The sequence below is a fragment of the Ruegeria arenilitoris genome (assembly GCF_013032855.1).
GTDB lineage: Bacteria > Pseudomonadota > Alphaproteobacteria > Rhodobacterales > Rhodobacteraceae > Ruegeria > Ruegeria arenilitoris.
In genome coordinates this window covers 115,344-346,029 of the sequence record NZ_WQDA01000003.1, presented here as the reverse complement: position 1 = coordinate 346,029, position 230,686 = coordinate 115,344, and the positions used below count along the sequence as shown (strand labels likewise).

Genomic DNA, 230,686 nt, shown 5'->3' with positions numbered 1-230,686 from the left:
CATTCCGGTATTTCCGTGTGTTAGTTGGGTTTTGCTACGGTGATCTGTGTCACATCGCAATTGCCCGTGTCAAAGGCTGCGCCGCAGGCGGTCAAATAATAATTCCACATGCGGCGGAAACGCTCATCAAAGCCCATCGCAGCAACCTGATCCCACTTGTCGTTGAACGTGTCGTACCAGCGCCGCAGGGTCAGGTCATAGCTTGGGCCAAACTCCTTCGACTTGACCACATCCAGACCGGCCTGCTGGATTTCCTGCCTCAGCACAGTCGGAGCCGGTAACATGCCGCCCGGAAAGATGTATTTCTGAATAAAATCAACGCCGTTTTTGTAAACGTCCCAGCGGCGGTCGGCCACTGTGATGATCTGAAGCGTGGCCCGTGCGCCAGGCTTCAACCGGTCGCGGACCGTTTGAAAATAGACCGGCCAGTACTTTTGCCCAACGGCCTCGAACATCTCGATCGACGCAATGCCGTCATACTGCCCACGCTCGTCGCGATAGTCCTGCAGCTTGAAGGTGACCTTGTCGGAAAGCCCAGCTTTTTCTATACGTTGCGTCGCATACTTCAACTGTTCCTCGCTGATGGTCAGGCCTGTGACCCTAAGGTCTCTTTCCTTGGCGGCGTATTCAGCAAAGCCACCCCAACCGCAGCCAATTTCAAGGATGTGGTCGCCCGGCTTTGCTCCCATCTCGTCGACCAGGCTGGCATATTTGGCCGTCTGAGCCTTTTCCAAACTTTCCTGACCGGTTTCGAACAGCGCACTGGAGTAGGTCATCGTCTCGTCCAGCCACAGGCTGTAGAAATCATTGCCCAGATCGTAATGGTACGAAATGTTCTTTTTGGCCTGTTTTCGGTTGTTCCGGTGCAACCAGAAACGCAGGCGCTCATAGGCCTGAACCAAAAACTTGCCAGTGAAATCATCATAGACCGTCTCGGTGCCCAGATGGACAAGATCCATGAAGGCGCGCAGGTCAGGTGTGCTCCACCCACCCTCAAGGTAGGCGTCGGAAAATCCGAGCTCGCCTTCACGGATCAGCCGGGCGAACACATCCGGGTCGTGAATATCGACGCGGGCGACAGGTCCGGGTTTGGCGCCTTCGTTGCGAAAAATGCGCCCGTCCGGCAGCGCGATGTCCAGCCGTCCGGACTCCATTCGCTGCAGCATCTTGAAGACCTGCGAAAAATATCTGGGCAGGCTTTTCTGCCCCTCTGTCGTCGTCAGGATCATCCGCTCTCCCCTGTGCGGTGGTCGGAGCAGGCTAGGACGGGATTCCGTTTCTGGCAAGTTTTCAATTCCTTACTGGTGTTTTCGGCCTTCGTAGGCGGCAAGCGCCCGCTGTCGCCCAACCTTCAGATCAACGACCGGATCAGGATAGGCATCCGTCGGAGACAGTCCCCATGACACCGGCACCGCATCGAAATAGGCAAGCGCCGTCTCGGGTGGGTTCTTTTGTCCTTCGGCCAGCCACCGGCGGACATAGGCGCCCGTGGGGTCAAACTTCTCGGCTTGGGTCTGCGGGTTGAAGATACGAAAGAACGGCGAGGCATCCGGCCCCGACCCCGCAACCCACTGCCACCCCATGGCATTCGCTGCCGGATCCCAATCGACCAGACAGTCCGCAAACCAATCCAGGCCGATCTTCCAGTGCGTCATCAGGTGCTTGGTCAGGTAGCTGGCGACGATCATTCGGACGCGGTTGTGCATCCGCCCGGTGACATACATCTGCCGTAGGCCCGCATCTATCACCGGTATCCCCGTTCGCGCCATTGTCCAGGCTCGAACCTCGGGGGTCTCGGAGTCGGTGTTCCACGGAAACGCATCCCATTCCGGCTTCCAGTTCGCGCTCAGTAGATGCGGTGTGTGGTACATCAGGTGATATGCGAACTCGCGCCAGACGAGTTGGCGCAAGAAGCCCTCGGCCCCGGATGAACCGGAAAACCCTGCGCTCTGGACCCGGTGCCAGATGGTTGCCGGGCTGATCTCGCCCAACGAAAGGTACTCGGACAGTCCCGATGTGCCGTCATCGCCCAGATCGTCGCGTTTTGCTGGATACGCGTCGAGCCGTTCGGTGAATTCGTCCAGCTGCGCAAATGCGGCGGCCTCGCCCGGTTCGACATGAGCCCGAACGACCACCGTGCCACGACGCATATCCGCGCCAAGGTTCCAGGCCTCAAGCACGTCCGACTGCGGCCATGATCGGGGTGCCGCGATCCGCGACGGTGCAGGCTTGGGAGCGTCGACCTCTCTCCCTCGCACAGCCCGCCACATGGGCGTAAAAACACGAAAGGGCTGACCCGCCTTTGTGGCGACCGTCCATGGCTCGAACAAAAGATGCCCGGCAAAAGACTTGGCGGATACGTCCTGCGCGGACAACGCAGCCTTTATCTGAGTGTCACGCCCGATGGATTCGGGATCATAGGCCCGCGACCAATAAACATCAGTTGCCCCCGTTTCCCGTATCAGGTCTTCAAGCGCGGCCAGAGCCGGGCCGCTTCGCAGGATCAGCTTGCTGCCCTTGGGCTCGAGGTTGTCAGACAATGCGGCAAGGCCGAGGCCCAGCCGCCATTTCGGAGCCGCGCCCAAGTCATCGACCAGCTGATCTCGCAGAAAAACAGGTATCACAGGTCGCCCTGTCTGCGCGGCCGCAGCCAAAGCCGGATGGTCAGTCAGGCGTAGATCACGCCGGAACCACAAAATGATTGGTGACTGCTCTTTGTCCATTTCCGCCCCGTTTTCATATGTCTACGGGGCGGAACTGTTACCGGATCACAAAACCCGGTCAAATGCTTCGAGCAATTGGTCGATCTCGTTTCGCGAGGTGTAGTGGGTGAAACTTACCCGTAGAACACCTTGCTCCAGGTCGACACCCATGGCGGTCAGCGGGCGAACCGCATAAAAATCGCCACCGCCGGCCATGATACCGTGTTTGGACAGATCAGCCGCCACGCTTTCGGCGTTGCGGTTGACGGCCAAGGCCACGGTCGGAGCCCGGCGTTCGGCATCGGATGGGCCGATCAGGCGCACCGCATTGCGATCCTTGAGCGCGTCCAGAACCGGCTGCAGAAGCTCAACTTCGTGCGCACGCATCAGGTCGTGGACAAAAGCACCACGCGCAGAAGCCCCCGAAGATGGGCCGCCGTGGTGGTCGCAGAGTTGTTCGACATAGTCGGCCATGCCGGCGCTGGCGGCAATCTGAGCGTGGTCCGGGCCGGCCGGTGTGAACCGCTTGTACAGCACGTCTCCGTTGAAGAAATGCCCCTGATTGGGCAGCAGCTCGCCCAGCGTGCGCCGGATCACCATGCAGCCCTGATGCGGTCCGTAGGTCTTGTAGGACGAGAACAGGTAGATATCCGGCCCAAGGTCCCCCACGTTCGGGAAGCCGTGCGGTGCGTAGGACACACCATCCACGCAGACAAATGCCCCGGCCGCATGCGCGATCGCCGTGATTTCGGTGACCGGGTTGATCTCGGCGATCACGTTGGAACAGTGGGGAAAGCAAACCAGCCGCACCTTGTCGTCCAGCAGATTTTCCAGATCGGACGGATTCAACGAACCGGTTTCCGGGTCGATTTCCCATTCGCGAACCTCGATGCCGTCCTCGGCAAGGCGCCGCCAGGGCCCCGAGTTGGCTTCATGGTCCTGGTTGGTTACCACGATCGCTTCACCCGGTTTCATCCACTGCCGAAAGGCCTGCGCCAGTACGTAGGTGTTCTGCGTGGTCGAAGGGCCAAAGCTGAGTTCGTCGGTGTCCACGCCCAGCAGAGCCGCCATCCGGACACGTGCCTCATCCATCTCTTCGCCCGCCAGACGGCTGGCTTCGTAGGGCGCATATGGCTGTACCTTGCGCTGGGTATAGAAGCGGGTCAGCCGATCCAGAACGGGTTTGCAGGTGTAGGAGCCGCCCGCGTTCTCAAAAAATGCCTGCCCTTTCAGGCTGGGTTCGGAAAAAGCCGGAAACTGCGCCCGAACGAAGTCAATATCCAGAGTGCCCATCGCACAATCCTTCTGTTGTCATGCCCAATGTTCCGAAGTTCCGCCCGCGCATGACACCGGACAACTCCGATACATGGCAGGTCTTCCAGCCAGCCACGGGTATCGCCGCGGCAGTTCGGCCGCCCGCACGAGGATGACGGGACCAAACGCCGTCAGTTAGCCCGGCCAACCCCGCGCGGTCAAGCCGGGCGTCTGATGCCAGCTTCTGTCATCAGCACATGCCAAACTCACGGCACTCAAGACAAGAGAGGTTTCAGATGAGTTATCTTCCAAAGGATTTTCTGGTGTGGGGCGAACTGCCTGTTTCCGACTTGGACAAGGCGGTAGAATTCTATGCCCACGCCACAGGGGCAGAACTTGCGGTCGACACATCCGGCCCGAACCCCATGGCCATGTTCCGCCCCGCTGACCCGGCAACGGGCGTTGCCTTGCATCTGTATCCGGGAAAGCCAGCAAAAGATGGTACCGGCCCGACCCTTCATCTGGCTGCAAAGGGCACGGCTGAAGAGATCATGGCCAGGGTCAAGGTTGCCGGAGGTCAGGTTGTCTCGGATCCGATCCAAATCCCGGCCGGTCGGTTCTTCTATGCGGTCGATCCCGATGGCAATTCGGTCGGCTTCTTCGAAGGCAGTCCGAAATAAATGAAAGGCCCCGGTGATGTAACCGGGGCCCACTGTCAGTGGCGGTACGCTCAGTTGCGTCGGCGTTCGTTCACCAGACCGATGAAGATGGACACGCACATCAAGACCAGCACGATCGCAAAGGGAAAGCCGGTGGCAATGGCCGCGGCCTGCAATGCGCCGAGCCCACCGCCCAGCAGCAGTACGACCGCGATGGCCCCTTCCAGCACGCACCAAAATACGCGCTGAGCCGTCGGAGCATCGGTCTTGCCGCCTGCCGTGATGGTGTCGATCACCAGCGAACCCGAATCCGAGCTTGTGACGAAGAACACAACCACCAGAACGATACCGACGAACGACAGCAGTCCAGCCATCGGGAAAGCCTCGAACATCTTGAACATCTTCAGTTCCAGCGCCGCATCGGACAGAGCCTGCCCATTGCCGGACATGACCTGATCCAGAGCAGCTCCGCCGAAAACGCTCATCCATAGGGCGCCGACAAGCGTCGGGATAAGGATGACACAGGTCACGAACTCGCGGATCGTTCGGCCGCGCGAGATACGTGCGATGAACATGCCGACGAACGGTGACCAGGAGATCCACCAAGCCCAGTAGAAGGTGGTCCAGCCCTGCATGAAGTTCGTGTCTTCGCGACCGATCCAATTGGACAGGCCCGGCAGCGCAACGACATATTCGATCATGCTGTCGAAGAACCCGGTCAGGATCACCATGGTCGGCCCCACGATCAGGACCAGCAACAAAAGCAGCGCCGCCAGCACCATGTTGGCCTCGGACAGGCGTTTGACCCCCTTGTCCAGTCCGGCGATCACCGAAATCAGGGCGAAGACCGTGATCAAGCCGATCAGCAGCACTTTCATCCCGTCCGTCACCGGAACATCAAACAGATAATTCAAACCCGCCAGCGCCTGTGTCGCCCCCAGGCCGAGCGAGGTCGCCAGACCGAAGATGGTCGCAAAGACCGCAAGCACATCGATGACATGCCCCAGCGGACCCCAAGTGGCCTCGCCGAACAGCGGGTAAAAGACCGAGCGCATCGTCAGGGGCAGCCCGCGATTGAAGCTGAAAAATGCCAAAGCCAGCGCAACGACCGCATAGATCGCCCAGGGGTGCATGCCCCAATGAAAGATCGTGGCTGCCATCGCCAGCTTCCGCGATGCGTCGGGATCCTCCAGCCCGGCACCCAACGGTGCCCAGTCGGTGCGCAGGCCGTCCTCTCCCACGGCGACACCGCCAAGTGATGCGCCATAGTGCGAGATCGGCTCGGCCACGCCCCAGAAAACAAGCCCGATCCCCATGCCAGCGGCGAACAGCATCGAGAACCAACCCGCATAGCTGTAGTCCGGTTTCGCATCGTCGCCGCCCAACCTGATCTTGCCCAGCGGCGTCACTATCAATAGCAACGAAAACACAACGAAGATGTTGGCCGAAAGCATGAAAACCCAGTCGAACTGGTTGGTCAGCGCGGGGCGCAACCAGCCGAAGAAATCGGCAGCCTGCTCGCGGAAAACCAACGAAAAGAAGACGAAGGCGATGATGGTCAGGCCAGACACGGCAAATACCGGATTGTGGACATCCAGCCCCATGATCTGGATATTGTCCTGGCCGACCTCGTAGTCGGCATCTGAATTGTCGGACATTCTCTCTCCTCTCATTTTAATACGCTTTTGATCGGGGAAAGATCGTTTTTTCGGTCAGCCGCCAGAGACTTTCCGGCGGGCAAAAGCGACACGCATACCGGTCACACCGAGCATTTTCAGCAGACCGGACGGCGTTGGGTTACCTAACGTCCGAACCGAGTCGGGCGCCAGGCAAACTAATGTGGGCTGTTGGGTCGGGTCTTTGGCTAGCCTTGAACCTTGGTATAGGTTCCCTCGCCTGCCAGGATTCCGCGGAACCCGCCGGGCTCGTCCAGTCCGAATACGATCAGCGGCAGATTGTTGTCGCGCGCCAGAGCGATAGCCGAAGCATCCATGACCTTCAAACGCTTGGCGAGAACGTCGTCATAGGTCACCGAGTCATAGCGGACAGCGTCCGAATGTGCCTTGGGGTCCTTGTCGTAGACGCCGTCGACCCCGTTCTTGCCCATGAAGATGGCCTCGCAGGTCATTTCGTTGGCACGCAACGTCGCTGCGGTATCTGTGGTGAAGTACGGGTTGCCGGTTCCAGCCGCAAAGATGCAAACCCGTTTCTTTTCCAAGTGGCGCACAGCGCGGCGGCGAATATAGGGCTCGCACACCTCGTCCATGCGGATGGCCGAGATCACCCGGGTGAAGACGCCCAGACCCTCAAGCGCGGATTGCATGGCCAGCGCGTTCATCACGGTTGCCAACATGCCCATGTAGTCGGCCGTGGTCCGTTCCATCCCCTGGGCCGAACCGGACAGGCCGCGAAAGATATTCCCTCCGCCGATGACCATGCAGATCTCGACCCCGAGATCATGCACCGACTTCACCTCCTGCGCGATGCGCTGGACAGTCGGCGGATGCAGCCCGAATCCCTGATCCCCCATCAGCGCCTCGCCCGAGATTTTCAACATGACGCGTTTGTATGCCGTTTTTGGGGTTTCGGCGGTTGTGTTGGTGGAAGAAAGGCTCATGTTGCGCTCCGGGCTGGCACGGGTTTGTTTTCCGGCGCAAAATGAAGCAAAACCACCGCGGGTTCAATGCGGATGGTCAAGGAACAGGGCAAACACTCATGGCTGAAAACACAGCGCGCAATTTGCTGAACAGTCTGCCGCCCATTCCCGACGATCTGCCGGTCCTTATCATGGGGCCGACCGCATCGGGCAAATCAGCCCTTGCACTGGAGATTGCCGAACACGCGGGCGGGATCGTCGTCAATGCCGATGCCAGCCAGGTTTATGACTGCTGGCGCATCATTTCTGCCCGACCCTCGATCGACGAAGAAGCTCGGGCTCCACACGCTCTCTATGGCCATGTCGCTTTTGATCAAGACTATTCGGCCGGCCACTGGCTGCGCGAGGTGCGGGCTATTTTGTCAGGGCCGCCGCGTCCGATCATCGTGGGCGGAACAGGTCTCTACTTTTCGACGCTGACGGAAGGTATGGCAGACATCCCGGCAACGCCGCCCGAGTTTCGCAAGACTGCGGACGCGATCCCCCTGCCCGAGCTTCTGGCCGGGATTGATACAAGGACACGGGACCGGATCGACACGCGCAACCGCGCCCGTGTGCAACGGGCCTGGGAGGTCGAGCAAGCCACGGGTCGGACCCTGGCGGATTGGCAGGACGACACGCCGCCACCGCTGCTGCCCCTGGATCAAGCGTTTCCGATCGTCCTGACGCCCGAGCGAGACTGGCTGATCACGCGCATCAATTCGCGCTTTGACCAGATGTTGCAGGCGGGTGCCCTGGACGAAGTTGCGGCGATGCGCGACAGATACGACCCGAACCTGCCCTCGTGCAAGGCCATCGGAGTACTTGAATTGATGGCCCATATCGAGGGGCGAATGACCTTGGCGGACGCCCGCGAAAGAGCAACGATTGCGACACGCCAGTACGCCAAACGCCAGCGCACGTGGTGCCGTGCCCGGATGAAGCAATGGCAAAACGTCGATCCGAGCCAAGGCTGAGTGAATCACTGACATCGCACCAAAACTTCGTCCGAAGTCATTTATTTTCAGTCACATAAGGGGTTTCAAGCCAAAACCCGTCGGAAAAGGGAATCACAAGTTCCAGAATCAGACTTGCCGATAGCAGCCCCGGCGACCGCGGCTCAGGTTTCTCTGCAAATGTCGTTTTTGTGCACTTGATGACGATTTCGAACATTGACCTAAATTGGAATCTGGTGCCGAATGAACCCATGGGGATGCACAGAATTCAAAAAACTACATCCAAAATGACCTTGCTCGGCGCTGTCTGGCTTCGACGGGGACCAACAAATACCCATAATAATCTCACAGGGAGACATCCATGAAAACCAAGACATTGACCGGAGCCCCGATGCACTGGGCCGCCGAAATGCACGCCCAGGAATATCGGGACGGCAAGCTGAGCCGCCGCGAGTTTCTGACGCGCACGACCAGCCTTGGTGTCACTGCCGCGGCCGCATACGGCATGGTCGGCCTGACCGCACCCGCCAAGGCCGCGGGCGAAGACGCCAAGAAAGAAGGTGGCACCCTGCGCGTTCAGCAGGAAGTTCGCGCGCTGAAGGATCCGCGCACCTATGACTGGTCGCAGATCGCCAACGTCACCCGTGGCACGCTGGAATACTTGGTCGAGTACAACTCGGACGGCACATTCCGCGGCATGCTGCTGGAGGGCTGGGAAGTCAACGACGATGCGACCGTCTACACGCTGAAGGTCCGTCAGGGCGTCAAGTGGAACAACGGCGACGATTTCACTGCCGAAGACGTGGCACGCAACATCGCGCGCTGGTGCGACAAGAGCTCGGAAACGAACTCGATGGCGGGCCGTTTTGCCACGCTGGTCGACGCAGATACCGGCCAGGCAATCGAAGGCGCGATCGAGGTTGTGGACTCGCACACCGTCAAGCTGAACCTGCCGAACTCGGACATCTCGTTGATCCCGGGCATGGCAGACTATCCGGCCGCGATCATCCACAGCTCGTTCAGCGAAACGGACCTGACAAACAACGTGGGCACCGGCCCCTACCTGATCGAAGAGCTGGAAGTGGGTGTGAAAGCAGCGCTTGTGCGCAACGAAAACCACACCTGGTGGGGCGAAGCCGTATTCGGTCGTCCGGCCCTGGATCGCATTGAGTACATCGACTACGGCACCGATCCGTCGGCATGGCTGGCGGCTCTGGAATCGGACGAAGTCGACATGCTGTATGAATCGGTTGGTGAATTCATCGACGTGATGGACAGCCTGGGGTACGTGAAGTCCGAGGTTGTCACGATGAACACCATCGTGGTCCGCCCGAACCAGCTTGCGGAAGTGGACGGCAAGAAGGTCTATGCCGACAAACGTGTGCGTCAGGCGCTGCAGATGGCCGTGGACAACTCGGTCTGCCTCGAGCTTGGCTACGGTGGTCGCGGCTCTCCTGCGGAAAACCACCACGTTGGTCCGATCCACCCGGATTACTACGAACTGCCGCCGCAGAAAGTTGACCCGGAAGGCGCGCGCAAGCTGATGGAAGAGGCCGGTATGGCCGATTTCGAGCACGAGCTGATCTCGATCGACGATGACTGGCGCCGCAACACCACCGATGCCGTGGCAGCCCAGCTGCGCGACGCGGGCATCAAGGTCAAGCGGACGGTTCTGCCGGGCAACACGTTCTGGAACGACTGGGCGAAATACCCCTACAGCTCGACCAACTGGAACCACCGTCCGCTGGGCGTTCAGATCTGGGCACTGGCATACCGCACCGGCGAGGCCTGGAACGAGTTCGGCTGGTCCAATGCCGAGTTTGACGCCCTGCTGACCGAAGCTCTGGCCATTGCCGATGCCGACAAGCGCCGCGAAATTGTGGCCAAGGGCGAAGCAATGATCCAGGAGGAAGGCGTCACCATCCAGCCCTATTGGCGGTCGCTGTACCGTCACATGAAGGACGGTCTGGTCGGAACCGACATGCATGTGTCGTTCGAACACCATCACTACAAATGGGGTTGGGCGGCCTGATCCCGACCTGAACCTTTCAAGGGGCGCCCGAATGCGGGCGCCCCTTTCCAGCCGCAGACACACCGACGCGGGGTCGGACGTCCGAGGCCAGAAAATGGTCCACTGATCTGCGGAGAACCCGAACAACAGGGGCCAACATGGGACTCTTCATCCTTCGACGATTGGGCGTGATGCTGCTGACGGCGCTGTGCCTGACCTTCGTGGTCTTCTTCCTGACCAACCTCTATCCAAACCTGGAAAAACTGGCCAAGACGCAGGGCAACCAGCGTATGTCCGATGAACAGGTCGTCACCTGGCTTGAGAACCGCGGATACATGCAGCCCACGCTGGTCAAATACGGCCAATGGCTGGGGGTGGTGCCCGGTTTCACCAACACGCTACCGGATGGTCAGTTCGTGGGAAGTTGCACTCGTCCCGGCTCTACTCCGGAAACGACACCGCGCTATTGCGGCATTCTTCAGGGCGACTGGGGCTATTCCACCGTCTTCAAGGACGAGGTCGGAACGATCGTCAGCAAACGGCTGGGCAACACCGGCTACCTGATGTTCTGGGTGCTGGTTCTGATGATCCCGACCGCCCTATTGGTTGGTGTGCTGGCCGGCATGCGCGAGGGGTCTGCTTTGGACCGGTCCCTGTCCACGTTTTCGATCATCACGACGGCCACGCCGGAATACGTTTCGGGCGTGATCTTCATCGCCATCTTCACCTCGTCAACCGTGGGTCTGAAATGGTTCAAGGGCACGGCCACACAGGCCATGGAGAACCCGACTTTCGAGAATTTCTTCCTGCCGGTCCTGACCATTGCCCTTTACGGCATGGGCTACATTGCACGGATGACCCGAGCCTCGATGACCGAGGTGATGACCGCGCAATACATTCGGACCGCGCGCCTGAAAGGTGTGTCCTTCGGGAATATCGTTCTGAAGCACGCCCTGCGCAACGCGCTGATCGCGCCCTTCACGGTCATCATGCTGCAGTTCCCTTGGTTGCTGAACGGCGTCGTGATCGTCGAGACCCTGTTCAACTACAAAGGTTTTGGCTGGGCGCTGGTGCAGGCCGCGGGGAACAACGACATCCAGCTTCTGCTGGCGATCTCGGTCGTGTCGGTCTTCGTGGTGCTCGTGACGCAGCTGATCTCGGATATCGGCTATGTCTACCTCAACCCGCGCATCCGCATTTCATAAGGGAGGATAGACCATGGAACCTCTGAGCTGGACTGGCTCTATCGCCTTTCTGAACCCGATCATGATGATCGCCCTGGCTGCGCTGGTCGTATCCGTCGTTGTCTGGATCCTGGCAAGCATTCTGCTGCCCGAGACGCAAGTCAGCGTGAATGCGGATGGCACCGTCAGTTCGGGCGGCGGCCTCAGGAACCTGACGCAATCCGCGCTGTGGTATTCTTTCCTGGCCAGCATCGCGACGGTGGTCGCCTACCTGCTGCTGGGAATATTCCTGGGCACTGGGGCCGGGATTATCGGCGCGATCTCGCAGCAATTTCTGCCGGTCTGGCTGTCGCTGATCATTCTTTTCGCGATGTCGGTTGCCTTCAAACGGCGCCTTGGCCTGTACGGCAAGCTTTTCGACAGCCCGATCGGCATGATCGGTTTTGGACTGGTCATGTTCTGGGTTTTCACCGGCATCTTCGGGGCTTTGGACCTGATCGTGACACATGATCCGTTGGTCCAGGTTTCCGGCATGAAGAACAAGGTGCCCGGCACCCCCCTGCCCAATGCCGAGGACGGTGAGTTCGCCTGGTACCTGCTGGGCGGCGACAACCTTGCCCGCGACGTATTCAGCCGCATGGTCAAGGGGGCGTGGATCGTCGTACAGATTGCTCCGCTGGCCACGATGTTTGCCTTCATGGTCGGGATCACGCTGGGCTTGCCCGCCGGGTATTATGGCGGGCGGCTGGACACGTTTCTGTCGTTCCTCGCCAATCTGATCCTGGCGTTCCCGGTCATCCTGCTGTTCTACCTGCTGGTCACACCGGAAATCGTCGCGACCGGCGTGCCGAACTATATGGCCGCAGTCCTGTTCGTGTTCCCGATCCTCTTCATCGGTGTCCTTCTGAATTCGCGCTACTACACCCGGCCGAAATTCCGTACGCCGCTGCTGATCGGCGTCTTGGGTATCGCGATCTGGCTGTACCTGTCGCTGATCTCGACCGGGGGATACGTCATCCGCACGGACGATTACAGCATCTGGGGTCTGCCGACCTATCTGGATCTGTTCGACATTCCGGGCGGCATCCTGGTCGTGTTCGTTTCGGTTGTCTTCGTCAACTCGCCCACAGTGTTCCGCATCGTGCGCGGCTTGGCCATGGACATCAAGACACGCGATTACGTGGCCGCGGCGCAGACGCGCGGCGAAGGCCCCTGGTACATCATGCTTTGGGAAATCCTGCCCAACGCCCGCGGGCCGCTGATCGTCGATTTCTGCCTGCGCATCGGCTACACGACCATCCTCTTGGGGACCTTGGGGTTCTTTGGACTGGGCCTGCCGCCGGAAAGCCCGGATTGGGGGTCCACGATCAACGAAGGACGCAAGCTGCTGTCGATCTACCTGCACCCTGCACTGCCGCCGGCACTGGCGCTGTTGTCACTGGTTCTGGGATTGAACCTGCTGGCGGATGGCCTGCGAGAAGAAAGCCTGAAGGACTGATGTGAAAGCGGCCGGGGGACTGCCCCCGGCCCCCACCAGGATATTTTTAGCCAGATGAAGGGGATCCCCCGAGTGCTGGCGAGGAGCAAGCAAGATGAACAAACTGGCGGATTATGACGGGCCGATCCTCGAAATCGACAAGCTCTCGATTTCGTTCTTTACCCGCTTGCGGGAAATACCGGCCGTTATGGATTTTTCGGTCAGTGTGCAGCCCGGCGAGGCTGTCGGGTTGGTCGGTGAATCCGGCTGCGGCAAGTCGACGGTCGCCCTGGGTGTCATGCAGGACCTTGGCAAGAATGGTCGGATCGTTGGCGGCTCGATCAAATTCAAGGGCCGTGACCTTAGCGAAATGAGCAAGGAAGAACTTCGGGATATTCGCGGCAATGAGATCGCGATGATCTATCAAGAGCCGATGGCTTCTTTGAACCCGGCGATGAAGATCGGCAAACAGCTGATGGAAGTGCCGATGATCCATGAAGGGGTCAGCAAAGAAGAGGCCTATGCTCGCGCTCTGGAAGTGGTGACGGATGTGCGCCTGCCGGACCCCGAGCGGATGCTGAACAGCTTTCCGCATCAGCTGTCCGGTGGCCAGCAGCAGCGCATCGTGATCGCGATGGCCCTGATGTCCAAGCCGTCCCTTCTGATCCTGGACGAACCGACAACCGCGCTGGACGTGACGGTCGAGGCCGCCGTGGTGGAACTGGTCAAGGATCTGGGCAAGAAATACGGCACCTCGATGCTGTTCATTTCGCACAATCTGGGCCTGGTGCTAGAAACATGTGACCGCTTGTGCGTGATGTATTCCGGCGAGGCGGTCGAACGGGGCTCGATCCACGATGTCTTTGACGAGATGCAGCACCCCTACACCCAGGCGCTGTTTCGCTCGATCCCCCTGCCCGGCGCGGACAAGAATTCACGTCCGCTGGTTGCAATCCCCGGCAACTTCCCGTTGCCGCACGAACGCCCACCCGGCTGCAATTTCGGCCCGCGATGCGACTATTTCGAGGAAGGGCGTTGTGACGCGCAGGACATTCAGATGTTCCCGGTCCCCGGCAATGACCGCCACCATACGCGCTGCTTGAAGTTCCAGGAAATCGACTGGAACGCACCCATCACGGTTGCCGAGCAAAAAGAAAAAGCGCCGATCGGCAAGACCGTTCTGAAGATGGACAACCTCAAGAAATACTATGAGGTGGCCGCAAACGCTCTGTTCGGTGGGGGCGAAAAGAAAGTGGTCAAGGCCAACGAAACCCTCAGCTTCGACGCACATGAATCGGAAACGCTGGCGATCGTTGGCGAGTCCGGCTGCGGCAAATCCACGTTTGCCAAGGTCCTCATGGGATTGGAGACGGCGACCGACGGGCAGATCCTACTGGACAACCGCAATATCGAGCATCTGCCGATAGAAGAACGGGATGCCAAGACCGTCGGCGAAGTTCAGATGGTCTTTCAAAATCCGTTCGATACGCTGAACCCGTCGATGACGGTCGGACGTCAGATCATCCGCGCGCTGGAAATCTTCGGCGTCGGAAACTCGGAAGCCGAACGCAAGCAACGGATGCTCGAGTTGCTGGACTTGGTGAAGCTTCCGCGCGCGTTTGCCGACCGTATGCCGCGCCAACTGTCAGGCGGCCAGAAACAGCGCGTCGGGATAGCCCGTGCCTTTGCCGGGGACGCCCGGATCGTCGTCGCGGACGAGCCGGTCTCGGCATTGGATGTGTCGGTGCAGGCAGCTGTGACCGATCTGTTGATGGAGATCCAGCGCGAACACAAGACGACACTGCTGTTCATCAGCCACGACCTGTCGATCGTGCGCTACCTCAGCGACCGCGTCATGGTGATGTATCTGGGCCACGTGGTCGAACTGGGCACGACCGATCAAGTATTCTCGCCGCCCTATCACCCCTATACCGAGGCGCTGCTGAGCGCGGTTCCAATCGCCGATACTTCGGTCGAAAAGAAACACATCGTCCTTGAGGGCGACATTCCTTCGGCGATGAACCCGCCGCCCGGATGTCCGTTCCAAACCCGGTGCCGGTGGAAGTCCGAGGTTGCGGGCGGATTGTGCGAAAAAGAGGTTCCGCCGGTCCAGACGCTGGCTAACGGACACCAGGTCAAGTGTCATCTGTCCACCGAAACACTGGCGAAGATGGAGCCGGTTATCAAAATAGCGGCTGAGTGATCGCCCAAAGAAAAACCGGCCTTGGGCCGGTTTTTTTGAGCAGCTATTGTATCAGCCGCCCCAGATGACTTTGACGTAATTCTGCGTCTCGGCATAGGGCGGCACGCCCCCATGCTTTTCCACCGCTTGCGGGCCGGCGTTGTAAGCTGCCAGCGCGAGGCGCCAGGACTTGAATTTGCGGTATTGCCACGAAAGATACCGCGCACCGCCTTCAAGGTTTTGCTTCGGGTCATGCGGGTTCACGTTCAGCAGCCTGGCGGTTTGGGGCATCAGCTGCGCGAGGCCCAAAGCGCCCTTGTGCGACTTGGCGTGAGGGTTCCAACCGCTTTCCTGTTGAACCAGACGCAGGAACAGTTCTTCCGGGACGTTGTGCTTGCGCGCTGCCTGGCGCGCCATGGCAAGGTATTCACCACGGTACTTGCCGGAATAGCGCTTTTTGAAACTGCCGTCCGGCGTCTTCGGTTTCAGCCGTTCAGAGTCGCGATACTGGCTGGCGGCCCGCGTGTCCAATATCTTGGCCTGCTTCAAAAAGATATCTTTGCGATTCTTGGTCGACAGCACATCTGCGCTCAGCGGCGTCGACGCCAGAACGAGGCATGCAATTGAAAAACCACTTAACAGACAACGCATTCAAGCAATCCCGCTCGTTCAGCAATCATTCGGATTATAGGTATTTCAGGCAGAAATGAAAGCTTGGTTAAGGAAACACTGATTTTCCGGGTGGCATTCCGGGCATCAACCGTGTTCCAACCCGGGCGCAGGACGTATAGGGTTTCAGGTGAACTCAGCGTCAGATTCGGGCGCCATCAAACTAGTCAAAAAACGGGGAAATCCATGGCAGGTTCAGTCAACAAAGTCATTCTGGTCGGCAATCTCGGGCGCGATCCCGAAGTGCGGTCGTTTCAGAACGGTGGCAAGGTCTGCAACCTACGGATCGCGACCTCGGAGAACTGGAAAGACCGCAATACCGGTGAACGCCGCGAACGGACCGAGTGGCACACAGTCGCTATTTTTTCCGAACCGCTCGTCCGCATCGCCGAGCAGTATTTGCGCAAAGGGTCAAAGGTCTACATCGAAGGCCAACTGGAAACGCGCAAGTGGCAGGATCAGTCCGGACAGGATCGCTATTCCACCGAAGTCGTTCTGCGCCCTTACCGCGGTGAACTGACCCTGTTGGACAGTCGCAATGAGGGCGGCGGATACGGTGGCGGCCAAAGCAGCGGTTACGGAGGAGGCCAGGACAGCGGCGGATACTCCGAGCCCTACGCCGCACAGTCCAGCGCACCGGCACCGGCATCAGGCGGCATCGACGACGACGAAATCCCGTTCTAATCTCCAGCGAGGCACGTCATGACATGGTCCTTCGCCGTCGGCCGATTGCTCGGATCGGAACTGAGGGTCCATGTCACCTTCTTCCTGCTGCTGGCCTGGGTCGGCTTTGCCGCCTACTCTGACGGTGGGTGGCCAGCAGCCATCGACAACATCGTTTTTGTTCTGGCGTTGTTTGCCTGCGTGGTTGCCCATGAGTTCGGTCATGCGCTGATGGCCCGCAGGTATGGCATTCGCACTCCTGACATCACTCTGCTGCCCATCGGCGGCTTGGCCCGCCTCGAGAGGATGCCGGAAAAGCCGATGCAAGAAGTTGCCGTTGCGTTGGCTGGTCCCGCGGTCAACGTCGTCATATGGGGCATCCTGGTCCTTCTGGGCGCGGGAATGCAGGTAGAAACGCTGGCGCAAATCGACTCGACCCGCGTCGACCTGCTGAGCCGGCTGGCCTACGTCAATCTGTTCCTCGCGGTGTTCAACCTGATCCCAGCGTTTCCGATGGACGGCGGCCGCGTGTTCCGCGCCCTGCTCTGCCTGAAGATGGACAGGGTCAGGGCCACACGGGCCGCCGCCTTTGCTGGCCAGGCCGTGGCCGTCGGGTTCGGGTTTCTGGGGCTCAGCACCGGTAATCCGATCCTGGTTCTGATCGCGGTTTTCGTCTTCATCGCAGCAAATGCAGAAAGTCAGGATGTAGCAATGCGCTCGGTGGCGCGCCGCGTGCTGGCTCGCGAAGCGATGATTACCGAATTCCACGCGCTGACCCCCCAAGACACGTTGGCAACGGCGGCCCAGGCCGTGATCCAGACAACTCAGCACGAGTTCCCGGTTTTGGGCGCAGACGGGCAGCTGTTGGGCTTTGTGACCCGCAATCGGCTGTTTGCCGCGCTAGCCGGCGATCACGCCCGGTCGGAACCCGCGACCTCGGTCATGGAAGAGCAAATCCCCCGGGTGGCCCTGACCAGTGGGCTCGAAGCCGTTCTGGATGGTCTCCATGGTGGCGCACCGGCCGTGGCGGTCTGCACCAAGACCGGTCAGATGGTCGGATACATCACCCGCGAAAACATTGGCGAATTGATGGTGATACGGGGCCGCTGACTCCGCTTATCAGCACGTTGCCAATGCATCCTGCAGAACGGACAGAACGGCATCGCGTGGCACGTCCGACGTGACGAAGGCCTGCCCGATCCCACGCGCCAGGATGAAACGCAGCTGGCCGTCAACGACCTTCTTGTCCTGAGCCATAAGGTCGACCAGATCTTCGGCGCTCGGCAGATCACCCGGAATATCAGACAGATCGGTCTTCATGCCCATCGCCTTCAGGTGAGCGCGGACGCGGCTCGGGTCTTCCTGGGAACACAGCCCCATGCGGGCCGACAGCTCGAACGCCAGGGCACAGCCAATGGCAACACCCTCGCCATGCAGCAGCCGGTCGGAATAGCCCGTCGCCGCCTCAAGCGCGTGGCAGAACGTATGCCCGAGGTTCAACAGCGCCCGGTCGCCTTGTTCAGTCTCGTCGCGGGCCACGATGTCGGCCTTCATCTGAACCGAACGGGTGACCGCCTGAACCCGGGTCGCCATGTCCCCGGCCGACAGCGCGGGGCCGTTGCGCTCCAACCATTCGAAGAAATCAGCATCCCCCAGAAGGCCATATTTTACGACTTCACCGTATCCCGCCAGAAAATCACGCGCCGTCAGCGTGCCAAGCACTGAGGTGTCAGCCAGAACCAACGAAGGTTGATGAAACGCACCGATCAGGTTTTTGCCTTGCGGAGCATTGATACCAGTTTTGCCCCCAACGGAACTGTCGACCTGCGCCAGAAGCGAGGTTGGGATCTGCACAAAGCGCACACCGCGACGCAGCACCGCCGCAGCAAAGCCCCCCAGATCGCCGATCACTCCACCGCCGAAGGCTACGACGATATCGCGCCGTTCGATCTTTTCGGCCAACAGCCATTCGACGGTGCGCTCGAAATGCGGCCAGCTTTTGGTCGCCTCACCTGCGGGCAGAGCCAATGCGGTCATTTCCACCCCGGCGGACGCCAGGCCGCTGCGCAAAGCATCCAGATGCAAACCGGCCACGGTTTCATCGGTCAGAACCGCGACACGCGGACGGTGCAGCATGGGCTTGATCCGCGCACCGGCCTGAGCCAACAGGTCCGGCCCGATTTCGACGTCATAGGACCGCTCGGCCAGATCAACGTTAACTGTCTGATGCATCTATTTGACTTCCAATACATCCGGGCGCGTCATCAGCTTTTCCAGAACCCGGTCAACCATATCTTCGATGGCGGTGTCGCCGTCCGAATTCACAACCAGATCAGCCTGTGCGTACAACGGTACGCGGGCCTCGTACAGGTCACGCAGCGTTGCATACGGATCCGGCGTGCGCAGCAAGGGTCGCGTGTCTTTGTGGCGCACCCGGTTCCACAACACTTCCAAATCGGCGCACAGCCATACGGAAACCCCACGGTCCGATACCATCGTCCGGTTTTCTTCGCTCAGAAAAGCGCCACCGCCGGTCGACAGGATACCCTTTTTCTCGTCCAGCAGGCGGCCGATGACCTGGCTTTCTTTGGCGCGAAAGAACGGCTCGCCGTCCCGTTCAAAGATCTCGGGGATGGTCATGTTGGCAGCTGATTCGATCTCGCTGTCACTGTCGAGGAATGGAACACCAAGGCGCGCGGCCAGAGCGCGCCCCACGGCCGTCTTGCCAGCGCCCATCATGCCGACCAAAACCACCGTTTTGTGCAGGTCAAAGACCTGCCGTTGTCCGGCCGGCGCCACGTTATGCTTAATTTCGCTCATTTCCCTGTGAATGACGTGATCTTGGGAAAAATGCCAGTTATAACTTGGCCAAAATCGAAAATTGAGGCAGCGTTGAGCCATGGGCCGTCTGATCAAATTCCTGTTGTACCTAATTTGCCTGCTTTTCATCGGCTTGGTGGCCTATGCGTATCTTGGCCCATTCTTCGGCGCCGACTTCTCGGCCCCGCAAAGCGAAATCAGCGAACCGGTAATTCTGGATGTCAACTAGGGCCGTCGTGCTGGCGCTTGCACTGACCGGCCAAGCCGCCGCACAAACCGAACAGCCGCTATCCGCGATCGACTGGCTGGAGACGGCCCCTGACCTGTTGCCGGGGACCGTATTGCTCGAGCCGCCGGTTACCGATACCGGCCTGCAGCCCGACATCCAGGTGTCTCCGCTCGAGGCCCTTTCGCCGCCGTTGGGATTGGTGGATGGGTCCGCGACCGGGCTGCCGGTTGATCTGTGGCTGCCCAGCGATCCGGCCCGGCTGGCCGAACTCATCGCGCGCGTGCCGGTCAAATCGAACCCTGCCATGCAGCGGCTGTTGTTCACACTTTTGCTGACCGAGGCCCGCGCGCAGGCGAATTCCAATGAGCCAGACCAACTGCTTCTGGCGCGACTGGATCGCCTGATTCAGCTGGGTGCTGCCGATCCGACGCAATCCTTGGTGCAGCTTGCAGGCCCCACCGATACGCCTGAGCGGTTCAAACGATGGTTTGACGCAACTCTATTGACCGGCGACGAAGACCGCAGCTGCACTGCGCTGATCGCGCAACCGCATTTGTCGAGGGATTATTCCGCGCAGGTCTTCTGCAAGGCCCGCAGAGGTGACTGGGCTTCGGCCGCGCTGACACTCGAAGCGGCGCATGCGCTCGAATTACTGCCGCCCGCGCAACTCGATCTGCTGGATCGCTTCCTAAGCCCAGAGATGTTCGAAGGCGCCGCCTATCTGCCGCAGCCCGAAGACCCTGACCCGCTGACGTTTCGCCTGTTCGAAGCGATCGGCGAGCGACTACCGACCGCCTCGTTGCCGCGAGCCTTTGCCAATGCCGACCTGCGCGATGTTGCCGGTTGGAAGGCCCAGATCGAAGCGGCCGAGCGTCTGACCCGCATCGGCGCGCTTACGCCGAACCATCTGCTGGGCCTTTATACCGAGCGCGCGCCTGCGGCTTCGGGCGCGGTCTGGGATCGCGTCTCGGCAGTTCAGCGTTTCGAAACGGCGCTGGAGACCGGAAGCCCCGAGGCAATATCCAAGACCCTGCCGAAAGTCTGGGCAGAAATGGGTTCGGTCGGGCTCGAAGTGCCCTTTGCCGAACTGTTCGCCGAGCGCCTGATGCCGATCAAGCTGTCCGACCCGACCACCGAGAACCTGCGCTGGCGCATCCTGCTGTTGTCCGAGTTGTACGAGGATGCCGCACGATCTGTACCCGACGGACCCGAGGCCAATGCCTTTCTGGCTGCTTTGGCATCGGGCCAACCCGAGCGTTCGAACTCGCTCTCACCGATGGCTGACGCCATTGCCGAAGGGTTTGCATGGTCGGCGCCGATCCCGTCCGATATCCGCGCGATGTTGGAAGCAAACCGACTGGGTGAGGCCATTCTTGAGGCCATGCAGATGTTCGCGCATGGCGCGCGCGGCAATCTGGTTGACTTGACTGCGGCCATCGCGGTTTTCCGGCATGTCGGTCTGGAAGACACGGCGCGCCGCGCGGCCTTGCAGTTGCTTGTTCTGAAGGGGGCCTGACAGTGTCCGCTCCGGCGACACAAGACTTGTGGATTTCCGCGTTTCTTGAGGCGCAGGCCGCAGAACTTGGGGCGGCAACCAACACTTTGCTGGCCTATGGGCGGGACCTGAAGGACTTTGGCGCGTGGCTCGACCGGCGAAATGCCGGGTTCGAGGCCGCCGACCAGGGTATGATCGAGGCCTACCTGATTGACTGTGACGCACAAGGCCTTTCGCGCGCGACCCGTGCCCGCCGCCTCTCTGCCATCAAGCAATTGTATCGTTTCGCGTTTGAAGAGGGCTGGCGCTCGACCAATCCGGCCATCCAGATCAAAGGCCCGGGACGCCAGAAAAGACTGCCCAAGACGCTGGACGTGGCAGAAGTCGACCGCCTGCTTGAGGCGGCCAGGCAAACAGGGCGCAGTACCGCAGACAAGCTGCGCAACACCTGCCTGATGGAAATTCTGTATGCGACCGGGATGCGTGTGACCGAACTTGTTTCCCTGCCGGTATCATCCGCCCGGGGCGACCCACGCATGCTGCTGGTTCTCGGCAAAGGTGGAAAGGAGCGCATGGTGCCCTTGTCACCGCCTGCGCGCGATGCTTTGGCGGCATGGCTGACCATCCGGGACGAAGCCGAAGATGCAGCCGTCGCCAACGGAGGCCACCGGTCCCGGTTCCTGTTTCCTTCGCGCGGAAAATCAGGGCACCTGACCCGTCACCGGTTCTTTGCACTGATAAAGGAACTGGCCGTGCAAGGCGGTGTTTCTCCCGACAAAGTCACACCACACACGCTGCGCCATGCCTTTGCCACGCATCTTTTGGCCAATGGGGCCGATTTGCGTTCGATCCAGACCCTGCTTGGGCACGCCGACGTCGCGACGACCGAAATCTATACGCATGTCCTGGACGAGCGCCTGTCGGAGCTGGTGTTGCAGCATCACCCGCTTGCCAAGGATGACGGACGAGACTAGGGCCAAACCCTTGATCGCGCGCATTTGCGCCCCCATAACCATTGCATCAACAATACCTGAAACGGACCGATGGACTCTGACCCTTCTCTTCTCGATGGCGCCTTCTGGCTGACTACGGCCTCAATTCTGCTTCTGCTGGTACTCTCCGGCTTCTTCTCGGGGTCTGAAACAGCGCTGACGGCGTCTTCGCGGGGTAAACTGCGGGCGCAAGCCGACAAAGGATCGCGCGGCGCGCAAAAGGCGCTGGAGATCACTGATGACAACGAACGTCTGATCGGCTCGGTCCTGCTGGGCAACAACCTCGTCAACATTCTTGCAGCCTCGCTGGCCACGGCTTTGTTCACGCGACTTTTCGGAGAAAGCGGCGTGGCACTGGCCACCTTGGTCATGACCCTGCTTGTTCTGGTCTTTGCTGAAGTACTGCCCAAGACCTACGCAATCACCAATGCCGAAAAGGCCGCCGCAGCCGTCGCCCCGGTGATCGGTGTCGTCGTTACAGTGTTTTCCCCGGTGGTGGCTGCCGTTCGCCTGCTGGTGCGCGGTGTACTGCGCCTGTTCGGGGTTCAGATCGACCCCGACAGCAACATCCTTGCCGTACGCGAGGAGATCGCCGGTGCTCTGCAACTGGGCCATTCCGAGGGGGTCGTCGAAAAAGAGGACCGCGACCGCATCCTGGGCGCGCTTGACCTCGGCGACCGCACGGTAGAGGAAATCATGCTGCACCGCTCGAATATCGAGATGATCGACGCGGACGCAGACCCTGAATCGATCCTGAAACAATGCCTCGAAAGCCGTCACACGCGCCTGCCGGTGTTCCGTGGCCAGCCCGAAAACATCGTGGGCGTCGTGCACGCCAAGGATCTGTTCCGTGCCATGTACGCAAAGGCAGGCGGTAGCGATGGCGGGGCGGAAAGACTGAAGTCATTTGACATCCTTAAGGTAGCAAATGACCCCTATTTCGTACCGGAGACCACCACGCTGGACGATCAGATGCGGGAATTCCTGCGCATGCACAGCCATTTTGCGCTGGTGGTAGATGAATACGGGTCGCTGCGCGGTTTGATCACGCTCGAGGACATCCTCGAAGAAATCGTCGGCGAGATTGCCGACGAATTCGACGTGGACGAAGATGTGACGGTTACGCGAACCGAAGACGGTCAGTATCTGGTCGAAGGCTCGATGACCATCCGCGACCTGAATCGTGCGATGGACTGGTCCCTGCCCGATGACGAGGCCAACACCATTGCCGGGCTGGTCATCCACGAAGCGCAGATGATTCCGACCGTCGGTCAGGTGTTCTCGTTCCACGGATTCCGGTTCGAGGTCGTCGAACGCGAGGGCAACCGGATCACCTGGTTGAAGGTGCGGCCGCTCTGACGGACGGCTGGCGGAAACGACAAACTCGGTCGTTTTCGTGACAGATACCGGCGCCGCTCCCCTGCACCTTCGGGCCAGACGCAAGGAGGTGCGGATGAAAACCACGTGTCAGGTTGCCGTGATCGGCGGTGGAGTTGTCGGGTGTTCGGTGCTGTATCACCTGACCAAGCTGGGCTGGTCGGATGTGATGCTGCTGGAACGGTCGGAACTGACCAGCGGATCGACGTGGCACGCGGCGGGCGGGTTCCACACGCTGAACGGCGACACCAACATGGCCGCGCTTCAGGGCTATACCATCAGGCTGTACAAGGAACTGGAAGAGATCACCGGCATGTCCTGCGGGCTGCACCATGTGGGCGGCATCACGCTGGCCGACAATCAGGACCGGTTCGACATGCTGCTGGCCGAGCGCGCCAAGCATCGCTTCATGGGGCTGGAAACCGAAATCGTCGGCCCCGACGAGATCAAGAAGATCGCCCCCATCACCAACACCGACGGCATCATCGGCGCGCTCTATGATCCGCTGGACGGGCACCTCGACCCTTCGGGCACGACCCACGCCTATGCCAAGGCCGCGCGGATGGGCGGCGCCACGATCGAGACCCACTGCATGGTGCGTGAAACCAACCAGCGCCCCGACGGCACGTGGGACGTTGTGACGGACAAGGGCACCATCCACGCCGAGCATATCGTCAACGCTGGCGGCCTCTGGGCACGCGAAGTTGGCGCGATGGCGGGCATCTACTTCCCGCTGCACCCGATGGAGCACCAATACCTCGTCACCGACACCATCCCCGAAATCGAGGCGATCATCGACGCGGGCAGCGAGCATCCGCACGTCATGGACCCGGCCGGCGAAAGTTATCTGAGGCAGGAAGGCCGCGGTCTCTGCATCGGCTTCTACGAACAACCCTGCAAACCCTGGGCCGTGGACGGCACGCCGTGGGAGTTCGGGCACGAGCTGCTGCCCGACGATTTCGACAAGATCACCGACTCGATCGAATTCGCCTATCGCCGCTTCCCGGTTCTGGCCGAGGCCGGTGTGAAATCAGTGATCCACGGCCCTTTCACCTTTGCGCCCGACGGCAACCCGCTGGTCGGGCCGGTGCCGGGCGTGCGCAACTACTGGTCGGCCTGCGGCGTGATGGCCGGGTTCAGCCAGGGCGGCGGCGTCGGTCTGACGCTGGCGCTATGGATGATCGAGGGCGAGCCCGAGCGCGACGTCTTCGCCATGGACGTGGCCCGGTTCGGCGATTGGATCACCCCCGGCTATACCCGCCCCAAGGTGATCGAGAACTATCAGAAGCGTTTCTCAGTCGCCTACCCCAACGAGGAACTGCCCGCCGCGCGGCCCAACCGCACCACGCCGATGTATGACATCTTCAGCGATCTGGGCGCGGTCTGGGGCCAGCAATACGGGCTCGAGGTCGCCAACTATTTCGCGCAAGGGGGCGAGCCGACCTATGAAACCCCGTCCTTCCGCCGCTCGGACGCCTTCGCCGCAACGGGCCGCGAGGTGCGCGCCGTGCGCGAGGGCGTCGGCATCAACGAGGTGCACAATTTCGGCAAATACCTTGCCACCGGTCCGCGCGCCCGCGACTGGCTGGACCGGATCATGGCCGGGCGCATCCCCAAGCCGGGCCGCCTGTCGCTGACCCCGATGCTGTCGCCCAAGGGCAAGCTGATCGGGGATTTCACCGTGTCCTGCCTGGGCGAGGAGGAGTTCCAGCTCACCGCCTCCTACGGCGCACAGAACGTCCACATGCGCTGGTTCCGGCAAAATCAACAAGACGGCGTAACCGTCGAGAATATCAGCGACAAACGCAACGGGTTCCAGATCGCCGGCCCCAAAGCCCGCGAGGTTCTGGCCGCTTGCACCCGCGCCGAATTCAGTGACATGCGCTTCATGGACGTGCGCCGGATGGTCGTCGGCATGACCGACTGCATCGTGCAGCGGGTCAGCTATACCGGCGATCTGGGGTTCGAGATCTACTGCGATCCGATGGCGCAACGCCAGCTGTGGTGGACGCTGTGGCAGGCCGGGCAACCGCACGGCATCACCCCCTTCGGCATGCGCGCGATGATGAGCCTGCGGCTCGACAAGTTCTTCGGCTCGTGGATGCGCGAGTTCTCACCCGACTACACAGCCGCTGAAACCGGGCTGGACCGCTTCATCTCGTTCTCCAAGAACGTCGATTTCATCGGGCGCGCTGTCGCCGAGGCCGAGCGGGCTGAAGGAACAGCCCGCAAGCTTGTGGCTTTTGAGGTCGAAGCCGAGGACGCAGATGTGAACGCCTACGAACCCATCTGGCATGACGGCGCAGTGGTTGGGTTTTGTACATCCGGCGGGTACTCGCATTTCGCACAGAAATCAGTTGCCATGGGCTTCCTGCCAACGGGACTGGCGGCCGACGGCCTGGCGGTCGAAATTGAAATCCTGGGCCAGATGCGCAAGGCGCGCGTACTGACCAGTCCACTATTTGATCCTGACGGTACGCGTATGCGGGGGTGACAGCCGTTCCGGTTGGCGGCAAGGTGGCCGGCATGGAGGATATCCCCATCATCTTGCTGGCCGCCGGTAGCTCTCGCCGTATGGGCGGAGTGGACAAACTGATGCAAATTGTCGACGGTCAACCACTGATCCGACGCTCGGCTGAAACCGCGCGAGCTGTCGGGCCGGTCATCGTCGCCCTGCCGCCGGCACCTCACCCGCGATACACCGCCCTGAGTGGGATGAACTTGGAGATCGTTTCTGTTCCCGATGCGGATGAAGGCATGAATGCCACTTTGCGCAGGGCCGTCGCGCAGCTGCCGGTATCCGCCCGGGCAGCGATGATCCTGCTGGCCGATCTTCCAGAGCTGACATCAGACGATCTACGCGCGGTCCTCCGGTCGGTCACCGAACATCCTGACAAGCTGATCTGGCGCGGAGCATCCTCGGACGGAGTTCCAGGCCATCCTGTGATCTTCGACCGAAGTCTCTTTGGTGATCTGGCGCATTTGACCGGAGATGGCGGCGCACAAGCCATCGTACGCGCGCATCTGGACCAGGTGCACCTACAGCCTTTGCCGGGTCAGAACGCTATTCTGGATCTGGATACGCCCCAAGCGTGGGCCGAATGGCGCAAAAAGCAAAGATCCCAAAAGTAACGCGGCCCGGTCGAGAACGACCGGGCCGGTTGCCCAAAACAGGACTACCACTTTCACCAATCCCGAAAACGCGGCCCGGATGTCGTCAAGACATCGGACCAATGTGCTGCCGAACCGAAACAAGACCCCCTCGTTAACATGCCGCTCAGCGCTTCCGGTGACTGAGATCTGCCTTCAAGCACCCCCTTGATGCTGTCAGGCCCCCCTTTCACTTGGGCATGTTCATCGTCACCGATAAGTTCAGTGCAAACAACGTAAAATTGGTTGAATCGGTTAATTTTACCGGATTCGTAATGGTATTTCCGCAACAACGCGCGTCACGGAAATCTACCCAAGGTTGTTCGTTCGCTTTGCCATTGATGACCCACGACAAGAAATTTTTAGCGCTAAACGATCAAAATGACATTTTTGCAAAGACCTATTAGACAAATACCACCTTCTGAAAGGGCGGTGGCGCAACCTGTGAGTGTCCGTGAAAATTCGGTCAAAAACCGCCGCTGGACTGTTAACAAATTTGATTCAATTCAATGCTTTTACGAGTTTGACCCTCATTTCGGCAACAATCCACCGATTCGACCGGCAACTCCCACGGCCGATTCCCGGGATTGCGAGCGCTACCAGACGCCTGCAATGTGGCAAAATTAAGATTTATTAATTGATCAGTCAGAAAACGCAAAGACTGACGGCTCATGTTCCCTGCAAAGCGCACATCAACAAGCGCCGAACCAAGGAGACCTAGTCAACATGAGCATCCGCAAATCCCCCCTTATTCTTCCTCGCACCTCAGGGCTGTTTGGCGCCACTGCGCTGAGCGCGGCATTGCTGGCCGCGACCGCCATTCCGTCGCAGGCCGACGAAGCCCTGGCGGATCTGGTCGAGACCGTTTCACCGTCAGTGGTAACCGTCATTGCTTCGATCGACGCGGCCCCGTCGCCAGCTAGCGGCCAGGAGTTTGACTTCGAAGGCCAGCCTTTTGGTGAGTTCTTCAAACGTTTCGGGATTCCCGAAGGCTTTGACGCCCCGCGCCGTGGCCCCAGTCAGGGCTTGGGGTCCGGGTTCGTACTGGATGAGGACGGCTATATCATCACCAACCACCACGTCGTCGACAAAGCCAGCAAGATCACCGTGCGCTTGAGCGATGATCGCTCGTACGAGGCTGAAGTCGTGGGGACCGATCCCCTGACCGATATCGCGCTGCTCAAGATCGAGGCGGATGAGGCGCTTCAGCCGGTCCCGCTGGGGGATAGCGACGACATCCGCGTGGGCGAAGACGTGGTCGCCATCGGCAACCCCTTCGGCCTGAGCTCGACCGTCACGACCGGCATCGTTTCCGCCAAGGGACGCAATATCTCGGAAGGCCCCTACGCTGAATTCATTCAGACCGATGCGGCCATCAACAAAGGCAACTCGGGCGGTCCCCTGTTCAACATGGACGGCGAAGTCGTTGGGGTGAACTCGGCAATCTATTCGCCCAGTGGCGGTTCGGTCGGACTGGGCTTTGCCGTGACTTCGAACATCGTCGAGCACATCGCTGCGGACCTGCGTGACGATGGCCAGGTCAGCCGTGGCTGGCTGGGTGTCTCGATCCAGAACATCAGCCCCGAGCTGGCAGCAGCGATGGGTGTCGATGGCACTGTCGGCGCACTGGTGTCCGAGGTTCTGCCGGACAGCCCCGCTCAGGGCGTGCTGCAACAGGGCGACGTGATCATCGCCTTCAATGGCGAACAGGTCGACTCGAGCAGTGAACTGCCGGTGCTCGTTGGCACCACAGCCGTCGGAACCGACAGCAAGGTTACCGTCCTGCGCAATGGCAAGGAAGAGACCCTGAACGTCACGATCGGGCAGCATTCGGCCCAGATGGCGGCAAACGCGGAACCGACCGATGACGCGGTGGCGGGCAAGACGCTGGGTGTCACCGTAGCACCGCTGTCCGAAGCGACTCGTGCGCAGATCGGAGTTCCCGAGAACGTGCACGGCGTGGTCGTCACTTCGCTCAAGCCGGACAGCCCGGCGGCCAAGGCCGGTCTGCGGCAGGGCGACGTGATCGTGAAGCTGGGCAACCAGGATGTGGAAACACCCGAGGCGCTCAAATCCGCGCTCGAAGATCAGAAGACCGATCCGGCGCTGATGCTGATCAACCGCGGCGGCAATCAGATCTTCGTCGCCGTCGAGATCGCCTGACCTGCGTCCCGCGCGCACCGCATGATGGGGATATCCGGTGCGCGCATCTCCTGGCGGACACGATTTGTCCACGTGCTGTCGGGATTGCCGGGTGCGGATTTCGCACCCGGCAGTTTTTTTACCTGTCCATACGTGATTATATCCTGAGTGAAAGGAAATCCGACCATGAGCAGACGTCTGTTGATCGTTGAGGATGATGAAGACACGCGGGACTTCATCGCCAAGGGATTTGGCGAGGAAGGTTATGTCGTCGAATGCGCCGAGGACGGCCGCGAAGGTTTGTACCACGCGACCGACGGTGGATTTGACGCGGTCGTTCTGGACAGGATGCTGCCCGGGCTGGATGGTCTGGCCCTGATCAAGTCGATGCGCGCCGCCGGGGTCAAGACGCCGGTTCTGATGCTGACAGCCATGAGCGCCGTGGACGAGCGGGTGAAAGGGCTGCATGCGGGTGCCGACGACTATCTGGTCAAGCCCTTCTCATTTCAGGAACTTCATGCCCGGATCGAAGCCCTGTTGCGCCGACCTCAGGAATCCGAGGAAACCCCGACCCTCAAATGCCGCGACCTTGAAATGGATCTGCTGACCCGAAAGGTCACACGCAACGGTCGCGAGATCACCCTGACGCCCAGAGAGTTCCAGATTCTGGAATTCTTCCTTCGGCGGAAAAACCGGGTGGTGTCGAGGACGATGCTTCTCGAAGGTGTCTGGGACTACCATTTCGACCCGAACACAAACGTCGTCGACGTTCACATCTCCAAACTGCGTCGGCAATTGGATGAAGGTGGTGAACCACCACTGATCGAAACCGTGCGCGGGGCCGGTTACATGGTTTCTGATGGTTAAGTCACCCTTGTCGTTCAAGGACTCTAGGACACGGTTGGTGCTGGCCAGCATGGTGCTCAGCACATTGCTGACCGCGGCCGTATTGTTGCTGGTCTATATCACCGCCAACCGCACGATCGAAGGCGAAACCCGATCTGTCGTGTCCGCCGAACTGACCGGGCTGGCGGACGAGTACGAACGCCTGGGGCTAGTCGGCCTGATGGTGGCCATCGAACGCCGGCTTCCGACCGCGTCCGAGCGTGATGCGCTTTATCTGTTGGCTGACCGCTCGGGAAAAACCTTGGCCGGCAACCTCAAGCGATGGCCCGAAGGCATCGCCGCTGGCAGTGGGTGGGTGGATCTGGAACTGCGCAGAACCGAGACGGATCAGCTGGTCCCGATCTCCGCCGCATCGATCCTGCTGCCCGGCGGCGAAAGGCTGTTGGTTGGCCGCGACGCCCTCGCCCGTCAGCAGTTCGACCGGGTGCTGTTTCATTCGGTGGCGCTGGCCCTGGGCGCGGCCCTTGCGCTGAGCATTCTGACCGGTTGGCTTTTGACCCGTCTGGTGTTTTCGCGGCTGAAGGATATCGCCGACACCGCAGAAACCATCGTGTCCGGCGACCTGTCCCAACGAATGCCACAGCGTGGCACCGGCGACGAGTTCGACCAGATGGCAGGCACATTGAACAACATGCTGGACCGGATCGAAGAGTTGGTTAGCAACTTGCGCACCACGTCAAATTCGATCGCGCATGATCTGCGGTCACCTCTGTCCCGGTTGAAGCAGCGGGTGGTCGCCTTGGCCGAGCCAGGCAAAAGCGACCTGGATCGTGAGGTCGACATCGCCCGGGCAACGGCCGAAATCGATCACGTGTTGCGGGTTCTCGGACAGCTGACCGAGATCTCACGCGCCGAGGCGGGGTTGGGGCGGGAGCAGTTTGAACCTGTGGACCTTGAGCGCTTGGTCAACGATGCCGTGGAGTTGTACGAACCGGTCGCGGCCGACAAGGATGTGCGCCTCGAGGTCACGGGTCGGGCGGCTCCGATCATGGGGCACCGCCCTTTGCTGTCGCAGGCCCTGTCGAACCTTCTGGAAAACGCCATGCGCTATGCCCCTCAAGGAACTGCAATTTCCATCGAACTGCGCGAAGACGGCCCGTTTGCCCTGCTGAGTGTCCGCGACCGCGGCCCGGGCGTGCCGGCCGAGATGCTGTCGCAGCTTCAACTGCCCTTCGTCACGCTCGATCCCGCGCGATCGGACCGAAACTCAGGCCTCGGACTGGCTTTGGTGGCGGCCATCACCCGCATGCATGGCGGGGGCTTCAGTGCCCAGAATGCGGATCCCGGGCTGAAGGCAGTTCTGAAGCTGGCGCAAAAACCCTAGGTTAACGCCCCACCCCTTTTGTCGATCAAAGGGACGCGGGCAAGGAAGCATATCCGCGGAACCGCATACGCCCACCTCTGACACGTTCATCGGACAGTTGGAAATCTGGGAACCGTGTCACGAACCGCGACAGGGCGACCCGCCCTTCAAGGCGCGCAAGTGTAAGACCTGCGCAAACGTGCGGCCCACCGGCAAAGGCAAGGTGACGGTTCGGTTTGCGCGAAATGTCGAACAAACCCGGGTCTGGGAACACGGCCGGATCCCTGTTTGCAGCGCCGATACACAGATGAAGGTTGGTGCCCTTGGCTATCGGACACCCGTCAATCACGATGTCAGCCGTCGTTTCCCGGTTGCCGAACTGGTTGGGTGAACGGAACCGCAAAACCTCTTCGACCGCCGTATTGATCAGGCTTGGATCATCCATAAGCCGCTGACGCTGCTCCGGGTGGTCATGCAGCAAGGCCAACCCGTTTCCGATCAGGTTCGTCGTGGTCTCATGACCCGCATTCAGAATGAAGATGCAATTCTGAAGCAACTCGATTTCACTCAACTTTTCGTCGGCCCCTTCACCGCGGATCAACCGGGTCAGGACGTCGGTTTCGGGGTCGCCGGGCGTGGCCCTGCGCCGGGCCACCAGATCGGCCAGATACTCCTTGAAGTCCCGAACGGCCGCATGGCCGTCCTCGAGTTGCTTGGCGCTCAGTGCCGGTTCGAGCGCCCCAAGAATGGCCAGGGACCAGTCGCGCAGCGGTTCGCGCTCGTCCACCGGTACGTCCAGAAGGTTTCCGATGATCTGGATCGGGATGGTGGCGGCATAGTCTTCGATCAGATCCACTTGCCGCTTGTCTTCCAGGCGATCCAGCAAACGATCGACGGTCTGGATCAAACCGGGCTCCATCCGGGCGATGGCGCGCGGGGTCAGGGCCGAAGTCATGATTTTGCGAACCCGCGTGTGCAATGGCGGATCCGAGAACACCAGCGAGGTGGTGTGATGCTCGAACAATGGTGATCCCGGACCAAACTTTGGTCCGAACACGGCCTTTTTGTCGGACGAGTACAGGGTCGTGTCCCGATAGATCCGGTCCAGATCAGCGTGCCGCGACAATAGAACCGAGCCATCGGGCTGCGCCAGAACCGGCGCCGAAGACAGCAGCGCATCATAAAACGGGAAGGGATTGTCGATGAAGCCCTCGGGCGGGTTCATCAGGTCCAGATTGCTGATGTCGCTTGTCAATTCCTTCCCCCTCCTGCACGGACCCGTCGCTCAATGCCTAGCGCAACGGAATTCTTCGCACAACGTTCCGGCGGGCAGTGACAGCACGCCCTGGCAAAGCTAAGAAAGAAACATGCCCGAACCTGTGTCTTCCATCCGCAATCTTGGACCTGCTTTCGAGCAGGCCTGTGCCCGTGCGGGCATCCACTCGGCCGAAGAGCTACGCGAACTTGGTGCCGATGCGGCTTATGCCCGGCTGATACAGGCCGGAACCCGGCCTCATTTCATCGGCTATTACGTGTTGGTCATGGGCTTGCAGGGCCGCCCCTGGAACGATTGCAAGGGCGAAGAAAAGAAAGCCCTGCGCGCAAGGTTCGATGCTTTGAAATCGTCAACGAACCAGGCTCCGGCGTCCCGGATCGTCGCGGATCTGGATGCCATCGGTGTACGTGTCGGCCCTGACGATCTGAAATCCGTCTGACCAACAAAAAACCGCGCCCGAAATCGGACGCGGCAATCTCGACAGGTATCGTGGTGCGGCTTAGCCGACCAGTTCGATGCCCGAGAAGAAATATGCGATCTCAACCGCTGCGGTTTCCGGCGCGTCCGAGCCGTGAACCGAGTTCTCACCGACGGACTCGGCGAATTCGGCGCGGATGGTGCCCGGTGCCGCATCGGCGGGGTTGGTTGCACCCATGACTTCACGGTTCTTGGCAATGGCATTTTCGCCTTCCAGAACCTGAACGACAACCGGTGCCGACGACATGAACTCGCACAGTTCGTCATAGAACGGACGCTCGGCATGAACTTCGTAGAACTTGCCGGCTTGTTCCTTGGTCATGTGGATGCGCTTCTGCGCGACGATGCGCAGGCCGGCTTCCTCGAACTTGGCGTTGATCTTGCCGGTCAGGTTGCGGCGGGTTGCATCGGGCTTGATGATCGAAAAAGTGCGTTCCAGTGCCATATCGGGCCTCTCCTTGGTCTGACGGCGCGGGCTGGGCCGCGCGAAATTCATCGCGCGCCGCCTAACACGGTATTTCGCCCGTGAAAAGTGGAATGATGGCGCGATCGCGCCTTTGGGCGTCAGATTGCGTCGGGAAGCGGGTCCCGTGCATCCACCCAACGGACATACAGAACGGCCAAAAGGCCCAGAAAGCTGCTGCCTGCCATCATCGACAGCACCAGATACGGGCCGTTTTCGGGGCTGACCGCAGCTCCGGTGATCGAAGTGATGACCGCACCGAGCGCGACGATCAGAGCGCCCGACAGGCCCGCTGCGCTGCCGGCCAGTTGGGGTCGAACCGACATGACGCCCGCAGACGCGTTGGCGTTCGTCAAACCGTTTCCAAAACCAACAAAGATCGCTGATCCAAAAAACACCCAGACCGACCCCATCCCCCCTAAAAACAGCAACAGCCCGCAGAACGGCCCGACCGAGGCGATGATGCGCCCGGCCAGAATCATCGTCGTCAGCCGAGTACGCGCGGCGATCCGACCCGTTACGAAATTGCCGACCATGAAACCGCCGGTGATGATGCCGATCCCCAGGCCCAGTGTCGCGGGGCTCAGATCGAACCAGGCGGCGGCCACCAGGGGCGCTCCGGTGATGAAACTGTAGAACCCCCCGATCGAGAATGCCGCGCACAACGCGTAGCCCCAGAACCGCCGGGCACGGAACAGGTGCGGGTATTCGCGCATCTGCGCGGCAAAAGTGGCGGACCGGTTGTGGTTGGTCTCGCCCATATCCGCCCAGAGCAGCGTCAGCAGCGCCGCCCCTGCAACCGTGTAAAAGACGAACCCGGCCCGCCACCCGAACAGCATGTCCAAAGTGCCACCCAGCATCGGGCCCAGCATCGGCGCCAAAGCCATTGCCATGGCGACATATCCCAGCTTGCTTGCGGCCTCGTTGGGCGGAAACTGGTCGCGGATCGACGCGGCAGACAGCACCGAGCCCCCGACCACGGCGGCCTGCATCAGACGGAACCCCAGAAAGGTCCAGATCGACTCCGCCAGAACACAGCCAAGTGACGCCGCCACAAAGACCGCCATGCAGGTCAAAAGAACCGGCCTGCGCCCGAACCGGTCGGACATTGGCCCAAGGATCAGTTGCAGTACGGCGGACACGGCCAGATAGGCTGCGATCGACAGGTTCACCAGCGCATAATCCGCCCGAAAATCGACCGCCATGTTCGCAAGGGACGGAAGGAACATGTTCAACGACAGCACGGACAGACCGGTCGCAAGGACAAGGGTCACCAAAGAGGGTGGAGTTTGTGCGGCCCGCATCTCAACATCCGAATTTCGTTAATCTGCAAAAGCGCTAGCACAGCGCATGTGGTTTGCACATGGCTTGCGTCTGGCGGCGCCAGTATCGCTCTGCTAAGAGCGGCCCATGCTACGGATCGAGAACATCACCTATTCGGTCGAAGGCCGCCCTCTGTTCGAGGGCGCCAGCGCCACCATTCCCGAAGGCCACAAGGTGGGTCTGGTCGGCCGCAACGGTACCGGCAAGACCACTCTGTTCCGCCTGATCCGGGGCGAGTTGGCGTTGGAATCGGGCAGCATCACCCTGCCCCGCCGCGCGCGGATCGGCGGTGTGTCACAAGAGGTGCCCTCGTCCAACGTGTCGCTGATCGACACGGTCCTGGCCGCCGACACCGAGCGCAGCGCCCTGATGGCCGAAGCGCAGGAGGCCGCCGACCCCGACCGGATTGCCGAGATTCAGACCCGGCTGGCCGATATCGATGCCTGGTCGGCCGAGGCCCGCGCGGCCACGATCCTCAAGGGGTTGGGCTTTGACGATGCAGATCAGCAGCGGCCCTGCTCCGATTTCTCGGGCGGCTGGCGGATGCGGGTCGCTCTGGCGGCGGTTCTTTTCTCACAGCCCGACCTGCTGCTGCTGGACGAACCGACCAACTATCTGGACCTTGAAGGCGCGCTGTGGCTGGAAAGCTATCTGGCGAAATATCCGCATACGGTCATCGTCATCAGCCACGACCGGGGACTGCTCAACCGGGCGGTCGGCTCGATCCTGCATCTGGAAGACCGCCAGCTGACCTATTACGCGGTACCGTATGACAAGTTCGCCGAACGCCGCGCCGAACATCTGGCCCAGGCCGAGGCCGAAAACGCCAAGGCCAAGGCCCGCATCGCCCATTTGCAGAGCTTCGTTGACCGGTTCCGCTACAAGGCGTCCAAGGCCGTTCAGGCACAATCGCGGCTGAAGATGATCGAACGGATCCAGTTGATCTCGACCCCGCAGGAGGCTGCCTTGCGCGCCTTCTCGTTCCCCGAGCCCGAGGAACTGTCGCCCCCGATCATCCAGATCGAAGGCGGCGTCACCGGCTATGGCGACACCGAGGTGCTGAGCCGTCTGAACCTGCGCATCGATCAGGACGACCGCATCGCGCTGTTGGGGAAGAACGGTCAGGGAAAATCGACACTGTCCAAGCTGCTGTCGGACCGGTTGCCCCTGCTGGCCGGCAAGATGACCCGCAGCAGCAAGCTGCGCATCGGGTATTTCGCCCAGCATCAGGTGGATGAGTTGCATGTGGACGAAACCCCGCTGGATCACCTGCGGCGCCTGCGCCCGACCGAGACCCCGGCCCAACTGCGCGCGCGTCTGGCCGGGTTCGGGCTGGGCGCGGATCAGGCCGAAACCGAGGTGGGCCGGCTGTCGGGCGGCCAGAAAGCGCGCCTGTCGCTGCTGATCGCGACGATCGACGCGCCGCACATGCTGATCCTCGACGAGCCGACCAACCATCTGGACATCGAAAGCCGCGAGGCCCTGGTCGAGGCGCTGACTGCCTATTCCGGTGCTGTGGTTCTGGTCAGCCACGACATGCACCTGCTGGGGCTGGTGGCCGATCGGCTGTGGTTGGTCTCGGACGGCACGGTCAAACCCTTTGACGGCGACCTGGAAGCCTATCGCCAGATGCTGCTGGCGCGCGACAAACCACCGGTCCGGGAAAAACCGGCCGCCAAACCCAAACGCGCCTCTCGCGATACCATTCTCGCGCTACGGGCCGACCTGCGGAAATGCGAGGAACGGCTGGAGAAATTGACGGACATGCACGAAAAGCTCTCGGCCAAATTATCCGACCCGGCCTTGTACGAAGATGACCGGATCGCTGATCTGGAAACCTGGAACCGAAAATTCGCCGAGGTGGTCGAGGCCATGTCCCGCGCCGAGGCGCTGTGGGTCGCCGCCGCCGAGCGGCTGGAAAGCGCAGAGGCCGCCGCATGATCGAAATGGCATTCTTCATAACCGCGTTCACAACCCTGTTCGTTGTGATCGATCCCTTTGGCACCGCACCGATCTTCGTCGCGCTGACACAAGGAATGGACCCGGCCACCCGTCGCCGCGTCGCCTACCGCACGTGCCTGACCGCTTCGGGCATCCTTATCGCCTTCGCCGCTTTCGGAGAGGCGGTTCTCGGCTTTGTCGGCATCTCGATGGAGGCTTTCAAGGTCGCTGGCGGCGCATTGCTGTTTCTGACCGCGCTCGACATGCTGTTCGAGCGGCGCAACAAGCGGCGCGAGGACCGTGCGGAAGAGGAAGAGCACCCTGACCCCTCGGTCTTTCCGCTGGCCATTCCTCTGGTGGCCGGTCCCGGATCGATCGCAACGATCATCCTTCTGGCCGGTGAGCACCCCGGCATTCAGGGCATCGCTGCCGCTGTCGGCGTGATGCTTGCCGTGATGGCGGTTGTATTGCTGTTCTTCCTGTCCAGCGGCCTGATCGCGCGCATTCTGGGCAAGACCGGCCTGACCGTGCTGACCCGCCTTCTGGGCATGTTGCTGGCCGCGCTGTCGGTTCAGTTCATTCTCGATGGGCTCAAGGCCTTTGGGTTCGCGTCCTGAAGCCCCATATTGACTTTATGAAAGAAGGTTTCGGGTGCCCGCATGGATGGTAACGATTTTGGACGTTTGGCCTATCTGGTTCTGCTGGGAGCCGCACTGCTGATGTGGTTCTTCACTCACAATCGGCAGTCGTTGGGCAAGACCTTGCAGATGGCCATGGCCTGGGTCTTCATCTTCATCGGGATCATTGCCGTTGTCGGCCTTTGGGGTGATATCCGCTCGACCGTTGGCGTATCTCCGCAGATGTCCGTGACCGGAGATGTGATCGAAGTACCCCGCTCGTTCGACGGGCACTACTACTTGCCGATGCTGGTGAATGGCAAACCGGTGACATTCCTGGTGGATACCGGGGCCAGCCAGATCGTGCTGAGCCCGCAGGACGCGGAGCGCGTCGGATTCGATACCGGTCAGCTGACCTTTCACGGGCGTGCCTCGACCGCAAATGGGGTGGTCCAGACTGCGCCTGTGCGCCTCGACAGCCTGGCGTTGGGGCCCATCACGGACCGAAATGTTGCGGCATGGATCAACGGAGGAGATCTGGACCAGTCCCTGCTGGGCATGGATTACCTGCACCGTTTTTCCAACATCCAGTTTTCTGACGGCCGGATGATCCTGTCGCGCTGAATGGCGGCTTTCGGGATTGAGAACAAAATGCGAACATGCTAGCATTCGGCCATGTCCACGCATCTTCTTGGCCGCAAACCGGCGCGCGCGGCGCCGGGGCTGACCCTGCATGATGAGATTTCGCTGCAACTGGCCCGCGTGCACGAGGCCTGCGGCCCCGCGCGGCGCAGCTTTGCCATGTGGCTGGCCGGTCAGGCGCAGGGGCCGGTTCTGTGGATCTCGCCCGCGTGGGAGGCCGATCAGCTGAACCCCGACGGCATGATGCCTTTTGCCGATCCCGCCCGGTTCCTGTTCGTCCGCCCCACCCGGGCCGAGGACCTGCTGTGGTGCATCGAAGAGGCGCTGCGCAGCGGGGCGGTGCCGCTGGTGGTCGGCGATCTGCCGGGGGCACCGGGCCTGACGCCGGTGCGCCGGATGCATCTGGCCGCCGAACAGGGAGGCACGATGGGTCAGGCCCCGCTGGGGCTGCTGCTGACCCCCGGCGACGGCGGCGCGCAGGGCATCGAGACACGCTGGCACATGGCCCCGGCGCACACGGGCCAGACTCGCCGCTGGACCCTGACCCGCCGCCGCGCCCGCGCCCTGCCCCCGGTCAGCTGGCACGCCACCCAGACCGCGCCGCGCGCCGGGCTGCACCTGCAACGGATCGGCGCCGAGGAAACCTGCGCCTGACCGACCGGGCATGGATCACGCAAGTTGTGACTGGTCAAACCGCATCCCGCCCCCTAGCGTGCCGGAATGACCCACCCGATCCACGACAGCCGCTATTCCTGGCTTCGCCTTCTGGTCACGCTGGCCATCGCGGCGGTGGCCAATGTGGGCATGTGGGCGGTGATCGTGGTGATGCCCGCGATCGAGACCCAGTTCGGCGCCAGCCGGGCCGAAGCCTCGATGCCCTACACGCTGGCCATGATCGGCTTTGCGCTTGGCAACATGTGGCTGGGTCAGGTGGTGGACCGGCTGGGCGTAACCAAGGCGCTGATCGGTGCCGCAGGCCTCAGCGCGCTCAGCTATCTGCTGGCGACATGGGCGCCGACGATCACGATGCTGTCGGTGGCGCATCTGCTGCTGGGCCTGGGCACCGCCGTCGGGTTCGGCCCGCTGATCGCCGACATCTCGCACTGGTTCCTGCGCCGACGCGGGATCGCCGTGGCGCTGGTGGCCAGCGGAAACTATCTGTCCGGCGCGATCTGGCCCACGCTCCTGTCTGGTATCCTTGCCCGCGACGGGTGGCAGCAGGTCTATCTGACATTGGCGGTCATCACCCTGATCGTGGTTATCCCGCTGTCGCTGCTGCTGCGCCGGCAGGTCCCAGCCGAGGCGCATGGCACCGCCGCAGCCGCCGCGCAGATCAACGCGCGCAGCGTCGGCCTGTCGCCGCGGACCCTGCAATATGTGCTGGGCCTCGCCGGAATCGGCTGCTGCGTCGCCATGTCGATGCCGCAGGTCCACATCGTCTCCTACTGCGTAGGGTTGGGCTATGGCCCGGCGGTCGGGGCCGAGATGCTGTCGCTCATGCTGATGGGCGGTGTCGTCAGCCGGATCATCTCGGGGCTGGTCGCAGACAAGCTGGGCGGCGTTCACACGTTGCTGATCGGGTCGATCCTGCAATGCATCGCCCTGTTCCTGTTCCTGCCTTATGACGGAATGGTGTCGCTCTATGTCATCAGCCTGTTGTTCGGACTGGCGCAGGGCGGCATCGTGCCCAGCTATGCGCTGGTCGTCCGAGAATACATGCCCCCGCAAGAAGCCGGCGCGCGCGTCGGTTTCGTCATGATGATGACGATCATGGGCATGGCGCTGGGTGGTTGGATGTCCGGCTGGATCTATGACGTGACCGGGCAGTATGAACTGGCCTTCGTGAACGGCATCCTGTGGAACGGGCTGAACATCGCCATTATTGCAACACTGTTGATGCGCTCGCGGCCGCGCCAGGGGCGGGTTCCGGCATGAGCCGCCTGACCCGCCGAACTCTGGTACTGGCGGGGCTGGCATCGCTGCCCTTGGTGCGGCACGCCGTGGCCGCCCCGGTTCCGTATATACTTGAAACACAAGGTACATTGATCGAATTCACATTCGGTCTGGCTGGCTCGGCCCAGACCGGCACCATGCCGATCCAGACCGCTGACGTTCTGGTGGACACGAAAAACCTGCGCAACAGCATGGTCGACGTCGTCCTGAATGTCGCCGAGGCACGCACGAAACTGCCGTTTGCACGCGGCCCGATGCTAAGCCGATCCGTGTTGGACGCCGCGCAGTTTCCATCAATCCACTTCGTCTCGACGGCCGTCAGCCTTGGCCCTGGCGGACGCATTTCCGACGGGGCAACCGTCACCGGCGATTTGACGGTGCGCGACGTGACCCGCCCGATCACTCTTGATGCCGCGCTCTATCGCCCGCCGGGTTCCGCAAAGGACGATCTGAACCGGCTGTTCATCCATTTGACCGGCGCGTTGAACCGGAACGATTTCGGCGCCACCGGCTATGCGGACCTGGTCGACGAAACTGTGGGATTGAACATACGAACCGAAATTCGCAGAAAACCCTGAAACTGGCGGAAAACGACACCACAAAGTCGAATAGCCGCGCGCATCGTCATACGCCATTCGGACATCTACTGGACCCATGCGTACCATCATCTCATTCGCCGCCCTTTTTCTTTCGGTCATTCTATTGCAGCTTTCCACGGGCGGCGTGGGTCCGCTGGACGCTATATCCGGCCTGACGCTGGGGTTTTCAACTGAACAGATCGGCCTTTTGGGCTCGGCTCACTTCTTGGGTTTTTTTGCGGGATGCTGGTGGGCGCCAAGGCTGATGGGATCCATCGGGCACTCGCGCGCCTTTGCGGTCTGCACGGCTCTGGGCGCGATGGGTCTGATTGGCCACACGCTGACCGAAAACCCCTATGCCTGGGCCGCGCTGCGCATTGCCTCGGGCACCTGCGTGGCGGGTTGTTATACCGTCATCGAGGCCTGGCTGAACGCCAAAGTCACCAACGAAACCCGCGGCCGCGCCATGGGCACATATCGGTTGGCCGATATGGGAGCCTCTCTCAGCGCGCAGTTGATCATCGCCGTTCTGCCGCCTGCCTCATATGTCTCTTACAACCTGCTGGCCATCCTGTGCTGTGCCTCGTTGCTGCCGCTGACCCTGACGCGCGCCAGCCAGCCCGAAACTCCGGACGCACCGCGTTTGCGGCCCAAGCTGGCCTGGCATTGCTCGCCCTTGGCGGTGGCTGGAGTGATCGTCTCGGCCATCAGCTCTGCTTCGTTCCGGATGGTTGGTCCCGTCTACGGACAAGAGGTTGGGCTGGGCGTCGATCAGATCGCATTCTTTCTGGCCGCCTTTGTACTGGGCGGCGCGCTGGCGCAGTATCCGGTCGGGTGGCTGGCCGACAAGTACGACCGGCGCTGGGTGCTGATCTGGATGTCGATTGCCGCCGTTGTCAGTTGCAGTATCACCATGGCCGCCAGCGGCACGGGCACCGTCGGCGTCATGCTGGCTGCCGGGTTGTTCGGAATAACGACCTTTCCGATCTTCTCGATCTCATCCGCGCATGCCAACGACTTCGCTACCACCGAGCAGCGGGTGGAACTTTCGGCGGCGCTGATGTTCTGGTATGCGCTGGGGGCTATCGCCTCGCCCTATGTTTCCTCGACGCTGATCGAGCAATTCGGCCCCGGCGCGCTGTTTGCCTTCGTGGCATTGGGCCACGCGGTTCTGATCGTGTTTGGACTGGCGCGGATGCGCTCGCGCCCGACGCCCGAGGAACGTACGAACTACGTCTACGCGCCGCGCACGTCCTTCACCATCGGCCGCCTGCTGAAACGCTCGCGCGAAGGGCGATAGCATTCTGGGGCTGGGATTTCCCGATCCGGTTTGATAGAGCGCGCGCAGACAGTTAGGCGGAAACCAAACATGGCTCGGATTCTCATTACCTCGGCAATTCCCTACATCAACGGGATCAAGCACCTTGGCAACCTGATCGGCTCGCAGCTGCCGGCAGATCTTTTCGCGCGCTACCAGCGCGGCCGCGGCAACGAGGTCATGTTCCTGTGCGCCACCGACGAACACGGTACCCCAGCCGAGCTGGCCGCGGCCAAGGCCGGCAAACCGGTGGCCGAATACTGCGCCGAGATGCACGAGGTGCAGGCCGACATCGCCAAGCGCTTTGGCCTCAGCTTCGATCACTTCGGCCGGTCGTCCAGCCCGCAGAACCACAAGCTGACCCAGCATTTCGCCGGCAAGCTGGCCGAGGCCGGGCTGATCCGCGAAGTGACCGAAAAGCAGGTCTATTCCAACGCCGACGGCCGTTTCCTACCCGACCGCTACATCGAAGGCACCTGCCCCAACTGCGGCTACGAAAAGGCGCGCGGCGACCAGTGCGAAAACTGCACCAAGCAGCTGGATCCGACCGACCTGATCGACCCGCGCAGCGCGATTTCCGGCTCGACCGACCTTGAGGTGCGCGAGACCAAGCACCTGTATCTGCGCCAGTCGGCGATGAAGGATCAGCTGGACGCCTGGATCGACAGCAAGACTGACTGGCCGGTGCTGACCACCTCGATCGCCAAGAAATGGCTGCATGACGGCGACGGCCTGCAGGACCGCGGCATCACCCGTGACCTGGACTGGGGCATCCCGGTCAAGAAGGGCGACGAGGACTGGCCCGGCATGGAGGGCAAGGTCTTCTACGTCTGGTTCGACGCGCCGGTCGAATACATCGCCTGCGCCAAGGAATGGGCCGACGCCCACGGCAAGCCGGATGCGGAATGGGAACGCTGGTGGCGCACCGACAAGGGCGCCGACGACGTGCGTTATGTGCAGTTCATGGGCAAGGACAACGTGCCGTTCCACACCCTGTCCTTCCCGGCCACCATCCTCGGCTCGGGTGAGCCGTGGAAGCTGGTCGATCACCTGAAGTCGTTCAACTATCTGAACTATGACGGCGGACAGTTCTCGACCAGCCAGGGCCGCGGCGTCTTCATGGACCAGGCGCTGGACATCCTGCCCGCCGACTACTGGCGCTGGTGGCTGCTGAGCCATGCGCCCGAAAGCAGCGACAGCGAATTCACCTGGGAGAACTTCCAGCAATCGGTCAACAAGGACCTGGCGGACGTGTTGGGCAATTTCGTCAGCCGGATCACCAAGTTCTGCCGCTCGAAATTCGGTGAAGAGGTTCCGTCCGGTGGCGAATACGGTGAACGCGAACAGGCGCTGATCGAGGAACTGACCAAGCGCATTCGCGCCTACGAGGCGCACATGGAGGCGATGGAGGTCCGCAAATCGGCGCAGGAACTGCGTGCGATCTGGGTTGCGGGCAACGAATACCTGCAGGCCGCTGCGCCTTGGTCCACCTTCAAAGAAGACCCGGAACAGGCCGCCGCGCAGGTGCGGCTGGGCCTGAACCTGATCCGGCTTTATGCAGTACTCAGCGCGCCGTTCATCCCTGAAACTTCGGCCAGAATGCTGAGCGCGATGAACACGCTCGATACCAGCTGGCCCGAGGACGTGGAGGCCGCGCTGAGCGCCCTGCCCGCCGGACACGCGTTCACGGTGCCGGACGTTCTGTTCGCCAAGATCACCGACGAACAGCGCGAAGATTGGCAAACACGCTTTGCCGGAGTGCGGAGCTGAGTACAGCAAGGGGGCCGGCGGCCCCCTTTTTTTCAGCCAACTGACCCGACCGATCCGATGAAATCGTCGGACGAAATTGGTTCGACGGCCGAGACATCCCCGGACAGGGTTCGAGCGTTTAAAATTCAAATACTTGAGAATTTTCAACAATGCCTCCATCCTGACTTGGAGTTTAGTCGACTCGGGCTTCAGGAACGGTCCGGCTCGACCCAAATCCCGGTTTGAATGAGGCACTCGCAATGACCGTTGAAAAGACGCTTACCCACACGACCAGCAATCGAACGCTCTCGCGTCTCGGCCTTTGCGCGACACTGCTGGCATGCCTTGCGTTTACACCGGTCGCATTTGCCCAGGATCAGTCGGATGCACCGCCGCCCAAGGTTTCGATTGCGGCCGCATACACACAGGAAATCACCGAGGAGGCTGTTTTTATCGGGCGGGCCGAAGCCACGGACAACGTGGACATCATCGCACGAGTCAGCGGCTTCCTGGAAAGCCGGAATGTCGAAGAAGGCTCGTTGGTCAACGAGGGTGATCTGCTGTTTACCATTGAGCCCGACCTGTACCAGGCCACGCTGGACGCCCGAAAAGCGGATCTTGATCGGGCCGAAGCCAATCTGGAACTGGCCAAGGTCGACCTGGCCCGCAAGGAAGAACTGTACAGGCGCGACGCAACGCCGGAATCCGAGCGCGACATTGCCCGCGCGAACGAGTTGGTCGCCGAAGCCGAAGTCAAAGCGGCCAACGCAGCCATTCAACAGGCGCAGCTTGATCTGGACTACACGCAGATCCACGCACCGTTTTCCGGCCGGATCGGTCGGATCAGCACCAGCGTCGGCGACGTGGTCGGCCCCAACACGGAACCGCTGGTCAACCTGATCAGCGAAGCGCCGATCTACGTGAATTTCTCGTTGAATGAAAAGCAGTTCACCTCCGTTCTTCAGACCGTTGGTGAGACCGCCTCCACCCTTGCTGAAAGCAACAAGAGCCCGGTTGTCCGGCTTACGCTGCCCAATGGTACTGAGCTGGAGGAAACCGGCAAGATCGTGTTCGTGGACAACCGGATCGACCCGTTGACCGGCGCGATCACCCTGCGCGCCGAGTTTGCAAACGACAAACGTCTGATCGTGGATGGCGCCTTTCTGAACGTTCACATCGAAGCGCTTGAACCCACGCTTGAAGTGCTGATCCCTCAAGCTGCCCTGCAGCGAGATCAACGCGGAGAGTTTGTGCTGGTCGTCAACGACAAGCAGATGGTCGAACAGCGCTACATCACGACCGGCGACACGGTCGGTTCTGCCGTGATCGTCAAGGAAGGTCTGCGCGAGGGCGAAAGCGTCATCGTGGAAGGGCTGCAAAGGGTGCGCCCGGGTGTTGCCGTTGACGCTGTTGTCGCCTCTGAACAGCCGGGAGAATAACTGATGTTTTCCGCCCTGTTCATCAGCCGGCCCAAGCTGGCACTTGTGATCTCGCTTGTGCTGACAATCATGGGGGCGATCGGCTACATGGTCCTGCCGGTTGCCCAATTCCCGGACATTACCCCACCGGTGGTCAGCGTCACGACGACGTACACTGGCGCTAACGCCGAAACCGTTGAAAACACGGTTGCCGCGCCGATCGAAGCGCAGGTCAACGGCGTGGATGACATGATCTACATGACGTCCACATCCTCGGACAACGGCTCGTATTCGCTGAACATCACGTTCGAGGTGGGCACCGACCCCGACATCGCATCGGTCAATGTGCAGAACCGTGTGGCGCAGGCCATGTCCTCGCTGCCGACCGAAGTCACCTCGTCGGGGGTGGTGACGCAGAAAGCGTCGACCAACATGCTGTTGCTGGTCACCCTGACCTCGCCCAACGGCACCTATGACAGCGTGTTCCTGTCGAACTACGCGTCGATCAACCTCAAGGATGCGCTGGCACGGGTGCAGGGCGTGGGCAAGGCCGACGTTCTGACCAACCTGGAATACGCGATGCGGATCTGGATGGATCCCGACAAGATGGCCGCCCTTTCCATCACGCCGGGTGACGTGATCTCGGCCATTCGCGAACAGAACATCGAGGTTTCCGCTGGCTCGATCGGCGCCCCGCCGGTGCCTGAAGGCCAGACCTTTCAGTACACGATCAAGACCAAAGGCCGCCTGACATCGGCCAAGGAGTTTGGCGATATCGTCATTCGGACCGGCGACGCCGGCTCGATCGTGCGGGTCCGTGACATTGCGCGCGTCGAACTGGGGGCGGAATATTATGCCGCATCAGGCTATTTTCAGGCCGTTCCGGCGACGGTAATCGGCATCTACCAGGCGCCGGGCGCCAACGCGCTGGCCGTGTCCGACCGCGTCGAAGCCGAACTGGAGCGTCTTTCACGGTCGTTCCCGACCGATGTGGAATATGCGGTTCCCTTCAACACTACGGACTTCGTCGAACAGTCGCTGAACGACGTGGTGTCGACGCTGATCCTGACCTTCATTCTGGTGATCTCGGTCGTGTTCATCTTCTTGGGCAGTTGGCGGGCGACCATCATTCCGGCCGTGGCGATTCCGGTCTCATTGATCGGGACATTTGCGTTCCTCCTGCTGTTCGGGATGTCGCTGAACACAATCTCGCTTTTTGCACTCGTGCTGGCCATCGGGATCGTGGTCGACGACGCGATTGTGGTCGTCGAGAACGTGGAACGGATCATCGCCGAGGAAGGCCTGCCGCCGGCCGAAGCGACCCGCAAGGCCATGGGGCAGATTACTGGCCCCGTCATTGCGACAACTCTGGTTCTGCTGGCCGTCTTCGTCCCCGTGACCTTCATGCCCGGTATCTCGGGGCGGCTGTATTCACAGTTCGCGGTTACGATCTCGACCGCCGTCGTCATCTCGTCCATCAATGCGCTGACCTTGTCGCCAGCGCTGTGCGGTTTGGTCCTTCAGGCGCGTTCAGGCCCGCCCAAGGGTCTGCTGGCGGTGTTCGAGAAATTCATCGGGACGATGCGCGCAGGTTATGTGTCCATCGTGCGCAAGCTGCTGATCGTCCCCGTGGTCTCGCTCGGGATCATCGCGGGCTTTGCCTTTGGCGGCGTGACTATCATGTCGAACACCTCCAGCGGGTTCCTGCCGCTTGAAGACAACGGCTATCTTTTTGTGGACATCCAATTGCCCGACGCGGCCACACTGGAGAGAACCGAGGCGGTATCCAAACGTGTCGACGACCAGATCCGCGAGATTCCGGGCGTGGCGAATACCGTTCTGATCAACGGATTCTCACTGCTGAACGGAACCATCACCAACGGCGCGGCTGTGTTCGTCAACCTCGACAACTGGGACGAACGGCAAGACGAGGATCTGACGGCGGACGCCATCCTGCAGAAGGTACTGGCCATCGCCAACGGCGAATCCGCCGCCTCGATCGTCGCATTCAACCCGCCGCCGATCCAAGGTCTTGGCATGTCGGCGGGCGTCGAAATGGAGGTTCAGCAAACCGGAGGCGGCTCGCCGCAGGATCTGGCCTCGGCCGTGGGATCCTTTGTCTACGCGGCCAACCAGCGGCCTGAAATCGGCCAAGCCTACACGACTTTCCGGGCCAACGTCCCGCAGCTGTTCGTGGATCTGGATCGGGAAAAGGCAAAAACTCTGAACGTATCGGTCGCCGAAATCTTCCAGACCATGCAGGCTCAGCTTGGCTCGTACTATGTGAACGACTTCAATCTGTTCGGCCGCGTCTATCGCGTGATGATCCAAGCCGAAGGGTCGTATCGTGACAATGTCGAGGACATCTCAAACCTGTACGTCCGCTCGAACACCGGTGAGATGGTCCCGCTGGGAACGCTCATCGACGTCGAAAACGTGCTTGGCCCGGTTCTGTTGAAACGCCACAACCTGTTCCGTTCCGCGACGGTGACGGCGGTTCCGGCAGAAGGTCTGTCGACCGGTGACGCAATCACCGTGATGACAGAAGAGTCGGCGACCGCCCTGCCCCCGGGATATGCCTTTGAATGGACCGGAACCGCCCAGCAACAGCTGGCATCCAGCGGGCTGGTCGTGGTGATCCTGGGGCTGGCTATTTTGTTCGGGTATTTGTTCCTGGTCGGGCAATACGAAAGTTGGACGATGCCAGTCTCGATCCTGCTATCGGTGATCGTGGCCCTGTTCGGCGCGGTTGCGGCGGTGGCGATCGTGGGCAGTGACATCAACCTGTACACGCAGATCGGGATGATCATGCTGGTGGGGCTTGCGTCAAAGAACGGCATCCTGATCGTGGAATTCGCGATGGAGCAGAGGGCCAAGGGTCTGTCTGTCAAGGACGCCGCCGCCGAGGCTGCGCATCAGCGTTTCCGGGCCGTCATGATGACCGCGCTGTCCTTCCTGCTGGGCGTTGTGCCTCTGCTGGCAGCCAGCGGTGCTGGTGCAGCCAGCCAGAAGGCGATTGGTGTGGCCGTATTTGGCGGGATGCTCGCCGCGACCCTGTTCGGGGTGATCCTGGTGCCGGTCCTCTATGCGGTGATGCAGAGCATGCGAGAGTGGATCAAGGGCACGAACAAGGATCCCGACCCGTCCGAAAAGGCGGCCTGACCTAGAAAAAAGAAACGCCCCGCGAAATCCGCGGGGCGTTTTTGTTTGGTGGGTCTTTAAGTGGTTTTCAGTTGTTGCTGACGACGCTTCTGCATCCAGGCCTCGATCTGCTCAACCTGCTCGGGTTTCAGGCGCAGTCCCAGTTTGTTTCGACGCCAGATCACATCCTGCGCTGTACGGGCATATTCCCTGTCCACCAGCCATTCGAGCTCACGCTCGGTCAGGGTCGCGCCAAAATCGACGCCCAGATCATCGGCTTGGACCGCGTTCCCGAGGATGATGCGTGCTTCGGTGCCGTACGCATGTACCAGACGGTGCGCCCATTTGTCGGTGAGGAATCCGTAGTCGGCCTTCAACCCGGCAACCAGTGACTCCACCCCGTCGACCGGGAAATCCCCGCCCGGCAGAGCAACTCCCGCAGTCCAAGGGCCAGAGAGGTCTGGGAAGTGCTCGGCCACCTTCTCCATCGCGCTTTCGGCAAGGCGGCGATAGGTTGTGATCTTGCCACCAAACACGTTGAGGACCGGCGCGCCGCCATCGGCGTCCACTTTCAATGTGTAGTCCCGCGTCGCTGCCGTGGCGCTTTGGGCGCCATCATCATACAGCGGGCGCACGCCGGAGTAGGTCCAGACAATGTCGTCACGCGACACCGGCTTCTTGAAGTATTTGGACGCGAAGGCGCACAGATAATCCTGCTCGGCCTCGGTGCAGACGGGCGGCTCGGACGGATCGGGGTGGTCCTGATCAGTGGTCCCGATCAGTGTAAAGTCCTGCTCATAGGGAATGGCGAAGATGATGCGCCCGTCCTCACCTTGGAAGAAGTAACATTTGTCATGGTCGTAGAGACGCGGCGTCACGATATGGCTGCCGCGCACCAGCCGCACGCCCTCGCGTGAGTTCGAACGGATCTTGGTCCGAATGATGTCTCCAACCCACGGCCCGCCCGCATTGATCAGCATCCGCGCGCGCAGTTCACGGGTTTCACCGCTTTCGCAATCCTGCACGGTGATCTGCCAAACATCTTCGCTGCGTTCGGCCGACAGAACCTTGGTGCCCACCAAGATCCGCGCGCCGCGTGCCTCTGCATCGCGTGCGTTCAAGATCACCAGCCTTGAATCCTCGACCCAGCAATCGGAATACTCATACGCGGTTTCGAACTTGTCCTGCAGCGGCGCACCCTCGGGCGCCGTGCGCAGGTTCAATGAACTTGTTCCCGGCAGGATCTTCCGGCCGCCTAGGTTGTCATACATGAACAGCCCCAAACGGATCAGCCAGGCAGGCCGCCGCCCCTTCATCCACGGCATGACCGTCCCCAACAAGCGCGACGTGGGCGTTTCAGAGTCAAACCGCATGTCCGGGTGATACGGCAGAATGAACCGCATCGGCCAACTGATATGCGGCATGGCACGCAAAAGCGTTTCACGTTCGATCAGGGCCTCGCGGACCAGACGGAACTCGAAATACTCCAGATAGCGCAGCCCTCCGTGAAACAGCTTGGTCGAGGCTGACGAGGTGGCCGAGGCCAGATCGTTCATCTCGGCAAGCGTGACGCTCAACCCGCGCCCGGCCGCGTCGCGCGCGATGCCGCAGCCATTGATGCCGCCACCGATGATGAAAAGATCGGTGATCTGGGTGTCCGACTGTTCCATGTTTGATGATTCCATTTGCAAAAGGGTCGCGCGCATTAACGCGACCGACACTCGTTTAGTCAATTTCTATTTTCGTTTTTGTTCGCTTTGTCGCATCTCGTGCAACTTGATCGTCGTTCACTTCTTTCTCCTTCGGCACCCAGTCAAGAAAACATCAGGCTTGCGCTCGATGCCCAAAAAGAACAAAAACGAACAGAGCCACACCCGCGGAGCCGAATATGTCCCTGTCCTTTCGCCAATCCGACATCCTGAGCCTTGCCAAGCAAAACGGACGTGTCGCGGTCGAGGATCTGGCCGAGCGGTTCAATGTCACTGTCCAGACCATTCGTCGGGACCTGTCGGAACTTTCCGATGCCGGGATGCTGGACCGCGTTCACGGGGGCGCGGTTCTGAGGTCGGGCGTTTCGAATATCGGTTACGAAGACCGCCGCGGACTGAACGACGAAGCCAAGACACGCATTGCCAAACGGTGTGCCGCCGACATACCGGACGGAGCATCGGTGTTCATGAATATCGGCACCTCGACCGAGGCCGTGGCACGGCAACTTGTGACCCACAAGAACCTGATGGTCGTGACCAACAATATGAACGTGGCCAACATTCTGGTCGAAAACCCTGAATGCGAGATCGTGGTCGCTGGTGGTGTTCTGCGCCGATCAGATGGGGGCCTGATCGGTAATCTGACAGTCTCGACCATTCGTCAGTTCAAGTTTGACTACGCGGTCATAGGGTGTTCTGCGTTGGATAGCGAAGGCGATCTGCTGGATTTCGATTTTCAGGAAGTGAACGTCAGCCAGACAATCATCGCGCAGGCGCGGCATACCAGCCTTGTTGCCGATCACTCGAAATTCCAGCGGTCGGCCCCGGCCCGCATCACGTCATTGTCCGAAATCGACACGTTCTATACAGACGCACCCGTCACATCCGAACTGGCTGCGTGCTGCCGCGAATGGCAGACCCAATTGGTGGTGTGCCGCTAGGGTTCGCTCGCACTTAAGGCGAACGGACGATCCCAAAACTTGCCAGATGGCAGCGGGCCTGACAGTATCACCACCATTGCAATCGTTGCACGGGAGGGGAGGACCGAGCCATGATCGCGCTTTTATTTGCGTTACTTACAGCCGTTATGGCGCTGAATTACTTTGGACGGACAAAGGCCGGGAACGTGGTTTTCTTTCTCACGCTGGCGTTGAGCGTCTATTGGCTCAAGTTTCATGCCACCAGCCAACTGACAATTCAGTTGTAGAAAGGGACGATCATGACACCTGAACTGTCCCGTACTCTGAATGCCCTAGGAATGCTGGCCGTCAGCCTTGTTCTGTTGCTTGCCTATGTCTACCAGCTCAAGCTGTACGAACTGCCCTGCCCGCTCTGCCTGTTGCAGCGAGTTGGCTTCGTTGCGGTTGGTGTTGGTCTGGGCCTGAACCTGCTTTATGGCCCGCGGCCCCAACACTATGCGATCATGCTGATTGCGGCCCTCTACGGCGGCAGCGTGTCGGTGCGGCAGATCCTTCTGCACATCGTGCCGGGAACCGGGCACTATGGCTCTCCGGTGTTGGGCCTGCACTACTATACCTGGGCGGCCATCTGCTTTTTCCTGATCCTGTTGGGCACCGCCGTCATGCTGATGTTCGAGAAGCAGTATGTTTCGGACACGCGCGTGGAACCACGCTTTGGCGGCAGAACATTGGCAAAGGTCGCGTTCTTCATCATGCTGGGTCTTGCGGTGCTGAACGCCGGTTCGACGCTGTTGGAATGCGGTCCGGGCATCTGCGCCGACCCGCCGACCAGCTACAAATTGATTGACGAACTGGACACCAACAACTGAGGATGGGGCAACCGTCCAGACAGGAGGCGCGACGATGGGACTACTGGGGCAGCCGCTGGGCTATTATGACTACCTGACATTCGTCGCGCTGATCCTGCTGCTGGCGGCGGTCATGGCCTTGTTTCTGTTCATCATGGGCCTGCCGGGCCGCATCGCAATCAAACGGAACCACCCCCATGCCGAAGCCGTCAAACTGATGGGATGGATGGGGTTTCTGGCGATCATCCCCTGGGTGCACGCCTTTATCTGGGCTTATCATGATGGCATGACCGTGGACATCCGCCGCTTGCCCGAGGGCGAGCGCGAAGCGATCCGCAAGGAGATCGAGCGCCTTGGCGGGCAGGTCAAGGACGAGTACCGGGCCCCTGCTGCAGACGACCCACAGAAAACCTGACGCCGAAGGAAATCCACCACTATGTTCGTCGCCCTCGGCATCACGCTTTTCTACATCATTTTTGTCTGGTTCATTTTCTTCAAAGCACAATGGCTCAAGTTCAACATTGTCTGGGGGATCGTGTCGTTCTGGGTCGGCGCCCATCTGCTGCTGATCTTCCTGGTCGCGCTGCGGTTCTTCCAACCCTTCTCGATCGACAGCCACGTGGTGCGGTCCACCATCCAGATCGTCCCGAAACTGACCCAACCGACCATCCTGACCGAGGTCTTGGTCGAACCCAACACGCCCATCACCAAGGGTGATCCGCTGTACCGGTTTGATGACACGGTGTTCAAGCTGGCCGTCGAGAACGCGCAGGCCCAACTGGTGGCTGCGGAGCAGAACGCCAAAATCCTTGAACAGGACGTGATCGCCTCGACCGAGGCGGTGGAGCGCGCCAATGCCCAGCTGGCTTATGCGATGACGCAGAAGGCGCGCTATGAAAACCTGGTGCCTGCCGGGGGTGCGCGTCAGGACGAGCTGGATCGCTGGAACGAACAAGTGACCGAAGATCAGGCTGCGGTCAAACAGGCTGAGGCCAATCTAAGAAAGGCGCAACTTGCGCAGGAATCACAGATCGACGGAGTGAACACCGGTATCCTTCAGGCCAAGGCGCAGCTGGCCGAAGCACAGTATTTCCTCGACAATACAACGATCTACGCTCCTGAGAACGGTATGATCGTCTCGCAACAGGCCCGTCCCGGCCTTGTGGTCGGTGATATCCGACTTGGGGCCATCGCCAGCTTCGTGACTGAGGATTCGCCCTATATCCTGGCCACATACCGCCAGCAGAACCTGAAATTCGTCGAACCCGGTCAGCCCGTCGAAGTCGCGCTGGATCTTTATCCGGGTGAAATTCTGACCGGCAAGGTCGAGGCCATCTGGTGGGCCACACGGCAAGGGCAATACCTGCCCTCCGGCCGCCTGCCGGGGTTCGAGATTCCCAAAATTCCCGGGCGCATCGCGGTGCAGATTTCGGTCGACGTCCCCGAAGGGCATACTTTCCCCGCTGGCGGGCACGCGGCCGTGGCCATCTATACCGGGCAAGGGAAAAGCTTTGAGTTTCTGCGGCGCATCAACATTCGCCTCTATTCCTTCGCCAACTTCATCCGACCGCTGGATATCTGAGCATGACACACATGAACCCGGACCATCCGCGCAGGCCACGAAACCGCCGCTGCATGTTGATCGGCACCGCGCTGAGCGCCGCGCTGCTGTTTGCCTGCACCCCGGTCGGGCCGGATTTCGTGCGCCCCAACTCGCCGGTCGTGAAACAGTGGATGGAGGCCAACAGCCCCAGCGCCAGCCAGGCCAGCGGTCTGACATCACGCAGCGCCCCCGTGGTCAAATGGTGGCAGAGCTTCAATGATCCGACCCTGAACAAGCTGGTGGCCGAGGCCTATGCCCAGAACCTGACGCTTCAGGTCGCAGGCGCGCGCGTGTTGCAGGCCCGCGCGCAACTGGGCATCGCATTCGGCGAGCTCTATCCGCAATCGCAGGCCGTGGGCGGCGCGTTGGAGCGGCGCCGGATCAGCGACAATCTCGGTCCCATTGCCGATATCAACCGGATCATTCCGCTGGATACGGAGTTTTCGACGTCGCAGGTGGGATTTGACGCCCAGTGGGAACTGGACGTCTGGGGCGCGCAGCGACGCGGCGTGCAGGCGGCGCGGTCGAACCTGGCACTGCAGGTCGCCAACTATGACGACGCGCTGGTAACGCTGACGGGCGATGTGGCCGCGCTGTACATCAACATCCGCGCCCTGCAGGAATCGCTGGCCGTCGCGCGCGAGAACATCAAGCTGCAGCAAGAAGCCAACGATCTAACCCAGTTGCGGTTCAACAATGGTGTGACGACGGAATTGGACGTGCAGGAATCCACCGCCCTGCTGAACAACACCAAGGCGCTGGTGCCGACACTGGAAAGCGATCTGCAGCAGGCCAAGAACGCGCTGGCGGTACTGTTGGGCACGACACCGTCACGCATGACCGGCCTTCTGGGAACGTCCGGGCGGATTCCGTCAGCAAGATCGAACGTCGCCGTCGGCGTTCCGGCCGAACTGCTGCGCCGCCGCCCCGACGTTCGCGCGGCCGAACTGGCCGCAGCCACGCAATCGGCGCAAGTGGGCATTGCCATGGCGGACCTGTATCCGCAGTTCATCCTGTCGGGCTCGATCGGCCTGCAGGCGTCGGGCGGACGCGACCTGTTCAGCTCGAACAGCACCACGGGTCTGGCCAGCGCCGGCGTGGTCTGGAACGTGCTGAACTATGGGCGGATCAAGAACAACGTGCGCGCACAGGACGCCGCCTATCAGGCGCTGATCGCCAACTATCAGAACACCGTGCTGACCGCCTATTCCGAGGTCGAAAGCGCCATGGTCGCCTATGCCCAGGCGCGCAAGCAGGTGACGTTCTACCAACGCAGCGTCGACGCAGCGCGCAAGGCCGCCGACATCGCAGTCAGCCAGTATCGCGACGGCATCGCCGACTATTCCCGCGTCCTGAACACGCAGACCGCGCTTCTGCGCTCGCAAGCCAACCTGATCGAGGCGCGCCAGCAGGTTTCGTCGAATCTGGTCGCGGTCTACAAAGGTCTGGGCGGGGGCTGGCAGATCCGTCAGAACCAGGAGTTCCTGCCGGAAACCGTACTGGCCGAGATGTCCTATCGCACCGATTGGGGGGACCTGCTGCAGCAGGACCCAACACGAGCAAGCCTGAACTAAGCGCTATTTCGTCAGGCCCTTCAGGCCGCCAGAGATCAGGATGTTCACCTCGTACAGGATGCGCGGCGCGGCCAGACCGCCTGGGCTGGCCAGATAGTTGGGGCTCCACTCCGGGTCGAACTTCTGCTTGAAGGCGCGCAGCCCCTCGAAGTGATAGAATTGCTCGCCGTGCTCGTAGACGAAACCGCCGATCCGGTTCCAGAGCGAGGCGAGTTGCCGGTTCTCGATCCCGGAAAACGGCGCGGCCCCCAATGAGAACCAATGAAACCCTTGGCCGGCGCCCCAGTTCATCATCTCGGCGAACAGAGCGTCCATGACAAAGCTGGGGCAGTCGGGCTCGTACCGCATCAGATCCAGCGACAATTCCGACTTGTTGCCGCCCTGAAACAGGTTGGCAAAAGCCACGATCTTGCCAGTTTCGCCGTTCTTCAGAACCGCATGATCGAAATAGGACAAATACTGCTCGTCGAACCCGCCCAGGGCAAAACCCTTTTCCGCGCCCGCCTTGCCTTCCAGCCAGTGATCTGAGATCTGGCGCAGCTCGGGCAGGACTGGTGCTAGCTGTTCTTTGGGAATGATCTCGAAGACATATCCTTCACGCTCGGCCCGGTTCCGGGCCTGACGGAACCGCTTGCGGGATTTGCCGTCCAGCGTGAAGTCCTTCAGCGGAACGCGGGCGACTTCACCGATCTTGAGGATCGACAGCCCGAGGTCAAGAAACGTAGGCAGATACTTGGTGGACACGCTGTAAAATGCGCAGAGCTTGCCTTCGGCATCGGCCATTTCGCGCAACTGCCAGATCAGTTGCTGGCCGGCGGCCTCATCGCCGACAGGCTCGCCCTTGCTGATCAACGCGTTGCCGGAATCGGCATAGGCCAGAAAGGCGCTTTCATCCGGCGCGACCAGGAACTGCTTGTCGCCGGTCAGGCTGATCTGCGCCTCGGTGTCTTCGCTGGCCAGCGCCAGACGTTCGACCGCCGCAGGGATCTCGGTGCGCTGACGTGCGGGGATCGTGCGTCCGAACAACGAGTTCACGGCCACCACCCCGACGATGACCGCCACCACCATGCTGGAGCGTAGGAACCGCGAGGCATCGCCATTCCATGCAAACTCCCACCACAACGCATTTTCGTATTCGACATGGGAATAGGCAAACAACCCGATCCAGAAGATCACCGCCAGCAACGCGATCAGGCTGACCAGCCAGGGAATGTTCAGTCGGAAGATGGATGCGCCGCTGACCCGGTAGAAAGCCCCCCGAAACAGGGCCAACAAACCGATGGCTGCAAGCATTCCGATGGCCTCATGCGTATCCAGCCCCTTGGCCAGCGACGCGAAGAACCCGGCCAGCATCAGGATCATGGCAACGATCCATGCCCGGTAGAGCTTGCGGTACAGCCCCCGCGCCACAAGCAGCAGCAGAACGCCAATGGCGCTTCCGGCCAGATGCGATGCCTCGACGAAGGACAAGGGCAGAAACTCGCGCAGGATCCCCAGCTTCGTCGAGCTGGCAGGCAAGGTGCCGGACACCAGAAGAACCACACCGGCCATTGCCGCGATACCGGCAGCCACCATCGGCACGATTGGCCGGACGGCCCGATAGAACCAAGTAGCCGCACCGCTGATGTGATGCCGGTGTGCCAGCGCCGAAGCGACGGCGATCGACAGGCTTGCGATGGCAAATGGCAAAAACGTGTAGACAACCCGGTAAAGCAGCAACGCAGCAATCACGTCCGACCGGCCCGAGGCCCCCAGCCCGGCGATCAAAGTGGCCTCGAACACACCGATTCCGCCCGGCGCGTGGCTGAGAATTCCAACTGCGATTGCGCAAATATAGATGGTGAAGAAATAGGGATAGCCGACGCCCAGATCGTCGGGCATCAGAACATAAAGAGCCATCGACGCGCCGAACAGATCCCCGATCGCTGCCAGCGTCAAAAGGCTGGCCAACTTGCCTCCGGGCAGATCAAATCCCACTCCGCCAAAGGCCAGCCGACGCCCGCCCTTGGCCAGCCACACAAACAGCACCAGCAGACCGACCAGCAGGGCAACCCCGATGACCGTTTCAAGCGTTCCGCTGATCGGCAGCGCCTGGGCGATCCCGTCTGGATGAAGCGTCATCATTCCGCCGAGGATCAGGATGAGGCCCATCCAGAAGGCCACCCATGATGTGGCGATCACGCCCGCGACTCGTCCCAGATCCAACCCCAGCGACGCATAGATCCGATAGCGGATCGCCGTGCCCGTGATGTACGAAAACCCTAGGCAATTCGACACCGCATAGCCGCTGGCCCCGGCCATGGCCGCGATGCGAAGGGGGACCGTTCCCCCCGCCACGCTCTGCACGGCGAAGACGTCATAGAAGGACAGAGACAGAAAACTGAAGGCCGTCCAGAATACGGCAAGGAACATCACCCGCCAGGATGTTCCGGCAATGTCAGATTGAACGTCCGACCATTTCACATGGCTCGACAGGTCGTGCAGCACCGTCAACGCGATCAGCGTAATCACCACAGGTATTGCCAGCCTGACGATCGGCTGCTCCAACAGACCGGTCACCCGGGCAATCAGGATTTCCGCCCGCGAGTTTTCGCCTGGGTCTGCTGTGCTCATATTGAATTCCCTGCCCATGGGCTTGATCAAGCCTGCGGGAAAACTCTTGCACAAATCGTTTGGTATTCAAAGCTATGCCGCGCCGGTGAATGGCGGGCGGTTTAAAAGCGGCCTTTTCGAGTGGACAGAAGCAGATTGGTCTCGGACCGGGTGACGCCTTCGATGCGGCGGATCTGGAACAGAACCTCGTCCAGTTCGGCCAGCGTTTCGGTCCCGATCTCGGCGATCAGGTCCCATCCGCCGTTGGTGGAATGCACCGCCCGCACCTGCCGCATGGCTGCGATCCGGGCCATGATGCGCTCGGTCCCGCGCCCTTCGATTTCCAGCATCATCAACCCGCGCACCGGGCTTTGCGCGACGTCCCGACGGGTCAGGACAGTAAAGCCCACAATCTCACCCGATTGCTTGAGCCGCTGCAGCCGGCTGCGCACGGTCGTCCGCGTTACACCCAGCACTTCTGCAAGCTCTGACAGAGACGCGCGAGCGTCTCTGTGAAGGGCGCTGAGCAAGCGGCTGTCCAGATCGTCCATTTCGTGTTTCCAATTTGGATTTTCAGATTTCATTTTGAGCATTTTGCCTCCTTCACGCAACCCGCATTGCACCGCTAAATGAACGTATGGATACCAAATCAGTCATTCTCGTTGGTGCCGGCATGGACGTCGGCAAGCGGCGCCAGGGTTGCCGGATGGGACCCGACGCGTACCGGGTGGCCGGAATTGCCGAGGCTCTATCCGACCTCGGGCACACGGTCACAGACTTTGGCGACACCCGCCCGGACACTGTCGACATGCCGCAACATGATCACCTCTTTGCCCTACCCGAATGCGTAGGGTGGACGCGGGCTTTGAAACGGGTCGCGCAACAGGCGGCCCAACAAGGTCTGCCGATCTTTATGGGGGGCGATCATGCCCTGTCGATGGGCACGGTCTCTGGCATGGCCGCCCATGCGCAGCAGATCGGGCGCCCGCTGTTCGTGCTTTGGCTGGACGCGCACAGCGATTTCCACACACCCAACAGCACCGGCAGCGGCAACCTGCATGGCACGCCGGTCGCCTATTTCACCGGCCAGCCCGGGTTCGACGCCTTCCCCGCGCTGGCGGCCCCCGTTCCGACCGACCGCGTCGGCATGATCGGCCTACGCTCGGTCGATCCGGCCGAGCGCGCCGCGCTGGAGAAAGACCGCGCCATGCTGGCCGACATGCGCAGCATCGACGAACACGGCATCAAAGCTCCGCTGATGGCCTTTCTGGACCGCGTCCGCGCCGCGAACGGCATTCTGCATGTCTCGCTGGACGTGGATTTCCTGGACCCCGCCATCGCCCCGGCCGTCGGCACCACCGTTCCCGGCGGCGCCACCGAACGCGAGGCGCATCTGGCCATGGAACTGCTGCACGAAAGCGGATTGGTCTGCTCGCTGGACCTGGTCGAGTTGAACCCCTTTCTGGATGAACGCGGCCGCACCGCGAAACTGATGGTCGACCTGGCCGCCTCGTTGCTTGGGCGCCGCATCTTCGACCGTATTACCCGGAGCTTCTGATGCATTCCCTTCAAGCCCCATCGGCGGTGGTCATGATCCGGCCACATGCCTTTGCCTCGAACCCCGAAACCCGCGACGACAACGCGTTCCAGACGCTGGCCAACCGCTCGGCCGAGGCGACCTCGGCCGCCGCCCGCGACGAGCATGACCACGCGGTCGAGCAGTTGCGCCACACCGGCGTGACCGTACATGTGTTCGACGATTTCGGTGACAACGACACGCCCGACAGCGTGTTTCCGAACAACTGGTTCTCGACCCATCCGGGCGGGCACGTTGCGATCTATCCGATGTTCGTCCCCTCGCGCCGGCGCGAACGGCGGATGGATGTGATCGAGATGCTGAAACGCGACTATCGCGTACAGGACGTTATCGACTATTCCGGGCTCGAGCAGGACAACCTCGCGCTGGAGGGCACCGGTGCGATGGTGCTCGATCACGTCGGGCGCATTGCCTATACCGTCAAATCCAACCGCGCCGACCCGGTGCTGCTGGAACGGTTCTGCACCCATTTCAACTACGAGCCCATCGCCTTCGAGGCCCGCGACGCGCAAGGCCGCGATGTCTATCACACCAATGTTCTGATGGGGATCGGCACGCATTACGCCCTGATCTGTCTGGATATGATCACCGACCCCGAGCGGCGCGCGACCGTTCGGGCGCGGCTCGAGGAATCCGGCCGCACGGTGATCGACCTGACCCACGACCAGATCGCCGAATTTGCCGGTAACGCCATCGAACTGACAGGCCGCGACGGGCTGGTTCTGGCGCTGTCCAGCCGGGCATTGGCCGCGCTGCGCCCGGATCAGATCGACATCATCCAGGACAGCGCGACGCCCCTGCCGCTTTCCGTTCCCACCATCGAAACCGCCGGCGGGTCGGTGCGCTGCATGATCGCAGGCATCCACCTGTCACGCCGCTAGGAGAGACCCCATGCAACCTTCCGACAAGGCGCTTGTTCCCTTCGTATCCGTCGACAACATGATGCGGCTGATCCACCACATCGGTGTCGAAAGAATGATCACCGAGATCGCCGCTCAGATCGAGGACGATTTCAAACGGTGGGAGAGCTTTGACAAGACCCCGCGCATCCCGGCCCATTCGCCGCATGGCGTGATCGAACTGATGCCGACCTCGGACGGCGAGGCCTATGGGTTCAAATATGTGAACGGCCACCCCAAGAACACGTCCGAAGGCTTGCAGACCGTCACCGCGTTTGGCCTGCTTGCGGACGTGTACACCGGGTATCCCACCCTGTTGACCGAGATGACGATGCTGACGGCGCTGCGCACCGCGGCCACGTCGGCGCTTGTCGGCAAGTACCTGGCCCCCAAAAACGCCTCGACGATGGCGATGATCGGCAATGGCGCACAGTCCGAGTTCCAGTGCCTGGCCTTCAAGGCGATGTGCGGGATTGAAACCGTTCGCCTTTATGACATCGATCCCGCCGCCACCGCGAAATGCGCGGCCAATCTGCAAGGGACCGGGTTGAAGGTGGTTTCGTGTCGCTCGGCCGAAGAGGCGATCGAGGGCGCGCAGATCATCACCACCTGCACCGCCGACAAGAAATATGCCACCATCCTGACCGACAACATGGTCGGCCCGGGCGTGCACATCAATGCGATCGGAGGCGACTGCCCCGGAAAGACCGAATTGCATGGCGACATTCTTCTGCGGTCCGACATCTTCGTGGAATACCCCGAGCAGACCCGGATCGAAGGTGAAATTCAAGCGCTGGACCCTGACCACCCGGTCACCGAGATGTGGCAGGTCATCACCGGCCAGGCGGAAGGTCGCCGTGACGACCGGCAGATCACTCTGTTCGACAGCGTTGGTTTCGCGATCGAGGACTTCTCGGCCCTGCGCTACGTCAAGCGCGCGATCGAGGGAACCGAGTTTTTCGAGCCCCTGGACATGCTGGCGGATCCGGACGATCCGCGCGACCTGTTTGGCATGCTCATGCGGGCCAGGTGAGCCGTTTCGCCCGATTTAGACGTTAGGCCGGATGGGGGCGCTGCCCCCGTTCAGTCTTTGCGACACTGAGGTATTGGGTCTACTGCGGCACCGAGACTTCGTGCCGCCCGAATTTTCTATGCGCGCGGCAGAGCCATGCATCACAGTCCGTGCCTGGATTGCCCGAAACCTCAGCCGGCAAGCGATGGCAGATACAGAACGATCGCCGGAAACGCGACCAGCAGCGCAATCGTCACCGCATCAGCGACGAAGAACGGAGCCACGCCCTTGAACACATCCTGAACGCTCAGGTCCGGGCGTACGCCTGCCACCACGAAGCAGTTCAGGCCGATTGGCGGCGTGATCAGACAGAACTCGGCCATCTTGACCACCAGAATACCAAACCAGATCGCACACATGGGTCCGGACATGCCAAATGTGCTCTCGGCCGCGCTTACCGCCTCGCCCCCGTTCAGGGCCATGACGGCAGGATAGACCACCGGCAGAGTCAGCAGTAGCATCCCGATTGCATCCATGAACATGCCAAGCACGGCATAAGCCAACAGGATACAGATCAGGATCAGCATGGGTGACATATGGAGGGAAGTGATCCAATCCGAAAACGCCCCAGGCAGGTCGGCAAATCCCAGAAAGCGCACGTAGATCAAGACACCCCAGATGATCGAGAAGATCATCGCCGTCAGCTTGGCGGTTTCCAACAACGCCGACTTCAGCTCGGTCCAGCGCATGCCGTGAAACAGAGCAAAGCAGAACACGATGAATGCACCGATTGCGCCGCCCTCGGTCGGCGTTCCCCACGCCTTGTCACCAAATGGGTTGTAGACAAAACAGATGATGATCAGGATTACCGCGAAGATCGGCAGCGCACCGGGCAACGCGGCAAAGCGCTGTTTCCAGGTAAAGCCCCGCACCGGCGGACCCACGTTTTTGAAGAAAACCGCGATACCGATGATCAGCAGTCCGTAGATCACCGCCGAAAACGCACCGGGGATGAACCCGGCGAGCAGCAGTTTGCCCACGTCCTGCTCGACGATGATCGCATAGATCACGAGGATTGCGGAAGGTGGGATCAGCGACGCCAAAGTACCGCCTGCGGCCACGACGCCTGCGGCAAACCTTTTGTTGTAGCCGACGTCCAACATCTCGGGGATTGCAATGCGGGCAAAGACGGCCGACGTAGCCACCGACGCGCCTGACACGGCTGCAAAGCCGGCGGTCGCGAAAACCGTGGACACCGCCAAACCACCCGGCACCCAGGCGACCCAGCGCTTGGCCGCTTCGAACAAAGCCCGGGTCAAACCCGCGTAATAGGCCAGGTATCCGATCAGGATGAAAGTTGGGATCAGGCTGAGCGTGTGCGAGGCCACTTTGGAATGCGGCACCTGCCCCGCCGTCTTGACGGCAACGGTCAAAGCCTTGCCAAACCGATCCGGGTCGTATCCGAATTTGGCCCAGAATATCCAGACCAGCCCCACCAGCCCTGCAAGGCCTGCGGCAAACGCAACGCGCATGCCCGCGACGACAAGAACCAGCAGGCCGCCCGTGACCCACAGGCCGATTTCAATCGTGTCCATTTGTCAGTCCTGCCTCTCAAACTGCTCGGCTTCGGCCGCGGCCTGCGCGGCGGCGTCCTGGATCAGTGGCACCGCAACCGGAGTTTCCAGCCCCAACAGGAACGCCCGACCATACCCCCAGATCTGGAGACACAACCGCAGACACAAGACGGAGAAGGCAACTGGCGCCAACAGCTTGGCGGGCCAGATCGGAATACCGATGTCGATCGAGCTGTCGCGGCTCCACATCGGTGCGCCGAAATCAAACGATCGATCGAAATGGGACCAGCTGCCCCAGACCAAAGCCAACATCAGGACCAGGATCAGCACGACCGAAATCAGCTCGAACAACCACATTGCGCGCCCGTGCAGCCGTGCGATCACGATGTCCATGCGGATGTGCCCGCCGTCTCGCTGCACATAGGAAATGCCCAGAAACGCGATTAGAGGCATGGCCTGCTCGATCCAGTCGACATAGCCCGGCAATGGCGCGTTGATCGCGTTGCGTCCGCTGACGGACACAACAGCCAACACCATCAATCCGAAAACGGCGATGCCACTGAGAAGGGCCAGAAATCGTTCAAGTCGCAGCAATTGCCGATCGAGACGGCTCAGGAGGCTGCCGTCCTCCAATACCGTGGCGTGTCCTGCCATCCGGTTGTCCCCTGTTCCAGATGATCCCGGGGGCGTTTCAGCCCCCGGCTGTTTTTTATCAGTTGCCGCCGCGCTGCTGCTTCAGCGTTGCCTGCACCAGGTCGTAAAGATCCTGCGCCGGCAGGCCTTGGGCGGACATGTCAGCAATCCACTGGTCGCGGATCGGGTCGGCCGCCTTGGCACGGAACTCGTCCAGAACGAAGTCATCGATCATCACTTTCTGAACGCCCTTTTCTTCGAGCACGCCATCCCACTTTTTCAGTAGCTCACCGTAGTTGGTCAGGTAGTGGTCAATCGCCTCGTCGATCGAGCTGTCCAGCGCCTCACGGTGCTCGGGCGGCAGTGCTTCATAGGCGTCGATGTTCACGACCACCGGGCAGTTCACCGTGCCGGGGTTCAGGTTCGCGGTCCACCAGTCGGCCTCATTGATGGTGCCGAACGACAGGTGTGCGTGCTGAGCAAATGCGACGGTGTCCACAACACCGGACTGCATCGCATTGTAGGCTTCGGTCGCCGGAACCGATGTCGGAACGGCACCAACGGCCTCGAACGCCTGACCAAGGCCCCCGGTCGCACGAACGCGCATACCTTCGAACTCGGCCAGTTTGTCACGCGGCTCGCCTGTCCCGACCAGATTGTACTGCGGCATCGGCGAGGTCATGAGGATACGAGCGTTCCATTGAGCCATCTCTTCCTTGACCGCAGGGTGATCGTAGACCGCGTGGCTGACGGCCACTTCCTCATCCAGTGTGTTCACACCCAGGAACGGCAGTTCCAGGACGGTGATCGCGCGGTTCTTGTCGCGATGGTAGCCAGCGCAGAACTGGGCCATCTCGAAGGCGCCGATTTCGATGCCGTCCAGGTTTTCCTTGGGCTTGGAAAGGCCGCCATAGCTGACGTTGATGGTGAACGCGCCATCGGTTTTCTCGCTGACCAGTTCGGCCAGTTTCTCAACATGTTCGGTGAAGGCGCGGCGCTTGCCCCAGACCGAGGCATTCCACTCGGTCGCAGCCGCCTCGGTGACAAAAGCAACGCCAAGGGCGGCGATGGCCGCTCCGCTCAACATCTTCTTCATAATGATCTCTCCCATTGGTGCACCCCCTCCCGGAGCGCTTGCGAGTCAAGCTAGCGCCAACATCGACACGTGCCAAGCCCCGCCGCCCGGATGGTGCACCCGTGAAAGCGCTGATTTCTGCACGGCTCAGAAAGCTCCGCCGACACGGTCGACCCACAGGAGAAAAGGTGTCGCTCTGGACCGTTAACAACTCCAAAATCTGTAAATAATTGTTTTTCATCATGTTATCGCAAACTCAACTCGGTCGAATTTACAAAATACCCCGAGAAACGGAAAGTTGTTTACAAACAAATCCAAGGATTACGGCAATTTATTTCTTTCTTTTCTCGAAGGCGTATTATCCCGACCGGGGAGGAAACGGATCGACAATGCCAATCAATTGGGCAAACTCGGTCCACCCGAAGTCCAGTCAGAGGGAGGAGCCTCAGAATGACCACCGCTGCCCAGGCAGAAGCCAAGGTATTTCCGCCATCCGCAGAAACCGTTGCTCGCGCTCATGTCGATGCCGAAAAATACACCCAGATGTACAAGGCATCTGTCAACGACCCCGTGAAATTCTGGGGTGAGCATGGCAAGCGGATCGACTGGATCAAGCCCTACACCCAGGTCAAGGACGTCAACTACGATTTCGGCTCGGTCAAGATCAACTGGTATGCCGACGGCACGCTGAACGTCTCGGCCAACTGCCTGGACCGTCACCTGAAGACCCGCGGCGATCAGACCGCGATCATCTGGGAACCGGATGATCCGAACGACGAAGCCCAGCACATCACCTATGCCGAGCTGCACCGCCGCACCTGCCGCATGGCGAACATTCTGGAATCGATGGGCGTGCGCAAAGGCGACCGGGTCGTCATCTATCTGCCGATGATCCCCGAGGCAGCCTATGCCATGCTCGCCTGCGCCCGCATTGGCGCGATCCACTCGATCGTGTTTGCCGGCTTCTCGCCCGACGCGTTGGCCGCTCGGGTCAACGGTTGCGACGCCAAGGTCATCATCACCGCCGACGAAGCCCCGCGCGGTGGCCGCAAGACTCCGCTGAAATCGAACGCCGACGCCGCCCTGCTGCATTGCAAGGACTCGGTAAAGTGTCTGGTGGTCAAGCGTACTGGTGGCCAGACGACCTGGATCGACGGGCGCGACTACGACTACAACGAAATGGCGCTGGAGGCCGACGATTATTGTGCGCCGGCCGAGATGAACGCCGAAGATCCGCTGTTCATCCTTTACACCTCGGGCTCGACCGGACAGCCGAAAGGCGTGGTGCACACCACCGGCGGCTACCTGGTTTATGCCGCGATGACCCACGAAATCACCTTCGACTATCATGACGGCGACATCTACTGGTGTACAGCGGACGTGGGCTGGGTCACCGGCCACAGCTATATCGTCTATGGCCCGCTGGCCAATGGCGCGACCACACTGATGTTCGAAGGCGTGCCGACCTATCCCGACGCCTCGCGGTTCTGGCAGGTTTGCGAGAAGCACAAGGTCAACCAGTTCTACACCGCCCCCACCGCGATCCGCGCGCTCATGGGTCAGGGCAACGAGTTCGTAGAAAAATGCGACCTGAGTTCCCTGAAAACGCTCGGCACGGTGGGCGAACCCATCAACCCCGAGGCCTGGAACTGGTACAATGAGGTGGTCGGCAAGGGGAAATGCCCGATCGTCGACACCTGGTGGCAGACCGAGACCGGCGGCCACATGATGACCCCCCTGCCCGGCGCGCATGCGACCAAGCCCGGTTCGGCGATGAAACCCTTCTTTGGCGTTCAACCCGTCGTGCTGGATCCGCAGTCGGGCGTCGAGATCACCGGCAACGGGGTCGAAGGCGTGCTGTGCATCAAGGACAGCTGGCCGGGCCAGATGCGCACCGTATGGGGCGACCATGAGCGGTTCGAGAAGACCTATTTCTCAGACTACAAGGGGTATTACTTCACCGGTGACGGCTGCCGCCGCGACGAAGATGGCGATTACTGGATCACCGGCCGCGTCGATGACGTCATCAACGTGTCTGGCCACCGCATGGGTACCGCCGAAGTCGAAAGCGCACTGGTGGCTCACGCCGCCGTCGCCGAAGCGGCCGTCGTTGGTTATCCCCATGAAATCAAGGGCCAAGGCATCTATTGCTACGTCACCCTGATGAATGACCGAGAGCCCTCGGATGAATTGCTGAAAGAGCTGCGCACATGGGTCCGGACAGAAATCGGACCGATCGCCAGCCCTGACGTGATCCAATGGGCTCCGGGCCTGCCCAAGACCCGTTCGGGCAAGATCATGCGCCGCATTCTGCGCAAGATCGCCGAGAACGACTTCGGCTCGCTGGGCGATACCTCGACCCTGGCCGACCCGTCCGTCGTCGAAGATCTGATCGCCAACCGGGCCAACAAGTGAGGGCGTGATGCAGGCTGAAACAATCACAAAGCCCGCTGTCCTGATCCTTCTCGGCCCTCCGGGCGCCGGGAAGGGCACACAGGCGCGAATGCTGGAACAGAAATTCGGCCTTGTGCAACTCAGCACGGGCGACCTGCTGCGCGCCGCGGTTGCTGCCGGAACCGAGGCCGGAAAGGCCGCGAAAGCAGTGATGGAAGCCGGCGACCTGGTCAGCGACGACATCGTCATCGCAATCCTGCGCGATCGCATTGCCGAGCCCGATTGCGCGTGCGGTGTCATCCTGGACGGGTTTCCCCGTACCACGGTTCAGGCCGAAGCGTTGGACAAGCTGCTGGCCGAAAACGGGCAGAAGGTGAATGCGGCCATCAGCCTCGAGGTCGAGGACGCCGAGATGGTCACCCGGATCGCCGGACGCTACACCTGCGCAATGTGCGGTGAAGGCTACCACGATCAGTACAAGCAGCCGAAGGTGGACGGTGTTTGTGACAAGTGCGGCAGCACCGAATTCAGCCGCCGCGCCGATGACAATGCCGAAACCGTGGCGTCCCGGCTGGAGGCCTATCACGAACAAACCGCGCCTTTGATCGACTACTACAAGGATCGCGGCGTACTCAGAAAACTGGATGCCATGGGGCAGATCGATCAGATCGCCCGTGGCCTGGAAAGCATCGTGGGCGACGCGATGCGGTAAGGGGAAGAGGACTCCCCAAAGCGGGCACTGACCCCGACATGAGTTTCTTCAACGGAACCGCTCTGGCGGACCGGAGAAGCTTTGCCTGGCGCCATCGCGGCGCTCGGCGCAATCGAATGGCGGCCCTACGCCGGAGGACAAATGCACCGGGCCGCCCTGGAGGAACCAAGGAGGAAACCGCAATGGCGGATAATTCAACAAACTCCGCGCAGACTGCCGAGTCCGACAAGGGCTATTGGCAGGCAAACCTGCGTCTCATCTACATCAGCCTCATCATCTGGGCGCTGGTGTCTTTCGGGTTCGGCATTCTGCTGCGCCCGTTGCTGTCGGGCATCGCCGTCGGCGGCACCGACCTGGGCTTCTGGTTCGCGCAACAGGGATCGATCCTGGTCTTTCTGGCGCTGATCTTCTTCTACGCCTGGCGCATGAACAAACTGGATGCCGAATACGGCGTCGAAGAAGAATAAGGGAGCCAGGGGACAATGGATCAGTTTACCATCAACCTGCTGTTTGTGGGCGCGTCCTTTGCGCTCTACATCGGCATCGCGATCTGGGCCCGCGCGGGATCCACATCGGAATTCTATGCCGCCGGACGCGGCATTCACCCGGTCACCAACGGCATGGCCACGGCAGCAGACTGGATGTCGGCGGCCTCGTTCATCTCGATGGCGGGCCTGATTGCCTTTACCGGCTATGACAACAGCTCGTTCCTGATGGGCTGGACCGGCGGCTACGTGCTGCTGGCGCTTCTGCTTGCGCCCTATCTGCGCAAGTTCGGCAAGTTCACCGTGTCCGAATTCATCGGCGATCGTTTCTACAGCCAGACCGCGCGCGTCGTGGCGGTGATCTGTCTGATCGTGGCCTCGGTCACCTACGTGATCGGCCAGATGACCGGCGTGGGCGTGGCCTTTGGCCGCTTTCTGGAAGTGTCGAACACCACCGGTCTGCTGATCGGCGCGGGCGTCGTGTTTGCCTATGCGGTGTTCGGCGGCATGAAGGGCGTGACCTATACCCAGGTCGCTCAGTACTGCGTGCTGATCACCGCCTACACCATTCCGGCGATCTTCATCTCGCTGCAGCTGACCGGCAACCCGATCCCGGCCCTGGGCCTGTTCGGCGACACCGCCGGTGGCGAGCCGCTGCTGACCAAGCTGGACGCCATCGTGGCCGAGCTGGGCTTTGCGGAATACACCGCTCATCATTCGAACACGCTGAACATGGTTCTGTTCACCCTGTCGCTGATGATCGGCACCGCCGGCCTGCCGCACGTCATCATGCGCTTCTTCACCGTTCCCAAAGTGTCGGACGCGCGCTGGTCGGCCGGTTGGGCGCTGGTGTTCATCGCTCTGCTGTACCTGACCGCCCCCGCGGTTGGTGCCATGGCCCGTCTGAACATCACCGACATGATGTGGCCGAACGGCGGCATCGAAGGTGGCGCTGTTTCGCTGGAGCAGATCGACAACGATGCCCGGTATGACTGGATGGCCACCTGGCAGAAAACCGGCCTGCTGGACTGGGAAGACAAGAACGGCGACGGCAAGATCCAGTACTACAACGACAAGAATGCCGACATGCAGGCGCTTGCCGAAGAAAAGGGCTGGGTCGGCAACGAGTTGACCAAGTTCAACCGCGACATCCTGGTTCTGGCCAACCCCGAAATCGCCAACCTGCCGGGTTGGGTGATCGGTCTGGTCGCGGCCGGTGGTCTTGCGGCCGCGCTTTCGACCGCTGCGGGCCTGTTGCTGGCAATTTCGTCGGCGGTGTCGCACGACCTGATCAAGGGCTCGATCAACCCGAGCATCTCGGAAAAGGGCGAGCTTCTGGCGGCGCGGATCGCAATGGCCGTGGCCATCGTGGTTGCCACCTATCTGGGCCTCAACCCTCCGGGATTTGCGGCGCAAACCGTGGCGTTGGCCTTCGGTCTGGCGGCGGCCTCGATCTTCCCGGCGCTGATGATGGGGATCTTCTCGACCCGCATCAACAACACCGGCGCGGTCGCGGGCATGCTGGCTGGTCTGACCGTCACCCTGGTCTACATCTTCCTGCACAAGGGCTGGCTGTTCATTCCGGGCACCAACTCGTTCACCGATGCAGACCCGCTGCTGGGTCCGATCAAATCGACCTCGTTCGGTGCGATCGGCGCCATGGTCAACTTCGGCGTCGCCTATGTGGTTGCCGGCATGACCAAGGAAACCCCGCAGGAGATCAAGGATCTGGTCGAAAGCGTGCGCATTCCCCGTGGTGCGGGCGCGGCTCAGGACCACTGAGCCGGATGCGGTCCGCGATGATGCATCACGGGCCGTTTCCCTCGACCAACTTCTCCCGCCCGGCTAAACCCCGGGCGGGGCTTTTCATTCAAGCGGACAGGCGACCCCATGGCGCTTTCACCTGATCAGATCACCCGGTTTCTGAAATCCGTGCACCCCTATGACGCGCTGCCGGTCGAGGAACTGGCCGACATCGCAGCCCGGATCGAAGCGCGCGAAATCGCAAAGGGCGCCGTCCTCTATCGCCGTGGCGCGCAGTTGCCCGGCCTGTTCATCATCTACGAAGGCCAGGTCGAGATCACCGACGAAAACGGCGCGGTCGTATCCCATCTGGGCCTGCGCAACTCGTTTGGCGAGCGTGGTCTGATGCGCGACGGGCGCGCGGTGACCACAGCAACAGCTGACGCGCCCTCGGTTCTGCTGATTATCCCCACCGACCTGTTTTCCGACCTGCTCAAGCGTCACGTCGTCGTCGCCAAATTCTTCAACCGGGCCCGCCCTGCACGGCCCGAACAGCAATCACTGGCCACCACCCGGGTCGAGACCCTGATGGCGCGCAAGCCGGCCACATGCACCCCGGACACGACCGTTCAGGAAGCCGCGCGCCTGATGCGCGACCGGGGCATTTCGTCTGTCTGCATCACAGAGCGCGGCGCGTTGCGCGGCATTGCCACGGTTCGGGACCTGTCGGGCCAGGTCGTGGCGGGCGCCCTGCCCCCGACGACCCCGGTGTCACAGATCATGACCCCGGACCCGCTGACCCTGTCGCCCGGCGACATCGGCTCGGACGTGCTGCACGCGATGCTGGAACGCGGTATCGGCCATATCCCCATCACCGAGGGTGGGCGTCTGGTCGGAATGGTCACCCAGACCGACCTGACCCGGTTCCAGGCCGTCAGCTCGGCCGAGCTGGTCGGCCGCATCGCGCAGGCCGGGTCGGCGACCGAGATGGCCGCGGTCACGGCCGAGATCCCGAACCTGCTGGTGCAACTGGTGGCGGCGGGCAACCGGCACGAAATCGTCACCCGCCTGATCACCGACATCGCTGACGCCGCGACGCGCCGGCTGCTGGCGCTGGCCGAGCAGAAACTCGGCCCGGCGCCCGTCCACTATCTTTGGCTGGCCTGCGGCTCGCAGGGGCGGCAGGAGCAGACGGGCGTGTCCGATCAGGACAATTGCCTGATGCTGGATGACAGCGTCACCGATGCCGACCTGCCCTATTTCGAGGCGCTGGCCAAATTCGTGTCCGGCGGGCTGGATACCTGCGGGTATTTCTATTGCCCCGGCGACATGATGGCGACCAATCCGCGCTGGCGGCAGCCGGTCCGGGTCTGGCGCGACTATTTCAACGGCTGGATCGCCAAGCCCAACCCCGAGGCGCAGATGCTGGCCTCGGTCATGTTCGACTTGCGCCCCATCGGCGGCCGGTTCGAGCTGTTTTCCGACCTGCAGGCCGAAACCCTGCGCGCGGCGCGGGCCAACTCGATCTTCGTGGCGCACATGATTTCGAATTCTCTGAAGCACACGCCGCCGCTGGGCCTGCTGCGCGGGATCGCCACGATCCGCTCGGGCGAGCATCGCAACACGCTGGATCTCAAACACAACGGCGTGGTCCCGGTGGTCGATCTGGGCCGCGTCTACAGCCTGCAGGGTGAATTGACCGAGGTGAACACCCGCGCGCGCCTCAAGGCCGCCGAGGCAGCCGGGGTGCTCAGCCCGTCTGGCGCGCGGGACCTGATGGATGCCTATGACCTGATCGCGGAAACCCGGTTGAACCATCAGGTCAAACAGATCAGGAATGGCGACAAGCCAGACAACTATCTTGCGCCGTCGGAACTGTCGGACTTTGAGCGAAGTCATCTTCGGGACGCGTTTGTCGTGGTAAAGACGATGCAATCCGCGGTCGGGCACGGCAAGGGGATGCTGGGATAAAGACCCCGGCAGGAAGAACGGAGGAGGAAGATGTTTCTTGAGCTGATCGGCACGATCTTTGCGGGTTTTGCCATCGCGGGCCTCGTGATGGGTTTGAACCGGCTGACCGGTGGCCGCCTGCCGAAATGGTCGGCTCCGGTTGCGGCCGGTTTGGGCATGATCGCAGTCACGATCATCAGCGAGTATTCGTGGTACGACCGCACCCGTGACGCCCTGCCCGAGGGCCTGACCGTCGTGCAGGAGGTCGAAAGCCGCGCGCTCTATCGCCCCTGGACCTATGCGGTGCCGTATGTCGACCGGTTCGCGGCCGTCGATACGGCCTCGTTGCGGACCAATGCGCAGGTGCCGGATCAGCGCCTGATCGACCTGTACTTCTTTGGCCGCTGGGCGCCGGTATCCAAGATGCCGATCGCGGTGAACTGCGCCGAATACAGCCGGGCAAGTCTGGCCGATGGGGCCGAGTTCTCGGATGACGGGCGTCTGGTCGGTGCCGATTGGGTGCCGGTTGGCCAGGATGATCCGGTGGTCTCCGCTACTTGTGAGGCCTAACCATGCTGACCCGCCTGAGCCTGCGCCTGAGAATTTTTCTGTTCTTCTGCTTGCTTGCCGCGGGTGGCATCGCCATCACTCTGATCGCGCTTTGGCTTGGCCTGCGCCGGGCCGATCCCGCGGACATGACCAGCGCCTTCGTGTTCAGCGGCCTGCTGATCTCGTTTGGCTTGCTTGGGCTGGTCGCTGGTGTCTGGCTGCTGTTCGACGACAACGTGGCCAAACCGATCGAACGCCTGTCGGCGCAGCTGCGTGCGCGTGCACATGCGGGGGTGGATACCGATCTTGACCTGCAGGCGGCACGCTATCTGGGTGATCTGGCCCCCGCCGCCGCCAGCCTTGCCGAACGACTGGCCACCACCGCCCTGTCCACCGCCGAAGCCGTTGCCGCCGAAACCGCGCATCTGGCGTCAGAGAAAGAACGTCTGACCGCGCTTCTGTCCGAGATCCCGGTCGCGATGCTGCTGGCGGGGCCAAACCACCAGATCGTTCTGTACGACGCGCAGGCCGCCGAGGTTCTGGCGCAGATCGCCCATCCCCGCTTGAACGCCTCGCTGTTCGACTATCTCGAACGCAAACCTCTGCTGGACGCTTATGAGAAGCTGGGGAAAACCGGCATGGATGTCTATTGCACCCTCGCCAGCGTGGACGGGCGCCAAACCTACACGGCACGCATGAAACCGCTGGGCGATGCGCCGGGCTATATGCTGATCTTCGAAGACAGCGTCGCCCGCATTCCGCCAGAGGCCGCGCGCCCTCTGGTCTATGATTTCGATCTTCTGGACACCCCAGGCGACGAGGCGTTCGAAAACCGCCCGCTATCGCAACTGTGCTTTGTGGTCTTCGACACCGAAACCACCGGTTTGCTGCCGCACAAGGACGAGATCGTGCAGATCGGTGCCGTCCGTGTCGTCAAGGGGCGCATCGTCGAGGGCGAGCGGCTGGACACGCTGGTCAATCCGGGCATTCCGATCCCACCCGCTTCGACCAAGGTTCACAAGGTCAGTAACCGTATGGTGCAGGACGCGCCCGATATCGCGCAAGCCGGGCGCATGTTCCACCACTTCGCCCGTGATGCCGTGATCGTGGCGCATAACGCACCATTCGACATGGCGTTTCTGCGCCGTCATACCAAGCGCATGGAAGTGACGTGGGATCACCCCATCCTGGACACGGTTCTGCTGTCCGCGGTTCTATTCGGCGCCAGTGAAACCCATACGCTCGACGCTTTGTGCGAAAGACTGGGCGTGGAAATCCCCGAGACGCTCCGCCATACGGCCTTGGGGGATGCGGTTGCGACGGCTGAAGCGTTGGTGCGCATGCTGCCGATGCTGGCTGCGCGCGGTATGCAGACATTCGGCGACGTGATCGCAGAAACCCGCAAGCACGGTCGGCTGCTGGAAGACCTGAACTGAATCAGCCTATTGATCGCGATACAGCTTTTCGTGGACAATTCTGCTGCGGCATGGCACCCCGTGTCCGGCCACCAAACGAGCGCGCGATGACCGAAAGAACATTCACACCCGGACCCGATCAAAGCATGGCCTTCCGCGAGGCTCTCGGGTGCTTTGGCACTGGTGTGACGGTCGTCACGACCAGCACCCCGGACGGTCCCTCGGCCATCACCGTCAACTCGTTTGCATCAGTGTCGCTGGATCCACCATTGGTCCTGTGGTGTCTGGCAAAAGAGTCGAACCGTTACGGGGCCTTTCAAGCAGCGCAACATTACTCGATCCATGTCGTGGCCGAGGATCAGCAGGATCTGGCCCTTCGTTTTGCCCGCAATGGCCTCGATTTCTCGCATGCAGACTGGTCCCCTGATCACAAAGGTCGGCCGCAGCTGAGCCAGTGTCTGGCCCGATTTGACTGCACATTGTCTGCCCGCCACGAGGCCGGGGATCATCTGATTCTCGTGGGAGAGGTCGAACAGGTCATGTACCGCACCGGCAAAGGCTTGATCTTCAAGCGCGGACAGTTCGGCGGTTTTGCCGACCTTTTGTAATTACTCGTCCAATGACCCGTGCACGGCAAAGGCCTCCAACTCGGCCTCTTGCGGCGTGATCACGCGAAACGCCTCGTGAACGCCGGACTCGGTCAGGCTGCGGGCAACGGTCAGCAGGGTGTTGGGGGCATGATCGTCACACATCTCGGACATATGGGCCAGCTCGGCCCGGGCCACGTCCAGCGCCGCCTCGACCGTGGGCGCGCCGTAAAGGCGCACGAAATGCTCGGCCAGGTTGGTGGCCAGCCGCTCCATCTCGGCCGGTTCGATCTGCGTCACCGCCACGAAGGTCACGCGCCCGAAGGTTTCAAGCCCCAGCCACCCGTTGGCAAAGGCTTGACGCGCCTTGCCGGCCAGGTCTGCCTCGCCCCAGTTCGAAAACTCGAACCCGCCCGAGATGCACCACTCGCCCGTTCGGGCGGGTGAGTGAAAGACGTTCAGGTCGCTTTCGTCGAAATGAATGGCGCGGGCCAGGTTCAATGGGCGTCCTCCAACAGACGGGTCAAGGGAACAAGCTGCGTATCCGCACCGTTCCGCAACAGCATGCCGAACCGCTCATCGGCCCCGAGAAACACGCCGCGATCACCATAGGGCTCTCCGACGCCCTGCAGCAAGCCCATCCATTCCCCGTGCAACGGCGCGTTGCCATCCTCGGACCAGCGGTTCAGCCAGGTCAGCATGTGACGCGACCAGCTTTCGACCAGCTGCACCGGGGACACTTCCGCGCAGCCTTCATCATACAGGGCCGTCACATCGGGCGACTTGCCGGGCTCGTCCCCGGTTTGCAGCAAGGCCAGTTCCCAGCCGACGACCAGCCAGTCGGGCACGGCTTCCGGATCCGAGGTCGACGCGGCCACACGAAATCGGCCACACCGGGCCCCGTTGACGAAAATCGGCCCGTCCCAGCCCAGATGAACCGCCACCTCGGGCGGAGCCAGCGCGCCCAGCGCGTTCTGGAACCCGACGGCGCACAGTGGCAGCATGGCCATGGCGTCCTGCAAGGGCACCTCGGGCGCAAATACGATGGCCGCGCGCAGGCGATCCGCCTGGATGTTGTAGACGACGCTGCCCGCATCGCAGCCCAGCGCCGCCATGGCCTGCGCATGGTCGAACGGGTCTTCCCCACCCTGCACCGGGTGCCCGGACAGCAATGGGGGAAAGACCGGCTGTGTCATGCCTTGCCCGCGGCGATCAGGTCGCGGGCGATCTTGCGGAAGGCCTCGGCCTGCGGGCTGTCGGGTTTGCTGACCACGATCGGCGCCCCGCCATCGGCGGCCACGCGGATATCCAGATGCAGCGGGATTTCTCCCAGCAACGGCACGCCCAATTCGGCGGCTTCGGCGGCGACGCCCCCATGGCCGAACACGTGTTCCTCGTGCCCGCAGTTCGAGCAGATATGCGTGGACATGTTCTCGATCATGCCGACGATCGGCGTCTTCAGCTGGCGGAACATGTCGATGCCCTTGCGCGCGTCGATCAGGGCCACGTCCTGCGGGGTCGAGACGACGATGGCCCCGTCCACCTTGAATTTCTGGCTCAGCGTCAGCTGCACGTCACCGGTGCCGGGCGGCAGGTCGACGATCAGCACGTCCAGTGCGCCCCACTGCACCTGGCTCATCATCTGCTGCAGCGCGCCCATCAGCATCGGGCCACGCCAGACCACCGCCTGACCTTCGTTGGTCATCAACCCCATCGACATCATGGTGACTCCGTGGTTGCGCAGCGGCAGGATGGTTTTGCCATCGGGGCTCGCCGGCCGTCCGGACACGCCCAGCATGCGCGGCTGCGAAGGTCCGTACACATCGGCATCCAGCAGACCGACACGCCGCCCTTCGGCCGCCAGCGCACAGGCCAGGTTGGCCGAAACGGTCGACTTTCCGACCCCGCCCTTGCCCGAGGCCACGGCGATGATCCGGTCAACCCCCGGCACCGCCTGCGGCCCGGTCTGCGAGGGCTTGGGCTTGGGTTTCAAATCAGGCGGCGCCTTGTCGGAATGCGCGGTCAGCAGGGCCGAGACCTTGGCCACCCCGTCGACCATCTGCGCCGCCTTTTCGGCGGTGGCGCGCACCGGCTCCATCTTTTCGGCGTACTTGGGGTCGATCTCGAGAACGAAGCGCACGGTGTCGCCCTCGACATTCAGCGCGCGGACCACGCCCGCGCTGACGATGTCCTGCCCCGAAACCGGGTCGGTGATCTTTTTCAGGTTCGCCAGAACCGCGTCGCGGATGCTCATGCGTCGCCGTCCTTGATCTGGCCAGTCACCACGTGTTCGACATCCAGACCGTCGATCGTCAGGACCATCTTGGCCTCAAAGCTTTTGCCCGCCGGATCGCCCGCCTTGCGCAGCGCGCCTTCGATGGCCTGCTGGCTGGTCACGCCAACCTGTTTGAGGAATTTGCGCATCGACATGTTGTAATCGCCGCTCATCGCCGTTGTCTCCGTCTTGTTCGTTCATTTGACGCACGCGCTCTGTCGCCGTTAGGCTGGGCCATGCGCTTTGTTCTTTTGTGCCTGAGCCTGACGCTCTTCGCCAGCCCCTCTTGGTCGCAGGAGGAGATTGGTCTGGCCGCGCCGGAAGATGTCGCACGATCGGGTCTTTTGAAACATATTCTTCCGCGCTTCTCGCTCAAGACCGGAATCCGGGTTGTCGCGGAGGAAGGTGGCGCGATGGTTCTGGCGGTCGGGCCACCGGGACAGCCGGTGTTTCAGCGCGGCGGCGACATCTATCACCTGCGCGTTCAGGACGACCCGCGGCAGGCCCGCTTTCAGGATTGGCTGTTGTCCGACGTGGGCAAACGCACCGTCGAAAGTTTTGCACCGACCGAGGGCGGCCCGTTCTCGGCCAGTTTCGAAACGGTCGCTGCGCCCGAGTCGGATACCATCGAAGGCGACGCCTTGCTGGGTGAAAAGCTGTCGCTGACCCATTGCGGGCGCTGTCATGTGATCGGCCCTCAGAACCGGATGAACGGGTTGGGCTCCACGCCGTCCTTCGCGGTGCTGCGCGCGATGCCGGACTGGTCGAACCGGTTCCAAGCGTTCTTTGCCCTGAATCCGCACCCGTCCTTTACCCAGATCGAAGGGATCACTGCTCCCTTCAACCCCGAACGCCCCCCGCCCATTCACCCACTGAGGCTGACGCAAGACGAGCTTGAGGCCATTCTGGCCTATGTCTCGGCCATCCGCGCGGCCGACCTGGGGGCGCCGCTCAAGCTTCAGTGATCCTTGCGCTTGCTGAAGTAGTCATCTGTGGTAACGACCTTGGGCTTGGGCTTTGAGGTAAATGGGTTATTCTCGCTGTGGAACTGCGCCTGGACACGGCAATCGTCACACATCTGGATCATCCTCGCCTGCTCGGACGAGGCAAACATCGGGTGGCTGCCGGCCAGCTTCTCCATGATCCGCTCGACCGTCGATTTCACACCGAACAGTCCACCGCATTCGATGCAGGCAAAGGGCTCTTCCTCGTTCAGAACACGCGGCGACAGCGCACGGTCGCTCAGGTCCAGTTCGGGCACCAGGATGATCGCGCTTTCGGGACAGATGGTCTTGCACAGCCCGCATTGCAGGCAGGCATCCTGCTGAAAGTTCAGCTGTGGCATGTCGGGGTTGTCGATCAATGCGCCTGACGGGCACAGCGACACGCAACTCAGGCAAAGGGTGCAGGCTTCGGTGTCCACCGCCACCGCGCCATAGGGCGCGCGTTCCGGCAGGGGCAGCGGCTGAGACGCATCGGGGCGCAGCGCCTGCGCCGCCAACCGCGTGATCTGGCGCCGGTTGCCCAGCGGCAGCACCGGTTGGGCCAGAGGCTGCGGCACGTCCTGCGCATAGAGCAGATCGGCCAGCGCATCGGGATCGGATTCGTCGATCACTCCGACGACGTCCGCTCCGGCGATGGCCAGCGCCAGCGGCAGTTCGCGGTCCAACGCATCCCGCTCGGTCGTCGGGGCCAGCAGGATGTCGACCCGGGCAAAGCCATGAGCCAAGGCAGCCAGCATCTCGGCATGTCCAAAGCCGGACACCACACCCAGCTCCAGCGGAATCACATCGGCGGGCAGCCCGCGCCCGAACCGCGCGGCCAGCCGGATCATCTCGGCCCCGTGGGCATCATGTACCAACAGGCGCGGGGCGCTCCCTCCGGCCCGACGGTAGGTCGCCGCCAAGGTCTGCATCCGCGCCAACAGGGCCGCCACCGGCGGATCCTCATAGCTGATCGCGGTCGAGGGGCACAGGGCCGCGCATTCACCGCAGCCCGCGCAGACCATCGGGTCGATGGCCACGTGGTCTCCTGCCGGAGTGATGGCCCCGGTGGGGCAGATGTCCAGACAGTTGGAACAGCCCACCTGCCCGGCCCGCGAATGGGCGCACAGGGTTTCTTCGAGCCGGACATACAGCGGCTTTTCGAAGGTCCCGACCAGCTGCGCCGCGTCAAAGGCCAACCGGGCAACCGCCACCGCATCGCGCGGATCGGCGCGCAGGTAGCCTTCGCGCTTGTCGGGGGCCGTCACGAAGGGCGTACCCCCCGCCAGATCGATCAGCACATCGCAGGCCGACACCGCACCGTCGCGCGGCGGGGTCCAGGCAAAGGGACCGCGTCCGGCCGGATCAATCTGCTGCAACGCATCCAACCGCAGGGTGAACCCGCCCAGCGCCCCCGAGACCGACCGGACCCACGCGCGCACCACGTCATAGGCCCGGCTGTCAGGCTGCGCCTCATCGGTGACGACCACCGTCACCGCCATCGTGTCCGACAGTCGCTGTGCAAGGTCAAACGCAACCTCACCCGGCCCGATGATGCAGGCGGTGCCTTCGCTGATGACATCCACGCTGGGCGTGATCGGCTGTTGCAACAGAGCCTCGGCCGCCAGCGCCGCCATCTTGGGCATCGCCGACCGCCCTTGCTCGGACCAGCCGGCCCGGTCGCGCAGATCGACAAAGCCGGGGTGATCCACGCCCAGTTCCTCGGCCAGTTCTTGAAACACTTGGGCTTCTTGACCGCAGGCGATGACGATCTGGTCATCCGACTGCATCAGCTTGGCCGCAGCGGTCAGTTCGGAGGTGCACAGCGCCGTGTGGACCCTGCTGCATTCAGCACCGCAGGCGTCCGATATCCCCTGCCCGTCCTGAGCCTGACTTCCGGCGCAATCGCACAAGACCAATTTGGTGACCATGTTCCCCCCGCATCTCTTCCTTGCCCCTAACCTTAGACCCAAACGCCGCCCATGCAACGTGTGGCGGCCGGTTCTGGTCAGAAACTCTGCCTCGCCCGCCAAAGTCGGCTGATCGTCGCCGCGACCCATTTGCGACGATTTTTTTCCAGATCACGACCATTTCAGGCCGCTGCGGACTTGGCACGTGGCCCATTTGTGTACCATAGTGAACCTAAGGGAAGGCAGGGGAGAGCTTTTCCGGGGAGGATCAAAGTGGCCGAGGCCGCAAAACAGATCGAAATGCCGGTTGGCGTCGTTGTGCGCAAGACACCGGGGGTCACCCGCTGGGCCCGGTGGAATTGGCGCGCGGTCGCGGTGCTGCCTGGCGCCCCGCCGGCTGACTGGGTTGAACTGCGCCGCGAGGGCGATGCGGTCGAATACCACGCTGCCACCCTGCCCTTGAAACTCTGGTCCGACGAAACCGAGGCCTATATGGCCAATCTCTCGGACAGCCAGCCATCGCTGTATCTTGTCCTGCGTGACGATGCCGAAGGTGATCGCCCGCTGAACGCGTTTCTGATCACAGCGTCACCTTATGAAGGGCAGGACTATGCCGATACCGGCGAAGAGATCGTGGAAAAGATCCCTATGACCGAAGGCTTGATCGCCTGGGTGCGCGATTTCACTGTGGCCCATCACCGCGATGAGGTGTTCGTCAAACGCCGCCGCGACAAGAAACGGGTGGATCTTGTAGAAGATGGCAAGGGCGATGCGCGCATCCGCCAGACCTCGGATGTCTACCGCGCCCCGCGGAGGGCCGTACAATGAGCACCCGACAGGATTTCTGGTCTCGCCGCAAGGCCGCCGTGCAGGCCGAAGCGCATGCCGAACAAGAGGCCCTGACCGCGCAGGAGATCGCCGCGCAGCAAGCCGAACTGGAAGAAAAGACCGACGCCGAGGTTTTGGCCGAGCTTGACCTGCCCGACCCGGACCTGCTGCAGGCGGGCGACGATGTTTCGGGCTTCATGGACAAGGCCGTGCCGGACCGTCTGCGCCGCCGCGCCTTGCGGCGCTTGTGGCGGTTGAACCCGGTACTGGCGAATGTGGACGGGCTGGTCGATTACGGTGAGGACTACACCGACGCCGCCTGCGTGGTCGAAAACCTGCAGACGGCTTACCAGGTGGGCAAAGGCATGTTGCGCCATATCGAGGCGTTGGCCGAGCAGAAGGAAGCCGAGGAACACCCGGTCGAGGCCGAAGCCGAGCCGACTACCGAAACGCCCGAGCCTGAAGCCGAGCCCGCGCCCCCTGTCGAAGTGGCAGACGCCATCCAACCGGATGAGGACGAACGCCCCCCGGCCCCGCGGCGCATGAAATTCGAATTCGAAGGATGACCCGATGAACATTCGCGACCCGCAGACGTTCGAGATTTCCCCCGAGGACCGTCTGCGCGCGGATTTCTACAACTTTCTGGGCCTGCTTCTGGCAACACCGCCCGACCAGACCCTGCTGAGCCAGATCGCGGCGTTGTCGGGGGACGAGACCGATCTGGGCGAGGCCATTCAGGCCATGGCCCGCGTGGCCAAAGTGACCAAGCCCGAAGCGGCCGAGCGCGAGTTCAACGCATTGTTCATCGGGCTGGGGCGCGGAGAACTGCTGCCCTATGCCAGCTTCTACCTGACCGGGTTCCTGAACGAGAAACCGCTGGCGCAGCTGCGCAACGACATGGCGGCGCGGGGCATCACCCGGGCGGCAAACGTGTTCGAACCCGAAGACAACATCGCCTCGTTGATGGAGATGATGGGCGGCATGATCGTCGGCCGTTTCGGCGGCCCGGCCGCGTTGGAAGATCAAAAGACGTTCTGGAACAAGCATATCGGCCCCTGGGCCGAGCACTTTTTCTCGGACCTGGAAGCAGCCGAGCATTCGGTTCTCTATGCCTCGGTCGGCACCGCTGGCCGGGTTTTCATGGAGATCGAACGCGAGGCCTTCCGCATGACGACGCATTAGGCGGCCGTCATTCGCTGGCGCCCCGGCGGGCGCTGAACCGCAAATGGGAAAGGAGGATCCCATGAGCAAGACCAAGGAGACCGGCGCCAGCCGCCGCGACTTCCTGAAACTGGCGGGCACCGCGGCCCCGGCAGCCGTTGCAGCGGCCAGCCTGGGAACCGAGGCGGAAGCGGCCGAGCAACCCTCGGACGAGACCCGCATTCAGGACACGGCGCATACCCGCGCCTATTTCGACAGCGCGCGCTTCTAGGCCGCCCCGGCGACGCCCGGCGCAAGTCCGGACGTGGTCACACTCGGCTGACGGTTGCGATTGGCCCTGACGTCGATTTCGAAACACCAAGCCAGCCATGATCAACATGGCCAGCAAGGGAGGAAGGAAATGCTTAGGAAAAAGACCAACGGGGTTGCGAGACGCCCCCAGCGGACAAGTATCCTGTCCCAAATCGGCGAAAAAAGCGTCGATCGCCGCGCGTTCCTGCGTGGCTCGGGCCTTACGATCGGCGGCTTGGCCGCGATCAGCGCCACGGGTGGAACCGTGTCGCCCGCCAGCGCCCAGACCGCAGCCAACACGGCTGTCGAGAACATCAAATCCGTCTGCACGCATTGCTCGGTCGGCTGTACCGTGGTTGCCGAAGTGCAGAACGGTGTCTGGATCGGGCAGGAACCCGGTTGGGACAGCCCGTTCAACCTGGGCGCTCACTGTGCAAAGGGGGCCGCTGTCCGTGAACACGCCCATGGCGAGCGCCGCCTGAAATACCCGATGAAGAAAGAGGGTGGCGAGTGGAAGCGCATCAGCTGGGAAGAGGCGATCAACGAGATCGGCGACGGCATGATGAGCATCCGCGAGGAAAGCGGGCCTGACAGCGTCTATTGGCTGGGTTCGGCCAAGCATAACAACGAACAGGCCTACTTGTTCCGCAAGTTCGCGGCCTACTGGGGCACCAACAACGTGGATCACCAGGCGCGGATCTGCCACTCGACCACCGTTGCGGGTGTTGCGAATACATGGGGCTACGGCGCCATGACCAACAGCTACAACGACATCCACAATTCCAAGGCGATCTTCATCATCGGCGGCAACCCGGCCGAGGCGCACCCCGTCTCGCTGCTGCATGTTCTGCGCGCGAAAGAGCAGAACAACGCCCCGCTGATCGTCTGCGATCCGCGCTTTACGCGCACCGCGGCCCATGCCGACGAATATGTCCGATTCCGCCCTGGCACCGACGTGGCGCTGATCTGGGGCATCCTGTGGCACATCTTCGACAACAGCTGGGAAGACAAAGAGTTCATCCGCACCCGTGTCTGGGGCATGGACCAGATCCGCGAGGAGGTCGCTAACTGGACCCCTGAAGAGACCGAGCGCGTCACCGGCGTGCCGGGATCGCAGCTCAAGCGCGTGGCGCGGACGCTGGCCAACAACCGTCCCGGCACCGTGATCTGGTGCATGGGCGGCACCCAGCACACCAACGGCAACAACAACACGCGCGCCTATTGCGTGCTGCAGCTGGCGTTGGGCAACATGGGCACTTCTGGTGGCGGCACCAACATCTTCCGCGGCCATGACAACGTGCAGGGCGCAACCGATCTGGGCGTTCTGTCCCACACCCTGCCCGGCTATTACGGCCTGTCCGCAGGCGCATGGGGTCACTGGGCCCGCGTCTGGGGCGAGGAACCGGAGTGGCTGGCTGGCCAGTTCGCAATGGTCAAGGACAAGGACGGCAAGGACAAGTCGCTGCAGAACGAACGGGGCATCCCGGTTTCGCGCTGGATCGACGGTGTTCTGGAAGATCCCGAGAACATGGATCAGCCCAACAACGTCCGCGCCATGGTTCTGTGGGGCCACGCGCCCAACTCGCAGACCCGGATGGTCGAAATGAAGACGGCGATGGAAAAGCTGGACATGCTGGTCGTGATCGACCCGTATCCCACCGTTTCCGCGGTCTTGCATGACCGGACCGATGGCGTCTATCTGCTGCCGGCCTGCACGCAGTTCGAAACCCGTGGCTCGGTCACGGCCTCGAACCGCTCGCTGCAGTGGCGCGACAAGGTGGTCGATCCGCTGTTCGAAAGCCTGCCGGACGAGGTCATCATGGCCAAGTTCGCCAACAAATTCGGCTGGGCGGATCGGTTCTTCCGCAATATCGAGATGGAGGACCCCGAAACCCCGAATGTCGAAAGCATCACGCGCGAGTTCAACGCGGGGCTTTGGACGATCGGCTATACCGGTCAGTCGCCAGAGCGGATCAAAAGCCATATGGCCAACCAGCACACGTTCGACAGAACGACGCTGCAGGCGGTGGGCGGTCCGAATGACGGCGAATACTACGGTCTGCCGTGGCCCTGCTGGGGCACCGCCGAGATGGGGCATCCGGGGACGCCAAACCTCTATGACATGTCCAAACCGGTGGCCGAGGGCGGCCTGACCTTCCGCGCGCGTTTCGGCGTCGAGCGTGACGGTCAGAACCTGCTGGCCGAAGGGGTCTACAGCGTCGGCTCGGAAATCCAGGACGGATACCCCGAGTTCACGATGCAGATGCTGATGGATCTGGGCTGGGATGGCGACCTGACGGCCGAGGAACGCGCGGCCATCGACGCCGTGGCCGGGCCCAAGACCAACTGGAAGACCGACCTGTCGGGCGGCATCCAGCGGGTGGCCATCAAGCATGGCTGTGCGCCCTTCGGCAACGCCAAGGCCCGCACCGTGGTCTGGACCTTCCCGGATCCGATCCCGCTGCACCGCGAGCCGCTGTACACGCCGCGGCGTGACCTGGTGGCCGACTATCCCACCTACGAGGACCGCCAGGCCTATCGCCTTCCGACCTTGTATGCTTCGATCCAGAAGAACGACTTTTCAAAGGATTACCCGATAATTCTGACGTCAGGTCGTCTGGTCGAATATGAAGGTGGCGGCGACGAGACACGGTCGAACCCGTGGCTGGCCGAGCTGCAGCAGGACATGTTCGTCGAGATCAATCCGCGTGACGCCAACAACCTTGGCATTCGCGACGGATCGCAGGTCTGGGTCGAAGGTCCCGAGGGTGGCAAGGTCAAGGTGATGGCGATGCTGACCGAAAGGGTCGGTGCCGGCGTGGCCTTCATGCCCTTCCACTTTGGCGGCCATTTCCAGGGCGCGGACCTGAGGGAGAAATACCCGAAAGGCGCCGACCCGTACGTGCTGGGTGAAAGCACCAACACCGCCCAGACCTATGGCTATGATTCAGTGACCCAGATGCAGGAGACCAAAGCGACTCTCTGCAAGATCTGGGCAGCGTAAGGAGGACGACAATGGCTAGAGCAAAGTTTCTCTGCGACGCTGAACGCTGCATCGAGTGCAACGCCTGCGTGACCGCGTGCAAGAACGAACACGAGGTCCCGTGGGGCATCAACCGCCGCCGGGTGGTGACGATCAATGACGGCAAACCGGGTGAACGTTCGATCTCGGTTGCCTGCATGCATTGTTCGGATGCGCCTTGCATGGCGGTGTGCCCGGTCGACTGCTTCTATCAGAACGAAGAAGGCGTCGTCCTGCACTCCAAGGACCTGTGCATCGGCTGCGGCTATTGCTTCTATGCGTGCCCGTTCGGCGCGCCGCAATACCCGCAGGCCGGCAACTTCGGATCGCGCGGCAAGATGGACAAATGTACCTTCTGCGCCGGCGGCCCCGAGGAAACGCACTCGACCGCAGAGTTCGCCAAATACGGCCGCAACCGGATCGCCGAGGGCAAACTGCCCATCTGCGCCGAGATGTGTTCGACCAAGGCCCTGCTTGCCGGTGACGGCGACGTGGTCTCGGCCATCTACCGCGAACGCGTCGTGGCGCGCGGGTTCGGCTCGGGCGCCTGGGGTTGGGGCACGGCCTACGACCAGAAGGACGGCTGAGACCTCAGCCTGACAACACGGGTGACCCGCGCAGGTGGGTCACCCGATTTTGGATTGATACCGAGGTTCCGATGCTGCGCATTTTTCTGGCTTTGACGTTGACACTTGGGATCGCGCACGGCGCGCTTGCACAGGACACGACCGGCACAGACGAACCAACCGATGCCCCGCGCGCGCAGACCGGTGGCGCCACGACGCTCGAGGATATTCTGGCCCGGCAACGCGGCGAGAAGGTCGACAACAGCTATCGCGCACAGAATACCGGGCAAGGCAATGCCGAAGGGTTGCTGGGTCAGTTGGGTACACGCGGTGTGGCTTCGGACAGTGATGTGTATCGCGCCATCCGCTATGGCTCAGCCGATGTCACCGTTTCGACCAAGGGGCCTGCTGCCGGCGTGTTGATCCAGGATGGCGGCATGTGGTGGTGGACTTTCCGCACCGGTCCGCTGCGTGAATACGGAACCTACATTCTGGGCGGGATGCTGGTCGTTCTGCTTCTGTTTTTCCTGATCCGCGGCCGCATCCGCATCGACGGCGAGAAAACAGGCCGCACGGTCACCCGGTTTTCAGGATTTGAAAGGTTCGGGCACTGGCTGTTTGCCGGCTCGTTCCTGATACTTGGATTGACCGGTCTGCTGACGCTCTATGGCCGGGATTTCCTGATCCCACTGTTCGGCAAGGAAGGGTTCGCCACCATCGCGCAAGGCTGCAAGTGGTTGCACAACAATCTGGCCTGGGCCTTCATGCTGGGATTGGTCATCATCACCGTGAACTGGATCGCCCACAACATCCCCAACCGGACCGACCTGAAATGGTTGGCGGCGGGCGGCGGATTGTTCACCAAAGGCAGCCACCCCCCGGCCAAGAAATTCAACGCTGGTCAAAAGATCATTTTCTGGCTGTGCATTCTGCTTGGCGTCTCGATCAGCCTGTCGGGTCTGTCGCTGCTGTTCCCGTTCGAGCTTCCGATGTTCGCCAAGACGTTTTCGATCGCCAACGCGACCGGGTTGCCCCAACTGATGGGCTTGGACCTGCCCACGCAGATGTCTCCGCAGGAAGAGATGCAATATGCCCAGATCTGGCACGTCATGGTCGCCTATGCCTTCATCGCCATCATTCTGGCCCATATCTACCTCGGCTCGGTCGGCATGGAGGGCGCGTTTGACGCCATGGGCACCGGCGAGGTCGAAGAGCAATGGGCGCGCGAGCACCATTCGCTGTGGCTGGAAGAGGTAAAGGCACAGGAGGCCAGCGACGGCGCGGCCTCGCCTGCCGAATAGATGCGCGGGCTGGCTTTGGCGCTGGCCCTGCTGCCGCTGCCGCTGGCGGCGGATTTCTACACGCTCAAGGGCCATGGTGGGCCGATCATGGACATCGCCGCAGCCCCGGACGGGCGCATTGCCACCGCCAGTTTCGACAATTCCGTGGGCCTGTGGTCCGGGCAGCAGCCGGACTGGCTGGAAGGTCACGAAGCTGCCGTGAACGCGGTGGTGTTCAACGGCACCGCGATCTATTCGGCCGGCGACGACTTCACCCTGCGCCGTTGGCCCGGTGGACAGGTCGTAGGTCAGCACAAGGGCAAGGTCGTCGGGCTTGCAGCCTCAAAGACCCTTGTGGCGACTGCCAGTTGGGACGGGACCATCGGCCTGTGGCCAACCGAGGGCGGTGCGGCCAAGCTGCTGGGCCCTACAGGCAGCGGCGTCAATGCGGTGGCCTTCGCGCCGGACGGGCGGTCGCTGTACTCCGCCGGGGTAGACGGCAGCTTGCGGGTCTGGGACGTGACGACCGGGGCCGAATCCGCGCGACTGGTCGAGCATGGTTTCGGCATCAACGAACTGGTCCTGAACGCGCAAGACGGTTGGATCGCATATGGCGCGGTCGATGGCGTAACCCGCATTCTGGACCTGACCACCGGGGCCGAGCGTGATTTCACGTTGGACCGCCGCCCGATCCTTGCGCTCGCCCTCAGCCCGGATCGGTCACTGCTGGCGGTGGGCGATGGTGAGGGCTACATCATGGTCATCGACACGCAGAACTGGCGGATTGCGCAGGATTTCCGGGCAACGCTACGCGGCCCGGTCTGGGCACTGGCCTTTTCCCCCGATGGAGAAAACCTGCACGCAGGCGGGCTGGATCAGGCCATGTACAGCTGGCCGGTGGCCGCGCTGGGGTCACAGGAACGGATGGCCAGCCAAGAGCCGAGTTTCCTGAAGGACCCCGAAGAAATGCAAAACGGAGAACGGCAGTTCGCCCGGAAATGCTCGATCTGCCACAGCCTGACGCCGGACGATCAGCGCCGGGCCGGACCGACCCTGCATGGCGTATTCGGGCGTCAGGCCGGGACACTGCCTGGCTACATCTACTCGGAAACGCTGCAAGGGTCTGATATCATTTGGAACGAACAGACGATAAACGCTCTTTTCGATCAGGGACCGGACCACTACATTCCGGGGTCGAAGATGCCGATGCAGCGGATCGCGCAGGCGCAGGACCGCACCGACCTGATTGAATTTCTGCGCAGCGCGACAGCGCCTGCAGACTAAGCCGGAGGATAAGATGAAAGCCTTTCTTGCAGCTGCCGCCGCAATGGTCGTCATTACCGCCGCCGCACCGATGGTTTTGAAGCAACTCGGACACTCAGCGGCCGAGACACAGACCGGCTCCTCGGTGCGACTAGACTGAATGTCCGAATTCCTGACCACACGAGAGTTGGCGGACCTGCTGCGCATTGGCGAACGCAAGGCCTATGATCTGGCGTCTTCAGGCGAAGTGCCCTGCGTGAAAGCGATGGGCAAACTTCTCTTTCCCCGGGCCGAGGTACTGGCCTGGCTCAATGCGTCGCGTACCGGGCCGGACACGGTCAAACCGCCGCTGCCCGACATCGTGGCTGGCAGCCATGACCCCCTTTTGGATTGGGCGCTCCGCGAAAGCGGCTCGGGGTTGGCTACCTATTACGACGGCTCATTCGACGGGCTGAACCGCCTTGCGCGACGTGACGCACAAGCCGCGGTACTGCACATCCATGAACCGGGCGGGTTCAACGTCAATTCCGTCCGCGGTGCGCTGGGAGAGGCGCCCGTGGTACTGTACGAGGTCGCAAGCCGCCAGCGCGGCCTATTGCTGGCCCCCGAGGTTCAGGGAATTTCCGATTTTGGTGATCTGAAAGGCCGCCGTGTCGTTCTGCGCCAGGACAGTGCCGCCAGTCAGCACTTGTTCGATGCCCAGTTGGAGAGCTGCGGCCTGAGCCGCGCCGATCTTGACGCCCTGCCGACTTGCGCCCGCACCGAAGAGGAACTGGCAATCGCTCTGCATGACCGGAAGGCCGAGGCAGGATTCGGCATCGGAGCCCTGGCGCGACTCTACGGGTTGGGCTTCGTTCCGACCCATTCCGAACGTCTCGACCTCGCCATCTGGCGGCGGTCTTGTTTCGATCCGCCGATGCAGAAACTGCTGACTTTTATGGGAACGGACAATTTCAAGCGTCGCGCAGATGAATTGGGCGGATACGATCTGTCCGGCTTGGGACAGATCCATCACAACGGCGCAAGTGACTGACCGGCCCTATTGCTGCGCGTTCGGAAAGAAGAGCTGCTCTCCGTTCAATTTGTATGCCGCGATCGCTTCCTGACCGTCGTGGCCAGTGAGCCAGTCGATGAACCTTCTTCCCGCGGCCGCCCGGACCCGCGGATGCTTTTCGGGGTTCACGAGGATCACTCCGTATTGATTGAACAGCCGAGGATCGCCTTCGACCAGAACCTCAAGGTTTCCCTTGTTGCCGAACGACAGCCATGTGGCCCTATCGGTCAGGGCATAGGCATCCATGCCCGCAGCCAGGTTGAGCGTTGCACCCATGCCCGACCCGGTCTCGCGGTACCACTCGCCCGAAGACAAGGTCGGGTCCGTTCCGGACAGGCTCCAAAGAGCCTTCTCCGCCTTGTGGGTCCCGCTGTCATCCGCGCGCGACGCGAACGGAGCTTTGGCCTGCGCGATCGCTGCCAACGCGGCCACTGCGTCGTCGCCGCCTTTGATCTTGGCCGGGTCCGATTTCGGCCCCACCAAGACAAAATCGTTGTACATCACGTCCCGCCGCTCGACACCCCAGCCGTCGGCCACGAATTGCTCTTCCGCTGGCTTGGCATGCACCAGCAGAACGTCACCGTCGCCGTTGATCGCGTTTCGGATCGCCTGCCCTGTCCCCACGGCCACAACACGGACATCGATCCCGCTTTCCGCCTCGAACCCCGGGAGGATAAAGTCCAGAAGGCCGGAATTCTGCGTCGATGTCGTGGACTGCACGACAATGAATGGTTCTTCGGCCGCTGCCGGACCGGCCAACAGCCCGCACAGGATCATTGCGCTTTTGATTGCTGCGCGAAACATGGATTGCCTCCGGTTGTTGTTATGTGACCAGCCAGCCCGCCAGATACTGGCGCGATGCCTGACATTGTGGCGCTTCCAGCACCTGTTTGGCGGTGCCATGCTCGACCACGCGCCCGCCCTGCATCATCACGATATCCGCCGCCAGCCGACGGGCTTGCCCGACGTCGTGGGTGACCATCACGATCCGCACCCCCCGGGCCGAGGCGCGCAGGATCATCGCCTCGATCATTTGGGTCGCCGCGGGATCGAGGGCGCTGGTGGGTTCGTCCAGGAACAGGGTCTCGGGGCCAAGCGCAAGCGCGCGAAGGATGGCCAGACGCTGTGCCTCGCCACCCGACAGCGAGCGCGCCGACTGCCGGGCCTTTGTCTCAAGCCCTCCTTCGGCCAGAAGTTCCTGGATCCGGATCTTCCGAGCAGTCCTGCCGAGCCCCAACCGTTTCAAAACAAAGTCCAGATTGGCAGACACCGAGCGGCGCAGCAGAACCGGTTGCTGAAACACCATGGCCTGCCGGGCCATGTGGGCTGCATTCAGAACTCCGCCATCCTGCATAACCTGCCCCGCATCGGCCTTGATCAAACCATGCAGGCAACGCAGCAGCAGGCTTTTGCCAGCACCGTTCGGCCCAAGGATCAAAGTCGGCCCTGGACCATCCATCATCAGCTGCGGAACATCCAGCAACAGCTTGCCATTGCGTTCCACTCGCAGACCATCGGCCTGCAGACAATTGGGCATGTCCGGCATCAGATCACGCATGGCGCAACCCTTCCTGCTCGGTCCGAAGCGTCAATGCGCTGACTGCCGCATTCACGGCCACGGCAATTCCGATCAGGATCGTCCCCAAGGCCAGCGCCAAGGCCAAGTTGCCTTTCGAGGTCTCCAACGCAATCGTCGTCGTCATGACCCGTGTCACGTGGTTGATGTTGCCGCCGACGATAATCACCGCGCCGACTTCGGCGATGGCTCGTCCGAACCCGGCCAGCAATGCAGTCACCAACGCCAGACGCGCATCCCACAACAGCACGGGAACAGACGCCAGCCGAGACACTCCCAACGAGCGCAACTGTTCCGAATATTCCTCGGCCAGCATCTCGATCACCTGCCGTGTCAGCGCCGCGACGATCGGGGTTACCAGCACTGTTTGAGCTATGATCATGGCGGTTGGCGTGTACAAAAGCTCCAGCACGCCCAGCGGGCCCGAACGGGACAGCATCAGGTAGACCAGCAGGCCGACGACAACCGGAGGAAAGCCCATCAGTGCGTTCATCAGAATGATCAACGCGCGCCGTCCGGGAAAGCGGGCCACCGCCAAGGCCGCGCCAACCGGCATCCCGATCACGGCTGAAATCAACACAGCCAGCACCGAAACTTGCAGCGACAGCATCACGATCGCCCAAAGGTCCGGATCCCCGGTCAGGATCAGGTGGCCTGCTTGGCTGAATTGTGATGCAAAATCCTGCATTTCATTCCCGCATTCACCGAATTTCGTAGAGATCGCAAAATCTTACAGGAATAATAGAGGAAACTGCTTCTGAAGACAGTTAAATTCCGACATCCGCAAAAACAAACGCGGCCCACAGGGGGCCGCGCTGAATTGTTGTCATGGTACTGCCAATCAGTTCAGGGCTGCATCCGTGATCTGGCTGGTCCACGCGCCTTCCGGCTTTTTGGTGATCACCGGGTCCGAGCCACCGGCCAGCAGCGTGTTCACCGTGCGCTCGAAATCCGCCGGATCCAACGCGCCGTTCGAACCTGCGGTCAGCTTGGCGATCTCGCCCATCATGCGCTTCTGGTGTTCCTCGGTCTGGGCACCGGTCGCATCGTTCTCCAACACGATTTCAGCGGCTTCGTCCGGGTTCTCCTCGGCGTATTTCCAGCCTTTCATCGAAGCGCGCACAAAGCGTTCCATCTTGTCGACGAAGGCCGGGTCGCTGAGGTTTTCTTCAAGCACGTATAGGCCATCTTCCAGCGTGGCTACGCCCTGGTCTTCATACTTGAAGGTCACCAGCTCGTCGGGGCTGACGCCGGCGTCGATCACCTGCCAGTATTCATTGTAGGTCATGGTGCTGATGCAATCGGCCTGGCGCTGCAGCAGCGGGTCGACGTTGAAGCCCTGCTTCAGAACCTCGACGCCGTTTTCGCTCTTGCCGCCGGTGTCGATGCCCAGCTGGCTCATCCAGCTCATGAACGGGAACTCATTGCCGAAGAACCAGACGCCCAGCGTGCGGTTCTTGAGGTCCTCGGGCGAGGAAATGCCCGCATCCTTCCAGCAGGTCAGCATCATGCCCGAGCTTTTGAACGGCTGTGCAATGTTGACCAGCGGCAGGCCCTTTTCGCGCGCGGCCAGCGCGGCGGGCATCCATTCCACGGTGACGTCAGCGCCACCGCCCGCGATCACCTGCGTGGGCGCGATGTCGGGGCCGCCAGGCAGGATGGTGACGTCCAGCCCTTCTTCTTCGTAAAACCCCTTGTCCTTGGCGACGTAATAGCCCGCGAACTGGGCCTGGGTGACCCACTTCAACTGCAGAGTCACCTCGTCTGCGGCAAAGGCCGATCCGGCCGTCAGGGCCAGGCCCGTGATTGCCCCGCTGATAAACTTCTTCATCTTCATTTCTCCTAGTTGTTGTTGCGCCCCGTTTTCGGGGTCTTTTGAATGATTTATCCCCGCTGCGAGGGGTGCCAGAAGGTCACCAGTTTCTCGATCATGGCGACCAGACCGTAGAACGCTGTCCCGGCCAGCGCCGCGACCACGATTTCCGCCCAGACCATGTCCAGCGACAATTGCCCGACACTGGTCGAGATCCGGAACCCCATGCCCAAAGTGGGCGAGCCGAAGAACTCTGCCACGATAGCGCCGATCAGGGCCAGCGTGGTGGAAATTTTCAACCCGTTGAAAATAAACGGCATGGCCGCGGGCAACCGCAGCTTCAGAAAGCTTTGCCAATAGGTTGCGGCATAGGTCTCCATCAGGTCGCGCTGCATTGCGGTGGCCTCGCGCAGGCCGGCCACCGTGTTCACCAGCATCGGGAAAAAGACCATCACCACGACCACAGCAGCCTTCGAATGCCAGTCGAACCCGAACCACATTACAAGGATCGGCGCGGTACCCACGATCGGCAGCGCGGCCACGAAATTGCCCACCGGCAGCAGGCCCAGGCGCAGGAAATCCCACCGGTCCACGGCGATTGCCATCAGGAAGGCGGCGCCGCATCCGATGATATAGCCGCTGAGCGCGCCCTTGATGATGGTCTGCACGAAATCGGCCCACAGGATCGGCAAGCTGTCCCAGAACCGGTCCCAGATCACCGAAGGCGCCGGCAGGATCACCAGAGGCACATCGAGCCCGCGCACCAGCATTTCCCAAACCCCGATGACGGTCAGGCCGAAGATCAGCGGAGCAAGAATGCGCACCGTCCGCGTGTCGGCATAAGGTCCGCTGGCCAGGCGGGTGTTCAGCCACCAACCGGCCAACCACAAAAGGATTGCAAGACCGACCATCATCATTGCGCCATCCCCATGCGTTTCAACACCGCGCGCTCGATCAGGCCCAACAGGCCCACAAGACAGGCCGCCAGAATGGCCGCGGCAAACAGCGCCGACCAGATCTGCACCGTTTGGCCATAGTAGCTGCCGGCCAGCAGACGCGCGCCCAGCCCCGCCACGGCGCCGGTCGGCAGTTCGCCGACGATGGCCCCCACCAGCGACGCGGCGATCCCGATCTTGAGAGAGGCGAACAGATAGGGCATCGAGGCCGGCAGGCGCAGTTTCCAGAACGCCTGCCCGTTGCTTGCATTATAGGTGCGCAGCAGGTCCAACTGCATCGCGTCAGGGCTGCGCAGGCCCTTGACCATGCCCACGACCACCGGGAAGAAGCTCAGATAGGCCGAGATCACCGCCTTGGGGATGATCCCCTGAATGCCGATCGAATACAGCACCACGATGATCATCGGCGCCAACGCGATGATGGGAATGGTCTGGCTGACGATGGCCCAGGGCATGACCGACAGGTCCATCACCCGGCTGTGCACGATCCCCACCGCCAGCAGGATGCCCAGCCCCGTGCCGATGGCAAAGCCAAGAATCGTCGCGCTGAGCGTCACCCAGCCGTGATAGACCAGCGACCGTTTCGAGGTGATCTTCTTCTGAACCGTGGTCTCCCACAGCTCGATGCCCACCTGATGCGGCGCGGGCAGACGCGGCCGGTCCTGCGCCCAGGTCGCCGGAATGGCAAAGCTGTTGCGCAGCGCCAGGCCGATTTCCCCCATGTCGCGGCGGTCTTTGGCCGAGGGCGGAACCACTTCGGCCCCGGCCCGTTCCTGTTCGGTCAGGACGCCCTTGATGTTCATCGGAATGCAGGCCGCGTACCAGATGACGATGATGGCCAGCAAAACGGTCAGAACGGCAACAAGCTGCTTCATGCGTGCCACTCCATCCGCACCACGGGGACGGTCTCGGGCGGCGTTGCGGCCTCGCTCCCGGTTTCGACAAAACCCTCGCGGCGATAGAACCGTTGCGCGGCGGCATTCGGTTGATGGGCCGTCAGCCACAGAAAGCTACGCCCCTGTTTTGCCCGGTCCAGCAGGCGCTTGCCGATGCCCTGCCCGGTCCGCAGGCAATAGAGCGCGCCGACCTTCTGTGCCGCGGGATCGACCGACATGTAGCAATCGACGGGTTCACCCACGACCCACATCTCGCGGTCCGGGAAGGCCTGCGCGATCAGCGCCTCCAATTCCTGCTGGGGCAGTTCATCCGTCATCCACTCGGTCTGGCGGACCCAGGCCGAGACCACCGCCGCGCAGGCTGGCACATCCGCCTCGGTCGCGCGTCTGATGTCATCCCTGCCCATCACACATCGTCCCCATGCCCGGCGCGCAGCCCTTCGCGCACGCGATGCGCGACCTCGATGAATTCGGGCGTGTCGCGAATGTCCAGCGGCCGTTCCTTGGGCAGAGGGCTGTCGATCACATCGGTAATCCGCCCGGGGCGCGGGCTCATCACCACGATCTTGGTGCTCAGATACACCGCCTCGGGGATCGAGTGGGTGACGAAACCGATCGTCTTGCCGGTGCGCGCCCACAGCGCCAGAAGCTGTTCGTTCAGGTGATCGCGCACGATCTCGTCCAGCGCGCCGAAAGGCTCGTCCATCAACAGGATATCGGCGTCGAAAGCCAGCGCCCGCGCGATGCTGGCCCGTTGCTGCATCCCACCCGATAGCTGCCAGGGGAATTTTGCACCAAACCCTGCTAGATCAACAAGTTCCAGAACGTTCTTTACACGTTCTTCCTGTTCCTGAGCCGAATATCCCATGATCTCGAGCGGCAGTTTGATGTTCTTGGCGATGGTCCGCCACGGGTACAGGCCCGCCGCCTGGAACACATAGCCATAGGCCCGGTTCCGGCGGGCCTCGTCCGGGGTCATGCCGTTGACGGTCAGCGTGCCGCCCGTAGGCGTTTCCAGCGCAGCGACACAGCGCAGGAAGGTCGTTTTTCCGCAGCCCGAAGGGCCGATGAAACTGACGAATTCGCCCTTGTCGACCGCCAGGTTCACGTCCTTGAGGGCGTGCACGGGTCCGTCATTGGTCTGGAAGGTCAGGTCGAGGTTCTTTGCCTCGATCACGGGCTGGGTATTGCTTTCCGATGTCATCCTACTGCCTTGAAGTTTTGGCTTTTTTGCCCGTTCGGTAACCTTCGTGCATCATACCCCCGTCGCCGGGATGCCCGACCGCTCTACCGGGCGCGGGGCGGTCAGCTCTTTCCAGGTGCTCAGCGCCTTGTTCACGGTGGTGTTGGCCTCGCGCGCGACGAATTTGCCATGGCCTTCCTGCGTGCGAATCTCGCCATCATGCACCGCGACCTGTCCACGGGTCAGGGTAAAGCGCGGCAGGCCCTTGACCGCGTGCCCCTCGAACACGTTGTAGTCGATCGCCGACTGCTGCGTCGCCGCGCTGATGGTCTTGGTCTTGTCCGGGTCCCACACCACCAGATCGGCATCTGCGCCCACCAGAACTGCGCCCTTTTTCGGATAGCAATTCAATATCTTGGCGATGTTTGTTGAAGTCACGGCCACGAATTCGTTCGGCGTCAGCCGCCCGGTCGCCACGCCGTGGGTCCACAGCATCGGCATCCGATCCTCCAGGCCGCCCGTCCCGTTCGGAATCTTGGTGAAATCGCCCACGCCGAACCGCTTCTGCTCGGTCGTGAAGGCACAGTGATCGGTGGCCACCACGCTCAGCGAGCCCGACTGAAGCCCCGCCCACAGGCTGTCCTGGTGCTGTTTGTTGCGGAACGGCGGGCTCATCACCCGGCGCGCGGCGTGGTCCCAATCAGGATGCGCATATTCGCTATCGTCCAGCGTCAGGTGCTGGATCAGCGGCTCGCCCCAGACGCGTTTGCCCTGCATCCGAGCCCGGCGGATGGCCTCATGCGCCTCTTCGCACGAGGTGTGCACCACGTAGAGCGGCACCCCGGCCATGTCGGCGATCATGATGGCGCGGTTGGTGGCCTCGCCCTCGACCTGCGGCGGGCGCGAATAGGCATGGGCCTCGGGGCCGGTATTTCCTTCGGCCAATAGCTTGGCCTGCAACTCGGCCACCACGTCGCCATTCTCGGCATGGACCATCGCGATCCCGCCCAGCTCGGCCAGCCGCTTGAACGATGCAAACAGCTCGTCGTCATTGACCATCAGTGCGCCCTTGTAGGCCATGAAATGCTTGAACGTGTTGATGCCGCGCTGCTCGATCACGGTTTTCAGATCGTCGAACACCTGTTCGCCCCACCACGTCACGGCCATGTGGAAAGAATAGTCGCAATTGGCGCGGGTCGATTTGTTGTCCCAGCGTTTGAGCGCATCCAAAAGGCTTTCGCCCGGGTTCGGCAGGGCGAAATCCACCACCATGGTCGTGCCGCCAGCCAACGCCGCGCGGGTGCCGCTTTCGAAGTCATCGCTGGAATAGGTGCCCATGAACGGCATTTCCAGATGCGTGTGCGGGTCGATCCCGCCGGGCATGACATAACAGCCGGTCGCGTCCAGTTGCTCGTCCCCCTTCAGATCCGGCCCGATCTCGGTGATCACGCCGCCTTCGATCTTGACGTCGGCCTTGTAGGTCAGATCCGCAGTGACAACGGTTCCGTTCTTGATGACTGTGCTCATGTTCAACTCCCTGCGGGCGCGTCTGTTGCGCCTCTGTTGGTTTTCGGCGGATTCGGGGGCGCGCGGCCAAGGCTACTCCACGACCTCGGCTGTTTCGACGACCGCGTGGAACAGCACATCCGCCCCGGCGGTTGCCCATTCCTTGCTGATTTCCTCGGCCTCGTTGTGGCTCAGGCCATCCACGCAGGGGCACATCACCATGGCGGTCGGCGCCACGCGGTTGATCCAGCAGGCATCGTGCCCCGCGCCCGAGATGATGTTGGTATGCGAATAGCCCAGCCGCTCGGCCGCGTTGCGCACGGCGGCGACGCAGGTCTCATCGAATTTCACCGGGTCGAACCCGCCGACCTTCTCGAACTCGACCTGCAGGCCCAATTCATCCACGATGTCCTCGGCCGCGACGCGCAGGCGGTTCTCCATGTCCTTGATGACGTCCAACTCGGGCGAGCGGAAATCGACCGTGAACACCACCTTGCCCGGGATCACGTTGCGCGAGTTCGGATAGACGTCGATATGCCCGGCAGCCCCCACGGCATGGGGCGCGTGCGACCAGGCAATCTCGTCCACCTTTTCGAGAATGCGCGCCATCGCCAGCCCGGCATTCTTGCGCATCGGCATCGGGGTCGAGCCGGTATGCGCGTCCTTGCCGGTCACGGTCACCTGGGTCCAGCTGAGGCCCTGCCCATGGGTGACGACGCCGATATCCTTGCCCTCTGCCTCGAGGATCGGGCCCTGTTCGATATGCAGCTCAAAGAAAGCATGCATCTTGCGGGCCCCGACCTCTTCATCGCCGCGCCAGCCGATGCGCTGCAATTCGTCGCCAAATTTCTTGCCCTCGGCATCCTCGCGGTCATAGGCCCAGTCCTGCGTGTGCATCCCCGCGAACACGCCCGAGGCCAGCATGGCGGGGGCGAAGCGCGTGCCCTCTTCGTTGGTCCAATTGGTGGCCACGATCGGGTGTTTGGTCTTGATGCCCAGATCGTTCAGGGTGCGGATGATCTCGAGCGCGCCCAGAACCCCCAGCACCCCGTCGTACTTGCCGCCCGTCGGCTGCGTATCCAGGTGCGAGCCTACATAGACCGGCAGCGCATCGGGGTCCGTGCCGGGGCGCATGGCGAACATGTTGCCCATCTGGTCGAGGCCCATGGTACACCCGGCTTCTTCGCACCATTTCTGGAACAGCGCGCGGCCTTCGGCATCTTCGTCGGTCAGGGTCTGGCGGTTGTTGCCGCCGGCAACGCCCGGACCGATCTCGGCCATCTCCATCAGGGTGTCCCACAACCTGTCGCCATTGATCCTGAGATTCTGCGCCGGAGCTGCCATGTTCGTCTTCCCTGTTGCTTGCGATTAGGCTCGCTTTTGGTGTCTTGATTTGACCATCTGGTCAAACTCACGCTATCACGGGTTCGATATCAGTCAAGAAATTGCATCGCGCCGATGCAAAAATCGGCATATTCAACACCTGCTTGTTCGAAAAAGAGACGCCCTGCATACATGCCCAAAGACCGCGCCCCGACCCGAATTCAGAAAAAGAACCGCGCCGCGATTCTCGAGGCCGCGCTGAACGTGTTTTCGGCCCACGGCTTTCGCGGGGCGACCGTCGATCAGATCGCGGCCGAGGCCGGGCTGAGCAAGCCGAATCTTCTGTATTATTTCCCGTCCAAGGAGGCGATCCACACCGCGCTTCTGTCCGGCCTGCTGGACACCTGGCTGGCGCCGCTGCACGACCTTGATGAAAACGGCGAGCCGATGGAGGAGATCCTCTCGTACATCAAGCGCAAGCTGCAGATGAGCCGCGAGTTGCCGCGCGAAAGCCGCCTTTTCGCGAACGAGTTGGTGCAGGGCGCGCCCCGCATCCATGACGCCCTGTCGAACGATCTGAAGGCGCTGGTCGATCAGAAGGCAGCCGTTCTGACGCACTGGATGGACCAGGGCAAAATCGCCCGCCTCCACCCACATCACCTGATCTTTTCGATCTGGGCGCTGACCCAGCACTATGCGGATTTTGATGTTCAGGTGCGCGCGATCCTGGGCGACGAAGACCCGTTCGAAGGGGCTGCGCCCTTCATCGATACCCTGTATCGAAAACTGCTGACCCCATGAAAAAAGGGCCGCAGCGCGGCCCCTTTTGGTGATCTGACGCCGGTCACTCGGCGGCCTTGGCCATCGGGTTGTTCGGGTGGGTCGTCCAGTTGGCATAGTCCGGCTGAACCACCTTGCCGGTGCGCGGATCGACCTCGCCCGCCGCCATCGGCACCATCGAGATGCAGCCCTCGACCGGGCAGACATCCACGCACAGGTTGCAGGCCACGCATTCCTCGTCGATCACCTCGAACACGCGGTCGGGCGACATGGAAATGGCCTGGTGGCTGGTGTCCTCGCAGGCCGCGTAGCAGCGGCCGCACTTGATGCACTGATCCTGATCGATCTTGGCCTTGGCGACGTAGTTCAGGTTCAGATACTGCCAGTCGGTCACGTTCGGGACGGCCCGCCCGACGATCTCGGAGACGTTGGAATAGCCCTTCTCGTCCATCCACTGCGACAGGCCCGCCGTCAGTTCGTCGATGATCTTGAACCCATAGGTCATCGCCGCGGTGCATACCTGCACCGTGCCGCAGCCCAGCGCCATGAACTCGGCCGCGTCGCGCCACGTGGTCACCCCGCCGATACCCGAGATCGGCAGGCCTTGGGTCGCCTCGGCGCGGGCGATCTCGGAGACCATCGACAGGGCGATGGGCTTGACCGCCGGGCCGCAATAGCCGCCGTGGCTGCCCTTGCCGTCGATCGAGGGCTCGGGGCTGAACGTGTCCAGATTGACGCTGGTGATCGAGTTGATGGTGTTGATCAGCGACACCGCATCGGCCCCGCCATTCCGCGCCGCAGCCGCCGGCTTGCGAATGTCGGTGATGTTGGGCGTCAGCTTCACGATCACCGGGCGGTCATAGTATTTCTTGCACCAGCGGGTGACCATTTCGATATATTCGGGCACCTGCCCCACGGCCGAGCCCATACCGCGCTCGCTCATCCCATGCGGGCAGCCGAAGTTCAGCTCGATCCCGTCGGCGCCGGTTTCGGCAACACGCGGCAGGATGGCTTTCCACGCCTCCTCCTCGCACGGCACCATGATCGAGGCGATCAGCGCGCGATCCGGGTAATCCGCCTTGACGCGGGCCATCTCCTCGAGGTTCACCTCGAGCGGCCGGTCGGTGATCAGTTCGATGTTGTTGAGGCCCAGCAGACGCCGGTCGGCCCCGTAGATCGCCCCGTACCGGGGGCCATTCACGTTGACCACCGGCGGCCCTTCGGACCCCAGCGTTTTCCACACGACGCCACCCCATCCGGCCTCGAAGGCACGCCGGACATTGTATTCCTTGTCGGTTGGCGGCGCCGAGGCCAGCCAATAGGGGTTGGGGCTTTCGATGCCCAGAAAGTTCGTTTTCAAATCAGCCATTTATCCGGCCTCCCTGATGCGAAGATGCATCTTCGTCTTGTCACACATATTCACGCGCCGACGCCCTGCTCAGGCACTCAGGCTGGCGTGAATGTCCATCGCGGCATCGCGGCCCTCGGCCACAGCGGTCACGGTCAGATCCTCGCCGCCCGCGGCACAGTCTCCGCCGGCCCAGACCCCGGGAACCGAGGTGCGCCCGGTTGCGTCAACGGCGATCTTGTTGCCGTCGAGTTCCAACCCTTCCGGAGCACCATCCAAGGTCTGACCGATCGCCTTCAGAACCTGATCCGCAGGCAGTCGAATGGTTTCGCCCGTGCCGGTCAACGTGCCATCTACGGTGGCAGTATACTCCAATTCGATCTCGGCCGCCGCTCCGTTTCCGTGAATTGCCACCGGCTGAACGTTGCACAGAATTCGGACACCGTGGGATGCCGCCAGATCCTGTTCGTAGCGGCTGGCGCCCATTGCGTCTCGACCGCGGCGATAGGCGATGGTCACATGTTCGGCCCCCAGCAGCTTGGATTTCACCGCGGCATCCACGGCCGTCATTCCACCGCCGATAATCACCACGTTTCGGCCTACCGGCAGTTTTGCCAAATCGGATGCTTGCCGAACATCTGCGATGAAGTCGACAGCGTTCCTGACGCCGTCCTTGTCCGACCCTTGCGCGCGCAAGGCGTTGACGCCTGCAAGGCCGATTGACAGGAAGACTGCGTCGTAGGCCTCCAACAATCCGTCCAACGAGATGGTGTCGCCCAGAACCGAGCCGGTTTCAATCGCGATGCCGCCGATCTTCAGCAGCCAGTCCACCTCGGCCTGGGCAAAGTCATTGGTCGCCTTGTATGCGGCGATCCCGTACTCGTTCAGCCCGCCGGGTTTGGGTTTCGCCTCATGGATCACCACGTCATGGCCCAGCATCGCCAGCCGATGCGCACAGGCCAGCCCCGCCGGCCCTGCCCCGATTACGGCAACGGTCTTGCCAGTGGGGGCCGCGCGTGTGAACGGGTGCACACCGGCCTGCATCAGCGTGTCGGTCGCATACCGCTGCAAGCGCCCGATCTCGACCGGCTTGCCCTCGGCCGTTTCGCGCACGCAGGCTTCCTCGCACAGCGTTTCGGTCGGACACACACGGGCACACATGCCGCCCAGGATGTTCTGATCGAGGATCGTCTTCGCCGCCGACTCCGGTTGTCCTGCTTGAATCTGCCGGATGAACAGCGGAATATCGATATCGGTCGGACAGGCCGTCACGCACGGCGCGTCATAGCAGAAATAACACCGATCGGCGGCCACGGCCGCCTCGTGCGGCGCCAGAGGCGGATGCAGATCGGTGAAATTCGAGGTCAGCTCATCGCTGGAAAGCCGCCCGGCGACGATGCCGGGTGCCATCTGGCCCTGTGCCATCACTCTACTCCCTGTAGATATGTTTGTTATTGAGACCAGCTTGCCACAAACAAAAATTTTATCAATTGGTAAAATTTGCCAAATGGTCAAAAAAGCGAAAACCGGGCCGAATGACCCGGTTTTTTTGGCGGCATTTGCCCGTTTTTCAGGCGAAACCGGCCTCAGACCATGCCGGACAGGTGGCCTGACTTCATCCAGACGCGGGCGCCATCCGGTCCTGCCCGCAATTCGGTGCGCGTTCCGGGCGGCAGACGCAGCCAGTCCCATTGCGCGAATTCCTCGCCTTGTTCGGTGAAACTGCCGTCGATCACGAAAATTTCGGCCCCGCCGAGTGCGTCAATCGGCACGACCTGACCGGACGGCCAACTGCGCATTTCGACCGTTTCATGGTCGTCCTTGAACAGCGGCACATGGTCCGCACCGTTGATCGAGCGGCGCACGGTGGTTCGGTCGTTCGGGTCGAACTGGTGCAGTTTGACCAAGATCGTCGCGCCTTGGCTGGCCGAGGGCGTATGCGACGAGGTCGGCGGGTTGCGGACATAGCTGCCCACCGGGAAATCTCCGGTCTCGTCCTGGAACACGCCGTCCAGAACCAGATATTCCTCGCCCCCGTCATGGGTGTGTGCGGCAAACGCGCTGCCGGGGGCAAAGCGCACGATGGTGGTGGCGCGCGCCACCTCGTCGCCGATCCGGTCCAGCATCTTGCGCTCGACCCCGGCGGCAGGCGAGGCCACCCACTCGGTCTGGTCGAAGTGAACCGCCACCCGCTGGGTGAAATCCGCATTGATCCGCATGTCGCGCTCCTGTCTGGTCTCCTCCATCAACATGGGCGTGCCAGGCCCGATTTCAAACACGCGGTGTCAACGGTTTTGACGCAGGTTCAGCGATGCTGTAGGTCGAAACCAACGGCAAGGGGCGTGCAAAGGCCCCGAACGGAAGGCGCAGATGCAGGCAGACCGGCAGAAATTCAACATCCTGATCATCGGGCAGAACAACCGCCTGCAATACGAAGCCGTCCTGTTCGCCGCCTCGCTGCGCCATTCCGCGCCCGGGTTTTCGGGCCGCCTGTTCGTTGGCGTTCCGCAACCCGGCCCGCGCTGGAGCCAGGACCCGAGCATCCGCAACGACGATGTTCTGAAGGCGCTGAAACAGCTCGATGCCGAGATCCTGCCCTTTTCGTCCGAGGTGTTCGGCGAAAGCTATCCCTACGGCAACAAGATCGAGGCGCTGGCCGCCCTGCCCGAGGGTGAGCCGTTCGTGTTCTTCGACACCGACACGCTGATCACCGGCGACTTGGCCGCGGTGCCGTTCGATTTCGACCGGCCCGGCGCATCGCAGAAGGTCGAGGGCACCTGGCCCAAGCCAACCCTGTACGGGCCCGGGTTCGACGGCATCTGGCGGGCGCTCTATGACCGGTTCGGGCTGGATTTCCAAAGCTCGATCGACCCGACCCAACCGGCGGAATACTGGCGGCGGTATCTGTATTTCAATGCGGGCTATTTCTTCTACAAATGCCCCCGCCAATTCGGCGCGCGGTTTCTGGACTATGCGCGCACGATCCGGGATGAAGAGATCCCCGCCCTGACCGGCCAGAACCTGGACCCGTGGCTGGATCAGGCGGCGCTTCCGCTGGTCGTCCACGCGCTTGGCGGCGGGCGCGATGTTCTGCCCGTGGGCCTGCTGGATGGCTCGGTCAGCTGCCACTATCGCCTGTTCCCGCTGCTCTATGCGCGCGAAAGCGACCGGGTGGTCGAGGTGCTGGAAACCGTCGCCGCGCCCAACAAGGTCAAGAAGGTGCTCAAGAACTATGATCCGCTGAAACGGCTGGTCTATCAGGGCAAGGGCGCCAAGATCCGCGCCATGTTCGACCGGGACAACCTGCCCCAGCGCGAACAGGCCATCCGCAAGGTCATCAAGAACAAGGGGCTGTGGCTGCGCTGACGCGGACATTGTGCCGGGCCCGGCAATCGCCTAGAGATTCTGCGACGCATATTCCCAACAGGAGAGTGACGGATGTCCGACGGCCCCACCTATGGTTTTGACACGCTGCAAATTCACGCGGGCGCCCGCCCTGATCCGGCGACCGGCGCGCGCCAGACCCCGATCTATCAGACCACGGCCTATGTGTTCCGCGATGCCGATCACGCGGCCGCTTTGTTCAACCTGCAAGAGGTCGGCTATATCTATTCGCGCCTAACCAACCCCACGGTGGCAGTTCTGCAGGAACGGGTGGCGACGCTGGAAGGTGGCGTTGGCGCGGTGTGCTGCTCTTCGGGGCACGCGGCGCAGATCATGGCGCTGTTCCCGCTGATGGGGCCGGGCTGCAACGTGGTCGCCTCGACCCGGCTGTATGGCGGGACGGTCACGCAGTTCAGCCAGACCATCAAGCGCTTTGGCTGGACAGCCAAGTTCGTCGATACCGATGATCTGGATGCGGTGAAGGCCGCCATCGACGACGATACCCGCGCGGTGTTCTGCGAATCCATCGCCAATCCGGGCGGCTATGTCACCGATATCCGCGCACTGGCCGATGTGGCCGATGCCGCCGGTATTCCGCTGATCGTCGACAACACCTCGGCCACGCCCTATCTGTGCCGCCCGATCGAGCATGGCGCCACGCTGGTCGTGCATTCGACCACCAAGTACCTGACCGGCAATGGCACGGTGACCGGCGGCTGCATCGTGGATTCGGGCAAGTTCGACTGGTCCGCCAACGACAAGTTTCCCTCGCTCAGCGCGCCGGAGCCTGCCTATCACGGCCTCAAGTTCCACGAAACCTTCGGCCCGCTGGCCTTCACCTTCCACGGTATCGCCGTGGGCCTGCGCGATCTGGGCATGACGATGAACCCGCAGGCGGCGCATTACACGCTGATGGGGATCGAGACTCTGAGCCTGCGCATGCAGCGCCATGTCGAAAACGCCGAGAAGATCGCCGCCTGGCTCGAGAAAGACGACCGCGTGGACTATGTGACCTATGCAGGCCTGCCCTCGTCGCCCTATCACGACCGGGTCAAGAAGCATTACCGCAAAGGCGCAGGGGCCCTGTTCACCTTTGCGGTCAAGGGCGGCTATGACGCCTGCGTCAAGCTGGTGAACGCGCTGGAAATCTTCAGCCACGTCGCCAACCTGGGCGATGCGCGGTCGCTGATCATCCATTCGGCCTCGACCACGCACCGGCAACTGACCCCCGAACAGCAAGAGGCCGCCGGCGCCGGGCCGAACGTAGTACGGGTCTCGATCGGGATCGAGGATGCCGACGATCTGATCGCCGATCTCGATCAGGCGCTGTCCAAGGCCTGCGCCTAGTCCAAAATGCCGGGGCACAGGATCAACGCATTGGGCCAGCCGGTGGGCCTGCCGATTGCGGGGGAGTTCCCGCGCCCGGCCCCACCGCGCGCGCCCATGAAGGGGCGGTTTTGCCGCGTGGTGCCCTTGGATGTGAATGCGGATGCGCCCGGCCTGTTCCGGGCGTTTGCCGCCGATACCGACGGGCGCAACTGGACCTACCTGCCCTACGGCCCGTTCGACTCGCAAGCCGAGTTCGCCGCCTGGTTGGCCCAAACCTGCACGGGGGACGATCCGCTGTTCCACACGGTTCTGGACCAAGACGGACAGCCCGTCGGGATGGCGTCCTACCTGCGTATCGACCGCAATGCGGGCGCGATTGAGGTGGGACACATCCATTTCTCGCCGTTGATGCAGCGCACGCCGGTCGCGACCGAAACGATGTTTCTGATGATGCGCCGCGTGTTCGATGAGTTGGGCTATCGCCGCTACGAATGGAAATGCGATGCGCTGAATGCCCCGTCGCGCCGGGCCGCCGAACGGCTGGGTTTTGTCTTCGAAGGCGAATTTCGGCAAGCCACCCATTACAAGGGGCGCAACCGCGACACGGCGTGGTTTTCGATCGTCGACACGTACTGGCCACGCATCCGGCAGGCGTTCGAAACCTGGCTGTCACCTGAGAATTTCGATGCCACGGGCCAACAGCGGAAACCGCTGACGGCCCGCAGCGAAAGCTGAGGTCACTCGGAAATGTCGAACTCCATCGACACGGTGACCGAAACCGAAACCTCGCCACCGGCGACCGGTACCCCGCCCGAATCGGCCATGGCCATCTCGCGCATCTGGGGCATTGGGCGAATGCCCCCTCCCTGCTCGTTGATCGACACGACTGAACCCAAGGTGACACCGGCGGCCTGAGCCAATTGTTCGGCCTTGGCTGTCGCATCGGCGACGGCTTGGGCGCGCGCCTTCGCTTCAAGCGGCTTGGGATCCTGAACCGTGAAGGTCAAACCACCAAAATCATTCGCACCATCCCGAATGACCGCATCCATGATCTGCCCCAGATCATCCAGATTTCTGACCCGCACGAACACACGGTTCGACGCAACGAAGCCCGTGATCCTCGGTGCTTCGCCATCCGCATTGCCCCGTCCGGACCAGACCGGGGACAGGGACAGATCGCGGGTCTGCAGGTCGCGCGATTCGATCCCCATCTCACTCAGGCGGCTCAGGACGGTGGCAACCGCGTCCGAGGTCGCCTGCATTGCTGCGGAAGCCTGCGCGTCTTGATTTGTCACACCCACCGTGATGGTTGCCATATCCGGCGCGGCCTCGGCTGTTCCGGTTCCGTAAACCTGGATGCGACGTTCTTCCGCATGGGCGGCCACGGCAACTGTCGCCGCCAATACCGCCGCCAAAAAAGCAAATGTCTTCAATGTGATCTCTCCTGTTTTCTGAGATAAAAGATGGGTTGGCAAGCCTTCGCCGGACAAGGGGAGATTTTGCCTTTTCCTTTCCCTCGGCGGGTTCCTGCTTTAATCTCGGTGCGCGGACGCAAGGGCGTTTGCTTTGGTTCAGACAATTACGGCACCCTTGAATAATGAAACCCGCTTTTGCGCTGTCTCTTTCGGATAACGGGATCACTCTGCTGCACTATTCGGATGACGAATGGTTTGGCATCGGCACCGTATCACTGGACGCGCCGGATTTTTCCGAACAGCTGAACGAGCTTCGCGGTCGAGGTTTCGCGCTGGCCAATGACCTGAGCTGTACGGTCGTGATTCCTTCGGACCACGTGCGCCACCTCACGGTCGCCAGCCCAGAAGACTCCGACGTGACACAGGTGGTCGAGGCGGAATTGGCTCAGGCCACGGGCTGTGAGATTGCCGAGTTGATGTATGACCTCCGTGCGGATGGGTCGGATCTTCTGGTCGCTGCCGTGGCGAAAGAGACAGTAGAAGAGGCCCGAGCCTTTGCCAGTCGCTACGGGTTCGTGCCTGTTCGGTTTGCTGCAACATTGGCCCCCGATGCGCCTTGGACAGGTACCGGAGAGTTCGAGTTTTCCGAGCGCGCGACATCCGCCACACTGCCAACTGTGCCACCGGCCGAGGAGATAGCTGTTGTCCCACCGGCCCCGGACGCAGAACCCGTGCCTCAGGCTTCGCAGGCATCGGAACCCGATCCGGCCCCCTCGCCTCAGGCGCATCCGATTGCTGAACCCGCTCAGCCGGACGTATTCGTATCGCCGATAGAAGCGACTGAAACCGCCTCACAGAATTCTGGGGCATCAGATTCCGGCATACCGGTTCGCTACATTGGCGCCGGTGCGGCGGGCGCCGTCGTGCTGGCCGTTGTCGCATTGATCTGGTCGGGGTCAGACGAAACTGGCAGCCCGGTGGCGACTGCGCCGGTTGTCGAAACGGCACCTGCGCCAGTTTCTATCACCGCCCCACCGATGACCGAGACCGAAGGGCTGGCAGGAGTCGCTCCTGAGCCCAAGGACACGCCCGACCCCGAGGCATTGGCCGACGAAGACCTGACGTTTGAAGCCAGCACGCCCCTGGTCGAGCCGGAGACACCCACGCCCCCCGAATTGACGCCGACGGATCAGGCAATCCTGGAAGCATTGAATGTTGCGCCCTCGCCCGTCGAGCAGGTCGAACGCGATCCGGAAAGTGTCGAGGATTTCGAAGAAGCCTCTGGCCTGACGATCACCGCGCCCGATCCGCTGCCGGTGCCAGACCCCGAGGTGCCCGAGGACGTATACCTGTCGTCCGTCGATCACGCGGAGCTGTCGCAGGATGCCGTGGCGCTTCCGGCCGAAGAGAGCTTTGATACCGACGAGCCCGTGGCTACGGTCGGTCTGCCCAATGCCGCGGGCAGTCGTTTTGACCTTGATGACCGTGGCCTTGTCACTCCGACACCCGAGGGGACGTTGAACCCGGACGGCATCCTCGTGTTCCTCGGCCGCCCTTCGTCGGTTCCGCCCCAGGTGCCGGTCAGGTTCGAAACCGACCCGACTGCCACAGACGACGACACAAGGCTGGCTGGTCTGCGTCCGCGCCTGCGCCCGGAAACGCTGGTTGAGAACTTTGAGCGTGGGCAGCTGGGCGGCCGGACGGTGGACGAGCTGGCGGTTATCCGCCCGGAATCCAGGCCGGCGTCGATCCAAGAGCGCGAGGCTGTGGACCGCACGCCCACCGCATTGGCCGTGGTGCGCGTCCCTCGCCCCCGCGTTCGTCCGTCGACCGTGGCCGCTCTGGCGGCCCGAAAAGCAACAACCGGCTCAGCCACTCTGGGGTCGACCGCAGCGGTAGCAAAGGCGGATGACGATGAAGCGGGATCGTTCAAACCCACAACCGTCGCACCCAAGATACCCAGCCGGGCCTCGGTGGCGCGCCAAGCCACGATTGACAATGCTTTGAATCTGCGGCGTCTGAACCTGATCGGCGTTTACGGTACGCCGGCCAATCGGCGTGCCTTGGTCCGGCTACCAAGCGGTCGGTACAAGAAGCTGAAAGTCGGAGATCGGATTGACGGCGGCAAAGTCGTCGCGATTGGCGACAGCGAGCTTCGTTATCAGAAAGGCGGCCGCAACGTCACGTTGAAGATGCCGCGCGGGTAAAGCGCGCCGCGTTTCAGAAAATTGGAACCCGGTAGGCCGGGTTCCAAATTCTGGGTCTTCTTCAGGCGGCAGAAATCTCTCCGGATTCAATCTGTTCGCGCTCGATCGATTCGAACAGAGCCTTGAAATTGCCTTCGCCAAAGCCGTCATCGCCCTTGCGCTGGATGAACTCGAAGAAGATCGGACCAATCACGGTTTTCGAGAAGATCTGCAGCAGGATCTTGGTCTCGCCGCCGTCCACCACGCCTTCACCATCGATCAGGATGCCGTGCTTCTTCATGCGATCCACCGGCTCGTCATGGCCCTTCACGCGGTCGAAGGACATATCATAATAGGCATCGTTGGGACCGGGCATGAACTTCAGCCCTCGTTCGGCGATTGCATCGGTCGAGTCATAGATGTTCTCGCTGCCGACGGCGATGTGCTGGATGCCCTCACCCTTGTACTTCTTCAGGTAGGATACGATCTGACCGGTCTCGCCGCGGTCTTCGTTGATCGGAATCCGGATACGGCCGCAGGGCGAGGTCAATGCACGGCTGAGCAAGCCGGTATATTTGCCCTGGATGTCGAAGAAGCGGATTTCGCGGAAGTTGAACAGATCGCCGTAGAACTTGAACCACTTGTCCATGTTGCCCTTGAAGACATTGTGCGTCAGGTGATCGAGGTAATAGAAACCGACGCCGCGCGGTTTGGACTGCTTCAGCCACTCGAATTCCTGATTGTAGGGCGAGGTTTCGTAATACTGGTCGATGAAATAGATCAGCGACCCGCCGATACCCTTGATCGCGGGCACATCCATGGTCTTGTCGGCCCCATCATAGGGTTCGGCCCCCTTCGACACCGCATGGTCATAGGCCTTTTGCGCATCCACGACACGCCAGCCCATCGACGGGGCACAGGGGCCATGCTCTTCCACGAATTTCGCAGCAAAGCTGTCGGGGTTCGCGTTCAGGATGTAGGTCACATCGCCCTGCTGCCACAGCTCGATCAGCGGTTTGGTCTTGTGGTGCGCAACCTTTTCAAAACCCATCTTGGCGAACAGGTCGCGCAGCTCCTGCGGTTCGGGATGCGCGAATTCAACAAATTCAAACCCATCTGTGCCGGCGGGGTTCTCGGCGCTGATCACGGATTTCGGGGCGTTGTGCGGGAAAGGGCCCATGGCTTGTCCTCTTGAAACAGGAAATTCTTTGCTGATTCAAGAATACGCCTTTTTCAGCGCTGTTTTTGCGCATTCTTTTCATGTAAACTACAGAAGCCTGCGAAAACTCCGCACCAGACCCCGAAAAATGTGAGAATCTCCGCACATGCTGGACGCAACCGATACTCGCCTTCTGGCCGCGCTGCAAAAAGACGCGCACCTGACCGCACATCAGTTGGGCGAAATGCTGAACCTGTCCCCCAGTCAGGCCGGGCGCCGCCGTCAGCGGCTGGAGGCCGAGGGCTATATCACCGGCTACGCAGCTCGGCTTGACCCGCGCAAACTTGGCCTGCAGGTCCAGGGCTTCGTTCAAGTTCACCTCGGCACCCACGGCCCCGAACAATCATCCAGTTTTGCGCGCATGGTGGAAACCCGCCCGGAAATCACCAGCGCCTGGACGATGACTGGCGAGGCAGACTATCTGCTCCATGTCTATTGCGAGGATCTTTCCGCGCTCAACACCTTGCTTCACGAGGTGATACTGCCCCATCCTGCGGTAGCACGGGTGCAAAGCCAGATCGTGATGGACCAGCTGAAACGCGACGCTCCGCTGCCGACCTGACGGCAAGGAAAGGAAGAAAATGAACGAGTTCCTGTACCAGGCTTCGATCTATCTTGCAGCCGCCGTGATCGCCGTCCCCCTGTCGGCGCGACTTGGGCTGGGGTCTGTCCTCGGATATCTTGCCGCCGGCATCGCCATCGGTCCGATCCTTGGGCTCGTGGGCGCGGAAACCAAAGACTTGCAGCATGTCGCGGAATTTGGCGTCGTCATGATGCTGTTCCTGATCGGGCTCGAGCTGGAACCCCGCGCACTTTGGGATATGCGGCACCGGTTGTTGGGGCTTGGTGGACTGCAGATCTCGCTCTCTACGGTCGTGATTGCAGCAGTTACCTTCTACACGGGTCAACCATGGTCAGTTGCCTTGGCCGTGGGGCTGACACTGTCCCTGTCATCAACCGCCATCGTGCTGCAGACGCTGTCGGAAAAGGGCTTGATGCGCACAAACGGCGGGCGATCCACGTTCTCGGTCCTTCTGACTCAGGATATCGCCGTGATTCCGATCCTGGCGTTTCTGCCACTGCTGGCCATGCCGGCCAGCATCTTCATCGAGGATGACGGATCAATCACCCGCGGCGGCGACGGGCACGGCGACGCGCACCATACGTTGTCATTGGTCGATGGCCTGCCCGGATGGGCGGTGACGCTGGTGACATTGGGTGCGATCGCATTCGTGATCGTGGTAGGCGTCTACCTGACCCGTCCCTTGTTCCGGTTCATCCACACCACCCGCCTGCGCGAGATGTACACGGCGTTGGCCCTGATGATCGTAGTAGGGATCTCGTTCCTGATGACGCTGGTGGGCCTGTCCCCGGCGTTGGGCGCCTTCCTCGCTGGCGTCGTCCTGGCCAGTTCCGAGTTCCGGCACGAGATGGAAAGCGACCTTGAGCCGTTCAAGGGATTGCTGCTGGGCCTGTTCTTCATCACGGTCGGGGCCGGGATCGACGTCGGGTACTTTTTCAACGACCCGTTCGACCTGATCGGACTGGCCCTGCTGGTGATCCTGGTCAAGGGCCTGATCCTGTATGCCGTTGGTCGTGCATTCAAGTTGCGCGGCCGCGACCATTGGCTGTTCACGCTGGGTTTGGCTCAGGCGGGTGAGTTCGGCTTCGTGCTGCTGGCCTTTTCGACCAAGCAGAATGTCATTCCCCCGGCCCTGTCGCAGAAGCTGTTGATGATCATTGCCCTGACCATGCTGATCACACCGCTTCTGTTCATCATCTATGACTACCTTTCGCGCCACATCCGCGACAACTCACCCGAGATTGAACCCGAGGAAATAGACGAAAAAGGTCCCGTCATCATTGCGGGAATTGGGCGGTTCGGACAGATCGTCAACCGGCTGGTGCGCGCCAGCGGGTTCAAGACGGTGGTGCTGGACCACAATATCGAAACGATCCAGCTGATGCGTCGGTTCGGCGTCAAAGGATTCTTGGGTGATCCGACGCGTCCCGAATTGCTGCGGGCTGCGGGCCTTGAAAAGGCTTCCGTTTTGGTGGCCGCGATGGACAACCGCAAGGAAGTGACCCGATTGGTCGGCTACGCCCGCCGGCAGCGGCCCGACCTTCACATCGTCGCCCGCGCGCATGACCGGACCCATGTGTACGAGCTGTATCAGGCCGGCGCTGATGACATCGTGCGTGAGCTGTTCGACAGCTCTCTGCGGGCCGGGCGTTATGTGCTGGAGAACATTGGTCTGAGCGAGTACGAGGCCGCGCAAGCACAGCAGACCTTCTATCACCACGATCGGCAGGCAATTCGCGAATTGGCTGAACTCTGGGTTCCCGGCATGCCGACGGCCGAGAACAAAAAGTACATCGAACGCGCGCGCGAGTTGGAGAAGGACCTCGAGACCGCCCTGCTGGAACTGGCCGAAAAGAACGAAAAGAAGTCAGCCTGACCCGGGGATCTCCCGGGTCAGCCGAGCTCAACCGTCCGACACACCGGCTTCGGCAAAAGTGGCCATACCCGAATGGCAAGCGACGGCGCTTTTCAGGATGTTGATGGCCAGCGCAGCCCCCGACCCTTCGCCCAGCCGCAGCCCGAGGCTCAGCAAGGGTGCTTTGTCCAGCTTGGTCAGCATGGCCGCGTGCGCACCTTCCGCACTCTGATGGCCGGCAACGGCATGGTCCAGCGCTCCCGGCGCCAGACGATCGAGACAAGCAGCAGCCGCGGTGCAGATGAACCCATCCAGAATGACCGGGATGCGCAGAATTCGAGCGGCTGCAATGGCCCCTGCCATGGCCGCGATCTCGCGCCCTCCCAAACACAGCAGGATCTCAAGCCCGTCGTCCGATGCTCCGTGCAGCGCAACACCTTCGGCAACGACGCGCGTCTTGTTGGCAAGGCCCGCATCGTCCACACCGGTTCCACGCCCAGTCCAATCAGCGGCATCTCCGCCGAACAACGCGCAGGCGATGGCCGCGGCAGGGGTGGTGTTGCCAATGCCCATTTCGCCCACGACCAGAAGGTCTGCGGTGGGGTCAACGGCGTTCCAGCCGGTCTGCAAAGCGGTCAGAAGCTCGTCCTCGGACATTGCCGGGGCCATTGTGAAGTCGGCCGTCGGCCGATCCAGGTCCAGCGCGTGTACCGTCATCTTGGCCCCGGCCGCTTTGGCCAATTGGTTGATGGCCGCGCCTCCGTGCTCGAAGTTCATGACCATCTGAACCGTAACCTCGGGCGGAAAGGCCGAGACCCCCTGCGCCGTCACGCCGTGATTGCCGGCAAATACAATCACCTGAGGTGCCTCGATCTGTGGCCGGGCATCCCCACGCCAACCGGCATACCAGATCGCCAGATCCTCGAGCCGGCCCAACGCACCCGGCGGCTTGGTCAGCTGTCCGTTGCGGTCGGCAGCCCCTTGCCTTGCGGCCTCATCCGGCCCCGGAGCATTGCGCAGGGCGTCGCGGAAGGTATTCAGATCATTGAGTTCAGGCAGCATTCAAAGCCTCGTTGCATCGGAGTGGTCCTGCGTGTTTAACCGAAGCAGGCAAAGCAACAACCCCTCGAAAGGCGCGCAAGTGCACAAAAACGACACTCGAACCTTTTCGCCATGGGACGTGCCGCTGGTTCTGGTTCTTTTGACGCGGCTGCCATTGCCCGTGCTGCCCAAATCGCTCTTCGAGCGACAGTCCAAAGCCGCTTGGGCCTTTCCTGCGGCCGGGCTGGTTGTTGGCGGCTTGGGCTGTGCCGTAGGCTGGTCTGCGATGGCCGTGGGCCTTTCCGGGACAGTCAGCGCAGTCCTTGCTGTCGCCGTTCTGATCGCAGCGACCGGAGCCATGCACGAGGACGGGCTGGCCGACACCGCAGACGGGCTGTGGGGCGGATATACACCCGAACGCAGACTCGAGATCATGAAGGACAGCCATATCGGCACCTACGGAGTGTTGGCCTTGTTGGTCATTCAACTGCTCAGGATCTCGGCGGTCGCAACACTACTGGCGGCAGGAAGTCCGGCCGGAATTCTAGCGGCGGCTGTGTTTTCCCGTGCGCTGATGCCACCATTGATGGCGGGCCTACCGAACGCCCGCGGCAGCGGGCTGAGCCATAGCGTCGGCGCTCCTCCGCCTTTGTCGGTTGCAGCCGGTTTTGGGCTGGCTTTCGTTTTCTCTCTGGCTCTTCTGGGCTGGACCGCCCTTCTGCCCGTCGCCTGTGCGGTAACTGCAACCGTGGGTCTGGCAATCATAGCCAAAGCCAAGATTGGCGGTCAGACCGGTGATATCCTGGGGGCTTCTCAACAGCTGTCCGAGGTTGCTTTCCTGCTGGCCGTTGCAGCCCTGCTCTAGCCGACACCGCCGGTTTTGATCCGCAGTGTCTCACCGCAATGTTTGCAGTGTACTGCATCCGGGTCGTGCCGAAACAGGCCGCAGTTGGGACATTTGTGGCGTACTTTCTGTGGCATGAAAATGGCCTGAGCCAGCCGCACGAACAGCGCCACACCAACCACCATTATGAAGACGGAAAACAGCTTGCCGCCCGGAGAGTTCAGTGTGATGTCGCCGAAACCCGTCGTGGTCAGTGTCGCCATCGTGAAATACAGCGCATCGATATACGGGTTCTGGCTATCCTGAGGGATATAGAAAACCAGTACGGCGGTGGATGTCGCGAAAATGAACACCAACAGGTTCACGGCCGCGATGACCGCATCCTCGTGGGTTCGGAAAAACTCACTGTCGCGACGCAGATCATGCAACAGGTGATAGGAATGGATCAGCCGCAGCGCGCGCAAAATCCGCAGGAACGCAAGGCTGCCGGTCAGGAAAGGGTCAAGGATCAGCGAGGCGATCACGACCAGATCCGCAAGCGTGTAGATTTTGAACAGCAGCTTCTTGCGGTCTTTCGCAATCCACATCCGAGCCGAGAAATCCAGGAGTATGATCAGCCCCACCGCCCAGCTGACTGCAATCAATCCGGGGCCGTGCGGAATGTTCGCCGTCGCCACGAAAAACACGATCGAGGCAAGGTCGAACAGGATCAGACAGTACCGGAACCAGACCGAAACCGCCCCTCTGCCGATATAGAGTGCCTTGACCGTCTGCTTCATGACTGACCCGTACACGGTTCCAATGACTGAGAAATTAGCGGGAAAGGCGGCGCGAACCAAGCGATCGGGCATGAAAAAGGCCGCTCTGAAACCAGAGCGGCCCTTTGGTGTTGCTTCAAAGCCCGATCAGGCCGCGCGCGAGGTCAGGACTTCGTCCACTTGCTTGGCCGCTGCGATTTCGTCCGAACCGGACACGGCCGCAACTTCGCGCGTCAGACGCTCAAGCGCGGCTTCATAGAGCTGACGTTCGGAATAGCTCTGCTCGCGCTGGTCGTCCGTGCGGTGCAGGTCACGCACCACCTCGGCGATCGAGATCAGGTCACCCGAGTTGATCTTCTGTTCGTATTCCTGCGCCCGGCGCGACCACATGGCACGCTTTACCTTGGCTTTGCCCTTCAGCGTCTTCATCGCCTGGCTGATCACATCGGGCGAGCTCAGCGAACGCAGGCCGGATTCAGTGATCTTGTTGGTCGGCACCCGCAGGGTCATCTTGTCTTTCTCGAATGAGATGACGAACAGCTCGAGCGAGTATCCAGCGACTTCCTGTTCTTCAATCGATATGATTTGCCCGACCCCATGTGCAGGGTAGACAACATAGTCGTTCGGACGGAACTCAAGCTTCTTCGACTTTGTCATGCACGTGTTTCCTTGGTTGCAGAGCGGGAAAAAAGCGACAAAAAACCTAACCGGGGTCACCCGCGACCCCTGTCAGGCTGATTACATGTCAAAAACTCAGAACTCCAAAGTGAGCATACTTACGGAGTCGTCCCCATCTCGATCATCATTTGCCTTAAGAGTATATCACAAAATTACGACACCTGAAAGCGGACGGGGCCTTCGGATCGGAATCTGTGACGGTTTTCAGCGCATTAGGGCCAAAACTTACGGCGGTCTTTCGGGTTTTGCGACCCGAATCGCTCAGCCGCCTTCGCCCGGGGTTTCGGAGAAGTATTTCTCCATCTTGCCCTCTTCACCGTCGCGCTCCTCGGCGCCCGGAAGCGGGTCTTTCTTGGTTACGATAACCGGCCATTGTTCGGCATATTTGCGGTTGAATTCGACCCACTGCTCCATCCCCGGTTCGGTATCCGGGCGAATGGCGTCCGCCGGGCATTCCGGCTCGCACACGCCGCAATCGATGCATTCATCCGGATGGATGACCAGGGTATTTTCACCTTCATAGAAGCAATCCACCGGGCATACCTCGACGCAGTCGGTGTATTTGCAGGCGATACAGTTCTCGGTGACAACGTAGGTCATGGTCCAATTCCCGTCAGAGGTTTGGGCGACTAGCTAATTCAGTCTGCCCCCATCTTCAAGAGAAGATCAGCCCTTGGGGGTGCGAGAAAGATCAAGCGCGCGCCGATCCTTCTTGGTCGGACGACCTTTTCCTTCGAAACCCGGATTTTGTGGCGGATTATCCTTCTCTTCAGTCAAATCCGTGTACAGCGTCCGCGCCTCGGTCGCCGGGCCGCGTCGCGCGCCCAGGATTTCGACCTGAACCACGCGAATAACCCGCCCCTGAGCGAAAGTCAGAACATCACCGGGCCCGACGGTTTGCGCCGGCTTCTGGGCCCGGTCGCCGTTGATGCGCACATGCCCGCCGCTGACCTGTTTGGCGGCCAGGCTGCGGGTCTTGAAAAACCGCGCATGCCACAGCCACTTGTCGATCCGCAGCTTGGCCGGTGCGTCGGCCATCAGCGATCAGTTGCCGTCCTTCAGACCCATCAGCGCAGCGGCAAACGGGTTGTCGGGATCAATCGCCTTTTCCTTTTTGGGCGGCCGGGACGAGAAGGTCTTGGCCCCTTGCGGCTTGCCACCCTTTTTGCCCTGCGGCTTGCCGCGACCATCCCGAGGCTTCCCGCCCGGTTTGCCCCGACCCTGCCGTTGGTCACCACGTGGCCCCCGGTTGGCCTGACGACCCCAGGTAAAGGTGTAGAACACCTCGACTTCGGGTTCGTCCGATGCCGGGTCTGCGGCCGTGGCCTCGGCTTCAACCTCAGTGCTGTCGGTAGCCTCGGCTGGCGCCTCGGCGGCGACGGCCACATCCGACTGCGCCTCTGCTTCGGCGGTCTCGGTCGGAGCTTCGGCAGTTGCCGCCGGTGGTTGCTCGGTCGGCTGAGCCGGCTTGATCTTGGTCCGTTCACCGCGCTCGGCCTTGTAGCCCAGCCCCTGCATCAGGTCGGCGAACTGTTCCAGCGTCATGCCGGTGATCGACAACATGTCCGCCTTGGCTTCGAAACCGCCCCGGCTGTCTTCGGCGCGCAGCATGTCGGCCAGACGCTCCAACATGTCGATACGGATCGAACGCTCGCCCGCATTGCGGTAGCCGCACATGGTGTCATAGCCCTCGGGCGCGCCCTTGGCGACGGGCACCGTCACCAAGCCCGGCGGCGGCGCTTCGGGAAACTCCTGAAGTCCATTTGCCAGGGCCCACAACACCAGACGCAGGCGCGTCGGGGCAGGTTTCAGCAAGAGTGGCATGAAGATGGTGAACTGGCCGAACCGGATGCCGTGCTTGCGCAGCGCGCCACGGGCGTCCTGGTCCAGGTCCTTGACCTCTTGTGCGACTCCGGCGCGTGGCAGGATGCCCAACGCCTCGACCATGCGGAAGGCAAATCCCTTGGCCAGCCCGGTCAATTCTTCGTCGCGCGACAGATTCAGCAGGGGCTCGAACAGCGCCGCGATCTTGCGGTCGATGAAATGTTGCAGGCGGCGCTGCACCTTCTGCTCGACCTCCGGCCCTGCGGCCTCGTCCACGAACACTTCGACCATCGGTTTGAGCGGTTCGGCCCCGGCAACCAGTTTGCCGACGGCATATTCGCCCCACATCAGGCCACCCTGATCGGTAAAATCAATTTCGGTATCGGGCGCATTGTAGAAGCGATCGGCACGCAGATGGAATTGCGGCGCGAGTGCTTGCAGTGAGGCCGATTTGAGCGCTTTCGCCTCGGTTCCCTGCGCGCTTTTGTCCGGGATGAACCGGAACCCTTCCAAACGACCGACGAATTCGCCTTCGACGGTCACTTCACCCTTGTCATTCACTTCGGCCAAAAGGGCCTCCTTCTGTTTGAGCCGGCGCAGCAGAACAGATGTACGCCGGTCCACAAATCTTTGCGTCAGACGTTCATGCAAAGCGTCTGACACCCTGTCTTCTACAGCGCGGGTTTCCGCGCGCCAATGGGATTCGTCGCGCACCCAGCCGTTTCGTTGCGCAACATATGTCCACGTGCGAATATATGCCAACCTTTTGGACAGTGCATCAATATCGCCGTCGGTTCTGTCGATCCGGCGGATCTGGCGCGCCAGAAAATCCTCGGGGATCGTGCCGCGTTCGTGCAGATGTCCGAAGATCGATTCGAGCAGGCTGGCATGTTCCGCATGGCTGATGCCTCGAAAATCGGGGATTCGGCAAACATCCCACAACAGGCGGATCGACGGACCATCGCTGGCACGGGCCGCAACCTCGGGCACCTGGGCCAGCGACTTGAGCGCGTTCAGGTCGTCGGCGGGCCGGGCCTTGACTAGGTGTTCGTTGTCCGGGCTGGCCTCGAGCGAGTCGATCAGCGCATCGACCGAGCCGAACCGTAAGGCAGCATTCCGCCAGTTCAGCTTTTTCATCGGCGTGAATCGGCTGTCCATGATGGCCTGCGCCACGCCTTCGTCCAGTGGCGATGCCTCGCCCGTCACGCCAAAGGTGCCATCCGACATGCCGCGCCCGGCGCGCCCGGCGATCTGGGCCAGTTCGTTCGGAGCCAGCGGCCGCATACGCCTGCCATCGAATTTGGACAGGGACGAAAACGCCACATGGTTCACATCGAGGTTCAGACCCATACCGATGGCATCGGTGGCGACCAGATAGTCGACCTCGCCATTCTGGTACAGCGCGACCTGCGCGTTCCGCGTGCGCGGACTGAGCGCGCCCATGACCACGGCCGCCCCACCCTTTTGCCGCCGCAGAAGCTCGGCAATGGCATAGACGTTCTCGACCGAGAACCCGACGATGGCACTGCGCGGGGGCATGCGGCTGATCTTCTTGGACCCGGTGTAGACCAGTTGCGACATCCGCTCGCGCCGGGCGAACTGCGCCTGCGGCACCAGCGCCGCGATCGGGCCGCGCATCGTGTCGGCACCCAGAAAAAGTGTCTCGTGCGTCCCACGCATCCGCAGCAGCCGGTCGGTAAAGACATGACCGCGCTCGGGGTCGGCGCACAGCTGGATTTCGTCGATGGCCACGAAATCGGTGCCCATCCCCTCGGGCATCGCCTCAACCGTGCAGACCCAGTATTGCGTGCGCGGCGGAACGATGCGTTCCTCGCCCGTTACTAAGGCCACCACCGAGGGGCCGCGGATGGCGACGATCTTGTCATAGACCTCGCGCGCAAGCAGCCGCAGCGGCAGGCCGATGACACCGGTCCGATGCCCCAACATGCGTTCGATGGCATAGTGGGTTTTTCCTGTGTTGGTCGGGCCAAGTACGGCCACGATTCGGGATGCCCCGTTCACCTTTGCCCCCTGCCCGGACCTTAAAGCGCCTTGCCCGCAATCTGCGGTTTCAGCCGATTCACGGCATTGGTTACTTCTTCGTGATGGGGATGTATAGCCAGCGCGCGGGAATAGGCGTCATAGGCCTGTTCCGGCTGACCCAACACTTCAAAGATCAGGCCAAGCCCGTAGATGGCTTCGTAATTGTTCGGGTTCAACGCAAGCGCGTGCTCAAGATCGGCGGCCGCCATGCCGAACCGCTCCAGCCCAAAAAACACGGAGGCGCGCACATGCCAACCTTCTGCGAAATCGGGCGCATGGTCTGTCAGTGCCGTCAGATGGTCCAACGCAGCTTCGACATTGCCATCGTCCAGTGCTTCGCGTCCGCGCTCAAGCAGCAGATCAGCCGAGGCAGACCCTGATTGCGACCACAGCGACTGCAGTTGCCGATCCAGACCGGCTGCCTGCTCGGGCGACGCTTCGGAAAGCTGCCGCAGCAGCTCGGCTTCGTCCCGCAAATCGGCCTGCTGCGCAATCCCAGTGGTGGAATACATGACTAGGAGGGCAAATGCCGCAACGGTACCTTTGAGATTGTTGATTGCAATGCTCATAACAATGATCAGTGTAGCGTTGCGACCGCGGATGTCCATTCACGGCGCACTAACAAATGAGGAAGACCATGAGCGACACTCTTGAAAAAGCGGCAGCCGCGCTGAACGAAAAACTGTCGGGTGGCGATTTCGATTCGTCGGCGAAATTCGCCATCGCCGACCTCGGCTCGATCGTGTTGGATGAAAACGGTGCGCGGGTCAGCGACGAGGACGCCGAAGTCACCCTGAGCGCCGACGCGGAAACGTTCGAGCAGATCCTCAGCGGTGAGCTGAACCCCACGGGTGCGTTCATGGCCGGCAAGCTGAGCGTCGACGGCGACATGGGTGTTGCCATGAAGCTTGCCTCGGTGCTGGCCTGATGGATTTGTCGCCGGCCCCGTTCTTTGAAGATGTGGCCGGCGGTCCCGCCGGCGGCGCCGCGCACTGGTTGACCACAAGCGACGGCACACGCATTCGCGTGGGCCACTGGCGCCCCGAAGGTGAGGCGACCGGGACGGTGATGATCTTTCCTGGCCGCACGGAATATATTGAAAAATATGGCAATGCAGCGGGTGAGTTCGTACAACGCGGCTTTGCCGTAGTTGCCGTGGATTGGCGCGGACAGGGTCTGGCTGACAGGTTGCTGGAAGATCCGCGCGTTGGCCATGTGGACAAGTTTACCGACTATCAGCAGGACGTGCGCGAAACGCTGAAACTGGCCGAGCAGCTTGGCCTGCCGAAACCTTGGCACGTGATCGGCCATTCGATGGGCGGCGCGATCGGGATGCGCGCGGTTCTGGAAACCGGCCTGTTTGCCTCTTGTGCCTTCACCGGTCCGATGTGGGGCATTTTCTTCACCCCACTCATGAAACCGCTCAGCCGTCTGACCGCCTATTGGGGGCCGCGGATCGGGCTGGGCGAAAAGACGCCTCCGACCACGTCACTGGAAAGCTATGTTCTGATCCAGCCTTTCGCGGGCAACGCACTGACCCGCGATCCCGGGATGTACCGGATGATGCAGGATCAGTTGAAAGCGCATCCCGAACTGGCCCTGGGTGCGCCGTCGACCATCTGGCTACGCGAGGCACTGGACGAATGCGCCTGGCTGATGGCGCAGACCGCCCCCGACATTCCCTGTCTGACCTATCTTGGCAGCCACGAGCAGATCGTGGACCGCAAGGCGATCCGGGCGCGCATGGCGAACTGGCCCAGCGGACGACTGGTCGAGATCCCCGACGGCGAACACGAGGTGATGATGGAACCGCCCGAGGTCCGCGGCCCGGTGTTCGAGGAGATGGCCGCGCATTTCTCGGCCGCCGCCAACGGGCAGACGCCCGAGCTTGCGATGACGCGCTGACACCTCGGCTGCTTGTGATCCGCGCGCCCTGCGCCTAGATGTGATCCAACGCAGACAATCGAGGTGTTCCATGCACGAGCTTCCCTTCCCCGTCCGAGACGCAAATGCCGGTGGCGGCGCCGACAACCTTGGCAACCTGCCGGAATGGAACCTGGACGATCTGTACAAGGGACAGGACGCGCCGGAACTGACACGCGATCTTGAGTGGCTGGAGCAGGAATGCGCGGCCTTCGCCGCCGACTACGAAGGCAAGCTGGCCGATCTGGATGCGCAGGGCCTGCTGACCTGTGTCCAGCGCAACGAAAAGATCAACGCCGTCGCCGGGCGCATCATGTCCTTTGCCGGGCTGCGTTATTACCAACTGACCACCGATGCCGAGCGCGCCAAGTTCCTGTCGGACATGCAGGAGAAGGTCACGCTGTTCACCACGCCGCTGGTGTTCTTCACGCTCGAGATCAACCGCATCGACGACGACGTGCTGGCCGCTCATTTCAAGGCCAACGCGGACTTGGCCCGGTACGAGCCCGTCTTCCGCCGCATCCGCGCGATGAAGCCCTATCAACTGTCGGACGAGCTGGAGAAATTCCTGCATGATCTGGGGGTGGTCGGCGACGCGTGGGAACGGCTGTTCGACGAAACCATCGCCGGGCTGACCTTTACCGTGAACGGTGAAGAGCTGAACATCGAAGGCACCCTGAACCTGCTGACCGAACAGGACCGGTCCAAACGCGAGGCCGCGGCCCGCGAACTGGCCCGCGTGTTCCAAGACAACGTCAAAACCTTTGCCCGCGTCCACAATACGCAGGCCAAGGAAAAGGAAATCATCGATCGCTGGCGCAAGATGCCGACCCCGCAGACCGCGCGGCACCTGGCGAACGATGTCGAACCCGAAGTGGTCGAAGCCCTGCGCGAGGCGGTGGTGGCCGCCTATCCCAAGCTCAGCCACCGGTATTACGAGCTCAAGCGCAAATGGTTGGGTCTGGATGTGATGCAGGTCTGGGACCGCAACGCGCCGCTGCCGATGGAAGACACCCGCACCGTGTCGTGGGAGGACGCCGAGAAGACCGTGATGGAGGCTTATGCCGCTTTCGATCCCCGCATGGCCGAGATTGCAGCACCGTTCTTTTCGAAAGGCTGGATCGACGCGGCGGTGAAACCGGGCAAGGCTCCGGGCGCCTTCGCGCACCCTACCGTGACCGAGGTGCATCCTTACGTGATGCTCAACTACCTGGGCAAACCGCGCGACGTGATGACGCTTGCGCACGAGTTGGGCCACGGCGTGCATCAGGTGTTGGCCGCCGGTCAGGGCGAGATGCTGTCCTCGACCCCCCTGACGCTGGCCGAAACTGCCAGCGTCTTCGGCGAGATGCTGACCTTCCGCAAGATGCTGGATCAGGCCGAAACGCCCGAGCAGCGCAAGGTTCTGCTGGCCGGCAAGGTCGAGGACATGATCAACACGGTGATCCGCCAGATCGCCTTCTACGACTTTGAATGCAAGCTGCACGCCGCCCGCCGCGAGGGCGAACTGACGCCGGACGACATCAATGCCTTGTGGATGAGCGTTCAGGCCGAAAGCCTTGGCCCGGCGTTTGAATTCATGGACGGGTACGAGACCTTCTGGGCCTATATCCCGCACTTTGTTCATTCGCCCTTCTATGTCTACGCCTATGCTTTCGGCGACGGGTTGGTGAACGCGCTCTACTCGGTCTATGAAAGCGGCGCGGACGGGTTCGAGGAAAAGTATTTCGAGATGCTCCGCGCGGGCGGCTCCAAACACCACAAAGAGCTGCTGGCCCCGTTCGGGCTGGATGCCAGCGACCCGAAATTCTGGGACAAGGGCCTGTCGATGATCTCGGGCATGATCGACGAGTTGGAGGCCCTGGAGGGGTGACAGACCCAACCGACAAGGGGCGTTGGCGGGCCATCAAGGACCGCCTGCGCCCTGTTCTCGCCCGGATCCGCCGCAATGTCCCGCGGGGGCTGCGGTTTGTCGTGGGACTTTTGTTGATCGTCGCAGGCGTCTTCGGCTTCCTTCCTGTTCTGGGGTTTTGGATGATCCCCTTGGGCATCATGGTTGCCGCCATGGACGTCAACCTGCTGCGGCGCTGGTGGCGCCGCCGATAACCCCGTTCCGGCTGTCGCCTAGTTTTTTCTGGTCGTGAGGAACACCGCGAATACGATCAATCCCGCCCCAATCGCAGCCATTGGGGTGATCGGTGCCCCCAGAAAAATTGCCGAATTGACGAAGGTGAACACCACCGAGGCGGCGAACAAAAGGGTCGCGGTCAACGTCGATACACGCGCGGCGGCCTCGTACCAAAGGTAGTAGGCCAACGCAGTCGGGAAAACGCCCAGCAAAACCAAAAACACCAAATCGCTGCCGGATGGCATCCGCAGTGCAAAAACGGACAGCGGAAGCAGAATCACGGCCGAGCACAGGAACACACCAAACAGGAAATTCAGACGCTCGGCCGTCGATTTCGACGCGCGCATGGCCCGACTGCTGGCGATCAGGAACACCGCCCAGCTGACCCCGGCCCCAATTTCCATCATATCCCCCAGAACCGGGTCCCCGCCGCCTTCGAAATCGCGGAAAACCGTAAGAAAGACCCCCAAGATGGCCAGAAGGGTCGCCAGAACATCGGTTTTTCCAACAGGGGTGTCGGCGAAGAAATACAAGAAAACCAGAACAAAGAACGGCGCGGTATTTTCCAACACCATCGCGCTGCCTGCACCGGTGTGTTCAAGCCCGATATGAAACAGAATATAGTTGATGACGGTCGCCAAAACCGCAAGACGGAAGTTCCAATCCCGGAGCTGAACGGAAACCGGCGCATTCATCGCACGCAACATGCCGTAGATGGCCAAAGCAGCTATGAACAGCCTGGTTGTGGCAATTTGCATGCCACCCAGATCTCCGGTCAGGTAGCGCACGATGACGCTGTGCGTGCCCCAAAGAAATGCGGCCATGAACCCAAGAAACAAGCCATTCTGAAAAAGGGAACCGCCGTCTTTGCCGGGCCCCTTCACTTGAGCTGGCTGTCCTTGGAGCCGCGCCGATTGATACCGCCGCGGGCCTTGAAAGCACCATCACGCTCTTGCTGGCAATCCAGGCACAGCTTGACCCCGGGGATCGCCAGTCGGCGCTTTTCGGGGATCGGTTCTTCGCACTCTGCACAATGGGTCAGGCTTTCACCGACCGGACGCTTTTTTGCCTGCATCCGTGCCAGCTCGTCTGAAATCGAAGCCTCGATCTGTTCACTTACAGCGCCGTCGCGCGCCCAGCCTCCGGCCATGGCCCCCTCCTGTTCAGGTGCTCACCAGTTTAGGCGTGGGGCGGCTGATCACGCAAGTCAGAGCGGCGTTGCGCCGTCTAACACTCGGTCGATCATCGCCTGCGTCCCGCGCGAGAATTCGAGCTGACACGGGTATTCGTCGCCCGCGCGAACGGACCGGCAAAACGCCTCGACCTGCAGCTTGTAGTGATCGTCGGCCGGGAAGCGCCGCACCAGAACCTCAAGCCCCGGGCGATGCAGCTCGACCCGGGCCTCGCCAAACACTCGCGCGTTGAACGGCGCGGTCAGGCGGATCAGGCCGCGCTCGCCGTGAAAGACCATTTCTTGATGCGGATGCATTCGGATCGAGACATAGGCCGAATAGGTAAAGCCGGGAAACTGCGCGCGGATTTCGGTGAACGCGTCGATGCCATCCTCCCAGCGGATGGCCGATTGCACGGTGTCCGGTTCCTGCCCCGTCGCAAAACGGGCCGACCCGATGACGTAGACACCGATGTCGCGCAGCCCGCCGCCGCCGGTTTCGGCGCGGTTGCGGATATTGCCTGTGTCCGCGCGGTTGTCGAAGCTGAATGCGCCCGTGACATGCACCAGATCTCCGATGGCGCCTTCGGCGATCAGGTCGCGCACATGCTGCCACTGCGGGTGGTGCACGATCATATAGGCCTCGGCCGCCAGCAGCCCGGTCTGGTCGCGCTTGTGGATCAGAGCGTCGAACTCCTCGGCGCGCATGGTCATCGGCTTTTCACACAGAACGTGCTTGCCAGCGTCCAGCGCTTTCAGACTCCATTCCACATGCAGGTGGTTCGGCAGAGGGATATAGACCGCCTCGATTTCGGGCGAAGCCAGCAGCGCGTCATAGTCGTCAAAGACCGTAAGGTCCGGGCAGAAGTCCTGGAATGGACCGGCTTTCGCCGGATCCGAAGTCGCCAAAGCAGACAAACGCGCGCCCGAGGCCGCATGGATCGCCGGACCCATGAACTGGCGTGCGAATTTCGCCGCCCCCAGAATGCCCCATTGAACCGGATTGTGCATGGTTTCCTCCGTATTTGACCATGTTCCGCGCTGAAATGTTTGCGCCAACATCTGTTGCGCCTTCTGTATCAGCCAAGCGACGCCAAGTCAGGCTTTTCTGTGCGCGGGACACCCGTAATCTGCACATGACAAACGGGAGGGACTAACGTGAGAAGATTTCTGAAATGGCTGGTAGGCCTCACGGCGGCTGTGGTCGTCATCGGGGCCGTGATATTTTTCGTGGTAGTGCCGCCATATGTCGAAAACGCGCGCAACAACGTGATCGACCACGACCCATATCCGGTGTCCGACACTGCCGCGGCTCTGCACGAAACCCTGATCGTGGGCGACCTGCACGCCGATCCGCTGTTGTGGAGCCGCGACCTGACCGAACGCGGAACCCGCGGCCAGGTGGACATTCCCCGGCTGATCGAAGGCAACGTGGCCCTGCAGGTGTTCACCGCCGTGACCAAATCGCCGGCAGGCCAGAATTACGAGGCAAACTCGGCCGAGGCGTTCGACAACATCACCCTGCTGGCCATCGGTCAGCTTTGGCCGCTGCGCACCTGGGACAGCTTGAATGAACGCGCGATTTATCAGGCCGAGAAACTGCATCGGTTCGAGGCCGCCTCAAGCGGACATCTCAAGGTCATCAAGACCCGCGCGGATCTGGATGCGGTGCTCGACGCCCGCGCGCGCGGCGAACAGGTCGTGGGTGGCATTCTGGGGATCGAAGGCGCCCATCCGCTGGAGGGCGATCTGGCCAATCTCGACCCGATATTCGAGGCGGGCCACAGGGTGTTCGGGCTTCAGCATTTCTTTGACAACGAACTGGGCGGCTCGCTTCACGGCACCGGGAACACGGGCCTGACCGAATTCGGGCGGCAGGTGGTGGCCGAATTGGCCAAGCGCCCGGTGGTGATCGACCTGGCCCATTCCAGCCCGCAAGTGGCGCGCGACGTGCTGGCCATGACCGACGAACCGCTGATCGTCAGCCATGGCGGTCTTCACGGGTTCTGCCCGGTCAAGCGCAACTATCCCGATGACCTGATGAAGGAAATCGCGGCGACCGGCGGTGTCATCGGGATGGGATACTGGGCCGACGTCACTTGCGGCGACATCGCCCCGGCGGGGATTGCCAAAATGATCAAGGCAGCCATCGAGACGGTCGGGGAAGATCATGTGGCACTGGGGTCCGACTATGACGGCTCGGTCGAGACCGCATTCGACACGTCGGAACTGGCGGCGCTGACCTCGGCCTTGTTGGACGAAGGCCTGACCGAAGCGCAGATCCGCAAGGTCATGGGCGAAAACATGGTACGGGTATTCCGCCAACAGCTGCAGTAGGACGTGGCGAATAAAAACGGCCCGGGTTTCCCCGGGCCGCTTGTTCATCGGATTGCCGTGATCAGGCGCTGGCCAGCATGCCCTTTTCACGCGCCAACTCACGCATCTTTTTCTGCAGCTTTTCAAAGGCGCGCACCTCGATCTGACGGATGCGTTCGCGGCTGACATTGTACTGCGTACTCAGTTCCTCGAGCGTCACGGGCTGATCCATCAACCGGCGCTGGGTCAGGATGTCCTTTTCGCGGTCGTTCAGGACGTCCAGCGCCTCGGTCAGCAACTCGCGGCGCACCTCAAGCTCTTCGCGGGCCTCATAGTCGCCGGCCTGGTCGGCATCTTCGTCTTCCAGCCAGTCCTGCCACTGCATGGTGCCTTCGCCCTCGGACCCGACCGTGGCGTTCAGCGACGCATCCCCACCCGACATGCGGCGGTTCATGCTGATGACCTCTTCTTCGGTCACGCCCAAGTCATTGGCGATCCGCTTGACATTGTCCGGGTGCAGGTCGCCCTCCTCCAACGCGCCAATCCGTGCTTTCGCCTTGCGCAGGTTGAAGAACAGCTTTTTCTGCGCCGAGGTGGTGCCCAGTTTCACCAGCGACCAGGATCTCAGAATGTATTCCTGGATCGAGGCGCGGATCCACCACATCGCATAGGTCGCCAGACGGAAGCCTTTTTCCGGATCGAACCGCTTGACGGCTTGCATCAGGCCCACATTGGCCTCGGAGATCACCTCGGCCTGCGGCAAACCATAGCCGCGATAGCCCATGGCGATCTTGGCGGCCAGTCGCAGATGCGATGTCACCATCTTGTGCGCCGCTTCGGTGTCCTGCTCTTCGACCCAACGTTTGGCCAGCATGTACTCCTCTTCCGGCTCCAGCAGCGGGAATTTGCGGATTTCCTGCAGATACCGGTTCAGCCCACCTTCTGGCGTAGGCACGGGGAGATTTTTGTAATTTGCCATGTATCACGTCCCTTGGACAAATGTTTACGCCCTTAACATGGATATGGGGCCACGTTCAGGACCATTCAAGAGCAGGTGTTAACAGTCTGGGATTAAGGAACGATAAAGGAAAGCTAAGAAAGTCTTAGTCACGAGACTTTGCAGGTTGTTTCAGAACCGAGATGAGTGCCTCGATATCTTGCGGCAATGCTGCCTCAAAACGCATTTCCTCGCCGGAGACGGGATGTACAAAGCCCAGGACAGCCGCGTGCAGGGCTTGGCGCGGGAACGCACGCACCGCCTCCGCAGCGTCTGCATCAAACGACCGGGCTGACAGTTTGCGCTTGCCGCCATAGACCGGGTCGCCCACCAAGCCGTGGCCCGTATGTGCCATGTGCACCCGGATCTGGTGGGTGCGCCCGGTTTCCAGCCAGCACTCGATCAATGATACCGCGCCGAGTTGTCCGAACACGTCAACGACGCGCGCACGCGTCACGGCATGGCGCCCGCCATGAAAAAGCACCGCCTGTTTCTGCCGGTCGTGCTTGTGCCGGGCCAGTTGCGTTGTGATGCGCATCACGTTGCCGGGCTCAAAACTCACGCCTTTGACACCGCGCAGCCGCGGATCATTGGCATCCGGAACGCCATAGCAGACCGCGCGATAGTAGCGCTCGACGCTGTGCGCCTCGAACTGGGCCGCCAGCCCCTGGTGGGCGGCGTCCGATTTGGCAACCACCAGCAACCCGCTGGTATCCTTGTCGATCCGGTGCACGATGCCCGGCCGCTTGACCCCGCCTACCCCCGACAATTCCTCGCCACAGTGGTGCAGCAGGGCGTTCACCAAAGTGCCGTTGGGCGATCCCGGTGCCGGGTGGACGACCATGCCCGCAGGCTTGTTGATCACGATCAGGTCAGCGTCTTCGTGCACGATGTCCAGCGGAATGTCCTCGGCCCCGATATGGCTCTCGTCCGCTTCGGAGACGGTTATGGACACAACGGCGCCTTCTGGCACTTTGGCTTTGGCGTCGAGCACGACCTTGCCGTCGACCAGAACCGCGCCCTCTTCGATCAGCCGGGCGAGCCGGGTACGCGACAGGCTTTCACCTGCTGGCACATCCCGCGAAAGCGCCTTATCAAGGCGGGGCGGCGGAGCGTCCGCGATAACGAAGTCTATTTGCCGGGTGCCCATGACTGTCCCTTCAGATCCCCAAGAACCGCAGGAAACGCCTCAGTTGCGCCTTCTGCGCCGCATGGTCATGCTGCTGACCGCGGTGATGATTGGCGGGGTTCTAGTGACATTCGCCTTGATTGTCATCCGTCTATCCGACCGGACCCCCACCCTGCCCGATCAGATCGAACTGCCCGACGGTGCAAAGGCCCAAGCCGTGACCATCGGAAACAACTGGTTCGCCGTGGTGACCGATGACAACCGCATCCTGATCTTCGACAAGACCACTGGGAAGCAACGACAGCAGATCTCGCTTGACTAGGCCTGTGGTGCCGCCAGCCTATTCACCCAAGGCCATTCTGAACACGATTTCTGCAGCCTGCTTGAACGCAACGATCTCGTCCGGCGCATCACGACGAAACCTGACTTCGTCCGGGCTCAGCCAGACCGGTTTGAACAGAGTGTCCCGGTCGGGAAAGAATTCAGCCCGAAATCCTTCGTCGGCTTCGGTCAAGTAGGTATCAAGCCATGCCCGTTCCTCGGGTTCCAGAACGTCGTGGCGCCGGAACATGATGGGTTCTTTGGGCACCTGACGACGCAGTTGGCGGCTACGCTTGCGCCCGATGGCTCGCGTGACGACGCCAAAGGCTTCACTTGCTGCACGGGACAGTGTTGGATTGGCAGGCTCACTGGCAACCTCCCCTCCGGGTCGCGACACGCCCAGTTTGTTCAGGAAGTCATCGACGATATTGCCATTCAACATTTCCTCGCGGTCATAGAGTGCCGGCACAACCGTTACACCCGGGAACGCTTTGCGGATTCGCGAAACCGCGCCGGATAAAGAAACCGAGTGAGGTTCGGCCTTGATCTTCGCCAGCCGGTCCCGAATCAAGGCTGAACCGTCGGCTGGCAAACGGCCATTTTTGGCCCGCTGCTTGTAATCCGCCTCAAAGAAATCGGAGTAGCGGCGGCAATAGAATACCACACGCATTTCGCGTGCGGGTATTTCGGTGAAGAGCTGCGCAAGCCGTTCCAGATCGGCCGAATAGAACATTTCCGACGACATCAGGCAGGCCTTGCTGCCATGTGCCTCGTACTCGCGCGCAACGGCCTCACGGTACTTGTCCATTGGTTCTGCGGACTGGTTCATGTGGAACGCCAACAGATTATGGCTGACCTTGGGGCGATCGTCCCCTTCCGGTCTGCGACGTCCGGCCTCCATGTATCTGAGCCCGGAATCCGACAAGGCCGACGCATTGTTGCGCAGATAGGACTGCAATGCCGTCGTCCCTGTCTTCGGCATCCCCAAATGCAACCACAGCATCAGGTTGCGCCTCGTGTAACGGTGTCGGCCTGCGCGGTCATCTGATGCATCAACTCCTGCATCTCGGACGTGCCCAGCAGTTCCGATATCTGTTTGCGGTGCAATTCGCAGGACTGGCGGTGCAGCCGGGCCGTTTCGGGGTCCGACATCAGGTCGTCGAAACAGTCCCGCTTGCGCGCGGCAATCGCATCGACCGATGTCTCGACCACCGCATTCTGGTTCATGATGTTCCAGTATTCCAGGCCTAGGCTGTCGCCCGTGTGATGAGCCCGTCCCCGCACTTTCTTGACCAAGTAGCTCTCGCAGGACTTCAGAGCGTAGTGGTTGAGCTGCACAAGGTCATACCCGACCGAGTCCCGCGCCGACCGCCAACTGCTTGTAAAATAACGCTCGGGCATTCGCTGGCCCGAACCATTGTACCAATGGCAGTCTTCCATGCGGTCGACCGTCGGACGTTTGGGGCGGTGAACACCGATCACATCCCACAAGTGCCGCTGGAACATCGTCTTCAATCCCCATGCCTGCGCCGGTCTGGGTTTGCGCTCGGGGGCAGCACGGCGGAATTGGTCGGACAGGAACCTGTCTTCGTATTGAACCACTCCGGCATTGCCGAACAAGCGCCATGTCATTGAAATCATCTTGGCATCCGGCACGGCATCAACCAATGATTTCAGCGTTTTGTCACCCGTCTTTACATTGATCTGCTCGTCGGCGTCGATCACGATCACCCAGTCTTCAGGCCCCGCGATGTCCATCTGCAAAAAGCGTTTGTACGCACGTTTCTGAGGGCTTGTTGCGCGGCGGGAATTGTTGTCCACATGGATCAGAACCCCGCGCTGGTCCAGCCGCTCGAGCAGCGCATCCGTCCCGTCCGTGCAGTCATTCGTCATCACGACCATCTGGTCGATGCCAATAGCCTGATTGTGTGCGACCCATTCCAGAACGAACGGGCCTTCGTTCTTCATCGGGGTAACGCTGACAAAGCGGAGGGGCTGATCGACCATTTTTGCCTCAATTTTTAGTGCCATGCAGGCCGGACGCGGGCACGCAAGACCAATGTTTGCCCGTCAAGGTAATTCCATTGCAGGCGGTGACCAAGCCGAAACCTTGGGCGTGTTTGTACACAGATGACCCTGAATGGTGCTGGATATCGTGAAAGGCCCGCATGTTACCCCTCTGCCCTTTTGAACTGGTTGGAAAACCGTTTGTAGGTTGGGCACAACGCCTTGGCCCGTTGCAGAAACACCTGCGCCCGCTGTTTTTCACCACGCTTCAGGCAAATCTGACCCGCGGCCCCTTGAATGGCGGCGGTGATGTCGTCCAGCTCGGCCGCGTGCAGGATCTGCGCCTCGGCCTGCTCTTCGGCGCCGATGCGCGCCAAGAGTTGCCCCATCGCGAAAACCAGAAACGCGTTGTCAGGGTCACAAGCCAGCGCCTCGGCCATTGTCAACCGCGCCTGTCGTCGGTCACCCGCATCCGCATAAAGCTCGGCAAGACGTTTGTGGTACAGGGGGTTGTCAGGGCACCGCAGAACCACGTCCCGGGCGGCATCAATTGCCGTCTCGACGGCAACCTCGCCCATGCGCCATTGCAGCAACGATGACAGGCTTTCCACAGCGGGGTCCTGTTCTGGCACGTCGTCGATCGCAGTCAGCCCGGCTCGCAAAGCTTGCAGGCGCGGACCGCTGTCCTGCAGCCGCCTGGCGCGCTGGTCCAGGGAAAGATCGGACCAATCAAGCAGGATCATGTCGAAATTGCAGGGCGCCCTCACGATCACCTTGTGCTGGACAAGGTACAGGTTGTTGAACGGCGGAAACCGACGTTGGCGCAACCTTCGCTGCAAGGCCCAATCCACAGGCGGAAACAGTCGAACGGGCAGTTGATCCCGGTACAGCATGCGCGAACCCAAAACCACGACATCGGGTCGCAACGGCTTGGCCCAAAACGCTTTTGCAAAATGACGCCCGGCAGCCCAGCGTTTCTTTCTGGCGCCAAGAATGGCCCCCCGCAACGCGGTCAGAACCGCGTGATCTTCGGGCCAAAGATGCGGGTTTTCCAACCCGTCCCGGGCCAGCTGCTCGCTTTCCTTCCACTTGCCCAGGTAGAACGCGTTCAACGCCTGCAACAGGGGCAGAAAAGCGTTGTCCGCCCCGGCATCGAGGATCGGCTGGCCCAGATCATAAGCCTCTTGGCACCGATCCTGGGCGCACAGATATTGCGCTGCCTTGGCATAGACATGGGCGGCCTCGGACGGGTTCAGAAACGTCTCGGGGCCTTGCGCCACGCGCCGGATTACGTTTTCGTTCGCCTCGTCCAGTTCGGCCTCGGTCAGGACATCGCGGAATACCAGTCTTTGCTGACCCGATATCCGTGCGGCCGCCATGGAAAAGGCCGAGATGAACGGAGCGATCACCTGCTCGGCCCGGGACATCGCGTAAAGCTCGAGAAAGTCGCGCTGCGCTCGGGTCATTCCCGACAGGTCCGCAATGTCGGACATCTGCATCAGGTTCGGGTAACGCTTTTGAAACCGCGCAATCAGCTCGGGCTGGTCCGAGAACATGATCGCGGGCCGGTCCTGCCTCTTGGAAAGATGCATATCGTAGAGTTCTTCCGGCTCGATCTTTGCGGGCCAGGTGGTGTGCTTCCAGGGCAGCGCGTTCAGGATGTCACCGCGCCGGATATGGTAGGCAGAAACGCCCTGCCCCGAAAGCCTTGCATCGGCAAGCTCCATGATGTGCCGGATTTGCGGAGTGAACCCGATACGGTGAATGAACTCGCGGTAGCGCGGGCGGACCGCCTCAATATCCTCCCAAGGAAAGGCAAGAACCTCGAATCCCTCTTCGACCAAGACCGAGCGGCCAGCGGCCAGATGCGCCATCAGCCGATCGGGCGTCGCGTCGCCCAAAAAGCTCCAGACCGGCAGCGCATTTTTCGACAGCCGATCGTGGGTTTTTTGATCCAGAAAGTGAGACTTGATCCATTCGGGATCGAACAGCTCTTCCGGGTTGTCCAGTTCGGGGGCATCGGCCCCCGGTGGAAACCAGTTGACCCGATAATCCGCGTCAAAATCCTCGGCCAGGCGTATGCAGGTCAGCATCATCAGCAGTCGGGCGCCCATGCGGTCCTTGCGCTGGCCGATGAACACGCCCCGTTTGGGCGTCATGACGCGTCCCCTGCCGCCATAGCCCGGCGCATGGCCCGGAACCGCAGGCGGGCGGCCATTACCAGCTTTGGGTGACGTTCTTCGCCCACGGCTTCAATACCGCGCATGTAGATCGGCAGTCTCCGTCGGGCACGCATCATCTTGTAGTACTCGGACGGCTCCAGGGTCCCACGCATCGCCTGCTGCATCACCGGCTTCAAAAGATTGAGTTTCCGCAGCATGGGTGCGGCGAAGTGGTTGGCGAACCAGGTTTTGAGAAGAACGACATTGCCGCCCTGCAGCCGTGTGACCTGTTGCCTGTCCAAGTCAAAGAACGGGTCGTAAAACACATAGGCCCGGGCGGCGGCCTGAACGGTTTCGACAGCGTCACTCAGCGGCAGATCCCAGTCCTGGACACGACCGAATCGATAGCGAGTTTCCCAAGGGACCCGCCGCTCGTCCAATGTGGTCTGAGGATTGAAAGCAATGACGATCGCACCCGGCACCAGTGCTGAGAAGGTCAACGCGGCGAACCCTCCCATGGACGCCCCGGCAAACACGACCTGATCGAACTTGTCAAAAAACCCCTCGCGCGCCTTGTCCTCGAAATAACCGATGATTTCGGGGTCGCGATACCATGCCTTTGTGCGTGCGATCACGCCCAGATGGGACCACCCCTCGTCCCGGAAAAACTTCCAGCCCCACGGCTCGCGGGCAAAGGACAGGTCATTGGCATTTGCAATATTGTCAAAACTGATGACCAGCCGCGCCGGGTCACGCTGGTGGAATAGAACCGAATGGCGGTCGAGCTTTTGCAGAAACCCCGTCCCGTCCCCGCCGGGATAAATCTCGACAAACCAAGGCGGAGGCGGATCGGTCAGAATGCGTTCATAGCCGGTCTTCCGATCCGGGTGATCAGGTTGCAGCTGCGCTTTGGTCAGATCGTCCGCCATGGCCGTCACACCAGATTGTCGGCCAGCCAAGACCGGAACTCCACCCAATCGGGGCGCAACTTGATCTCGGCTATCTTGGCGCGGTGCCAGTCGCAGGCCTGTTCGTGCAATTCACGCAGTTCGGGGTCCGATTTGAGTTCGTCAAGCAACGGTGCTGCACGCTGGGCGATCGGCTGGATCGAGGTGTCCTGAACCTTGTTTGCATTCATGTCCGACCAGTAGGATTGCCCCTGATCCACCTTTACGTGGTTGGTCCGCCCCCGGTCCCGCTTGATAAGAAAGCCATCCAGAGATCGAACGGAATAATGATGGAGCCGTCCGAAGGAATGGTCGAAATTCCGCCAAGCGCGCCAACCGACATTCTCGGCCGGAAACAGATTTCCGCCCGCGTCCGACCATGCGACCTCGGCCTCTTTGCCCTCTTCAATGCCCTTGGGTCTGTGCGGTCCGAACCGAGTGAACTTGCCATTGTTCCGAAACAGCGTTTTCAGACCATATGCGCGACCCGAATGATAGGGAAACTCCTGATCGGCCATGCAAAATGACCGTGTCACGGGCGTGTCGTCAAAACTGATATTGCCCGACGTCCCAAACAACCGCCATGCGAACGAAATGGCGTCCACCGATTGTCCTGCCTTCTGTTCGACGGCATCAATCAAGGCCGCGAAGCTGTTGTCGCCGCATCGAATGTTCCAAAACTCATCGACATCAAGGCACATCAGCCAATCGGCTTCTTTGACCCTAGGATGTCGCCGTGCCCGCCGGAGCATCTGGTGCTGGGGGTTTCCACCCTCAGGCACAGCATTCGGGACGTGGGATGCCAAACCCATCTGCTCAAGCCGTTGTGCAATTCTATCGGTACCGTCCTCACAGTCATTGGTGAAGATCACAAAATGATCGACGCCCAAAGTCCGATGAAACGCGACCCACTCCAGCATGTAGGGGCCTTCGTTTTTCATCGTCGTGAATACGGTAATGGTCTGAGACATTTACGCCTGTTCCCGAACTGCCTTTGACCTTCTTCTTACACAAAGCGCACCAATGCTGCGAGGGTCGAATTCCGTACGGGGGAATGTCTGGGCCCACTGGTGCACCGCTACACGTGTAACCGACCTTCGGACGCAAGCGCCCTAAGCACCACGGAAGCAGACGACAGGTCCCATCTGGAGTCGATTGCCCTCTCAAATAATCCCAGAATTTTGGGTTACGGCGTAAAAGGGACCAGTAAAAACCAAACTAATTCCGCCAGTTGCACCGCAAATCTCTTGCGACCGGCCTCGTTAATCCCAACCCTACTAACGGAAAAACAGCGCACGTCAAAAGCGGCGGACGAGCAGTCTTGTCGAGGGGAGATGGTACCGCCTCCCTGGCTTGAACAGGGGACCTCTGGATCCACAATCCAGCGCTCTAACCAACTGAGCTAAGGCGGCACTCGTGAGGGGCGATTTAACGAACGCGTTCGGGGATTGCAAGAGCCTTAAAGTCGAATTGACCAGCTTTGTTCGATGAGATCGACGCCGAAGGAATGAACCGGTTTGCTGTCGGTCAGGCGCCATCCATACGCTTGGTACAGCTTGCAGGCAGCCCTGTGGCTTTCGTGGGTCCACAACACCATCGACGCATAGCCCGCGGATCGTGCAAAATCCATGCATGTCATCAAAAGCCGCGCCCCAAGTCCCCTGCCCCGCGCGTCGGGTTCCAGCAAAAAAAGCCGCAGTTTGGCGGTAGTTTCATCCTGCGCGACACAGAAAATACTACCAAGGCGCTTTCCGTCACTTTCAACGATCCATCCCCTCTCGCGTTGGGGATCATGCCCGGCGACAAATTCGTCCAGAATACGGGCCACCAGCGGAGCGAAGCTCTCGTCAAATCCTTCATCCCGCGCGTAAAGTGTTCCGTGGCGCTCGACCAGCCAATCGCGGTCATCTTCGCGAAACGGCCGGATCTCAGCATTGTCCCCTTGCAGCATCGGCCACACACTCCGCTTGATTCCCATTGCGTTGCAGGCTAGCAGAAACGCTCAGTCCCCGGAGGCGAGAATGGGCATCAATACCGAACGTGACATCGAAGCGAACCTTCAGATCGGTCCGACCGACCATGGAATGGTACGCCTGTTCATCGAGGCGGGCGAGCTGGAAATCCCCATGGATTTCGACCCGGAAGAAGCCGAGGAAATCGCCGACGAGATCCGCGCCGCAGCACAAGCGGCACGCGCCGTCAAAGGCTGAAATCAAAGCCGCGGATCACGCAGGCCGTGCAACCGTCGCGCGGCGTCCATGGCAAATTTCTGGATCATCTTTTTGCGTCTTGCCCCGGCCAACTTGGTCTCGGGGGACATGCGGATAATCTCGGCGTCATAAGCATCCGCAATGATAAGTCCGGTTTCAGCGGGCAGCAGCTCGGTGGGAAAGTCCGTGTCCACCGCCCAGAAGAAGCGGTCGCACCAATCCAGATAACCCTGCCACTTCGAATCGGACATATAGTCGGCCCGGCTTGACTTGCACTCGATCACCCAAAGCTCGCCCTTTGGCCCCAACCCCATGACGTCAACGCGCAACCCGCGGGTCGGGACGAATTCCTCAATCGAAACAAAGCCGTGCGTCACAAGGTGCCGAGAGACACCCCTGGCCAGTCTTTGTCCGGGCTGAAGTTCAACTGTCATGCGCAGAGTGTGAACAATTAGTGAACAAATTGTCAAGTTGGCAGGTTTTGATCATCATCCCGGATCTGACCCGGCCCGCATGCCCAAGATTTGCCCCTACAATCAACTTCCGCACGACCCAGACCAAAAACTGTTGAGCATGCCCCTTGTGCAACTGAGTGTTGCGCCCTACTTAGGCGCTTGGCGGGTTCTGCCCTTCTCGTGACTGGTAGCATTCCGGTGGCCTTAAGCAATTCCGAGGGAGCTGGCTCTGTTCGGGTCCTGGCCCGTTTACCTGGCGCCCACCTGTACATACAGGTCCTCGGGAATCAAAACCGCACGGTTGCCTGGTGGTCCCGCCGCCTTCTGATCAGGGGATTTCTTGCGGATCGACCCGTGCGAAGGTTTCGTCATCCAGAGCAAAATCATAAAGCCTGCGCCCGTTCCATTGCGGCATATAGCAGTCAAACATCCTGTTTTTTTGATCCGGCAGGCTTGGCACAGTCAAATCTGCCGCTGGCAGGTTGAATCCAAACGTCAACATCTGGGCGTCCGTGTACCGTGCAGATGCCTGCCTGACCGCATGATGCAACAGTACGTGTTCGACATGCCCGTATTCGCCAACTCGGTTGTGAGTGATGACGGTTGTCGGCGCGAACTGCTTCATCAACGCATAGGCGGATCCGGATAACAGTCCAAACAACGGATGGCGGCGCAGTGGCCGGACGATTTCAGGTTCTGGCATGCCATCGCCGGTTGGCATGCGAATAAAACGGCGCAGCCTTGGATAATCACTTTCGACCGCAAAGGGCAGTTGCACCCGGGTGGCACCAATCAGGTCGCACACCTGTTGCATCGCGGCCTCGCGCGTATTGGTGTCTCGACGGTTGGATGCAGGCCGGAAAAAGCTTGCAACGACAACTTCGGCACGCTCCTTGAGATGCGCCAGAAGTGAGCCGGCAAACAGCGTTTCATCATCCTGATGGCACACGCACACGAGAATGCGCTGATGGGCAAGCCCGTCCAGGCTGAGTGCGTTGCGCGCCACGCCCGGACCAGTCTCCAAAAGGCCGAAATTCGCGCTGTGCAGGGTTTCCGGTCCAATCAGGTTGACCGGCCGCGCGCGCCCTTGCTGGACCAAACGGGCCGAGCTTGTCTGCACATGGCCATTTCGGTTGTCTCCCTGAATCAAGTAGCATCTGTCAGCCAGGCCAGACCAGACCGCATCCAGCTCGGCGACCCTGCTGTTCTTCTGCGCATCCAAGTGCAACAGGTCGATCGGGCCGAACGGCCCATCCTGAACCGCATGCTCAAGCCCTTCGATCGCTGGCCTGAGGTAGAACTTCACGCGATCCGGGAAACGGTTTTCGAACCATCGGAATGCGATCGGCACGTAGATGTCGACCGGCGGCCACGAGGCGCGCAAACGCTGCCCAAGGTCGATGCCGATATACTTCAAACCGGGGTTCGAGTGCAGCGCCAACAGACCCGCGTGGCCGCCCGCCACTCCGACCTCGGCAAAGCAATTGCTTTCCTGTGCCAGCCGGTGAAGGGTACGCCGTTTCGGCTCCATCGATGGCGCGAGGTCGGATTTGTGAAAGTTTTCTTGCATGTGTGCATAGCACACGTTTCCATTGATCGCGACTGGCTCGCCTGCTTGTTTCAGCCCGTCCGTAATCGCCTGATTCAAACTTGACAGATCATCCAGAAACGCCGGCGAATTGATGACGTCTTCATAACTTGGCTTGGTCAAGGAAACGGTCTTTCATGGACAATACGATACGCTTGCGCATCAAATGTCAGGGGCAGACCAATTGCAAGCGCCAGGAACCACCTGTCACGACCGGCGCGCTTCAACGCGCACGGGTTCCAACTTGACCGCGACCGGCGTGCCTCCACGCGGGCCTTTGGGCTTTTCGGCCATGCTCATGATCGCATAGGCGAATTGGACGCCTGCAAAGACGATCCCGTTCATGAACCAGATCATGATCAGCGCGATAAAGCCGATGTCGGACCCGGTGATGAGGTGACGCAGGTTGGCCACGTTCAAAAGCAGCAGCACCGCGACAAACACAGCCGAGATCACAAAGCCGAGCGCGACCTGGGTGATGTAAAGACGGATCAGTTTCGGCATGACGCACCTCCTTCACACGACAGGAGTCTAGCGCAATTTTATGCCGGGTAAAATCGCCCGTGGCGCGTCAGAACGCCTCGGGCTTGGCCTCGCGGGCCATGTGATCCAGTACCGCGTTGACGAATTTCGGCTCTTTTCCTTTGGGGAAGAAGGCACGCGCCACGTCGACGAATTCGGTGATGACCACCTTGGGCGGCGTGTCGCTCTGGCTCAGCTCGGCGCCGGCCGCGCGGAACAGTGCCCGCAGGGTCGGGTCGATGCGCGAGATCGGCCACTTGGCCACCAGCGCACGGTCGGTCATCTGGTCGATCGGCGCCTGATAGTTCACAGCATCATCCACCAGCTTGCGAAACAGCGTGCTGTCGCCTTCCAACATCTCGTCGCCCTCGTAGACCGCGCCGAACCGGTGATCCAGAAACTCGTTGACCACCTGCTCGGTCGTCTGGCCCGACTGCTCCATCTGGAACAGCGCCTGCACGGCATACAGCCGCGCGGCGGATTTCATCAGGCGTTTCCGGTTTGCCGGTTTCGGCGTGTCTGTCTGGGTCATGCTGTCGTTGATCCGTTGCTGTCGCCCGCCACAAGGATGGACTCGGACGGCGGCTTGAATCCGACGCCCTTTTTAGAAGCGCCCCACTTACGTCTGAGCGCGATCAGATGCAAGGCCGCAGCCGCCGCGCCGCCGCCTTTGTTCATCTTTTCCGGATTCGCGCGTACTTCGGCCTGCGCGTCATTTTCAACCGTCAGGATGCCGTTGCCGATGCAAAGCCCCTGCAGGCCCAGCAACTGGATCGCGCGGCTCGAGTCGTTGCAGACGGTTTCATAATGCGTGGTCTCGCCCCGGATCACGCAGCCCAGCGCCACATAGCCGTCGAAGTTGCACTGGCGGTCGGCCATGGCAATCGCGGTCGGAATCTCGAGCGCACCGGGCACCTCGACCACCTCGCAGTTGCCGCCGGCGGCCTCGATCTCGGCCTTGGCGCCGCGAACCAGCTCGTCGGCGATGGCGCGATAGAACGGTGCCACGACGATCAGCAGCTTGACCGGGTCGTCGAATTTCGGGGTCGGCAGAACGCCGTGTTTGTCTTGCTCAGCCATGCTCAGTCATCCTTGAGAATCGAGCGGGTCCCGACGATGGACAGGCCAAAGGCGTCCAGACCCAGGTATTTCGTCTGCGGCGAGTCGGTCAGCAACACCAGTTCCTTGATGCCCATCTTGGACAGGATCTGCGCGCCCAGACCGGTTTGCTTGATGGTGCGCGGGCCTTCGTCCTCGGCCGCGTACAGCGAGTTGCGCGGGTTGCGGAACAGGCAGACCACGCCGCGCCCTTCGTCTGCGATCTTTTCCATCGCGCGCGGCAGTTCTTGCGGCGATTTCGGACCAAGACCCAGAATGTCCGAGGCCTCGTGCAGCGCGTGGGTGCGGGTCAGAACGGGCTCGGGCGTGCTGATGTCGCCCTTGATCATCACCACATGTTCGATCCCGTGGGTCTGATCGGTGAAGATCCGCATCTCCCACTCGCCGCCATATTCCGATGTGACCGTTCTGCGCGCGGTCTCGACCACAAGATTGTCATGGCGCGCACGGTACGAGATCAGGTCGCTAATGGTGCCAATCTTTAGCCCATGCTCCTTTGCAAATTCGACCAGATCGGGCAGTCGTGCCATGGTGCCGTCGGGCTTCATGATCTCGCAGATTACGCCCGAGGGGTTCAGCCCGGCCAGGCGCGAAATGTCCACGGCGGCCTCGGTGTGGCCGGCACGCACAAGCACCCCGCCCCGCTTGGCGCGCAGCGGAAAGACATGGCCGGGCGTGGCCAGATGCGCCATGGTGTTCTGCTCGTTGATCGCGGTGGCGATGGTCAGCGCCCGGTCGGCGGCCGAGATCCCGGTGCTGACGCCTTCGCGCGCCTCGATCGAAACGGTAAAGGCGGTTTCGTGCCGCGACGAGTTGTTCACGGCCATCATCGGCAGGCCCAGACGGTCGATCCGCTCGGCCGTCATCGGCAGGCAGATCAGCCCGCGGCCATGGGTGGCCATGAAATTGATCGCTCCGGCATCGGCGAATTCCGCCGGGATCACCAGGTCACCTTCGTTCTCGCGATCCTCGTGATCAACCAGGATATACATCCGGCCTTGGCGCGCCTCTTCGATGATCTCTTCGATCGGGCTGATCGCGTCGCGCAGCTGGGCCTCGACCGGTCCGGGTGTTTCAAAGCTCATGGGGCAGCCTTTCACAGAGCAGGTGTTGCATCGCGGGATAGACCAGCGCGCGCGCAAAGGCCAGTCCGCAAACGAAGTGGGCCGTACCTAACGCGACGCAATTTCTTTGCTGGCGATCACGAAACTTCGGCCAATCGGGCCACATACCGGGCCAGCGTGTCGATTTCCAGATTGACCCGATCTCCGACCTTGGCCGCGCCCCAGGTCGTCACCTCTTTGGTATGAGGAATGAAGTTGATCCCGAAATCGCACCCGTCGACATCGTTGACCGTAAGCGAAGTGCCGTTCAGAGCAACCGAGCCCTTTGGCGCGATGAAGCGCGCCAAATCGTTGGGCGCGCGCAGGGTCACGCGGGTGCTGTCACCTTCTTCGGCCATCGCGACGATCTCTGCGACGCCATCCACGTGTCCCGATACGATATGGCCACCCAATTCGTCACCCACCTTCAAGGCCCGTTCAAGGTTGACCCTTGAGCCCAACTTCCAGCCGTCCAGATTGGTTTTGGAAACGGTCTCGGCGCTGATCTGAACATCGTACCAGTCATCACCCAGCGCGATGACTGTCAGGCAAACCCCGTCGCTGGCGATCGACGCACCAATATCTATGCCGGATGTATCATAGCCTGTCCGGATGCGTGCACGCAGATCGCCCTGCTGCTCCAACTCGATAATTGTGCCGATATCGGTGACGATCCCAGTAAACATTCCGTTAACCCTCTGCGCCTAAGCTGTGCCATGCAATCCACGCCGAGGTAAGGCCAAGTGGCGGGCGGAGCAAGCCCTGCCTTGCCCGGCTGGCCGCAAAAAGGCATAGTTTGTTCAATAAAACACGGGCAACCAGAATTCGAGCATCTGGCATGAGGCAACCGAAGGACAACTCCGACAGTCGCGTATTCCTGTTTCTGCAGGGGCCGCATGGGCCGTTCTTCAGCGGCCTGGGTCGCATGTTGCGCGCGGCTGGCGCGCAGGTGTGGCGTGTCGGGTTCAACGCCGGGGACCAGGCCTTTTGGTTCGATCGCGCCAGCTATATCCCCTATCGCGGCGGGCTAGAAAACTGGCCGGAAAGCCTGACGAACATCATCCTGTCGCGCGGTGTTACCGACATCGTGCTTTATGGCGATGTTCGCCCGGTGCACGCCGACGCGATCCGTACGGCGCGACACCACGGCATCCGTGTTCATGTGTTCGAGGAAGGGTACCTTCGACCTTGGTGGGTCACCTATGAGCGCAATGGGTCAAACGGACATTCTCGCCTGATGGATCTGGAAATCGCCCAGATGCAACAAGCGTTGCAAAGCTCGGGCGCCAAAACGCCCCCACCCCCGTCACATTGGGGGGATATGCGGCAACACATTTTCTACGGCGCTCTGTACCATTGGTTCGTTCTGTGTGCGAACCGCGGGTACCGGAATTTCCGCCCGCACCGAGAAGTGCCTGTCTCAATGGAATTCAAACTGTATTTCAAACGTTTGGCGCTCATGCCAATCCATCGACTGCAGCGCGTTCTCGCCACTTGGCGTGTAAGGCGCGGCGGGTTCCCGTATCATCTGGTGCTGCTGCAACTGGGGCACGACAGTTCGGTCCAGGCGCATTCGGATTTTTCATGCATGGCCGATTTCATCACCCCGGTGATGGAAGGGTTCGCCAAGGGCGCACCGTCCCACCACCGCCTGGTCATCAAGGAACATCCCCTTGAGAACCAGCGCGAGCCGCTGAGAAGACGCGTCCAAGCACTTGCGCGCGAACTGGGCATCTCGGATCGCGTGCATTACGTGCCCGGGGGAAAGCTGGCGCGACTTCTGGATCACGCGAGCTCGGCCCTGACTATCAATTCCACCGCCGGACAGCAGGCTCTGTGGCGTGGCATCCCTCTGCGTGTCTTTGGAAAGTCGGTCTACCACAAGCCTGAACTGGTCTCGCATCAACCGATTGACGAATTTTTCAGGCACCCGCAAAAACCTGACACGGAGGCCTATCGGGCATACCGCCAATTCCTGTTGGAAACCAGCCAGGTGCCGGGCGGCTATTACTCGCGCGGCGGACGGCGCCAGTTGCTGCGGCGAGTCGCTGACATGATGCTGCAGGCTCGCGACCCTTATCAGGCCGCGCTGACCGGAATCGCGACCATCACGCCACAGTTGAAAATCGTTGAATGACACGGTGCTTCGCTGGCTGGAACTTGAAGTTTGAAACCGCTAGTTTGACCGCAAACCAAAAGACTACATACGAAACTCGAGGTATTTCGGCAGTGCAGCGTTTCCCTACTCGATGGATACGAGGGTTGTCCCTTGTTGCAGCCATTGGCCTACTGACAGCGTGCCAACTGCCCAAGGCAGGGCCGAACAAAACCGAAATTCTGGCGGGCTCGACAGTCAATGGCGGCAACGCCCACGTGGTCGAAGTTGATGACCGGGTGGCCCACGTCACCTCTGCGGTTCCACAGTTTGGCTTTCCCCCTGCCTTCCGGTCAGCACAAAGCGTAACATCCGACACCATTCGTCCCGGCGACGTGCTTGGCCTGACCATCTGGGAAAACGTCGACGACGGTCTGCTGGCTGGTGAAACCGGCCCATCGACCAATCTCGATGAGGTTCAGGTCGACAGCGAAGGTTTTATTTTCGTGCCTTATGCCGGCCGCTTGCGCGCCTCGGGCAACACGCCCGAGCAGCTACGTTCGCTGATTGCGGAAAAGCTGCGCGAGCAGACGCCTGATCCGCAGGTTCAGATCCGCCGCGTGGCGGGTGACGGTGCGACGGTCTCGGTAACCGGTACGATCGGCGCCTCTGGCATCTATCCGATCGAACGCCCGACCCGAACGCTTTCGACGATGCTTGCCAGGGCCGGTGGCGTGGCGGTCGCCCCGGATATTGCGCTGGTCACGTTGATCCGCGGCAATCAGCGTGGCACCGTGTGGTATGACGATCTGTTCCGCAATCCTGAAACCGACATCGCACTGCGCGGCGGTGATCGCATCCTGGTCGAACAGGACACCCGGTCGTATATAGCGCTGGGGGCCACGGGTGGGCAATCCCGGGTCGCCTTCGACAGTCAGGATCTGTCCGCGCTGGAAGCGCTGGCGCAGGTCGGCGGCTTGCAGTCGCTGTCCTCAGATCCCACAGGGATCTTCGTTCTGAGGGACGAACGTGAAGATATCGCACGCAAAGTGCTGGGCCAGCCGAACCTTCAGGGCGAACAACGCGTGATCTACCTGCTGAACCTCACGGCGCCAAACGGTCTGTTTGTAGCACGTGATTTCGTGATCCGCGACGACGACACGATTTACGTGACCGAAGCCCCGTATGCACAGTGGACCAAATCGATTTCGCTGATTGCCGGTGGTCTGACACCCGTTGCAAACGTCGCCACGCTGACCGGAAACTGAGGCATGAAACCCGGCGCCGACACTGCGGACGCCGAGGATCGAACGCGCCTGTATGTCTACAATGGTGGGTTTCTGGCCCAACGCAGGGTCCGACGCATCCTGTCGCTCGCGGGGTTCGACATTCGCGTTGGGCTTCCGCGTTCGGGCGACATGGTGGGCATCTGGGGCGAAAGCCCGACCGCGCACCGCGGAACCCGAGTTGCGAAAGACCGGGATATCCCGCTGTTGCGGGTCGAGGATGCATTCCTACGATCCCTGCTGCCGGGGCGCGATCGCGAGCCGCCGCTGGGCCTGCTTCTGGAACGACGTGCGATGCATTTCGATCCGTCACAGCCTTCGGACCTCGAAACTCTGCTGGCCACGCACCCGCTGGATGACACCGCCCTGCTGGATCGGGCGCGCGGCGCGATCGCACGGCTGAAGGAATCGCATCTGAGCAAGTATTCGGCCTGCGACCCGGATATCGCGCCCCCGGATCCGGGCTATGTACTGGTTGTCGATCAGATACAGGGCGACGCGGCGGTTACGGCAAGTCAGGGCGGACCTGCGCGGTTTCTCGAAATGCTGATCATGGCCCAAGAGGAAAACCCCGGCGCGCGCGTGATCATCAAGACCCACCCAGAAACGCTGCAGGGCCATCGGCGCGGTTTTTTCTCGGAGGATGACGAAACTGACCGTGTCTCCCTGTTGGCGGATCAGATCAGCCCCTGGTCGTTGCTGGAAGGCGCGATTGGGGTCTATACCCTGTCCTCGCAACTGGGGTTTGAGGCCATTCTGGCCGGTCACAAACCTAGGGTTTTTGGGCAACCCTTCTATGCCGGGTGGGGTCTGACGCAGGACGAGATGCCTCTGCCGCGCCGGCAGCGCAATCTGACCCGCGCTCAACTATTCGCTGCCGCCATGATACTGTACCCGACGTGGTACGATCCCTATCGCGACCAGCTGTGTGAGCTGGAAACGGTGCTGGATACGCTTGAGGCCCAAAGCCGCGCCTGGCGACAGGACAGGCACGGCTGGACAGCATCTGGAATGCGCTTGTGGAAACGCAGGCATATTCAGCAAACCTTCGGGAAGTGGAAAAAAGTCCGTTTCGTACCGGAACGGCCCTCGGCATCCGACAGGCCTCATATGGTCTGGGCCAATCGTAATCTGGAAGCCGAAGATGTGGTCCGCGTCGAAGACGGTTTTTTGCGCTCGCGCGGGTTGGGGGCCAACCTTGTGCCCCCGCTTTCACTGGTGACCGACGACCTTGGAATTTACTACGACCCCACCCGACCCAGCCGTCTGGAAGAACTGATCACCGCTCGCGAAGAGTTGCGACCCGATCAGGAGATACGGATACGCCGCCTGGTGACGCAACTCACCGCCGCGGGGCTAAGCAAATACAATACGGGCGGCAGTTGCCCCCCTTTGCCGGACGGGCACCGGATTCTTGTACCTGGCCAGGTAGAGGACGACGCCTCGATCCGGTTGGGCACCAGCACAGTCCGCACAAATCTCGAGTTGCTGAGCACCGTTCGCGCGGCCAATCCCGACGCAGTTCTGATCTACAAGCCGCATCCGGATGTTGAGGCCGGGCTTCGGGACGGTCGAATAGACGCCGAGGGTCTTGCAGATTTGGTCCTCCACGAGGTCGACCCGGCACTGGTTCTGCCAGAGGTCCATGAGGTCTGGACAATGACCTCACTGCTTGGGTTCGAAGCTTTGCTGCGCGGGATAAAGGTCACTACGCTTGGGGCTCCGTTCTACGCCGGCTGGGGTCTGACGACGGACCTTGGATCGGTCCCGGCACGCCGAGGCGCGCGACCGACGGTGCTGGGCCTGGCCTACGCCACGCTCATCGACTATCCACGGTATTTCGATTCAGTTACTCGCGATGCCTGCCCGGCGGAGGTTGTCGCAGAACGTTTGGTGCATGGCCCGATTTCACCTGCTGGGCCGGCAATCCGGCTGCTGGCCAAGCTTCAGGGGGCTTTTGCAACACATGCGAACCTGTGGCGCTAGGGCTCGCCGCTAGCGTACTGGCCGGCGCCAGACATGCAGAACATCGCCACCCAAGTCCCGGGTTTCGACCAGCGCAAAGCGAGGCGCGTCGCCCAGTTCCTCAAGCCCCATGGCGCCAATGGCAGGCAAGCCTTCGGCTCCGATGGCCAAGCCCGCGCTGAAACCGACCAACTCGTCGACCAGATCATTTGCCAGCAGGGACGCAGCCAGAGCCGAGCCCCCCTCGCAGAACACCCGGGTCAGACCGGCCTGCCCCAATTGATGGAGCATATCTGCAGCATCGATCCGGTGATCCTGCAACGCGCAGGATATCAGCCGCGCGCCCAGTCCCTGCCACGCCGCGGCACGCTCGGGGTCGGGCGACGGGCCATGGCAAAGCCAAACGGGGATATCAGACGCGGTTCGGGCCAACTGGCTGAGCAAAGGCAATTCGAGGTGACGTGAAACCACGACACGCACGGGTTGCCGGTCGATACCCAGATCACGAACCGTCAGCGAAGGATCGTCGGCCCGCGCGGTGCCCGCGCCGACCATCACCGCATCGTGCCGCGCACGCATGGCATGCACCGCCCGACGGGCCTCGGGGCCGGTGATCCACTTGCTCTGCCCGGTCTCGGTTGCGATCCGTCCATCAAAGCTGCTGGCAAGTTTCAGCGTCACGAACGGTCGGCCTTGCTCGGTCTTCATGAAAAAGCCCGCGTGATCCATTGCCGCCTGATCGCTCAGAACCCCGGTCGTGACCTCAATCCCGGCATCGCGCAACATGGCAAAACCCTGCCCCGCGACGCGCGGATCGCTGTCCTCGATCGCCGAAACCACGCGGGCCACTCCGGCGTCGATCAAAGCCTGAGCACAAGGTGGCGTCTTGCCGTGATGCGAACAAGGCTCCAGCGAGACATAAGCGGTCGCGCCACGCGCCTGTTCGCTGGCCTGGGCCAGAGCCTCGGTTTCCGCATGAGGGCGACCGCCGGGCTGCGTCCACCCGCGCCCGACGATCCGGCCGTTTTTCACCAGAACGCATCCGACCGCGGGGTTGGGCCAGCAAGATCCTTGTCCGCGCCGCCCCAAGGACAGGGCCAGCGCCATGTATCGCTTGTCTGTTTCGGTCACTCGTCAGTCGATGGCTGCGGCGGGCGCAGTTCGTGGACGAACTCCTCGAAATCATCGGCCGCCTGGAAATTCTTGTATACGCTCGCAAAGCGAACATAGGCGACGGTGTCGATCCGCGCCAGAGCTTCCATGACGATCTCGCCGATCTTGTTGGACGGAATGTCGGTCTCACCCATGCTTTCCAAGCGCCGCACGATGCCCGATATCATCTGGTCGATGCGGTCCGGATCAATCGGGCGCTTCTGCATCGAAATTCGGATTGACCGTTCCAGTTTGTCCCGGTCGAAATCCTCGCGTTTGCCATTTGTCTTGATAACCACGAGGTCGCGCAACTGGACCCGCTCATAGGTGGTGAAACGGCCCCCGCATGCGGGGCAGAACCGACGCCTGCGGATGGCCACGTGATCTTCTGCCGGACGTGAGTCCTTGACCTGAGTATCGATATTTCCGCAAAACGGGCAGCGCATCCGCCGTCTCCTCGTCCCTTGTTCCGCCTCTTTTTGTCAGCGCTGTGGCCGACTTATCCACAACTATAGGGCAGCCGCTAGAGTTTGGGTAGTCGGAAATTTCAACCGCTATATGCAGGGTCACCCAAAATGCGCCGCAACTCGGCGAACATGGGGCGCGGTCCTGTGCTCGAACAGGTAGATACCCTGCCATGTTCCCAAGGCAGGTTGCCCACGTCGGACCGGGATCGAAAGCGAGACCGGCATCATAGCCGCCTTGATATGGGCCGGCATGTCATCGGGCCCTTCATACGTATGTTTCAGATAAGACATCGACGGATGATCTGTGGGCGGAACCAGCCGCGAGAAAAATGCCTGCAGGTCCGTCTGAACCTCGGGATCCGCGTTTTCCTGTATCAAGAGTGAACAGGATGTGTGGCGGACGAACAGCGTCAGCAATCCGTCGGCCCCACTTGAGGATAGCCAGTCACGGATGTCGGAGGTGAACTCGTACAGCCCCTGCCCTCGGGTTTCGATGGTGAATTCGGCCTGCATCAACCGGGTGGCCCTGTTTGCGTCAGTTGAAGAATGGGCGCACGTTGCACCGGGCATTCGCACCTTGGACCGACATGCTGTAGCCCGGTTGAAATCCAGAAACCACTACGCTGGGTTGCTGTGGCACGCCGCCTGTCGGCGGTTTGATCGAAAACTGCACGGCGGTCCGACGCCCGGTTGTCACACTGGGCCCGTAGCCGCGCAAAACGTAAATCCGCTGCTGCCAGCCGGCCCCCAGTTTGCGCCGAGCAAAATCCGCCGCCGCGCACCAATACCCATCAACGTCCTGCCGGGCGCGGGGGATGACCTCAAAATCGGTGCTGTTCATCGGCTCGGTCCGGTACCCGTTCGGGGCGGCGTCAGTCTCGACCGGAGCAGCTGCAACCATTGCCGCAACCGCGTAGCATGTCAGAATATGTTTCATTGCAAATATCTTCCCTGATTTTGACACGCATCATAGCCTAGTTTTTCACCAAGCCCAGAACAGCGTCGTTCACGATGATTTCAGGAACAGTGCGCACGCGAGTGGTGCCTTGCGTCCGGGGAACTGGGACATGCATTCAATGTGTGCCGGGGAGCCACAGATCGGTTGGTGTGACCAAATCCTTCGGCTCTGCCCGATCCCCACGGGACTGACCCGGCACGCGGCTGATTTATGACGGCCGTACCATCGAGTCTTTCTTTGCCCGGCCACGTCTTTGTGATCTGAAGCCATTTCCGGTGTATGTAGGTGCGCCGTGTCTGACCCTGTATGGGGACTGTCACCTCACAAAAACTATGCAAATGACAAAAATCGCTACATAATCCGGCCAATTCAGTGGGTTCCGGAGCGTGGCATGCAAGTCGATATCGCCAGAATTCAGCTGCTGGCGTCCGCGTTGCAGGATCAGGCAGGGAATACTGATACGGTCGTTCGAGTCCTCGCCAAAAGCGGGCTGAGTGCGCAAGACCTCGCGCCGCCTGCAAAGTTGTACAGTGCCCATAGCGAGGCCTTGTTTGCCCGCCACGCTTGCGATGAACTCAACGACATCCTGTTCGGCGCGCGAACGGGCTTGCAGTTCAGCGCAACTTCTAGCCTGACCGCTTATATCAGCAAGTATTCCCGGGACCTCCGGCAGGTACTGGAGAACGCCAACCACTTCCACCGGCTGATTGATCCGGCCATCGCCGTGAGGCTGCATGAGTCCGGAAATTCGGCAACCATCGGGGCCAGGTGGAAGGACCCAAGCTTTTCGCGGTACCACCGGCGAACCGAGTTCCTCATGTTTGCCTGCATTGCCCGCCTGCGTGCTCTGACGGGGATCCCGATCCAACCGATCGAACTACGGTTTCAGCACAAGGTCGGCGCGCGAGAGGAAGACTATTCCAAACTCGGCAAATTCCCGGTGGTGTTTGGCGCGGAAAAGCTCGAGATCATTTTGCCGCAATCAACGCTCGACGTGCCTGTCCCGACCTACGACCCCAGCTTGCGACAGCACCTGATGGAATATGGTGACCGTCTTCTGCGTGAAAACAGTGACGAAAAACAGACATTGCGGTCGCGGGTCGAAGGGCGGATCACCCAATCGCTTCCGGGAGCCATCGCCCGCGCCGAACAGGTCGCCAAGGATCTGGGCATGAGCCCGCGGACATTCGGTCGGCGCCTGACCGAGGAAGGCACCAGCTTTCGCGAAATTGTCGACGACCTGCGCTGTGACCTCGCCAGAACGTTTCTGAAGAACGACATGAGCCTATCTGAGATCTCATACAGCCTTGGCTACGCAGACCAGGCGGCGTTTTCGACTGCCTTCAAACGCTGGACCGGGCAATCTCCCAGCGCGTACAAGGATAAGTCCCGGCGCAGAATGCTTGCCTGACAAGCGGCCGGGGGTCATCAGCGTTGCCGCCTCGCCCCGACCTGTCCCATGAGTGGACACGAGCGATATGGTCCGCGAAGGCTCTGACCACTTGCGAATTCCCGCCAAATTGAATTCACGTTTGGTCAGCGTGAACCAAACCACAGCTCAAATGAAAAAAGGCGCCTCGGTCGAGGCGCCTTTTTGATCACTGATCCAGGAAGGACCGCAGCTTTCGGCTTCGGCTGGGATGTTTCAGCTTGCGCAGGGCCTTGGCTTCGATCTGCCGGATACGTTCGCGCGTCACGCTGAACTGCTGTCCAACCTCTTCCAGCGTGTGGTCGGTGTTCATGCCGATGCCGAAGCGCATCCGCAGAACCCGCTCCTCGCGCGGGGTGAGCGAGGCCAGTACCCGCGTGGTGGTTTCCTTGAGGTTTTCCTGAATGGCGCTGTCCAGCGGCAGCACGGCATTCTTGTCCTCGATGAAATCGCCCAGTTGGCTGTCTTCCTCGTCGCCGATCGGAGTTTCCAGAGAGATCGGCTCTTTGGCGATCTTCATCACCTTGCGGACCTTTTCCAGCGGCATCTGAAGCTTTTCGGCCAGCTCTTCCGGCGTCGGCTCGCGGCCGATCTCGTGCAGCATCTGGCGGCCGGTCCGCACCAGCTTGTTGATCGTCTCGATCATGTGCACCGGAATACGGATGGTGCGCGCCTGATCCGCGATCGAGCGCGTGATCGCCTGACGGATCCACCAGGTCGCATAGGTCGAGAACTTGTAGCCACGGCGGTATTCGAACTTGTCCACCGCCTTCATCAGGCCGATGTTGCCTTCCTGAATGAGATCAAGGAATTGCAGGCCACGGTTCGTGTATTTCTTGGCGATCGAAATCACCAGGCGCAGGTTGGCCTCGACCATTTCCTTCTTGGCCTGACGCGCCTCTTTCTCGCCTTTCTGGACCTGCTGCACGATGCGGCGGAATTCGCTGATGTCCAGACCGACATACTGACCGATCTGCGCCATGTCGTTGCGAAGTTCCTCGACCTTGTCGGACGAGCGTTCGATGAACATTTGCCAGCCCCGGCCCGGCTTTTGAGCCATGTCGGACAGCCAGTTGGGATCAAGTTCACGACCGCGATACTCGTCAATGAACTCACGGCGGTTGATGCGGGCCTGGTCGGCCAGCTTCACCATGGCACTGTCCAGCGACATCACCCTTTTGTTGATGCCGTACAACTGATCGATCAGGGCTTCGATCCGGTTGTTGTGCAGATGCAGGCCATTCACCAGCTCAACGATCTCGGCGCGCAGCTTTTGATAGGTCTGCTCATCCTTGTCGCTGAACGACCCATCCTCGTTCAGAGTTGCCGAGATCCGGCTGTCCTGCATTTCCGAGAGCTTTGCGAAATCCGTCGAGATCCGCTCAAGCTGAGTCAGAACCTGATCTTTCAGTGCCGCTTCCATCGCGGCCAAAGACATGTTCGCCTGATCGTCTTCATCATCGTCATCGTCGTTGGCAATCGGGTTGCCGTCAGCATCCAGTTCGGGACCCGTGTCCTTGGCGGGCTTGGCGGCCGTGACAGCCGAAGTATCCACCACCGGCTCTTCTACGTCGCCATCCTCGTCCATCTGATTGCCGAACGTCGCTTCCAGATCGATGACATCGCGCAGCAGGATGTCCTCGGACAACAGTTCGTCATGCCAGATCGAGATCGCCTGGAAGGTCAGCGGGCTTTCGCAAAGCCCGAGGATCATGGTGTTGCGACCGGCTTCGATCCGTTTCGCGATGGCGATTTCGCCCTCGCGGCTCAGCAGTTCTACAGACCCCATCTCGCGCAGATACATGCGCACCGGGTCATCGGTCCGGTCCAGCTTTTCGGTTTGCGCACCGGCCAGCGCAACCTCGCGGTTGCTGTCGGTGGTGACCAGATCGGTCGAGCCCTTCTGCTCTTCCTCTTCGGCCTCTTCGTCTTCGATGATGTTGATGCCCATCTCGGACAGCATCGACATCACGTCCTCGATCTGTTCCGAACTGACCTGATCCGGCGGCAGGACCTGGTTGAGCTGATCGTAAGTGATGTAGCCTTTCTCGCGAGCCTCGGCGATCATCTTCTTGACCTGGGCCTGGCTCATGTCCAGCGAGATTTCCTGTTCCTGGTCGTCGGACTTCCGTTCCTCGTTGGTATCCTTGGCGGCCATTCAGTGCTCCTGCAGGGATGGGTGATTCGATGAGACCGAATCATTAGCGCGTAGAAGTGATTCGGCCACCCGTTTACCCGTTTTTCTTTTCCAGTGCTTTATGAAAACACCACTTCAGCGGCGTTTCCGCTCGAACTTGATACCGGACATGATCGCCTGAAACGCGTCTTTCTCGTCACGATTGATTCGCGCCCCGTTGTCCGCAATGTCGAAAATGGCCCTGTCCTCGTTCTGGCTGCGGCTTGCGCGGTTGCGCTCTTCGGCGGCCTGGGCCAACCGGAACGTCAACGCTTCGTCCGCCAGTTCGGACAATTCCTCTTCGGCTTCAGCAATCTCGGCATCCAGCCCCCGGAGCGCTTTGATTTTTGCGAGTTCCTCGGCCAGAGTCATCTGTGCCTTTTCGACGTCGCCCGGTTTGTGCACACAGGGGATTACAGCGACATGGCGAAGGGCCAGCAGGTTTTCAAGAGGGGCCGGCCCCAAAGACTGAACAATGTGCTCTTTGAGGTTGTCGGGATCGTCGATCGCGTGCCGCAGGATCGCATCGCGCAGGGCCGCGTGATCGGGGTTCAGGCATTCCATCTCTTCCAGTTGGTGCTCGAATTGCACGACCACCTCAGGGTTCAGGATTGCAATCGCCAGGATTGCCGCTTCACGCAGTTGGATATCCGCATTCTCCGAGGACGCAAGGAACGAGGCCCGCGCATCCGGAGTTGCCGACGGTTTTGGCGGTTGCCATTTGCCTTTCGGCTGCCAGTTTCGAGCCACTGCCCCTTGCCGCTGCGGGCGGAAAAGCTGCCAGCGGAGGTCCTTGATTTCCTGCCCGTAGTGCGACCGGATCGAAGGATCACGGATCAACTGGATCTTTTCGCGCAGCGCCTTGTCGAGGGCCGCCTTGCGCTCGGGGCTGTCGAACACCTTGTCCTCGGTCTCGCGCCGCCACAGAAGCCTGACCATCGGAATGGCCGCGTCCAGCACCGCCTGAACCGCCGCCGGGCCTTCGGCGCGCAGCAGATCGTCGGGGTCCTTGCCCTCGGGCATCAGGGCAAACCGCAGAGACTTGCCGGCCACCAGCAACGGCAACGCCAGGTCGATGGCCCGCATCGCCGCACGCAGACCGGCCGTGTCGCCATCCAGCGCGATGATCGGCTCATCGGCGATGCGCCACAGCATGTGCAACTGATGTTCGGTGATCGCGGTGCCCAGCGGTGCGACGGCGGCGCCGAAACCTGCCTCGGACAGGGCAATCACATCCATATAGCCCTCGGCCACGACCAGCGGTTGCCCCTTGCCTGCCGCCTGACGGGCCGGTCCGTGGTTGTAGAGGCTTCGCCCCTTGTCGAACAGCGCGGTTTCGGGCGAGTTCAGATACTTGGCGTTGTCATTGGGGTCCATCGCCCGCCCGCCGAACGCGATGCACCGGCCGCGTGGATCGCGGATCGGGAACATGATGCGGTTGCGGAAGGTGTCATAGGGCTTTTTGCCCTTGTTCGACGGCTTGGCCAGACCGGCGCCCAGGATCAGGTCCTCGGCCACGTTCTTGCCGCGCAGATGGTCCCACAACGCCTGCCAGCCATCGGGCGCAAACCCGATTTCCCAGCGATCCAACGCCTGAGCGTCCAGACCGCGGCGGTCCATATAGGCGCGCGCCTCGGCCCCTGCCCCGGTCTTGAGTTGCAGGCGAAAGAACTGTACCGCCTGCTCCATAACATCGGCCAATTGCGCCCGATGGTCCTGCTTTTCCTGCGCCTTGGGGTCGCGAGCGGGCATCGGCAATCCGGCCTCGCGCGCCAGGATCTCGACCGCCTCGATGAACGAGACGTTCTCGGTTTCCTTCACAAAGCTGATCGCGTCGCCCTTGGCGTGACACCCGAAGCAGTAATAGAACCCCTTTTGGTCATCCACATGGAACGAGGCGGTTTTTTCGTGATGGAACGGGCATGGCGCCCACATGTCGCCCTTGCCCGGATTGGACTTGCGGTTGTCCCACATGACCTTGCGTCCGACGACCTGAGACAGGCTCAGACGGGTGCGCAGCTCATCCAGAAATCCAGGGGGCAAAGACATGTGTCATACATGGCAGAAACCGGGCCGCCCGCCAAGGGCGCGGCAGGCCTTTGTCCACAGCCAATTCGCGGCCCTGTGGATTACTGCTGCAGGCACAGCTCCATCCAGGCGGCGCCAAGGTCTTTTTTGCGGATGTCGCGCATCTTCTGCTCATAGACCCACGGTGTGATCAACGGGATCGCAGCGTTGTAGTTCTCGGGCCAGGTCGGGCCGGCCTCGGCCACCGCTTCCGGAACGTCCCGTTCTTTCACACGATCAAGACGGGCTTTTTGTACCGCCGCCACAACGTCTGCTTGATAGCGGCAGCTTTGCTCCTTGGTTTCAGCGGCAGCCAGCGGTGTGGCAAGCAGAGTGGCGGCAAGTGCGATGCGCAGCATAAGGTCCCCTTGGAATCAGTTCTTTGCAACAGTCTAACCGCGTGCTGCCACACCTTCCATTGCCCTCTGCAGATCATGCACCAACGATGTGGCCATCGACCGGAACACCATGATCTGAAAGGCTTTCTCGCCAACCCGAGTGATTGACGCCGTCATGTGAAACAGCAGCGTGCGCGCCGTATGTCCGCGCTTGAATTGTTGCGGGCGCAGATCGACGGGCACCAGACGGGCCAGAACATCCTCGGCCCCGTCGCCCTCAAGCCGCACCACGGCCCAGGCATCGGACTGGTCGACGACCGCGGCGTGGGCGGACAGCAACGGGTCCGGCGTGGAGCCGATCAGCATGACCTGACCCGGGCCGAACCAGACCGCCCGCGCGCCCGACTTCCCGGTGGCCCGGTTCGGGGCCGGCAGCGCCATGCCATGCGCCGCCTTCATCGCCTCGGACAGCGATTTGGCCTGCCCTTGAAAGGCCGAAACCGCATGTATCGCGCCCGGGTCGACCTCGGTGACCGAGACCGTTCCGATGGTCAGCGGCAGCAGCCCGTCGCACAGGGTCTGGGCAATCAGCTTATCCACGTACACGCTCTCCCTCTGGGTCAAAAAACACCGGGTCAGTCACCTCGCACAGCGTGGTCACGCCGCGCAGATGATCGACCATTTTGACGATCTCGCCATGACGGTCGGGGCCATCGGCCAGAAACGCCAGCCCCAGCATGCTGCCCAGCGTCGGCGAGTAGCAGACCGAGGTCACATAGCCCTGATCGTTGGTGCGCACCGGCGCGTCCTCTTCGTTGTACAGATGGGCGCCGGCCAGCAACTGGCGGCTTTCCCCGATGGGTTTGAGGCCGACCAACCGCTCGCGCCCCGGCTCCTCAAGCCCCGGGCGTTCGGACATGGTCTTGCCGATACAGTCCTTTTTCTGCGACACCATCCGGCCCATCCCGATGTCAAAGGCCGTCGTCCGCCCGTGGATTTCTGCATGGGTGATGAACCCCTTCTCGATCCGCAGGACGTTCAGCGCCTCCATCCCATAGAGGCCACCGCCCAGCGCCTCGGCCTGTCGGGTCAGGATGTCGAACAGGCTGGCCCCATACCGCGCAGGCAACGCAATCTCGTAGGCGTGTTCGCCCGAGAACGAGATCCGGAACAGACGCCCCGGCACCCCCAGAACCGAAACCGGCCCGCAGGCCATGAACGGCCACGCAGCATCATCCAGCGGGGTGTCCAGCAGGCCGTTCAGCACCTCGCGCGATTTGGGGCCGGCCACGGCGAATTGCGCCCATTGTTCCGTCACTGAAACCAGCGACACGTCCCAATCGGGCCGCAGACCCTGACGCACGAATTCAAGATGCTTCATCACGTCACCGGCGGCGGCGGTCGTGGTGGTCATCAGGAAATGACTGTCACCCAATCGCGCGGTGGTGCCGTCATCCATGACGAACCCGTCCTCGCGCAGCATCAGCCCATAGCGCACGCGCCCGACCTTCAGTGTCGAAAACGTGTTGGTATAGACGAAATCCAGAAACTGCGCGGCGTCGCGCCCCTGAATGTCGATCTTGCCCAGGGTCGAGACATCGCACACGCCGACCGCCGTGCGCACCATCTGAACCTCGCGGTCGCAGGATTGGCGCCATGTGGTCTCGCCCGGCTGCGGGAAATAGCTGGGCCGATACCACAGCCCCGCCTCGACCATCGGCGCCCCGCGCGCCACCGACGCCTTGTGCGAGGTGGTTAAGCGCTGCGGCTTGAACCCCGCCCCCTCGGCCCCCGCGCCCAGCGCGGCAATGGCAATCGGCGAGTAAGGCGGGCGAAAGGTGGTGGTTCCGGTCTCGGGGATCGCCCGCCCGGTGGCATCCGCAAGGATGGCCAGCGCCGCGACATTCGAGTTCTTGCCCTGATCGGTGGCCATGCCTTGCGTGGTATAACGCTTCATGTGCTCGACCGAGCGGAAGTTTTCGGTCGCGGCCTGTTTGACATCCTTGACGGTCACGTCGTTCTGGAAATCCAGCCACGCGCGGCCTTTGCCCGGCACCCCCCACAGCTGCGCGATTTCACAAGGCTGATCCTCGGCCTGCGGCGGCGCGGGCTTGGATGCCTTGAGGCCCAGATCACCCAGCGCCTCGGTCGCAGCCGAAATGCCCTCGCGCAGACAGGCGGCGGTCGAGAACGCGCCGTTGCAGGCCCCGGCCGTGCGCATCCCGGGCACGGCGCCCGGCGTGGGCACGAAGGCGGCAATGTCACGCCGCCAGGTCGGTCGCCCGTTCATGTGGCAGGTCAGGTGGACCGAGGGGTTCCATCCGCCGGTCATCGCGAGGCAATCGGTCTGAATGCGCTCTTCTCCGCTGGCGCGGCGCACGGTTATCGACTCCAGCCCCTTGCGCCCCGAAGTACCGCAGACCTGCGCCCCGCGCAGCACCGGATAGTCGGTCGACACCGGCCCGTCATGGCGGCTGTCGATCACGGCGGCAACGTGGACCCCGGCGGCCAGCAGGTCGCGGGCCGTCCGGTGGATGTCATCGGTGTTGCCGAAAATCGTGACACTCCGGCCAGCGGCGACGCCCCAGCGGTTCAGATAGGCCCGCACGGCCCCGGCGGTCATGATGCCGGGCCGGTCATTATTTCGAAACGCCACCGGGCGTTCCAGCGCCCCGGCCGCCAGAACCGAGCGGCGGGCGGCGATCCGCCAATAGGTTTCCAGCGGCGCACCGGCGGGACGGTCGCCCGTATGGTGCATGACCCGTTCGAGCGCAGCAAAGGTGCCCTGGTCGTAGGCACCCGCCACGGCCGTGCGGGTCATCAACCGCACATTCTCCATCGCACGCAGCTCGGCCAGAACCTCGTCTACCCAGACGTGACCCGGCTTGCCATCCACCTCGAGCGTTTCGGCCAGCAGCCGCCCGCCCATCTGGTTGCTTTCATCAGCCAGAATGACATCCGCCCCGGCCCGGCCGGCCGTCAGGGCGGCCATCAAGCCCGCCGGGCCAGCCCCGATCACCAGTAGGTCGCAAAAGGCATAGGCGCTTTCATATGTGTCGGCGTTGGCCTGCCCGGACAGCGCGCCCAACCCCGCGGCGCGGCGGATCATCGGCTCGTACAGATTCTCCCAGAAGCTGCGAGGCCACATGAAGGTCTTGTAGTAGAAGCCCGCCCCCAGGAAGGGCGCGGCCAGATCGTTCACCGCCATCACGTCGAAATTCAGGCTGGGCCAGCGGTTCTGGCTGCGCGCCTCCAGGCCCGGATAGATCTCTTGCATCGTGGCCCGCACATTCGGGTCCTGCGCGGCGCCTCGGCCGATGGTGACCAGCGCATTCGGCTCTTCACTGCCGGCGGTCAGGACGCCGCGCGGACGATGATACTTGAACGACCGCCCCATCAGGCGCACGCCATTGGCCAGCAGCGCCGAGGCCAGTGTGTCGCCCTGAAAGCCCGAATACCGGATGCCGTCAAAGGAAAATTCGACCGGAGTGCCGCGGTCGATCAGCCCCCTGTCCGCGACCCTCATCGTTTGCCCCCGGACGCAGGCTCTGTCGCCGATACTTCGTGGGTCAGCGTGTTGCGTGTCACGACGATCCATGCGCCGCAGCCGCCTTCGTGATACCACAGATCCCGCGTCTCGCCCGCGGGGTTGTCGCGCAGATAGACGAAATCGTCCCAAGCGTCAGGCCCGGCATCCGGAGCGGGCCGGTCCAGATCGACGGCGGCCCCGCGATAGTAGAACTCGCGGCGGTCGCGCTCACCGCAATACGGGCAGGTGATCCTCATTGCCGCGCCTCCTGGCTTTCACGAACATTCGAACGAAACATCCCGGCACCCCTAATGCAGATTGTGCTGAGAGCCCTTGCCCTCTTCATCGATGATCCCGCGCCCGGTGCGGAAACGATCCAGCCGGAACCCTGTCGCGTTCTCGTGGTACCGGTCGGTGGCCATCAGGTGGGCAAACACGTTGCCCGAGCCCGGAACCGCCTTGAACCCGCCGTAGTTCCAGCCGCAGTTCAGATACAGCCCGTCGATAGGGGTGCGGTCGATGATCGGCGACCCGTCCGGCGACATGTCCATGATCCCGCCCCAGGACCGCAGTACCCGGGCTTTGCCGATCATCGGCATCAGGGCCACGCCGGCTTCCATCACGCTTTCGACCGTCGGCAGATTGCCCCGCGCCGCGTAGGAGGCATAGAAATCCAGGTCGCCGCCGAACACCAGCCCGCCCTTGTCGGATTGGCTGATGTAGAAATGCCCCATGCCGAAGGTCACGACATGGTCGATACAGGGCTTCAGCCCTTCGGTCACGAAGGCCTGCAGCACGTGGCTTTCGATCGGCAAACGCATTCCGGCCATCGCCGCGACCTGACTGGACCGGCCCGCAACCACAATCCCTACCTTCCTGGCTCGGATCGCCCCGCGCGTCGTCTGCACCCCGCGCACGGCGCCGTTTTCGATGTCGATGCCGGTGACCTCGCAATTCTGGATCAGATCCACCCCGCGCTGATCCGCCCCGCGGGCATAGCCCCAGGCCACGGCATCATGCCGGGCCGTGCCGCCGCGCGGATGATACAGACCGCCATAGATGGGAAAGCGCAGATCGTCATAGTTCAGATAGGGCAGCATCTCGCGCAGTGCATCGCGGTCCAGCAGGATGGCATCGTCGCCCTGGCTGATCATCATGTTGCCCCGCCGCGCGGCCGCGTCCCGCTGCCCGTCCGAATGGAACAGGTTGATGATGCCCCGCTGCGAATGCATCACGTTGTAGTTCAGGTCCTCTTCCAACCCCTCCCACAGCTTGAGGGAATGTGAATAGAACTCGGAATTTCCTTGCAGAAAATAGTTGGCGCGCACGATCGTCGTGTTGCGCCCCACATTGCCGCCGCCGATATAACCCTTTTCCAGCACGGCGACATTTGTCAGGCCGTGTTCTTTCGCCAGATAGTACGCGGTGCTGAGACCATGCCCCCCACCGCCGATGATGACGATGTCGTACTCGGCTTTGGGCTCGGGATCACGCCAATGCGCCGTCCAACCCTTGTTGCCCGTCAGTCCTTCCTTCAGGACGCGAAAGCCGGAAAAGCGCATTCAGATCTCCCTGCGGGTTTGCTGGCATCAAACCAACTTCCAACAGGAGTAGCAATCCGGGCTCGGGGCTCCGCATCCGTTTTCGACAAGAACTTGTCAACGCGCGACCAAACCCGTCGCAAACGAAATCGCCCTCAGAACCGCAGACGGAAGGCAACGCCCACGATCGGAGCGGTATCATAGCCCTGCCGGCTGACCTCTTGCCCTGCTGCGTTGTCCAGGCGCAACTCGCCGTCAAACTCGGCGCCCGCAAATGCCGACAGCGAAACTCCGGGGTTTGGCGCGTATTCAACCGACAGAACAACCGGGATGCTGCTGTCCTCGCCTACGCCGCCCGGTGCCAACCCGTTATCGTTCAACTGAAAGCGGACCCTCTCGGACCGAACGGCAAGTCCCACGCTGACACTTTCCGAAGCCTTGTATTCCAGCGTGACCCCGGGGCCTTGAGTGGCCCCCAACGCGCGCCCGGTGCTCAGACGCCAGCGCTCGGCAAAGGTCCAGTCGACCAGAAGCGCGGGAAAGACTTCGAGGTCATTCGTTCCAACCTCGGAGAACACGCCAAAAGCCGGGCCGATGCGCAGATTGGGGTTCACCGCCCATGAAATGCCGGCGAAAGCACCATAGGTGAAACCGTCCGAGGCACTGGCGCCGGTCTCATAGTCCCATCTCAATTGGGGTGAGACGATCACGGCAGCGCCGTTGTCCAGAGTGAAGCGCAATGGAACGCTCAGGCGAATGTCGCGGATGTCGTCCCACGGCTGGTTTCCGGGCAACCCGAAATCGTAAGAAAACTGCCCGAAACTCGCCAGCAAGCCCACAAAGGACCCGTCACCATAGCTGTAAATGCCGCCTGCCCGCAGAAATGCGCGCGATGCGCTGAAATCACCGCCGTCTTCAAGATCGGCGCTGCCCTGATAGACAGCCAACCCTTCCACAGTCGGCGTCCATCCCTGCCGGGGTTGGGCGATGGCAGCAGTCGCATGCGCCAGGGTCGCGGATCCTATCGCCGCGGCCCAAGCTACAGAACGGGTAATTTGCATGAGATCCTCGCTGGTTTCACTGCCTGAACTCCAGCGCAGGATGTGCGGCAACCGGACTTTTTGTCAAAGCCCGATTGCCCGGTTTCCGAGACGTCAGAGGCCCTTGGCCCGATAGCTCTTGGCGACACGGTCGATGGACACGATGTATGCCGCGGTGCGGAGGTCATCGACGTCGTCGCGATCGTGCCAGACCTCGCTCATGGCCTGGTAGGCGATGCGCATCGTGTCATCCAGGCCCGAGCGCACCAACTCAAGCTCATCCGCGCCTTTGAGGTACTTGGCCTTGAAGTCCGGAGACATCGACCATGCATCGCCAAGATAGCGGTCCAACCGCTCCAGCTCTTTCACGATCAACTCGTGCCGCGCCTCTTCCTGACGGCGCTGCATCCGGCCAAAACGGATGTGGCTGAGGTTCTTGACCCACTCGAAATACGATACCGTCACACCGCCAGCGTTCGCATACATGTCTGGAATGATCACGGTGCCTTTCTTGCGCAGCACTTCGTCGGCCCCGGCGGTCACCGGACCGTTCGCGGCCTCGATGATCAACGGCGCCTTGATGCGCTCGGCATTGGACAGGTTGATCACTCCTTCCAGCGCGGCCGGGATCAGAATGTCACATTCCTCTTCCAGCACAGCAGTGCCCTCGGCGGTGTGCGTTGCATCCGGGTAGCCGTTCACACCGCCATGTTTGACGATCCACTGGTGAACCGCCTCAACGTCGATCCCCTCGGGGTTATAGATCGCACCGTCACGTTCGATGATGCCCACAACCAAAGAGCCGTCTTCCTCACTCAGGAACTTGGCCGCGTGATAGCCCACGTTGCCCAGGCCTTGAACGATGACCCGCTTGCCGTCCAGCGAGCCTGACATACCAGCTTTCTTGACGTCCTCGGGGTGACGGAAGAATTCGCGCAGCGCGTACTGGATGCCACGCCCCGTCGCCTCGACCCGGCCCGAGATGCCGCCCGCATTCAGTGGTTTACCGGTCACACAGGCCCGCGCGTTGATGTCTGTGGTGTTCATCCGCGCATACTGGTCAGCCATCCATGCCATTTCACGCTCGCCGGTGCCCATGTCAGGGGCCGGGACGTTCTGCGACGGGTTGATCAGGTCGCGCTTGGCCAACTCATAGGCAAAACGACGGGTGATCTGCTCCAGCTCATGCTCTTCGTATTTGCGCGGGTCGATACGCAGACCGCCCTTGGACCCGCCAAACGGAGCCTCGACCAACGCGCATTTGTAGGTCATCAGCGCAGCAAGCGCTTCGACCTCGTCCTGGTTCACGGCCATCGCATAGCGGATACCGCCCTTTACCGGCTCCATATGCTCGGAATGAACCGAGCGATAGCCGGTGAAAGTATGGATCTGCCCCCGCAGACGCACGCCAAACCGAACGGTGTAGGTCGCATTGCAGACCCGGATCTTTTCCTCAAGCCCGGGCGGAAGATCCATCAGGGCAGCCGCCCTGTTGAACATCAGATCTACACTCTCCCGAAAGCTGGGTTCCTTGATGGCCGTCATAAAATCCTCCATGCCGGTTGACGTCGAGCGTCATGACGTTTTGTCGCACCCTTGGCAAGCAGCTGCAATCGCGATTTGCACTTTTTTTCATCAATTTATGAACAGCGCGTTTCGACCAACCGAGCCGAGTCGCGGACGTTTACGATTTCCGGAAATTGTCCCGAGCAACGAAACAAAGCCACCCTTTCCGGCCAGACTGCCGCCGTTTTTCATTCAAAAAGAGCACCATAGTGACGATCACGCCCAATTCTCGCCACGATCCACATCTAAATTATTAAAGTTCCGAAGAACTGGCTTCGCTGCTTTTGGCCGGCAAAAGGATTTCGTTATGCGCAATTTTGAATGGACATCGACACGGTCGGAGAAACCGCGCCAGGCAGACCGCTGCCGGGGCGCCGTCGAGTCTTTCGTGACCTCGGAAAGCGGGACGATGACCATCTTCGCCCTCTTCCTTCTGATGATCATCTTCACCGCGGCGGGCTTCGCCGTGGACGTTATGCGGTACGATCGCGAACGTGCGCGCCTGCAATATGCTCTGGACCGCGCCGTACTGGCGGCGGCCGACCTGGACCAGGACCTTTGCCCTAAGGACGTGGTCGTCGACTACCTCGCGAAGGAAGGCTTGGACCAGTACCTGGTTGGTGACCCGATCGTGGAACCCAATGTCTGCGGCGCGACCGCCGTTACGATCGAAGGCTACCGCAAGGTCCAAGCGAGCGCCCAGATGGATGTCGGCATGCACTTCATGCAGTGGTGGGATGTTGACTCGATCGTGAGCGCGGCAACCAGCGTTGCCGAAGAAGCCATTGATGATGTTGAGATTTCTTTGGTCCTCGACGTCTCTGGCTCGATGAACAGCTACAATCGCCTGGCCAACTTGAAAGTGGCGGCCAAAAACTTCGTGCAAGAGATGGCGGACAAGACCGAGGACGGGAAGCTGTCGATCTCGATCATCCCATACGCAACTCAGGTGTCGCTGCCCGACTATCTGATGGACGAATTCAGCACGACCGGCACCAATAACCGGGCAAACTGCATCAACTTCACCAGCAGCGAGTTCAACACCACCGCGCTGGACCCCGATACGATCCGCCAACGCACACTGCACTTCACGCCGTGGAGCACCTATGACCGGCGCCCCAGCAACGGCTACGTCTACAGCGAAGTCTGTGACGAACTCGCCAACCGTGAGGTCTCGGTCCTGCAAAAGGATCCGCAGGTTCTCAAAGATCACATCGAAAGTTTTACGGCCGGCGGAAACACGTCGATCGACGTCGGTCTGAAATGGGGTCTTGCCCTGCTTGACGAAAGCATTCAGCCGGTGATCGCACGCCTGGCGGGTGACGAAGTGCCTGCAGAGTTCGCCACCCGTCCCAACAGCTACTCCAGCAACGACTCGATGAAGGTTCTGGTGCTGATGACGGACGGCGCGAACACCACTCAGTACATGGTAAACGACCCCTACCGTGAGGGTACGTCTATTCTGTGGTGGAATGCCAAAAAGTCCACCTATTCGACCTATGACTACGAGACCGAGAAGTACTTCTGGCACGATGTCGACTATACCGAGTGGGACAGTAGCAAGGGTTGGTACTGGGGTCGCGAGATCTGGCAGGACGATCCCTATGGCAACGACGAGTATACTGTATATCGGTGCACCTACCGGTCCGGCGGCGTCTGCTACAACTTTGACTACAGCAGAAGCGAGACCCGCACTGTTCTGGACAACAATGGCGACCCCGCGACATCGGTCAACCTGACCTGGGCTCAGGTCTGGGAACGCACGACCCGTCGCGCGATCCGCGACCTGTTCCGCGAAGCGCTGGGGAGCACGAAAGGCAACACCTGGTACAACAACGCGGTCACTTCGATCGGGTCGGGCACCAAGGACCCGCGCGCGCGCGCTATGTGTGCCGCCGCTCGCGCCAATGGCATCGTAGTCTTCACTATCGCTTTCGAAGCTCCCGATCAGGGCAAGGCCCTTCTGAAAGACTGCAAAAGCGATGATGGCGCCTACTACGAGGCGACCGGTGACGAAATCGTCGACGTATTTGCATCGATCGGATCGACCATCCGCAATTTGAGGCTGACCCAATGATCAAGCGTTTGCTTCATCAATTCCGCACGTTCCGGCGGAAAGAAGATGGGATGGCGACGATCGAGTTCGTCTTCTGGTTCCCCATCTTCATCATGACGACTTATTCGGCCGTCGAAGTCGGAATCGGGGCCTTCAACCACGCCAATCTCGAGCGTGGTCTGGACGAAACGATCCGCGACGTTCGCCTGAACAACCTCGACAAGTATACCACCAACGTTCAGGATGGCTGGACCCACACTCTGTTGAAGGACATCGTCTGCGACAAGGCAGGCTACATTCCTGAGTGCAAGGAAAACCTGATCCTGGAAATGACCCGCGTCGATCCGTTTATTGGGACCACGCTGGATCCCAACCCCTACTGCATCGATACCCCGGCAACGATCCGCAACAGCCAGATCTTCGAGCCCGGCACGTCGGACGAACTGATGATCGTCCGCGCCTGCGTCGAGGTAAAGCCGCTGTGGTGGGGTACCATTCTGGGCGCCATCGCGCGGAAAAAGCCCAACGGTATGTACGAACTGCACGCAACAACGGTGTTTGTCTATGAACCGACCTGATCGCTCAATCTTCTCGCTGGCTGTCCGGTATCTGAAACGGTTTTCGCGCAAGGAATCCGGCGTGATCAGTGTCGAGGCCGTGATGATCTATCCCTTGCTCTTCTGGGGCATGTGTGCGTCCTATACGTTCTTCGACGGGTACAAGCAGAGCTCGCGGAATCTCAAGGCGTCTTATGCGATCGCCGACGTCATTTCCCGCGAACGCAATGACATCAACGCGACCTATATGGATACGCTGTATGACCTGCTGCAGCAGATGATGTCGGACCGCTCCGACGTGTCGATGCGCATCTCGTTCCTTCGCTTCGACCTGCCGGATGACCGGCACTATGTGCAGTGGTCCTGTATTCGCGGCGAAAGCTTTGAGGCGTGGACCGATGGCACCATCAGCGAAATCCGGGACAAGCTGCCCATCATGCCGGACAACGGCAAGATGATCCTGGTCGAAGTGAAGGACTTCTATCGCCGTCCCTTCCGCATCGGATACGGCGAAAACGAATTTGCCATGGACAATTTCGTATTCACCCACCCGCGCGTCTACGACAAGATCGACGCACCGGGCGGGTGCTGAGAGCTATTCGGCCTCGGCCAGCATCGCGGAAAGCATTTCTGACAGGAACTTGGTCTCAGCGGCGGACGTCATGCCGCCGACGCCAATACGTCGCCCGACGCGCCACCAAAGGCCCGGGGCCCAAGCCCTGCCCCGTTTGCTACGGGTCGTCAGCAGAAAGCCGTTTGACGGTTTGAAGGCGAACACACCCCGATCCACCCCTTCGATTTCACCAACCTCGGCAATCAGCTTGCCGCTGCCTGTCCGCAATTCCGTGCGCGTCAGCTCGATCCGGTCCGCGGTCGCATGCCAGACGCGATGCGCAAGCCAAAGCGCGCCACCTCCGACCACGAACAGGAACAGCTGCCATTCCGGCGCGGGCGGTGCGGCCAGGGCGACATATGTCACGAACGCGCCCACGGTGACGAGCATTCCCACGCCCATCCACCGCCGTGCCGATGAAGCCTGAATCGTTGCCAGTACGTCTTCTTGCATTTCCAACTCCGCCTTTGCCCGCCCCCCATACCCGCTTTCAGCGACAAGCAACAGGCCAAGACTCACCCGGCGCAATTTTGCACAGAAGCAGTGCTTTCTCGCGAATTGACCGTACTTCAGCGAAAATTAGATAACGGGTCCAGAGACAGGAGATCCAAATGTCGCTCAGACCAACACTCGAGACCCGCAAGGCCGTTCCGACGATGGAAGGCGCTGGTGTAAAGCTTCACCGCGCTTTTGGATTTCAGGATCCGTCCGAACTAGATCCCTTCCTGTTGTTTGATGACTTCCGCAACGAGCACCCGCAGGACTACCAGGCCGGCTTTCCCTGGCACCCTCACCGCGGCATTGAAACCATCACATACGTATTGTCAGGAACCGTCGATCACAGCGACTCGCTGGGCAACAGCGGCCAATTGGGTGCCGGAGACGTCCAGTGGATGACGGCAGGGTCCGGAATTCTGCATCAGGAAATGCCCAAGGGAAACGCATCCGGGCAGATGCATGGGTTTCAACTGTGGGGCAACTTGCCCTCAGCTCAAAAGATGACGGCGCCTCGGTACCAGGACGTTCAGGGCAAGGACATTCCCGAAGTGATCGATGATGATGGCACCACGGTGCGGGTCATCGTCGGCAAGTTCTGGGGCAAGACCGGGCCCGTGGATGGTATCGCCGCGGACCCGCAATACCTAGACGTATCGATTCCTGCAGGGGTGAAAAAGACTTTCAAGATAGATACTTATCGCCGTGCTTTTGCCTATGTTTTCGATGGGCGGGCCGCTTTCGCCGACGCCTCGCAACCGACCGGCGTTCTGCTTGAGAAGGAAGTTGCCGGGCAAGAGCTGAACATCCGCGACATGTCGGGCAACCGGACGCTGGTGCGGTTTGGTACCGGAGACGAAATAACAGTTCAGGCCGGACCTGAAGGTGTGCGATTCCTGTTGATCTCGGGTGCGCCGATCAATGAACCTGTAGCCTGGCATGGCCCGATCGTGATGAACACGCGCGCCGAACTCGAGCAGGCGTTTCGGGAGTTGCGCAACGGTACTTTCATCAAGCCCGCGCACTGACTACAGACAGGCAGTAACGTGGCGCGGCCAATCAGGCCGCGACCGCCTTGCGTACCATATCCCAATAAATCTGCTCGACCTCGTCCAGCGAAAGCCGTCCACCGGCCCTGTACCACGTCATGACACCATTCAACATGGCAATCACCGCCAGCGTCGCGATCTTCGCATCCTGAACCGAGAACAGGCCGTCCTTCTGGCCGGCCAGCAGGATGCTCTGCAACGCATCCTCATACCGTCGGCGCAGCTTTTCGATTTCGGCGAAGTTTTCAGGCGTCAGGTTTCGCAGCTCCATGTAGGCGATGAACACTTCGTCCGGTCGCTGCATGTGAAACCGGATGTGGAAACCCACGAATTGCCGCAGGGCACCCAATGCATCCGCCTGTGGTTCCAACGCTTCATAGGCCGTCAGCAGCTCTTGCATGTGGTCCTGCATCAGGCGGAACAGAAGGCTTTGCTTGTCCGGAGTGTAATTGTAGAGCGCACCAGCCTGCACTCCGACCTCCCCCGCGATTTGACGCATGGAAACAGCGGCATAGCCATGCCGTGCAAACAATCCCAGGGCGGCCTCGCGAATGCGGGGCCCGGTGATATCGGAATGAGAGCCTTGAGTACGTGCCATGGATCCATCGTATATGAACGTACGTTCATATAGAACCCCGCTTGAACCGTTCATGCAAAAAGTGCATCAACTTCAGGTTCCTCACTGTTCGGGTCGCGAAATGAAAGCTGTTTCCGTCATCCTGCCGCTGCTTCTCTTGGCCGCGTGCGCAGATATTCCCGAGTTGGAGGGAAGCGAAGCGGCCTCGGTAAAGGCCGCGCCCTACCCCAAGCTGATCCCGTTGAACCAGGTCAACGTGCCGCCCGTCGACCCGGTGAACGAGGCAGCCGCCGTGGAAGAAGAATTGGAACAACGGGCCGAGCGGCTGTCGCAAAAGGCACAGGCACTCCAGAACGCCGAGACCCAGTAAGCCCCGTACGCTCGCCCACTGCGCAACAACTCTGTCCCTGACGGATTGCGCCGCCGCGTTGAACCAGCTATGGCAGCCGACAAAGGACCTTGCGTCCAACAGGCAGACTTCGAGCGGAAAGGAACCCACGGAATGACACAGGCGCTACGGCTTGGAATTGCTGGCTTGGGAACCGTGGGTGTGGGCGTCGTCAAGATCGTGCGCCGTCATGCCGAATTGCTCCAAGCACGCACTGGTCGTCCGATCGAGATCGTTGCCGTTTCGGCGCGCGACGCCGCCAAAGATCGCGGGGTGAACCTGTCCGGCTTCGCGTGGGAAACCGACCCTGTGGCCTTGGCCAAGCGCGACGACATCGATGTGTTCGTCGAGCTGATGGGGGGTGAAAATGGCCCGGCAAAGGCCTCGGTCGAGGCGGCATTGGCCAGCGGCAAGGATGTGGTCACCGCAAACAAGGCGCTGCTGGCCATTCACGGCCAGGCATTGGCGGAACAGGCCGAAGCCGCGAGCCGCGTGATCCGGTTCGAGGCCGCCGTGGCCGGAGGAATTCCGGTCATAAAATCCCTTACCGAAGGGTTGGCCGGGAATGACATCAAGCGCGTCATGGGCGTGATGAATGGCACCTGCAACTATATCCTGACCCGAATGCAGTCGCAGGGATTGGGCTACAACGCCCTGTTCGAGGAGTGCGCTCAGTTGGGGTATCTCGAAGCGGATCCCAACCTTGACGTTGGCGGCATCGACGCGGCGCACAAGTTGGCGCTGTTGGCCTCGATCGCGTTTGGAACAAAGCCGAATTTCGACGGGATCGAGATCGAGGGCATTCAGCATATCAGCCTGGACGACATCCATCAGGCCGACGATATGGGCTACCGCATCAAGCTGCTTGGCGTTGCGCAGCGCACGCCGCGCGGGCTTGAACAACGGATGCAACCCTGCCTGGTACCCAGTGACTCGCCTTTGGGGCAGCTGGAAGGCGGCACCAACATGGTGGTCATTGAGGGCGACGCCGTCGAACAGATCGTTTTGCGCGGACCCGGCGCTGGCGAAGGCCCGACGGCCAGTGCGGTGATGGGGGATGTTTGCGACCTGGCTCGGGGCCTGCGGATTTCCACCTTTGGTCAACCCGCCACGTCGCTGGTCGACTCCAAGCCCGCAATCACCGGCCTGCCTGCCCCTTATTATCTGCGCCTTGCATTGCTGGACAAACCAGGTGCGCTGGCCAAGGTGGCCGCGATTCTGGGAAATGCCGGCGTTTCAATCGACCGGATGCGCCAATACGCACATGCCGAGGACACGGCACCGGTACTGATCGTTACACACAAGACCACACGCGCCACGCTGGACGTTGCGTTGGAGGACTTGCGCACCACGGATGTGGTTGCGGGCGAACCGGTAGCTCTGCGTATCGAGCAGGTTTGAACCCTTGCGGCCTGCGCCACGAGCAGGCTATGCCAGTCAGGACGTCTTCGCTTTACCAAAGGATTACATCGCATGAGCGCTGCCAAAATCGATTTCAACGACCGCCTTCTGTCCCTTGGACTTGCGCGCGTGGCTGAGCAGGCCGCTCTGGCCTCGGCCTCGCTGGTCGGACGCGGAGACGAGAAAGCCGCCGACCAGGCCGCGGTCAACGCGATGCGTGAACAGCTGAACCTGCTGGATATCGCTGGCGTGGTAGTCATCGGTGAAGGCGAACGCGACGAAGCGCCGATGCTGTATATCGGCGAAGAGGTCGGCACCGGCAACGGCCCGGGCGTGGACATCGCTCTGGACCCGCTCGAGGGTACGACGCTGACCGCAAAAGATATGCCCAACGCCTTGACCGTCATCGCGATGGGTCCGCGCGGTTCGATGCTGCACGCGCCAGACGTCTACATGGACAAGCTGGCGATCGGGCCGGGCTTCCCCGATAACGTGGTGACACTGGACATGTCCCCGCGGGAAAGGGTTGAGGCGCTGGCCAAGGCCAAAGGATGCACCCCCGAGGACATTACCGTTTGCATACTGGAACGTCCGCGCCATGAGGCGATGATAGCCGAGGTGCGCGAAACCGGCGCTGCGATCCGCCTGATCACTGACGGGGACGTTGCTGGCGTCATGCACTGTGCCGAGTCCGAGACGACCGGCATCGACATGTACATGGGCCAGGGTGGCGCGCCCGAAGGCGTTCTGGCGGCCGCCGCGCTGAAATGCATGGGTGGCCAGATCTTTGGACGCCTGATGTTCCGCAATGATGACGAACGCGGTCGGGCGGCCAAAGCCGGTATTGCCGATCTGGATCGTGTCTATGCCCGCGACGAGATGGTCACCGCCGATGTGATCTTTGCGGCGACCGGTGTCACCGGCGGGTCGCTGCTGCCGCGGATCAAGCGGGAACCCGGTTGGGTCGAGACGACGACCCTGCTGATGCGCTCGAAAACCGGATCGGTGCGGCGCATGTCCTACCGCACCCCCATTTGGCCGCATGTCGAAGGCTGAGGGGCCCCGCAGACACAACCGTTCAAGGGCCGGGTCCGACAGGATTCGGCCCTTTTCAGGAGAAGTGGATTGAGCTTTCTGGGTGTTGAACAGTCTTTGACGGGCCGCCGGTGGATTGGTCCATCGCCTGAATTGGACCGGGCCGCCGAGATGCTGGCCCAGCAGACCGACCTGCCCCGCCCCCTGTGCCAAGTGCTGGCACGGCGCGGTGTCTTGCCGATGGAGGCCGAGAGCTTTCTGTCTCCAAAACTGCGCGACCTTCTTCCCGATCCTCGCAGCGTGCGCGACATGGAGATCGCCGCAACGCGGTTCCTGAAAGCGGTGCGGGACAACCAGCGCATCGCCGTTTTCGCCGATTATGATGTCGACGGCGGCAGCTCGGCAGCCCTGTTGCTGGTTTGGCTCAGGCAGATGGGGCGTCAGGCGACCTTGTATGTGCCCGATCGTATCGACGAGGGCTATGGCCCCAACGCCCCCGCCATGAGCCAGCTTGCTGAAACGCATGATCTGATCATCTGCGTGGACTGCGGCACGCTCAGCCACGAAGCAATTGCCGCAGCCAAGGGGGCCGATGTGATCGTTCTCGATCACCACCTGGGCGCCGAAACGCTGCCGGATTGCGTGGCCGTGGTGAACCCCAACCGCCAGGATGAAAGCGGTGACCTGGCCCATCTGTGTGCTGCAACCGTTGTCTTTCTGATGTTGGTCGAGGCCGGGCGCCAACTGCGCGAGGCCAACGCCCAAGGTCCGGACCTGATGGCGATGCTGGATTTGGTCGCGCTGGCGACCGTGGCAGACGTGGCACCTCTGATCGGGATCAACAGGGCGCTGGTTCAGCAGGGTTTGAAAGTGATGGGGCAGCGGCAACGCCCCGGACTGGTTGCGCTGTCCGAAGTGGCGCGTATGGATTCGGCGCCCAACAGTTACCATCTGGGTTTTCTGCTTGGGCCGCGCATCAATGCCGGCGGCCGGGTTGGGCAGGCAGACCTCGGCGCGCGGTTGCTCAGCACCGACTCGGTGACCGAGGCCGAGGCCTTGTCCCGGCGCCTTGATGACCTGAACACCGAACGGCGCGACATCGAAAATGCGGTCCGCGCCGCAGCGCTGGCGCAGGCCGAAGAACGTGGATTGGATGCGCCGCTGGTGTGGGCTGCAGGTGACGGCTGGCATCCCGGCGTCGTTGGGATCGTGGCGGCTCGCCTGAAAGAGGCGTCGAACCGTCCCGCCGTCGTGATTGGTTTCGACGGTGACGAAGGCAAAGGCTCGGGCCGTTCGGTCTCGGGTGTCGATCTTGGTGCATCAATCCACCGGTTGGCCGCCGAGGGTTTGTTGGTCAAGGGCGGCGGTCACAAGATGGCCGCAGGTCTGACCGTGATGCGCGACCAGCTGGAACCGGCGATGGAGAGACTCTCGGAGTTGCTGGCAAAACAGGGGGCGGGCCAAGCCGGTCCTGCCGACCTCAAGCTGGACGGTGCGCTGATGCCCGGGGCGGCCTCGGTTGATCTGATCGAAAAGATCGAGCAGGCCGGCCCATTTGGCGCCGGGGCCCCTGCCCCTCGATTTGCAATGCCCGACCTGCAGGTCCGCTTTGCCAAGCGGGTCGGAGAAACCCATCTGAAGCTGTCGCTGTCGGACGGAATGGGTGGTGGGCTGGACGCGATTGCATTTGGTGCCTTTGACGGACCGATGGGCGAAAGGCTGTCAAATCACGGTGGCGCGCGGTTCCATTTTGCCGGTCGGCTCGAGGTCAATACATGGGGTGGAAGGCAAAGCGTGCAGTTGCGCCTGGAAGACGCGGCCGATGCAAATTGACCGCTGACGCCACTGCCTTTTTTGACCCGCAAAAAAGTTTCCTGGCCGTGCGTTTTTCGTCTTGCGGGTGGGGGGCGTAATCCGTAAAAGGCCCTCCACAAGCCAGCGTGGCCCGTTCGTCTATCGGTTAGGACGCCAGGTTTTCAACCTGGAAAGAGGGGTTCGATTCCCCTACGGGCTGCCACTTGTGCTTGGGCAATGCTGACGTGGCCCGTTCGTCTATCGGTTAGGACGCCAGGTTTTCAACCTGGAAAGAGGGGTTCGATTCCCCTACGGGCTGCCATTTTCGCCCCCGAGAAACGCAAATCGCGCGCTACCACTGCGGCGACTTTCTGCATCCAGATTTGCAGCTCGACCAAGCGGTGACGCCAAAAAATCCATAACGAAGCGTCATTGGTATGCTCTTTTCGCCTAGCCGATGACGCCACGTCGGGTGGGATAAAAACCATATATTTTCAATTCTATAGTCGTTGAATTCGTTGGGTCGAACAGGCCAATTTCGCCATTTACTAATTTTTTAGTTTGACAGACTCGCGAAAAATCGCTGATGCTGTTCGTCATCCGGTTCGCGCCGGAGAACCATAAATTTTGGGAGGAGAAAGATGCGGAAACATCTTTTGTCCGCAGTGGCGGCGGCTGCCGTCATTGCGGGGCACGGTCCTGTTTGGGCCGACGAAGCCGCAGCACAGCGCTGGGTCGACGACGAATTCCAGCCATCCACCTTGTCGAAAGACGAGCAGATGGCGGAAATGCAGTGGTTCATCAAGGCTGCCGAACCGTATGCCGGGATGGAGATCAACGTTCTGTCCGAAGGTATCCCGACCCACTCGTATGAATCCGAAGTTCTGACGAAGGCGTTCGAGGAAATCACCGGCATCAAGGTCAACCACCAGATCCTGGGTGAAGGTGAGGTCGTTCAGGCCGTTCAGACGCAGATGCAGACCGGACGGAACCTGTATGACGGCTATGTCAACGACAGTGACTTGATCGGTACGCACTCGCGCCTGCAACTGGCCTATCCCCTGTCGGACATGATGGCGGGTGATTGGGCGGCGACAACCTCGCCGACGCTGGACCTGGATGACTTCATGGGTATCCAGTTCACCACCGGTCCCGACGGCAAGCTGTACCAGCTGCCCGACCAGCAATTCGCCAACCTGTACTGGTTCCGCAAGGACTGGTTCGATGACGAAGCCAACAAGGCCGCATTCAAGGAAAAATACGGCTATGATCTGGGCGTTCCGGTCAACTGGTCTGCCTACGAGGATATCGCCGAATTCTTCACCAATGATGTGAAGGAAGTCGACGGTGTCGCGATCTATGGCCACATGGACTACGGCAAGCGCGCGCCTGACCTTGGGTGGCGGATGACCGACGCCTGGCTGTCGATGGCCGGTGCCGGCGACAAGGGCGAGCCGAACGGTGTGCCCGTCGACGAATGGGGCATCCGCATGGAAGCGGGCACCTGCAACCCGGTCGGCGCGTCGGTGTCGCGGGGTGGTGCCGCAAACGGCCCGGCAGCGGTTTATGCGATCCGCAAATGGGACGAGTGGTTGCGGGCCTATGCGCCTCCGGGTGCGGCGTCCTACGACTTCTACCAATCGCTGCCCGCCCTGTCGCAAGGCAACGTGGCCCAGCAGATTTTCTGGTACACGGCCTTTACCGCCGACATGGTCAAGCCCAAGTCCGAAGGCAACAATACCGTCGATGATGAGGGCAACCCGCTGTGGCGGATGGCGCCCAGCCCGCATGGCCCCTATTGGGAAGAAGGCCAGAAGGTTGGCTATCAGGATGTGGGATCGTGGACTTTCCTGAAGTCCACCCCGTCGGATCGGGCACAGGCAGCGTGGCTCTACGCTCAGTTCGTGACGTCCAAGACTGTCGATGTGAAGAAGTCCCATGTGGGTCTGACCTTCATCCGCGACAGCTCGGTCAACCACGAGTCGTTCACCGAACGCGCACCCAAGCTGGGCGGCCTGGTCGAGTTCTACCGCTCGCCCGACCGTGTGGCGTGGTCGCCGACCGGCATCAACGTTCCCGACTATCCGAAGCTGGCCCAAATCTGGTGGCAGCAGATCGGTGACGTGAACTCGGGCGCCTTCACCCCGCAAGAGGCGATGGACCGTCTGGCTGAAGAGATGGACATCACCATGGCCCGCATGCAGGCCGCGGATGAAAGCGCCGGCGTCTATGGCGGCTGTGGTCCGCGCCTGAACGAACCGCAGGATCCGGCCTTCTGGCTGGAGAAGCCGGGCGCGCCGAAAGCCAAGCTGGAGAACGAGAAGCCGCAAGGCCAGACCGTCAACTACGACGAACTGGTGGCACGCTGGCAGTCCCAGTAAGCCACTACTCCCCGGGGGGCGCCGGTACCGGCGCCCCTTACCAACCAAGACCAAACAGCGTTGCCACGCGCTGCGGGATCGGAACCCACGGACATGATCGAACTACAAAACGCAACCAAGCGGGTCGGCACCGTTACCCATATCAAACCCACGTCCCTGACGCTGCAGACCGGCCATTTCAACGTGCTGCTGGGCGCGACCGGGTCGGGCAAGACCTCTCTGATCAAGATGATGGCCGGCCTGGATCCGATTGCCTCGGGCAAAGTTCTGATGGATGGGCAGGACGTGACCCGGCTGAGCACACAAAAACGCAAGATCAGCCTCGTGCACCAGTTCTTCGTGAACTACCCGCATATGACTGTATTCGACAACATTGCATCGCCCCTGCGCGTTGCCGGAATGGCGCAATCCGAGATCGAAGGCCGCGTGGAAGAGGCCGCCGACCTGCTGCAACTGCGCCCGATGCTGCACCGTCGTCCGCATGAACTGTCAGGCGGCCAACAGCAACGCACCGCACTGGCCCGCGCCATCGCCAAGGACAGCCGCGCCGTGTTCCTGGACGAGCCACTAGCCAACCTGGACTACAAGCTGCGCGAGGAATTGCGCGAGCAGTTGCCCGAGCTGTTCGCCGGGCGCGGCGCCGTGGTGGTCTATGCCACGTCCGAACCCGAAGAGGCGCTGCTGCTGGGCGGCTACACCGCCTTGATGGAAGACGGCCGCGTGACCCAGTTCGGCCCGACGGCGGACATCTATCGCAATCCCGAAAACCTCGCCGCCGCGCGGGTGTTTTCTGACCCGCCCATCAACGTGGCCCGCGTCACGGTCGTCGGTGCCCAAGCGCGCTTGGCCGGTGGAGGCGGATGGACTGTGACCGGGATTGCCGATGGCGAATACATGGTCGCCGTGCGTCCGCACCGTGTTACTCCGCTCAAGGCTTCTGACGACGACGTTGAACTGACCGGTCGCGTGATCGTGACCGAGCTGTCCGGGTCCGACTCCAGCGCGCATTTCCAACATGGCGAGGACGCCTGGGTGTCTCTGGCTGCAGGGGTCCACCCCTATCAAGTGGGCGAGGACCACACATTCTACATGAACCCGGCCCATTGCCGGTATTTCGGCCAAGACGGCAAAAGGGTGGCCTGACATGGCACAGATCAAGCTTGCAAACCTCAAACACAGCTACATGCCATCGCCGCAAGGCCCACAGGATTATGCGCTGAAAGAAATCGACGTGACCTGGCGTGATGGCGGGGCCTATGCTCTGCTTGGGCCGTCGGGCTGCGGCAAGTCCACGCTGCTGAACATCATCTCGGGCCTGCTGACCCCGTCCGAGGGGCAGATCCTGTTCGACGACCGCGACGTAACCGCCCTGCCCCCTGATCAGCGCAACATCGCGCAGGTGTTCCAGTTTCCTGTGATCTACGACACGATGACCGTGGGCGAGAACCTGGCCTTTCCGCTCAAGAACCGCGGCGTCGATCCGGCGACGATCAAGCGCCGCGTCGACGAGATCGCCGAGATGCTGGATGTCACCGACATGCTGAACACCCGCGCGAGCGGCCTCAGCCCCGACAACAAGCAGAAGATCTCGATGGGGCGCGGTCTGGTCCGCGACGACGTGAACGCGGTGATGTTCGACGAGCCGCTGACCGTGATCGACCCGCATCTGAAATGGAAGCTGCGGTCCAAGCTGAAAGAGCTGCACCAGCGCGTCCAGGCGACGATGATCTATGTCACCCACGACCAGACCGAAGCCCTGACCTTCGCCGACGAGGTCGTGGTGATGCAGGAAGGCGAAGTGGTCCAGATCGGCACCCCGGTCGAGCTGTTCGAGCGCCCGCAGCACACATTCGTGGGCCATTTCATCGGCTCGCCCGGCATGAACGTTCTGCCCTGCGAGGCCCGCGGCGACCGCGCCCTGTTCGAAGGGCATGAGGTGGTGTTGGAAGGTCCGGTCAGCTGCAGCGGCGGCCGCACCGATCTGGGCATCCGGCCCGAATATGTGGGCTTTGGCCCCGAGGGCATTCCGGCCCATGTCACCAAGGTGGCCGATATCGGCCGGCATTTTGTGGTCAGTGCCATGGTCGGCAACACCGCGTTGAAGGCGGTGACCGAACACGCGCCCCCCGAGCCGGGATCGCAAGTCTTTCTGAAATTCAAACCTGAACAGACGCGCGTGTATCGCGACGGCTGGATCGCAACCGAGGAGCGCGCCCGATGAGAACGGAAAACCAGAAAGCGTGGTTCTTTGTCCTGCCGGTGCTGGCGCTGGTGGCGTTCAACGCGCTGGTGCCGATGATGACGGTGGTCAACTACTCGGTGCAGGAAACCTTTGGCAACAACCAGTTCTTCTGGGAAGGGCTGGGCTGGTTCGAACAGATCCTGCGGTCCGACCGGTTCCAGGCGGCGCTGGGGCGGCAGTTCCTGTTCACCGCGCTGATCCTGATGATCGAGGTGCCGCTGGGCATCATCGTGGCCCTGTCGATGCCGCGCAAGGGCTTCTGGGTGCCGGTCTGCCTGGTCCTGATGGCCCTGCCGATGCTGATCCCGTGGAACGTGGTCGGCTCGATGTGGAACATCTTCACCCTGCCCAAGATCGGCCTGCTGGGGTATTTCCTGAACGACGTGCTGGGCATCAACTATGACATGACCCAACAGCCGCTATCAGCCTGGATCACCATCGTGGTGATGGATGTCTGGCACTGGACTTCGTTGGTGGTGCTGCTGTGTTATGCCGGTCTGGTGTCGATCCCCGACGCCTATTACCAGGCAGCCAAGATCGACGGGGCAAGCCCCTGGTCGGTGTTCCGCTATATCCAGCTGCCCAAGATGAAGACGGTTCTGACCATCGCGGTTCTGCTGCGGTTCATGGACAGTTTCAACATCTACACCGAACCCTTCGTTTTGACCGGGGGCGGCCCCGGCAACTCGACCACTCTGCTGTCGATCGACCTGGTGAAGATCGCGCTGGGGCAGTTCGACCTTGGCCCCGCAGCCGCGATGAGCCTGATCTATTTCGCCATCACGCTGCTGGTTTCCTGGGTCTTCTACACCCTCATGACAAAGGATGACGCGCAATGAAGAAGCGGTCTCTCATCCCGATCCTGTATATCGCGTTCCTGATGCTGCCAATCTATTGGCTGGTGGCGATGTCCTTCAAGACCACGAACGAGATCCTGTCAGGCTTTTCCCTTTTTCCCCAGACCTTTACGCTGGAGAATTACATCACCATCTTCACCGATCCGACGTGGTATTGGGGCTATATCAACTCGATCACCTACGTGACGATCAACACGGTGCTATCGGTCTGCGTGGCCTTGCCTGCGGCCTACGCGTTCTCGCGCTATCGGTTCCTGGGCGACAAACAGTTGTTCTTCTGGCTGCTGACCAACCGCATGGCCCCGGCGGCCGTGTTCGCCCTGCCCTTCTTCCAGCTGTATTCGTCGATCCATCTGTTCGACACCTACCTGGCGGTGGCGCTGGCGCACACGCTGTTCAACGTACCGCTGGCGGTGTGGATCCTGGAAGGTTTCATGCGCGGCATCCCGAAAGAGCTGGATGAAACCGCCTATGTCGACGGCTATTCCTTCCCCCGGTTCTTCGTCACGATCTTCCTGCCCAATATCAAGGCGGGCGTGGGCGTGGCGGCGTTTTTCTGCTTCATGTTCTCGTGGGTGGAAATGCTGCTGGCCAAGACCCTGACAGCGGTCGAGGCCAAACCCATCGCCGCCGTGATGACCCGTACCGCGTCCAGCGCCGGCTACGAGCTGGGCCTGCTGGCCGCCGCCGGCACCCTGACCATCATCCCCGGCGCCATCGTCATCTGGTTTGTCCGCAACTACATCGCGCGCGGCTTCGCGATGGGACGTGTATGAGGTTCGACATGCGCAAACTCCTTCTCTCCCTCTCCCTGCTCACCCCGTCCTCAGCGCTGGCGCAAGCCAAGGCCGGCTGGGGCAATGTCGGTCAGGAAGAACCCAAGGGCTTTTCATGGACCGACCCGCTGTGGCCCGATTTCTGGATGGCCTGGACCCCGGCAACGCTGGCGGTTTTCGTGGGCATCTTCTCAGCCATCGCCCTGATCGGCGTGCTCGAGGTGGTCAAGTTCCGCGACGGGATCGAACGCCGGGGCGTGCTGGGCCTGACCACCACGTTGGGCGACCGGCTGTTCATCACCCTGCTGGGTTCGGCCTACATCTTTCTGGCGTGGCTGGGGCTGGTCGGCCAACCGGTCTGGACCCCGCTTTTCCTGTCGATCGGCTGGGGCATTTTCGTTTTCTGGAAAGTTTAGGCTTTGCGTAACCGCGAAAGGATGCTTGTCTGGCAAGCATAACAGGCAAAATGGTGACACCGAGACCGATGCGAAAGAGAAAGACAGGAAATCTGCTGACCGAGGTCGAACTGGAGTTCATGAACGAGCTCTGGGCACTTGGCGAAGGCTCGGTGCGCGACGTGCTGGACCGGCTGCCGCCCGAGCGGAACCTAGCCTACACCTCGGGCGCGACGATCCTGCGTATCCTGGATGAAAAGGGATTTGTCCAAAGCCGCAAGAATGGCAAAACCCTGATCTACCGTCCGCTGCTTGAGAAGGACACCTATCAGGCGCGGTCGCTGCAGAACCTGTCCCGCACGTTGTTCGATGACACCCCGGCCTCGCTGGTGGCACGACTTGTCGACGACGCCGGCCTGACCGAAGCTGATCTGGAGGAAATTCGAGCACTGGTAGAGAGGAGACTGCAAAATGACAGCGGTTAAACCGGTTCTCGATGTATTTCTCGACCTGAACGTGGTGCTGGTTCTTTCAGCACTCATCTGGCTGTGCGCCCGCATGGCCGTGGCCCGAACGCGTCTGCGGCACGACTACATGACACAGCTGCGCGTGCTGAAGGTTCTTTGCGTCTGCGTCATGCTCAGCCCTGTTCTGGCCCTTGGGGTCACGGCAGCCGCCGGTTTTTTCTGGCCGGGTCAGGCCGTTTCCATCGGTGATATTGCGGTAGCGGCGTATTTGCGCGGTGAAATCGCGATGCCGGCTACACAATTCGAAGCTCTGCTGAACACACGCGAACGTTGGGTCGACACGGTTCTGTCCGGACAAAGCGCCCTTGTGACGGCCGTGCTGGTGCTGCTGGCCCTGGCCGCCCTCCGGATGCTGGTCCGCACCGTCCGGGATGCGCTGGCGATCCGCGATACGGTGGTTTCAAGCTTCCTGTGGCGGCGTTCGGCCAACGTGGACATCCGCTTGTCCGATCGGATCACGGTTCCATTTGCCGTGCGCGGGGCGCGTCGTCGCCACGTTGTTCTGCCCAGCCATCTACTGGACACCCCCCGTGAACTGCGATTTGCCCTGGCGCATGAATTGCAGCACGTTCGCGCCCGGGATGTCGAATGGGAGATTGCGTTTGAGGCCTTGCGACCGCTGCTGTTCTGGAACCCTGCCTACTGGGTGTTGAAATACCAGTTCAGCCGATTGCGCGAACTGGCCTGCGACCAGTCCGTCGTCACCCGGCGCGGGATCGACGCGCGCGACTATACCGATTGCCTGCTGAGCTATTGCGCCCGCACCGTCGCACAAGGCCGGCCACGGGTTTTGAACGTGGCGCTGGTCTCTGGTGGCAAGGCCAAACGGGTTCTGAAACAGCGCGTGATCGCGCTGGCCGATGCGCCCTCGTTCTCGGCACCGTTGCCGGCAATGTTCCTGGGTTCAGCCCTGCTGTTCGCTGTTCTCCTGGCCTTGGGTGCAGCCACGATCCGCCAGACTCAGGACTGGAGCCATGACCGGCTGATGCTGTCGACCGTCGTGAACCTTGAACGGCTCGAGGCACGCAATCAGGGCAACTGATCGGCGACGCCCGGATCTATCCTGTTGCTGGCCCGACCGCTGAACACGGGTCGCTCGAGCGGGCGGCCCAACGCTTGGACGTGCCGCCAGAGGAACACTGCCCAACATGCTCCCCAAGCCAGGGCCGCGGGCACGTCTGCAGAGGACGCCCGCAAAACCGCGGCAAGGCACAGCAAAGCATATCCAATACTATCGATCGCGCTGGGGCGCAGCCGGCCGCAACGGCGCGCGACCGCACGGGCAGCTACGGCATAGATCGCGCAGCTGACCGCTCCGACCGTCAGAACGTGCAACGCATCATGGGCCGCCAGCAAGTCGGGGAAGTACAGCGAAGCCGCCAACAGGGACAGACCAGCGGGCAACCACGCAAAGGCAATATGAAGCATCGCCAGCAATCCATCCTGAAGAACTGCCGTTGAATGCCAGAGCCACAGACGCCCACCTTCGCACCCGGTGCAGATCACAAGAAGGACGCCGATAAGCGGACCATCGGCGACGGAAACAAGTCCGAAAAGCACCGCAGTCAAAGCCAGAGCTGCCGCCGAAGCGTCCCCCAATACCCTCGCGCACCGAAACCGATGCGCGGCGGTTGGGCTTTGGTGCGTCCAATTCCATGTAAAAGCAGCGATCATGCGCCCACCGACAACTGACACCAAAAGTGCAACGAGTAAAACTGTGGAGAAGGACGGCGCAGACCCAGTTAGAAAGGCAAGCTGGCAGATGGCCAGGAAAAGGGCGAAAAGCGCCTGAAGCCCTCCGGCAACCGCCTGCGCGCGCAGTGCAGCCCAAGCGAGACGACCGGCGAGAAAGAGCAAGAACGCCGTGCCCGTTGGGACGATGAACATGGGTTCGCTTCCAAGCGCGCCGATGGCAGCCAATCGGGACATCGCCCAAAGCGCGAACAGCAACAAACTGCCGGTCGGCGAGACAGAACCGCCCCCCGACCAGCTGCGCATCGCCGTCAGCGAATAGCCCGCAAATGCTGCGCCGACGAAGCCGAACAGCATTTCATGCGCATGCCAGGCGTACAGCCCCAGCAACGGCGACCAATAGGTGATGAAATCCTGCCCCAGAAACAGGCCGCTCACCCCCAAAAGGGCAGCCGCCCCCGCCGCAGGAAACATGATCCGATGAGGCGAGGACAGCATGGTTTCCGATCATGCAAGGGACGCCTGGGCTATCCTGCGATAGCCGGCCTGACCGTGGTAGAACCCGTTGCTGAACGGCGTATCCGCACAAACCTGCCGCAACCGGGCTTCGGCCGCTTCGGTCGACATGCTTTGATCCAGCACCGCCCGGTAAACCTCGGCGACGGCGACCATGTCGACGGCCTGCGGCATCAATCGCAGATGGCTCACGCCATCGGCGACCAGTTGGGGCAGTTCCTGCAGCAGGATCAGATACCCTTCGGATTGGGTCTGGATCCCGTTGATGCGCAGGATCGGCTGCTCATCCCTCGTACGCAGTGGCATCCCGTCGGGGTCTTCTTCGCAGACGAATTGGCAATTGTCCTTTGTCCGCCCGTGCGAGCGCGCGTGATAGCACCGCGCCGAAACGGCCAGCGACGCCCGGCCAAAGACCTGCACTTCAACCCCGAGACCCAAGTCGCGCGCCATTCGCGCCGCGACGGCGATCGAGGGCGCTGGCAACTCGGTGGGCAGGCAGACATGCGTCGCCCCCTTTGACGCCATCCAGCGGATTGTGGCCTCGTTATAGGCATTCATGAATGGGCCGATGCGATGCGGTCGCGTACCGCGTGCATACAGTCCCGCAGCGTTGTTGATTTCGATCTCGGGCGACTCCATCTCAGACAGGTCTTCGGTGGCCTTGCGCTCTCGCTTCAGCATCACTTCGGCCAAGGAGGACAAAATCACCTTTTTGCCCGCCCGTTCGAGCCTTTCGATAATGGACGGCAGGTCAGCCTCTTGGAACGGGGCGCGTTTTGAACAGATGACCTCGCCCAGATAGACCTCATCCACCGGAGCTTCGTCGGCAACACGCGCATAGAAATCCCGGCGTTGGTCGGCCGACCAGTGATAGGCGATCGGGCCCAATGTAAGTTTCGTCATCGTTTCACCGCCATTTCTTCGTGGCAAAAGCGCCTTGCGTCTGTTTCTGACCCTCGGTCAGTGCGACGAGGTTCCCGATATCCGCTTCGCGACCCGCCCGGATATCGTCGACAGCGTTTCGAAATGCAGACACCACGGACCGGACATAACTCTTGGACCTTTGCCGCCCTTCGATCTTGAACGCATGCACCCCGGCATCGATCAACTCAGGCAGAAGGCGGGCCAGGTTCAGGCTGATCGGTTCCTCGAACGCATAGTACCCGTCCGGACGATGTGCGACCTGATAGCGACCTTTGCAAATCGTCGGATAACCGGCCTTCTCATCTGGCCCGAACCGATCGATGGTAAAGCCAGCCAACTTCGATGACATTGAACCATCGGCATCGCGCACGTACTCCACGTCGGACGCCGGCGAACAGACGCCATCGAGGTTCGTGGACTGCCCGGTCAGATAGTTCGTCAGGCTGCAGCGCCCTTCGACCATCAGACCGTGATTTCCGAAGATGAAGGTTTCGATCTCACAGGGGATTTCTTTTCGGATCTGCCGGATCTCGGGAATGGTCAAAATACGGGGCAGGACCACGCGTTTGACACCGAAATTCTCGCAATAGTAGCGGATCGCCTCGGGTGACGACGCTGCAGCCTGTACCGACAGGTGCAAGCGCATCTGTGGATGGGTTCGGGCGATGTAGTCGGCCACGCCCATATCAGCCACGATGAAGGCATCAACGCCGATCCGCGCACCGGTGTCGGCAGCGTGCCGCCAAAGGTCGACCTTGCCCGCCGGGGGATAAGTGTTGAGTGCCAGAAGGACCTTGGCACCCTTGGCATGGGCATAAGCGACCGCCTCCTCCAATTCCTGCGGCGTGAAATTCAGCCCCGGAAAATTCCGGGCGTTGGTGGCGTCCTGAAAGCCGCAATAGACGGCGTCGGCCCCGGCATCGACCGCTGTGCGCAGGGCAGCGGGAGTTCCGGCGGGGCATATCAATTCGGCGAGGCTCATGAAGCAGTCGCTCCTTCTACTTCTTGGTAATTTCGGCGCAACCGGGACAGGATCGCGCGGCCAGGCGGGCCGAACATGTCCGCAGCCTCCTGAGCGATGGATCCATCCATGTCGTCCAATGCATTGCGCAAACGGACGACGGCCTCGGTATCTCCTGTGATCTCCAAATCGCGCGAGAAAAAGGCCGCGTCGCCGTCCTGTTCCGCGTCGACCAGTTCCAACAGCAGCAGGAACCGCCCTCGAATAATGGCTGTGGCGTCGGGCAGCATCGACCGCGGCACGGCGCGAAAGCTCAGGTTCTGAGGATCTGGACGCAGATGCAGCGCGAACGGCAGCTCGATCGGGTCGATCAGGAAATCGGCGCCTTGATACGGACCAAGTCGGGCAAAAAGCGCAGGATGTTCCTGCGCGACCCTTCGGACCACCCGCGCGAGAATGGGCTGAACCGCCAAGCAGGCCAAACGCGCGACGACTGCCTGTCCCGGCGGTCTTGGCCTGTTCGATGTCTGTGTTGGGCTCACCATAAGCTGCATGTACTGCCTCATCCGTTTGGCTGTTGTATTTGGCGGGTTCAACCCGGTGCCGCCGTGTTTCGGCCTTGCGCGATGGAGCATCGGCACCATTCGACCACAACGTCCTCGACGGGCGACAGGAGTTTGGCGGTTCCTCCGGCAAACTGATCGAAGGCGGCGCGATGGGTTTTGCTCACGCCGATCAGGACCGGAACATCCCGCGCCAAGGCCTCGGCAATGAGGGTGCGAAATCCGCGACCCTCGGCCTCGCTGAGGCCGAACTTGTTCAGCAGAACGATATCGCAACCGTCATCTTGCAACCGAGCGGTCGCGATGCCGACCACGTCTTCGATCGCACCGGCGTCCATGCGACACGCGCCTGAGCCCGAACCCAGATCCTGCGTGATCCGGATATTGGGACCATGCGGCAGCAGTCCAAGCGTTGTCTCACAAAACTGGGCGCCAGTATCCGGAATGTTCACACGCAACGCTCCGAGCAAGCGCAGACCTTCTTCCTGCAATCGCGCGGCCACTGTCGCCAGCAAATGATCCGTTCCGCCTGCCTCACTTGCGTGGACACCTGCAAGAAGCATGATTGATCCCCTCTACCGTTCGAACCGTGGAAACAGGACCTGGTTTTCAAGCATCATGTGCCGGTCAATATCCGCCAAAAGGTTCCGCAGCCCATCGTAAAGCCGTCGCCAAGACCAGCAGGCATGTGCGGGCGGTGTCAGGTCAAGGGTGACATGCCGGATCAGAGCGATACTCTCGGCGTGGCCATCGTGATCGGCGCGCATAACCCGGATCGGGTTTTCGATCCCTTCCATGCCGCCCATGCGCATGGCGGGAAACAGGACGATCTCCTCTTTTGCCATGTGCGTTTCCATTTCGGCCGCCAGTTCGGCCAGCGCGCGGACCAACCCTCGGGGGGCTTGGGGGTGGTCTCGGTGAACCAAGGCCACGCGTTCGGCAAGATGTTGAAGCTGTTCAAGCTCGGTCCGGTGTGTTTCGTGATACCGTGTGAGGATGTGATCAATCAGAGCGTCTGTCTCAAGATCAGCTTCGTGCATATCGAAGTTCGTCATGGTCCGTGCTTTCAGGGTTCACGACCCGAGCATCTCGAATCGGAATTTGATTTGCGCATTCTGTTTTGCTAATACGCATAGAAAATACCGATTGGAAAACGCGACCATGCGCCTCACCTCATTCACTGACTATGGTCTCCGCATTCTGATGCGGCTGGCTGGCAGCCCGGACCGCCCGTTTTCAACTGGCGAACTTGCGGATGAATTCAAGGTGTCACGCGCCCATCTCGCCAAGGTCATTTCAGCACTGGCCAATGCCGGATACCTCAAAACGCGACGGGGCGGTGGCGGCGGGGCCGTCCTGTCTCGCCCGGCGACGGACATCCGCTTGGGCGACGTAGTGCGCACTCTGGAGACCGGGCAACCAATCGTTGAGTGTTTCTCGGCCGATGGCAGTGCGTGCACTCTGACTCCAAGCTGCCTTTTGAAGGATCGACTGAAGCAAGCCGAGCAAGCGTTTTTTGACGACCTGAACCGGGCAACACTGGCTGATTGCATCTATCGTCCACCGTGGGAGATTTCGGCGGCGGAATAGCAGCCGGTCTGCCCCTTCGGACAATTCGCCTGGGTTCTCTCAGAACCAATCAGGCTGCGAACACTGTTACCTTTGTGCTTAGACCGGTCAGATCAGTTGGCCCCAATCTAAGAATAAGAAACGGTGTTCTACCGCACGCCTCTGTAAATTCAGTCAGCTGTTTCTCCGGCGGACTTGCCTGATCCTCCGAATGTCAGACCAAAACTCTTGTGCGGAAAAATGCAGGTTGTAGTCTTGGCAGACTGGCCGGAGAGACCCCATTGGAACTGCAGAGACTCCTTGACGACGCCAAGGCGCTGATTACCGAGGCCCAGCTGGATGACGGCTTCTGGCCCTGTGGTGTGCGGGACATGGTATTGGCCCAGACGCGCCAATCCAAACGCCCGTCATGCTCGGTCGTTGAACCCATGATCGGGCTAGTGCTTCAGGGCAGCAAGTCGGTGCAGTACGGAACCGAGCATGTCCGTTATGACGCAGGGGACGTCATTGTCGTGGGAAGCGCCCTGCCAATGGTCTCGGGCCTTGTGGATGCCTCGCCCGAAGACCCCTACATCGCCTTGTATCTCGGCATCGACATGCGCGTATTGCGGGGCGTCTACACCGACATGGGCGGCACCTCGCTGGACGATGCTGGTCCGGCCCTGGAAAGCGGTCAGGCCGATGTGGAAGTCATTGATTCATTTGCACGTCTATTCCGTCTGCGCCGAGATCCGATCGCAGAGCAAACGCTGGGGGCCGCCGCCGTCCGCGAGGTTTATTTCCGGGTTCTGCGCAGCGACAAAGGGCGCGCACTGCGCCGTATCATCCGCGCGGACAGCAAGGCCAATCAGGTCGCCAAGGCAATCGCGCATATCCGCAAGGAGTACCGCTCGACGATCAAAGCCTCGGACTTGGCCGCGATCTCGGGCATGAGCGCGTCGGTATTCTATGACGCCTTCAAACGGGTCACGGCCAACACTCCGCTGCAATTCCAGAAAGACCTGCGCCTGACCGAGGCTTTCCAACTGCTTCAGCAGACGGGAACGCCTGTATCGAGTGTTGCACACGCAGTTGGGTATGAAAGCCCGGCCCAATTCAGCCGAGAGTTCGCCAAAAAATTTGGCGTTCCGCCCCGAGAACTGACCCGGGATCACGTGACCTGAGCTGCACGCTTTGCTCTTGGGTTTCGGAGAATCGAGCAAGAGTTGAGGAGGAAGCTCTGTGTTCCACCCGAGGCGGGCAGGTTAGGTTCATCCATGATGCAACCGGGCGATGTTGCCCCCGAAATCGCAAGGATACCTGATGGCAGTCTCCGACCAAGTTCCTTCAAATTCAGGATTTCACGCAAAAAGCACGGCGGCCGAAGTGCTGGCCGATATCGACCTGACCGGAAAGACCGCAATCGTAACCGGTGGCTACAGCGGCATTGGCCTCGAAACCGTCCGCGCCCTTGCCGACAAGGGGGCCGCGGTGATCGTTCCCGTACGCTCGGAAACCAAAGCGCAAGAGAGCCTGGCGAGCGTGGACGGCAATGTCAGAACCGCACCGATGGACCTGGCGGATCTGGGATCAGTCCGACGGTTTGCCGAAACGGTATCCAGCGACCTGCAAAACCTGGATCTGCTGATCAACAACGCCGGGATCATGGCGTGCCCCGAGGCCCGTGTTGGACCCGGTTGGGAATCCCAATTCGGTATCTGCCACATGGGCCACTTTGCCCTGACCAAGTTGCTGCTGCCGCTTTTGGAGCAAACGCCGGGCGCGCGGGTAGTTGCTCTTTCCTCGACCGCACACAAGATTTGCGACGTGCATTGGGATGATATCCAGTTCGAAAAGACGGACTACGACAAATGGCAGGCCTATGGGCAAGCAAAGACCGCAAATGCGTTGTTTGCCAACACCCTGTCCCGCCGTTTGGCAGAGACCGGCGGGTTGGCGTTTTCGGTACATCCCGGTGGGATATTCACCCCTCTGCAACGGCACCTGCCGAAGGAAGAGATGATCGCGCTGGGCTGGCTGAACGAGGATGGCGAGCCGTCCGCATTGGCCAAGGAGGGTTTCAAGACGCCCGAACAGGGCGCGTCAACGACGGTTTGGGCGGCGACTTCGCCAAAGCTGGTTGGCAAACCAGGAGTGTATTGCGAGGACGCCGACATTGCTGCCCCGACCGACCCCAACAGCCCGACGGCCCGATATTTTGGGGTCAACGCACATGCCTGCGATGACGCATCAGCCGAAAAGCTGTGGGAGATCAGCGAACGGCTACTGCAAGAGGCCTGATACCCAGGCAATCCGGTCGGGATGATCCCGGCCGGACTACGCTTCTTAGGGATAAGGCAGCGCCAAGGTTTTAGACCGCAATTTCGCCCCTTGGCCCTCTGCGCTGCCGGTCCCGGCCCGGGCTGGACCTCAACGGTTCAGGCCAAAGCCTGCTCGGGCGCAGGATCGGCGATCAACAGTTCGACATCTGCCACGCTCAGCGCCACAGCCAACTGGCTTGGCGGGACCGTGTCGACGATAAACGTGTCCAAATCCGACAGTTCGCACACTTTGTGCAACTGCTTCTGATTGAACTTCTGGGCATCCAGCAGAAGATGACGTTCCGCAGAACGGCCCAGCATCGCGCGTTTGACAGCGGCGATATCACCGATCGGCTCGCTGGGGCCATCATCGGACAATCCCGACGCGCCGATCATGCAGCGATCGACGTTGAACCGGCCCAGAAACTCCAGCGTTTCGTAACCAACGACGGCAGCCTCGGCGGCAAGATAAGCACCGGGGCAAACAATCACCTCGGCCGCGCTGCCGCCCAGTGTCACGGCCACCGGAATAGAATTCGTGATGACAGTGCACCGTATGTCGCGATATGCCAATGAGCGCGCCAGTTGAGCGGTTGTCGAGCCCGAGTCGATCATGACCGTCTCACCTTCACGCACAAGGCCAGCGGCGGCGTTTCCGATCCGCTCGCGTTCGGCAACCCGGGCCGCATTGCGCTCGTCCAGGCTGAGATAATGCCCTTGCACCGGCGCCGACGCGCCACCGTGCGCACGCGCAATCAGGCCGTCTTCGGCCAGCGCGTCAAAATCCCTGCGGACGGTCTCGGTGGATACGTCGAAACTGCGGGCCAGATCACTGATGCGCACGTGCGGGCGCAGCTTGAGCTCAAGCAGGATACGTTGGCGACGATCGGACTTTTTCAGCCGATCCCGCCCTTTCTTGCTGTGTTTCTGACGAGTTTTGGCCTTTGACATCCTATTGCCCCGGCTAGACGACATTCAATTTCTGTGGCGTTTACCTCATTTTTGCAAATATTTTGTTGCATTGCCCTCAAACTGGTGATGAAAATCGTCGGACTCACCCCATTGTGGAAGGCAAAATGTTGGCCATGCAACGGCGCAGCGCAAACAAGGTATTGAACGCATGATCGTGCTGGCCACCCATCTGGCGGCCGGCGTCGCCCTGCTTTTGTGGTCTGTCCGGTTGATCCGGACCGGAGTGGAACGAGCGTTCCTGCCCGAGTTGAAACGCGGCCTGAAAATCCTGTCTGAAAACCGAATCTCCGCTGCATTGGGCGGCGGTATGGCAGCGATGCTGATGCAAAGCTCGACTGCAGTTGCATTGATCGGAGCCGGATTCGCGGTATCGGGCATGCTCGCCCCACCCTCGGCCCTTGCGCTGCTGTTGGGGGCAGAGGTGGGATCCGCCCTAATGGCAAAGGTGCTGACCTTGCCCGTCCAGGCCGTGATGCCATTCGCATTGCTGGTCGGCGTCGTGGTGTTTTTGAAAGCCGGACGACGGCGGACGAAACAGATCGGGCGCATCATCATCGGTTTTGCCCTGGTGCTGTTGTCGCTTGGAATGATCCGCGAAGCCACAGTGCCAATCGGGGCCAGCCCAATCGTTCAAAGCATTGCCGCATATTTTCAAAGCGACTTGATCAGCGCCTATGTGGTCGGTGCAATTCTGGCGTGGCTCATGCATTCCAGCCTTGCCGCAGTGCTGACCTTTGCAACATTCGCCGCGTCAGCACTGGTTGGCGGCACGGTGGCCGCCGCACTGGTCATCGGTGCCAATCTCGGTGGCGCCGTGATCTCATTCGCCCTGCTCTGGTCGCAGGAGCGCCCGGCCAAGTTGGTCGTCCTTGCCAACCTGGTGGCTCGGGCCTGCGTCACTTTGGTGGCGCTGGCCCTACTGCTGACCGGCGTGCTGAACATATCCGCGTTTGGCACAGCGCCCGGTCAACAGGTGGTGATGCTGCACATTGCGATGAATGTCGCCCTTCTGGTCATAGCGCTGCCGTTCACCAACCTGCTGATCCGGTTTGCCGACACGTTCGTTCCCCGCCATTCAAGCGTCACCGCCGACAACGTGACCGCATTGGACCCCAGCGCACTGGACCACGTGCCTCTGGCGCTGGCCTGCGCACAGCGCGAACTGCTGCGCATGGCTGAAACGGTTCAGGCGATGCTGGTGCCAACCATTCACCTGTTCCGGAACTGGGACCCCGAACTTGCCCGCACCATCGAACTGCGGGAAAACGATGTCGACCGCATGCATTTTGACATCAAGATCTACGTGTCGCGACTGCGGGAAGGCGATCTGACACCTCAGCAGGAGAAAAAGACACTCGAGCTGGTGTCGATGGCCAACAATCTTGAAGAGGCCGCCGACCGGATCGCGGTCAACCTTGTGGCGCTGGCGAAAAAAATGGCTGACGAGGGCATTACCTTTTCCAAGGAAGGTCTGACCGACATTGAACAATTCCACGATCAGATCACAACGAACGGCCAGTTGGCTCTGAGCATTCTGACCACCGGCGACGCTGAGGCGGCCCGCCAATTGGTGGCCGAAAAGGATCGCATCCGGATCGAAGAACAATACCTGCAGGAGCGACACCTGAAGCGCCTGCAAAGTCGGGGTCCGGCCAGCATCGAGACAACCAATATCCACCAGGAGACGCTGCGCCTATTGAAGCAAATCAACGCGGCGCTGGCCTTTGTGGCCTACCCGATCGCCGAAGAGACGGGCGATCTTCTGGAAAGCCGCCTGGCCAAACCGCGCATAATCTCGGACGCACCTTAGTCACGGCGCTCTTCGGATCGTACGTCAAGAGACCGGCGGCGAAAGCTCCCGCCCTTCCGTGAGTACAGGGTTTTCTGGCTTCCTGAACCCGGCAGAATTGACAGTCGGCCCCACTCGCATGCTATCGTCATATCAGAATGTTATGACATAAAACTGTTTCTTTGAATTCGAAGCTGTTGAATTGGGAGGTTCTCATGCTGCGACTCTACGTCTGTTCAATGCTGCTGACACTCGGCCCGGCAGGCGTTCTCGCCGACGCTGTGCCGACCAAGGAAGCCGCAGAGGGAACCTTTGCCGAGCGTCCGTTCTCGCCCTATGCCAACCGGACATTCCCGGAGCGCCCTCTTTGGGGGGATACGCACCTGCACACCGGGTTGTCACTGGACGCCGGAACGTTCGGGAACACGCTGCTGCCGGATGACGCCTGGCGATTTGCGAAAGGCCAACAGGTCATCTCGTCCACCGGACAACCGGTTCGGCTTGCGCGCCCACTGGATTGGATGGTTCTCACGGATCACACCGACCTGATGGGGTTTGCCCCGGACCTGCAGGCCGGAAAGCCGGGGGTCTTGGCACATCCCAAGGGTCTGGAATGGTACGAAGGATACTCTGCGGGCGGGGACGAAGCTGCCAAAGCGGCGTTCGACATCATTTCCAATTTCTCGCAGATGACCCTGCCGGAAGACCTGCTTGAATCATACAGCCCCGGAGCGGACGCCTTTGCGTTTACCTGGGAACATATCGTGATGGCCGCGGAACGGCACAACGACCCGGGCAATTTCACAGCGTTCATCGGTTTCGAATGGACCTCGGTGCCCAAGGGATTCAACCTGCATCGAAACGTCATGCTGCGCGATGGCCCGATCCGTGCGCTGCAGATGGTGCCGCCGGTCACGCAGCCGCCCTATGGGAACACGGATCCGAAGGCACTTTATGAGTGGCTCGAGGAGTACCAGGCCAAGACCGGGGGCCGTGCCGTTGCCTTCGCGCATAACGGCAATCTGTCGAACGGCTGGATGTTCCCGACGGAAGACACCTATCACGGCGGCAAGGTGGATGAGGAATACGTACAGAACCGCGCCAAGTGGGAACCGCATTACGAGGTCACCCAGATCAAGGGTGACGGCGAAGCCCATCCCTATCTCAGCCCTGACGACCCATTTGCCGACTATGAAAACTGGGATGTCGGGAACCTCGATATCTCCGAGCTGAAAACCGATGACATGCTGGCCGGCGAATATGCGCGTGAGGCGCTGAAGCGCGGGCTGATGCTTGAAGAGAAATTCGGCGTGAACCCCTACAAGTTCGGGATGGGCGGCGCGACGGACAGCCATACGTCGCTGGCAACGGCCGAGGAAGACAACTATTTCGGCAAATCCGTAAGCGCCGAGCCGTCGGCCACACGCGTTCTGCACCCGTTTGTCGAAAGCGATCTGGGCGCCTTTGAGGGGCATACGCTGGTCGCATCGGGCTATACCGCCGTCTGGGCGTCCGAGAATACGCGCTCGGCCATTTTCGACGCGTTCAAGCGACGCGAGACATACGCCACGACCGGGCCTCGCATCGGGCTTCGTTTCTTCGGCGGATGGGATTTCGATGAGTCCGACCTGCTGACGCGTCTTGTGGCTGATGTGGGATATACCAAAGGCGTGCCGATGGGCGGTGACCTGCGTCCGCCCGAGGGTGAAGGCGCACCGACTTTCCTGATCGGCGCGCTGCGTGACCCCGTCGGTGCGAACCTTGATCGAGTTCAGGTCGTCAAGGGCTGGTTGGATGCCGACGGCGCGCTTCAGGAAAAGGTCTACAACGTGGCCTGGTCCGACGATCGTGCGCTGGATGCCAATGGCAACCTTCCCGAAGTCGGCAATACCGTCGATCTGGATACCGCCAGCTGGAGCAACTCGATCGGCGCATCGGAATTGGTGACCGTTTGGACGGATCCCGACTTCGATCCCAACGCGCGGGCATTCTACTACGTGCGGGTTCTGGAAATCCCGACCCCGCGCTGGGTGCTGTACGACAAGCTTCGTTTTGGAATCGATCTGCCGGCCGAGGCCCAGTTGATCCATCAGGAACGTGCGTATTCGTCACCGATCTGGTACACGCCTGCCAGCGAATGAACCAAGACCGAAACCGGGGGCGTGGGATCGCGCCCTTGGGCCGGGGTCGTTGCTGCAACATCTTCACCCAAGTTGAAATCGGCGATTTGACATGACGGGCCGTTGGGATCAACGATCGGGTATCGAATTGCCAGCAGGTCAGATCTTTCATGCGCTTTTACAAAGAACCGCTGTTCCATTTCATTCTGATCGGGCTGGCCATTTTCGGCTGGTTCTATCTTGTATCCGACGAGGCCGAGCCCCCGGAAGAGGCCGAAACGATCACAATTGACAGCGACGACATCGCGCTTTTGAGAACACGGTTCGAGGCCAGCTGGAAACGCCAACCCACCGACGCCGAGTTGCAGGCGCTGATCGATTCCTGGATCCGCGAAGAAATTCTTGTGCGCGAGGCCCGAAAGCTGGGCTTGGACCGTGGTGATCAGGTGATCCGGGCCCGCCTTGCCCGAAAAATGGAGTTTCTGACTACCGCAATTGCGTCCTCGGTCGCCCCCGAGGAGGCTGTTTTAGAAGAGCATCTGGCCCAGAACGCAGACCGCTTCACGACCCCTACCCTGATCGCGTTTGATCAGATCTATCTGGGTGATGCCCCAGACCCGGACGTCGTCGACGATACTCTGCAGGCGCTGAACGGTGGCGCGGATTGGTCCAGCCTTGGCGTTTCGTCCTTGCTGGCGCGGTCGATGCCACTGACAGCCGCGGGTGCAATCGACACAACCTTTGGTCGCGGGTTTGCGTCACAGCTTGACGGGAGCGAGCCGATGATTTGGATCGGTCCGATCAACTCGGGATACGGGCAACATCTTGTTCGCGTGACCGAAGCAAAGCCCGGTTATCTTCCGCCGCTCGCCGAGATCTACGACTCCGTTCTGAACGATTGGCGCAGGGCGACGGCTCAGGACCTGGCGCAGGCTCAATACGAAAGCCTCGCCGCCCAGTACCGTGTCGAGACACCCGAATCCGCAGAGGGCGGCTCGTGAAGACGGTCTTCTTTGTTCTGCTGAGTTTCTGGCTGGGCATGGTTCCGCAATTCGGCCGAGCACACGCGCTTGACCCCGGCTATCTGGACCTGAACGAACTGGCGCCGGGCACCTGGAGAATCCTTTGGCGTATTCCCGACGTGAACGGACAACCCATGGAGATCGATGCGGTTCTGCCCGACCATTGCGCGCCGGAAAATGGCCCGGAGCCAACAGCGGAAAACCAGGCTTGGGTGTCTTCTTGGATTGCAGAATGTGATGCCGAAATCGCGGGCCATGTTGTGGCCATAGACGGGTTGGAGCGCCAGCAGAACGATGTCTTGCTGCGCGTTCGACCGCTGAACACTGAACCCGTGACGCTCAGATTTACGCCTGATGAGGCCGAATTGATGGTTCCGGCGGAGCCTACGATCTGGTCGGTTTTCAGCAGCTACTTTCTGCTTGGGTTCGAACACATTTTGGGCGGCTGGGACCACCTGTTGTTCGTTTTTGCGCTTTTTGTTCTGGTGCGGAACCCATGGCGGTTGGTCGGTGCGATAACCGCGTTCACAGTCGCGCATTCGCTGACGCTGGCGATGGCGACGCTTGGGTTTCTCAACGTGCCCGCCGGCCCCGTCGAAGCCGTTATTGCCTTGTCCATCGTATTCCTTGCTCTGGAAATCCTGAGGCACAAAGAGGGCGAGCTGCGGTTATCCGAGCAATACCCGTGGATCGTCTGCTTCAGTTTCGGCCTGCTGCATGGGCTTGGCTTTGCCGGTGCTCTGGCTGAAATCGGCCTGCCTTCGCAAGAGATCCCTGCAGCGCTGCTGGCTTTCAACATCGGCGTCGAGGCCGGTCAGCTTGCCTTTATCGCAGTGCTCGCGCTTCTGATTGCGATGTGGCGCCTTATCGCGCCACGGAACGCCGGTTGGGTGACCCACTTGGCCACCCCCGTAACAGGCTATGCCATCGGCTGCATATCGCTCTATTGGCTGATCGAGCGGGTCAACGGGTTCTGAGCGCCCAAGCGGTCAATTCACAGATCTTTGCATTCTGGCACGGCGGTCAGAACCGATCCGTCCTTGAGATGTTGCAACAGATTGTCGACCGTCAGATCACCCATCGCGGCACGCGTTTCGACAGTAGCACTGCCCGCATGCGGCAACAGAACCACGTTTGGCAACTCGCGCAACGCTTGTGGAACGCGAGGTTCATCCTCGAAAACATCCAGCCCTGCCCAGCCAAGCGCACCGCTTTGCAGCGCTTCAATCAAAGCCGCCTCGTCAACAACGGACCCTCGGCTGACATTGATCAGCGTGCCCTTGCCCCCCAACGCCCGCATCACCTCGGCGTTGACCAGCTTGTTGGTCGACGGCCCGCCCGGTGTTATGCAAATCAGCACATCCACGTGTTCGGCCATGTCGACCAGATTGTCGAAATACCGGTATGGCACATCCTTGGGACTGCGGGTGTGATAAGAGATTTCGGGCGACCACGGCGCCAGTTTGTCTGCAATCGCCTGGCCGATACGACCAAGCCCCAGAATCCCAACCTTTTGATTGTCGGCTGATCGGGTCAAAGGGGCATTGCCTTCTGTTTCCCATCGTCCCGACCGGACGTATTCATGGTCGCGCACAAGCTCTCGGTAGCAGGTCAGCATCAGCAGAACGGCGGTGGTTGCGACCTCGTTGTTCAGCACATTCGGTGTGTGCGTGACGACAACTCCGCGGGCTGCAGCAGCCGTTGCATCGATCGCATCATATCCAACCCCATAGACGCTGATCATCTTCAGGTTTGTCAGTTGGGCCATCAGGTCGGGCGGCACGCCGTCATGTCCGTTCGTGACCACATGCGTGACGCGCGCGGCATCAAAATCGTCCAACTGGCGAATATCAAATGCGGCGGACAGCCGATCTTTCATCCGGTCGGTAATCCCGCCGATCTGCAACAGCTCAGTCATCCTGACTGACCTTCTGCCGCTGCGTGCCCAGCCCGTCGATCCTCAGTTCCATCACGTCGCCCTTCTTCAAATAGACCGGATCGGGCTTGATCCCCATGCCGACCCCGGGCGGTGTGCCGGTCGAAATCACGTCACCGGGATGAAGGGTGAACAACTGGCTCAGATGCTCGATGATCTCGGCAACGGTAAAGATCATGGTGGCCGTGTTTCCGGTCTGCATACGCTGACCGTTCACGTCCAGGGACATGCCCAGCGCCTGAGGATCGGGAACCTCATCGCGGGTGACCAGCCACGGACCGGTCGGACCGAACGTGTCGCAGGACTTGCCCTTGGTCCATTGTCCGGTCAGTTGCGTCTGGAAATGCCGCTCGGACACGTCATTGACGATGCAATAACCGGCGACATAGTCCAAAGCATCGGCCTTGGAGACGTATTTCGCCGTTTTCCCGATCACCACACCCAACTCGCATTCCCAATCGGTATGGGTGGACCCGCGCGGCATCACAACGTCATCATAAGGCCCCACGATGGCGGAATTTGCCTTGAAGAACAGGATCGGATGCTTGGGAATATCCGCGCCCGTTTCGGCAGCATGGTCCGAGTAGTTCAGTCCGATGCACAGAAATTTTCCGATCTTGCCCACGCAAGCTCCGATCCGCGGATCCCCTTCAACAATCGGCAGGCTTTCGGGATCAATTGCGCGCAGCCTGTCCAGCACGGCGTCGCCCAGCGTTTCACCGGTGATATCGGTGACATGGGCGGACAAATCCCGCAATTGACCCGCAGAGTCGACCAACGCAGGCTTTTCCGACCCTGCGGCTCCGTAGCGAACAAGTTTCATTTCGGTTCCTTTTAATGATTGTCCCGCGGCAGGAATTGCCGCGCGATGTCCCTGAATTTGTCGGCGCCCTTCAGCGTCATGCCGCGATCCAGACGATCGACCTTCTCGCGGAAGATCTCCTGCCAGGGTGACTGGTCGGGCGGGACCGAATAGCCACCTGCAGCTTCCCGTTCGCGGGCGCGTTCATGCAGCTCCTCCAGCGGAACAAGCATATCCGCCGTCCCTTTGCCCAGATCGATGCGCAACCGGTCGCCATTTCGCACCAGCGCCAGCCCGCCGCCTTCGGCCGCCTCGGGCGAGGCGTTCAGGATCGACGGGCTTCCGGACGTGCCGGACTGGCGCCCATCACCGATGCAGGGCAGCGCCTCGACCCCTTGTTTCAACAGGTATGAGGGCGGCCGCATGTTCACCACCTCTGCCGCGCCCGGGTAACCTTTGGGCCCTGCGCCGCGCATGATCAGGATACAGTCTGCGTCGATGTTTTCTGCGGGATCATCGATGCGGTGATGAAAGTCCTCAGGCCCGTCAAAAACGACCGCCCGGCCCTCGAAGGCATTGGGGTCATCCGGGTTCGACAGGTAGGCCTCGCGGAAAGCGGACGAGATCACCGATGTCTTCATGATCGCGCTTTCGAACAGGTTGCCCGAGAGGTTGATGAACCCGGCCTGATGCTTGACCGGATTTCTCACCGGCTTAATCACGTCGTCGTTCAGCGACCGGCGTGTCCGGCAGTTCTCGCCCATCGACCGGCCGTTGACCGTCAGCGCATCGGGGTTGGGCAGCAATCCGGCATCAATCAACTCACCGACCACGGCAGGGACACCGCCGGCGCGCTGGTAATCTTCTCCAAGGTATTTTCCGGCCGGCTGCATGTTGACCAGCAGCGGTACGTCGTGACCCAGGCTTTGCCAGTCATCGTTGTTGAGAGGAACGCCAAGATGCCGGGCGATCGCATTCAAATGGATCGGCGCGTTCGTCGATCCACCGATCGCCGAGTTGATGACGATCGCATTTTCAAATGCCGCCCGGGTCATGACATCGCTTGGGCGCAGATCCTCCCACACCATCTCGACGATGCGCTTTCCGGTTTCATAGCTGATCTGTCCGCGTTCCCGGTATGGGGCCGGTATCGCGGCGGACCCGGGCAGTTGCATTCCCAAGGCTTCGGCCAGGGAATTCATCGTGGTCGCCGTTCCCATCGTGTTGCAATAGCCAACCGAAGGCGCCGAAGCCGCCGCGATTTCCATGAACTCATCAGTGTCGATCTCACCGGCAGCAAGGTCTTCCCGAGCCTTCCAGATCACGGTTCCCGACCCCGCGCGTTCACCCTTCCACCAGCCGTTCAGCATCGGGCCGACCGACAGAGCGATTGCGGGGATATTGACGGTGGCGGCCGCCATCAACAGCGCCGGCGTGGTCTTGTCGCAACCGATGTTTAGCACCACGCCGTCGATCGGGTAACCAAACAAGCTCTCGACCAGCGAAAGATAGGCCAGATTGCGATCCAGCGAGGCAGTGGGCCGTTTACCCGTTTCCTGAATCGGGTGCACCGGAATTTCGATGCACGTGCCACCAGCCGCGATGATCCCGTCGCGCACACGTTTGGACAATTCCAGGTGGTGGCGGTTGCACGGGCTGAGATCGCTACCCGTTTGCGCAATGCCGATGATTGGCTTGCCGGATTGAAGCTCGGCGCGGGTCAGGCCGTAATTGAGATACCGTTCCAGATACAGCGCGGTCATCTCGAGGTTCTCCGAGTTCATGAACCATTTCCGCGACCGCAGATCGTCCTTTGTTATCTTCGTCATTGGCCTGACCACCCCCCATCGATTATGTGTGTATGTCCTGTGGTGAAAGCACTCTCATCGCTTGCCAGGTAGACGACCAGTGCCGCTATTTCTTCCGCCTTGGCGACGCGGCCCATGGGCTGGCGGGCCACGAACTGCGCCATGGCTTCTTCCCTGCTGCCCAGTTCTTGGGCCAAAGCCTCGACCCGATCGCGCCAACTGGGGCTGTCGACCGTTCCGGGACAGATGCAGTTGCAGCGAATGCCCTTCGTGATGAAATCAACCGCAACCGATTTCGTCAGCCCCACAACCGCAGCTTTGGTCACGCCATAGACAAAGCGGTTGGGCGCGCCGATGATCGACCCCAAAGCGGAAGACATGTTGATGATCGAGCCGCCGCCCCGTTCGACCATCCCCGGCAGCACAGCCTTCGTCGTGCGCATCATGGACCGCACGTTGAGGTCCATCGCAAAATCCCACTCTTCATCGGTGGCGTCCAGGATGGTCCCGTGATGCACGAAGCCCGCACAGTTGAACAACACGTCCGGATTTGCCCGCTCAGCCCCCTGAGCGACGCTGGCGTCATCGGTGACGTCCATCTCGAAAATTTCGATATTTTCGAGATTCTCGGACCGAATCGAAGAAAGGTTTTCGAGGTTGATATCCGTCGCAAACACCTGCGCCCCTTCGCGCGCCATTGCAATTGCGCTGGCACGACCGATACCCTGTCCGGCGGCCGTCACAAGGACGCGCTTCCCCACAAGTCTTTCTGACATATGTAAAATTTACCTTTCACTACTTGCGATCAAACACCAGGACCCCGGGCCCGAGTGCGACCGGGCAGCACCAAAAAATTCTGCATGGAAACGCGACAGGCTTTGGCGCAGGAACTTGATGCCGTTAGCGTATGACAGAGATTTTGGTTTGGCTATAACCATGCGTGGTGCGGCCCGAAGGAGGACAAGCAAACATGAGCGAACCGCGCAAAGTGACCCTTTTGGGCACCGGCCTAATGGGGGCGCCGATGGCACGAAACCTGCTTGCGGCAGGCTTCCCCCTGACCGTTTGGAACCGTAGCGCCGAAAAGGCACGGCCATTGGCGGACCAAGGTGCCACGGTTGCGGACACCCCGGCCCATGCCGTTGCCCAAGCCGATGTGATCGTGACCATGCTGGCCGACGGATACGCAACCGGCGCGCTGCTTGAAGACCCTTCTTTCTGCGACCAGCTGAAACCTGGTGCCGTCTGGATCGACATGTCCAGCGCCAAGCCTGAACATGCCCGCGCGCAGTCGGCCCAACTCGAAACCCTCGGCCTGCGGCATCTGGATGCCCCAGTCTCCGGTGGCACCAGGGGGGCCGAGGCGGGCTCGCTGGCGATCATGGTGGGCGGCGATGAGAAGGTCATGCGGGAGGTCCTGCCAATCCTCTCCGCCATGGGGCGCCCCGTGCATGTCGGCCCCAGCGGCGCCGGACAGTTGTGCAAACTGGCCAATCAGACAATCGTGGCCGTCACGATTTCCGCCGTTGCCGAGGCAACCCTGCTGGCCGAACAAGGTGGCGCAGACCCGGCTGCTTTGCGCGCCGCGCTTCGCGGTGGGTTTGCCGACAGCGTGATCCTGCAGCAGCACGGGGAACGCATGTCCAACCGGGACTTCGTTCCCGGCGGACTCTCGAAGTTTCAGCTGAAGGATCTGGACAACACCTTGGCTGAGGCGCGCGGTCTGGGCCTGGAACTGCCCAATACGCAAGCCGTACGCGACCGGTTCGAATACCTGATAAACGAAATGGATGGGGCCGAGCTGGATCATTCTGCGCTCTACCTCGAACTCAGAAAACGGAATGGCATGTCGTGACGCATATCCTCATCATCGGCGGCGGTGGAATGCTGGGGCAGAAACTGGCGCATCACATTTCGGCCGAACAGACCTTTGGCCCGGACGCCCGTGTATCATTGTTCGACCTTTCATTTCCGGCCGAGGGTGCACCGGGAGAAAAAACCGTTGGCGACATCGCGGTCCCAAACTCGGCCAAGCTTCTGGCCGCTCAGCGCCCTGACGTGATCTTTCATCTGGCCGCGATTGTCTCGGGTCAGGCAGAAGCTGATTTTGGCCTTGGTTGGGACGTCAACCTGATGACGACCTGGGCACTGTTGAACGCATTGAAGGACGAGCATGACGCCACCAGCGGCGCCTACCGCCCGCGGCTGGTCTTCGCTTCGTCCATAGCCGTCTTTGGCGCCCCTTTCCCCGCAAGGATCGACGATGAATTCCTGTGCGCCCCTCTGACCAGCTACGGGGCGCAGAAGGCTGCGTCCGAGTTGATGATTTCCGACTTCAGTCGAAAAGGATACATCGACGGCATCTCCCTGCGGCTGCCGACGCTGTGCGTGCGGCCCGGCAAGGCAAATGCCGCCGCTTCCTCCTTCTTTTCGGGTATCATTCGAGAGCCCCTGAACGGGCTTGAGGCGGTTCTGCCGGTCCACGACACCGTTCGCCACTGGCACGCCAGCCCTCGGGCAGCGGCAAGATTTCTGACCCACGCGGCCGATCTCGATACGAAGCTGCTGAACGACCGGCGCGCCCTGAACATGCCCGGCATCAGTTGTACGGTCGCCGAACAGATCGAAGCTCTGCGCACTGTCGCCGGTCAAGACGCGGTCAACCTGATCAAGCATGTTCCCGACCCCGACATAGAGCGCATTGTCAACGGCTGGCCACGCGACTTTCAAACCGACCGCGCGCTTGAGCTGGGCTTCCGCGCAGAGTCGAGCTTTGAAGACATCATCCGCGTTTATCTTGAGGATGACTTCCGCGCTTAGTCGCCCATCGTCTTGCCTGTCAGATGGCGCTTGAGGTGGTCATGAATCTTCTGCTTGGTCAGTTGCTCATCGCCGGACAATGCGGCCTCGAGGATGTCGGCGTGATGCCGGATGTTCTCGGAGATGAACTCGAACCGCCGGTCCGCCACCATCAGCTGCTGCCGGAATTGCGCGTAAATGCGGCCATGCATCTGCTTCAACGTTTCCGATCCGCAGGCCGAGATCAGCGTTTGGTGGAATTCCTTTTCCGAGGCAAACCAGATCTCGATCAGCTCGCTGGGGTCGTCGGTGGCATGAATGCGCTTTTCGATATGGCTCAGCTTGTGATGCGCCGCGGTCAGCCTGGCTTCCCAATCCACCCCGCCGTTGCGGATCGACATTGCGGTGCCTTCTCCCTCCAGCAAAACGCGGATGTGGGTCAGCTCGATCAGTTTTTTCGGCGAACGCTTCGGGACGCGAAAGCCCTTCTGCTCCTGAAAGTCCACCAAACCCACCGATGACAAACGAAAAAGAACTTCGCGAACCGTGCTGGCCGAGCACCCATAGTCCTTGCGCAACTCTTCGGCCCGAACCTTGGCACCATGCTCGAATCCGTTCGAGATCAGACACATTTTAAGGTGCTGATAAATATCTACTTCTTCATTCATTCCGGTTTGCACCTTTCAGGTCTGGCCACTTAGTGTCCTAATCATATTTTCGATTTATTGCAAGAATCTCGAATTTCTTGAAAATTTCATATTTTACTTGTTGCATTCGATTCGACCGCTTAACGTCTAGCAGCGTGTCGACAAGGGAGGCGGCAAGATCTCCTACCCGGCGCACTGCTCAACGTCTGGGAGGACAATATGAAAATAGTCAAGACAGCGGCTGTTGCGGCCGTAGCAACGACGATGGCGGCCGGTTTCGCGGTGGCTGAAACGACCAAGCTGAGAATTCAAACCCATTTCTCGCCCGAGACGCTGTCCGGGCAGATGGCGGCAAAATACGTCGAAGACATCCAGGAAATGTCGAACGGCGAAATCGAAGTCGAGATGTTCTACTCGTCCTCGGTGGTCAAATCGGTCGAAACCTTCGATGCCGCGGCGACAGGCATCCTCGACTGCGACATGACCGGCGGCGGCTATCAGACCGGTAAGAACCCGGCCTTCCAGTTCGCGGGCGATCTGCTGGGCGGTTACCAGAACCCCTATCAGCAAATGGCATGGCTGCTGCACGGTGGCGGCAGAGATGCCGTCAATGACCTGTACAACGGCTACGACATGGAATTCATCGGCTGGTGGATCCCGGGGCCGGAATCTCTGGCCTCGACCAAGCCGATCGCCAAGGTCGATGACTTCAAAGACTGGAAATTCCGTTCGCCCCCGGGCCTGGCCACCAAGGTCTTTGCCGAGTTGGGCGCATCGCCGATCGTGATGGACTTCAACGAAATCTTCACCGCTCTGGAAACCGGCATCATCGACGGCGCGGATGCTGCGAACCTGACCAACAACGTGGGTCTGGGTCTGTACGAAATCGCCGGTCACACGAACTATCCCGGCTTCCACTCGATGCCCGCAGACCATCTGGCCTGCCGCAAGGACGTTTGGGACGCGATGCCTGCACATCACAAAAAGATCATGGAAGTCGCGATGGACAGCCTGGCGCTGCACAATGCGACGATCAACGAAGTGCAGAACGCTCAGACCGCCAAGGACCTGAAGGCCAAAGGCGTTCAGCTGTATGAGTGGTCGCCGGAAGATCTGGCCGCCTACCGCGCAGCCGTTCAGGTCGGGTGGACCGAGTTCGCCACGACCCCAGAGGCCAAGGCGCTGTTGGAAAGCCACATCAACTTCCTGCGCGATCTGGGCGCAATGCAATAATCGGGCTTCGGCCATTCAACGACAATCGGAAAGGCCGTGCTGACGGCCTCTCCGAATGTGCCCGGGACCCTGCATTTCATGAAAATCACCAAGATCACCAGCCATGTACTGCAGTACAAGATGCCCGAAGTCCTGGGGTATTCGCAGCAGTATTATGACAAGCGCACAACCCATCTGGTCGAGGTTCAAACCGACGAAGGCGTGACCGGCTGGGGAGAGTGTTTTGGCCCCGGCAACGTAGCAAGAGCCAACAAATCCATCGTTGAACAGGTCATTCAGCCGATGGTTCTGGGGCTGGACCCTTTGGACAAGGACGTGATCTGGCACAAGGTGTACAACCTTCTTCGAGATCATGGGCAAGGCGGAATGCCGATACAGGCGCTGTCCGGCGTGGACATCGCCCTTTGGGACATCGTCGGCAAGGTGGCCGGTTTGCCGCTGCACAAACTCATCGGCGGCGCGCATCGGACAAGCGTTCCCTGCTACGGCTACGGGATGATGCTGCGGGATGAGCCGATCGCCGACCTTGCCGCCCGGTTCAAGGACGAAGCCGCAACGATCAAGGACATGGGGTTTGTCGCCACCAAGATGAAGACCGGGTTCGGACCCAAACCGGACGTACAGCTCTGCGAGGCGGTGCGTCGCGGGGTTGGAGACGACTTCCCCTTCATGGTCGACGCAAATCATGCCTACACGACCTCGGACGCGTTTCATGTGGGCCGCGCCTTGGAAGAGCTTGACGCCAATTGGTTTGAAGAGCCGGTGGCCCCTGAGGATCTTGACGGCTATCGCGAACTGCGCGCGGGGCTGAAGGTCAATATCTCGGGCGGCGAGGCTGTGTTCAATCGCTGGGCATGGCGCGCGCTTCTCGAAAACCGCAGTGTCGATATCGCTCAGCCCGAAGTGTGCGCGTTGGGCGGAATCTCTGAGTATCTGCGGGTTCTTGCGCTGTGCCACGCGCACTTCACCCCGGTCGTCAATCACGTCTGGGGAAGTGCGGTTGCTGTGGCCACCAACCTGCATTTGCTCGCGGCAATGCCGGCAATGCCGGGCGGTCTGCACCCGTGGGAACCGATGCTGGAATTCGACACCACGGACAACAAATTCCGCGACGATCTGCTGACCGTCCCGCTGGCGATACAGAAACAAGTCAAGGCCAACAACGGCCGCGTGACGATCCCGACCGGCCCCGGACTGGGTGTCGAGCCGGACCTGGAATTTATCGATCACCACCGGATCGACGGATAAGGACGAGGGCTACGTGATGCAAAAAAACTCAGGCGGAATACTGGAGTGGCTCATCCCGCTCGCGTTCGTCGCAACGGCCAGTTGGCTCGTCTGGCATCTGCCGGCCTTCCTGTTGGACTGGCTGCCCTACACGTCCGAATCTCTGAAAAGCCAGGTAACGGAAATCTATCTGCGCAGCGACGTGACGCCCGAAATGACCGGGGTTTTCGGCGGATTTGTCGATATTGTCGATATCGGCGCACTGATACTGCTGCCGATCCTTGCGGTGATCGGAACCAAGACCGTCCAGCCGGCCGCGATGGAATACGAGGGCACGACTGCGATGGACCGCTTCGCCCTTTTCATCGGCCGGGTCACGATGATGATGATCGCCATCATGACGGTGGTGATGCTGTACGAAGTCTTCATGCGCTACATCCTCGAAAAGCCGACCGAATGGGCCAACGAGATGACACTGTGGTTCGCCAGCTTCGTGTTCCTGATGTCCGGCTACTATGCCATGCAGCAACGCAGCCATATCCGGATCTTTCTGCTGTATGATGCGGTTCCTCGCTGGTTGCAGCGGGTGTTCGACACGATCTCGACCATCCTGATCGTGATGTTCGCGTTCTTTCTGGTCTACGGCAGCTATCAGCAGGTTTTCGTCAACAAACTCTACAAATGGGAGCTTTATGGCTCGGCCTTCAACCCGCCGATCCCGGCGACGTTGCAGCCCATGGTCCTGATCGTGATCACCCTGGTCGCCATGCAGGCCGTTCTGAACCTGATCGCGGATTGGAACAAAGAACCGGAAATCCACACGGATGAACCGGACGAAGACGAAATTGAAATGATCAAACGAGCGGTGGGACAAGACTGATGGATATTGGAACGATCTCACTCATCCTGATGGTCGCCCTGATCGTGCTTCTGGCGATCGGGATGCCCTTGGGTCTGGCCTCGGCCTCGCTTGCGGTTCTGGTTCTTGTTCTGAAGTTCGAGCCGACACTTCTTTTGAACCCGTTTTCATTCGGCGATGGCATTCTGACCGGACGCCCCGGGACTGGGCCACTCTATATTCTGGCGCAGAAGATATATGGGCTCTTAACGGACTACGTGCTCATATCCGTGCCATTGTTCATCTTCATGGCATCGCTGCTGGAGCGATCCGGGATCGCGCGCGACATGTATTCGTCGCTGAATGTCTGGCTGTCCAGAACGCGCGGCGGCATTGCGATCGTGACCTCGATCATGGCGGTGATCATGGCAGCCATGTCCGGCATCATCGGTGGTGAGGTTGTCCTGCTGGGTCTGATCGCCCTGCCCCAGATGCTGCGCCTCGGCTACGATCAGAACCTCGCCATCGGCGTCATCTGCGCCTCGGGGTCGCTGGGGACCATGATCCCGCCCTCGATCGTTCTGATCATCTATGGGCTGATCACCGAAACCTCGATCAAGTCGCTGTTCACGGCGTCTTTCATTCCCGGCTTCATGCTGGCCTCGATGATCATCCTGTACATCATCATTCGCACGCGGCTGAATCCTCACCACGCGCCGCTTCCGGAACCGGACCCGAGCGACCCCGAACCGGCTGAAAAGCGCAAACTGTTTGCCGCCTTCATGAGCATCGTCGTCGCCGGATTTTCCACCGTTCTGTTTATCCGGGCCGCGTTTTTCGAGCTTTCCGGCTCGAACGCTGCCAGCCAAGGCGAGCCCGCGCGATTGGGGACAGCTGACTACCTGCCCTGGTTTGCCGGTATTACGATCGTCGCCCTTCTGCTGATCTTCTTCGTCTTTGGCAGAGAGCGCGCCAAAATCGGGTGGGAAATGGGCAAAGGCCTCGTCGCGCCGCTGGTCGTCATCGGCGTCGTTCTCGGCTCGATCTATGGCGGGATCACAGGCATCACCGAGGCAGCAGGCATGGGCGCCTTCGCCGTTCTGATCATCGCCATCCTGCGGGGCGAAGGATCGTTCGAGCTGGTTTGGGACAGCTTGATGCGAACGCTCAAATCCACAGGCACCATCATCTGGGTCACCATCGGCGCCGCCGCGCTGGCGGGTGCCTACACCATTGCCGGCGGGCCCCAATACGTGGCCGATCTGATCGTTGGGCAGGACCTGCCGACGATGCTGGTCATTCTGGTTATGATGCTGATCCTGCTGTTCATGGGCGCGTTTATGGATTGGGTCGGCATCGTGCTTTTGATCATTCCGGTCTTTCTGCCGATCGTTCTGCGCCTTCCCATCGAGGAAATCGGACTCATCGGCCAGTTGCAGCCCAGCCATGTCGCGATCTGGTTCGGCGTCGTGTTCTGTATGAACATGCAGGTCAGCTTCCTGTCGCCCCCGTTCGGCCCGGCGGCGTTCTACCTGAAATCGGTGGCCCCGCCGCATATCAGCCTGACGGATATCTTCCGCGGCTTCCTGCCATTCATCGGGATCCAGCTGCTGGCGCTTTCCGTTCTTCTGATCTGGCCGGGCATCATCGCGCTGCTTTTGTGAGGTTGCACCCATGCTGACACAAGATCAGATTGGCAAGTTCCAGACGGACGGATACCTCGTGGTCGAGGATGTAATTCCCGGTGACGTCCTTGATCGGGTGCAAGCCGAATACTCGGATGTCCTGAACCGGCTCTTTGACGGTTGGTACGAAAAAGGGCTGGTCAAGGACGAACCATCCGGGATGTCATTCTGGGACAAACTTCTGTCCGCTTATCAGGCCGGTTGCGACTATTTCCAGCCGCTGGACATCTCATTGCCCGGCGACCGGATCATGGCTGACACACCGTTCCATATAGGACCCGCAGTGTTCGACTTGCTGACGGCCCAGCCCATGCTTGACATCGTCGAGCAGTTGATCGGGCCAGAGTTGGTCAGCAATCCGATCCAGCACGTTCGGCTGAAGCCCCCTGCCCTCAAGCTGTCCAAGGACGAGGTGCGGGCGCATATAACCGCAACGGACTGGCATCAGGACCGGGCAGTTGCGTTGGAGGATGCGGACCAGACCGACATGGTCACGGTCTGGATTGCCGTCAACGATGCAACGGTCGAAAACGGCTGCCTGCAAGTGCTGCCTAAGGCAAAGGGCCAATCCATCCTGCCGCATTGCGCGCGGACGCAGACAGGCATTGCCGACGGATTCATTGACGAAGACCGAGCCGTGCCCTTGCCCGTCAAGGCGGGCGGGGTCATCCTGTTTCACCCGCTGACGCCACATGCGTCGCTGGTCAACGAAACGGACCGGTTCCGCTGGTCGTTCGACATCCGCTTCAGTGCGGCAGGCCAACCCACCGGTCGAGACCATTTCCCCAGCTTCATCGCAAGATCCAGATCGCGCCCCGAAACCGAGCTGCGGGATTGGCGTGTCTGCAAATCCAATTGGGAGGCGGCGCGAGCAAGGCTGTCCGGACAGCCGCATATAGATATTCACCGGTGGACATCGGACTCGCCGTTCTGCGCCTAGCTGCAGCCGCCAGGAAAGCTGATTATGACTTTTGTACGTTTAGATCGAACGGATAGTGTGGTGGTTGCAACTCGGCTGCTGGAGGCCGGCAGCGTGGTTGAAGGCGTCACGACCAATGCGCGCATCCCATCGGGCCACAAGGTCGCCACGGCGACCCTTGCACCCGGCGATCCGGTCAGAAAATACGCCCAGATCATTGGTTACGCCACCCAACCGATCCACCCCGGCGATCATGTACACACCCATAATGTCGAGTTCCGAAACACCAGCGTGGACTATGAGTTTGCGACGGATCACAGGCCTATGAGACCCGCCACCTCGGTCGATACGTTCATGGGCTACCATCGGGACAGCGGTCGGGTCGGCACGCGCAATTACATTGCGGTTCTGACCACCGTGAACTGTTCTGCTACGGCGGCCCGAATGATCGCTAACCACTTCACGCCGGACAAGCTTGCCGCGTATCCGAATGTCGACGGAGTGGTGGCCTTTGTCCACGGAACGGGCTGCGGAATGGCAGATTCCGGCGACGGTTTCGAAGCTCTTCAACGGGTCATGTGGGGGTTTGCAAAACATCCCAACCACGCTGCCGTTCTGATGGTCGGTCTGGGCTGCGAAATGAACCAGATCGACTGGCTGCTGGACGCATATGGGTTGAAGCAGAGTCCAACCTTCCAGACGATGAACATCCAAAACGTTGCCGGGTTGCGTCGGACCGTGGAAATGGGCATCAGCAAGATCAACCAGATGCTGCCCATTGCCAATGAGGCAAAGCGCAGAGAAGCCCCGGCGTCTGAACTGATGGTTGCGCTGCAATGTGGTGGATCGGACGCTTGGTCCGGTGTGACGGCGAACCCGGCGCTCGGACATGCCTGCGACCTGTTGGTCGCTCAAGATGGCACGGGTGTCCTCGCGGAGACGCCCGAAATCTACGGATCCGAACATCTTTTGACCCGCCGTGCCCTTGACCGCGCAACTGGGGAAAAACTGATCGGACTGATCGATTGGTGGCAGGACTACACCGCCCGCAATCACGGTTCGATGGACAACAACCCAAGCCCCGGCAACAAGCAAGGGGGTCTGACGACCATCCTCGAGAAATCGCTGGGGGCTGCGGCGAAGGGCGGAACCACCCCTTTGACCGGTGTATTCAAATACGCCGAACCCATCACCGCCAAAGGCTTCACCTTCATGGACAGCCCCGGATACGACCCGGCCTCGGTGACCGGCCAGATCGCGGCCGGGTGCAACCTTGTGTGTTTTACCACGGGGCGCGGGTCGGCCTTTGGGTCCAAACCGGCACCAACACTGAAAATCGCCACCAATTCCGAATTGGCGGCGCGTATGCCCGAAGACATGGACGTGGACGCGGGCGACATTCTGACCAAAGGCGTCAGCGTCGAAGAAAAAGGACAGGAGATATACCGACGGCTGCTCCAAGTCGCCTCCGGCGCGCGAACCAAGTCCGAGGCACAGGGCTTGGGTGATTACGAATTCGTTCCCTGGCAAATCGGAGCGGTGATGTGAAACAGATCCTCGTAGCCGGCGGCGGATTGATCGGTATCCGCCACGTCCGCGCCGTCATTGAGCATCCCGGCTGCACGTTGGTCGGGTTGGCCGATCCGGATGGCTCAATCCAGATCGACGCGCCGCGTTTTGCCAGTATGGACGAGGTGCAGGACACAGTGGATGGTGTCATCATCGCGACGCCGACCCGCCTGCATGCCGAACATGGCATTCTGGCCGCATCCCGCGGTTGGAATATGCTGATCGAAAAGCCGGTTGCCGCGTCGGTCGATGATGCCCTGCGCCTTAAGACGGCCGTTAGCGAGGCCAATGTCCGCAGCCTGGTCGGCCACCATAGGCGGTACCACACAACCTTGCAGCACCTGAAGGAGGTGATCGCGCAAGGTACGATCGGACAAGTCATCAACGTCTCGTTGCTGTGGGCCATGCGTAAACCCGACAGCTATTTTGAACAGAACTGGCGGACTTCCGATGGCAGCCCGGTGATGATCAATCTGGTGCACGATATCGATGTCCTGCGCTTTGTGATCGGAGAAATCTCGGATGTCGTCGCCCTGCCCGGCGCGTCGATCCGCGGATCGGATCGGATCGAAAGCGGCGCTGTCGCGATCGCATTCGAAAACGGCGCGACGGGTACCATCAGCTTTGCCGACACCGCGCCCAGCCCTTGGGGGTTTGAAGCCGGAACCGGCGAAAATCCGAACATCGGCACGACCCGCCAGGACATGATGTGGATCACGGGAACCAGGGGCGCCTTCAGTTTTCCATCCATGACCCTGTGGCGCGGACAGGATTGGGGCACTGCGGCCCAAAAAGACCAACTTCCAAGGCCGGACCAGACACGCACACCGCTGGAGGCGCAACTGGATCACTTCCTTGACGTGATCGATGGCGCCCCACCTTTGATCGACGTCCGGGATGCAGCCCGGACGCTCGAAGTCACATCACGCATCGAACAGGAGCTGAAGGCGCGAACCGCTCGAGCGCGGGCGCCGGCCTGACTGAGACGCGGCAGAGCAAAATTTCGGACCATTCAAAAGACCAATGACTATTCCCCGGGCAATATGAGCAATCAGACTGCAAATCCGCCCGCGACAGACACAAGAATGATAACCAGACTTATTCACGGAAAGGGAAACCAATGAGCAAACCATCAATTGGGTTTATCGGCCTTGGACTCATGGGCGGAGCCATGGTGAGCCGGCTGTTGGACCAGGGATACTCGGTCACGGTGTTGGGAAACCGCGACCGCACACATCTGGATGCCGCGATTGACCGGGGCGCCCGCGAGGCGCAAAACGCGCGGGAGTTGGCTCAGGCCAGCGACATCGTGATGCTGTGCATGGGAACGTCTGAGCAGGTCGAGGGCCGTATGCGCGGTGCTGATGGAGTGATCGCGGGACTGAAGCCCGGGGCGATCGCCATCGACTTTGGCACTTCGCTTCCGGGCAGTACACGCGCCCTTGCCGAGGAGGTTGCCGCAGCCGGCGGAAGCTACCTTGACGCGCCACTTGGCCGGACACCGTCGCATGCGCTGGAAGGCAAGCTGAACATCATGACGTCCGGCGACAAGGCTGCCTTCGACAAGGCCGAGCCGACACTGAAGGATCTGGGCGAAAACGTCTTCTACCTGGGTCCTGTCGGATCGGGACATACGATCAAGCTGATCAACAACTTCTTCGGAATGACCGTTGCGAACGCGATGGCCGAGGCCTTTGCCATGGCCGACATCACCGGCGTTGACCGCAAGCAGCTGTACGAGGTGATGGCCGCAGGGCCGCTGCATTCCGGAATGATGGATTTCGTCAAAGCCTACGGTGTCGAGAATGATCCAAACCAGCTGGCCTTTGCCATCAAGAACGCCGCAAAAGACCTTGGGTATTATGATCGAATGGCGCGCGAGGCCGGCGTTACCAGCGTGATGTCACAGGGCGCACTTTCCGCGCTGAACGACGCGCGCGACCACGGTCAGGCGGATGACATGGTCAGCCAGATGGTTGACTACTACGTCAAACGTTTCAACACCTGATCTATGGCCGTCACCGCCAACCCCAACGCGGACCTGCCGCGCCTTGGCATCGTGCTGATGCTGACGGCGTGGCTGTTCTTTTCGCTGGTGGACCTTGGGGCCAAATGGTTGGCGTTGGCCGGCGTGCCGGCATTTCAGTTGGCTTTCATGCGTTATGCAGGGCACTTCGTGATCTCTGTGGGCGTGATCGCCAAGGGCGGGATTGAGGCCAGCCGGTTCAAGACCGACCATCCATGGCAGGTCATTAGCCGGGCCTTACTGCTGATCTCAGCAACCGTTTTCAATTTTTATGCCCTGCGGTTTTTGCCCCTGACCGTCGTGTCGGCAATCATGTTTTCCAGCCCGGTCATTGTGTGCTTTCTGTCCGTCTTTGTGTTGAAAGAAAGCGTGGGCCCATGGCGTTGGGCGGCCATCATCCTCGGTTTTCTGGGGGTGTTGGTTGTCGTGCGGCCGTTTGGTTCGGCCTTTCATCCGACCATGCTGCTGATCGTCTACAATGCCACCGCGTTGGCCTTGTACTCGATCATGACGCGCAGGCTGTCGGGGGTTGTTGCCGTGGACACCATGCAATTCTACCTCGGGCTTGCCGGTACGGTGGTCCTGCTGCCGTTCGCCATCTGGTTTTGGATCCAACCGGAAAACACGTGGAGCATGATCGTCCTGATCAGTCTTGGCGTCTTTGGGTGGTGCGGGCATCAACTGCTGACGAACGCGCATCGGTTCGGAACGGCGAACCAGCTGATGCCATTTACCTATTCGTTCCTGATCTATGTTGCGATCTGGGGTTATCTGTTCTTTGACACGGTACCGGACGCATTCACGTTGGCAGGGGCTGCGCTGATCATGGCTGCCGGTCTCATCATCTGGAAAAGAGAAAAGAAATGACGCGAATTGCCTGCATCGGCGAAGCAATGATTGAATTGTCCATGCTGGAAACCGGCGCGAAGGTGGGTGTCGCGGGGGATACGTTGAACACGGCCATCTACATGCACCGCGCAGCGCCTGATCTGCAGGTGGAGTATGTGACATGTTTGGGTGACGACCCGTTCTCGGGGCGCATAGCGGACTTCATCGCCAGCCATGGTATCGGGACATCCGGCATCCACATCATTCCGAACGCCTCTCCGGGCCTGTACGCGATCACGACCTCTGCGGACGGTGAACGCAGCTTTACCTATTGGCGCAGCGAAGCGGCCGCCCGTCAGCTTTTTGCCAATCACGACTTTAGCTCGTTGAACGGCTATGACGTGCTGTACTTGTCGGGGATTTCCGTGGCCATTCTTCCGCATTCGGTAAGGCTTGCGCTTCTGGACTGGCTCGACGGCGCTTCAGTCCGGTTGGTCTATGACAGCAACTTTCGTCCACGTCTTTGGGATAGCGTTGAACACGCCCGGCAGATCAACCAACGGCTTTGGCGGCGTGCGGACATCGCCCTGCCATCCATCGACGACGAGATGGCACTGTTCGGGGAAAGCGCCGAACAGGTGGCGGCGCGCTTTGCGGGTCATCACGGAACCGGGGCGTTGAAGCGCGGAGAGAATGGCCCCCTGTCCATTGGTCAGAGCATTGACCAAACCTATGAGCCTGCCAAAAACGTGCTGGATACGACCGCGGCAGGCGACAGTTTCAACGGTGGGTACCTCGCGGCGTTGCTGACTGGGAAATCACAGGCCGAGGCCCTGATGGCTGGACACAATCTGGCATCCACCGTTGTTCAGTTCCGCGGCGCGATCATTCCCGGATAAACGGCGCGAGATCCTCGGCTCCGACAAGACGCAAAAGCGGCATTAGCGGGTCTGGCTGCTTGGCAGCCAAAGCGATTTCCGACGCGCAAGGATCGTTCAGCGCCCGACCTTTGGCGGTCTCGGACATGCAATAGGAGACCCAGGCCCGCATCCCCGCGATCACCGCCTGAGAGCCGGTCTCACGAAGTGTGGAAACAAATCGATAGGGCAGCTTCTGGCTTCCATCCATCGCGATTTGGTCCAGACGGTGCGCCAACTCGGGGTTTTCAAAGCGGCGCAACAGAGCCTCGGCATAGTCCGGAACCTGTGCTTGGACCGCGGCGGGCAGCGTTGCGCCCGCATCCTTCATCAACTCGGAAACTAGCGGGCGCAGAACCGGGTCTCGGACCGCTTCGTGGACGTAGGTCAGGCCCCGCTCCAACCCGGCATAAGCCAACAGGGAATGGGCCCCGTTCAACATGCGCAGCTTTCGAATCTCGTGCGGGGCCACGTCATCGACCAGTTGCACGCCCGGCCAATCCGGATGCGGTCCGGCAAAATTGTCTTCGATCACCCACTCAGAGAACGCCTCGGTCGGAACGGCCATGGGATCGCCGCTGATTGCGCGTACAGCGTCCGTTGTGGCCGGGGTGATCCGGTCGACCATCGCGTTGGGAAAGCGAACGGCGTCCCAATTGACGTCCAGACCGGCTGCTTTCGCGAAATCGGAAACGGCCGTCTCGAGCGTTTTGCCATTTTCCATACGATTGTCGCAGCTTAGCACCGTCACAGGTTTGCGCCGTTCCGCAAGGCCAAAAGCCAAAAACCCGATCAGAGTCGCGGGCCCCTGCCCTGCCAGATCGGCGGCAATCGCCGGGTCCTGGAGGTTCAGCTTGCCCGCGGCATCAAGATGATAACCTTTCTCGGTCACGGTCGCCGAGATGATCTCGGCATCCGTCATCGCATCGAAAATCGCTGCACGACCCTCGGGCGCGACCAGAACGTCGCGAAGAGCTTTAATGCGCCGGACGTCCTGCCCCTGCACGCACAGATCGTACTCGAAACCCTGCCGGGCCAATCCATCCCGAACCGACGATGAACGCAGGCTGACGCCGACAACGTCCCATCCACCCGCTTGATCGGTGTAGTCCAGCAAATGCGCCCGGGCAAAGTTTCCGAGGCCGAAGTGAAGAATTGTCCCCATCTAACTCTGCAATCCATAAACCTGTTTCGCCAGATCGACCGCCAACAACCGTGCAAGATGCTCGGCACTGTCCCGACCGAAGTAACCGCGCGCAACCTGCTCGGCCAAATGAATCGCCACGCCCCGCCGCCAGAGGTCGTGTCGTGCAGGAATGGACAGAAAAGCCCGTGTGTCGTCATTGAACCCGGCCAGATTGTAATACCCGGCCGTTTCAACGACCTGATCAAAATACCGCGCAATCCCGGCCGGACTGTCGTGGAACCACCAAGGCGGCCCGATCCGAAGGCACGGCCAATGTCCCGCCATAGGGGCCAGTTCACGGGCGTAGGTGCCTTCGTCCAATGTAAAGAGTATGATGCGCAGTTCCGCTGAGTTTCCGACCCGGTTCAACAGCGCCTCAAGGCCCGTGACCCAATCCATCGCGATTGGAATGTCGGCCCCCTTGTCCCGTCCGAAATCCCGCATTACCGCGTTGTTCGTGTTGCGTTTGCTGCCCGCATGTATCTGCATGGTCAGACCATCATCGACAGACATCTGCGCCATTTCGATCAGCATATGCCCGTAGAAACGGCGGGCGTCCTGTTCGGTCCCTTCCCGCCGTCTCAGCCGCTGGTACAGCGCATCTGGGTCCTCAAGCCACTCGGTCTGTACACGTTCGATACCGTGGTCGGTGGCGGTACAGCCCAGTTGGATGAAATAAGCCCGCCGCATCCGCAGCGCGTTGAGATAGCCATCATAGCTGCCCAGATCGCAGCCTGTCAGCTCGGCCAACTTGTCCAGGTTCTTTACGAACTCCGGGTCCGCCCCATCCAAGACCCCGTCTGGGCGGAACGTCGGAACAACCCGCCCGCCCCAACCGCTTGCACGGATCTCCTGATGCCGTGTGAGAGTGTCGAGAGCCGAATCCGTGGTGGCCAGCACCTCGATCCCGAACCTGTCGAACAAAGCCCTCGGGCGAAAATCGGGTTGCGCCAGCTTTTCCGCGATCTTGTCGTAGATCAGATCTGCGGTGCACGAAGACAACTCTTCAGACACGCCCAGCGTTTCATGCAGCACGTAGTTCATCCAGATCCGGGAAGGCGTTCCCAGAAACAGATGCCAATGTTCGGCAAATGTGCGGAAAACGGCGCGAGGATCCTTCTTTCGCCCCTCTTCCCCAACGCCGAGTTCCGACAAGGGAACGCCCTGCGAATAGAGCATACGGAACACGTAATGGTCGGGAACCACCAACAGCTCTGCCGGGTTGGGAAACGGCGCATCGGATGCAAACCACCCCGGATCGCAGTGACCATGCGGAGACACGATCGGCAGGTCCTTGATGCCCAGGTACAGGTCTTCTGCCATCCCATTCAAATTGCCAGTCAATTTTGCCTCCGATACTGCTGCCCGCAATTGTTAACACAGTTTTTAATGGTTGCATCTTTCCCGTTCAAACCCGCAGACTGACCGGGTGATCCGGGGGATTGAATGAATATTGCGCTGATTGGTTTGGGGATGGTTTCCGGCACGCATGTCGCCGCCATTCGGGCATCGGATCAAGGCCTCAGTCTTGCCGGAGTCCTTGGGCGCAATCCTGACAAGGCAGCTGAGTTCGCCCGGCGAAACGAGACCCGCGCATTCGTCTCGGTCGAGAAAATCGCAAACGACCCAAAGGTCGACTTTGCGATCATCGCAACCCCGCCCGATCAGCGCACTGAGTTGGTACGGATTCTTTCGACCGCGTCGAAACCGATCCTGATGGAAAAGCCCATTGAAAGAACACTGGGCGCCGCGAAAGCCATTGTCGAGCAGTGCGAGGTGTCTGGTGTGCCGCTGGGCATCGTCTTTCAGCACCGTGCCCGCGCCGCCTCGCAGGCGCTGAAATCCGCCATTGAACGGGGTGAGTTGGGCGCGATCGCCACGGTCGAGATCCGTGTCCCCTGGTGGCGTGATCAGAGTTACTATGACGAGCCAGGGCGCGGCACTTACGCACGTGACGGAGGCGGCGCCATGATCTCGCAGGCGATCCACACGCTTGACCTTGCGATGTGGCTGCTGGGGCCGATCTCGAACATTCAGGCCGTGATGAGAAAAACTCCTCTACACGATCTCGAGGCTGAGGATTGGGCGGGTGCAGTCTTTGAAATGGACAACGGAGCGGTGGGAACGTTGATGGCAACTACCGCCGAATATCCCGGGTCTGCTGAGTCCATCACGATCCAAGGCACCCTAACCAAAGCGCATCTGGAGTCAGGTGTCCTGACCGTGACCACTTTCGACGGCCGGGAATCCACGGTCGGCGAAACCGCCGCCACAGGCGGAGGGGCCGATCCCATGGCGTTCACACATGCCTGGCATCAGGCGGTCATCGAGGACTTCGCCAAGGCCGTTTCCAGTGGAACACAACCTATGGCCACCGGACGCAGTGCCCTTTTGACCCACGCCGTCATCGACGCGATGCAGATCGCCAATCGAACCGGCCAGAAAACACGAGTCATCTCATGAGCCTGACCTGCGTCGCCCTTGGCCTCGACCACCGCCATATCTATGGCATGACGGAAAACATGCGCGAAATCGGCGTGGACTGCGTCGGCTATTGGACACAGGGCGATCCGGAGACGCTGGCAGGATACGTAAAAAGGTTTCCCGAAATTCCACGGCTGGCCCAACTGGAAGACGCCCTGACCTGCGGCGCGGATCTGGCGCTGATTTCAGCGATACCGGCAGATAGGGCCGCGTTGGCGGTCCGCGCGATGCAGAACGGCATGGATGTCATGAGCGACAAGCCGGGCTGCACGACGTTCGAACAACTCGACCAGATCAAAAGAGCGGTCGCAGACACCGGTCGGATCTGGTCGGTGAACTTCTCGGAGCGGTTCGAAACGCCCGTCAGCACCCGGGCGACCGAGTTGGTCGAGGCCGGTGCCATCGGGCGCGTGGTCCAGACGGTCGGACTTGGCCCGCACCGATTGAACCGGGTGACCCGGCCGGAATGGTTTTTTCAGCGCGACCGCTATGGCGGCATTCTGACCGACATTGCCTCGCATCAGATCGATCAGTTCCTGCATTACACAGGTTCGGAAACCGCTGAAATCACAAACGCTTATGTGGCAAACTACGCAAACCCGAGCGATCCCGGATTGCAGGATTTCGGCGAGATCAATCTGCGCAGCGAGAATGGAACCGGGTACATCAGGGTTGACTGGTTTACGCCGGATGCCTTGCCAAACTGGGGGGATGGTCGTCTGACGATCCTAGGCACCGAAGGATACATCGAGTTGCGGAAATACGTCGATGTGGGTGGAGCCCCGGGGACGGATCATCTGAGCATCGTTAATGGTGACACCTGCCAAAAGATCGACGCATCCGACGCCGGCCTTCCCTACTTTTCGCGCCTCGCCGATGACATCCTCAACCGGACCGAAACCGCAATGACGCAGACCCACTGCTTTACGGTCATGGAACTGGCACTGCGCGCGCAGGAAATGGCGGAACGCAGATGATCAACGTTGCCATCCTTGGTGCAGGTATCGGTGCGCAACATCTGGACGCTCTGGAACGGCTTGACCGCACCTTTTGCGTAGCCGCCGTGGTCGACCAGAATATCGACCGGATCGAACAGATACGGCAGAACTCGGGTTTTCGAGCATTGACCAACATTCAGGACGCTCTGGATGATCCGACGATTGATGTCATCGACCTCTGCCTTCCGCCCCATCTGCATGTACCGACCACCCTTGCCGCACTGGCCGCAGGAAAACACGTTGTCTGCGAAAAGCCTCTTGCGACCTCGATGCAGGATGTGAATCGGATCACGGCAGCCGCAAGCAGCGCGGGCAAGCATGTGTTTCCGGTCTTTCAATACCGGTGGGGCCCGTCACTGGCCCAATTGCGCCACCTGCAACGCGCGGGCCTGACCGGAGCGGTCCAAACTGCCGCGCTTGAAACCCATTGGTCCCGAGGGGCGGACTATTACGCGGTACCGTGGCGGGGGACATGGGCCGGTGAACGCGGCGGCGCGGTTCTGGGCCATGCCATCCACAACCATGATCTGCTGACTCATATCGCGGGTGATATCGCCTGGGTTTCTGCAATGACCACAACGCGGGTCAACCCGATCGAGACCGAAGACTGCGCCGCGATCTGCTTCGGCATGAGTTCCGGCGCTTTGTGCACAAGCAATATCACACTAGGCGCAGCCACGGACGAAACCCGCCTGCGGTTCGTCTTTGAAAATTTGACTGCCACTTCTGGCACCGAACCTTATGCTCCGGGTCAAACGCCCTGGACTTTCGTCGCGCGGGACCCCGTAGATCAAGCCGCTGTCGACGAGGCTCTTGCGGCCTCCGCCGCCGAGCCAACGGGGTTCGAAGGATTTTTTACCGAAGTCGGCAAGGCGCTGCGGTCCGAGGCAAATTCGGCCGTTACGCTGAAGGATGGCGCTGCGTCCATCGGCCTTGTGACGGCGATTTATCACGCGGCGCGCACCGGGCAGCGCGTTGCCCTTCCCATCAGGCCCGATCACCCGCTGTATGAAGGATGGCTGCCATGAAACAATGTTGGCGTTGGTTCGGACCCGAGGATCCGATCGCTCTGGCCGATCTCCATCAGGTCGGGGTTCAGGGTATCGTCACCGCGCTGCATCACATCCCGCCGGGACTGCCCTGGGACGAACCGAGCATCGCCGATCGGCAGGCAGTTCTGGCTGCTGCCGGGTACAGTTGGGACGTTGTCGAAAGCCTGCCCGTCTCAGAGGCGATCAAGACCCAGTCGGCGGACATGGCCGAGCATCTGCAGGCGTACAAGTCCAGCCTCAGGGCCCTGTCCGCCCGTGGCATCAAAGTTGTTTGCTACAACTTCATGCCGATCCTGGATTGGACGCGCACCGCCCTTCGCGCCCTGCAGCCGCATGGCGGAACGGCCATGCTGTTCGACCTGACCGATTTTGCAGTTTTCGACATACATATTCTTGAACGTCCGGGCGCGTCCGAAGACTATTCCCACGCCGTCCAGCAAGCGGCCAAGGATCGCTTCTTGCGCATGCCGGAGGAATCCAAGGCCCAGTTGCAGCACAATGTCACCGCGGGGCTGCCCGGCGCCAACGATCAGTGGAGCGTGCAGGACGTGCGCGCTTTGTTGCAGACCTATGCTCATATAGACCGTGACCGGCTTCGCGCAAACCTGATCGACTTCCTGTCAGAAGTCGCACCAGTCGCCCAAGAACTGGAACTACGCTTGTGCTGTCATCCGGATGATCCGCCGTTCTCCTTGCTTGGTCTGCCGCGGATCATGTCCAGTACCGATGACTACGGCGCCGTACTGGATGCGGTTGATATGCCCGCGAACGGCGCAACCTTGTGTACCGGATCGCTGGGTGTTTCCCCTGAATTCGATGGGCCGGAGTTCGTGCGCCGGCATGGCGACCGGATTCACTTTGCCCATCTTCGGAATACCCGACGCATCGCGGGGTCGGACAGACAGAAGCCGGATTTCTATGAGGCTGCGCATCTGGAGGGCGACACCGACATGGTCGGAACCATTCGCGAGCTGATGGACGAACAACGCCGCCGCAAATCTCAAGGGCGGGACGACTGGCAAATTCCGATGCGACCCGACCACGGACAAGAGCTGCTGAGCGATCTGGGCGGACACAGCACTCCCGGCTATCCACTGATCGGACGAATGCGCGGGTTGGCCGAACTGCGCGGCATCATGGCGGCGTTCTTGTAACGCGTCGGATCAGGCGGTTTCTTTCCGCCGCACCACTTCTTTGCTTGCCTGAACGCCGCATTCTTCGTTTACTTACGGTACGTAAACGGGCAGCGGGGTGTCTTCCGGACTCGCCCGACGTCTGTTCAAGACGCGTGAAACTCCCGCGAAAACCGATGCCTTGAGGCATCAATTTTCGAAACGTCTGCCAGACGGCAAAGACGGAAGAACGGGAGGAGTCCAAATGAAAACTGCAGGCGTAATCGGTCTAGGCGACATGGGCAGCGGCCTTGCCCAGAACCTGATCAAGAATGGCTTTGAAACATCTGGTTTCGACTTGAGTGAGACGCGTATGACGGCATTTACCGACATGGGCGGCCTGCCTAAGGACAGCGTGGGACAGGTCGGCCGTCATGCCGCCAGCGTGTTTGTCATGGTGATGAACGGAGATCAGGCCCGCGATGTCATTCTGGGTGAAGACGGACTGGTTGCGAACATGGCCGAAGGCGGAACGGTCATCCTGTCGGCGACCATTACCCCGGCCGAAGCAAGCGCGATCGGGCAAGACATGGAAGGTTCGGGCATCCACCTGATCGACACTCCGGTCTCGGGTGGGTTTCCCGGCGCGCAGAACGGCACATTGACGATGATGGCTGCCGGTGCTGCGGATGTGCTGGACCGAAATGCCGAAGTCATGCAGGCAGTGTCGGCAACCATTCATCGGGTCGGAGAAAACGCCGGCGACGGCCAAACCGTGAAAGCCTGCCTGCAGTCCCTTATCGGATCGATCTTTTCCGCGACGTTCGAGGCTGCGGCCCTGGCGGCCAAAGCCGGTGTCAGCGGTCAAGCATTGCTTGACGTGTTCTCATCCTCCAGCGCTGGGTGCGGTGTCGTGAACACCGCCCTTGAAAACATCATTGATCGCAAGTTCGAAGCCACTGGCAGCCATATCGCAACAATGCACAAGGACCTGACGATCTCGCTGGCCCTGGCCGGTGCGTTGGGCGTTCCAATGCACACAGCATCATCCGCAATGCAGATCTTTCACGCCGGAAAAACCAAATACCCGAACGGCGACAACTGGGTGTGTACCCGCGTCATCGAAGAGATCGTTGGCGCAGAATTGCATCGCTGAGGGGGCCGGACATGAAATTAGGTGTAATTTGCGACGGCATTTCCCGCGATCTGCGGCATGCCGTGGACGTGATGGACGAATTCGGTCTGGACTATGCAGAACTTCAGTTCGTAGGCGACACCGAGGTCGGGGACCATTCCCCGCAGGAAATTGCCGAGATCGACGCGCTCTTGCGCGACCGGGGCAAGCCTGTGTCCTGTCTGTCGCGCCATATCTTCGCGGGGATGACAGCTGCCAACAGGCCCGGTGACGAGCTGCACACCCGACACATGGACGCCTTGAAACGCGTGATCGACATGGCGCATGTCGTGGGGTCTCCGCTGGTTCGGATCATGACCCAACGAAAAGAGCAGATACTCTGGGGAAAAAACGGCGCCGAGAAGTGGAACGTCGCGCATGGGGTATGGGACTCGATGCCACCGCTGATCGCGCCGGCGGTTGAACTGGCCCGGGCTGAGGGCGTGACGCTTGTCGTGGAAACCGGAAACGGCACGCTGGTCAATTCCAACTATACCGCCCGCAAACTGATCGACGAGTTGGATGCAAAGGATGCGTTGAAAGTTCTTTGGGACCCCGGAAACAACTGCTGGTGCCATGAACTGGCATACCCGGACGGTTACGAAGAACTGCGCGGCGGCTATCTGGGGCACATTCACATCAAGGACGTAAAGGTCGATACACCGCGGGCAACGCTGGAAGTGCGCCGCATGGGGGAAGGTCAGCTTGCGCCTCTGTTCCAACCCATCGCGGACGCGCTCCGATCCGACGGCTATGAAGGCGTGATTTCCTTCGAAAGCGTTTATCATCCCGGCAACGGAAATTTCGAAGATGGGTTTCGTCTGTGCATAGACAAGTTCAAAAGCCTGTTTGCATGAATGAAAGCTCTAGAGTGTTACAAATCAGATACTTAAGCCTCCAAGTTGAATGCCGAATGGGGCGCGGAAAGCTGGGCACACTCCCGCAAAATCAAGGAAAGGATCTGATGGATGAAGCAAGAGTTTTTTGAATTGTCCATTGAAACGCCCGACAAATCCCTGACCGACATCAGCGGGGTGGTTCAGCGTGCGGTTTCCGAACATGAGTTTGTCTCGGGCCTGCTGACCCTTTGGTGCGTCCACACTGGTGCTGCGCTGTTGGTGCAGGCCAATGCCGATCCCGAGGTGGTCAGGGATATTGAGACGTTCTTCGAAGAACTGGTCCCCAAGTCACCGGGCAAGTATCACCACCGCCCGAGCGAAGACGACAACGCGCCATCGCATCTGCGGGCGCTGTTGACGCAAACGCAGGTGTCGATCCCGGTCGAACAGGGGCAGCTTCCGCTTGGCCGCGTTCAAAGCCTGTACCTGTTCGAACATCGCGAGGCACCAAAGACGCGGCGATTGAAGGTTCACTACATCGGGACTTGAGGCCTTGGCTCACATGGAAAGTTGACGGCGCTACCGCCCCATCCAACCCCCGTCGACAACAAGGATTTCACCGTTGACGTAGTCCGACGCTGCAGAAGCCAAAAAGACTACAGGTCCGGCAAAATCACCAGGCGTACCCCAACGGCCTTGGGGTGTTCGTTCCAGAATCGACTTTGATCGGACCGGATCGTCCTGCAGGGCTTGGGTGTTGTCGGTCGCGATGTAGCCGGGGGCGATTGCATTCACGTTCACACCCTGCCCGGCCCACTCATTGGCCAGGGCCTTCGTCAGCTGTCCGATACCACCTTTCGAGGCCGCATATCCGGGAACGGTGATGCCGCCCTGAAACGTCAGCAGCGATGCGGTGAAGATGATCTTCCCCGAGCCGCGCGCCAGCATGTCCTTGCCGATCTCGCGGGACAGAACAAACTGCGAGGACAGGTTGACCTCAATCACTTCGTCCCACCAGTCGTCCGGGTGTTCGGCAGCAGGTTTGCGTTTGATCGTACCGGCATTGTTGACAAGGATATCAGGAGTTTGTCCGTCGGCCCTCAACTGATCAATGAACCCATGCAACGCGGAGCGGTCCGAGAAGTCGCATTGGTAAGCCCGGAAACTGCGCCCCATCGCCGTGACGGCTTTTTCGACCTCTGACCCGGACAGTTCAAGCGAGGCCGACACTCCGATGATATCAGCTCCGGCCGATGCCAATGCCTCGGCCATACCGCGCCCGATGCCGCGTTTGCACCCGGTCACAAGGGCCGTTTTCCCCGTCAGGTCGAAACTTTGCAAAACACTCATGAACGCGGTCCTACTTCGATCAGGCTTTTCATTGCGGTTGGGCTGCGATCCAGTGCTTCGAACGCGGCCTGAATGTCTGCCAGAGGGCTGACATCAGTGATCACGACATCCGCGTCCACTCCGCCCGAGGCGACAACTGCGATCGCCTTATCGTAATCCTCCGGCTCATAGACCCGAGCACCGATCAGTTGCAGCTCTCGCCAGAAGAATTGGAACAGGTCGATCTGGGGCTTTTGAGCATGAATCGCGACCATCACGATCCGGGCCCGCGTCGCGGCAACGGCGGTCATCGCATCAACACCGGGCTGCGTTCCCGATACCTCGAAAACCACATCCGCCCCTTTGTCGCCCGTGCGCGCGTTGATTGTGGACACCAGATCAGTCTCGGTTGGGTTGATCGTATCAAAGCCAAGTTTTTCTGCGATCGCCAGACGGTTCGGATTCACTTCGGAAATCACGACGTTTCCGCCCGCGTCCCGCGCAACCATGGCAACCAGGATGCCGATCGGGCCACCGCCGATGACGACGACGTCCTCGCCAGGCTGCAGTCCAGACAGCCGCACATCGTGGCAAGCAACGGCGACCGGCTCGATCAGCGCCGCGTGATCCATGCGCAAGTCATCCGGTAGAACGTGCAAGGTGTGGGCCGGAACGGTCCAGATCTCTTGCATGGCACCATCGGTATCGAGGCCGAGAAACTTGAGGTTCTGGCAGATATGCTGATGCCCCCGTTTGCAGGCCGGGCATTCGCCGCAGTGATCAAGCGGTCGGACCACGACCTTCTGGCCGGGTTTTACAGTATCGACGCCCGCGCCCACCGCTTCGACGACACCGGACATCTCGTGCCCGATTACCCGGTTCAGGCCGACACGGGCATCCATGTTGCCGTGGTAGACATGCATATCCGTCCCGCATATCCCGCAATACGCAACGCGAATGGCGGCCTCGCCAGCGCCCGGAGCCGTCGCCTGGGCCTGTTCCACGGCAAAGCTCTTGTTGCCCCTGTAATACGCCGCAGAGATCGTCTGGGTCGTCATGTATGCATCTCCCTGTGTTCCGCATTCAGTTTGTCCCAGTCGAATTCCACTCCGGTCCCCGGCGTATCCGGGGCCACGGCCAGGCAGTCTTCCACGACCAGCGGACGGGTCGTGTACTGGTCTATCGGGAATGAGTGTACTTCCAGCCAACCCGCATTGGGTTGCGCAGAAACAAGGCTGACGTGCAGCTCCTGCATGCCATGGCTACAAACCGGAATGCCGTGCTGGGCGCTCAGCGCGGCCACACGCAGCCAGCCGGTGATCCCGCCACAGTTTGAGGCATCGGGCTGGATGAAACTCAGCTTCGCATCATCGAAGGCGTACTCGAATTCGTGAATCGTGTGCAGGTTTTCACCCATGGCAAGGGGCACGCCCGTGGTTTCGGCAATTCGGCCATAGCCTTTGTAGTCGTCTGGAATTGTTGGTTCCTCGAACCACAGGATATCGCAATCGGCGAACCCTCGGGCTGCCACGATGGCCTGCTCGACGCTCATGGAGTAATTCGCGTCGACCATGAAGAACCGGTCCGGCCCCAGCATTTCGCGCACCGCCCGGGCCCGCGCCAGATCATCGGCCAGATCCGGTTGCCCAACCTTGATCTTGACCGCGTTGAACCCACGCGCAAGGTAGCCTTCGGTCTGGCGTAGCAGTTTCTCCAACGAGAAATTCAGGTCGATCCCGCCGGCGTAGGCCTTGCACCGTTTGGACGCTCCGCCGGCCATTTGCCACAGCGGTGCATTCTGCCTTCTGCCACGAATGTCCCAAAGGGCAATATCCACGGCCGAGATGGCGAACGATGCGATCCCACCCCGCGCCACATAGTGTACGTGCCACTGCATGGCATCGTACAGGCTTTCGATCTGTTCGGCGTCTTGTCCAACCAGGAATGGCGCAAGGTCATGCTGGATCATCGCCAGAATGGCATGACCGCCCTTGCCGCCCGTATAGGTATACCCAACCCCCTCGACCCCATCCGTCGTTTGAATGGTGACGGTGATCAATTGAAAGAACGTGTGATCCCCGTGTTTGGCATCGACCAGGACTTCGGCGAGCGGGACGTTGAACAGCCGCGCTGAAACACTTTCTATGCGATTCACGAACCCAAGACCTTCTGCTGCCTGGCAATAACCCGAGACTGTAAAAGGATGACCGCAAAAAGAAAGCCTCCACGTATGACCATCTGCCAATAGGCGCTGAAACTGATGGTGCCCTGACCGTTTTCAAAGTTCAGAACGTTGAACACCAGACCCAGCAAAAGCGCTCCGGCCACGGTTGCAGGGATCGACCCCATCCCACCTGTCAACAAGGTGCCGCCCACAACGACGGACGCGATGGCCGACAATTCCCATCCGATGCCCTCAAGGGGTTGTCCTGCTCCAAATCCCGAGGCCAGAAAGACGCCAGCCAGCCCGGCACAGCCACCCGAAAGCAGGTAGACGAAAGCCTTGGCGCGGTTCACCTTCAGACCCATGAGGTTCGAGGCATCCTCGCTGCCACCGATCGCCAAGACGGTCCGCCCGATGGTTGTTCTTTCCAGCACCAGCCAAAGTGCCAGCGTCAGTCCGGCCACGATGACGATTGCCCATGGAAACAGGCCGAACGCCTGCCCCATGCCAAGCTTGGTGAAATTCGACCCCCAATCGACCGAAATTGTCTGGGCGCCCGAAATCACCAATGCGCCGCCTTTTGCGGCCAGCATGGTGGCCAGCGTGGCGATGAAAGGCGGGATGCGAAGGACGATGATGCAAAAGGCGTTGATCGCTCCGAAACCAATCCCGGCAAGCACGGCCCCTGGCAGGGCAACCTGAATCCCGTATGGGCTGAGATAAGCCGCAACGACCGACGTAAAGGCCGCCACGGATCCAACCGACAGATCAATCCCGCCGGTCATGATCACGAAGCACATGCCCAGCGCAATCGCGATGAACATCGCGTTGTAGTTCAGGAAAGACGAGAAGTTGTAGGCGCTGCCAAAGTTGTCATAGCGCATCAGCCCGAACAGAATCAAAGCCAGCAGTGCGATCCACACCGTCACCGAGGCCGAATTGCGCCGAAGGTACTTTCGCAGGTCAAAAGCCGTTTCATCCAACATCGATCAAGCCCTCCGGAACTGCTGGACCCAAACGGCCAGGATTATGATGACGGCTTTGGCGATCAGTGCAACTTCGTCCTCTACCCCGTTGGCCAACAATGTATATTTGACCAGCTGGATGATCACGGCACCCAGAATGGCGCCAAAGATCGGCGCCCGCCCGCCTTGCAAAAGAGCCCCGCCAACGACAGCGGCCGCGATGGCATCAAGCTCCATCAGATTGCCGTTGCGCGCGGCGTCCGAGGCCGAGTTGATCGCAACCACGATCAGACCGGCCAGGCCTGCAAGCACCGCGCAGATGACATAGGCCCCGATCTTGACCCGCCGGACGGGACCACCCGCCAGATAGGCCGCACGTTCATTGCCGCCGATCGCCAGCAGGTAGCGGCCCCAAGTGGTTCTGGTGATCACCCAAAACAGCACACAGGCAATCGCCAGCGCCAGCCACCCCTGGAACGGCAAGCCAAGCACCTTGCCGGTTCCAAGATAACTGAATGAAGGGTTGGAAAATGTCTGCAGGTTCCCGTTCGTCAAGACTTGGGCAATACCCCGACCAGAGATGAAGAGAATGAGCGTCGCAACGATGGGCTGCACGTTCAACACAGCAACCATCACGCCGTTGAATACCCCGCATAAACCCGCGACGAGCAGCGGCAGGACAATGGCCAAAGTGACGCCAAGCATCGGATTGGCGGCGCCCAGATCCGACAGAAAGATCAGTGGAGCCAGCGCCCCGGCCAAAGCCATGACCGCGCCAACCGACAGATCGATCCCACCCGTGGCGATGACCAGCGTCATGCCCATGGCCACGATGGCGATCGTGGCAACCTGACTGATATTCACGAACAGGGTCTGCAGCTGCAGGAAATTTGGGGTGAAAAACGCATTGAACACCAGCAGGGCGACCAACGCGGCGATGCCGCCATGAAAGCGGAAGGGCATCGATGCGACCCGTTGCGGCAACTTCATTGCGCGGTCCATGAACCAGTTCCTTCTTCATGATGCGCAAGCGCGCGCACCAGTATATTCTCGGTAATCCCGGGGTTGGTCAGTTCCTTGACCGAGCGCCCCTCGTGCATGACCACGATGCGGTCAGCGCCTTCCACCAGTTCTTCGAATTCCGAACTGATGAGGACAACGCCGAACCCCTTTTCGACATAAGACCGAATGAAAGATTGGATCTCTCGCTTGGCGCCGACATCCACGCCTCGGGTCGGCTCGTCGAGTATCAGGATGTCGGGCTGTGTCGCCAGCCAACGGGCAAGAAGCACCTTCTGCTGGTTGCCGCCGGACAACTCGCGAATGGGTTGGTCCATATGCGCCGCCTTGATGCCCAGGTCGTCGATGAAGGCCTGAACGATCTCGCGCTCGCGGGCAAAGTCGATCTGACCACGGCTGGCCAGTTTCGGCAGCAGGGCCAGCGTCATGTTCTCGCGCACGGACATGTCAGGAATGATCCCTTCGGCCTTGCGATCTTCGGTCAGAAAGCCGACCCCGTTTGCGATCGCGTCACCCGGTCCGGACGGTTGCCCGACCGCACCGTGCAGCTCGATTGCGCCGCTGCGGGCCCCGTCCACACCGAACAACGCGCGCGCAGCCTCTGTCCGGCCAGAGCCCAGAAGCCCGCCCAGCCCAACGATCTCCCCGCGGTGGAGCGTGAGGTCGAAATGCGTCAGTCGCGGGCCTGTCGAGACAGAGACAGCCCGCAAAACGATATCGCCTTTCTTGGCCTTGGCGCCGGCGAAGTCCGTAAGCCCGTCTGCCGCGATCTCGTCCTTGTTGCGGCCCAGCATGTCCGCGATCATTTCCAGTTTGGTCGTGTCCTGCACGTTGCGCGTGCTGACTGTGCGGCCGTCTCGCATCGTTGTGACCCGGTCGCAGATCTGGAACAGCTCATCGAGAAAATGCGAGACATACAGGACGGAAACGCCCTGTTTCTTTAACTCGCGCACCACACCGAACAGAACCTCGACCTCGCTGGCATCCAATGACGAGGTGGGTTCGTCCATGATGACCAGCTTTGCGTCCAATGACACAGCCCGCGCAATCGCAACCAACTGCTGGATCGCTGTCGAGAAATTTCCCAGCGGCTCGGTCACGTCGATATCTATGCCAAAGCGCGCAAGAACCTCGCGTGCGCGCCTGTTGCCTTCGCGCCAGTCGACCAGAAAGCCAAGACGTTTGGGCTCGTACCCCATGATGATGTTCTCGGTCACTGACCGCAGCGGCACCAGGTTGAGCTCTTGATAGATCGTGGCAATTCCGGATTCCTGCGCTTCGCGCGGAGTGGAGATGCGGCTCGGCACACCCGCCAGATGCACGTCGCCGGCATCCCGGTCGTAAACTCCGGTCAGGACCTTGATCATCGTCGATTTGCCGGCACCGTTCTGACCGATCAGCGCATGAACTTCGCCCGGTGCGATCTCCAGGCTGGCCTGGCTGAGTGCCGGTACGCCGGCAAAGGACTTTTCAATTCCCGACATCGAGACGAGCGCATTCATGAGATGTCTTCCTCCGATTGCTTGCAGGCGGCGCCGACCACAGGCCAGCACCACCCACCAGGGAGAATCAATAGGCTTCGTCGATGTGATCGGCCGCGTTGTCCTTGGTAAAGATGCGATCTTCGACTTTCACCCATTCCGGGATCGCCTCGCCAGCCGCGTATTTCTTCATGACTTCACAGGCCAGTGGGCCGAAGAAGGGCGAGCTTTCGACGGTGACGCCCATCTTGCCGTCGATGATGGCTTGTAGCGCATCGCGTGTCCCGTCGATCGAAACGATGGTCACGTCCTCGCCGGGCTTGCGGCCCGCCAGTTCCAGAGCCTGGATCGCGCCGATCGCCATCTCGTCATTGTGGGCGTAGACCACGTTCACGTCGGGATGCGCCTGCAGAAGGGTTTCCATCACCTGACGACCCAGGTCGCGCGCAAAGTCCCCGGTCTGAGAGGCCACGATCTCAAAACGGTCATCCGCTGCGATCGCGTCGTCGAAGCCCTTTTTGCGGTCATTTGCAGGCGAGGACCCTGTCGTGCCTTCCAACTGGACGATGATGCCTTTGTCGCCCTCGAAATTCTCCATCAGCCATTGCGCGGCCCGGTTGCCCTGATCAATGAAGTCCGACCCCAGGAAGGCCACGAAATGTTCGCCCGGCTTGGCGACGGCTGGATCAACCGAGCGGTCCACCAGAAAGGTCGGAATGCCGGCGGCACGAGCCTTCATAACGGCCGGGATCAGCGGCTTTTCTTCCCGCGGGGGCAGGAACAGGACGTCGATGCCTTGCGCGATCATGCTGTCCACATCCGCAACCTGCTTGGCCGCAGATCCGGCCGCATCCGTCGCGATAAGATCCCAGCCGCAGGCCTCTGCCGTGTCATGGAACGATTTCGTCTCGGCAATGCGCCAGGGATTGTTCGACTCCATCTGCGCAAAGCCGACCTTGTAGCGATCTTTCTGCTCAAGCGGCGGCAGATCCTGTGCCATCGCCGTGGTGCCCAACAGCGCACCTGCGACAACCGTCGAGATCAAAAGAGTTCTTCGTTTCATGGTTATTCCTCCTCCATTGGTGCGGTCGCCTCCGTTTTGACCGCGAGTTTTCAGGTCATGCCCAATTCATGTAAGTCGTCTGTTTCCTCAGATAGCCATCGAAGCCATAGGCGCCGTCTTCGCCCCCAACCCCGGACAGCCCCCAACCTGTGTGAAACCCCTGCACGGCTTCGCCGTTCGAACGGTTCAGGTACAGTTCGCCGAACTTCAAACGGCTCGGGGCCTCCATCAATCGGCGGTGCGATGCCGTAAAGAGATAGGCGGACAGCCCGAATGACGTGTCATTCGCCAAGGCTATCGCCTGATCAAAATCATCGACTCGCATGGCTGTCGCCACGGGACCAAAGACCTCCTCCTGCATCGCGGCATTGCCGTTGTCGGAGACCTCAAGAACGGTCGGGGACATCCAGTGCCCTTTGCCGTGCGCGCCGTCCGTCAAAGGCCCACCTTCGAGATGCACCGTGGCACCCTCTGCGATGCTGCGTTGGATGATTTCGGCGACCTTGGTCACTTCGACCTTGCTGACTTTGGGCCCTAGGTCGCAGTCCTCCATCGGATCCC

Annotated in this window: 218 protein-coding genes and 3 tRNA genes (2 of these 221 only partly in view); 120 read left to right on the top strand and 101 right to left on the bottom strand. The window is 61.0% G+C overall.

Going from position 1 to position 230,686, the window contains the following annotated elements; translation table 11 throughout:
- From GOW72_RS11835 to GOW72_RS11820, 4 genes are all read right to left on the bottom strand, one after another.
- A protein-coding gene (locus GOW72_RS11835) for a TrgA family protein (protein WP_170366986.1) crosses the window boundary here: on the bottom strand, positions 1–3 show its 5' portion. It extends 438 nt beyond the left edge of the window; the window shows 3 of its 441 coding nt (coding positions 1–3); its start codon is at positions 1–3; its stop codon lies beyond the left edge, outside the window.
- 17 nt (positions 4–20) lie between these two features.
- A complete protein-coding gene (locus GOW72_RS11830) occupies positions 21–1,229 on the bottom strand; it encodes an SAM-dependent methyltransferase (RefSeq protein ID WP_170366985.1) in 1,209 nt (402 codons plus the stop codon).
- Between the two features lie 69 nt (positions 1,230–1,298).
- On the bottom strand, positions 1,299–2,723 hold the full coding sequence (locus GOW72_RS11825) for a cryptochrome/photolyase family protein (protein ID WP_170366984.1): 1,425 nt from the start codon (positions 2,721–2,723) through the stop codon (positions 1,299–1,301).
- A 45-nt stretch (positions 2,724–2,768) separates the two neighbouring features.
- The gene (locus tag GOW72_RS11820; protein WP_170366983.1) at positions 2,769–3,995 is read right to left on the bottom strand and encodes an aminotransferase class V-fold PLP-dependent enzyme; all 1,227 of its coding nucleotides are present in this window, start codon (positions 3,993–3,995) and stop codon (positions 2,769–2,771) included.
- 257 nt (positions 3,996–4,252) lie between these two features.
- Between GOW72_RS11820 and GOW72_RS11815 the strand changes: the two genes are divergently transcribed.
- Entirely contained in the window at positions 4,253–4,636 is a 384-nt protein-coding gene (locus GOW72_RS11815; protein ID WP_170363618.1) for a VOC family protein, read from the top strand.
- A gap of 50 nt (positions 4,637–4,686) precedes the next feature.
- Here the strand turns inward: GOW72_RS11815 and GOW72_RS11810 are convergent, their stop codons facing one another.
- Both GOW72_RS11810 and pyrH read right to left on the bottom strand, forming a co-directional pair.
- Complete coding sequence (locus GOW72_RS11810; protein WP_170366982.1) at positions 4,687–6,273, bottom strand: BCCT family transporter; 1,587 nt, start codon at positions 6,271–6,273, stop codon at positions 4,687–4,689.
- A gap of 206 nt (positions 6,274–6,479) precedes the next feature.
- Positions 6,480–7,232 carry a UMP kinase gene (gene pyrH / locus GOW72_RS11805; protein WP_170366981.1) on the bottom strand — a complete coding sequence of 251 codons (753 nt, stop codon included), beginning with the start codon at positions 7,230–7,232 and terminating at the stop codon, positions 6,480–6,482.
- A 98-nt stretch (positions 7,233–7,330) separates the two neighbouring features.
- Here pyrH and miaA point away from each other — a divergent pair, with 98 nt between their 5' ends.
- The 5 genes from miaA to GOW72_RS11780 all read left to right on the top strand — a co-directional run bounded on the left by miaA (position 7,331) and on the right by GOW72_RS11780 (position 15,081).
- Positions 7,331–8,227: a tRNA (adenosine(37)-N6)-dimethylallyltransferase MiaA gene (miaA, locus tag GOW72_RS11800; protein ID WP_244952404.1), complete on the top strand. Its 897-nt coding sequence runs from the start codon at positions 7,331–7,333 to the stop codon at positions 8,225–8,227.
- 340 nt (positions 8,228–8,567) lie between these two features.
- Positions 8,568–10,238, top strand: a complete 1,671-nt coding sequence (locus GOW72_RS11795; RefSeq protein WP_170338949.1) for an ABC transporter substrate-binding protein — start codon at positions 8,568–8,570, stop codon at positions 10,236–10,238.
- Positions 10,239–10,375: 137 nt separating this feature from the next.
- Complete coding sequence (locus GOW72_RS11790; RefSeq protein ID WP_170339518.1) at positions 10,376–11,422, top strand: ABC transporter permease; 1,047 nt, start codon at positions 10,376–10,378, stop codon at positions 11,420–11,422.
- 13 nt (positions 11,423–11,435) lie between these two features.
- Positions 11,436–12,899: an ABC transporter permease gene (locus tag GOW72_RS11785; RefSeq protein WP_170366979.1), complete on the top strand. Its 1,464-nt coding sequence runs from the start codon at positions 11,436–11,438 to the stop codon at positions 12,897–12,899.
- Positions 12,900–12,993: 94 nt separating this feature from the next.
- Positions 12,994–15,081 carry a dipeptide ABC transporter ATP-binding protein gene (locus tag GOW72_RS11780; protein ID WP_170366978.1) on the top strand — a complete coding sequence of 696 codons (2,088 nt, stop codon included), beginning with the start codon at positions 12,994–12,996 and terminating at the stop codon, positions 15,079–15,081.
- Between the two features lie 51 nt (positions 15,082–15,132).
- On the opposite strand, the gene GOW72_RS11775 is transcribed toward GOW72_RS11780, so the two are convergent.
- A complete protein-coding gene (locus tag GOW72_RS11775) occupies positions 15,133–15,711 on the bottom strand; it encodes a lytic transglycosylase domain-containing protein (protein WP_093961864.1) in 579 nt (192 codons plus the stop codon).
- Positions 15,712–15,915: 204 nt separating this feature from the next.
- Between GOW72_RS11775 and ssb the strand changes: the two genes are divergently transcribed.
- Together ssb and GOW72_RS11765 are read left to right on the top strand one after the other, a co-directional pair.
- Positions 15,916–16,413: a single-stranded DNA-binding protein gene (gene ssb, locus GOW72_RS11770; RefSeq protein WP_170338954.1), complete on the top strand. Its 498-nt coding sequence runs from the start codon at positions 15,916–15,918 to the stop codon at positions 16,411–16,413.
- Positions 16,414–16,431: 18 nt separating this feature from the next.
- Positions 16,432–17,502: a site-2 protease family protein gene (locus tag GOW72_RS11765; RefSeq protein ID WP_170366977.1), complete on the top strand. Its 1,071-nt coding sequence runs from the start codon at positions 16,432–16,434 to the stop codon at positions 17,500–17,502.
- 9 nt (positions 17,503–17,511) lie between these two features.
- Here the strand turns inward: GOW72_RS11765 and aroB are convergent, their stop codons facing one another.
- Both aroB and GOW72_RS11755 read right to left on the bottom strand, forming a co-directional pair.
- Positions 17,512–18,624 (bottom strand): 3-dehydroquinate synthase, encoded by a 1,113-nt coding sequence (gene aroB, locus GOW72_RS11760; protein ID WP_170366976.1) that lies wholly within the window; start codon positions 18,622–18,624, stop codon positions 17,512–17,514.
- Positions 18,625–19,212 carry a shikimate kinase gene (locus GOW72_RS11755; RefSeq protein ID WP_170366975.1) on the bottom strand — a complete coding sequence of 196 codons (588 nt, stop codon included), beginning with the start codon at positions 19,210–19,212 and terminating at the stop codon, positions 18,625–18,627.
- Between the two features lie 79 nt (positions 19,213–19,291).
- Between GOW72_RS11755 and GOW72_RS11750 the strand changes: the two genes are divergently transcribed.
- The 9 genes from GOW72_RS11750 to GOW72_RS11710 all read left to right on the top strand — a co-directional run bounded on the left by GOW72_RS11750 (position 19,292) and on the right by GOW72_RS11710 (position 30,827).
- A complete protein-coding gene (locus GOW72_RS11750) occupies positions 19,292–19,441 on the top strand; it encodes a hypothetical protein (protein ID WP_170338962.1) in 150 nt (49 codons plus the stop codon).
- On the top strand, positions 19,431–20,957 hold the full coding sequence (locus GOW72_RS11745) for a hypothetical protein (protein ID WP_170366974.1): 1,527 nt from the start codon (positions 19,431–19,433) through the stop codon (positions 20,955–20,957). The genes GOW72_RS11750 and GOW72_RS11745 overlap by 11 nt, the downstream gene beginning before the upstream one ends.
- A 2-nt stretch (positions 20,958–20,959) precedes the next feature.
- On the top strand, positions 20,960–21,910 hold the full coding sequence (locus tag GOW72_RS11740; RefSeq protein WP_170366973.1) for a tyrosine recombinase: 951 nt from the start codon (positions 20,960–20,962) through the stop codon (positions 21,908–21,910).
- A 69-nt stretch (positions 21,911–21,979) separates the two neighbouring features.
- The gene (locus GOW72_RS11735) at positions 21,980–23,287 is read left to right on the top strand and encodes an HlyC/CorC family transporter (RefSeq protein WP_170339536.1); all 1,308 of its coding nucleotides are present in this window, start codon (positions 21,980–21,982) and stop codon (positions 23,285–23,287) included.
- A gap of 94 nt (positions 23,288–23,381) precedes the next feature.
- Positions 23,382–25,799, top strand: coding sequence for a GcvT family protein (locus tag GOW72_RS11730; RefSeq protein WP_170366972.1), 2,418 nt, complete (start codon positions 23,382–23,384; stop codon positions 25,797–25,799).
- Positions 25,796–26,437: a nucleotidyltransferase family protein gene (locus tag GOW72_RS11725; protein ID WP_425328545.1), complete on the top strand. Its 642-nt coding sequence runs from the start codon at positions 25,796–25,798 to the stop codon at positions 26,435–26,437. The genes GOW72_RS11730 and GOW72_RS11725 overlap by 4 nt, the downstream gene beginning before the upstream one ends.
- Positions 26,438–27,181: 744 nt before the next feature.
- A complete protein-coding gene (locus GOW72_RS11720) occupies positions 27,182–28,618 on the top strand; it encodes a DegQ family serine endoprotease (RefSeq protein WP_170366971.1) in 1,437 nt (478 codons plus the stop codon).
- A 165-nt stretch (positions 28,619–28,783) separates the two neighbouring features.
- Entirely contained in the window at positions 28,784–29,464 is a 681-nt protein-coding gene (locus GOW72_RS11715) for a response regulator transcription factor (protein ID WP_093961855.1), read from the top strand.
- A 37-nt stretch (positions 29,465–29,501) separates the two neighbouring features.
- Complete coding sequence (locus tag GOW72_RS11710) at positions 29,502–30,827, top strand: sensor histidine kinase (protein ID WP_342355376.1); 1,326 nt, start codon at positions 29,502–29,504, stop codon at positions 30,825–30,827.
- A gap of 25 nt (positions 30,828–30,852) precedes the next feature.
- Here GOW72_RS11710 and GOW72_RS11705 read toward each other — a convergent pair whose 3' ends face one another.
- The gene (locus GOW72_RS11705) at positions 30,853–32,031 is read right to left on the bottom strand and encodes a cytochrome P450 (protein WP_170367201.1); all 1,179 of its coding nucleotides are present in this window, start codon (positions 32,029–32,031) and stop codon (positions 30,853–30,855) included.
- Positions 32,032–32,173: 142 nt separating this feature from the next.
- Between GOW72_RS11705 and GOW72_RS11700 the strand changes: the two genes are divergently transcribed.
- Positions 32,174–32,521, top strand: coding sequence for a TfoX/Sxy family protein (locus GOW72_RS11700; RefSeq protein WP_170339541.1), 348 nt, complete (start codon positions 32,174–32,176; stop codon positions 32,519–32,521).
- A gap of 60 nt (positions 32,522–32,581) precedes the next feature.
- Here the strand turns inward: GOW72_RS11700 and ndk are convergent, their stop codons facing one another.
- On the bottom strand, positions 32,582–33,004 hold the full coding sequence (gene ndk, locus GOW72_RS11695; RefSeq protein ID WP_027237357.1) for a nucleoside-diphosphate kinase: 423 nt from the start codon (positions 33,002–33,004) through the stop codon (positions 32,582–32,584).
- A gap of 119 nt (positions 33,005–33,123) precedes the next feature.
- On the bottom strand, positions 33,124–34,326 hold the full coding sequence (locus GOW72_RS11690; protein WP_170366970.1) for a multidrug effflux MFS transporter: 1,203 nt from the start codon (positions 34,324–34,326) through the stop codon (positions 33,124–33,126).
- A 106-nt stretch (positions 34,327–34,432) separates the two neighbouring features.
- Here GOW72_RS11690 and GOW72_RS11685 point away from each other — a divergent pair, with 106 nt between their 5' ends.
- From GOW72_RS11685 to GOW72_RS11640, 10 genes are all read left to right on the top strand, one after another.
- Entirely contained in the window at positions 34,433–36,286 is a 1,854-nt protein-coding gene (locus GOW72_RS11685; protein ID WP_170366969.1) for an ABC-F family ATP-binding cassette domain-containing protein, read from the top strand.
- Entirely contained in the window at positions 36,283–36,903 is a 621-nt protein-coding gene (locus GOW72_RS11680) for a MarC family protein (RefSeq protein ID WP_093961850.1), read from the top strand. Before GOW72_RS11685 ends, GOW72_RS11680 begins: the two co-directional genes overlap by 4 nt.
- Before the next feature lie 42 nt (positions 36,904–36,945).
- The gene (locus GOW72_RS11675) at positions 36,946–37,527 is read left to right on the top strand and encodes a retropepsin-like aspartic protease family protein (protein WP_170338984.1); all 582 of its coding nucleotides are present in this window, start codon (positions 36,946–36,948) and stop codon (positions 37,525–37,527) included.
- A 51-nt stretch (positions 37,528–37,578) separates the two neighbouring features.
- Complete coding sequence (locus GOW72_RS11670) at positions 37,579–38,199, top strand: ImuA family protein (RefSeq protein WP_170366968.1); 621 nt, start codon at positions 37,579–37,581, stop codon at positions 38,197–38,199.
- 66 nt (positions 38,200–38,265) lie between these two features.
- Entirely contained in the window at positions 38,266–39,480 is a 1,215-nt protein-coding gene (locus tag GOW72_RS11665) for an MFS transporter (RefSeq protein WP_170339548.1), read from the top strand.
- Positions 39,477–40,076 carry a YceI family protein gene (locus GOW72_RS11660; RefSeq protein WP_170363634.1) on the top strand — a complete coding sequence of 200 codons (600 nt, stop codon included), beginning with the start codon at positions 39,477–39,479 and terminating at the stop codon, positions 40,074–40,076. Before GOW72_RS11665 ends, GOW72_RS11660 begins: the two co-directional genes overlap by 4 nt.
- 76 nt (positions 40,077–40,152) lie before the next feature.
- Positions 40,153–41,376: an MFS transporter gene (locus GOW72_RS11655; RefSeq protein ID WP_170363635.1), complete on the top strand. Its 1,224-nt coding sequence runs from the start codon at positions 40,153–40,155 to the stop codon at positions 41,374–41,376.
- 69 nt (positions 41,377–41,445) lie between these two features.
- Positions 41,446–43,164: a methionine--tRNA ligase gene (gene metG / locus GOW72_RS11650; protein WP_170366967.1), complete on the top strand. Its 1,719-nt coding sequence runs from the start codon at positions 41,446–41,448 to the stop codon at positions 43,162–43,164.
- Positions 43,165–43,403: 239 nt separating this feature from the next.
- Complete coding sequence (locus GOW72_RS11645; protein ID WP_170339557.1) at positions 43,404–44,582, top strand: efflux RND transporter periplasmic adaptor subunit; 1,179 nt, start codon at positions 43,404–43,406, stop codon at positions 44,580–44,582.
- A 3-nt stretch (positions 44,583–44,585) separates the two neighbouring features.
- Entirely contained in the window at positions 44,586–47,723 is a 3,138-nt protein-coding gene (locus GOW72_RS11640) for an efflux RND transporter permease subunit (RefSeq protein WP_170366966.1), read from the top strand.
- Between the two features lie 56 nt (positions 47,724–47,779).
- Here the strand turns inward: GOW72_RS11640 and glpD are convergent, their stop codons facing one another.
- Complete coding sequence (gene glpD, locus GOW72_RS11635; RefSeq protein ID WP_170366965.1) at positions 47,780–49,372, bottom strand: glycerol-3-phosphate dehydrogenase; 1,593 nt, start codon at positions 49,370–49,372, stop codon at positions 47,780–47,782.
- 218 nt (positions 49,373–49,590) lie between these two features.
- Here glpD and GOW72_RS11630 point away from each other — a divergent pair, with 218 nt between their 5' ends.
- The 6 genes from GOW72_RS11630 (at position 49,591) to GOW72_RS11610 (ending at position 54,356) form a co-directional block, all read left to right on the top strand.
- Positions 49,591–50,352, top strand: coding sequence for a DeoR/GlpR family DNA-binding transcription regulator (locus tag GOW72_RS11630; RefSeq protein ID WP_170366964.1), 762 nt, complete (start codon positions 49,591–49,593; stop codon positions 50,350–50,352).
- Between the two features lie 110 nt (positions 50,353–50,462).
- On the top strand, positions 50,463–50,618 hold the full coding sequence (locus tag GOW72_RS18950; RefSeq protein ID WP_170339565.1) for a DUF5993 family protein: 156 nt from the start codon (positions 50,463–50,465) through the stop codon (positions 50,616–50,618).
- A gap of 12 nt (positions 50,619–50,630) precedes the next feature.
- On the top strand, positions 50,631–51,200 hold the full coding sequence (locus GOW72_RS11625; RefSeq protein WP_170366963.1) for a disulfide bond formation protein B: 570 nt from the start codon (positions 50,631–50,633) through the stop codon (positions 51,198–51,200).
- Between the two features lie 34 nt (positions 51,201–51,234).
- On the top strand, positions 51,235–51,594 hold the full coding sequence (locus GOW72_RS11620; RefSeq protein ID WP_093961840.1) for a DUF3302 domain-containing protein: 360 nt from the start codon (positions 51,235–51,237) through the stop codon (positions 51,592–51,594).
- Positions 51,595–51,615: 21 nt separating this feature from the next.
- Positions 51,616–52,761 (top strand): HlyD family secretion protein, encoded by a 1,146-nt coding sequence (locus GOW72_RS11615; RefSeq protein ID WP_170366962.1) that lies wholly within the window; start codon positions 51,616–51,618, stop codon positions 52,759–52,761.
- A gap of 2 nt (positions 52,762–52,763) precedes the next feature.
- On the top strand, positions 52,764–54,356 hold the full coding sequence (locus GOW72_RS11610) for an efflux transporter outer membrane subunit (protein WP_170366961.1): 1,593 nt from the start codon (positions 52,764–52,766) through the stop codon (positions 54,354–54,356).
- 3 nt (positions 54,357–54,359) lie between these two features.
- Here GOW72_RS11610 and mprF read toward each other — a convergent pair whose 3' ends face one another.
- Both mprF and GOW72_RS11600 read right to left on the bottom strand, forming a co-directional pair.
- Positions 54,360–56,969, bottom strand: a complete 2,610-nt coding sequence (mprF, locus tag GOW72_RS11605) for a bifunctional lysylphosphatidylglycerol flippase/synthetase MprF (protein WP_170366960.1) — start codon at positions 56,967–56,969, stop codon at positions 54,360–54,362.
- Between the two features lie 101 nt (positions 56,970–57,070).
- Positions 57,071–57,499 carry an Lrp/AsnC family transcriptional regulator gene (locus GOW72_RS11600; RefSeq protein ID WP_093961837.1) on the bottom strand — a complete coding sequence of 143 codons (429 nt, stop codon included), beginning with the start codon at positions 57,497–57,499 and terminating at the stop codon, positions 57,071–57,073.
- A gap of 86 nt (positions 57,500–57,585) precedes the next feature.
- On the opposite strand from GOW72_RS11600, the gene rocF reads away from it, so the two are divergent.
- From rocF to GOW72_RS11585, 3 genes are read left to right on the top strand one after another with little or no spacing between them, the layout of a single operon-like run.
- Complete coding sequence (rocF, locus tag GOW72_RS11595; RefSeq protein ID WP_170366959.1) at positions 57,586–58,506, top strand: arginase; 921 nt, start codon at positions 57,586–57,588, stop codon at positions 58,504–58,506.
- Positions 58,506–59,426 (top strand): citrulline utilization hydrolase CtlX, encoded by a 921-nt coding sequence (ctlX, locus tag GOW72_RS11590; protein ID WP_170366958.1) that lies wholly within the window; start codon positions 58,506–58,508, stop codon positions 59,424–59,426. Before rocF ends, ctlX begins: the two co-directional genes overlap by 1 nt.
- 10 nt (positions 59,427–59,436) lie before the next feature.
- On the top strand, positions 59,437–60,477 hold the full coding sequence (locus GOW72_RS11585) for an ornithine cyclodeaminase (protein ID WP_170366957.1): 1,041 nt from the start codon (positions 59,437–59,439) through the stop codon (positions 60,475–60,477).
- A 170-nt stretch (positions 60,478–60,647) separates the two neighbouring features.
- On the opposite strand, the gene GOW72_RS11580 is transcribed toward GOW72_RS11585, so the two are convergent.
- From GOW72_RS11580 to GOW72_RS11570, 3 genes are read right to left on the bottom strand one after another with little or no spacing between them, the layout of a single operon-like run.
- The gene (locus GOW72_RS11580; RefSeq protein WP_170366956.1) at positions 60,648–62,051 is read right to left on the bottom strand and encodes a TRAP transporter large permease; all 1,404 of its coding nucleotides are present in this window, start codon (positions 62,049–62,051) and stop codon (positions 60,648–60,650) included.
- A 3-nt stretch (positions 62,052–62,054) separates the two neighbouring features.
- A complete protein-coding gene (locus tag GOW72_RS11575; RefSeq protein ID WP_170363648.1) occupies positions 62,055–62,684 on the bottom strand; it encodes a TRAP transporter small permease subunit in 630 nt (209 codons plus the stop codon).
- Positions 62,685–62,742: 58 nt separating this feature from the next.
- Positions 62,743–63,759: a C4-dicarboxylate TRAP transporter substrate-binding protein gene (locus tag GOW72_RS11570; RefSeq protein ID WP_170367200.1), complete on the bottom strand. Its 1,017-nt coding sequence runs from the start codon at positions 63,757–63,759 to the stop codon at positions 62,743–62,745.
- A gap of 429 nt (positions 63,760–64,188) precedes the next feature.
- Here GOW72_RS11570 and acs point away from each other — a divergent pair, with 429 nt between their 5' ends.
- From acs to GOW72_RS11530, 8 genes are all read left to right on the top strand, one after another.
- On the top strand, positions 64,189–66,153 hold the full coding sequence (gene acs, locus GOW72_RS11565; RefSeq protein ID WP_170366955.1) for an acetate--CoA ligase: 1,965 nt from the start codon (positions 64,189–64,191) through the stop codon (positions 66,151–66,153).
- Positions 66,154–66,160: 7 nt separating this feature from the next.
- Positions 66,161–66,844, top strand: a complete 684-nt coding sequence (locus GOW72_RS11560) for an adenylate kinase (RefSeq protein WP_170357572.1) — start codon at positions 66,161–66,163, stop codon at positions 66,842–66,844.
- A 182-nt stretch (positions 66,845–67,026) separates the two neighbouring features.
- Positions 67,027–67,311, top strand: coding sequence for a DUF4212 domain-containing protein (locus GOW72_RS11555; RefSeq protein ID WP_093962930.1), 285 nt, complete (start codon positions 67,027–67,029; stop codon positions 67,309–67,311).
- Positions 67,312–67,326: 15 nt separating this feature from the next.
- Entirely contained in the window at positions 67,327–69,111 is a 1,785-nt protein-coding gene (locus tag GOW72_RS11550) for a sodium:solute symporter family protein (protein ID WP_170357571.1), read from the top strand.
- A gap of 108 nt (positions 69,112–69,219) precedes the next feature.
- Positions 69,220–71,043, top strand: coding sequence for a putative nucleotidyltransferase substrate binding domain-containing protein (locus tag GOW72_RS11545; protein WP_170366954.1), 1,824 nt, complete (start codon positions 69,220–69,222; stop codon positions 71,041–71,043).
- A gap of 30 nt (positions 71,044–71,073) precedes the next feature.
- A complete protein-coding gene (locus tag GOW72_RS11540; RefSeq protein WP_170366953.1) occupies positions 71,074–71,592 on the top strand; it encodes a hypothetical protein in 519 nt (172 codons plus the stop codon).
- Between the two features lie 2 nt (positions 71,593–71,594).
- Positions 71,595–73,007: a 3'-5' exonuclease gene (locus GOW72_RS11535; RefSeq protein WP_170366952.1), complete on the top strand. Its 1,413-nt coding sequence runs from the start codon at positions 71,595–71,597 to the stop codon at positions 73,005–73,007.
- An 86-nt stretch (positions 73,008–73,093) separates the two neighbouring features.
- On the top strand, positions 73,094–73,594 hold the full coding sequence (locus GOW72_RS11530; RefSeq protein WP_170357567.1) for a flavin reductase family protein: 501 nt from the start codon (positions 73,094–73,096) through the stop codon (positions 73,592–73,594).
- On the opposite strand, the gene GOW72_RS11525 is transcribed toward GOW72_RS11530, so the two are convergent.
- The 4 genes from GOW72_RS11525 to GOW72_RS11510 are packed head-to-tail and all read right to left on the bottom strand — an operon-like array spanning position 73,595 to position 76,021.
- Positions 73,595–74,074 carry a DUF6505 family protein gene (locus tag GOW72_RS11525; RefSeq protein ID WP_170366951.1) on the bottom strand — a complete coding sequence of 160 codons (480 nt, stop codon included), beginning with the start codon at positions 74,072–74,074 and terminating at the stop codon, positions 73,595–73,597.
- Positions 74,071–74,769, bottom strand: coding sequence for a biotin/lipoate--protein ligase family protein (locus GOW72_RS11520; RefSeq protein WP_170366950.1), 699 nt, complete (start codon positions 74,767–74,769; stop codon positions 74,071–74,073). Before GOW72_RS11520 ends, GOW72_RS11525 begins: the two co-directional genes overlap by 4 nt.
- On the bottom strand, positions 74,766–75,827 hold the full coding sequence (locus GOW72_RS11515) for an Mrp/NBP35 family ATP-binding protein (RefSeq protein WP_170366949.1): 1,062 nt from the start codon (positions 75,825–75,827) through the stop codon (positions 74,766–74,768). Before GOW72_RS11515 ends, GOW72_RS11520 begins: the two co-directional genes overlap by 4 nt.
- Positions 75,824–76,021: a DUF6494 family protein gene (locus GOW72_RS11510; RefSeq protein WP_170366948.1), complete on the bottom strand. Its 198-nt coding sequence runs from the start codon at positions 76,019–76,021 to the stop codon at positions 75,824–75,826. Before GOW72_RS11510 ends, GOW72_RS11515 begins: the two co-directional genes overlap by 4 nt.
- 63 nt (positions 76,022–76,084) lie before the next feature.
- On the opposite strand from GOW72_RS11510, the gene GOW72_RS11505 reads away from it, so the two are divergent.
- The gene (locus GOW72_RS11505) at positions 76,085–76,813 is read left to right on the top strand and encodes a c-type cytochrome (protein WP_170366947.1); all 729 of its coding nucleotides are present in this window, start codon (positions 76,085–76,087) and stop codon (positions 76,811–76,813) included.
- Here GOW72_RS11505 and GOW72_RS11500 read toward each other — a convergent pair.
- Positions 76,807–78,762, bottom strand: coding sequence for a 4Fe-4S binding protein (locus tag GOW72_RS11500; RefSeq protein ID WP_170366946.1), 1,956 nt, complete (start codon positions 78,760–78,762; stop codon positions 76,807–76,809). The genes GOW72_RS11505 and GOW72_RS11500 overlap by 7 nt on opposite strands.
- A 252-nt stretch (positions 78,763–79,014) precedes the next feature.
- Here GOW72_RS11500 and GOW72_RS11495 point away from each other — a divergent pair, with 252 nt between their 5' ends.
- The 10 genes from GOW72_RS11495 to GOW72_RS11455 all read left to right on the top strand — a co-directional run bounded on the left by GOW72_RS11495 (position 79,015) and on the right by GOW72_RS11455 (position 88,185).
- Positions 79,015–79,569: a DUF3305 domain-containing protein gene (locus GOW72_RS11495; protein ID WP_170366945.1), complete on the top strand. Its 555-nt coding sequence runs from the start codon at positions 79,015–79,017 to the stop codon at positions 79,567–79,569.
- Positions 79,566–80,135: a DUF3306 domain-containing protein gene (locus GOW72_RS11490; protein ID WP_170366944.1), complete on the top strand. Its 570-nt coding sequence runs from the start codon at positions 79,566–79,568 to the stop codon at positions 80,133–80,135. The genes GOW72_RS11495 and GOW72_RS11490 overlap by 4 nt, the downstream gene beginning before the upstream one ends.
- 4 nt (positions 80,136–80,139) lie before the next feature.
- Positions 80,140–80,751, top strand: coding sequence for a TorD/DmsD family molecular chaperone (locus GOW72_RS11485; protein WP_170366943.1), 612 nt, complete (start codon positions 80,140–80,142; stop codon positions 80,749–80,751).
- A gap of 61 nt (positions 80,752–80,812) precedes the next feature.
- Positions 80,813–81,001, top strand: a complete 189-nt coding sequence (locus tag GOW72_RS11480) for a twin-arginine translocation signal domain-containing protein (RefSeq protein WP_005983760.1) — start codon at positions 80,813–80,815, stop codon at positions 80,999–81,001.
- Between the two features lie 129 nt (positions 81,002–81,130).
- Positions 81,131–84,025, top strand: a complete 2,895-nt coding sequence (locus GOW72_RS11475) for a formate dehydrogenase subunit alpha (RefSeq protein ID WP_170366942.1) — start codon at positions 81,131–81,133, stop codon at positions 84,023–84,025.
- A gap of 11 nt (positions 84,026–84,036) precedes the next feature.
- The gene (gene fdh3B, locus GOW72_RS11470; RefSeq protein WP_005983764.1) at positions 84,037–84,630 is read left to right on the top strand and encodes a formate dehydrogenase FDH3 subunit beta; all 594 of its coding nucleotides are present in this window, start codon (positions 84,037–84,039) and stop codon (positions 84,628–84,630) included.
- 71 nt (positions 84,631–84,701) lie between these two features.
- Positions 84,702–85,910, top strand: coding sequence for a formate dehydrogenase subunit gamma (locus tag GOW72_RS11465; protein WP_170366941.1), 1,209 nt, complete (start codon positions 84,702–84,704; stop codon positions 85,908–85,910).
- Entirely contained in the window at positions 85,911–87,173 is a 1,263-nt protein-coding gene (locus GOW72_RS11460) for a c-type cytochrome (protein WP_170366940.1), read from the top strand.
- A gap of 13 nt (positions 87,174–87,186) precedes the next feature.
- Complete coding sequence (locus GOW72_RS19035) at positions 87,187–87,312, top strand: hypothetical protein (RefSeq protein ID WP_280525655.1); 126 nt, start codon at positions 87,187–87,189, stop codon at positions 87,310–87,312.
- Entirely contained in the window at positions 87,313–88,185 is an 873-nt protein-coding gene (locus tag GOW72_RS11455) for a helix-turn-helix transcriptional regulator (protein ID WP_170366939.1), read from the top strand.
- 6 nt (positions 88,186–88,191) lie between these two features.
- Here the strand turns inward: GOW72_RS11455 and GOW72_RS11450 are convergent, their stop codons facing one another.
- The 10 genes from GOW72_RS11450 to GOW72_RS11405 all read right to left on the bottom strand — a co-directional run bounded on the left by GOW72_RS11450 (position 88,192) and on the right by GOW72_RS11405 (position 97,480).
- Positions 88,192–89,010: an ABC transporter substrate-binding protein gene (locus tag GOW72_RS11450; protein WP_170366938.1), complete on the bottom strand. Its 819-nt coding sequence runs from the start codon at positions 89,008–89,010 to the stop codon at positions 88,192–88,194.
- Positions 89,011–89,029: 19 nt separating this feature from the next.
- Positions 89,030–89,764 carry an ATP-binding cassette domain-containing protein gene (locus GOW72_RS11445; RefSeq protein ID WP_170366937.1) on the bottom strand — a complete coding sequence of 245 codons (735 nt, stop codon included), beginning with the start codon at positions 89,762–89,764 and terminating at the stop codon, positions 89,030–89,032.
- Positions 89,757–90,470: an ABC transporter permease gene (locus tag GOW72_RS11440; RefSeq protein WP_093961810.1), complete on the bottom strand. Its 714-nt coding sequence runs from the start codon at positions 90,468–90,470 to the stop codon at positions 89,757–89,759. Before GOW72_RS11440 ends, GOW72_RS11445 begins: the two co-directional genes overlap by 8 nt.
- A gap of 153 nt (positions 90,471–90,623) precedes the next feature.
- Positions 90,624–91,613, bottom strand: a complete 990-nt coding sequence (locus GOW72_RS11435; protein WP_170357554.1) for an ABC transporter substrate-binding protein — start codon at positions 91,611–91,613, stop codon at positions 90,624–90,626.
- Between the two features lie 53 nt (positions 91,614–91,666).
- Positions 91,667–92,512: an ABC transporter permease gene (locus GOW72_RS11430; RefSeq protein ID WP_170366936.1), complete on the bottom strand. Its 846-nt coding sequence runs from the start codon at positions 92,510–92,512 to the stop codon at positions 91,667–91,669.
- Positions 92,509–93,426, bottom strand: a complete 918-nt coding sequence (locus GOW72_RS11425) for an ABC transporter permease (protein WP_170366935.1) — start codon at positions 93,424–93,426, stop codon at positions 92,509–92,511. Before GOW72_RS11425 ends, GOW72_RS11430 begins: the two co-directional genes overlap by 4 nt.
- Entirely contained in the window at positions 93,423–93,854 is a 432-nt protein-coding gene (locus tag GOW72_RS11420) for a GNAT family N-acetyltransferase (RefSeq protein WP_170366934.1), read from the bottom strand. The genes GOW72_RS11425 and GOW72_RS11420 overlap by 4 nt, the downstream gene beginning before the upstream one ends.
- Entirely contained in the window at positions 93,854–94,651 is a 798-nt protein-coding gene (locus GOW72_RS11415; RefSeq protein ID WP_170366933.1) for an ABC transporter ATP-binding protein, read from the bottom strand. The genes GOW72_RS11420 and GOW72_RS11415 overlap by 1 nt, the downstream gene beginning before the upstream one ends.
- A gap of 51 nt (positions 94,652–94,702) precedes the next feature.
- The gene (hydA, locus tag GOW72_RS11410) at positions 94,703–96,157 is read right to left on the bottom strand and encodes a dihydropyrimidinase (RefSeq protein WP_170339070.1); all 1,455 of its coding nucleotides are present in this window, start codon (positions 96,155–96,157) and stop codon (positions 94,703–94,705) included.
- A 72-nt stretch (positions 96,158–96,229) separates the two neighbouring features.
- Positions 96,230–97,480 (bottom strand): Zn-dependent hydrolase, encoded by a 1,251-nt coding sequence (locus GOW72_RS11405; protein ID WP_170366932.1) that lies wholly within the window; start codon positions 97,478–97,480, stop codon positions 96,230–96,232.
- A gap of 171 nt (positions 97,481–97,651) precedes the next feature.
- Here GOW72_RS11405 and GOW72_RS11400 point away from each other — a divergent pair, with 171 nt between their 5' ends.
- Positions 97,652–98,260: a TetR family transcriptional regulator C-terminal domain-containing protein gene (locus GOW72_RS11400; protein WP_093961802.1), complete on the top strand. Its 609-nt coding sequence runs from the start codon at positions 97,652–97,654 to the stop codon at positions 98,258–98,260.
- Positions 98,261–98,303: 43 nt separating this feature from the next.
- Here GOW72_RS11400 and preA read toward each other — a convergent pair whose 3' ends face one another.
- From preA to GOW72_RS11385, 3 genes are all read right to left on the bottom strand, one after another.
- A complete protein-coding gene (gene preA, locus GOW72_RS11395; protein WP_093961801.1) occupies positions 98,304–99,608 on the bottom strand; it encodes an NAD-dependent dihydropyrimidine dehydrogenase subunit PreA in 1,305 nt (434 codons plus the stop codon).
- A 69-nt stretch (positions 99,609–99,677) separates the two neighbouring features.
- Positions 99,678–101,012: an NAD(P)-dependent oxidoreductase gene (locus tag GOW72_RS11390; RefSeq protein WP_170357545.1), complete on the bottom strand. Its 1,335-nt coding sequence runs from the start codon at positions 101,010–101,012 to the stop codon at positions 99,678–99,680.
- A 161-nt stretch (positions 101,013–101,173) separates the two neighbouring features.
- Complete coding sequence (locus tag GOW72_RS11385; RefSeq protein ID WP_170367199.1) at positions 101,174–101,806, bottom strand: cupin domain-containing protein; 633 nt, start codon at positions 101,804–101,806, stop codon at positions 101,174–101,176.
- A 151-nt stretch (positions 101,807–101,957) separates the two neighbouring features.
- Here GOW72_RS11385 and GOW72_RS11380 point away from each other — a divergent pair, with 151 nt between their 5' ends.
- The 3 genes from GOW72_RS11380 (at position 101,958) to GOW72_RS11370 (ending at position 105,035) form a co-directional block, all read left to right on the top strand.
- Entirely contained in the window at positions 101,958–102,953 is a 996-nt protein-coding gene (locus GOW72_RS11380) for a hypothetical protein (RefSeq protein WP_170357543.1), read from the top strand.
- A 72-nt stretch (positions 102,954–103,025) separates the two neighbouring features.
- Complete coding sequence (locus GOW72_RS11375; protein ID WP_170357542.1) at positions 103,026–104,318, top strand: O-acetylhomoserine aminocarboxypropyltransferase/cysteine synthase family protein; 1,293 nt, start codon at positions 103,026–103,028, stop codon at positions 104,316–104,318.
- A 6-nt stretch (positions 104,319–104,324) separates the two neighbouring features.
- Entirely contained in the window at positions 104,325–105,035 is a 711-nt protein-coding gene (locus GOW72_RS11370) for a GNAT family N-acetyltransferase (RefSeq protein WP_170366931.1), read from the top strand.
- A 2-nt stretch (positions 105,036–105,037) separates the two neighbouring features.
- On the opposite strand, the gene GOW72_RS11365 is transcribed toward GOW72_RS11370, so the two are convergent.
- Positions 105,038–105,733: an SIMPL domain-containing protein gene (locus GOW72_RS11365; RefSeq protein WP_170366930.1), complete on the bottom strand. Its 696-nt coding sequence runs from the start codon at positions 105,731–105,733 to the stop codon at positions 105,038–105,040.
- Between the two features lie 164 nt (positions 105,734–105,897).
- Here GOW72_RS11365 and GOW72_RS11360 point away from each other — a divergent pair, with 164 nt between their 5' ends.
- Positions 105,898–107,922: a hypothetical protein gene (locus GOW72_RS11360; protein WP_170366929.1), complete on the top strand. Its 2,025-nt coding sequence runs from the start codon at positions 105,898–105,900 to the stop codon at positions 107,920–107,922.
- 61 nt (positions 107,923–107,983) lie between these two features.
- On the opposite strand, the gene hppD is transcribed toward GOW72_RS11360, so the two are convergent.
- A complete protein-coding gene (hppD, locus tag GOW72_RS11355; protein WP_170366928.1) occupies positions 107,984–109,081 on the bottom strand; it encodes a 4-hydroxyphenylpyruvate dioxygenase in 1,098 nt (365 codons plus the stop codon).
- 145 nt (positions 109,082–109,226) lie between these two features.
- Here hppD and GOW72_RS11350 point away from each other — a divergent pair, with 145 nt between their 5' ends.
- Together GOW72_RS11350 and GOW72_RS11345 are read left to right on the top strand one after the other, a co-directional pair.
- Positions 109,227–109,682, top strand: a complete 456-nt coding sequence (locus tag GOW72_RS11350; protein ID WP_093961793.1) for an Lrp/AsnC family transcriptional regulator — start codon at positions 109,227–109,229, stop codon at positions 109,680–109,682.
- A 19-nt stretch (positions 109,683–109,701) separates the two neighbouring features.
- Entirely contained in the window at positions 109,702–111,579 is a 1,878-nt protein-coding gene (locus GOW72_RS11345) for a monovalent cation:proton antiporter-2 (CPA2) family protein (RefSeq protein WP_170357537.1), read from the top strand.
- 27 nt (positions 111,580–111,606) lie between these two features.
- Here GOW72_RS11345 and cobT read toward each other — a convergent pair whose 3' ends face one another.
- Entirely contained in the window at positions 111,607–112,620 is a 1,014-nt protein-coding gene (gene cobT, locus GOW72_RS11340; RefSeq protein WP_170366927.1) for a nicotinate-nucleotide--dimethylbenzimidazole phosphoribosyltransferase, read from the bottom strand.
- Positions 112,621–112,699: 79 nt separating this feature from the next.
- Here cobT and cobS point away from each other — a divergent pair, with 79 nt between their 5' ends.
- Positions 112,700–113,464, top strand: a complete 765-nt coding sequence (gene cobS / locus GOW72_RS11335; protein WP_170366926.1) for an adenosylcobinamide-GDP ribazoletransferase — start codon at positions 112,700–112,702, stop codon at positions 113,462–113,464.
- Here the strand turns inward: cobS and GOW72_RS11330 are convergent.
- The 6 genes from GOW72_RS11330 to GOW72_RS11305 form a co-directional block, all read right to left on the bottom strand.
- Positions 113,461–114,222 carry an ion channel gene (locus GOW72_RS11330; RefSeq protein ID WP_170339094.1) on the bottom strand — a complete coding sequence of 254 codons (762 nt, stop codon included), beginning with the start codon at positions 114,220–114,222 and terminating at the stop codon, positions 113,461–113,463. The genes cobS and GOW72_RS11330 overlap by 4 nt on opposite strands.
- 126 nt (positions 114,223–114,348) lie before the next feature.
- Positions 114,349–114,858 carry a CarD family transcriptional regulator gene (locus GOW72_RS11325; protein WP_093961789.1) on the bottom strand — a complete coding sequence of 170 codons (510 nt, stop codon included), beginning with the start codon at positions 114,856–114,858 and terminating at the stop codon, positions 114,349–114,351.
- A 282-nt stretch (positions 114,859–115,140) separates the two neighbouring features.
- A complete protein-coding gene (gene fdxA / locus GOW72_RS11320; protein WP_170339660.1) occupies positions 115,141–115,479 on the bottom strand; it encodes a ferredoxin FdxA in 339 nt (112 codons plus the stop codon).
- 66 nt (positions 115,480–115,545) lie between these two features.
- Positions 115,546–115,917: an RNA-binding S4 domain-containing protein gene (locus tag GOW72_RS11315; RefSeq protein ID WP_170339096.1), complete on the bottom strand. Its 372-nt coding sequence runs from the start codon at positions 115,915–115,917 to the stop codon at positions 115,546–115,548.
- Between the two features lie 6 nt (positions 115,918–115,923).
- Positions 115,924–118,725, bottom strand: coding sequence for a helicase-related protein (locus tag GOW72_RS11310; protein WP_170366925.1), 2,802 nt, complete (start codon positions 118,723–118,725; stop codon positions 115,924–115,926).
- Positions 118,726–118,745: 20 nt separating this feature from the next.
- Positions 118,746–119,315 (bottom strand): tetratricopeptide repeat protein, encoded by a 570-nt coding sequence (locus tag GOW72_RS11305; RefSeq protein ID WP_244952403.1) that lies wholly within the window; start codon positions 119,313–119,315, stop codon positions 118,746–118,748.
- 68 nt (positions 119,316–119,383) lie between these two features.
- On the opposite strand from GOW72_RS11305, the gene GOW72_RS11300 reads away from it, so the two are divergent.
- The 4 genes from GOW72_RS11300 (at position 119,384) to GOW72_RS11285 (ending at position 122,775) form a co-directional block, all read left to right on the top strand.
- Positions 119,384–119,674, top strand: a complete 291-nt coding sequence (locus GOW72_RS11300) for an SCP2 sterol-binding domain-containing protein (RefSeq protein ID WP_093961784.1) — start codon at positions 119,384–119,386, stop codon at positions 119,672–119,674.
- On the top strand, positions 119,674–120,651 hold the full coding sequence (locus tag GOW72_RS11295; protein WP_170366923.1) for an alpha/beta hydrolase: 978 nt from the start codon (positions 119,674–119,676) through the stop codon (positions 120,649–120,651). The genes GOW72_RS11300 and GOW72_RS11295 overlap by 1 nt, the downstream gene beginning before the upstream one ends.
- Before the next feature lie 70 nt (positions 120,652–120,721).
- Positions 120,722–122,542, top strand: coding sequence for a M3 family oligoendopeptidase (locus tag GOW72_RS11290; RefSeq protein ID WP_170366922.1), 1,821 nt, complete (start codon positions 120,722–120,724; stop codon positions 122,540–122,542).
- Positions 122,539–122,775, top strand: a complete 237-nt coding sequence (locus tag GOW72_RS11285) for a hypothetical protein (RefSeq protein ID WP_170339106.1) — start codon at positions 122,539–122,541, stop codon at positions 122,773–122,775. Before GOW72_RS11290 ends, GOW72_RS11285 begins: the two co-directional genes overlap by 4 nt.
- An 18-nt stretch (positions 122,776–122,793) precedes the next feature.
- Here GOW72_RS11285 and GOW72_RS11280 read toward each other — a convergent pair whose 3' ends face one another.
- Genes GOW72_RS11280 through GOW72_RS11270 form a run of 3 tightly spaced genes read right to left on the bottom strand, consistent with a single transcriptional unit; the run spans position 122,794 to position 124,979 of the window.
- Entirely contained in the window at positions 122,794–123,681 is an 888-nt protein-coding gene (locus GOW72_RS11280; protein WP_342355375.1) for a DMT family transporter, read from the bottom strand.
- Positions 123,678–123,947, bottom strand: a complete 270-nt coding sequence (locus GOW72_RS11275) for a DksA/TraR family C4-type zinc finger protein (RefSeq protein WP_093961778.1) — start codon at positions 123,945–123,947, stop codon at positions 123,678–123,680. The genes GOW72_RS11280 and GOW72_RS11275 overlap by 4 nt, the downstream gene beginning before the upstream one ends.
- Positions 123,948–124,004: 57 nt before the next feature.
- On the bottom strand, positions 124,005–124,979 hold the full coding sequence (locus GOW72_RS11270; protein ID WP_170366921.1) for a Gfo/Idh/MocA family protein: 975 nt from the start codon (positions 124,977–124,979) through the stop codon (positions 124,005–124,007).
- 147 nt (positions 124,980–125,126) lie between these two features.
- Here GOW72_RS11270 and GOW72_RS11265 point away from each other — a divergent pair, with 147 nt between their 5' ends.
- A complete protein-coding gene (locus GOW72_RS11265; RefSeq protein WP_170366920.1) occupies positions 125,127–126,305 on the top strand; it encodes a membrane dipeptidase in 1,179 nt (392 codons plus the stop codon).
- Between the two features lie 61 nt (positions 126,306–126,366).
- On the opposite strand, the gene rpoH is transcribed toward GOW72_RS11265, so the two are convergent.
- Complete coding sequence (gene rpoH / locus GOW72_RS11260; RefSeq protein WP_170366919.1) at positions 126,367–127,263, bottom strand: RNA polymerase sigma factor RpoH; 897 nt, start codon at positions 127,261–127,263, stop codon at positions 126,367–126,369.
- Between the two features lie 124 nt (positions 127,264–127,387).
- The gene (locus GOW72_RS11255) at positions 127,388–128,431 is read right to left on the bottom strand and encodes an RluA family pseudouridine synthase (RefSeq protein WP_170366918.1); all 1,044 of its coding nucleotides are present in this window, start codon (positions 128,429–128,431) and stop codon (positions 127,388–127,390) included.
- On the opposite strand from GOW72_RS11255, the gene GOW72_RS11250 reads away from it, so the two are divergent.
- Positions 128,430–128,732, top strand: coding sequence for a DUF6476 family protein (locus GOW72_RS11250; RefSeq protein ID WP_093961773.1), 303 nt, complete (start codon positions 128,430–128,432; stop codon positions 128,730–128,732). The genes GOW72_RS11255 and GOW72_RS11250 overlap by 2 nt on opposite strands.
- Positions 128,733–128,750: 18 nt before the next feature.
- Here GOW72_RS11250 and GOW72_RS11245 read toward each other — a convergent pair whose 3' ends face one another.
- The 7 genes from GOW72_RS11245 to GOW72_RS11215 all read right to left on the bottom strand — a co-directional run bounded on the left by GOW72_RS11245 (position 128,751) and on the right by GOW72_RS11215 (position 135,798).
- Complete coding sequence (locus GOW72_RS11245) at positions 128,751–129,734, bottom strand: hypothetical protein (RefSeq protein WP_170366917.1); 984 nt, start codon at positions 129,732–129,734, stop codon at positions 128,751–128,753.
- Positions 129,734–130,762 (bottom strand): glycosyltransferase family 2 protein, encoded by a 1,029-nt coding sequence (locus GOW72_RS11240; protein ID WP_244952402.1) that lies wholly within the window; start codon positions 130,760–130,762, stop codon positions 129,734–129,736. The genes GOW72_RS11245 and GOW72_RS11240 overlap by 1 nt, the downstream gene beginning before the upstream one ends.
- 140 nt (positions 130,763–130,902) lie before the next feature.
- A complete protein-coding gene (locus GOW72_RS11235) occupies positions 130,903–132,897 on the bottom strand; it encodes a tetratricopeptide repeat protein (RefSeq protein WP_170366916.1) in 1,995 nt (664 codons plus the stop codon).
- A complete protein-coding gene (locus GOW72_RS11230; RefSeq protein ID WP_170366915.1) occupies positions 132,894–133,829 on the bottom strand; it encodes a hypothetical protein in 936 nt (311 codons plus the stop codon). The genes GOW72_RS11235 and GOW72_RS11230 overlap by 4 nt, the downstream gene beginning before the upstream one ends.
- A 5-nt stretch (positions 133,830–133,834) precedes the next feature.
- Positions 133,835–134,818, bottom strand: a complete 984-nt coding sequence (locus tag GOW72_RS11225; protein WP_170366914.1) for a glycosyltransferase family 2 protein — start codon at positions 134,816–134,818, stop codon at positions 133,835–133,837.
- A gap of 364 nt (positions 134,819–135,182) precedes the next feature.
- A tRNA-His gene (locus GOW72_RS11220) sits at positions 135,183–135,259 on the bottom strand.
- A 47-nt stretch (positions 135,260–135,306) separates the two neighbouring features.
- On the bottom strand, positions 135,307–135,798 hold the full coding sequence (locus GOW72_RS11215) for a GNAT family N-acetyltransferase (RefSeq protein ID WP_170340075.1): 492 nt from the start codon (positions 135,796–135,798) through the stop codon (positions 135,307–135,309).
- A 70-nt stretch (positions 135,799–135,868) separates the two neighbouring features.
- Between GOW72_RS11215 and GOW72_RS11210 the strand changes: the two genes are divergently transcribed.
- Positions 135,869–136,057, top strand: a complete 189-nt coding sequence (locus GOW72_RS11210; RefSeq protein ID WP_093961768.1) for a DUF6324 family protein — start codon at positions 135,869–135,871, stop codon at positions 136,055–136,057.
- Positions 136,058–136,059: 2 nt separating this feature from the next.
- On the opposite strand, the gene GOW72_RS11205 is transcribed toward GOW72_RS11210, so the two are convergent.
- The gene (locus GOW72_RS11205) at positions 136,060–136,491 is read right to left on the bottom strand and encodes an MmcB family DNA repair protein (protein WP_170357518.1); all 432 of its coding nucleotides are present in this window, start codon (positions 136,489–136,491) and stop codon (positions 136,060–136,062) included.
- Positions 136,492–136,840: 349 nt separating this feature from the next.
- Positions 136,841–137,632, bottom strand: a complete 792-nt coding sequence (locus tag GOW72_RS11200) for a PIG-L family deacetylase (RefSeq protein WP_170366913.1) — start codon at positions 137,630–137,632, stop codon at positions 136,841–136,843.
- Here GOW72_RS11200 and GOW72_RS11195 point away from each other — a divergent pair, their 5' ends adjacent.
- Entirely contained in the window at positions 137,633–138,166 is a 534-nt protein-coding gene (locus tag GOW72_RS11195) for a hypothetical protein (RefSeq protein ID WP_170366912.1), read from the top strand. It abuts the gene before it with no gap.
- A gap of 141 nt (positions 138,167–138,307) precedes the next feature.
- On the opposite strand, the gene GOW72_RS11190 is transcribed toward GOW72_RS11195, so the two are convergent.
- The 5 genes from GOW72_RS11190 to GOW72_RS11170 form a co-directional block, all read right to left on the bottom strand.
- Positions 138,308–138,604, bottom strand: coding sequence for a hypothetical protein (locus GOW72_RS11190; protein WP_170339706.1), 297 nt, complete (start codon positions 138,602–138,604; stop codon positions 138,308–138,310).
- A 67-nt stretch (positions 138,605–138,671) separates the two neighbouring features.
- Positions 138,672–139,154 carry a transcription antitermination factor NusB gene (nusB, locus tag GOW72_RS11185; RefSeq protein ID WP_170366911.1) on the bottom strand — a complete coding sequence of 161 codons (483 nt, stop codon included), beginning with the start codon at positions 139,152–139,154 and terminating at the stop codon, positions 138,672–138,674.
- Positions 139,151–139,702 (bottom strand): 6,7-dimethyl-8-ribityllumazine synthase, encoded by a 552-nt coding sequence (locus GOW72_RS11180; RefSeq protein ID WP_170366910.1) that lies wholly within the window; start codon positions 139,700–139,702, stop codon positions 139,151–139,153. Before GOW72_RS11180 ends, nusB begins: the two co-directional genes overlap by 4 nt.
- A gap of 2 nt (positions 139,703–139,704) precedes the next feature.
- The gene (ribB, locus tag GOW72_RS11175; protein ID WP_170366909.1) at positions 139,705–140,826 is read right to left on the bottom strand and encodes a 3,4-dihydroxy-2-butanone-4-phosphate synthase; all 1,122 of its coding nucleotides are present in this window, start codon (positions 140,824–140,826) and stop codon (positions 139,705–139,707) included.
- A gap of 116 nt (positions 140,827–140,942) precedes the next feature.
- Entirely contained in the window at positions 140,943–141,530 is a 588-nt protein-coding gene (locus tag GOW72_RS11170) for a riboflavin synthase (protein WP_170366908.1), read from the bottom strand.
- Between the two features lie 152 nt (positions 141,531–141,682).
- Here GOW72_RS11170 and GOW72_RS11165 point away from each other — a divergent pair, with 152 nt between their 5' ends.
- From GOW72_RS11165 to GOW72_RS11155, 3 genes are all read left to right on the top strand, one after another.
- Positions 141,683–142,981: a capsule biosynthesis protein gene (locus GOW72_RS11165; protein ID WP_170366907.1), complete on the top strand. Its 1,299-nt coding sequence runs from the start codon at positions 141,683–141,685 to the stop codon at positions 142,979–142,981.
- Between the two features lie 92 nt (positions 142,982–143,073).
- Positions 143,074–144,207, top strand: a complete 1,134-nt coding sequence (locus tag GOW72_RS11160) for a polysaccharide biosynthesis/export family protein (protein ID WP_342355374.1) — start codon at positions 143,074–143,076, stop codon at positions 144,205–144,207.
- A gap of 3 nt (positions 144,208–144,210) precedes the next feature.
- A complete protein-coding gene (locus GOW72_RS11155) occupies positions 144,211–146,211 on the top strand; it encodes a capsular polysaccharide biosynthesis protein (RefSeq protein ID WP_170366905.1) in 2,001 nt (666 codons plus the stop codon).
- Between the two features lie 9 nt (positions 146,212–146,220).
- On the opposite strand, the gene ribD is transcribed toward GOW72_RS11155, so the two are convergent.
- From ribD to GOW72_RS11135, 4 genes are all read right to left on the bottom strand, one after another.
- A complete protein-coding gene (ribD, locus tag GOW72_RS11150) occupies positions 146,221–147,321 on the bottom strand; it encodes a bifunctional diaminohydroxyphosphoribosylaminopyrimidine deaminase/5-amino-6-(5-phosphoribosylamino)uracil reductase RibD (RefSeq protein ID WP_170366904.1) in 1,101 nt (366 codons plus the stop codon).
- Positions 147,318–147,788 (bottom strand): transcriptional regulator NrdR, encoded by a 471-nt coding sequence (gene nrdR, locus GOW72_RS11145; RefSeq protein WP_039534475.1) that lies wholly within the window; start codon positions 147,786–147,788, stop codon positions 147,318–147,320. The genes ribD and nrdR overlap by 4 nt, the downstream gene beginning before the upstream one ends.
- Positions 147,789–147,908: 120 nt before the next feature.
- Positions 147,909–148,322: a secondary thiamine-phosphate synthase enzyme YjbQ gene (locus tag GOW72_RS11140; RefSeq protein WP_170340078.1), complete on the bottom strand. Its 414-nt coding sequence runs from the start codon at positions 148,320–148,322 to the stop codon at positions 147,909–147,911.
- 22 nt (positions 148,323–148,344) lie between these two features.
- Positions 148,345–148,746 (bottom strand): hypothetical protein, encoded by a 402-nt coding sequence (locus GOW72_RS11135; RefSeq protein ID WP_170366903.1) that lies wholly within the window; start codon positions 148,744–148,746, stop codon positions 148,345–148,347.
- Positions 148,747–149,158: 412 nt separating this feature from the next.
- Between GOW72_RS11135 and GOW72_RS11130 the strand changes: the two genes are divergently transcribed.
- Positions 149,159–150,178 (top strand): helix-turn-helix domain-containing protein, encoded by a 1,020-nt coding sequence (locus GOW72_RS11130; RefSeq protein ID WP_170366902.1) that lies wholly within the window; start codon positions 149,159–149,161, stop codon positions 150,176–150,178.
- 187 nt (positions 150,179–150,365) lie between these two features.
- On the opposite strand, the gene rpoD is transcribed toward GOW72_RS11130, so the two are convergent.
- From rpoD to GOW72_RS11085, 9 genes are all read right to left on the bottom strand, one after another.
- A complete protein-coding gene (rpoD, locus tag GOW72_RS11125; protein ID WP_170357505.1) occupies positions 150,366–152,354 on the bottom strand; it encodes an RNA polymerase sigma factor RpoD in 1,989 nt (662 codons plus the stop codon).
- Between the two features lie 114 nt (positions 152,355–152,468).
- Positions 152,469–154,421 (bottom strand): DNA primase, encoded by a 1,953-nt coding sequence (dnaG, locus tag GOW72_RS11120; RefSeq protein WP_170366901.1) that lies wholly within the window; start codon positions 154,419–154,421, stop codon positions 152,469–152,471.
- An 80-nt stretch (positions 154,422–154,501) separates the two neighbouring features.
- A complete protein-coding gene (locus tag GOW72_RS11115) occupies positions 154,502–154,798 on the bottom strand; it encodes a hypothetical protein (RefSeq protein ID WP_170357503.1) in 297 nt (98 codons plus the stop codon).
- Positions 154,799–154,831: 33 nt separating this feature from the next.
- Complete coding sequence (locus tag GOW72_RS11110; RefSeq protein WP_170357502.1) at positions 154,832–155,377, bottom strand: sarcosine oxidase subunit gamma; 546 nt, start codon at positions 155,375–155,377, stop codon at positions 154,832–154,834.
- Complete coding sequence (locus GOW72_RS11105) at positions 155,370–158,303, bottom strand: sarcosine oxidase subunit alpha family protein (RefSeq protein WP_170366900.1); 2,934 nt, start codon at positions 158,301–158,303, stop codon at positions 155,370–155,372. Before GOW72_RS11105 ends, GOW72_RS11110 begins: the two co-directional genes overlap by 8 nt.
- The gene (locus GOW72_RS11100; protein ID WP_170366899.1) at positions 158,300–158,563 is read right to left on the bottom strand and encodes a sarcosine oxidase subunit delta; all 264 of its coding nucleotides are present in this window, start codon (positions 158,561–158,563) and stop codon (positions 158,300–158,302) included. Before GOW72_RS11100 ends, GOW72_RS11105 begins: the two co-directional genes overlap by 4 nt.
- 51 nt (positions 158,564–158,614) lie before the next feature.
- Entirely contained in the window at positions 158,615–159,868 is a 1,254-nt protein-coding gene (locus tag GOW72_RS11095; protein WP_170366898.1) for a sarcosine oxidase subunit beta family protein, read from the bottom strand.
- Positions 159,869–160,002: 134 nt separating this feature from the next.
- Entirely contained in the window at positions 160,003–160,803 is an 801-nt protein-coding gene (locus tag GOW72_RS11090; RefSeq protein WP_170340080.1) for a hypothetical protein, read from the bottom strand.
- A 198-nt stretch (positions 160,804–161,001) separates the two neighbouring features.
- Positions 161,002–162,432, bottom strand: a complete 1,431-nt coding sequence (locus GOW72_RS11085) for a Glu/Leu/Phe/Val family dehydrogenase (protein ID WP_093961747.1) — start codon at positions 162,430–162,432, stop codon at positions 161,002–161,004.
- A 328-nt stretch (positions 162,433–162,760) separates the two neighbouring features.
- On the opposite strand from GOW72_RS11085, the gene GOW72_RS11080 reads away from it, so the two are divergent.
- The 3 genes from GOW72_RS11080 to GOW72_RS11070 are packed head-to-tail and all read left to right on the top strand — an operon-like array spanning position 162,761 to position 165,658.
- Positions 162,761–164,530 carry a TadE/TadG family type IV pilus assembly protein gene (locus GOW72_RS11080; RefSeq protein WP_170366897.1) on the top strand — a complete coding sequence of 590 codons (1,770 nt, stop codon included), beginning with the start codon at positions 162,761–162,763 and terminating at the stop codon, positions 164,528–164,530.
- On the top strand, positions 164,527–165,087 hold the full coding sequence (locus GOW72_RS11075) for a TadE/TadG family type IV pilus assembly protein (RefSeq protein WP_170357498.1): 561 nt from the start codon (positions 164,527–164,529) through the stop codon (positions 165,085–165,087). Before GOW72_RS11080 ends, GOW72_RS11075 begins: the two co-directional genes overlap by 4 nt.
- Positions 165,074–165,658 carry a TadE/TadG family type IV pilus assembly protein gene (locus GOW72_RS11070; RefSeq protein ID WP_093961744.1) on the top strand — a complete coding sequence of 195 codons (585 nt, stop codon included), beginning with the start codon at positions 165,074–165,076 and terminating at the stop codon, positions 165,656–165,658. Before GOW72_RS11075 ends, GOW72_RS11070 begins: the two co-directional genes overlap by 14 nt.
- Before the next feature lie 3 nt (positions 165,659–165,661).
- On the opposite strand, the gene GOW72_RS11065 is transcribed toward GOW72_RS11070, so the two are convergent.
- The gene (locus tag GOW72_RS11065; RefSeq protein WP_170339740.1) at positions 165,662–166,132 is read right to left on the bottom strand and encodes a hypothetical protein; all 471 of its coding nucleotides are present in this window, start codon (positions 166,130–166,132) and stop codon (positions 165,662–165,664) included.
- 158 nt (positions 166,133–166,290) lie between these two features.
- On the opposite strand from GOW72_RS11065, the gene GOW72_RS11060 reads away from it, so the two are divergent.
- Positions 166,291–167,202, top strand: coding sequence for a pirin family protein (locus tag GOW72_RS11060; protein ID WP_170366896.1), 912 nt, complete (start codon positions 166,291–166,293; stop codon positions 167,200–167,202).
- A 31-nt stretch (positions 167,203–167,233) separates the two neighbouring features.
- Here GOW72_RS11060 and GOW72_RS11055 read toward each other — a convergent pair whose 3' ends face one another.
- Positions 167,234–167,821: a TetR/AcrR family transcriptional regulator gene (locus GOW72_RS11055; RefSeq protein WP_170366895.1), complete on the bottom strand. Its 588-nt coding sequence runs from the start codon at positions 167,819–167,821 to the stop codon at positions 167,234–167,236.
- Positions 167,822–167,921: 100 nt separating this feature from the next.
- On the opposite strand from GOW72_RS11055, the gene GOW72_RS11050 reads away from it, so the two are divergent.
- From GOW72_RS11050 to GOW72_RS10985, 14 genes are all read left to right on the top strand, one after another.
- The gene (locus tag GOW72_RS11050; RefSeq protein WP_170366894.1) at positions 167,922–168,170 is read left to right on the top strand and encodes a hypothetical protein; all 249 of its coding nucleotides are present in this window, start codon (positions 167,922–167,924) and stop codon (positions 168,168–168,170) included.
- Positions 168,171–168,302: 132 nt separating this feature from the next.
- Positions 168,303–169,589 carry a homoserine dehydrogenase gene (locus tag GOW72_RS11045; protein WP_170339748.1) on the top strand — a complete coding sequence of 429 codons (1,287 nt, stop codon included), beginning with the start codon at positions 168,303–168,305 and terminating at the stop codon, positions 169,587–169,589.
- Positions 169,590–169,661: 72 nt separating this feature from the next.
- On the top strand, positions 169,662–170,645 hold the full coding sequence (glpX, locus tag GOW72_RS11040) for a class II fructose-bisphosphatase (protein WP_170366893.1): 984 nt from the start codon (positions 169,662–169,664) through the stop codon (positions 170,643–170,645).
- Positions 170,646–170,714: 69 nt separating this feature from the next.
- On the top strand, positions 170,715–172,457 hold the full coding sequence (recJ, locus tag GOW72_RS11035; protein ID WP_170366892.1) for a single-stranded-DNA-specific exonuclease RecJ: 1,743 nt from the start codon (positions 170,715–170,717) through the stop codon (positions 172,455–172,457).
- A 109-nt stretch (positions 172,458–172,566) separates the two neighbouring features.
- Positions 172,567–172,641 (top strand) — tRNA-Glu (locus tag GOW72_RS11030).
- Positions 172,642–172,665: 24 nt separating this feature from the next.
- A tRNA-Glu gene (locus GOW72_RS11025) sits at positions 172,666–172,740 on the top strand.
- Between the two features lie 319 nt (positions 172,741–173,059).
- Entirely contained in the window at positions 173,060–174,799 is a 1,740-nt protein-coding gene (locus GOW72_RS11020) for an ABC transporter substrate-binding protein (RefSeq protein WP_170339174.1), read from the top strand.
- Between the two features lie 93 nt (positions 174,800–174,892).
- Positions 174,893–175,942 carry an ABC transporter ATP-binding protein gene (locus GOW72_RS11015; protein ID WP_170366891.1) on the top strand — a complete coding sequence of 350 codons (1,050 nt, stop codon included), beginning with the start codon at positions 174,893–174,895 and terminating at the stop codon, positions 175,940–175,942.
- Between the two features lies 1 nt (position 175,943).
- Entirely contained in the window at positions 175,944–177,020 is a 1,077-nt protein-coding gene (locus GOW72_RS11010; RefSeq protein WP_170366890.1) for an ABC transporter ATP-binding protein, read from the top strand.
- Positions 177,017–177,880 carry a carbohydrate ABC transporter permease gene (locus GOW72_RS11005; protein ID WP_005983941.1) on the top strand — a complete coding sequence of 288 codons (864 nt, stop codon included), beginning with the start codon at positions 177,017–177,019 and terminating at the stop codon, positions 177,878–177,880. Before GOW72_RS11010 ends, GOW72_RS11005 begins: the two co-directional genes overlap by 4 nt.
- Positions 177,877–178,674 carry a carbohydrate ABC transporter permease gene (locus GOW72_RS11000; RefSeq protein ID WP_170339760.1) on the top strand — a complete coding sequence of 266 codons (798 nt, stop codon included), beginning with the start codon at positions 177,877–177,879 and terminating at the stop codon, positions 178,672–178,674. Before GOW72_RS11005 ends, GOW72_RS11000 begins: the two co-directional genes overlap by 4 nt.
- Positions 178,675–178,820: 146 nt before the next feature.
- On the top strand, positions 178,821–179,090 hold the full coding sequence (locus GOW72_RS10995) for a DUF2160 domain-containing protein (protein WP_370797609.1): 270 nt from the start codon (positions 178,821–178,823) through the stop codon (positions 179,088–179,090).
- Between the two features lie 68 nt (positions 179,091–179,158).
- Entirely contained in the window at positions 179,159–179,554 is a 396-nt protein-coding gene (locus tag GOW72_RS10990; protein ID WP_170339764.1) for a BlaI/MecI/CopY family transcriptional regulator, read from the top strand.
- Positions 179,541–180,638, top strand: a complete 1,098-nt coding sequence (locus tag GOW72_RS10985; RefSeq protein ID WP_170357489.1) for a M56 family metallopeptidase — start codon at positions 179,541–179,543, stop codon at positions 180,636–180,638. Before GOW72_RS10990 ends, GOW72_RS10985 begins: the two co-directional genes overlap by 14 nt.
- Here the strand turns inward: GOW72_RS10985 and GOW72_RS10980 are convergent.
- From GOW72_RS10980 to GOW72_RS10955, 6 genes are read right to left on the bottom strand one after another with little or no spacing between them, the layout of a single operon-like run.
- Positions 180,626–181,786, bottom strand: a complete 1,161-nt coding sequence (locus GOW72_RS10980; RefSeq protein WP_170366888.1) for an NnrS family protein — start codon at positions 181,784–181,786, stop codon at positions 180,626–180,628. The genes GOW72_RS10985 and GOW72_RS10980 overlap by 13 nt on opposite strands.
- Before the next feature lie 9 nt (positions 181,787–181,795).
- Entirely contained in the window at positions 181,796–182,707 is a 912-nt protein-coding gene (gene ubiV / locus GOW72_RS10975) for a ubiquinone anaerobic biosynthesis protein UbiV (RefSeq protein WP_170366887.1), read from the bottom strand.
- A gap of 4 nt (positions 182,708–182,711) precedes the next feature.
- Entirely contained in the window at positions 182,712–183,710 is a 999-nt protein-coding gene (gene ubiU / locus GOW72_RS10970) for a ubiquinone anaerobic biosynthesis protein UbiU (protein WP_170366886.1), read from the bottom strand.
- Positions 183,707–184,234 (bottom strand): ubiquinone anaerobic biosynthesis accessory factor UbiT, encoded by a 528-nt coding sequence (gene ubiT, locus GOW72_RS10965; protein ID WP_170367197.1) that lies wholly within the window; start codon positions 184,232–184,234, stop codon positions 183,707–183,709. Before ubiT ends, ubiU begins: the two co-directional genes overlap by 4 nt.
- Positions 184,235–184,281: 47 nt before the next feature.
- Positions 184,282–184,815: a DUF2478 domain-containing protein gene (locus GOW72_RS10960; RefSeq protein ID WP_170366885.1), complete on the bottom strand. Its 534-nt coding sequence runs from the start codon at positions 184,813–184,815 to the stop codon at positions 184,282–184,284.
- A gap of 12 nt (positions 184,816–184,827) precedes the next feature.
- Positions 184,828–185,307, bottom strand: a complete 480-nt coding sequence (locus GOW72_RS10955) for a hemerythrin domain-containing protein (RefSeq protein ID WP_244952399.1) — start codon at positions 185,305–185,307, stop codon at positions 184,828–184,830.
- A 106-nt stretch (positions 185,308–185,413) separates the two neighbouring features.
- Here GOW72_RS10955 and GOW72_RS10950 point away from each other — a divergent pair, with 106 nt between their 5' ends.
- The 3 genes from GOW72_RS10950 to GOW72_RS10940 all read left to right on the top strand — a co-directional run bounded on the left by GOW72_RS10950 (position 185,414) and on the right by GOW72_RS10940 (position 188,101).
- The gene (locus tag GOW72_RS10950) at positions 185,414–185,842 is read left to right on the top strand and encodes an RrF2 family transcriptional regulator (protein ID WP_170366884.1); all 429 of its coding nucleotides are present in this window, start codon (positions 185,414–185,416) and stop codon (positions 185,840–185,842) included.
- A gap of 260 nt (positions 185,843–186,102) precedes the next feature.
- Entirely contained in the window at positions 186,103–186,984 is an 882-nt protein-coding gene (locus tag GOW72_RS10945; protein WP_170366883.1) for an AraC family transcriptional regulator, read from the top strand.
- A gap of 139 nt (positions 186,985–187,123) precedes the next feature.
- Complete coding sequence (locus GOW72_RS10940; RefSeq protein ID WP_170366882.1) at positions 187,124–188,101, top strand: oxidoreductase; 978 nt, start codon at positions 187,124–187,126, stop codon at positions 188,099–188,101.
- A 137-nt stretch (positions 188,102–188,238) separates the two neighbouring features.
- Here GOW72_RS10940 and GOW72_RS10935 read toward each other — a convergent pair whose 3' ends face one another.
- On the bottom strand, positions 188,239–189,072 hold the full coding sequence (locus GOW72_RS10935; RefSeq protein WP_170366881.1) for a DeoR/GlpR family DNA-binding transcription regulator: 834 nt from the start codon (positions 189,070–189,072) through the stop codon (positions 188,239–188,241).
- Between the two features lie 169 nt (positions 189,073–189,241).
- Between GOW72_RS10935 and GOW72_RS10930 the strand changes: the two genes are divergently transcribed.
- From GOW72_RS10930 to GOW72_RS10915, 4 genes are all read left to right on the top strand, one after another.
- On the top strand, positions 189,242–190,903 hold the full coding sequence (locus GOW72_RS10930; protein WP_170366880.1) for a Na/Pi cotransporter family protein: 1,662 nt from the start codon (positions 189,242–189,244) through the stop codon (positions 190,901–190,903).
- Positions 190,904–191,097: 194 nt separating this feature from the next.
- Positions 191,098–193,023 carry a DUF3604 domain-containing protein gene (locus GOW72_RS10925; protein ID WP_244952398.1) on the top strand — a complete coding sequence of 642 codons (1,926 nt, stop codon included), beginning with the start codon at positions 191,098–191,100 and terminating at the stop codon, positions 193,021–193,023.
- Between the two features lie 149 nt (positions 193,024–193,172).
- Positions 193,173–194,003, top strand: a complete 831-nt coding sequence (locus GOW72_RS10920; protein ID WP_170357480.1) for a peptidyl-prolyl cis-trans isomerase — start codon at positions 193,173–193,175, stop codon at positions 194,001–194,003.
- The gene (locus GOW72_RS10915; protein ID WP_342355372.1) at positions 194,000–195,001 is read left to right on the top strand and encodes a HupE/UreJ family protein; all 1,002 of its coding nucleotides are present in this window, start codon (positions 194,000–194,002) and stop codon (positions 194,999–195,001) included. The genes GOW72_RS10920 and GOW72_RS10915 overlap by 4 nt, the downstream gene beginning before the upstream one ends.
- 17 nt (positions 195,002–195,018) lie before the next feature.
- Here the strand turns inward: GOW72_RS10915 and GOW72_RS10910 are convergent, their stop codons facing one another.
- From GOW72_RS10910 to GOW72_RS10895, 4 genes are read right to left on the bottom strand one after another with little or no spacing between them, the layout of a single operon-like run.
- Positions 195,019–195,942, bottom strand: coding sequence for a 2-hydroxyacid dehydrogenase (locus GOW72_RS10910; RefSeq protein ID WP_170366879.1), 924 nt, complete (start codon positions 195,940–195,942; stop codon positions 195,019–195,021).
- A complete protein-coding gene (locus GOW72_RS10905) occupies positions 195,935–196,783 on the bottom strand; it encodes a fumarylacetoacetate hydrolase family protein (protein WP_093961722.1) in 849 nt (282 codons plus the stop codon). Before GOW72_RS10905 ends, GOW72_RS10910 begins: the two co-directional genes overlap by 8 nt.
- An 11-nt stretch (positions 196,784–196,794) precedes the next feature.
- Complete coding sequence (locus tag GOW72_RS10900; RefSeq protein ID WP_170366878.1) at positions 196,795–198,591, bottom strand: IlvD/Edd family dehydratase; 1,797 nt, start codon at positions 198,589–198,591, stop codon at positions 196,795–196,797.
- Positions 198,588–199,346: an SDR family oxidoreductase gene (locus GOW72_RS10895; protein WP_170366877.1), complete on the bottom strand. Its 759-nt coding sequence runs from the start codon at positions 199,344–199,346 to the stop codon at positions 198,588–198,590. Before GOW72_RS10895 ends, GOW72_RS10900 begins: the two co-directional genes overlap by 4 nt.
- A gap of 194 nt (positions 199,347–199,540) precedes the next feature.
- On the opposite strand from GOW72_RS10895, the gene GOW72_RS10890 reads away from it, so the two are divergent.
- Both GOW72_RS10890 and denD read left to right on the top strand, forming a co-directional pair.
- Positions 199,541–200,425 carry an NAD(P)-dependent oxidoreductase gene (locus GOW72_RS10890; RefSeq protein ID WP_170366876.1) on the top strand — a complete coding sequence of 295 codons (885 nt, stop codon included), beginning with the start codon at positions 199,541–199,543 and terminating at the stop codon, positions 200,423–200,425.
- The gene (gene denD / locus GOW72_RS10885) at positions 200,422–201,390 is read left to right on the top strand and encodes a D-erythronate dehydrogenase (RefSeq protein WP_170366875.1); all 969 of its coding nucleotides are present in this window, start codon (positions 200,422–200,424) and stop codon (positions 201,388–201,390) included. The genes GOW72_RS10890 and denD overlap by 4 nt, the downstream gene beginning before the upstream one ends.
- Here denD and GOW72_RS10880 read toward each other — a convergent pair.
- On the bottom strand, positions 201,387–202,037 hold the full coding sequence (locus GOW72_RS10880; protein WP_170366874.1) for a GntR family transcriptional regulator: 651 nt from the start codon (positions 202,035–202,037) through the stop codon (positions 201,387–201,389). The two genes, denD and GOW72_RS10880, sit on opposite strands and share 4 nt — an antisense overlap.
- A 198-nt stretch (positions 202,038–202,235) precedes the next feature.
- On the opposite strand from GOW72_RS10880, the gene GOW72_RS10875 reads away from it, so the two are divergent.
- From GOW72_RS10875 to GOW72_RS10830, 10 genes are all read left to right on the top strand, one after another.
- Positions 202,236–203,249, top strand: coding sequence for a TRAP transporter substrate-binding protein (locus tag GOW72_RS10875; RefSeq protein WP_093961716.1), 1,014 nt, complete (start codon positions 202,236–202,238; stop codon positions 203,247–203,249).
- A 78-nt stretch (positions 203,250–203,327) separates the two neighbouring features.
- On the top strand, positions 203,328–204,497 hold the full coding sequence (locus tag GOW72_RS10870; protein ID WP_170366873.1) for a mandelate racemase/muconate lactonizing enzyme family protein: 1,170 nt from the start codon (positions 203,328–203,330) through the stop codon (positions 204,495–204,497).
- A 16-nt stretch (positions 204,498–204,513) separates the two neighbouring features.
- Positions 204,514–205,356 (top strand): TRAP transporter small permease subunit, encoded by an 843-nt coding sequence (locus GOW72_RS10865; RefSeq protein ID WP_174819626.1) that lies wholly within the window; start codon positions 204,514–204,516, stop codon positions 205,354–205,356.
- Entirely contained in the window at positions 205,356–206,978 is a 1,623-nt protein-coding gene (locus GOW72_RS10860) for a TRAP transporter large permease (RefSeq protein WP_170357470.1), read from the top strand. The genes GOW72_RS10865 and GOW72_RS10860 overlap by 1 nt, the downstream gene beginning before the upstream one ends.
- 10 nt (positions 206,979–206,988) lie before the next feature.
- On the top strand, positions 206,989–207,939 hold the full coding sequence (locus GOW72_RS10855) for a phytanoyl-CoA dioxygenase family protein (protein ID WP_170366872.1): 951 nt from the start codon (positions 206,989–206,991) through the stop codon (positions 207,937–207,939).
- A 24-nt stretch (positions 207,940–207,963) separates the two neighbouring features.
- A complete protein-coding gene (locus GOW72_RS10850) occupies positions 207,964–209,466 on the top strand; it encodes a UxaA family hydrolase (protein WP_170366871.1) in 1,503 nt (500 codons plus the stop codon).
- A complete protein-coding gene (locus GOW72_RS10845; protein ID WP_170366870.1) occupies positions 209,463–210,467 on the top strand; it encodes a Gfo/Idh/MocA family oxidoreductase in 1,005 nt (334 codons plus the stop codon). Before GOW72_RS10850 ends, GOW72_RS10845 begins: the two co-directional genes overlap by 4 nt.
- A gap of 140 nt (positions 210,468–210,607) precedes the next feature.
- Entirely contained in the window at positions 210,608–211,495 is an 888-nt protein-coding gene (locus tag GOW72_RS10840; protein ID WP_170366869.1) for an NAD(P)-dependent oxidoreductase, read from the top strand.
- Positions 211,496–211,498: 3 nt separating this feature from the next.
- Positions 211,499–212,380 (top strand): DMT family transporter, encoded by an 882-nt coding sequence (locus GOW72_RS10835; protein WP_170366868.1) that lies wholly within the window; start codon positions 211,499–211,501, stop codon positions 212,378–212,380.
- Positions 212,377–213,240 carry a sugar kinase gene (locus GOW72_RS10830; RefSeq protein ID WP_170366867.1) on the top strand — a complete coding sequence of 288 codons (864 nt, stop codon included), beginning with the start codon at positions 212,377–212,379 and terminating at the stop codon, positions 213,238–213,240. Before GOW72_RS10835 ends, GOW72_RS10830 begins: the two co-directional genes overlap by 4 nt.
- On the opposite strand, the gene GOW72_RS10825 is transcribed toward GOW72_RS10830, so the two are convergent.
- Positions 213,227–214,423 carry a mannitol dehydrogenase family protein gene (locus GOW72_RS10825; protein ID WP_170366866.1) on the bottom strand — a complete coding sequence of 399 codons (1,197 nt, stop codon included), beginning with the start codon at positions 214,421–214,423 and terminating at the stop codon, positions 213,227–213,229. The two genes, GOW72_RS10830 and GOW72_RS10825, sit on opposite strands and share 14 nt — an antisense overlap.
- On the bottom strand, positions 214,424–215,767 hold the full coding sequence (gene uxaC, locus GOW72_RS10820) for a glucuronate isomerase (protein ID WP_170366865.1): 1,344 nt from the start codon (positions 215,765–215,767) through the stop codon (positions 214,424–214,426).
- 123 nt (positions 215,768–215,890) lie between these two features.
- Between uxaC and GOW72_RS10815 the strand changes: the two genes are divergently transcribed.
- From GOW72_RS10815 to GOW72_RS10785, 7 genes are all read left to right on the top strand, one after another.
- Positions 215,891–216,907: a Gfo/Idh/MocA family protein gene (locus GOW72_RS10815; RefSeq protein ID WP_170366864.1), complete on the top strand. Its 1,017-nt coding sequence runs from the start codon at positions 215,891–215,893 to the stop codon at positions 216,905–216,907.
- Positions 216,904–217,905, top strand: coding sequence for a Gfo/Idh/MocA family protein (locus GOW72_RS10810; RefSeq protein WP_170366863.1), 1,002 nt, complete (start codon positions 216,904–216,906; stop codon positions 217,903–217,905). Before GOW72_RS10815 ends, GOW72_RS10810 begins: the two co-directional genes overlap by 4 nt.
- A complete protein-coding gene (locus GOW72_RS10805; RefSeq protein WP_170366862.1) occupies positions 217,902–218,954 on the top strand; it encodes a Gfo/Idh/MocA family protein in 1,053 nt (350 codons plus the stop codon). The genes GOW72_RS10810 and GOW72_RS10805 overlap by 4 nt, the downstream gene beginning before the upstream one ends.
- The gene (gene uxuA / locus GOW72_RS10800; protein WP_170366861.1) at positions 218,951–220,132 is read left to right on the top strand and encodes a mannonate dehydratase; all 1,182 of its coding nucleotides are present in this window, start codon (positions 218,951–218,953) and stop codon (positions 220,130–220,132) included. The genes GOW72_RS10805 and uxuA overlap by 4 nt, the downstream gene beginning before the upstream one ends.
- Before the next feature lie 223 nt (positions 220,133–220,355).
- Positions 220,356–221,246, top strand: coding sequence for an NAD(P)-dependent oxidoreductase (locus GOW72_RS10795; protein ID WP_170366860.1), 891 nt, complete (start codon positions 220,356–220,358; stop codon positions 221,244–221,246).
- 11 nt (positions 221,247–221,257) lie between these two features.
- A complete protein-coding gene (locus tag GOW72_RS10790; protein WP_170357457.1) occupies positions 221,258–222,121 on the top strand; it encodes a sugar phosphate isomerase/epimerase family protein in 864 nt (287 codons plus the stop codon).
- Between the two features lie 111 nt (positions 222,122–222,232).
- Positions 222,233–222,652 (top strand): secondary thiamine-phosphate synthase enzyme YjbQ, encoded by a 420-nt coding sequence (locus GOW72_RS10785; protein ID WP_170366859.1) that lies wholly within the window; start codon positions 222,233–222,235, stop codon positions 222,650–222,652.
- 30 nt (positions 222,653–222,682) lie between these two features.
- Here GOW72_RS10785 and GOW72_RS10780 read toward each other — a convergent pair whose 3' ends face one another.
- The 8 genes from GOW72_RS10780 to GOW72_RS10745 form a co-directional block, all read right to left on the bottom strand.
- On the bottom strand, positions 222,683–223,453 hold the full coding sequence (locus GOW72_RS10780; protein WP_093961700.1) for an SDR family oxidoreductase: 771 nt from the start codon (positions 223,451–223,453) through the stop codon (positions 222,683–222,685).
- The gene (locus GOW72_RS10775; RefSeq protein WP_170366858.1) at positions 223,450–224,490 is read right to left on the bottom strand and encodes a zinc-dependent alcohol dehydrogenase; all 1,041 of its coding nucleotides are present in this window, start codon (positions 224,488–224,490) and stop codon (positions 223,450–223,452) included. The genes GOW72_RS10780 and GOW72_RS10775 overlap by 4 nt, the downstream gene beginning before the upstream one ends.
- Positions 224,487–225,587: an enolase C-terminal domain-like protein gene (locus GOW72_RS10770; protein WP_170366857.1), complete on the bottom strand. Its 1,101-nt coding sequence runs from the start codon at positions 225,585–225,587 to the stop codon at positions 224,487–224,489. Before GOW72_RS10770 ends, GOW72_RS10775 begins: the two co-directional genes overlap by 4 nt.
- On the bottom strand, positions 225,584–226,582 hold the full coding sequence (locus GOW72_RS10765; RefSeq protein WP_170357453.1) for an ABC transporter permease: 999 nt from the start codon (positions 226,580–226,582) through the stop codon (positions 225,584–225,586). Before GOW72_RS10765 ends, GOW72_RS10770 begins: the two co-directional genes overlap by 4 nt.
- A 3-nt stretch (positions 226,583–226,585) precedes the next feature.
- On the bottom strand, positions 226,586–227,563 hold the full coding sequence (locus tag GOW72_RS10760) for an ABC transporter permease (protein WP_170339851.1): 978 nt from the start codon (positions 227,561–227,563) through the stop codon (positions 226,586–226,588).
- The gene (locus GOW72_RS10755) at positions 227,548–229,083 is read right to left on the bottom strand and encodes a sugar ABC transporter ATP-binding protein (protein ID WP_244952397.1); all 1,536 of its coding nucleotides are present in this window, start codon (positions 229,081–229,083) and stop codon (positions 227,548–227,550) included. Before GOW72_RS10755 ends, GOW72_RS10760 begins: the two co-directional genes overlap by 16 nt.
- A gap of 67 nt (positions 229,084–229,150) precedes the next feature.
- Positions 229,151–230,125 carry an ABC transporter substrate-binding protein gene (locus GOW72_RS10750; RefSeq protein ID WP_170363761.1) on the bottom strand — a complete coding sequence of 325 codons (975 nt, stop codon included), beginning with the start codon at positions 230,123–230,125 and terminating at the stop codon, positions 229,151–229,153.
- A 55-nt stretch (positions 230,126–230,180) separates the two neighbouring features.
- Positions 230,181–230,686: the 3' portion of an aldehyde dehydrogenase family protein gene (locus GOW72_RS10745; RefSeq protein ID WP_217358150.1), read on the bottom strand. 949 nt of this gene lie beyond the right edge of the window; the window shows 506 of its 1,455 coding nt (coding positions 950–1,455); the start codon falls outside the window, past its right edge — the gene reads right to left on this strand; it ends in the stop codon at positions 230,181–230,183.

Coding starts and splice junctions, on each gene's coding strand:
- GOW72_RS11775 (WP_093961864.1), bottom strand. CDS start 15,711: ATGCGTTGTCTGTTAAGTGGTTTTTCAATTGCATGCCTCGTTCTGGCG.
- GOW72_RS10875 (WP_093961716.1), top strand. CDS start 202,236: ATGAAAATAGTCAAGACAGCGGCTGTTGCGGCCGTAGCAACGACGATG.
- GOW72_RS10765 (WP_170357453.1), bottom strand. CDS start 226,582: ATGTTGGATGAAACGGCTTTTGACCTGCGAAAGTACCTTCGGCGCAAT.
- GOW72_RS11625 (WP_170366963.1), top strand. CDS start 50,631: ATGACACCTGAACTGTCCCGTACTCTGAATGCCCTAGGAATGCTGGCC.
- GOW72_RS11645 (WP_170339557.1), top strand. CDS start 43,404: ATGACCGTTGAAAAGACGCTTACCCACACGACCAGCAATCGAACGCTC.
- GOW72_RS11830 (WP_170366985.1), bottom strand. CDS start 1,229: ATGATCCTGACGACGACAGAGGGGCAGAAAAGCCTGCCCAGATATTTT.
- GOW72_RS11735 (WP_170339536.1), top strand. CDS start 21,980: ATGGACTCTGACCCTTCTCTTCTCGATGGCGCCTTCTGGCTGACTACG.
- fdh3B (WP_005983764.1), top strand. CDS start 84,037: ATGGCTAGAGCAAAGTTTCTCTGCGACGCTGAACGCTGCATCGAGTGC.
- GOW72_RS11420 (WP_170366934.1), bottom strand. CDS start 93,854: ATGGGCAGGGATGACATCAGACGCGCGACCGAGGCGGATGTGCCAGCC.
- GOW72_RS10900 (WP_170366878.1), bottom strand. CDS start 198,591: ATGACGAAGATAACAAAGGACGATCTGCGGTCGCGGAAATGGTTCATG.
- GOW72_RS10955 (WP_244952399.1), bottom strand. CDS start 185,307: ATGACGAACTTCGATATGCACGAAGCTGATCTTGAGACAGACGCTCTG.
- GOW72_RS11100 (WP_170366899.1), bottom strand. CDS start 158,563: ATGAGGATCACCTGCCCGTATTGCGGTGAGCGCGACCGCCGCGAGTTC.
- GOW72_RS10920 (WP_170357480.1), top strand. CDS start 193,173: ATGCGCTTTTACAAAGAACCGCTGTTCCATTTCATTCTGATCGGGCTG.
- GOW72_RS11560 (WP_170357572.1), top strand. CDS start 66,161: ATGCAGGCTGAAACAATCACAAAGCCCGCTGTCCTGATCCTTCTCGGC.
- GOW72_RS11665 (WP_170339548.1), top strand. CDS start 38,266: ATGACCCACCCGATCCACGACAGCCGCTATTCCTGGCTTCGCCTTCTG.
- GOW72_RS10870 (WP_170366873.1), top strand. CDS start 203,328: ATGAAAATCACCAAGATCACCAGCCATGTACTGCAGTACAAGATGCCC.
- GOW72_RS10985 (WP_170357489.1), top strand. CDS start 179,541: ATGACAGCGGTTAAACCGGTTCTCGATGTATTTCTCGACCTGAACGTG.
- GOW72_RS11135 (WP_170366903.1), bottom strand. CDS start 148,746: ATGAAACATATTCTGACATGCTACGCGGTTGCGGCAATGGTTGCAGCT.
- GOW72_RS11010 (WP_170366890.1), top strand. CDS start 175,944: ATGGCACAGATCAAGCTTGCAAACCTCAAACACAGCTACATGCCATCG.
- GOW72_RS10780 (WP_093961700.1), bottom strand. CDS start 223,453: ATGAGTGTTTTGCAAAGTTTCGACCTGACGGGGAAAACGGCCCTTGTG.
- aroB (WP_170366976.1), bottom strand. CDS start 18,624: ATGCATCAGACAGTTAACGTTGATCTGGCCGAGCGGTCCTATGACGTC.
- GOW72_RS10930 (WP_170366880.1), top strand. CDS start 189,242: ATGATCGTGCTGGCCACCCATCTGGCGGCCGGCGTCGCCCTGCTTTTG.
- GOW72_RS11155 (WP_170366905.1), top strand. CDS start 144,211: ATGAAACCCGGCGCCGACACTGCGGACGCCGAGGATCGAACGCGCCTG.
- GOW72_RS11315 (WP_170339096.1), bottom strand. CDS start 115,917: ATGGCCGACGCACCGGCCAAGCTGCGGATCGACAAGTGGCTGTGGCAT.
- GOW72_RS11370 (WP_170366931.1), top strand. CDS start 104,325: ATGCCGGGGCACAGGATCAACGCATTGGGCCAGCCGGTGGGCCTGCCG.
- uxuA (WP_170366861.1), top strand. CDS start 218,951: ATGAAACAATGTTGGCGTTGGTTCGGACCCGAGGATCCGATCGCTCTG.
- GOW72_RS11225 (WP_170366914.1), bottom strand. CDS start 134,818: ATGTCTCAGACCATTACCGTATTCACGACGATGAAAAACGAAGGCCCC.
- GOW72_RS11550 (WP_170357571.1), top strand. CDS start 67,327: ATGGATCAGTTTACCATCAACCTGCTGTTTGTGGGCGCGTCCTTTGCG.
- GOW72_RS11000 (WP_170339760.1), top strand. CDS start 177,877: ATGAAGAAGCGGTCTCTCATCCCGATCCTGTATATCGCGTTCCTGATG.
- glpD (WP_170366965.1), bottom strand. CDS start 49,372: ATGGAACAGTCGGACACCCAGATCACCGATCTTTTCATCATCGGTGGC.
- GOW72_RS11455 (WP_170366939.1), top strand. CDS start 87,313: ATGTCCGAATTCCTGACCACACGAGAGTTGGCGGACCTGCTGCGCATT.
- GOW72_RS11095 (WP_170366898.1), bottom strand. CDS start 159,868: ATGCGCTTTTCCGGCTTTCGCGTCCTGAAGGAAGGACTGACGGGCAAC.
- GOW72_RS11330 (WP_170339094.1), bottom strand. CDS start 114,222: ATGAAGCAGACGGTCAAGGCACTCTATATCGGCAGAGGGGCGGTTTCG.
- GOW72_RS11465 (WP_170366941.1), top strand. CDS start 84,702: ATGCTGCGCATTTTTCTGGCTTTGACGTTGACACTTGGGATCGCGCAC.
- GOW72_RS10910 (WP_170366879.1), bottom strand. CDS start 195,942: ATGACTGAGCTGTTGCAGATCGGCGGGATTACCGACCGGATGAAAGAT.
- GOW72_RS10750 (WP_170363761.1), bottom strand. CDS start 230,125: ATGAAACGAAGAACTCTTTTGATCTCGACGGTTGTCGCAGGTGCGCTG.
- GOW72_RS11140 (WP_170340078.1), bottom strand. CDS start 148,322: ATGCAGGCCGAATTCACCATCGAAACCCGAGGGCAGGGGCTGTACGAG.
- GOW72_RS11215 (WP_170340075.1), bottom strand. CDS start 135,798: ATGCTGCAAGGGGACAATGCTGAGATCCGGCCGTTTCGCGAAGATGAC.
- GOW72_RS10785 (WP_170366859.1), top strand. CDS start 222,233: ATGAAGCAAGAGTTTTTTGAATTGTCCATTGAAACGCCCGACAAATCC.
- GOW72_RS10860 (WP_170357470.1), top strand. CDS start 205,356: ATGGATATTGGAACGATCTCACTCATCCTGATGGTCGCCCTGATCGTG.
- GOW72_RS11765 (WP_170366977.1), top strand. CDS start 16,432: ATGACATGGTCCTTCGCCGTCGGCCGATTGCTCGGATCGGAACTGAGG.
- GOW72_RS11325 (WP_093961789.1), bottom strand. CDS start 114,858: ATGACAAAGTCGAAGAAGCTTGAGTTCCGTCCGAACGACTATGTTGTC.
- GOW72_RS10950 (WP_170366884.1), top strand. CDS start 185,414: ATGCGCCTCACCTCATTCACTGACTATGGTCTCCGCATTCTGATGCGG.
- GOW72_RS11295 (WP_170366923.1), top strand. CDS start 119,674: ATGGATTTGTCGCCGGCCCCGTTCTTTGAAGATGTGGCCGGCGGTCCC.
- GOW72_RS11425 (WP_170366935.1), bottom strand. CDS start 93,426: ATGAAGCAGCTTGTTGCCGTTCTGACCGTTTTGCTGGCCATCATCGTC.
- GOW72_RS11475 (WP_170366942.1), top strand. CDS start 81,131: ATGCTTAGGAAAAAGACCAACGGGGTTGCGAGACGCCCCCAGCGGACA.
- ubiU (WP_170366886.1), bottom strand. CDS start 183,710: ATGAGCCTCGCCGAATTGATATGCCCCGCCGGAACTCCCGCTGCCCTG.
- GOW72_RS11795 (WP_170338949.1), top strand. CDS start 8,568: ATGAAAACCAAGACATTGACCGGAGCCCCGATGCACTGGGCCGCCGAA.
- GOW72_RS11005 (WP_005983941.1), top strand. CDS start 177,017: ATGAGAACGGAAAACCAGAAAGCGTGGTTCTTTGTCCTGCCGGTGCTG.
- GOW72_RS11230 (WP_170366915.1), bottom strand. CDS start 133,829: ATGGCGGACGATCTGACCAAAGCGCAGCTGCAACCTGATCACCCGGAT.
- GOW72_RS10805 (WP_170366862.1), top strand. CDS start 217,902: ATGATCAACGTTGCCATCCTTGGTGCAGGTATCGGTGCGCAACATCTG.
- GOW72_RS11610 (WP_170366961.1), top strand. CDS start 52,764: ATGACACACATGAACCCGGACCATCCGCGCAGGCCACGAAACCGCCGC.
- GOW72_RS10855 (WP_170366872.1), top strand. CDS start 206,989: ATGCTGACACAAGATCAGATTGGCAAGTTCCAGACGGACGGATACCTC.
- GOW72_RS10880 (WP_170366874.1), bottom strand. CDS start 202,037: ATGAATGAAGAAGTAGATATTTATCAGCACCTTAAAATGTGTCTGATC.
- dnaG (WP_170366901.1), bottom strand. CDS start 154,421: ATGTCTTTGCCCCCTGGATTTCTGGATGAGCTGCGCACCCGTCTGAGC.
- GOW72_RS11205 (WP_170357518.1), bottom strand. CDS start 136,491: ATGACAGTTGAACTTCAGCCCGGACAAAGACTGGCCAGGGGTGTCTCT.
- ctlX (WP_170366958.1), top strand. CDS start 58,506: ATGCATTCCCTTCAAGCCCCATCGGCGGTGGTCATGATCCGGCCACAT.
- GOW72_RS11270 (WP_170366921.1), bottom strand. CDS start 124,979: ATGCACAATCCGGTTCAATGGGGCATTCTGGGGGCGGCGAAATTCGCA.
- GOW72_RS11715 (WP_093961855.1), top strand. CDS start 28,784: ATGAGCAGACGTCTGTTGATCGTTGAGGATGATGAAGACACGCGGGAC.
- GOW72_RS11640 (WP_170366966.1), top strand. CDS start 44,586: ATGTTTTCCGCCCTGTTCATCAGCCGGCCCAAGCTGGCACTTGTGATC.
- GOW72_RS11240 (WP_244952402.1), bottom strand. CDS start 130,762: ATGGCACTAAAAATTGAGGCAAAAATGGTCGATCAGCCCCTCCGCTTT.
- GOW72_RS10980 (WP_170366888.1), bottom strand. CDS start 181,786: ATGCTGTCCTCGCCTCATCGGATCATGTTTCCTGCGGCGGGGGCGGCT.
- GOW72_RS11445 (WP_170366937.1), bottom strand. CDS start 89,764: ATGCGTGATCTGATGCCGGACATGCCCAATTGTCTGCAGGCCGATGGT.
- GOW72_RS11460 (WP_170366940.1), top strand. CDS start 85,911: ATGCGCGGGCTGGCTTTGGCGCTGGCCCTGCTGCCGCTGCCGCTGGCG.
- GOW72_RS11720 (WP_170366971.1), top strand. CDS start 27,182: ATGAGCATCCGCAAATCCCCCCTTATTCTTCCTCGCACCTCAGGGCTG.
- hydA (WP_170339070.1), bottom strand. CDS start 96,157: ATGAGCACAGTCATCAAGAACGGAACCGTTGTCACTGCGGATCTGACC.
- GOW72_RS11785 (WP_170366979.1), top strand. CDS start 11,436: ATGGAACCTCTGAGCTGGACTGGCTCTATCGCCTTTCTGAACCCGATC.
- GOW72_RS11530 (WP_170357567.1), top strand. CDS start 73,094: ATGACCGAAAGAACATTCACACCCGGACCCGATCAAAGCATGGCCTTC.
- GOW72_RS10890 (WP_170366876.1), top strand. CDS start 199,541: ATGAGCGAACCGCGCAAAGTGACCCTTTTGGGCACCGGCCTAATGGGG.
- GOW72_RS11750 (WP_170338962.1), top strand. CDS start 19,292: ATGGGCCGTCTGATCAAATTCCTGTTGTACCTAATTTGCCTGCTTTTC.
- ubiT (WP_170367197.1), bottom strand. CDS start 184,234: ATGGTGAGCCCAACACAGACATCGAACAGGCCAAGACCGCCGGGACAG.
- ubiV (WP_170366887.1), bottom strand. CDS start 182,707: ATGACGAAACTTACATTGGGCCCGATCGCCTATCACTGGTCGGCCGAC.
- GOW72_RS11630 (WP_170366964.1), top strand. CDS start 49,591: ATGTCCCTGTCCTTTCGCCAATCCGACATCCTGAGCCTTGCCAAGCAA.
- GOW72_RS11700 (WP_170339541.1), top strand. CDS start 32,174: ATGCCCGAACCTGTGTCTTCCATCCGCAATCTTGGACCTGCTTTCGAG.
- preA (WP_093961801.1), bottom strand. CDS start 99,608: ATGGCTGATTTGAAAACGAACTTTCTGGGCATCGAAAGCCCCAACCCC.
- GOW72_RS10935 (WP_170366881.1), bottom strand. CDS start 189,072: ATGTCAAAGGCCAAAACTCGTCAGAAACACAGCAAGAAAGGGCGGGAT.
- GOW72_RS11105 (WP_170366900.1), bottom strand. CDS start 158,303: ATGAGGGTCGCGGACAGGGGGCTGATCGACCGCGGCACTCCGGTCGAA.
- ribB (WP_170366909.1), bottom strand. CDS start 140,826: ATGAGCTTTGAAACACCCGGACCGGTCGAGGCCCAGCTGCGCGACGCG.
- GOW72_RS11070 (WP_093961744.1), top strand. CDS start 165,074: ATGAACCGACCTGATCGCTCAATCTTCTCGCTGGCTGTCCGGTATCTG.
- GOW72_RS11235 (WP_170366916.1), bottom strand. CDS start 132,897: ATGACGCCCAAACGGGGCGTGTTCATCGGCCAGCGCAAGGACCGCATG.
- GOW72_RS10835 (WP_170366868.1), top strand. CDS start 211,499: ATGGCCGTCACCGCCAACCCCAACGCGGACCTGCCGCGCCTTGGCATC.
- GOW72_RS11050 (WP_170366894.1), top strand. CDS start 167,922: ATGAAAGCTGTTTCCGTCATCCTGCCGCTGCTTCTCTTGGCCGCGTGC.
- GOW72_RS11015 (WP_170366891.1), top strand. CDS start 174,893: ATGATCGAACTACAAAACGCAACCAAGCGGGTCGGCACCGTTACCCAT.
- GOW72_RS11755 (WP_170366975.1), bottom strand. CDS start 19,212: ATGAGCGAAATTAAGCATAACGTGGCGCCGGCCGGACAACGGCAGGTC.
- GOW72_RS11480 (WP_005983760.1), top strand. CDS start 80,813: ATGAGCAAGACCAAGGAGACCGGCGCCAGCCGCCGCGACTTCCTGAAA.
- GOW72_RS11570 (WP_170367200.1), bottom strand. CDS start 63,759: ATGAAGAAGATGTTGAGCGGAGCGGCCATCGCCGCCCTTGGCGTTGCT.
- hppD (WP_170366928.1), bottom strand. CDS start 109,081: ATGGGCCCTTTCCCGCACAACGCCCCGAAATCCGTGATCAGCGCCGAG.
- GOW72_RS11415 (WP_170366933.1), bottom strand. CDS start 94,651: ATGACATCGGAAAGCAATACCCAGCCCGTGATCGAGGCAAAGAACCTC.
- GOW72_RS11245 (WP_170366917.1), bottom strand. CDS start 129,734: ATGCTGTGGTTGCATTTGGGGATGCCGAAGACAGGGACGACGGCATTG.
- GOW72_RS11045 (WP_170339748.1), top strand. CDS start 168,303: ATGACACAGGCGCTACGGCTTGGAATTGCTGGCTTGGGAACCGTGGGT.
- GOW72_RS11130 (WP_170366902.1), top strand. CDS start 149,159: ATGCAAGTCGATATCGCCAGAATTCAGCTGCTGGCGTCCGCGTTGCAG.
- GOW72_RS11275 (WP_093961778.1), bottom strand. CDS start 123,947: ATGGCCGGAGGCTGGGCGCGCGACGGCGCTGTAAGTGAACAGATCGAG.
- GOW72_RS11705 (WP_170367201.1), bottom strand. CDS start 32,031: ATGAACCCGCCCGAGGGCTTCATCGACAATCCCTTCCCGTTTTATGAT.
- GOW72_RS11210 (WP_093961768.1), top strand. CDS start 135,869: ATGGGCATCAATACCGAACGTGACATCGAAGCGAACCTTCAGATCGGT.
- GOW72_RS11390 (WP_170357545.1), bottom strand. CDS start 101,012: ATGGCACAGGGCCAGATGGCACCCGGCATCGTCGCCGGGCGGCTTTCC.
- rpoD (WP_170357505.1), bottom strand. CDS start 152,354: ATGGCCGCCAAGGATACCAACGAGGAACGGAAGTCCGACGACCAGGAA.
- GOW72_RS10990 (WP_170339764.1), top strand. CDS start 179,159: ATGCGAAAGAGAAAGACAGGAAATCTGCTGACCGAGGTCGAACTGGAG.
- GOW72_RS11780 (WP_170366978.1), top strand. CDS start 12,994: ATGAACAAACTGGCGGATTATGACGGGCCGATCCTCGAAATCGACAAG.
- GOW72_RS11510 (WP_170366948.1), bottom strand. CDS start 76,021: ATGAGCGGCGATTACAACATGTCGATGCGCAAATTCCTCAAACAGGTT.
- GOW72_RS11405 (WP_170366932.1), bottom strand. CDS start 97,480: ATGGCAGCTCCGGCGCAGAATCTCAGGATCAATGGCGACAGGTTGTGG.
- GOW72_RS11055 (WP_170366895.1), bottom strand. CDS start 167,821: ATGGCACGTACTCAAGGCTCTCATTCCGATATCACCGGGCCCCGCATT.
- GOW72_RS10815 (WP_170366864.1), top strand. CDS start 215,891: ATGAATATTGCGCTGATTGGTTTGGGGATGGTTTCCGGCACGCATGTC.
- GOW72_RS11675 (WP_170338984.1), top strand. CDS start 36,946: ATGGATGGTAACGATTTTGGACGTTTGGCCTATCTGGTTCTGCTGGGA.
- GOW72_RS11085 (WP_093961747.1), bottom strand. CDS start 162,432: ATGACGGCCATCAAGGAACCCAGCTTTCGGGAGAGTGTAGATCTGATG.
- GOW72_RS11545 (WP_170366954.1), top strand. CDS start 69,220: ATGGCGCTTTCACCTGATCAGATCACCCGGTTTCTGAAATCCGTGCAC.
- GOW72_RS11520 (WP_170366950.1), bottom strand. CDS start 74,769: ATGACACAGCCGGTCTTTCCCCCATTGCTGTCCGGGCACCCGGTGCAG.
- GOW72_RS10850 (WP_170366871.1), top strand. CDS start 207,964: ATGACTTTTGTACGTTTAGATCGAACGGATAGTGTGGTGGTTGCAACT.
- GOW72_RS11380 (WP_170357543.1), top strand. CDS start 101,958: ATGCAGGCAGACCGGCAGAAATTCAACATCCTGATCATCGGGCAGAAC.
- GOW72_RS11305 (WP_244952403.1), bottom strand. CDS start 119,315: ATGAGCATTGCAATCAACAATCTCAAAGGTACCGTTGCGGCATTTGCC.
- GOW72_RS10790 (WP_170357457.1), top strand. CDS start 221,258: ATGAAATTAGGTGTAATTTGCGACGGCATTTCCCGCGATCTGCGGCAT.
- GOW72_RS11360 (WP_170366929.1), top strand. CDS start 105,898: ATGAAACCCGCTTTTGCGCTGTCTCTTTCGGATAACGGGATCACTCTG.
- GOW72_RS11670 (WP_170366968.1), top strand. CDS start 37,579: ATGTCCACGCATCTTCTTGGCCGCAAACCGGCGCGCGCGGCGCCGGGG.
- GOW72_RS11065 (WP_170339740.1), bottom strand. CDS start 166,132: ATGCAAGAAGACGTACTGGCAACGATTCAGGCTTCATCGGCACGGCGG.
- GOW72_RS11790 (WP_170339518.1), top strand. CDS start 10,376: ATGGGACTCTTCATCCTTCGACGATTGGGCGTGATGCTGCTGACGGCG.
- ndk (WP_027237357.1), bottom strand. CDS start 33,004: ATGGCACTGGAACGCACTTTTTCGATCATCAAGCCCGATGCAACCCGC.
- GOW72_RS10775 (WP_170366858.1), bottom strand. CDS start 224,490: ATGACGACCCAGACGATCTCTGCGGCGTATTACAGGGGCAACAAGAGC.
- GOW72_RS18950 (WP_170339565.1), top strand. CDS start 50,463: ATGATCGCGCTTTTATTTGCGTTACTTACAGCCGTTATGGCGCTGAAT.
- GOW72_RS10825 (WP_170366866.1), bottom strand. CDS start 214,423: ATGGGGACAATTCTTCACTTCGGCCTCGGAAACTTTGCCCGGGCGCAT.
- glpX (WP_170366893.1), top strand. CDS start 169,662: ATGAGCGCTGCCAAAATCGATTTCAACGACCGCCTTCTGTCCCTTGGA.
- GOW72_RS11020 (WP_170339174.1), top strand. CDS start 173,060: ATGCGGAAACATCTTTTGTCCGCAGTGGCGGCGGCTGCCGTCATTGCG.
- GOW72_RS11515 (WP_170366949.1), bottom strand. CDS start 75,827: ATGAGCATCCGCGACGCGGTTCTGGCGAACCTGAAAAAGATCACCGAC.
- GOW72_RS11615 (WP_170366962.1), top strand. CDS start 51,616: ATGTTCGTCGCCCTCGGCATCACGCTTTTCTACATCATTTTTGTCTGG.
- GOW72_RS11690 (WP_170366970.1), bottom strand. CDS start 34,326: ATGCGGGCCGCACAAACTCCACCCTCTTTGGTGACCCTTGTCCTTGCG.
- GOW72_RS11345 (WP_170357537.1), top strand. CDS start 109,702: ATGAACGAGTTCCTGTACCAGGCTTCGATCTATCTTGCAGCCGCCGTG.
- GOW72_RS11555 (WP_093962930.1), top strand. CDS start 67,027: ATGGCGGATAATTCAACAAACTCCGCGCAGACTGCCGAGTCCGACAAG.
- fdxA (WP_170339660.1), bottom strand. CDS start 115,479: ATGACCTACGTTGTCACCGAGAACTGTATCGCCTGCAAATACACCGAC.
- GOW72_RS11195 (WP_170366912.1), top strand. CDS start 137,633: ATGGCCATTTCGGTTGTCTCCCTGAATCAAGTAGCATCTGTCAGCCAG.
- GOW72_RS11430 (WP_170366936.1), bottom strand. CDS start 92,512: ATGATGATGGTCGGTCTTGCAATCCTTTTGTGGTTGGCCGGTTGGTGG.
- pyrH (WP_170366981.1), bottom strand. CDS start 7,232: ATGAGCCTTTCTTCCACCAACACAACCGCCGAAACCCCAAAAACGGCA.
- GOW72_RS10940 (WP_170366882.1), top strand. CDS start 187,124: ATGGCAGTCTCCGACCAAGTTCCTTCAAATTCAGGATTTCACGCAAAA.
- GOW72_RS11250 (WP_093961773.1), top strand. CDS start 128,430: ATGACTGTCCCTTCAGATCCCCAAGAACCGCAGGAAACGCCTCAGTTG.
- GOW72_RS11080 (WP_170366897.1), top strand. CDS start 162,761: ATGCGCAATTTTGAATGGACATCGACACGGTCGGAGAAACCGCGCCAG.
- GOW72_RS11180 (WP_170366910.1), bottom strand. CDS start 139,702: ATGGCTGAGCAAGACAAACACGGCGTTCTGCCGACCCCGAAATTCGAC.
- GOW72_RS11580 (WP_170366956.1), bottom strand. CDS start 62,051: ATGGACACGATTGAAATCGGCCTGTGGGTCACGGGCGGCCTGCTGGTT.
- GOW72_RS11600 (WP_093961837.1), bottom strand. CDS start 57,499: ATGGACGATCTGGACAGCCGCTTGCTCAGCGCCCTTCACAGAGACGCT.
- nusB (WP_170366911.1), bottom strand. CDS start 139,154: ATGACCCAGACAGACACGCCGAAACCGGCAAACCGGAAACGCCTGATG.
- GOW72_RS10760 (WP_170339851.1), bottom strand. CDS start 227,563: ATGGACCGCGCAATGAAGTTGCCGCAACGGGTCGCATCGATGCCCTTC.
- GOW72_RS10810 (WP_170366863.1), top strand. CDS start 216,904: ATGAGCCTGACCTGCGTCGCCCTTGGCCTCGACCACCGCCATATCTAT.
- GOW72_RS10755 (WP_244952397.1), bottom strand. CDS start 229,083: ATGAATGCGCTCGTCTCGATGTCGGGAATTGAAAAGTCCTTTGCCGGC.
- miaA (WP_244952404.1), top strand. CDS start 7,331: ATGGCTGAAAACACAGCGCGCAATTTGCTGAACAGTCTGCCGCCCATT.
- GOW72_RS11450 (WP_170366938.1), bottom strand. CDS start 89,010: ATGTTTCGCGCAGCAATCAAAAGCGCAATGATCCTGTGCGGGCTGTTG.
- GOW72_RS11115 (WP_170357503.1), bottom strand. CDS start 154,798: ATGCTGCGCATCGCACTTGCCGCCACTCTGCTTGCCACACCGCTGGCT.
- GOW72_RS11815 (WP_170363618.1), top strand. CDS start 4,253: ATGAGTTATCTTCCAAAGGATTTTCTGGTGTGGGGCGAACTGCCTGTT.
- GOW72_RS11170 (WP_170366908.1), bottom strand. CDS start 141,530: ATGTTTACTGGGATCGTCACCGATATCGGCACAATTATCGAGTTGGAG.
- GOW72_RS10830 (WP_170366867.1), top strand. CDS start 212,377: ATGACGCGAATTGCCTGCATCGGCGAAGCAATGATTGAATTGTCCATG.
- GOW72_RS11745 (WP_170366974.1), top strand. CDS start 19,431: ATGTCAACTAGGGCCGTCGTGCTGGCGCTTGCACTGACCGGCCAAGCC.
- GOW72_RS11620 (WP_093961840.1), top strand. CDS start 51,235: ATGGGACTACTGGGGCAGCCGCTGGGCTATTATGACTACCTGACATTC.
- GOW72_RS11490 (WP_170366944.1), top strand. CDS start 79,566: ATGAGCACCCGACAGGATTTCTGGTCTCGCCGCAAGGCCGCCGTGCAG.
- GOW72_RS11585 (WP_170366957.1), top strand. CDS start 59,437: ATGCAACCTTCCGACAAGGCGCTTGTTCCCTTCGTATCCGTCGACAAC.
- GOW72_RS11825 (WP_170366984.1), bottom strand. CDS start 2,723: ATGGACAAAGAGCAGTCACCAATCATTTTGTGGTTCCGGCGTGATCTA.
- GOW72_RS10995 (WP_370797609.1), top strand. CDS start 178,821: ATGGCCTGGACCCCGGCAACGCTGGCGGTTTTCGTGGGCATCTTCTCA.
- GOW72_RS11540 (WP_170366953.1), top strand. CDS start 71,074: ATGTTTCTTGAGCTGATCGGCACGATCTTTGCGGGTTTTGCCATCGCG.
- GOW72_RS11440 (WP_093961810.1), bottom strand. CDS start 90,470: ATGCAGGATTTTGCATCACAATTCAGCCAAGCAGGCCACCTGATCCTG.
- GOW72_RS11255 (WP_170366918.1), bottom strand. CDS start 128,431: ATGGGCACCCGGCAAATAGACTTCGTTATCGCGGACGCTCCGCCGCCC.
- GOW72_RS11500 (WP_170366946.1), bottom strand. CDS start 78,762: ATGGTCACCAAATTGGTCTTGTGCGATTGCGCCGGAAGTCAGGCTCAG.
- GOW72_RS10895 (WP_170366877.1), bottom strand. CDS start 199,346: ATGTCAGAAAGACTTGTGGGGAAGCGCGTCCTTGTGACGGCCGCCGGA.
- GOW72_RS11820 (WP_170366983.1), bottom strand. CDS start 3,995: ATGGGCACTCTGGATATTGACTTCGTTCGGGCGCAGTTTCCGGCTTTT.
- GOW72_RS11190 (WP_170339706.1), bottom strand. CDS start 138,604: ATGCCGAAACTGATCCGTCTTTACATCACCCAGGTCGCGCTCGGCTTT.
- GOW72_RS11400 (WP_093961802.1), top strand. CDS start 97,652: ATGCCCAAAGACCGCGCCCCGACCCGAATTCAGAAAAAGAACCGCGCC.
- GOW72_RS11290 (WP_170366922.1), top strand. CDS start 120,722: ATGCACGAGCTTCCCTTCCCCGTCCGAGACGCAAATGCCGGTGGCGGC.
- rocF (WP_170366959.1), top strand. CDS start 57,586: ATGGATACCAAATCAGTCATTCTCGTTGGTGCCGGCATGGACGTCGGC.
- GOW72_RS11435 (WP_170357554.1), bottom strand. CDS start 91,613: ATGAAGAAGTTTATCAGCGGGGCAATCACGGGCCTGGCCCTGACGGCC.
- GOW72_RS10960 (WP_170366885.1), bottom strand. CDS start 184,815: ATGCTTCTTGCAGGTGTCCACGCAAGTGAGGCAGGCGGAACGGATCAT.
- uxaC (WP_170366865.1), bottom strand. CDS start 215,767: ATGGCAGAAGACCTGTACCTGGGCATCAAGGACCTGCCGATCGTGTCT.
- GOW72_RS11680 (WP_093961850.1), top strand. CDS start 36,283: ATGATCGAAATGGCATTCTTCATAACCGCGTTCACAACCCTGTTCGTT.
- GOW72_RS11350 (WP_093961793.1), top strand. CDS start 109,227: ATGCTGGACGCAACCGATACTCGCCTTCTGGCCGCGCTGCAAAAAGAC.
- acs (WP_170366955.1), top strand. CDS start 64,189: ATGACCACCGCTGCCCAGGCAGAAGCCAAGGTATTTCCGCCATCCGCA.
- mprF (WP_170366960.1), bottom strand. CDS start 56,969: ATGAGCACAGCAGACCCAGGCGAAAACTCGCGGGCGGAAATCCTGATT.
- ssb (WP_170338954.1), top strand. CDS start 15,916: ATGGCAGGTTCAGTCAACAAAGTCATTCTGGTCGGCAATCTCGGGCGC.
- cobT (WP_170366927.1), bottom strand. CDS start 112,620: ATGCTGCCTGAACTCAATGATCTGAATACCTTCCGCGACGCCCTGCGC.
- GOW72_RS11535 (WP_170366952.1), top strand. CDS start 71,595: ATGCTGACCCGCCTGAGCCTGCGCCTGAGAATTTTTCTGTTCTTCTGC.
- GOW72_RS10795 (WP_170366860.1), top strand. CDS start 220,356: ATGAAAACTGCAGGCGTAATCGGTCTAGGCGACATGGGCAGCGGCCTT.
- GOW72_RS11060 (WP_170366896.1), top strand. CDS start 166,291: ATGTCGCTCAGACCAACACTCGAGACCCGCAAGGCCGTTCCGACGATG.
- nrdR (WP_039534475.1), bottom strand. CDS start 147,788: ATGCGCTGCCCGTTTTGCGGAAATATCGATACTCAGGTCAAGGACTCA.
- GOW72_RS11685 (WP_170366969.1), top strand. CDS start 34,433: ATGCTACGGATCGAGAACATCACCTATTCGGTCGAAGGCCGCCCTCTG.
- GOW72_RS10840 (WP_170366869.1), top strand. CDS start 210,608: ATGAGCAAACCATCAATTGGGTTTATCGGCCTTGGACTCATGGGCGGA.
- GOW72_RS11575 (WP_170363648.1), bottom strand. CDS start 62,684: ATGGCAGGACACGCCACGGTATTGGAGGACGGCAGCCTCCTGAGCCGT.
- GOW72_RS10865 (WP_174819626.1), top strand. CDS start 204,514: ATGCAAAAAAACTCAGGCGGAATACTGGAGTGGCTCATCCCGCTCGCG.
- GOW72_RS11375 (WP_170357542.1), top strand. CDS start 103,026: ATGTCCGACGGCCCCACCTATGGTTTTGACACGCTGCAAATTCACGCG.
- GOW72_RS10925 (WP_244952398.1), top strand. CDS start 191,098: ATGCTGCGACTCTACGTCTGTTCAATGCTGCTGACACTCGGCCCGGCA.
- GOW72_RS11485 (WP_170366943.1), top strand. CDS start 80,140: ATGAACATTCGCGACCCGCAGACGTTCGAGATTTCCCCCGAGGACCGT.
- GOW72_RS11655 (WP_170363635.1), top strand. CDS start 40,153: ATGCGTACCATCATCTCATTCGCCGCCCTTTTTCTTTCGGTCATTCTA.
- GOW72_RS11660 (WP_170363634.1), top strand. CDS start 39,477: ATGAGCCGCCTGACCCGCCGAACTCTGGTACTGGCGGGGCTGGCATCG.
- GOW72_RS11075 (WP_170357498.1), top strand. CDS start 164,527: ATGATCAAGCGTTTGCTTCATCAATTCCGCACGTTCCGGCGGAAAGAA.
- GOW72_RS11810 (WP_170366982.1), bottom strand. CDS start 6,273: ATGTCCGACAATTCAGATGCCGACTACGAGGTCGGCCAGGACAATATC.
- metG (WP_170366967.1), top strand. CDS start 41,446: ATGGCTCGGATTCTCATTACCTCGGCAATTCCCTACATCAACGGGATC.
- GOW72_RS11165 (WP_170366907.1), top strand. CDS start 141,683: ATGAGGCAACCGAAGGACAACTCCGACAGTCGCGTATTCCTGTTTCTG.
- GOW72_RS11730 (WP_170366972.1), top strand. CDS start 23,382: ATGAAAACCACGTGTCAGGTTGCCGTGATCGGCGGTGGAGTTGTCGGG.
- GOW72_RS11300 (WP_093961784.1), top strand. CDS start 119,384: ATGAGCGACACTCTTGAAAAAGCGGCAGCCGCGCTGAACGAAAAACTG.
- GOW72_RS11385 (WP_170367199.1), bottom strand. CDS start 101,806: ATGCGGATCAATGCGGATTTCACCCAGCGGGTGGCGGTTCACTTCGAC.
- GOW72_RS10905 (WP_093961722.1), bottom strand. CDS start 196,783: ATGAAACTTGTTCGCTACGGAGCCGCAGGGTCGGAAAAGCCTGCGTTG.
- rpoH (WP_170366919.1), bottom strand. CDS start 127,263: ATGGCAAATTACAAAAATCTCCCCGTGCCTACGCCAGAAGGTGGGCTG.
- GOW72_RS19035 (WP_280525655.1), top strand. CDS start 87,187: ATGAAAGCCTTTCTTGCAGCTGCCGCCGCAATGGTCGTCATTACCGCC.
- GOW72_RS11505 (WP_170366947.1), top strand. CDS start 76,085: ATGCGCTTTGTTCTTTTGTGCCTGAGCCTGACGCTCTTCGCCAGCCCC.